This window comes from Salinimicrobium flavum, assembly GCF_042684505.1.
In the GTDB taxonomy this organism is placed as follows: Bacteria; Bacteroidota; Bacteroidia; order Flavobacteriales; family Flavobacteriaceae; genus Salinimicrobium; species Salinimicrobium flavum.
The window spans coordinates 344,627-523,335 of the sequence record NZ_JBHULT010000010.1; the positions used below are offsets into that span (position 1 = coordinate 344,627).

A 178,709-nucleotide genomic window follows, 5' to 3' on the forward strand; every position below is an offset into this window, starting at 1 on the left:
AGGAGGCGAATACCTACAAAAACCTTTATACCAAACCGGTACCCGGAAATCCTTCAGATTACGAAAACATATTAGCTTTACATGCCGCGGCACTTGACGTGCTCGCACCTCAGTTCGATAAGGAGAAACAAGATAAAATGAACCAGTTCAGGGATATGAACCCGGCCAGAACCTCCACTTCGGTTACAGAGATCATTCCTGCAATTTTTGAGGGAAAAGTGGACACCCTGTTCCTGCAGAACCGGGAGGACATATGGGGGAAATATAATGAAGATATGGCATCTGTTGACTTACAGGATGAGCCCAATTCTGATAATATTTCACTTATGAACCTTGCCGCTGTCAAAGTTATAGAACAGGGAGGAACGGTTTATCTAATTGAAAAAGAATTTATGCCAGAGCAGGATTCTAAGATGAATGCCGTTTACCGTTATTAAACGAAAGAGTAAAAAATAAAAATTACAAACCCTGCCGGCCGGCAGGGTTTGATTTTATGTAAAATGAGGGATTTTTCCAATCACATCTTTATAGAAAGACCTGATCTTTTTAAAGTCTGCTTCCCTGTCTTCAGAGGGATACAAAGGTTTTGAAATCTTCACGGTCTTTTTGCCATAATCAAAAGATATCATAACTATGGGAACACCAGCCAACCTGGCGATATAATAAAACCCGGTTTTCCAGTCCTTTACTTTTTTACGGGTTCCTTCAGGAGACATGGCTAAATGAAATTCTTCTTTATCGCCGTAGATAGCTGCAATGGCTTCCACTTTCTTCTGGCCCGGAGTACGATCAAGCGGCGTTCCTCCCATCCATTTAAAATACCAACCAAAAGGAGGTTTAAAAAGCTCTTTTTTGGCAAGATATTTAATATTTATCCTCAGGATCCTTCTTACCAGTAATCCCATATAGAAATCATGCCAACTGGTATGCGGTACCACGATAACAACACTTTTTCGGACTCCCGCTGGCCAGGAACCAATAAGTTTCCATCCCAGAAGTTTAAAATAGAGGACTCTAGCTAACCAATTCACTCTCCCTGTTGCTCTTGGTTAGTTCCCCGCCTCTCCGTTTTCTTTCTTCATATAACAAGGCAAGCTCACGCCCTGTCTGGCCTCTTACTGAAGTGTTCTCCTCAGCCCTTCTAATCAGGTAAGGCACAACTTCTTTTACCGGTCCAAAGGGAACCAGTTTTGCAACATTGTAACCCTCCTCTGCAAGGTTATAACTAATATGTTCACTCATTCCGAAGAGCTGAGAGAACCACACGCGGTCATCATTAATGGCGATCCCTTTATCTTCCATGATCTGCAAGGCAAGGTAATTACTCACTTCATTATGGGTTCCAATAAATACATGAATGTCCTCAATGTGCGCAAGGCAATAGGTAACAGCCCCATTGTAATTCACGTCTGTAGCTTCCTTGTTCTCACAAATAGGCGACATATACCCCATTTTAGCTGCTCTTTCGTTCTCTTTCTCCAGGTATGCCCCGCGAACTATCTTGGCGCCCACAATAAAACCTTGTTCTTTTGCCCTACTGTGAAGGTCTTTCAAATATTGCATCCTGTCCCACCTGTAGCATTGTAAGGTATTAAAGATGATAGCTCTCTCACGGTTATATTTGAACATCATCTCTTCCATAAGATCATCTGCGGCCTTCTGCATCCAGCTTTCTTCGGCATCGGCAAGCAGTCTTACCCCCTGTTTATAGGCTTCATCACAAATTTTATTTACCCTGTTCTTCACACGCTGCCACTCTTCTTCTTCTTCCAGGGTTAAACTTGCATTTGCAGATACTTTTTGCCATAGCTCAAACCTTCCTATACCTGTGGGTTTAAAAACAGCAAAAGGCAGCTCTTTTTTATCGGCAATGAACTTTACGATGTTGGTCTTACGTTCAATAGCTTTCTCGAATTCACTCTCCTTTTCCTTTCCTTCCACAGAATAATCTAAAATGCTGTGTAAATTCTTGGAATACATCTTTTTGACGGTAGGGATACAATCCTTTTCGGTCACTCCTCCGCAAAATTGATTAAAAACGGTCTTTTTTATCAGGGTTTCAACCGGTAAATGAAGCTTTAAGGAAAGATTAGTAGCTGCAGTCCCTAATTTGACCAGTAACGGCCTGTCAATCATCTCAAACAGAAATATTGCGCGGTTTAATTCTGAATCAGTTTTCAATCTGAAAGCCGTCTCAGTATCATTAAAGATTTTTCTTGTGATCATTAGTATAGAAATATATGTTACAAAGATAAGTATTGGACCAGAATTATTAGGATTATTCTCCTTATTTTCGGCACCAGAATACATTTTTTTATAAACGCAAAAACATGGATTTCCCCAATAATAATGCGGTATTTTTCAATGAAGAAGGTTACCGGCATCTGAATTTATTTTTAACCGGGAAAAACTTCTCAAAGATCTTTATCCTGGTAGATTCAAATACACATGAATTTTGCCTTTCTTCGTTCCTTAACCGGCTTCAAACTACCGTTGGGATAGAAGTGGTGGAAATGGATGCCGGGGAAGAAAACAAAAACCTTGAAACCTGTATGGGAATTTGGCGTGTTCTTACCGAACTGGGGGCAGACAGGAAAAGCCTGCTCATTAATCTGGGAGGTGGTGTAGTTACAGATCTTGGAGGGTTTGTGGCAGCAACCTTCAGGCGGGGGATATCCTGCATCCATTTTCCCACTACTCTACTGGCCATGGTCGATGCGGCGGTAGGAGGAAAAAATGGAGTGAATCTGGATAACCTAAAGAACCAGGTAGGCGTAATTAGCCCTCCTGAAATGGTGGTGGCAGACACTTCTTTCCTGCAAACCCTTCCGGCAGCAGAGATGCGCAGCGGCCTCGCTGAAATGCTTAAGCACGGGCTTATAAGTGATATAAAGTACTGGAAGAAGCTGGTGAACCTAAAAGATCTGGACCTTTCCCAACTAGACGAACTCATCCTGGAATCTATTGAGATCAAACAAGGTATTGTGAAGCAGGATCCCCGGGAAGAAGGACTGAGAAAAAGTCTGAACTTTGGCCACACCTTGGGGCATGCGATCGAATCCCTGTTTATGGAGAAACCTTCAGAAAAATTACTTCATGGAGAAGCTGTGGCAATAGGTATGGTGCTGGCAGCTTATCTTTCCCATAGATTGGAAGACCTTTCTAAAGAAAGCATGGAGGAGATCAGGGAAAGGATACTTTCCTTATACGGGCAGGTAGACATCCCGGCAGAGGACCAGGAAAAGATCATTGACCTTTTGAAATTTGATAAAAAAAATGAGGGAGGAAAAATAAATTTTGTTCTTTTGCGGAAAATAGGTGATCCTGTTATTGACAGGCAGGTGCCTAATGATCTTCTCTATGACGCCTTCAGGTATTATCTTGAGCCACAGAGAGGTACAGAGTTTTAAAAAGAAAAAGAGATTAAATTTTTTATTTAATTTAACGTCGGCGGAAAAATGAATTACTATTTTCGTTGAGACCAGGACCAAAAAATTATTTATGAAAAGAATCATTGTTGATTACAAAAAACTTACGCCGGAGATCTTGAGCTTATTGGTTGAAAAGTACCCTGATGGGTATGATGATGACCAGATCATTTCCTTTAAGAATGCGAAGAATGAAACCGTAGATGCGGTGGAGGTAAGAACCGAAGACAGTATTTATCTGGTAAAGGTAAGTACGAGGCTTGAAAACACTATGGCGAATTATGATGAGGAAGATTATGATGAAGCCGATTTTAATGAGCCTATAGTTGACCTTCCGGAGAAAGCCGAAGAGGAGACTGAAGATGAAGAACAGGAAGAAGACTAACCTTGGAACCTTCCCATAAGAATATAAAAAAGGGACCTAATGGGTCCCTTTTTTAGTTTTAGACAATTTTCAGGCATGCTGTTCCTCATGCTTCCCTTCTTTTATCTCTTCTATTAATTTGGCATTAAAAGCCGGAAGATCATTAGGATTTCTACTGGTAACAAAACCTTCATCTACCACTACTTCTTTATCCACCCAGTTTGCCCCTGCATTTTTAAGGTCGTCTTTAATGGAATTATAGGAGGTCATTGTCCTACCCTTCACTACCCCGGCACTAATCAGCGTCCACGGGCCATGACATATGGCAGCCACAGGTTTCTTCTGTTCAAAGAAATCCCTGACGAACTTCAAAGCATTTTCATCTGTTCTCAACCTGTCAGGGTTGATGACCCCGCCGGGAAGTACCAGGGCATTATAATCTTTGGCAGAAACATCTTTGACAGATTTATCCACCATATATTCCCCTGACCAGTCACCTTTGTCCCACGCCTTGATCTTTCCAGACTCCGGACTTACAATATGGACTTCGAAACCTTCTTTTTCCATAGCTTCTTTTGGGGAGGTTAATTCCACTTCTTCAAAACCATTGGTAGCCAGTATGGCTATTCTCTTTTTCATATCATTAATTTTTTAAATTTCACTTCATCTTATTAAGATATAAAACTTAAAGCCGCATGTGTATTAACAAGGTGATAAAATAAGAGAGGTTTTCGTTAAAGCAGGGATTATAACTATTTATTTTTCCCCTTTTTCCTTCTGCTCAGCATTCTTTATTTCCAATTCCCTGTCGGTATGGGATTGAAGAGTATCAAGAATCCTTTTTTCATCAATTAACTGTCCCTTTTTCTGTTCCAGACGTTCTAATTCCTGATAGATGGCAGGTTCTGCGTGCTCATTTGGTTCTACCTTTTCTTTCTTATACAGGGCATATTGGACCGTAAATTCAGCACCAAAGAAAACTATGAGACAGGTGTAATAAACCCAGAGTAAAATCAGCACTACAGAGGAGGCTCCCCCATAAACAGATCCGGGATTGCTCTGACCAAAGTAGAACCTTATGACATATTCAGCAATAAGAAAAAGGACTGTGGTCAAAATAGCTCCGAGGTAAGTGGTTTTCCAGCGGAGTTTTACATCGGGAAGCCATTTGAAGATCGCTGCGAAAAGGGACGTAACGATAATGAATGAAATTAGAAAATTAATGACCTCCAGGGTAAAGACTGTAATGATCGGTGCGACTTTGGCCAGATAATCGCTTAATGCTGAAAGAATAGCTGAAATAACCAGGGAGACCAGCAACAGCAGCCCCACGACAAATACCATCCCCAGGGAAATGATACGGTTTATAACTACTCTTTTTATGCTGTTTTTCTTTGCAGCCACATTCCAGATGTTATTCATAGCTGATTTTAGCTGGAAGAAAACCCCTGTGGCACCAAAAATAAGAAAGGCCAGTCCAAATATTACAGCAAAGATGGAACTGTCATTGAGGGCGGCCTTCGCTATCATTCCCTCAACCGCCCTGGCAGAATCTGTACCAATAAATCCCCCTATTTCTTCAGTTATTCTTCCCTGAACTGCATCGCGTCCAAAAAAATACCCGGAAACGGTCACTACAATAATTAATAGAGAGGGTAAAGAGAACAAGGCATAATAAGCAATGGTAGCACTCCTGGCCCAGGGATCATTACGGTTCCAGCTAAAATAGGCTCTTTTTATAAGGTGCCAGAAAGAAGATAATTTTCGTTTTACTTCCATATTTTCAATACCCACTTTCCATGAATGTAAAAAAAAACCCTTTAAACTCAGAAGCTTAAAGGGTTTTTAATACCATTTTAGTAATCTTACATGTTCTCAAAAATAGAATGCATCAGTCGTTTCTTGTCATTAATGCTTTCCTCTAAGGAGATCATAGTTTCCGTTCTGTACACACCTTCAATATCATCCAACTGGAAGATTATTTCTTTAGCATGTTGGGTGTCACGAGCCCTTATCTTGCAAAAAACATTGAATTTACCGGTAGTAACATGTGCTACAGTCACAAAAGGGATCTCATTGATCCTTTCGAGAACAAATTTCGTCTGAGAAGTGTTTTGTAGAAAAATCCCTACATAGGCTATAAATGCATATCCCAACTTCTCATAGTTAAGGGTTAGCGAAGAACCTAAGATGATTCCTGCTTCCTCCATCTTCTTCACCCTTACATGTACAGTTCCGGCAGATATGTTCAATTTCTTTGCTATCTCTGTAAATGGGGTCCTGGTGTTATCAATCAACATATTCAGGATCTGGTGATCTGTTTCATCTAATCTAAACTTTGCCATATCTTTTCTTTTCTAAATTCTCCATTATTTTAAATGAAGTACAAAATTACTACAAAACGATTAGATTATAAACAATATTTACGGAATATCCTGAGATTTTATTGATAACTTCTCTCCATTTAACAAAATATCATGTACTATATCGTTTTCGTTGAGTATTTTTCCGGTCACAGACCGAACCTCCTGCCCATTGCACTCAATTTCCAGATGTCCGAAATAAGAAAGAGAAGGCGCCTTTGTCTTTAAAACAGGTTCAAAATGGATCTCCCCTGCTTTGACCTTTTCCTCATATTGAATGGCTATATCTAAAGGCTCTCCTTCAGAAATGGCATTTCTTAGGATTATATCGAAGAAATTTTTGCGGTTTTCGGGAATCTCCAGGTAGTTGGAAACTGTAAAGCGTTCAAAATCCCTTTCCGAAATGGAACGGAGAGCCGAGAACATAGCCAGGGCTACAAACTTTCTGGTTTCTTCCCGTAGATAATCTTTGGGAAAATGACCGGCCTCAAAGAGAATAGTAGGAACACCCAGCTGCTGAAAAGTATCTCCCGTGCAATTAATATTAAATGCATCGTCGTATCTCCCTAATTGGTGCGGCAGGTACATTTGCAGCACTTCATTCATGGCGGCAATGACCTGCATAGCCTCCACTCTTACCTCATTAATCGTTCTATCCTCATCCATGGCAGGTGCCAGAAATGAAAGCGTGGCCGTTTTGGGATCGTCACCTGCGCTATAGATCGTTCTCTGGTCATGAAGGTTCAGACAGAAGTCGGGTTTAAAATCCTCGAAACAATCTCTTAGCACCCTGCTTTCGAGCTCTTTCCTTTCAAAAGCATCGCGGTTAAGGTCAACCCCATTTACATTTTCACGGGTATAACGCGCCGCACCGTCAGGATTAAGCATAGGAATGAATAGCAAGGTACATTTCTCCAGTATGTTCACAGCCTCAGGATCTTCGGAAACCAGGAAGTTTAAAAGATCAAGCAGGGCTTTAGTAGTAGTTGATTCGTTACCGTGCATCTGGGACCAACCCATGATCTTGACCGGACCTTTACCCAACCTGATATTCTCGATGGGAACATTTAAAAAGGATTTGCCAATCTCATTCCTTGTCTTAAAAAACTCCGCTTTATTTAAAAAAGGTTTAAGCTTCACATAGTTTAGATACCTGCCCGAAATAGTGTCTTCTTTAAACGTGCTGTAACTTTCTAAAAAGCTGTCAAAAATTGTGTTTGAACTCATGTTTACAAAAGTAAATAATCAAAATTTTACAATTGTAAACAAGAATCAGGAGCACTTATGTTTAATATTGTAAACGGTTGTTTAACATGTTCCTTAACAAGAGAAGGAAAATTTCCAAGTCCTTTATATTTGGTATTTGATGGATTAATTTTTAGTTAGTTACAGGTCTTTACCTAAAGTAATTAATCACCTACATAGGTTTTGTTTACACCTGTAATTTGGAAGTATGTGAATAAAGAGTTACATTTGTAAACTACTAACTTTCCTGAATTAGTTTACAATGGTAAACACTGAAGAATTTACAAAACGACTGCACCGCATTATGGATTATTATGATCTTTCGGCAGCTTCTTTTGCTGATAAGATAGATGTCGGCCGCTCCTCTATTTCCCATTTATTATCGGGTCGAAATAAACCAAGTCTTGACTTTGTAATGAAGATCATCGATGCTTTTCCCGATGTAGAATTATATTGGCTGCTAAACGGAAAAGGTACTTTCCCTAAAAATCCCGGGAAAGAACCAATCCCGATATCTTCCCCTGCTCCCTCCTCGAAGCCGACTCCCAAAGATCTTTTTTCTGAGGAACCGAAGAAAGCAACTTTATCTGCAGCTACGTCAGAAAAAAATATAAAACGTATCGTTATTTTTTATTCAGATGGTACTTTTGAAGCTTTTGAAAATTGACAGAATGTGGAAAATGACGTTAATTTGCAGAATGCAAAAAATATTACTTCTACTGCTTTTAATTTTTAGTCTCACGTCTTGTTACCAACCTGAGCGAAATTGTAACGATTTTAAGACCGGTACCTTTGAGTTTGAATCCTATTTGGAGGGTGAGCTTGTCAAGACCAGGTTTGTGCGAAATGACACTATGGAGATTGACTATTTCAGAGGGAAGGCAGATACTTCTTCCATCCGCTGGATAAATAGCTGTGAATATCTTCTTACGAATCGTAATCCTGAAAATCGTGCAGAAGAAAAACCAATCCATATAAAGATACTTACCACAGAAGGGAATACCTATAACTTTGAATACGGACTTGTAGGAGAAACCGGGAAACAGCGGGGAACCGCGGTTAAAGTGGAGTAAAAAAAAAGCCGCTTCTTAGCGGCTCTTTTTAATTTGTTTTTAATTGAAATTAGAAATTCGCATTGTAATAGTTCACTATTGCTTTAAGATCTGCGATATCTTTAGATCTTAGTTTGTTCTCTTCCATAAAACCCTTCACCTGGTTGCGGTGATCTGCAGGGAACTGTTTAAGGAATTTTTTAGTCTTCCTTTCAACCATTACGGGTTTTGATGCTCCGAATTTAAGGTACAGATCGTCTTTAGAGATGTACTTTGGCGGAGTTGCTTTCTGCATTGCGGCAGCCGCCTTTCCTCTTCTTACAGTAATAGAATGCTTATTAAGCAACACCAGGTCTCCTTCTCCGTTATCGGGAGTAAGGAATTCGAAATAACCCAACAAGTCAAGATTCTTTTTTTCACCTCTGTACCCTAGCATCTTGAATGGCCTGTTGTTCATCTTCACCACTACACCGGGGTGCAAAACTCTGTAACCATCTTCATCTATCTTCACCTGCATTTCTTCTTTAGCGATATTATATCTCACTTCAGCAGAAATAGGGTCATAGTTGGGAAAATCAAGCATCGCAATCTGAAAATCCTCATTTAAATAAGGGCTTCCCTTAATTGAATTGGATTCTTCATTCTTTTTGATCCCTTTAAAAAATTCATTGACGATCTCTTCATTGTCATTCCTGTTCATACTACCCGCACCATTTCCTACTCCAATTTGTGAATAAACTGAAGAACCGGCGAAAATTAATAATAAGAAACTTCCAAAAAATACTTTTTTCATTTTGATTAGATTGATTTATAGTTAAAGGGATGAATATACAATAACCTTTTAAAAGTTGGGGAAGGAACTTTCTATTTATTCTTTAAAAGTTCGTTCTGTTCCTTCATAAGATCATTCAGGCTGTTCAGGAGCTCAATATCTTTGGGGGTTGCTACAGTTTTGTTTTGAGGGTCTTCAGCTTTTTTCCGGAACCGGTTCATTAATTTCACCACGAGAAAAACAGTAAAACCTATTACGAGGAAATCAATGAATACCTCTATCAGTATTCCGTAGCCAATGGCAACCTCTTCGGTTACCTCACCCCCTTCTACTGCGGGTAAAGCTTCCTGTAAAACATATTTCCTGTCTGCATACTTAATTCTTCCGGTGAGCACCGATAAAGGTGGCATGATCACTTGTTTTACGAGAGCATCCACCACCTTATTGAAGGCGGTTCCAATGATGATACCCACCGCCATGTCAATCATATTGCCTTTAACGGCAAACTCCTTGAATTCTTTGATCAATCCCATTATTCGTCAAACAGTTTTATCTGCACCTCATCATTCTGGGATTTCTTTTTATCAAGTTTTGTTTCTGAAAAGTTTGGAGAGGGGTTTCCGTCTATATCTTTTGAGGCTTTTTCTATAGCCTCTTCCCCTATGACTTCCATGTCTTCCGGGGCTGTCTCTTCAGGTTCCACAAATGGCTTGGGGTCAAGTAAATTTATCTGCTTTACCTTATCTGTTGTGAGCTGGTTTCCAAGGGCTTTAATTCCTTTTACCGAAATGAATTCTTCAAGTTCAATAACATCATTTGGTCGCTGATCTTTTCCTCTTGGTTTGGTGTAAACCACTTCGGCTACAGGTAAATAATCCGTAGAAACGATCTCAAGATAAGACTTAGGATGATCGCCAATGAAATTCTCTTCTTTTTCTTCGTTCTCTATAAGAAAACGTTTCACATAAAAACGTTCCTTTTCAGCTTCCCAATAGATAGCAGATATTGGTTTTTTAGGATTCCATTTTTCAAGTACAATGATATCTGCATCAAAACGGGTTGTAAGTTCTGGCTTAATGGTCTTTGCTATCCCGTTCTGGGTAATGACCAACAATCTGTCCTCCCCCTTGAATTCACCCAAAAGTTCACCGCGGTCATCGACATTGAGCCTCTTGACCGATTCATCAAACCAGATCCTTCGTGGTTTAAGAGTGGATACACCTTCTTCCTTTAACTCAATTTTCTTTACCGGATATTTCGTTACGATATTTCCTTTTACTGCCCGGCCTTTAATGGCCATATCAGCAAAATCAACCTCAAATTTCAGTTTTTTGATGCTACCAACCTGTCTCAGATAAACCATCACCACTTCTGCTTCTCCGTTAGGATTGGCTGAAAAATATTCTATTTCAGATCCTTTTTTACCTTGTGTAAGATCATATTCCCTGTCACGGGTGACAGAGGTGACCGCAAAGCGTTTTATATAGGATGAGCCACCTTTGCCATCCTTGTAGATAAGGTTGTAAATGGTACGCCTGTCTTTCTTCTTGAAGATGGCAACGTGGATAATATCTTTTCCAATAAATGTTTTGGAATCCACCTTGGTAACCATCATTTTTCCTTCCCGGGTAAAAACGATCACATCGTCAATATCTGAACACTCGGTCACATACTCGTCCCGTTTTAGTGATGTCCCCACAAAACCTTCTTTACGGTTTACATAGAGCTTGGTATTCCTGATGACCACTTTGGTTGCTTCAATATCATCGAACAATCGCAGGTCTGTTTTACGTTCTTTCCCGGCGCCATATTCTTTTCTAAGACGTGTAAAATAAGCTATGGCGTACTCTATCAAATGATCCAGATGGTGCTTGATCTGAGCGATCTCTCCTTCAAGGGCCTCAATTTTCTGCTGAGCCTTATCCAGATCGAATTTTGAAATACGCTTGATCCTTATTTCGGTTAACCTTACAATATCTTCTTCGGTTACCGCTCGTTTAAGATGGGTAATATGTGGCTTTAACCCGGCATCAATGGCTTTGATCACCCCTTCCCAGGTTTCTTCTTCTTCAATATCGCGGTAGATCCTTTTTTCAATAAATATCCTTTCCAGAGAGGCGAAATGCCACTGCTCCTGGAATTCTTCAAGTTTAACCTCCAGGTCACTTTTTAACAATGCAAGAGTGTGGTCTGTAGACCTTCGGAGGATCTCAGAGATTCCTAAAAATGCGGGCTTATTATCAATGATAATACAGCTCAAGGGAGATATGGAAACCTCACAATTGGTAAAGGCATAAAGAGCATCAATAGTCTTATCTGGAGAGATATTACCCGGTAGATGTATAAGGATCTCTACTTCACTTGAAGTATTATCTTCTATTTTTTTGATCTTGATCTTACCCTTTTCGTTCGCCTTAAGGACAGAGTCAATTAAAGTAGAAGTGTTGGTGCTAAAAGGTATTTCCTTTATAACCAGGGTGTTTTTGTCAAGCTGTGAGATCTTTGCGCGTACTCTTACGCGACCCCCTCTCAGCCCGTCATTATAATTGGTGATATCAGCGATCCCTCCTGTAGCAAAATCAGGATAGAGACTGAACTTTTTCCCCTGCAGGTGTTTTATACTGGCGTCTATTAATTCAATAAAATTGTGGGGAAGGATCTTGGTGCTTAAACCAACAGCAATACCTTCGGCTCCCTGGGCGAGTAGAAGAGGGAACATCACGGGAAGGTTTACCGGCTCCTTTTTTCTGCCGTCATAAGATAATTGCCATTCGGTGATCTTGGGGTTGTAAACCACATCAAGAGCGAACTTTGAAAGTCGTGCTTCAATATATCGGGGTGCTGCCGCCCCGTCACCTGTAAGAATGTTACCCCAGTTCCCCTGAGTATCGATCAACAATTCCTTCTGACCTACCTGCACCATTGCATCACCAATACTGGCATCACCATGGGGGTGATACTGCATGGTATGCCCTACGATGTTAGCCACTTTGTTGTACCTGCCATCATCAAGGTCTTTCATGGAATGCATGATTCGGCGCTGTACGGGTTTTAATCCGTCTTCAAGTGCCGGTACTGCCCTTTCCAGAATAACATAGGAAGCATAATCCAGGAACCAGTCTTTGTACATTCCCGTAACCTTGGTCAAAACCTCCTGGTTCACTCCCGGTAGCTCCTGTTCCTGCTCAAATTGCTCCTCGTTGGGATCGTTCAGATTTTCGTTCTCCATTTGCTTTATTTCTCTCCAAAACTTTAGCTAAAGAAATTTTCAGAGACTTCGTTTTTTTACCTGTTAAAAAGGTGATGTTATATTTATAATGCCGGTATCCTCTTTTATTCCTCGAGTGGATGAAGATATGCAGCCGTTTATAAAATATGTAATTTTCAACCTTGAAGTCCTTCAGTTTAGATTTGGGAACCTCTGTTCGTTGTTCCCGGTAATGCATGAACTGCGAGATCAAAAGTCCGTTGCTTTTAAAATTCAGGGTTTCCCCGTCACTGTCAAATTCAAAGGATTTTCCAACTATGAAAACATAGATCCCTATTGCAAGAGCCACCACATTGGGGATAAGGCTGCTGTAATTAAAAGGAACATCATCGTACTTGAGTTCCACAGATGCAAAGGCATTCGTAATGAACACCGCTACAACAATGATATAGATCGAAGGGACAATGCTGGTTTCCTTTTTGTTGTTGAACCTCATGTTATTGTTCGATCAGATCTAGTTCCACCTTTAAGTTGTCAATGATAAATTCCTGCCTGTCCGGCGTATTTTTCCCCATATAGAAGCTCAATAGTTCTTCAATAGACATATCCTTATCAAGCATCACGGGATCCAGCCTTATGTCATCCCCGATAAAATGTTTGAATTCATCGGGTGAAATTTCCCCCAATCCCTTAAATCGGGTGATCTCGGGTTTTCCCGAAAGTTTTTGAACCGCCAGCTGCCGCTCATGTTCACTGTAACAGTAAATGGTTTCTTTTTTATTTCGCACCCTGAAAAGAGGGGTTTGTAAAATATAAAGGTGGTTTTCCTTAATTAACTCCGGAAAGAACTGCAGGAAGAAGGTGATGAGCAGTAAGCGAATATGCATCCCGTCCACATCGGCATCTGTAGCGATCACAATATTGTTATACCGAAGGTCTTCCATAGACTCTTCAATATTGAGAGCTGCCTGAAGCAGGTTGAACTCCTCATTTTCATAAACGATCTTCTTGCTAAGCCCGTAACTGTTGAGAGGTTTTCCTTTAAGACTGAATACGGCCTGGGTGTTTACATCCCTTGATTTTGTGATAGACCCACTTGCAGAATCTCCCTCGGTGATGAATAAGGTACTTTCCAGGTAACGTTCTTTTTTACTGTCTCCCAGGTGGATACGGCAGTCACGCAATTTTTTGTTGTGTAAACTCGCTTTTTTCGCCCGGTCTTTCGCCAACTTCCTGATGCCCGACAATTCTTTTCTCTCCCGTTCTGCCTGCATTATTTTGCGCAACATTAATTCGGCGGTCTCAGAATTCTTATGCAGGTAGTTGTCAAGTTGTGTTTTCAGGAAGTCATTAATATAGGTCCTTACCGTCGGCAGATTTCCCCCCATGTCTGTAGAACCAAGTTTGGTCTTCGTCTGGCTCTCAAAGACAGGTTCCATTACTTTTATACTGATGGCTGAAACTATCGATTTTCGGACATCACTCGCCTCAAAATTCTTTCCGTAGAACTCCCTGATGGTCTTCACCAATGCCTCCCTAAAGGCCGACTGATGAGTACCTCCCTGGGAAGTATTCTGTCCGTTCACAAAAGAATGGTATTCTTCGCTGTACTGGGTTTTGCTGTGAGTAAGTGCGACTTCAATGTCATTTCCCCTAAGGTGAATGATAGGGTATAAACGATCGTCTTCGTTTATACTATCCGCGAGAAGATCTGCGAGTCCGTTCTCTGAGTAGAATTTTTCTCCGTTGAACACTATGGTCAACCCCGGATTGAGGTAAACATAGTTCTTCAGCATTTTCTCTATGTATTCTGACCGGAATTTATAATGCTTAAAGATTAACTCATCTGGGGTAAACGTCACTTTTGTTCCCCTCCTTCTCGAGGTCTCTTCCAGTTCTTCCTCATTTATAAGGTTACCCTGTTCAAATTCGGCAGATTTAGATCTTCCATCACGGGTAGATTCTACTTTAAAGTTGGAGGACAAGGCATTCACCGCCTTGGTACCCACCCCATTCAAACCTACAGATTTCTTAAAAGCCCTGGTATCGTATTTTCCACCGGTATTCATTTTTGAGACCACATCCACGACCTTTCCCAATGGAATTCCACGGCCGTAATCCCTTACTATTACTTTTTGATTCTGAACTGAGATATCAATGGTCTTCCCCGCACCCATCACGAACTCATCGATACAGTTATCGATCACTTCCTTAAGGAGGATATAGATACCATCATCGGCGCTGGAGCCGTCACCAAGTTTACCAATATACATCCCGGGGCGCATTCTAATGTGCTCCTTCCAGTCCAGCGACCGTATATTGTCCTCGGTATATTTAGTTTCTTCACTCATAGGTTCTTCCTCAGTTATGTGGCTAATATAAGGTTTCCGCTAAAAAGTTGAAACCTCCTGTTCACAAAATAATTAACAAATGTTTCACAACCTCATTTCAGGTTTTCAACTTTATTGTGAGATTTGAGAAAAGGTTGATCAATAAACTATTGAGAACGAGAATAGAAAAAATTCTTCGGAAAATATCCTTTTTGAAGGGATTATTCGGAATAAAAAACCTAGACGAAAAAAAACCTCACAGTTTTTTGTAAACTGTGAGGTCTGGTATGATAAAAACTAAATTCTCAGCACCCAATAATCAATACTGAAAACTCATATCTGTTATACATTGAACCTGAAGTGCATCACATCACCGTCTTTCACGATGTATTCTTTTCCTTCAACCTTCATTTTCCCTGCCTCTTTCACCTTTGCCTCACTACCATAAGATACATAATCGTCATAAGCGATCACTTCTGCCCTAATAAAACCTTTTTCAAAATCTGTATGGATCACCCCGGCGGCCTGTGGTGCAGTGGCTCCAACAGGTATGGTCCATGCCCTTACTTCCTTAACCCCGGCTGTAAAATAAGTTTGCAGGTTGAGCAACCTATACGCCCCGCGAATCAATTTTGCAGATCCCGGTTCGTCAAGTCCGATATCCTGTAAGAACATCTGTCTTTCCTCATAATCTTCGAGTTCTGTGATATCGGCTTCTGTTCCTACTGCCAACACCAGTACTTCTGCCCCCTCATTCTTCACAGATTCCTTCACCTTATCTACATATTCATTTCCTGAAACCGCATCGGTTTCATTTACGTTACATACGTACATCACGGGTTTGTCTGTAATGAACTGCAAAGGTTTAATGAATTCTTCCCTTTCAGCGTCAGTCAGGTCTACGGCCCGCACAGAATTTCCTGCCTCCAGTCCTGCTTTTACCTTCAACAAAGCAGCTTCTTCCTTTTGAGCTTCTTTATTTCCTGTCTTTGCAGCCCTTTTCACCTTTTCAAGCTTTTTTTCAGCTGTTTCAAGGTCTTTCAATTGAAGTTCCATATCAATGGTTTCCTTGTCCCTCACCGGGTTTATGGAACCGTCAACATGAACAATATTATCATTTTCAAAGCACCTCAAAACATGAAGGATCGCATCTGTCTCCCGAATGTTTCCCAAAAACTGGTTTCCTAAACCTTCCCCCTTGCTCGCGCCCTTCACCAGCCCCGCAATATCTACTATTTCTACCGTAGCAGGCAATACTCTTTCAGGCTTTACAAGGCTTTCCAGTTTTTCCAGGCGATGGTCTGGCACGTTTACCACACCAATATTGGGTTCTATGGTACAGAACGGGAAATTCGCGCTCTGGGCTTTTGCGTTGGACAAGCAATTGAATAAGGTCGATTTTCCTACGTTGGGCAATCCTACAATTCCGGCTTTCATATAAATATTTTTGGTGCTGTTTTTTGCGGGTGCAAAGATAAGTATAAGTATTGACAAATCGGGCAGGGGTATTTCTCAAACGAAAGACAATTTTAAGTGGTACTGGCTGCACCTGTTTTATTAAAATCCTAACGAATCTTTATCATGTATTAACAGAGATATCGGCTACTTTTAGGAGAATCAAAATCCTGAATCATGAAACCACTTCTTTTATTAGCCGCCTTTTTCCTATATGGTAATATATATTCCCAGGATACTATTCCTTCCGGTATTGATCAATTACAGCAACAAAAGCAAGCAAATGCAGTTTATAACCCTCAAGCACCCGCTGTTTACCTCCTTGAAAAAAGTGAATTTACTTTCACGCCGGAAACTAACAGGATTCATATCAGAAAGAAACAGGAAGACGGCGAGATCGATTTTGGGGACCTGCGCCAAACAACAGACGACGGGCTTTATATTATGACCTCCACCCTCAGTGAAGATGTTTCCTTCGGAAGATTTGACTCTATAGGAAACTTCAGGACCCTGAGGTATGACCAGGCAAATGACACTGTTATTGAGGAAAGGTATCTTATTCAAAAGAATGATCTTCAGGAAAAACCTGATAGATCCAACTAGATCTTCAGAGGCTTTTGACGGGATCAAAAGCCTTTTTAATTTCATTTTTATCCTCCATCATGAGCCTGTGACCTCATTAAAATCCTACCATTTAAGAATAATTTCTTTTTTCATTCTCCAATATTAGGTTTAAAATAAAAAACCTCAATTTCAGGATATTGTTTCTTTGCATGATCCCTGTCATATTTTGTATTTAACATCTTCTATAATTTCACTGCAGGTAAAAAGACCTTCCAATACCATTTTGTAACATAAAGCCTGCACATCATGAAAAAAACGCACCTTGATGTTTATCTGCTGCTACCCATCAAGAATTTTATAGAGAAACAAACGTCTGTAGGATTACTTTTAATTTTTTCTGCAATCCTGGCGGTTATTTTTGCCAATTCCCCTTTAAGTGAGACCTATTTTTCTTTTTGGGAACAGCATCTGTATATAGGGTTGAATGATCTGGTCATAGAAAAAAGCCTGTTACATTGGATCAATGACGGACTAATGTCCATTTTCTTTTTCATGGTAGGGCTTGAACTTAAAAGGGAGATCATGCATGGTCACCTTGCTAGTGTTAGGGGCGCGGTATTACCCATAGCGGCTGCGGTGGGCGGAATGGTGTTTCCTGCCCTTATTTACTTTTTTTTTAATTCCGGTACAGAAGCTATATCAGGATGGGGGATCCCTATGGCTACAGATATTGCCTTTGCCCTAGGAATACTATACCTGCTGGGAGATAGGGTCCCACTTTCACTTAAAGTCTTTTTAACTGCCATTGCAATAGTTGATGACCTTGGAGCTGTATTGGTGATCGCCTTTTTTTATACTGCAGAACTTTCCATTGAAAATCTGGCAATTGGGGCGTTCTTTCTGTTGATCCTGTTATCTGCAAATCATATAGGAATAAGAAATACCTGGTTCTATGCAATTATGGGTATAGGAGGTTTATGGATGGCTATCATGTTATCCGGGGTTCACGCTACTATAGCTGCTGTTCTTGCTGCCTTTACCATTCCTACCGGAAAAAAGATCGACACTCCCGTCTTCCTGAGAAAAGTCAGGTGGCTTTCTGCCGACATTAAAAGAAAAACCAGGCACATCAAGGAATCGGGGGAAGAAGAGCATGATAATGTAACCAATACTATTGAAAAATTTGCCTCCCTGGCACAGGATGCCACTCCCCCGCTGCAACGTCTTGAACATGCCCTCTACCCAGTGGTAAGTTTTGTGATCCTCCCCCTATTTGCTTTTGCAAATGCAGGAGTACGACTCGATTTTACTTCTCCGGAAGCCCTTTTGAGCCCTGTCCTTATAGGAGTGGTTCTAGGACTTATAGTAGGAAAATTTATAGGTATTGTGCTTTTTACCCGTCTTATGGTCTTTTTTAAACTTTCGGAACTCCCAAAAAAGGTACAATGGAAACATATTTACGGAATAGGGTTTTTAGGAGCTATAGGTTTTACCATGTCCCTGTTCATTACTGAACTGGCTTTTGTAAATGAGATTTATGCTGCCCAGGCAAAGACGGGGATCCTTCTGGCTTCCGTCCTGGCAGGGATCATTGGGTTCTTTTATCTCAAGACCACCGGTATTGAAAAACGAAAAAGGGTAAAACGGCCTCATAAGGAACCCCAAACCTCAGGTAAGCTTGAGCCTGAGCTAAAGTAAAGTTTATAACCGACCAACCCGGTCGGTTTTCCAGTTATCTTCCGAAGGAAATAAAGGGATGTTGCACTTCCTTTTATTCCTGTATCTTCTGATAGGACCGCCTGCTGATCTTAGTCAGATTTCACGACTTTTTAACCCTGCAACGGCGGAGATACTTTTTAAATAACTGTACTTTTGTGGCAGATTTCAGTAAACTATGAACAAAGGACTTTATATTGCTACTCTGGAGCCCCACAGCGGGAAATCCATGATCTCCCTTGGACTCATGAGAGCCCTCCTGGGAAAGACCGTAAAAGTAGGATACTTCAGGCCCATCATTAATGATGAAGTACCCGGTAAAAGAGACAATCACGTAGATACTATTTTAAAGTATTTTGAACTGGACCTTAAATATGAGGATGCCTATGCCTATACAAGGAGTGAGGTCATTCAGAAACGAAATGAAGGCAAGTCAGGAGAGATCATTGATACCATTATCAGAAAATACAAAAAACTGGAGGATTCCTTCGATTTTGTACTGGTTGAAGGCAGTGACTTTTCCGGTGAAGGAAGTGTATTTGAGTTCGATGAGAATGTACTTATCGCCAAAAACCTTGGACTGCCTGTCATTATTGTAGCCAGCGGAATTGGTAAAACCAAAGAGGCTCTGATGGGTACCCTCCAGATGGCGTATCAAACCTTCATTAGGAAGGAAGTCCGGGTACTGGCTATGGTAAGTAATAAGATCGAATTTGATAACCTCCAAATAGCTACAAACGGTATGCGGGAATTCCTTCCCGATGATGTTGCAGTCTTTGCAATCCCGCTTATTCCAACCCTTGCAAACCCAACTTTAAAGGAGATCGTTGAAGTACTTGACGGAAAGATTCTTTTTGGGGAAGAATTCCTTGATAACCAATCGGGAAGTTTCAATGTGGGTGCCATGCAACTGCGAAATTACTTGAAGCATCTTAAAAACGAGAGCCTGGTCATTACTCCGGGAGACCGCGCCGATATCATTTTAGGAGCTTTGCAGGCCCATATCTCTACAAATTATCCAAGAATTTCAGGGATTATCCTTACTGGCGGTCTTATTCCGGAAGATTCCATTATTAAGCTTATTGAAGGTCTTTCTCAGGTTGTACCCATTATTTCTGTGGAAGACGGTACCTTTAACGTTACCAACCGTGTGGGAGCGATTCAATCCAATATTTATGCTGACAGTATTCAGAAAATAGAAACTTCTGTCAATACTTTTGAGAAATATATTTCAATTGATCCTATGATCGAGAGGTTTGTGAATTTTCAACCAAAAGGAATAACTCCCCGAATGTTCCAGTACAGCCTGGTAAAAAGGGCGCAGCAGCATAAGAAGCACATTGTGCTACCGGAAGGGACAGATGATCGTATCCTCACTGCTGCTTCGAGACTTCTGGATATGGACCTGGTAGATATTACTGTTTTGGGAGACGAGGAACTTATTCACAAGAAGATCGAGAAGCTGGCTCTCCCCATGGATTACAATAAACTGAAGATAATTAATCCTATAGCCTCTGAAAATTTTGATGACTATGTGAAGACCTTTTATGAATTAAGGAAACATAAGAATATAAATATGGACATTGCCCGTGATCTTATGAGCGATGTCTCTTACTTCGGAACTATGATGATCCATAAAGGTCATGCAGACGGAATGGTTTCCGGGGCGGCACATACTACCCAGCATACTATAAGGCCAGCTTTGCAGTTCATAAAGACAAAACCGGGAGTTTCGGTGGTATCATCGATCTTCTTCATGTGTCTTGAAGACAGGGTATCTGTTTTTGGAGACTGTGCGATCAATCCCAATCCCACCGCAGAAGAGCTTGCCGAGATCTGTATCTCTTCAGCAGAGAGCAGTAAAGCCTTTGGAATTGAACCAAAGATCGCCATGCTTTCCTATTCTTCAGGAAGTTCCGGGAAAGGGGAAGATGTTGACAGGGTGCGGGAGGCCACAGAGATCGTAAAAGACAAAAGACCCGATCTTAAAGTTGAAGGGCCTATTCAATATGACGCGGCTGTAGATCCAAGTGTAGGTCAAAGTAAACTACCGGGGTCTGAAGTTGCAGGCCAGGCAAGTGTTTTGATCTTCCCTGACCTTAATACCGGAAACAACACTTATAAGGCAGTACAGCGTGAAACCGGAGCCCTGGCCATTGGGCCTATGTTGCAGGGACTTAACAAGCCGGTAAATGATCTTAGCCGGGGTTGTACAGTAGATGATGTTTTCAACACAGTGATCTTAACTGCTATACAAGCGCAAGGACTTTAAATGTATAAGGTTTGACGATTAAGGATTAAAGGAGATAAATATATGAGGGCTTTTATTCTCTAATCTCACTACTAAATACTCACTACTATAAAATGAAAAATATACTTATTATTAATTCGGGAAGTTCATCTTTAAAATTTCAGTTGATTAAAATGCCCTCAGAAGAAGTGATGGCATCAGGCCTTGTGGAAAGGATTGGGCAGGAATCGGGGAAGGTTCACTATAAGTCTGAAAAGTTCTCCACTTCCGAAGAAATGCATGTAGAAGATCATTCTGTAGCGCTAAAGGAAGTCACCAAGTATTTAATGCACACAGAAAATGGCGTGATCAATGATCCGGCAGATATTCCCGCAATTGGCCATCGCGTAGTTCATGGCGGTGCTTCCTTCTCAGATACTATAATTATAAATGAGCAGGTGAAATCCAAAATTAAAGAACTGTTTTCCCTGGCGCCTTTACATAACCCTCCTAACCTGAAAGGGATCGAGGTTGCAGAAGAGATCTTTCCAAAAGCCCAACAAGTCGCGGTATTTGACACGGCTTTCCATCAAACCATCCCCTCCCGGGCAAATCGTTACGCTATTCCTAATGATTTCTTCGAAAAGGAACACATACAGGTTTACGGTTTTCACGGTACCAGTCACAAATATGTTTCTGAAAAAGCCAACGAACTGCTGGGAAAGAAGACCACCAAACTTGTTACCGTTCATTTAGGTAATGGATGCAGTATGACGGCTGTTATGGATGGGCAAAGTGTTGACCACACTCTTGGATTTGGACCAGTGAACGGGTTGATCATGGGAACCCGCAGTGGGGATATCGACCAGTCTGTGATCTTTTATATGATCGAACAGCTGGGATATTCGGCACAGGAAGTTAGTGACCTGCTACACCATAAAAGTGGAATGTTAGGGCTTACCGGTTACAGCGATTTACGCGATATTGAAGACCAGGCCGAAAAAGGGAACAGGGAATGCCAGCTCGCCCTTGAAATGAATGCCTACCGTATCAAAAAATATATTGGGGCTTATGCTGCTGTAATGAACGGACTGGACGCTATAGTTTTCACGGCCGGGATAGGAGAGAACAGTAATGTGATTAGAAAAATGGTATGCAATGACATGGATTTCCTTGGAGTAAGCCTAAATGAAAAGGAAAATGATATTCGATCAAAAGAGAACAGGCTTATAAGTAGTGAGAATTCAAGAGTGAAAGTTTACGTAATCCCCACCAATGAAGAACTGGAAATAGCTAAACAAACTCTTAATATGATCTCTTAAACTCCGGTCACGAATTCAATCCTAGCGGGGAGTCTATACAAATAAATAGGTCTCCCCTTTTTTTACCTTCTCGGCATAAGAACCAATACTGTTCTCTGCAAGCTCTTGCAGAAACCTGTTCTTAAAAGGTTGCACCGCAAAATGCACGGGGCATGGTTGCTCGGAACTGCATTTTTTAAGACCCAGAACGCAATCTTCCAGCCGGTCTACCCCATCTATACTTTTCACAACCTCGATTAAGGCGAGTTCTTTGGCTTCTGGGGTAAGGTAAAATCCACCTTTGGGTCCTTTTGAGGAGGAAAGGATATTTTCCCTGGAAAGCGTTTGCAAAAGTTTCGAAAGAAATGGAGACGGTAGTTTAATAGCTTCGGCAATCTCCCCTGCCCTTATTTTTTTGTCTTCACTGGCATAAACTGCAATGTACAGCACCGCGTTTACTGCATATTTACTGGAACTTGAGAGCATAGAAGGAAATTAAAGGTTGAATCTTTCGCTCCCCGGGGAGCCCATATATGGGAACCAAAGATAAGAATTCCTGATTTTGGTCATAGTTTATCTGTATTATTTAGGATTAATTTGTCCTAATAAAGTAAATGTTCAAGGAAAAAATCCTATAAAATATTTTAAGACCTTTTTATCTTTAATAAAAGTAAATGTCGTAATTTTGCACCATAACATTAATAAACTTTATCATGAAATTAACATTTAAGATCCTTTCAGCTTTATTAATCCTTTTTGCCATAGGGTGTGGGGAAAAAGAAGAAAAGGAGCAAATTAAATTGTCAGACACCGAAGCTAAGAAAACAGTTGAAGAAGCCACAACTACTACTGCAGAAGTAAATGATCTTGACAATAAGGGAATTGGTCCCGTAAAATCTGTTGAAGTAAGTGCCGATATTGACGCAGCTATGGCTACCAAAGGTGAAGAATTGTTCAAAAACATGTGTTCTGCCTGTCACAAAATGGATAAGAAGTTCATAGGCCCTGAACTTTCAGGAGTAACAGAGAGACGTTCTCCCGAGTGGATCATGAATATGATCCTCAATCCGGAGCAGATGATCAAAGAAGACCCCATCGCCAAAAAATTGTTGATTGAATCTAATATGGCTGTCATGGCTAACCAAAATCTTTCGGAAGAAGAAGCAAGAGCCATTCTTGAATATTTTAGACAATTTGACCAGCAAAACTAATCCCCTTCCCTATTTAACCTTCTTAATTACCGGCTAAACTATAACCAAACCCTTTAATTATGACGACTAAATCAATTTTATTAGTATTTGTCCTGGGACTTTTTACCATGGCATTCACAGGCTGTAAGCAGGAAAAGTCTGCTGAAGATCCGTCAGATGATGCTGCCACCCCAGTTGCAACAGAGAATGTTTCCAACCGTGGTCAGGCTTACATTGACGATGAGAGTGAAACTCCAAATGCTCTTCGGGTTGCGATCAACTCTGAAGATCACACCACCCTGGTTGCGGCGGTAGAAGCTGCTGAAGTGCAGAATGCCCTCGTGAATGTGGGACCATTAACAGTTTTTGCTCCAACTAATGCAGCTTTTGACAAACTGCCTGATGGCACGGTAGAAGACCTTCTGAAACCTGAAAATAAACAAAAACTGGCGTATATCCTTAAGCACCACGTAGCCCCAAGTAATTATCCTGTTGAGATGCTTAACAAGAACATTGAGAAAGGTCGTACTCTTTACATGGCCTCGGGCGAGAACGTAGAAATTACCCGCGAGGGTGAGGACATTTTAGTAGGTGGAGCCAAAATAATAGGTACCGTAAAGGCCAGTAATGGCTGGGTACATGTTGTCGATGCAGTCATATTACCAAAAAATTAAATAACAAAAACAATGAAAAAAATAAGTTCTATTTTATCAATTGCCATTCTTTCCTTATTAATGGTTAGTTGCGGAGATGATGACGCCAAATCTGGAGACAAACGCTCGGGAGGGGCAATGGCATCAAATGCAGCCGAAAGGGTTTATGTGGCCCCGGGAGAGCATGACGAATTTTATGCCCTCATTTCAGGGGGATATAGCGGTAACCTAACCGTTTATGGTCTTCCTTCCGGAAGGATGCTGAAGGAGATCCCTGTATTCTCTCAGTTTCCTACTAACGGATACGGATATTCTGAAGAAACCATACCTATGTTGAATACTTCCTTCGGATTTGTTCCATGGGGAGATTCACACCACCCTGATATCTCTCAAACCAATGGAGAGACTGATGGCCGGTGGGTATTTATCAATGAAAACAATACCCCAAGGATCGCCCGTATAAGTCTGGAAACTTTTGAGACCGAAGAGATCATTGAGATACCTCACAGTGCAGGTAACCACTCATCTTCTTTTGTCACTGAGAATACCGAGTATGTGGTGGCAGGAACCCGTTTCTCTGTTCCTTATCCTCAGGAAGATGTTGCTATCTCAAATATGAAAGGGAATTTCAAAGGCCCGCTTACTTTCATCGCTGTGGATGATGAGGGGCATATGAAGATCGACTTCCAGTTAAAAATGCCAGGTTTCAATTATGACCTTTCACATCCCGGTCGTGGTGATTCTCACGGATGGTTCTTCTTTACCACTTACAATACCGAAGAAGCCCATACCCTTCAAGAGGTAAATGCCTCGCAGAATGATAAGGATTTTATTGCTGCCGTAAACTGGAAAAAGATCCAGGAATATGTTGCCAATGGCGGAGGTGAAGAAATTGATGCCGAGTACGCTCATAACGTCTTTGATCATGCAACCCACACCGCTACTTCCACTATGATGAAAAAAGTATTAACCGTAGATCCAAGAGATGTCGAGGGAGCTGTGTATTTCATGCCTACTCCAAAATCTCCGCACGGTTGTGACGTGGATCCATCTGGTGAGTACATCGTTGGAAACGGTAAACTTTCAACAGATCTTACAGTTCACTCCTTCTCTAAAATGCTGAAGGCAATTGAGAACCAGGATTTTGACGGAGATGCTTATGGAATTCCCATCCTGAATTTTGAATCTACTTTGGCAGGAACTGTTAAAGAAGGAGGTTTAGGCCCACTTCATACTGAATTTGACGGCAAAGGAAATGCTTACACCACCTTCTTTATTTCTTCTGAAGTGGTAAAATGGAAATTAGGAACATGGGAAGTGTTAGACAGGCAACCAAGTTACTATTCTGTAGGACACCTTATGATCCCCGGTGGTAACTCACGCAAACCTGAAGGGAAATACATGATCTCTATGAACAAGATCACTAAAGACCGGTACTTACCTACCGGACCTGAATTGGAACACTCTGCACAGTTATATGATATCACGGGAGATAAAATGGAACTGCTCCTTGATTTCCCAACTCACGGGGAGCCTCACTATGCTGCCGGTATCTCTGCTGATAAAGTGAAAGCCAATTCCAAAAAGATCTATCGTCTTGATGAGAACAAACATAAATATGCTGCCCTAAGTGAAGATGCCACAAAAGTGGTTCGTGAAGGAAACGAGGTTCATGTTTACATGACAACCGTAAGAAGTCACTTTTCACCAGATAACATAGAAGGTATTAAAGTAGGTGACAAAGTATACTTCCATGTTACCAACCTGGAGCAGGATTTCGATGTACCACACGGTTTTGCCATGATTGGTGCCAATACATCTGAGCTGTTGATCATGCCCGGACAAACAAAAACAATTATCTGGGAACCTAAGAAAGAAGGGGTTTGGCCATTCTACTGTACAGACTTCTGTTCTGCACTTCACCAGGAAATGCAGGGATATGTGAGAGTTTCCGGAAGAAATTCCGCTACACCGCTTACATGGACCCTGGACGGAGAGTAAATATGTTTAATTAGTTAAGAAATGTAGCTCTTCAATTTTAGAAAGCGGGTTGGGTAAACTACCCGCTTTCTTTTTCTTAAAAACTCTACGATATGAAAATTTCAGGAATCATTATGATCTTAGGTTCCGCTTTACTGCTGGGCCTTTTTATCTACCCTTTATGGAATATTAGGCTGGAGGCTCCTCAATATCCCGATCCTTTGGGTATGGACATTTACATTGCCGGTATTGAAGGGGAAGAAGAATTCGACATTCAAAATATTGATGGTGTAAATCATTATATTGGTATGAAAAAAATTCCTAAACCTGAAGAGATGTGGGAATTTAATGTTTTCCCAATCGTGATTGGCACTATGGCGGGATTAGGTATCTTATTGGGTATTCTTGGTTTCTTCGGAAAGATCAGCCCTCACTGGTTTCTGGGTTGGCTTGTCTTAATGGGCATTTTAGGTATACTGGGCATGTACGATTTCAATAGCTGGTTACTTGAATACGGTACAGATCTGGATCCAAAAGCCATTATAAAACTCACTGATGCCGAAGGAAACCCTTTAAATTACAAGCCACCATTATTGGGATCTGAAAAGATCCTGAACTTTACCGCACATTCATACCCAAGAACAGGAGCGTATATGATGTTTGCGGGAATGTTTTTAACTTTGATCGCCTGGTGGGTAGGCTTACGTGCGGTGAAAACCAAAAAATAAATAAATATGAAGAAGGTGATCCTTTTGCTAACCTTATTGTTAATGGTTTCGTGCAGCACAGAACCAAAACCAATAGCGTATGGGACTGATGCCTGTGATTTTTGTGAAATGACGATTGTGAGTGAGGTGTTCTCTGCCCGTGCCGTAAGCACAAAAGGGAAACAATTCAAGTATGATGCGATTGAATGTATGGTGAATGACCTTCAACAAAAAGAGGTTGAAATGGCTGTTTTACAGGTAGCCGATTTTTCAGATCCCGGTAAAATGATCGATGTTGAAAATGCTTTTTTCATCATAAATGATAGCATCAACAGCCCCATGGGTGCCAACTTAGCAGCAGTTAATCGTAAGAACAGCAACTTTAAGGAAACTGAGGTTCATAGCTGGGATTCACTCCTGGATCATTTTCTTCAAAAAGATTCCCCCGGCACAAATTCTGAGAGATGAGGAATGTGATTTTTATTCTTTTTATTCTTTCAATCTTTCCAACCTTGGCACAGGAGATCGAAGTATGCCCTTCCTGTGAAGTGACCTCCATACAAAAAGCAATAGATCTTGCTGGGAATGGAGATACCATCAGGATCAAGCCGGGAATTTATAAGGAATATGAGATAAAGATCATTGATAAGTCCCTCCACCTTGTGGGTGAGGGCTATCCGGTGATTGATGCCCAAATGAAAGGCACTGCTTTGACCATCAGATCAGAGAATTTCTCTGTGGAAGGCCTTAAGATCATCAATATTGGTACCAGCCACACCAGTGATCATGCTGCCATCCTTATTTCTGGTTCAAAAAATTTTAGAATTGAGAACAACAGGCTCGAAAATATTTTTTTCGGGATCCTTGTGGAGCGTTCTTCACAGGGGATCATATCCAAAAATAAAATTAGCAGTGAAGCCATTACCCAGGCAAAATCGGGTAATGGTATCCACATGTGGAACTCAAGTGATCTCTTTGTAAGTGAAAATGAGATCAAAGATGTGAGAGACGGGATATATCTCGAATTTTCCAAGAATTGTATTATTTCGAAAAATGTGTGTGAGAATAATTTGCGGTATGGTCTTCATTTCATGTTTGCTGACCATAACAAATACCTGGAGAACACCTTTGAAAACAACGGTGCCGGGGTTGCCGTGATGTATTCCAAATTCATTGAAATGCACCGCAATCTATTCAGGAAGAACTGGGGTCCTGCCTCCTACGGACTTCTACTGAAAGAGATAAATGACGCTGAGCTGAAAAATAATATTTTTGAAGACAATACCATTGCCATAAGCGCAGATAACACCAACAGGATTGATTATATCAACAATGACTTCAAGGGAAATGGATATGCTGTAAGGATTCGGGGAGCATGTTATAAAAATATTTTCACCGAAAATAATTTTCTCTCCAATTCATTTGATGTTGCCTATACAGGTAATATTAACGAGAATGAATTCCGAAGAAATTACTGGAGTGACTACACCGGGTATGATCTGGATAAAGATGGAACTGGAGATGTACCTTACCGTCCCGTTAAACTGTTCTCCTACCTGGTGAACAGAACACCTGAAGCCATAATATTATTACGAAGTATGTTTATAGGGTTACTGGACTTTTCAGAAAAAGTGTCTCCGGTTTTTACTCCGGCTGAACTGACCGATGACTCTCCCCAAATGAAAAAGATAAAATGGTAAGTATTCACAACCTGCATAAGAAGTTTGGACCCCTCACGGTCCTTAACGGGCTGGAGCTTGATATCAAAGAGCAGGGAATAATTGCGGTGCTGGGGCCAAATGGCTCCGGAAAGACCACTCTTATAAAGAGTATCCTGGGAATGGTAGTACCTGATAAGGGAGACATCGTTATCTCGGGCAATAACATAAGGAAGCGTTGGAGTTACCGGCAGGAAATCGATTATTTGCCACAAATAGCCAACTTCCCCGGTAACCTGAAGGTTCAGGAATTGATCACCATGATCAAGGATCTGCGGGGCAAACCGGCAAGGGAAGCGGAATTGATAGAATACTTCAAACTACAACCTTTCCTGGATAAAAAACTGAATAAACTTTCTGGGGGAACCCAGCAAAAGGTAAACCTCGTGCTTTGTTTCATGTTTGACAGCCCCCTTATCATTCTTGATGAACCTACTTCAGGGTTGGATCCCGTGGCTATGCTACAGCTCCGGAAGCTTATTCAGCGTGAAAAGGAAAAAGGGAAAACCATCCTTATCACCTCCCATATCATGAATTTTGTGGAAGAGGTGGCAGACAGGATCGTATTCCTTCTGGAAGGCAAGATCTATTTTGACGGAAATGTATCAGAGCTAAAAACAAGTACGGGCCAGGATGATTTTGAACACGCAATAGCCAAATTATTATCTGAAGATCATGTTTAAGATATTAAAATATAGTTTTTTTGACCTTACCAGAAGTAGCTGGAGTTATGTGTATTTCTTCTTTTACCTGCTATTGGGGATCGTATTGTTATTCCTTAATAATGACCTTTCAACAGCTGTTATAACCTTAATGAATGTGATCATCATGATCGTACCGCTTATAGGTACCATCTTTGGTGTTATGTATTACTATAATTCACGGGAATTTACTCAGCTCCTGTTGGCCCAACCCGTAAAACGAAGTTCAATATTTTTAGGACAGTACTTTGGGGTAGCCATCTCTTTATCCTTAAGTCTGATCCTTGGCCTGGGTATTCCTTTTGCCGCCTATGGCTTGTTCAAATCCCCTGTGATCTGGGATTTCATTATGTTGCTGGTCACCGGGTTGTTCCTTACCCTTATCTTTTCTGCCCTTGCTTTTAATATAGCACTCTCTAATGAGAACAAGATAAAAGGTTTTGGTTATGCTATTTTGCTTTGGTTATTCCTTGCGGTGATCTACGACGGGCTCTTTCTGCTTTCTTTGGTATATTTTCAGGATTACCCGTTAGATAAGTTCTCTCTGGCAGCAAGTATGTTCAATCCTATCGACCTTTCGAGGATCCTTATTCTTTTAAAACTTGATATTTCGGCATTGTTAAGTTATACAGGTGCTGTATTCAAACAATTCTTTGGTACTCCCCTGGGTGCCGTGGCTTCCATTAGTATGCTGATAGTTTGGGTAGTGGCGCCTCTTTACAGGCTTAAAAAAGTTGTTGGGAGAAAAGATTTCTAACTCGGTGTTTCTTTACTTTAACCTTTGTTGACCATTGTTTAACAGCATCTTACATCCATTTCATGCGAATCTTCGGTAAATTAGAAATAAAGAATTTCTAACCATAAAAATTTATTGAAGATGAAAAATCAGGAAATGTTAAAGAGCTTATCTAACTGTATCAATTATTGTAACTGGTGTGCAGACGCCTGTCTGGATGAGCCCGATGTAAAGAAGATGGTGAAATGCATCAGGCTTGACCGTGCATGCTCCTATGTTTGTGCTGCAACAGCTAATATTCTGGATACCAAATATGATAATATCCAGGGATTGGTGGATTATTGCATCCAGATTTGTGAGGATTGTGCAAAAGAATGCGAAAAACATGACACCGAGCACTGTAGACAATGTGCCAAAGCATGTCGCGAATGTGCAGATGCCTGCAGAAAATACGCTGCTTAAAAATTATGCGGCATTATTATAAGACCGGATAGATCTCAGAGTTTATCCGGTCTTATAATATCTATACAATTATCTTCTATACCTGCCAAAAAGTTTATTGAGCCTCAACAATTCTTCTGTTGTTCCCGAATCGGGCATTTGTGAAGCTTTTACCCTCCAGCTCCAGTTACCCTCTGTACTCCCCGGTATATTCATCAAGGCCTCCTCACCCAGTCCCAGAATGTCCTGAAAGGGAAGTATAGCCAGGTTGGAAACAGACTGTAATGCCAGGCGCTGCAGCACCAAATGCACATTTTTTTCTGTAACATTGATGCCGGTAAACTCCCGCAGGTGGTCCTTAACCGCCTTTTCTAAATTTTTAAACCAGCCCGTGGTGGTATTGTTGTCGTGAGTGCCGGTATAAACAATACTGTGCGGCACGTGGTTATAAGGCAGGTATGGGTTCTCATTATAGTCATCCCCAAAAGCGAACTGTAATACTTTCATTCCCGGAAAATCAAATTTCTCCAACAGCTCATAAACCGGTTGGTCGAGGGAGCCCAGATCTTCAGCAATGAAAGGCATTTCAGGAAACTCTTTTTGGAGGACGTGAAAAAGATCGGTTCCGGGGCTGTTGATCCATTTCCCTTTGATCGCGGTCCTTTCTGTGGCCGGCACTTCCCAGTATGCCGAAAAAGCCCGAAAATGGTCCAGGCGCACCACATCAAATAGCAAAAGGTTCTGCCTGAGTCGGGAGATCCACCATTCATAATGATGGTTCTTTAACTCCTTCCAGTCATATACGGGAGTACCCCACAGCTGACCTGTTTTACTAAAAAGATCAGGTGGTACTCCTGAAACATGGGTAGGCTGTTTATTTTCATCGAGTTTAAAAAAGCCCGGATTCACCCAACAGTCTACACTGTCATGGTTAATGTAGAACGGAACATCTCCTAATAATTTTACATTTCTCGCATGTGCTTCTTTCATCAAGCGGGACCACTGGTGGAAAAAAAGGAACTGGATGAATTTTTCTTTGATTATTGATTCAGAAAGTTCTTTCTCTGCCTTCTTCAGAGCTTTCGGATTCCTGTCCCGCAGTTCTGCAGGCCAGTCTACCCAATTGACATTATTGAACTTTTTCCGAAGGGCCAGATAAAGGCAGTAATCATCCAGCCAAACTGTGTGTTCCATGCAAAATTCCTCAAATCCCGTTGCTCCTGTCGAGGTGAATTTGAACCTCTTCCATGCTTTCTCCAGGATCTTTTTTTTATATTCCTCGACTTCCTCAAAATTGACCTTATCTTCCTGCACCCCGGTTGGAGCTGAAAGCTCTTCAGGATCCAGATACCCCTCTTCTACAAGTAGTTCGGGACTTATAAGTAATGGGTTACCCGCAAAAGCCGAATGAGTGCTGTAAGGGGAATGGGCGTAAATATTATCTGTAGGATTTAACGGCAGTAACTGCCACCAGGAATGGCCAGAGCTTTCCAGGAACTCCAGGAACCTGTAGGCTTCTGCACCCAGATCACCAATTCCGTAAGGCCCGGGCAAAGAAGTTATATGAAGAAGGATACCACTGCTTCTTGTTATATCCATAGTTTTAAAAATTAGTCATTATAGTTACTGGGAATTTCCCTAAAAGTTCACCGGCTGTAAATTGGGATGATTTGAATTCTTGTGAGGTAAAGAGATGTTGCAAATTTCCCTGTACCTCCTCTGGAAGCTTTACCAACACTTCTTCGGAAAATTCTTTTTTAAGCTCAAGTCTTTCATCAAATAATTCGGTTACCAGTACCGGCGCAATCAACACTACCCACTTCTCCCCTTTTCTGCGGGCAAAACCGATCACTTCGTCAGAAAATCTTTCAGACAGTTCCAGGGGAATATAATCCCCTTCCTCAAATATTTCCTGGTATTCCTTCCTCAATTTTAAAGCCTTGTGAATGCAGAAGAGCTTGATTTTTCCTGAAGGATAATCATTTTTCATTTTTTCCAGTACCTCCTCAAAACCCTCTCCATGTACATCCTGGATTTCTGACAGGAATTTTTTCCGTAAAGAGTAATCTACAGGGCGTCTATTATCGGGATCAACATAGCTCAGGTCCCAAAGTTCTGTCCCCTGGTAAACATCCGGGATCCCGGGAGCAATTATTTTTATAACGGCCTGGGAAAGGGATTTTAAGACTCCATATGGCATAAGTTTTTCCTGAAACGGCAGAAAAGAAGCTTTAAAATCTTCATCTTTTAAAAGGGTTTCTAAATATTGATAAACAGATTCCTCATAGTTCACATCAGGCATGGCCCACGAGGAATGTGCTTTGGCCTCCCTTAACACTTTTTGCAGGTAAGCAGTTGATCTTTCAAGGAACTTTTCTCCCGGTTCGAGATCAAAAGGAAAGGCCCCTACCAGCATTTGAAAAATGAAATATTCTTCATTGGCATCAGGCACCTCCCCGTTCCTGAAACTTCTGGCTATACCTCTCCATTCTTCTACCTTTTCAAACCACTTTGCTCCCAGTTCGCTTAAAACGTTAATTCTCATCCTGGCATCTTCCCCCCTTTTGGTATCATGGGTGGCAGTAGCATTGATCGATAAAGGAAAATCGTTCTCTCGCTGTTCCATCCTTTGATGGAATCCTTTAATCTCCAAGCCGAAATTTTGAGGAGAATCTCCTACCTCATTATGGGAAATGAGTTTGTTGAAAATATAGAAACTGGTGTCTTCCCCACCTTTGGCTGCAAGAGGGCCGGTGAATTGCTGACACCGCTGAAGAAAGTATAGCATTTTATCCTTATCCCCGGTCGCTACCCCAAGAAATACATCTTTCAGTAAATTCAACTCCTTCTCCAGATTGGGCACATGTAACTGCGCTCTTAAAAAAGCCGTTTCAATGATCTGTTTCTGTTTCATTTTAAGGGGGAATTCTTGAGGATAGATCCTGTATACAGGGAAAGCTGCCAGGAAGGCCCCCAGTGCATTTTTACCGTCAGCAGTAAGGTTTTCTTCAGTAAGTAAACCAAGGTTCTTTAAAAGCTTCCAAAGATTATTATACTCCCCTCCCATTCTTTCTTTAAGAATGAATAATTTTTGATGGTAAACTAGGTCTTCATAATCTTCATTTAAAGGATTGATCTTATGATATGCATCTGTGAAGATCTTTCCCTTCTTATTATCGGTAAAAAGCTGGTTCACTTCGGCCAGGAATCCATAACCGCTGGTTCCTTCCACAGGCCAGTGTTTAGGAAGTTTTTCGTCCCACTCAAGGATCTTTTCAATGATAATATAAAAATCATTACCTACCAGTGTCCTTAGATTCTCAAGATATTTTAATGGATCAAAAAGTCCGTCAATATGATCAATTCGCAGTCCGTTAATAAAACCGGAATCGCACAACTGTTTAATAAAGGAATGGTAGCTGTCAAAAACCTTTTTGTCTTCCATTCGCAGACATATAAGATCATTGATAGTGAAAAACCTGCGGTAATTGATCTCCTCTTCAGTAATTTTCCAATAGGTTGGAATAAAATACTGAAGATCAAGGACCTCTTTTATTTTTTCTTCGGAAGTGTTTATCTCCGCAACCAGGTCTTCGACAGAGGTTTTTAATTTATCATCAGCTTCGGTATCTGTCAGGAACTGGTGTTTGAGGTCTGTCCAGTCATTTTCCTGAGCTGAAAAATTCCTGAATTTCTTTTGCCATTCTAAAGCAGTTTCCGAAGATAGGATCTTCTCATAGGAACGAGCTGACACAGGATATGCATGGTCAAAATAATTCAGGGTAAAACCCTTTTTACTAAAAACCAAACCCAGGTCTTTATCCTCCAGAACCTCTGGTAATGGTTTTCCGAGGAAAGGTGCCAAAACCTTTTGATCTTTGTTCTCCCAGTCAATGTCAAAATAATTGAAATACTCAGAATCAGGGCCAAGCTCAAATATATCACTCAACCATTGGTTGGAAGGGTCAAAAGCCATGTGATTGGGAACAATATCCTGCAGCCATCCCATATTCTTTTGCTTCAATTGCTCAGTGATCTTCCTGAAAGTTTCCAGGCGGCCAATTTCTTTATTGAGGGAAAAAGGATCGGTCACATCATAACCATGACTGCTACCTTTGCGGGCCTTAAAAAATGGTGCCGAATAAATGGTGGAAATCCCCAACTGCTCCAGGTAATCAAGGATCTCCTGCAAGTCCTGAAAGGTAAAAGCGGGCGAGAGTTGCACACGATATGTAGAGATGGGACTTCTCATTAGATCACCAAATTGACAGATTCTTCCAACGCCCTGAACTCGTCCACCCACTCTGCCGCTGTTTCATCACCGGCTTCGCTTTTTTCCGTCATCTCCCGGTATATCCTTTCTTTTATAGCAAAAACGATGTTCTGGGATTGCCATTTCTCAGGGTTGAGCGGGGTTAGCTCTATCAATTCCAGCAGTTTGTTGATTAATTGTAAAAGCTGCAGGTTTGCGGGGTCCTGTTCAAGTTCCTGCACCAGAGCGGTTAGTCTTTGGTCTGTGAGGAAATCCAATGTGATCAGGTCGAGATCTGCATCAATTGCCACTGCAGATTTTAACTGTTTTTCAAGTTTTCTAAAATTGAGTACGTCTCTCTTAAGTTCCTTTACGAGCCGGTTGTTTACGGCCATTTCAACTGGTAATTTCAGCCTTGCCGGCACCTCCATATTAATTTCCTTAAAAGTCTTAAGCAAGGGATAGGTATTGTCATAAAGCTGTTGCATGGCTCCTTCGGCAGCCGTCAGGTTCTTTTCCATGACCAATTCCATAATATGATGTTGTTCATCTCTAAACAAATGCCAGAAGGAATAATTATGGGTTCCAAAATGGGCATCCATTAGATTGAAGATCTCATATACATTCCCTCTTTCAAAGAACTCTGCCATCTCTGTCTGGAGTTTTTCAAGCGATACAGCGTCAATGTACTGGCGTACTCCTCCAAATAAATGATGGTCTCCCATATGCAGCACCGCATAAGAGATATCTACTTTTTCCCAGGTAATATCTGACCGGAATTCTGTGTGGCCTATAATAAGTTTTTGTTTTCCTGCCTCATAATAATGACTTGCTTTCACTGCCGCACTAAAATTATAGAGACTGACTTCCTCAGGAAATTCTTCAAAAAGGGAAGAAATTGCGTAATGTGCACCAATCCTGATCATGTCCAGCTCCATAGGCTTGACGATCTTTTCATAGGCGGCAAGGGCATTACCATATTCCGGTAGGTTACTGGGAATTTTTTTAAGCGATTCAATGAATTCAGGTTCATATTTTTCGCCACTTACTTCCTCTGCCAACTGTATGGCACGAGTAGCATAGAAAATATCCTGCATAGATTCAATTCCCGTCACTTCATCGAAGAACCAACCGCAACTTGTGTACATGAGCATAGCGTGGTATTGCATCTCAAGAAGTTTTAAGAGCTTTATTTCATCCTCTTCCTGCAGCTCTTTCCCGAAATTCTCTTTTAAAAAAGAGGATACATTGTCGAGGTCACGGTTAAGTACCACCTGTATATATCTATTCCTTACCCCCCAGGGATCTGAAGTATATTTGGCCATTTGCTGCTCATAAAGCGGGATTAGTTTCTCCCTGAGCTTATCGAAAGCCTCCCTGAGCGGAGCGCGCCACGCCTGGTTCCAACCTTCATTACCGCCTGTATTACAGCCACAGTCGCTGCGCCAGCGTTCAACACCGTGGTAACAACTCCAGGAAGTGTTTTCAATGATCTCTGCCTCATCTTTGGGAGGGAATTTTTCCAGAAATTCCCCATATACAGTAAGATTTATGTCATCATCCTTTTCAAGGTGGCTAAGACAATAGGAAAGGGCCATCTCCCCAAGTTTGTGATGATGACCATAACTTTCTCCATCGGTAGCGATATTCACGAGTTCAAGTTCGTCATGATCATCAAAAAGATCTTTTAAACGATGGGCAAAACGTTCGCCATTTTCGAGTAAACCTTCAAATGCAACCGCCTGCGAAGCCGGGCCATCATAAAAGAAAAGGCTTATTTTATTTCCGGAAGGTAATTTGCAGGTATAGGCTTTGCGGGGATCAACTTTAGCTCCAGATGCATCAGTCCACTCCCTGGTTCCAATCTTCCTCACTCTTTTTGCCTGATAAGGAGAAAGTATGGTGAATTTGATCCCGTGCTTTGCCAGCATTTCGAGAACCGATGTGTTTACGGCAGTCTCGCCCAACCACATGCCTTCAGGAGCACGTTTATATCTTGACTTGAAATCTTCTATACCCCAGATCACCTGGGTCTCCTGGTCGCGTTCATTGGCCAGGGGCATAATAAGGTGGTTGTAGGCCTGGGCCAGGGCAGAACCATGGCCCGAAAACAGCTCCATGCTCTCTTTATCTGCCCTTAAAATTGCATCATAGGTTTCAGGGGTTTCGGTTTGCATCCAGGCCAGCAGAGTAGGTCCTATATTGAAACTCATCCAGCCATAGTTGTTCATAATTGCCTCAATGCGACCTTCTTCATCCAGGATACGGGAAGCGGAATTTCTAATGTAACATTCCGCATTGATCCTGTGATTCCAGTCATGGTAGGGATAAGCTGATTCCTGTACCTCTACCTTATTCAGCCACGGGTTTTCACGTGGTGGCTGATAAAAATGTCCGTGAATGCATATATATTTTTTACTCATAGTACAATCGTTTATTGTTAAAAGGGAAAAGTATCCTTAGAAAAGTCCTTAAAAGTTAACTCTTAATATGTAAAGCAGCAAAGGCTTTAATTAAAATTTAAAGATCACGAAAGAACCTGCGGGAATACCGTCATCGGGGTTCCATAAATTTTCGAATGTCCCCGGGCCTCCCCATTTTTTATCGGCGGAAGCAAATAAAATTTCAACCTGACTTGTTTCGGAAGGATTCCATGAGGTCACCTCATCTCCAAAATTAAAGAGGCCGAATAAGCTTCCCCCCTCTTCTTCTGAAGTTATCCGCAGCCACTTCTTTTCTTCGTTAAATTCAGTTTTAACCTGCGATGATGCAAACAAACGGAAAGCTCCTTCCTTCCGAAGCCGAAGCAACTCCCTATAGAATTCAAAAAGTGTGATTTTGGAGGTGTCTTTTTTATAATCCCAGTCTATTTTCGAACTTTTAAAGGTTTCTTCAGCCTGAGGATCTGTGTGGCCTCCTTCTTTCCCATGATGAAAATATTCAAATTCCTTTTTTCTCCCTTCCTGTACCGCTTTCACAAGGTCTTTATCCCCATGGCTTACAAAATATTGAAAAGGTCTCGTCTCCCCAAATTCCTCACCCATGAACAACATGGGAACATAAGGGGCCGTAAACAACATCCCGACGGCTAATTTTTGTTTTTCAAATGAGACCAGTTTTGACAGGCGTTCCCCAAGTAAACGGTTTCCAACCTGGTCGTGGTTCTGAATGCTTACCACAAATTGTGTTTTAGGTAAGCAAAGGGGACTATTCCCTACTGAACGTTTCCTGAAGGTAGAGTAGATCCCGTCATACACGAAAGCCTGTCTAAAGGTTTTTGCCAGATATTCCATTTTTCCAAAGTCCTTATAGTACCCGGCACCCTCCCCGGTTAAAATGGTATGCAGGGAGTGATGGAAATCATCAACCCACTGCCCTTCCAGGCCATAACCTCCATTTCTGTAGGCCCGTATAAGTCTTGTGTCATTCAGGTCGCTCTCGGCGATCAACATATACCTGCAGCCGGTCTTCTGTTCAAGTGCGTCTACCTCCTGGCTTAATTCTTTGAGAAAATGTTTTGCACCCCGGTCGATGATCTCATGAACAGCATCCAACCTGAGGCCATCAAACCTGTATTCCTCCAGCCACATCAAGGCATTCTGGATAAAGAAATTCCGGACCTCATCGGCATATTCATCATCAAAATTAAGGGCACTGCCCCAGGGAGTATGATATTTGTCTGTAAAATAAGGACCGAACTGAGAAAGGTAATTTCCCTCAGGTCCCAGGTGGTTGTACACCACATCTAGCAGGACAGAAAAACCTCTTTGGTGGCAGGTATCAATAAGTTCCTTTAAACCCTGTTCACCACCGTAACTGCCCTGGGGTGCATAGGGATAAACCCCGTCATAGCCCCAGTTGCGATCCCCGGGAAATTGCGAGACAGGCATAAGCTCCAGGGTATTGACTCCCAACTCCGCCAAATGGTTAAGTTTATTTATAATGGCAGTAAAAGTACCTTGAGGAGTAAAGGTGCCGACGTGAAGCTCATAAATGACCATTTCATCAATTGCACGGCCTTTCCACCCTGATGCTTCAAAGGTATAGGAGGAGTTTGGAATTTCTGACCAGGAATGGACACCTTCAGGTTGGGAACGTGAAGCCGGGTCTGGATACTCTTCTTCTTCATCAAGCCTAATCTTATAGAAGGTACCCTGGGAAAGATTATTGACTTCGGCTTCCCAATATCCGCGTTCATCTTTTTTCATGTCCACCACTTTCCTGCTATCCTTTAAGATGACCTGCACCTTTTCAGCAAAAGGGGACCACACCCTGAAACGGTATTTTCTTTCTCCCAAATATTCTGCACCTACTTTCTTTCCCATAGTGACATTGTCGCTTTCCCTTTAAAATCAAACACTTTCAAAGCTAAGAAGGAAAGGGCGTTTCAATGAATGTTTAATACTTTTTTAACTAAGGAAGTCTGGTTACTTCTCTAAATTTAAGTGTTTTAGATTACCATAAAACCTGACAGACCATTCGGTCCGGGTAAAATCAGAAAAGATTTATTAAAAAATAATTGTATGAAGTTGGAAGGTCATAAAAGAGTAAGTATTAGAAATGTAAAACCTGAAATAGATTGTGGAAAATATCCTGTCAAACGTATCATAGATGAAGAAGTAGAAGTACATGCCGATATATTTGGGGATGGACATGATAAGGTAGATGCTGTCCTGTTGTACAGGGAAAGAAAAAAGACCCGTGGCAGGGATAAAAAATGGCAGGAATTACCAATGGAATTCAAAGGCAATGATCACTGGACTGCTACCTTTAAAATTGATTCTACCGGAGATTATGAATATACCATAGAATCCTGGGTAGACCACTACACCACCTGGCAGGATGGCCTCAGGAAAAAAGCAGCTGCCCAGCAAAATCTTAGAACTGAACTTCTTATTGGGGCAGAACTCATGGAGGAAGCAGTTCCAAGGGCGTTGGCATCCAACAAAAAGAAACTGGAACACTGGATCAGCCTTTTGCGGGATGACGATAAGGAATCTCAGGCGATATCAGATGCTTTAAGTGATTCTGCCTCCCGGGTAATGTATGAGACACGAGACCGGGCTAAGGCTTTTCCATATGAAAAGATCCTGCCATTACGAGTGGAAAGAAAGAAAACCCTTTTCAGTGCCTGGTACGAATTTTTCCCTCGTTCTGCCTCACCCGAAAAAGGCAGGCACGGCACCTTCAAAGACTGTGAGAATGTGCTTCCTGAAGTTGCAGACATGGGCTTTGACGTCGTCTACTTCCCTCCTATCCATCCCATAGGGCGCAGTCACCGTAAAGGTCTTAATAATGCTGTTGATGCAGAAGAAGGTGATCCAGGTTCTCCCTGGGCTATCGGAGCCAAAGAAGGAGGGCATAAGGCCATTCATCCGGAACTTGGGAGTATGGAAGACTTCAAAAGTCTTGTAAAAAAGGCTAAAGCCCTCGACATTGAGATAGCGCTGGACTTTGCCATACAGTGTTCCCCAGACCATCCCTATGTAAAGGAACATCCGCAGTGGTTCAGATGGAGACCAGACGGGACCGTGCAATATGCTGAGAATCCGCCAAAAAAATATCAGGATGTACTTCCCGTGAACTTCGAGACCGAGGATTGGGAAAATCTCTGGAAGGAACTAAAAAGTATAGTTGAATTCTGGATAGACAAGGGAGTGACCATTTTTAGGGTAGATAATCCTCATACCAAGACCTTTAACTTCTGGGAGTGGATGATCAGGGAGATCAATGATAAGTATGACGGGATCATTTTTCTTGCTGAAGCCTTTACCCGTCCGCGGGTCATGGAAGAACTGGCAAAGATAGGTTTCAACCAGTCTTATACTTATTTTACCTGGAGGAACACCAAAGAAGAATTTACAGAATATCTCACGCAATTAACCAAAACTGAAGTCAGAGAATATTACCGCCCCAACTTCTGGCCCAATACTCCCGATATATTACCCATATCACTGGAGAATAAACATGATCCGTCATTTCTAATAAGACTCATCCTGGCGGGTACTATGTCCTCCAATTACGGGATCTACGGTCCTGTTTTCGAATTTGGATTGAATGAGGCATACCCCGGAAAAGAAGAATACATTCATTCTGAAAAGTACCAGATTTATCACTGGGACTGGTCCCGCAACACAAAGGTCAAGGAGGTGATTAGCATCCTCAACAGGATCAGGAAGGAAAATCCTGCCCTCCAAACCACCTGGAATATAGAATTTTGTGCGACAGATAATGATCAATTGATCGCGTACTCAAAAATAGACCAGGATCACGAGAACAAATTACTCATCGTCGTGAACCTTGATCCAAACCACAACCAGGCGGGCTGGGTACAAGTGCCCCTGGAGCTACTAAAAATTGAACCAGAGCATTCCTATTCGGTAACAGACCTACTTACCGGTGCCAGCTATATATGGCAGAATGAATGGAATTATATTGAGTTACATCCGCAGGCCATTCCTGCACACATTTTTAAAGTAGATACCAAAAATCAACCACGCTAAAAATCTAACCATGATCAAACCAATTTTTTCAGAAGATCAGGCAACATGGTATAAAGATGCCATTATATACGAACTCCACATAAAAGCTTTTTTTGACAGTAACGGCGACGGGATCGGAGATTTCGAAGGTCTGCTCCAAAAACTCGATTACCTGGAGGATTTAGGAATAACCGCCATATGGCTCCTGCCCTTCTATCCTTCTCCTTTGCGTGATGACGGCTATGACATCGCTGATTATTACAGCATCAACCCTTCGTACGGGGATCTGGATATGTTTAAACAACTCATTGAGGAGGCCCACAGCCGGGGGCTGAAGATTATTACAGAGCTGGTTATCAACCACACCTCAGATCAGCATCCCTGGTTTCAACGCGCCCGTCATGCCCCTGCCGGGTCTGATGAACGCAATTACTATGTGTGGAGTGATGACCCTAACAAATACAAAGACACCCGAATTATATTCACAGATACAGAACCGTCCAACTGGACCTGGGATCCCGTGGCGAAACAATACTTCTGGCACAGGTTTTTTTCACACCAGCCAGATCTGAATTTCGATAATCCGCAGGTCCAGAAAGAAGTGTTTGATGTCCTTGATTTCTGGTGTGAGCTGGGAGTAGATGGCTTTAGACTTGATGCCGTTCCTTACCTTTTTGAACGGGAAGGTACCAACTGTGAAAATTTACCGGAGACGCATGTTTTTCTGAAAAAACTGCGGGCTCATGTTGATGAAAAATTCGATAATAAACTATTGCTGGCAGAAGCGAACATGTGGCCCGAAGATTCTGCGGAATATTTCGGGGATGGTGATGAGTGCCATATGAACTACCACTTCCCAATAATGCCCCGAATGTTCATGTCGGTTAAAATGGAAGACAGATACCCGATAATGGATATTATCGACCAGACACCCGATATTCCCGAATCCTGCCAGTGGGCAATATTTCTTAGGAACCATGACGAACTTACTTTAGAAATGGTGACTGATGAGGAACGGGATTATATGTATAAGGTTTACACAAAAGATCCACAGGCAAAGATAAACGTTGGAATAAGGCACAGGCTCGCTCCACTTTTGGAAAACAACCGAAGCAAGATCGAGCTGATGAATGTGCTGCTTTTTTCACTTCCGGGAACCCCGGTGATCTATTATGGAGACGAGATTGGAATGGGGGATAATTTCTACCTGGGAGACCGGGACGGGGTACGAACCCCTATGCAGTGGTCTGCCGACAGAAATGCAGGATTCTCTACTGCCAACCCGCACAAGCTTTATTTACCGGTCATTATTGACCCTTCCTACAAATATGAATCTGTGAACGTAGAGACAGAGCAAATGAATTCATCATCATTGCTCTGGTGGATGAAACGCATCATTAGCATGCGGAAGAAGTTCAGGGCCTTCGGGCGTGGAGATATTAATTTCCTTTCCCCAAGTAATGCAAAGATAATTGCTTATACCCGAACTTACGAAGACGAAGATATTCTTATCCTGGGGAACCTTTCAAGATTTCCGCAGGCAGCAGAACTGGATCTGGAGGCTTATGACGGATACATTCCGGTCGAGGTTTTCAGCCACAACAAATTTCCCAGGATCACCGAGCAACCTTACCTTTTCACTATGGCACCACATGGATATTACTGGTTCCAGCTGAAAAAAGAGAAAGGATACACAGAAAAAACAGAAACCCCTGTAATTAAAATTAAGGAATGGGAACAACTCGTGGAAAACAAAGTTTTGGCACGTTTCGAAAACGAGGTGCTCCCCCCCTATTTGAACACCTGTCGTTGGTTTGGAGGAAAATCCAGGGTCATCCAGAATGTTACGGTGGTCAATAAAGTGCAAATTCCGGTCAAGGATGTCCCTTCTACACTAATTACCATAGAAGTGAATTATAACGACGGTCTTCCGGAGGTTTACCAGCTTCCGCTTGGCTTCATTAGTATGAAAGAAGAGGATGATTTCAGGGAAATCCCCTCAAAGGGTATCATTGCCAAACTGGAGATAGACGGACAGGATGGATATCTATTTGATGCCGTTTATAGTGAAAAGTTCAGGAACGTTCTATTCAGGAACATAAAGAAAGGAAGACGGTTAAAAAGCGGAAAGGGTCATTTGGTCTTTTACCATAGTGAAGACAGTATTGATGTACATTCCAAAGAGAGGGTACATTCGAAGATACTTAATGCAGACCAAAGCAACACTTCGCTGATTTTTGATAACAAATATTTTCTAAAATTATATCGGAAGCTGGACAATACTATTAATCCCGATATGGAGATCACACGGTATCTGACAGAAAAGACCGAATATAAAAATTCTCCAAGATTTGTTGGAGCCATAGAATATGAACCCGATGCCAGGAACCTTATTGTTCTGGGTATGATGCAGGATCTCATCCCAAACCAGGGAGATGCCTGGGATTATACCAAAGATTCCCTGAACAGGTTCTTTGAAAGAGTTCTTACCAGACCAAAAGACATTGAGATCGAATCAATTGATCATGATCTTACGCCGCTGAACTTCCAGGACCTTTCTGAACCCATGAAAGAATTGATGGGGGTGATCTTTCCTGAACGAATATCCCTGCTGGGGCAAAGAACCGCAGAAATGCACAAGGCACTTGCGGCACACCCCGAGACAAAGGATTTTGAACATGAACCTTTTTCCCTTCACTACCAACGCTCCTTGTTCTCCTCCTTACAATCACTAACCAGGAATGCTTTTCAGAACCTGCAGAAGAGTCTGAAGACCCTACCGGAGGAAATCCAGGCCGAGGCGAAGGAAGTTCTGAATATGAAAGGGGACGTGCTTAAAAGTTTTAAACGGGTCTATGACCATAAGATCCCTATCATGAAGATAAGGACCCACGGGGATTACCATCTGGGACAGGTGCTATGGACTGGGAAGGATTTCGTGATCATTGATTTCGAAGGGGAACCCGCCCGCTCATTCAGTGAAAGGAGGCTTAAAAGATCGCCGCTGCGTGATGTGGCAGGTATGGTACGTTCTTTCCATTATGCTTCTTACAGCAGTATCATTGAGCCTGAATTTGACCAGCAAAAAAAGGAAGGGGATCTTGATCAATGGGCTGAAACCTGGTATTACCTGGTTACCAGGATGTTCCTGCAAGGTTATTTCGACAATGTGGGGGATAACAACTTTATGCCTCCAGATAAGGAAGATTTTGAGATCCTCATGGAAACATTCCTTTTGGAAAAGGCGATCTATGAGATGAATTATGAACTGAATAATCGTCCTGACTGGGTACTGATCCCTCTTCGGGGCATTAAATCAATTATAAGAAAATATAAAAATGGCTAAGAAAAGAGAAAATAACGCGGATAAAGAGCAAAAGAAACCCATTAGCCCTAAAAAGGACAAAAAAACGGGTCAAACTGATACCACCCCTGAAAGATCTGGAGAGGTAAAAGGACCCATGGGCGTAGGAGAAAGAAAGAAACCAGAAGGCGGAGCCATTCCTAAAAAGGCGGCAAAAAATAATCCGCCATCAGAGAAGGACGTACCCGGTCAATCTCCGGGTAAAGGAAATATACGTACACAGGAAAATGTTTCAGGGGAGGGGAAAAATCTCCCGAAACCTAAGAAGGAACTGCCTGGAAAAAACACAAGAGGTAAAAAAAGCTCAACCTCCAGGGATAAAGCGGAAAAAGAAGGATCGATTTCAGATAAGCCTTTAAAATTCCATGAACCTTTAACCGATGAGGAACTTCCCCATGTATCAGCTCCTGCTACCAAAAAAACCGGAGGTTCCAGTGAGGAATCCAAAGTAAAGAAAACGAGGAAGGCAAGCGCAGATACTGGTAAGAAGGGCACTGGTAGTACGGAAAAAGCAGCTTCAGCAGGAAAAAAGGAGAAAATGTCTGAAAGTACTTCTGCTGCACTAAAAAAAGAACTTAAAGAGGGTGATCAGGAGAAAGAGAACGAAAAGAAGCAGCCTAAAAAGATGAGCCGCCAACGCATGGACCCTTCCATAAGTGCAGAGGAAAAAATGAAGCTGCCAAATACAACCCCTTCCGAAGATCTGAAAGAAACAGCCGAGACTACTGCCAGAGATATCGCAGATAAGGTTTTACCTGATGAGAAGACCAGGCAGGACCTGGAAAAAATGGCCAAAGACCTTATCCCAGATGCTGATAGAGTAAAGGAATCTGCAGAAAAAATTACCGAAAAACTAGCATCAGGACCTGAAAAAGCTAAAGAGCTTTTAAACAAAGTAATTCCTGATCCCGAAGAAGTTTCAGAAACAGTAAAAAAAGTAAAAAGAACAGCTAAAAAAGCAGCCAGGGGAAAAGAGGAACAAAAGTCCTCAAAAGATAAACCTGTGGAAGCCACCTTGCTTACAGATTATGATGTCCACCTTTTTAAGGAAGGAAAGCATTATCATCTCTACAAAAAACTGGGATCCCACCTCATGGAATATATGGGTACAGAAGGAGTGTTTTTTGCAGTATGGGCCCCCAATGCAGAAAAAGTGGCAGTAATGGGCGACTTTAACAACTGGAGCAAGGATACCAATGTCATGAAAGCCCGCTGGGACAATTCGGGTATCTGGGAAGTTTTTATTCCCAACGCTAAAAAAGGAAGCCTCTATAAATATTTTATAAGATCCAACAACGGGTATGAAGCCGAAAAAGGAGATCCATTCGCCTTTTCCTGGGAAACACCACCAAATACGGCTTCCATGGTTTGGGATCTTGAAAACACCTGGGATGATAAACTTTGGCTGGAAGAGAGAAGAAAAAAAGAAAAACAGCCTCAACCCTACTCGGTTTATGAAATACATTTGGGTTCCTGGCGAAGGGTTCCTGAAGATGGTTTCAGATCGCTGAGCTATCTTGAACTGGCAAAGGAACTGCCGGCTTATTTAAAAGAGATGGGCTTCACCCACGTGGAATTCATGCCGGTAATGGAGCACCCTTTCTTCGGGTCGTGGGGATACCAGATCACAGGATATTTTGCACCCTCGAGCAGATTTGGAACACCTCAGGAATTCATGCAGTTAATTGACAGCCTGCACCAGGCGGGAATAGGAGTTATCCTGGACTGGGTGCCATCCCACTTCCCTTCAGACATGCACGGGTTACACTATTTTGACGGGACCTTCCTTTACGAACATGCAGATCCTAAAAAAGGATTCCATCCCGACTGGCAAAGCTATATTTTCAATTACGGAAGGAATGAGATACGGTCTTTTCTGATAAGTAATGCTCTTTTTTGGCTGGATAAGTTCCATGTAGACGGGCTACGAGTAGATGCAGTCGCCTCTATGCTGTACCTTGATTATTCCCGTAATGAAGGGGAATGGGAGCCTAACGAATTTGGAGGAAGAGAGAACCTTGAAGCTATTTCTTTCCTGAAGGAATTCAACGAAGCTGTTTATAAAGAATTTCCTGATGCTATTACCATTGCTGAAGAATCTACGGCATGGCCAATGGTTTCCAAGCCTACTTACATAGGGGGACTTGGATTTGGACAAAAATGGATGATGGGCTGGATGCATGACACCCTGGAATATTTCAGCAAGGACCCGGTGCACAGAAGACATCATCAAAACACTATTACTTTCAGCTCTAATTATGCCTTCTCTGAAAATTTCATGTTACCCTTATCACATGATGAAGTAGTCTATGGGAAAGGTTCTATCCTGAATAAGATGCCAGGGGATACATGGAATAAATTTGCCAATATCAGGACCCTGTATGCTTACATGTACGCCCACCCCGGCACCAAATTACTGTTCATGGGAAGCGAATTTGGGCAAACCTCGGAATGGAACCACGATTCCAGCCTGGAATGGCATCTTACTAATGAAGATTCCCACAGGCAGGTACAGGAAACCCTTAAAGAACTGAACAGGATCTATAGTTCTGAACCGGCACTTTATGAAAAGGCATTTGATTCAGAAGGTTTTGAATGGGTGGATATCAATGATGAAGAAAACAGTATCATTAGTTTTCTCAGAAAAGGGAAAGATCCTAAAGAAAATATATTGATTATTTGTAACTTCACTCCGGTACCCCGCGAAAATTATAGGATAGGGGTTTCTGAGAAAGGTAGCTGGAAAGAAATTTTCAATAGTGATGATAAGAAATTCGGGGGTAGTGATGTAAAGAATTCAGAGGTCATTGATTCACAGCCATTACCTGCTCACCGCAAAGAAAATTCTTTGGCCCTCACTCTGCCACCCATGGCAGTGATCTATTTAAAAAGAACCAATTAGTAAATGAAAGAAGTAAAAGCATACGCGGCCCATGCTGCGGAAAAAGACCTGGAGCCTCACGCTATTAGCCGCAGGGAACCAGGACCCGAAGATGTCGAGATCGAAATTTTATATTGCGGGGTTTGTCATTCAGACATTCACACTGCCCGTAATGAATGGGGAGGTACAAGATATCCTGTGGTTCCCGGCCATGAAATAGTAGGCAAGATCACACGTACAGGTGAGGCTGTTACCCGTTTTAAGGAAGGGGAAACCGTAGGTGTAGGTTGTTTTGTTGACTCCTGCGGCCACTGTGAAAACTGTGAAGAAGATCAGGAACAATATTGCCTGAATGGAGTAACTGCCACTTATAATTCCCCGTCACGGGTCGAAAAAGAAATTCACACTTTTGGGGGGTACTCTACCCACATTGTTGTGAAGGAAGATTTTGTCTTAAAAATATCAGATAAATTGCCACTACATGCCGTCGCTCCCTTACTTTGCGCCGGGATCACTACCTATTCCCCTTTACGTTTTTGGAACGTAAAAAAAGGTGATAAGGTCGGAGTGGTAGGTTTAGGGGGCTTAGGCCACATGGCTGTAAAACTGGCTTCCTCTATGGGAGCAGAAGTTACCATGTTGAGCCGATCTCCTGAAAAAGAAAAGGACGCTGAAGATTTGGGTGCTGCTCATTTTGAACTTACTACCAGTGAGGAAAATGTAAAAAAACTTGCAGGTACTTTCAACCTCATCATCAATACTGTTTCTGCACAGCATGATTATAATCAATATATGAAAATGCTGAAAACGAATGGAGTGATGGTTTTACTTGGTATTCCACCTGAACCTTCTGCAGTACACGCCGGCCCCTTGATCACGAGCAGAAGAAGCCTGGTAGGTTCTCTGGTTGGCGGGATCAGGGAAACCCAGGAAATGCTTGATTACTGTGCAGAGCACGATATCGTGTCAGAAGTGGAAATGATCAACATTGATCAGGTTAACGAAGCCTATGAACGCACCCTTAATTCAGATGTTCGCTACAGGTTCGTTATCGATATGAAGTCACTAAAAGATAAAAATTAATTAACTTAAACCATAAAAATGATAAGAAAAGCTACTGCCGTTTGGCACGGAACCCTCAAAGAGGGTAAAGGAACACTTTCAACCCAGAGCAAGACCCTGGAAAATACTCCATATAACTTCAAAATGCGTTTTGAAGATGAAAAAGGAACAAATCCTGAAGAATTGGTTGGTGCAGCCCATGCCGGTTGTTTTACCATGCAACTCTCTGCCAACCTTGCTAAGAATGATTTTAATCCTGCAGAATTGGAAACTGAAAGCCAGATCACCTTTGAAAATGCTACTGTAAGTAAATCACACCTGATCCTCAAAGCAAAAGTTCCCGGGATTTCACAGGAAAAATTTGATGAACTGGTAAAAGACGCAAAGGAAAATTGTCCTATTTCAAAACTTTTGAAAGCTGAAATAACTATAGAAACAACCCTAAACGGGTAGTTCATGTGATTAAGTTGAAGGGGAGATTCCTGCATTGGAATTTCCCCTTTTTTTATAAACCTGTAATATTTATATTCTTTTCTTCTCTCCGAGGATCTTACTTATCTCCTCTTTTTGAAGGGTTTCTTTTTGTATGAGTTCATTTGCCAGTTGTTCCAACTGTTCCCGGTGCGAAGTGAGGATCTCACTGGTTTTCTCATAGGCCATATTGATCAGGGACTGTACTTCTTCATCAATTTTTTCCGCGGTTTTCTCACTATAGGGTTTATGAAGGGATTGGCTCATTTTTCCGGTAGAATCGTAGAAACTCAGGTTTTTAAGTTCTTTGCTAAAGCCATAGAACACGATCATATTATAGGCTTGTTTGGTCGCTTTTTCCAGATCATCTACCGCATTAGAGGAAACTTCTTCAAAAAAAAGGTCTTCAGCTGCGCGTCCTCCCAGCATGGTACAAAGAGCATCGAAGAACTCAGATCGTGTAATGATCTGGTGTTCTTCAGGCAAATACCATGCGGCTCCCAGGGAACGACCGCGGGGAATAATGGATACTTTCTGTACAGGCTGCGCATGTTTTAAAAACCACGAGGTGGTAACATGACCTGCTTCATGGTAGGCAACCCTTTTCTTCTCTTCACTGGTGATTATCTTGCTCCTCTTTTCCATTCCGCCAACCACCCTGTCAATAGCATTAAAAAAATCATCCCGGTTTATTTCTTCCTGTTCCTTATGGGCAGCGAGTAGAGCTGCTTCATTGCATATGTTCGCAATATCTGCACCTGAAAATCCCGGGGTTTGTGCCGCGAGCAAATCTGAATCCACATCAGCGCCCAGTTTAAGGGGTTTCATATGAACCTCAAAAATGGCCTTGCGTTCTGTGAGGTTGGGCAGCTCCAACTGGATGTGCCGGTCAAACCTACCGGGCCGCAATAGTGCAGGATCCAGAATGTCCCCCCGGTTGGTAGCCGCAAGTACGATCACACCGGTATTGGTTCCAAATCCATCCAATTCTGCCAGTAACTGGTTAAGGGTACTATCCCTTTCATCGCTTTCATGAAAGAAAGAGGTACCACCTCTCGCCCTTCCTATGGTATCAATTTCATCTATAAAGATGATACTAGGGGCCTTTGCCTTCGCTTTTTTAAAGAGATCACGCACCCTTGCAGCCCCCACTCCAACAAACATTTCAATGAATTCTGAACCTGAAAGGGAAAAGAAAGGGACTCCTGCTTCTCCCGCGACCGCTTTGGCCAATAAGGTTTTACCGGTTCCGGGAGGACCCAAAAGAAGGATACCTTTGGGGATCTTGGCCCCAAGGCGCTGGTATTTATCGGGTGCCTTTAAGAAATTGACCAACTCATAGATTTCTTCCTTTGCCTCTTCCAGTCCGGCCACATCTTTAAAAGTTATGGGGCTCTCCTCCCCTTTTTCCATTACCCTTGCCTTCGACTGACTAAACCTGGTCATGGAAGATTCTCCGGTCATGCGACTTGAAAACCGGCGAAGAATGAACATCCAGAACAGAATGAGTAACCCCAATGGCAGGATCCAGGATAAGATCTCCCCGCCCCAATTCTCTCTGCGGCTGTAGGTAACATTCACCTGCTCTGCCAGCTGGTTTTTTTCCTGTGCCTGCTGCAATTGTTCGTGGAAGACCTCTACAGAACCTATATTAAAGAAATAATCAGGACCGGCAGGGCTTGATTGTTCAAACAGGCTTTGAGTATCTTCAGCTGCAGGATCCTTTTCCTCCTGCTTTTTCAGATAAACCTCTACCCGAAGATTATTCACCACATCGAGCCGGGACACCCTTCCAGGGATCAATAATTCCTTTTCAAATTCATTCCAGGCGATCTCCGGCACCGGGGGCTGCCGGTTAAAGAACCAAAGCCATACAAATATCCCGAAAAAGATAATATACAACCACCCCAACCCTGGTTTTGTGCCGGGTGTTGAACTGGTTTGAGGATCTTTTTCCGGTGTCATGGGTTCTTGAATAAAGTGTCTTTATAAAGTTCAGATAAACTGGTCTAGTTTGGAATGACATTGGTCATTACTAATCGGGGAGGGCAAAAAATTCCCGGGAGTTCGTCGAAGGATTTTATTATAACAGAATAACTTAGGAATCTGCGATCCTCAACACTTTTGCTCCCTTTGTATTTCCTTCTTTAAGTTCTCTCAATGCAGCATTTGCTTCGTTCAAGGGAAATTCTGTAACCACTGGTTCTATGCCGGCTTCTGCAGCAAGGTGAAGGAATGCCCGCACGTCACCGGCTGTAACATTTGCAACAGATTTAATCTCCTTTTCCAGCCAAAGATGATCCGGGTAAGAAAGCTGCAGCAACTCCTCTTTGTCTTTTTCTTCCTTTCGAATGGCATTAATGACCAGCCTGCCTCCTTTTTCCAGGTTTCCAAGGGCCTCTACCACAGGTTTCCAGGCCGGGGTGGTATCAATGATGGCATGCAATTTTCCAGGAGGGGGAGCAGCAATATGTCCGGCCCAGGTTGCACCCAGATCCAGAGCGAATTCCTGTTCGCGGAGATTCCTTGAAAAGACGAAGATCTTTGATTCCGGATATTTGTGACGTACCAGCTTTAACACAAGGTGCGCGGAAGCACCAAAACCCATGAGGCCAAGATTCTGCCCGTTCTGCAAATTGGTAAGGCTAAGACTACGAAATCCTATGGCTCCTGCACAAAGCAAGGGAGCAGCGGCTGCATTTGAAAAGAATTCAGGGATGGGATGGACATATTTTTCGGGAGCTGTCATGAATTCGGCATACCCACCATGAACATCCCTGCCGGTCGCAAGAAAGGCATCACACAGGTTTTCTTTTCCGGTCTTACAGTACTCACATTTTCCGCAGGTAGAGAAGATCCAGGCTACTCCTACCCTGTCCCCTATTTTGACCTTACTAACTCCATGGCCCGTATCTACTATTCTCCCCACGGCCTGATGCCCCAAAATAATCGGGTAAAATGAAGGAGGTGTCCTGCCCTCTATTTCATCAAGTTCAGTATGGCAAACTCCGCACACATAAGTTTCTATAAGCACCTCCCCCTCCCCTGGCTCAGGCACGGGAACGTCTGCCAGCCTCAACGGACCTCCATGCGTTGTAAAAGACGAATTTCTATCGAGGACCATGGCTTTCATAAGCTTAAGTATTAAAAACCCGATAGAGGTGATTCCTCAGGAAATTCAGGATTTGGTTCTACGGGTACATCTGGAGGAAGCGGATTGGGCTCCTCGGGTGCAGGTTCCGGAAGTTTCTCCGGCGGTACAGTTGTAGGCGGTTCCTCTGGTGGTGTGATCGCCGGCTCTTTAGGTGGATCTGTAGGTTCCTGAAATCTGATTTTCATGATCTTTGGTTTTTAGAATAAAGTCCGATTAATTCCCCTTCAGCAATGATGTTCTTTTTCATGGCATTTTCCAGGACCTGTTTTTTGGCGCCTTCTTTTAGATTGAGACTTGTTTTCAAGGCATATACTTTAAAGAAGTAGCGGTGGGTACCCGAAGGCGGACAAGGTCCACCGTAGTCATGCCGTCCAAATGAATTTATCCCTTCATCCCCCGGCAGGGTATTTTCAGCGATCGTTTCTGAAGGAGGGATATTCCAAACCAGCCAGTGGTCCCAGATACCATTGGGCGCATCGGGATCTTCAACAATGATCACCAGGCTTTCTGCTTCAGGGGGAATTCCCGTGATCTTCAAAGGGGGATTAATATCTTCCCCATCACAGGTATATTTTTGGGGGATCATTTGTTCATGATCAAAAGCGGGACTTTCAACTGTTAATCTTGATACTGCCATAGTTTTTCTATTGATTACACATTATTATTTTCAGGCTCATTAGCCATGTTCAAGTTAAGAAGTTCAGCATATTTTTTTGAAAGGGCGAGAGATTTATGAGCTTTTTTGATCCACTTTTCATCCTCACGATATTGTGGTTCTTTTAAATGCCAAATCGCAAATTTTGTGCGAAGGGCGGCTTGCTTGCTCTTATAAAAATTCTTCAGGGAAACCGGGATGTAATCATTGGTGAGCTCTTCATATTTACCAAAAAATATCGCTCCGGTTTCCTCACTTCCCTGTAGTTCACATTCAACTGCCAGGAATGCCAGTTCCTGGGCACAGTCCTGGATACGAAGCTCTTTACTGAATTCAAGGCGATCAATGATCACGGGATCTTTTCTTAAGCAAATATGTTCGGGTTTAAGATCGCCATGGGCCTCGATGACCCTACCTTCCTTCAGCCTTTGGTCAAAGATCCCTGCTTTCGAGTTAAGGAATAGAAGTTGTCTTTTGTAGACCTTCCTGAGAAGGTCCTTTGGCAGTTCAAAGTCAGGATCCATCAACTCCCTATGGTTTATGGTGATCCTTTCTTCCAGCTTTTTCCGGTATTCTTTTGGATCCATATCTACGGCAGGAGCTTCTTTATAGAATAGTGCCAGTTTAACAGCGGCTTTTTCCAGTAATTCGGGATCGATTGTATCCATTGCAATAGCCCGGTCAAGCATAGAGTTTTCATCCAGACGTTGCATTTTGACCAGCCAGTCTATGGTAACCCCTTCTGCGTCAAAACATAGCTGGTCATTTTTCAACTTGAGGGCGACAACCCCGATATAAACATCCGGAGCCAGGCTTTTATTCAGCCGGACTTCCTCATTACAATTGAACTTTCGGGCATCAGGAGTAGTGAAATCTATCGTATTTACTTTTACCGGTTTCTTTAGCTTATAAACAAATAAGGGAGTAAGAAAAAGATAGGACATGTGCGTCTCTTTGGTCTCAATCCTGGCTGGATTTTCCGGGTAATTCTTCCGGTCCTCTAAAAAAGCTACCTTTCTGGAAGTACTTATGGTTTCAAGATTAATTTGCCCGTGCTGGTTCATGCCGAAAGATCAGTGTAGTGCATCTTAAATTTACGGCATTTTTTTACAGGCTAAAATGATAATTAACGGTAATTTGAGAATGCTTCCTTTTATTCTTCGGAAGATTTACTGCACGGGAGTACTTCAGAAAGGGCTTTAAAGATGGTATTTTTGATAGGGTTATTCATCAGGTTTCTTTTGGTGAATTTCTGGTTCACCTCTATTTCAATTCCGCAGTAATTCTGCCAAAACTTTTTCCGCAGAAAGGTGGTGAAACCATCGGCAGTGCCCCGGTAAGGGTAATTGAAACGCACCTGAAGGTCGGGATCCTGATCGCCGATCGCTTTTTTGAACGCCGTGCAAAACTCCTTTTCTCCTGCTCTTTTTGGATCATAAAGCAACCCGATATCAGCGTTGCGAACCTGCCCGGCAAGCACCGGCGTAAAGGTATGTACAGATAAATGGAGGACCTCTTCCTCGCCAGAAATGGTTTCCCTTATCTCTTCTTCGACAGAATCCCGGTAGGGGAAATAAAACTTTTCCAGCAGTTTAGCTTTTTCCGGTTCGGTAAGGTCCCGGCTAAATTCGGAGAACAACTGTGGGTGGTGTAAGGATCTATTGGGTTCTACCAAAAGCCTGCTCACAGTATGAAATTTGTCAAAAAATGCTATTTTCCGAAGTTCCTTGAACAGATCCAGGGCGCCGGGATCATAACCTCTGTGGGAATCCAGGATCTTTCGGGCTCCGGTGAAAAGGTGGCGGTATTCTTTAGGAACCCCGTTACCTGCGTGTTCACATGTAAGGATGAGTCTCAAAATTTATTTTTTAAAGATTCTCCAAGATTACGATGAGGGTTTTGCATCGAACAATCTGTTTTCCTGCAGGCACCTCCCCAAGTCCTTGTATACTTCCAGTATTTTTTCTTCGGAAGGATTTTCTCCCAAGGCTGTTAATATTCTTGTGGAAAGACTTCCTTGTTCAAGAATGGTTTCAATAATACTTCTGTGCGTTTCAGAAATAGTATCACGCACCAGGAAGTATAATTTCTTCCAAATCTCCCCAACAGTTGCCGAAGGTGAAATATCAAAAACAGCAAGGAAAGCTTCATTGGTTACCACTGTATCTTCAGCATCTTTAATCACTTCATCAAAGATCTCGAAAAGGTCATTTTCATGCCATTTCTTCTGATCTTCCAGCGCGATAAGCTCCTCACTGACCAGTAATTTCAGAACCCCGATGATAAAGACAGCAATTGCGACATCTGCAGCAGGACATTCCTGAATATCGATCACCCTGATCTCAATAGCGTTCCTGTCAAACCTGGCAATCGCACCGCGGGAGTTCAGGAAATGGTGATCCAGGATATTCCCGGCATCATGGGGCCGTATTGCTTTGTTAATAGGTTCAAAGATCCCGTCAAAATACTCTTTTCTGCTGAAAAGTTGTTCGGGGATGACCTTACCGGTCATTTGTGGTATTTCCTTTTGATTGGTCTTGTAAACATGCATCCTGGCATCTTTATACCCGGTAAATTTACCTTCGAAGACCGGAGAGCTGGCACTAAGCCCGGGTATAATAGGCAGAAGTAGTCGCACTGCCGCATGCAGACGTTCAAATTCAGTGTCATCATAGAAAGGCAGGTTGATGTGCATGCTCTGCACATTGCTCCAGCCATGACCCCTGCAGTCAAAAATACGGTTGTAAAGCTCGTATATCCTGCTGTAGTTGTGTTGCCACAGCTTCATTTCGGTTTCGGGATGCATTAAGGGATGTGCTGCAGTGGGAAGCAACTGAGTACCGAGATCTGCAAGAAGCTTGTTCATCTCCTTTACATTTTCAGCGAATAAATCCCCCAGCTGGTCAAGATCTGCAGTGGGACCGTTGGTCTTCATTTCCACTACATGCGCCACCAGCTCATTGCTCCACTCGATCTCCCCGTTCTCAACATCTGATACAAGGGAACCGTGCTTTTTTATCATTAATTGATCTACAATGGGATTGACCTTAAGATCTGCCTTGTGCACCAACATGTACTCCAGCTCTATACCGTAAACTTCAAAAAGGTGGTAGCTCATTCCAATTTCTTTTCCAAACGATTCTTTAGGGCAGTGAGGATCTCAATGTACACCTTATCTCCATAAAAACCGTCTTCCACCCCAAAATCAATGTTGGGATTGTCATTGATCTCAATGACCAATGGTTTCCCGTTCACCTCCTTAATATCTATTCCATACAGACCTTTTCCCATTATCTTCGCCGACCGTAACGCAACATCCATTATTTCTGCAGGCACTTCCTCAATAGGTAAAGAATCTGCATTTCCATCACGGTCATCTTTTTTCCTGGCATCCCAGTTATAGATCTGCCAGTGGTCTTTGGCCATATAGTATTTAGAAACAAAAAATGGTTTGTCGTCTAAAATGCCAATTCTCCAGTCATAATCTGATGGGGAGAATTCCTGCGCGATCACCAGCTCAGATTTCTTTAGCATGGCACTCACCAACTCTTCATACTCTTCCTGAGTTTCAGCTTTCTTTACACCAAAAGAAAAGGTAGAATCGGGCGATTTCAATACCAGGGGCAATCCGGTTTTTTTGATCACCATATTCTTGTTATCCTTATGTACAATAATAGTTTTGGGCGTTGGGATTCCCGCATTTTCAAGTGCTTCAGCCATAAAAACCTTGTTGCAACACTTCAGGATAGCATCGGGATAGTCAATTATGGCGATATCCTCCTGCTGAGCCTTACGTGCAAAAGCATAAGCCTCATTATTCACTTCGGTGCTCTGGCGAATGAAAAGCGCATCGAAGGAAGATAAGCGTGACAGGTCGGCCGGAGAAACAAATTCAACATAGAAATTCATTTTTTCAGCCAGCTCAGCGAACTTTTTCAAGGCTTTCTGATTACTTGGCGGTGCCGGGTCATTTTGTTGTACCAGGATGGCCAAATCGTATTCATAACTGGTATTACGGGGGGTATCATATCTTTTTTTAGCAAAATACTGAAGTGCAAAGTCACGCATAAGCTCTTTGTGCTCTTCAGGGATCTCGGCTTCAGAAAGGGCTTTTATGGACTTGATATGCCATTTGTTGGTATACTGAAATCGTACCCTCAAAAAAGGGATCTGAAAGTGCCTGTAGAACATGGCACTTAGTTCTTTATATTTTTGAGCCACGTTCTGTCCAAAATAAATGCTCAGGGTAAACTCAGGAGACTTAATGACTTTCAGGCTTTTCTGAATTAGGTCATCAAATTCATCTGAAACGATCTTTACCAGTTTAGGTTCCCTGAGGTCTACCAGGTTCATAACCGTAGGAATAGCAAGATGGCCCCGGGCTTCAGCTAAAAGGGAAACATAATATCCTTTAGACTGGTAGGAGTAATCTTTGCATAAATTAAATATCCTTGCTTTCTTGAGTTGGGAAAACTTAGGATTGGTTAAATAATCCCGGGCAGAAATTATCTCAAGATTCTCCAGCGGCAACATCCAGGCTTCGGGTTTATTTACTACTAAATATTTATTCATCGGGCATTAGAAATTTGATCAAATTTAGATGAAATTTCCTTCGGTTGGTTAAAATTATATATCATATAAAATTACTTTTTGATAGATCCCTTAAATGCTTTATAAGCCTTGCAGCCTACTTTTAATTTATTAAAAATCAAACACTTAAAACAGGTTAAAATACTTCTTTAAATGAAATTTATTGATTAATTTCTTGAACCTAAAAATTTTAAAATTAGTTGGAACAGCTTTGGAAAACTTAATTTTCCGTAGAAGAAGAAACATAAAAATAATAAATTATGGGAAGTAATCTGCATTTCGAGAAGTTTGCAAAAGATGCACATGAGTACCTCAATTACCTGGCAAAAGAACTTGGGCATCCAGACGAAAAAGAAAGGGTGTTGACGATCTGGAGAGCAGTGATGCATACGGTAAGAGACCGTATTCACATGGGCGAATCTTTTCAGTTGATAGCTCCCCTACCTATGATCTTCAAGGGGATCTATGTAGAGGATTGGAAATTCTCTGAAAAACCTCCTAAAACTTTTAGCAGCCTGGAGGAAATGAAAAATGAGGTGAAGAAAGTACAACGTCAATATGGGGAAGAAGATTTTCCCTGGAACAAATCAACCGAGGAGATCATTGCCATCACCATACATTCCCTTAAGAGATTTATGCACGAAAGCCAGTTACTGCATTTAAAAGACCAGATGCCAAAGGACTTAAAAGACCTTGTGAAATAAATTGAGTATGAGCTATTTGCATTTAATCTAACACCTGGGTGAAAAATTTTCATAATTTTAAGGGCATGTTATAAACTTCTGTTAATCATTTATTAGATTTTTTGAAGTTGGCAAATATCTTATACTTTTGATATCATCAACCATCAGATAAATTATTAAATATCTGATAAGTAAATTTTCGAAATCGATGATCAGGTAATTTTTACTGGGGGGCAAAAATTACATTTGAATCATTGAAATTGAGAGAAAGAGAACGCCAGTTTAGCTTGCCGGGGAAGTAATATTTTCCGTATACAGTTACATAAGGGTTTAAATTCTCAAATAAGCAGGTACCACAAAGTACCTGCTTATTTTGTTGTACAAAAAAAGGAGGGCGGAGTTTCAGCCAAAACTCCGCCCCTTGAAGGATATAGATCTTGCTCTATTAGATCAGCCCCGAAATATTTCCTTCATTATCTATATTAATATTCTCTGATGCAGGATGCGAAGGTAATCCCGGCATACGCATCATGTCTCCGGTTATAGGAACTAAAAATCCTGCTCCTGCAGCTATTTCTATTTCCCGCACATTTAAGGTAAAACCTGTAGGTCGTCCCAACAGGGATGGATCATCTGAAAAAGATTTTTGGGTTTTCGCTATACATACAGGAAGGTTGTCAAGTCCCAGATTTGAGATGTTCTTAAGGTCCCGTTTTGCTTTGGGTCCAAATTCTACCCTTTCTGCCCCGTAAATATTAATTGCTATAGTCTCTATTTTCGATATCACATCCATATCCCAGTCATATAAAGGAGTAAATTCCCCTAAACTTTGTTCCACTACTTCCACAACCTTTTCAGCAAGGTCAATGGCTCCTTCCCCTCCTTTTGCCCAACCATCGGCTACGGCAACCTTGACCTGCATTTTTTCAGCAAGCTTCTTGATCACTTCGATCTCTTCGTCGCTATCACTTGTAAATTTGTTGATGGCGATCACAGGGGTGATGTTGTATAACCTTGCGTTCTCAAGGTGTTTTTCCAGGTTTGGCAAACCTCTTTTCAGAGCTTCTACGTCTGGAGTAGTAAGCGTGTTGAGCGCGGCACCTCCATGGTATTTCAAAGCCCTGATGGTTGTGGTCAAAACGATCGCTTTGGGAGAAAGCCCTGCACTCTGGCATTTGATATCCAGAAATTTTTCAGCTCCCAGGTCAGATCCAAAACCTGCTTCGGTCACCGTATAATCAGAAAGACTCATTCCCATCCTGGTGGCGATCACCGAGTTGGTTCCCTGTGCGATATTGGCAAAGGGCCCTAAATGGATTATGGCAGGATTCCCTTCAATGGTTTGGACCAGGTTTGGTTTTATGGCTTCTTTAAGTAAAGCAGTCATAGCACCTTCGGCCTTCAGGTCACGGGCAAAGATTGGCTTTCTGTCAAAGGTGTAGCCAATGAAAATATTTCCGAGGCGTTTTTTAAGATCCTCGAGATCTTCAGCAAGGCAAAGTATGGCCATTATTTCTGAAGCAGCAGTGATATCAAAACCACTTTCCCTAGGGATCCCAGACCCTGTACCTCCAAGTCCTATTACAATATTCCGAAGAGCCCTGTCATTTACATCCATTACCCTCTTCAGGGAAATAGTACGTGCATCGAGGCCGAGATTATTGGTTTTGCTTTGCAGATTGTTATCTACCAATGCTGCAAGCAGGTTATGAGCTTTTTCAATAGCAGAGAAATCTCCGGTGAAATGAAGGTTGATATCTTCCATGGGCAACACCTGGGAGAATCCACCACCGGTCGCCCCTCCTTTAATTCCGAAGACCGGGCCCAAAGAGGGCTCTCTCAGAACCACTGTGGTTTTCTTTCCTATGCGGTTAAGAGCCTCAGAAAGGCCAATAGATACAGTAGTTTTTCCTTCGCCTGCAGGGGTTGGGGAGATCGCTGAAACCAATATAAGATTGCTTTGTTTTACCTTTTCCTTGTCTATTCTGTTGAGAGGCAGCTTAGCCTTGTACTTTCCGTACATTTCAATTTCTTCGGAATCAAGGCCTAATTTTTCGGCTATTTTTACAATATGTAGAAGTTCTACTTCCTGGGCAATTTCAAGATCAGTTAGAGGTTTGGTATTTTTCATATTACTTCGATTTTCCCCACATATACTATTGTGGATTAGCTTTCGGATTTCGGACTCAAAATAAGTGAATAATAAGCTAAAAAAGCATGACGACAGTCAGGAATACCGGAAAAATTGGTAAAGTGAAAAATATTACATGATAGTTTTAAATGACTGATAATTAACTTATTAATTCCTTATATTTATGATCATAATCATGATCTATTTTGTCTGCCCTTCCTAGATTAGTGTCTACTTCCCCCGCAACTCCCCCGTTTTTATAAACTCTTAATTCTTTTTATTATGAAACATTATTTACTTCGCGGTGGTTTAATTTTCCTTTTACTTAGTTTGACCTCAATTATTCCTTGTACAGGACAGGTGGAACTCGATCCCTTATCACAACCTAAGTTTGTGAATGCCTTACCTTTTCCGGAAACACTTTCCGGCACCTATCATGTCATGACGTTATCTGAATTCAGGCAGGGGCTTGGCGTTTATGACCCTTCTACCCTATCTGACCCGGAACCTACAGAATTTGAGCCACTGGTATGGGGTTATAACGGCAGTTACCCGGGGCCAACTATTGAAGCCTTCAGTGATACGCAGATCCAGGTGAAATGGATCAATGATCTTCCCAAAGGAAATGTTCTTGAAAACCACCTTTTCAGGATTGATCCCTCCATTCATTGGGCCGGTAAGATCATGGGAGAAGAAGGGCACAAAGTTAAAGAACTAAGCGGCATCCCTACTATTACCCACTTGCATGGAGGACATTCTGAAGCTGCAAGTGACGGCCATCCTGAAGCCTGGTACACCCCGGGGTTTATGGAAACGGGACCACAATTTTATGAAAATAATGGTCTTTTTACCTATCATAATGATCAGGAGGCGGCTACGCTTTGGTACCATGACCACACTTTAGGGATCACCCGGTTAAATGTGTATGCAGGACTGGCAGGATTCTATATTCTCAGGGATACCTGGGAAAAAAACCTTGGCCTTCCTTCAGACAATTATGAGATCCCTTTGGTAATTCAGGATCGCAGATTCTATGATAATGGGGAGCTTTATTATCCTTATGAGCAGGAATATCTCGAAGATCCCCTTGAACATCACTTACCTGACAGTGAGGTTACTGTGCTGCCTGAAATGTTTGGGGATTTTATTCTCGTAAATGGGAAGGCCTGGCCTTACGTGGAGGTAGAACCTCGCAAATACAGGTTAAGATTACTGAATGGATCAGATTCCCGCTTTTACGACCTGTTTCTTCCGGGAGTCGATTTCTATCAGATTGGCTCAGACGGCGGTTTGTTGGATGCACCAATATTGAGAGACCGACTTCTAATAGGGCCGGGCGAAAGGCTTGATGTGATCGTTGATTTTTCAGATCCTGCAATTGATGGACAAACCCTTATCCTTAAAAACAATGCTCGGTCTCCTTTTCCATATGGAGAAACCGCCAACCCACGCACCAGCGGTCAGATTATGGCCTTTAAAGTAGTTCTGGAAATGGAAGAAGGTGAGGTTGATAACAGTATAATACCCCAATCCTTACGCCCTGCGGAATTTGAAGTGGGGGAAGCAATAAACACCCGTCAACTGGTACTTTTCGAAGGGACAGATGAATATGGCAGGTTAAAACCTATGTTAGGGACCGCCGAGGAAGGACGACTTGAATTTACCGAACCGGTGACCGAAACACCGGAATTACACACCGTGGAGGAATGGGAGATCTATAATACTACTGCAGATGCCCATCCCATACACCTGCACCTGGTTCATTTCCAGGTGATCAACACCCAGAAGTTCAATACCAGGAAATTTGTGGAAGGTGACCCCTCCTCTATTCAGCTCCTTGGGCAACCCAAACCTCCTTCAGAAGAAAATGCGGGAAGAAAGGATACTTTTATCGTCTTACCGGGAGAAGTGACGCGTGTAAAGGCCCTGTTCGACAGGGAAGGCCTGTATGTTTGGCACTGCCACATTCTTTCACACGAAGATTTCGATATGATGAGACCCTTTGAAGTCATCAAGAAAACCGAAGAAATTGCCGGCGTAGACAATACCATTTTTATTAATGATCTTTCCGCAGAACCTCTTGAAAAACTGGAGATCGCTCCAAATCCGGTACGGGATGTCACCAGGATCAGATTCAGTTTCAGGAATAACTCAGAAGTGCTGATCCAGATCCATGATTTTTCAGGAAAAGTGGTTGCCACTCCATTTAGCGGAGCCATAACTGCGAACCGTGACTATGAGGTTTTATTTGACAGGGCAGGACTCCCTGCCTCTACCTATATATGTAAGATAAGCACCAATGACGGCAGGTCATATGAAAAATTGATCATAGCTCAATAACTTTATTCAGACCTTGAAAACAAAGCGGTTGTCGAAAAGACAGGCCGCTTTGTTTATTAATTCACCGCCTTAAAAAAACTTTCTATATGTTCCTGGTCCCCGCTAATAAAGACCCTGTCATTTTTTAGCAATTTTAGATCGGGGGTTACCCGGTTGATCATGGTATCTTTTCTTTCTATTGCCAGGACATTGACCCCGAATTTTTTACGGATATCTGCCTCCTCAATGGTTTTTCCGGTCACTTCGCCCCTGTCTGCCATGATACGGACACAGGTGATCTTAAAATCGGGGATCCTGGAAGAGGTAAGGGTTTTGGGATGTCGTTTCTTTGACTGTAAGACCTCGTAATTATCTGCCCTTATGGAATCTACCAGGCTCTCCAGTTCATCAACCGGCACCAGGTAATTACTAAGAACCCTCGAAAATATTTCTACAGAGGTCTCGAATTCCTCGGGGATCACTTCATCTGCACCCAAAGCCAACAAGGTTTCAATTTCCTTGACATACCGTGTCCTTACTAACAGGAAAACGGAAGAAGAAAGATGCCGGATATTGGCAACAATGATCTTTGTGGCCTGCGGATCTGATATAGCCACTACCACTACCCTCGCTTTCTTAACCTTAACCCGGTCGAGGATATGTTCATGAACGGCATCCCCATAATAAATGGGTTCCCCCTTTGCCCTTTCGGTCTTGACCATCTCTGCATTAAGTTCCAGGATCACATATGGGATCCCGGCATATTTGGCTGCTTTGGCCAGGTTATTTCCGTTGATCCCATAACCTATGATGATCAAATGGTTTTCGAGGTCCTTCAACAGGGAGTGATCTGAGTATTTTGGTTTTGCAGTGAGGAGTTGTAAGGGTTTCCTGATCCCCGAACTGAGAAAGAAGGAGGAGATCCTTTCAGAGAAAATAATGATAAACGGGGTGAATAGCATGGAGATCACTGAAACCGAAAGAAAATACTGGTTCATTTCGGGCGTTAGTAATCCCTGTTCCAGTCCTATGCGGGAAAGAATGAAGGAGAATTCCCCAATCTGGAACAGTGCCAGCCCCGTAAGCAAAATAGTGCGCAGCGGATATTTTAAAACGGCAGTTGCAATGGCAATGATGCTTCCTTTCACCACAAAAACTGCCAGTACGAGCAGTAGGATCAATCCGAAGTGACGCAGAAAGAAATCCATATCGAGCAACATTCCAATGGAGATAAAGAAAAAGCTAATGAACAATTCCCTGAACGGAAGGATCATACTTGTAGCCTGGTAACTATATTCAGATTCTGAAATGATGAGACCTGCCAGGAAGGCGCCAAAAGCCAGCGACAGACCGGCTGAAGCTGTAAGAAAGGCAACTGTAAAGCACAGTGTAATAGTGGAAAGCAGGAATAGTTCCTTACTTCTCGTTTTTGCAATGAGGTACAGGGCTTTTGGCACCAGGTACCTGGCTGCTACATAAGTGAGCAAAATAATAAGACCAGACTTGACAAGAAGCATGAGGATTTCCTCCCCTACATTAGATGAACTTCCTGCGAGTAAGGGGGTGAACAGCATCATAGGCACCACGATGATATCCTGGAATATCAACAACCCTAAAGCAGTCCTGCCATGCGGAGCAGAGATCTCGTTGCGGTCCTGCAGGATCTTAAGCACAATGGCCGTACTGGACAAAGAGATAAGAAAACCAATGAATACTGATACATTCCAGGGAAGACCCAGTAATAGAAAAACTCCTGTAGTCACTGCAATGGAGAGCCCTACCTGCACGAATCCGCCATAAAGTACAGTGCGCTTTATGGAAGCCAGCTGACTAACCGTTAGTTCCATCCCAATCACGAATAAGAGGAGGATCACCCCAATCTCAGATAATACCTCCACCTGCTCATGATTTTCAATAAGACTAAAACCGTAAGGACCTATGATGAAGCCAGTCATAAGGAATCCCAGAATTGAAGGTAACCTGAAGCGCTGCAATATAAAGACCACCAGGACCGAAAATCCCAAAAGAATAACAATATCCTGGAGTAAAGGAAAATCCATACAGTACTAACTTATCTATGAGAGACCTACACTAAAAATAGGATTTTTCCAGCCATTTTAAGGTATGTTTCTTCCTGTTTCTCCCTGTTTATTAGGTATTTCCCACCATAGATATTGCGGGAGAGATCCCGGAATAAGCCTTTTAAGCCCTTGGATCTTTATCTTTACAAGTCCTTATTCCATAAGCCGTATAGAGGGGACAAAAGCCCGAAATACCCGTCACGAAACAGACTCCTGCAGGTACAAACAAAATAACAGTAAGAGTGGTGGGTGCGATTTCAGAAATGAAAAGCAGGCTAATGATCACTGCGATTAGAATTCTGATAGCTTTATCTGTGGTTCCCAAATTTCTTTCCATGGAAGATTGGTTTTTTGTTCGGTAGCCTCAAACCTATTTAATTTTATACGATTGAAAGGTGATTTGGATCATGTTCCTGTAAAAATCAACAATTTATCCTGTTTTATGGAAAGGGAATTGCCGGTAGAGGTCCCAGTTCTTGCCGTTGTGTTTCAGCAGAGAAAAACCTTCTGCCAGAAAAGAAGCTGAAAATTCCTTACTGCGTAGTTCAAGCCAGGCTGGTTTAAAGGTTTCAGGAAGAAGATCACGGGTAGCCAGGGTGATGTGAGGATGAAAATTTGGGTTTATTCCCTTTTCCTCCGGCGGAATATGCCGGTACAGGATCTTCAGGAACTGCTTTCTCAATTCACTCAGGGATTCATGGTGAACCACAGGTATAAAGATCACACGGGGTGGAAAAGCACCAAATCCCGAAAGTTGTACTTTCAAAAATTCCTGATTTTGGGTAAATTCATCAAGCTCTTCAAATAGATCCTTCTCAAGGCCGCAATCCATTCTGAAGGGAGGCTGTAAAGTAATGTGGGCGGGCAATTTTAAAGCATGTTTCACCCCGTATTTTTCTTTTAGATCAAGTTTTATCTGCTGCACCCGTTCCTGCAGTTCCATATTGGGAAGAATAGCAAAAAAATAAAGGTCCATAAAAACACCTTTTCGTAAATCTAACAGTTACAATACTTATCACTTTTCACTTTTTCAAAGCACTCCCTGCCCTCACTAAAAGCGAACCAGGCCAGGCCCAGTCCTCCCAGACTGTCAATAAAACCTATCCCCGTCAACTCATAGATACCGCTGCTCAACAGCAGTACAACCGACATGTAGAGACAGACCATGGTACAATTGGCATCTGCTAGAATGGGATCAGAATTCAATTGATTTCCTGCAAGCCTTTTCCCCCATACCAGGCCTCCCATTATAACAATAGATAGTAAGGAAATGACCACTCCCCAAAATGTAGTTTCAGGGGTATGCCCTGTCCAGATATTATAGAGACTGGAGCTTACCAATCCTACTACCAGGATGTAAAAAGCCGTTCCCGTGATCTTTAAAGCAGTTTTTTCAAAAGAGTCCCTTTTGCTGGCAGGATTGTTTCTTATCCTAATAATCATATGCATTATTCCAAGGCCCGAGATCACCTCAATAAAACTGTCAGCTCCAAAACCAAAAAGCGCAAGGCTTTCATCCTCATATCCAAAATATAAAGAGACCAGGCCTTCAGCCAGATTATAAACAATGGTAAAAACAGCCAGCCAGAGTGCCAGTTTAAAATAGAAAACAGTAGATCTTGAAGTCATCATTCTTCAAAGATACTAATCCTGCACTTCCTTTCTATTTTTTAAGCTGCAGGATTATTTGGGACTTTAGAGGGAAAAGCCACTGGATGGCTTCGGGGAAATGTTCACTCCAAAATTCCTCATTATGCTGTCCTCCTTCCACGATCTTTATGTGCATATTTTTCTGCGGAAGGCCTTTTTTCAGCAATAGATCCTTTATTCGTTGAAGATCGGGGACCATTTGTTCTCCCTCCTCAGTGCCTCCCAGAAAATAGAACCGTAGAGAAGGGTCAAGATCAGCCTCTTCGGTAAACCTGAAGATCTCTTCACTAAACCAGAAAGACGGCGAAAACACTCCCGCATGACCAAAGGTCTCGGGATGTTTGACCGCAGCGTAGAATGATACGAGCCCCCCAAGCGAAGATCCCATAATACCGGTGTTCCCGGCTTCAGGCAAGGTGCGGTAGGTGCTGTCAATGTGTGGTTTCAGATTTTCCCTGATAAAATCAACATAGGCAGCTGCTTCTCCTCCTCCATGTGTTTCATGAGGAAAGGGGGTGAGTTCGGCAATGCGTTTTTCATTCCCGTGTTCTATCCCTACCACGATAATTTCCTGAGCTTCCAGAGAATCAAGCACTTCATCTACTTTCCACTCTCCCAGGAAAGAGGTTTCCGCATCAAAAAGATTCTGGGCGTCATGCATATAAAGAACACCGTAATGTTCCTTTGAAGTTTGATAAGCTTCAGGGAGATATACCCATATCTTTTTTATGGTATCCAGTTGAGGGGCCCCGATGCTGAAGCTACTCACATTTTTCGAAGCGGTACTCTGCGGAAGTGCACTTAAAGAGATAAGGAGCAAAAGCAGGAGACATATGTATTTCATTGAAGAAGTTTAAAAATTCCGGAAGATCCAGAAAAGAATAATTAAAGTTAATATTAAAAAAATAGCTATCCTACCGAAGAAGAATTTCCTCCACCTCAAAAGTCTTTCCGAAGGTTGAGTAAACCTGTCAAATGTCAAACCTAGCAGGATATAAGGAATGGAAACAACCAGCAACCCGTTGTGTTGGAAGGCTGTCACCACATCGAAATTCAAAAGATGATGAATGGCTCGCTGGGAACCGCAGCCGGGACATTGCAATCCGGTGAGGGAATGGAAGGGACAGGCCGGGAAAAATCCGGCTACGGCAGGATCATAAAACATGTAAAGGCCCACCAGAACAAGCCCCGATATCAAAAGACCCCACTTCCCTATTTTAGAATTGATTGAAAACAAAAGCAAAAGCTAAAAATATCATATAGATCACAAACCCGGCAACCGCTATCCAAAATCCTATTTGCGTCCATTTACCTGCCTCTTGAGAACTTCTTACTGCACCTTCATAATCACCGCAACTATATCTCGATTCTACCCGGGCAGCGTTCACAATTCCAACGATCCCGAATGGTAGACAACAAAAAACCGTTACGAGGATGGATTCTACCAACCATGATTTTGGAGGCCGTCTATCTGGATATTTGTGTTTTTCAACCGGGTCACTTTTAAAGCCTTCCTCCCTGAAACTTCCTTCCAGTTCGGGCATCTGTTCTGCAGGGATCCATCTTTCCGAAGAAACCGTGCTCACCATGGTATTCCTGCTAAGTTTCATTTCCCTGAGTTCTTCCAAAGAAAAAGGTCCGTGCTTTGCGAGACCATCGGAGTAATAATACTGTTTCATAAACCTCTTGGATTAATGTGACTTATTATGATTTTTGGGGTTCCTCGCCGGGAGTAGTTTTCGCAGGTTCCACCAATTTGAACCTGTCAAAGCTAAAGACAAATACCGCCCAGGTCAACACCAGGAAGATGGCAAGCATCCAGGCATGTTCTATTGCCAGATAATATCCCCTGAAATAAGAGGCCAGGTAAGGGATAAGGGCTGCAGGTGCTATTCCCACAATAGCCAGGATGATCCTTCTTTTGGCGTCAACGGTGAGCAGGGCACCGCAGTTCTTGCAATTCCAGTTGGAAAATACATTCTGGAAAAAATGTTTTCTAAGGTGCAGACCGAAGGAATACTTATAGCCGCAATTGGGACAGGTCCTTGACTTCATAATATCAGGTTTTAATTAATTATTAAGTGCTGCTACTCCAGCGTTTCATCCAGCCATTTAAAGAATTCCTTCTGCCAAACTATGGCGTTCTGTGCCGAAAGAATCCAGTGGTTCTCCATGGGAAAATACAACAATTTGCTTTTTAGACCCTTCAATTGGGCAGCCTGGAAAGCTTCTAATCCCTGGCCTATGGGTACCCTGAAATCTTTCCCTCCCTGTACTATCATGATGGGCGTATCCCAGTTCTGCACGTAATTGATGGGGTTAAAATCTGTATAAGCTTTTGGAGTTGGTTCTTCCCAATATGGCCCGCCCAGATCCTTGTTCACGAAGAACAACTCTTCAGTGGTACCGTACATGCTGAGGGTATTGAAGATCCCGTCATGGGCAATGAAAGATTTGAATCTGCCGTCGTGGTTTCCGGCAAGATAAAATACCGAATAACCTCCATAACTCGCCCCCACAGCTCCAATCCTGTCTGTATCCACGAATTCTTCTTTACTCAGCTCATCTATAGCTGATAAATAATCCCTGATGTTCTGTCCACCCCAGTCGCCACTTATCTGCTCATTCCACTCTACTCCATGACCCGGCATTCCTCGCCGGTTTGGCGCCACCACGATATAGCCATTAGCCGCCATAAGCTGGAAGTTCCATCTAAAGGAATAGAACTGCGATAAAGGTGATTGCGGGCCTCCCTGTAAATAGAGAAGCGTAGGATATTTTTTGTTGGGATCAAAATCGGGAGGATAGATGACCCAGGTAAGCATCTCTTTTCCATCTGAAGTTGGGATCATCCTCTTTTCCACTTCGCTCAGCTGTATTCCGTCGTAAAATTCATCGTTCACATGGGTAAGCTGGTCCATTTTTCCATTATTCAGGTCGACGGTATAGATCTCGGAAGCGTGGTTCATATCGGTGCGGGTCACCACCATGGTCTCCCCTGCCTGTCCAACTATTCCGGTAATATCGAATTGTCCCTCGGTGAGTTGTTTTTACTTTTCCGTTGCCGGAAGCATTGATCCCGAACAGCTGTTTGGTTCCCGCCACAGGGGCAGTGAAAAAGATCTTTTTGGCGTCATTGCTCCACAGGAAACTACTTACCGTGCCGTCCCAGTCTTTGGTCAGGTTGATCTTCTTTCCATTCTGCAGAAGGATAATATCATTTTTGTCTGCTTCATAACCCGGTTCCTCCATTTGCAGCCAGGCGAGTACCCCGTCTTTTGAAAAAGCAGGATTGGTATCATAACCTACATTCTCCTCTGTGAGATTCCTGGTGTTGCGGGTGGTAAGGTCGTATTCATAAATATCACTATTGGTGCTCACTGCATAATCCTTTCCCTTCACCTTTTTTGAAACGTAAACCACTTTGCTACCGTCATTGTTCCACAGGTAATCTTCAGAACCACCAAATGGCTGCAGCGGCGTGTCATGCGGTTCGCCTTCCATGATATCCCATTCTTCTCCCGAAGAAAGGTCTTTCACGAACAGGTGACTGTACTTACCGTCTTCCCATTTATCCCAGTGCCTGTAGTTGAGATCATCATAAATATATACCTCAGATTTATCCAGTTCGGGGTAATAATCTGCCCCGGTAACCGGATGCACCTGCACCTCTTTGGTAAGAAGTTTATATTTCCCCGAAGGGGATATTTTACTGTCTTTATAAATACTGTCATAGCTGCTCACCTGTAAGGCTTCGCCCCCTTTTACCGGGATTACGTAAGTTTTTGCACTGCTCTTGTTCTCCTCCATATTGTAGGAACGGCTGGTGAAGATCACATGCTGTCCGTCATTGCTAAGGCCTACCGGAGAAACCCTTTCCAGCTCCCATAATTTTTCGGGCGTCATGACCTGGGAAGTAGCTGTAAAGCAAAGCGACGAAAAGATGAGGAATAGGTATATATTTTTCATAAATTCTGAAGATTGATTGTTAACGGTTATAAAGATAAGCAGGTATACTGAAAAATCGGAAATTTCACAGCTTATTCTTCCTCTGCACTGAACCTATACAGCAGGATCTCTTCCTCATCATGGGGAAGGGTGATCATTCTCTCGAATTTCAGTCCCAGTTTTTCCAGCAGTTTTTGAGAAGCGAAGTTTACTTTTGAAGTGATCCCCAGGATCTGTTTTATCCCGAAATCTTCAAGGGCTGCCTGCTTAAGCCTAACCGCCGATTCATACGCATAGCCCTGGCCTTCATACTGCGGAAGGAAAGCGAATCCAATATCAACCCCTTCCAAACCTTCGCGGTTGTGAAGGCCACAGGTTCCCAGCAGCACCCCGTCTTGCTTTCTGATTACCGCATAATTGCCGAAGCCGAGTTTTTTAAGCTGAGGCAACATTTTCGTGGAAATATATGAGGCGGCCTCCAGCTCTGTTCTCACCTGCCTGTCTCCTACAAATTTTCGAAATTTAGGAGTATTCAGGATCTGCAGGACAACAGAGGCATCCTTTTCCAAAACGGGGCGAAGAAAGAGTCGTTCAGTTTCGAAGGTTATGTGGTCCATATTTTTTGCTTCGCAACCTCTAAATTAGGAAATAAGAAACAATTCTTTGATCAATTTGTTTTTGGATGAACTAATCATCGTCATGGTCAATTTGTTCACCATAGCCCTGTGCAGGAACATTTGAGTCGCTGATCTCTGTGTGCCTTATTTGTCCGCCAAGGTAACCGGTCCAGGCTACCAATCCGAAACTTATTAACGCAATAAATAAGACCACTACGGCAAATGTTTTTGAAAAAGCCCACTTTTTCCAGGCAATGAAAAGTCCGGCAATAGCTAATACACCAAGAACAATTAAGGATATTAACGCATACAGCGCAAAATCTTCATGTTGGTCGATCATATTTTCAGCCACGCCCTGGATCCTTTCGACAGTTTCTTCAGCGGCTTCCCCGGTAAGGTATGCGACACCCGCACCTATGCCCGAAATTATGAAAATGTCATAGGCAGCTATACTTAAATGATCGCTTTTTATCCAAAGTCCATGGGCTAAAACAACCGCTCCCAAAATCGACCCAAATATGGGTAAATGGGTGATCAGCAAATGTAGATGAGTCTGGTCCATTTTGACAGAATTTTTTTCAAGGTCTGAATTACCTTATAAAAAAGGAATGACAAATGTCATACTGCGGAATGGAGTTTAAAATGAAATGAATGCAGATTTGAAAAGAATACTTTCCTGAAAGGGTACAATTATTACGGTTTATCTATTTCAGGCAGCAGGTCTTCAATGGACGGTTGCCGGTTCCTTTTTGCCCTTAGAATATATCGTACCGGTTTACCTTGTATTTTAATCTTTCCTTCTGTTTGGGAGAACCCGGTCCATTCCTCCCGTTCATTTATCCTAAGGTTTTCCTTACCGTACAGGCTACTGTCCACATGGACAATATGTTCATTAAGGTTGAGCTCCTTTCCGAAAACCCCTTTCCGGGGAAAATCTTTCAGCAAATTTTCCTTTGAATCAAAAAGGATCACTATGTAATCTTCATTGGTTTTGATGTTAATATCAATCGTACTTTGCTCGTAATAGATATAGAATGCAAGCAGGATACCCAGGAAAAGTTCTCCGGAAACTAAGGTTTTAAATGCAATTTTCCTTACCAGGATCCTGTCCAATACATAGAGGAAAAAGATGCCCATGGTTATCCCAAATGCAAGCACCACAATAAGTCCTGCGGAAGGGGGACTGGTAACAAGGATGACCAATGACCAGATAATACTTAAGACGGCGAGCACGATCACCGGCGTCACCGGAAAAATCAGTCTTCTTAAAAATTGAGTTCTACGATTCAAAGGGATTAATTCCTTCCCCTAATTTAAGGTTTTTTCTTTCTCGCTTTTTAAATAATGATGCCATAAATAAACAACGAAGAAAATACAGAAGAGACTAAAAAACAACATCCAGGTAAGATCAGATTCAGCCACAGAATTATTTATTGCGGCTAAGATGAGAACAGCAAATCCGAAAATTCCGGCGATCAACATAAGAATCTTAGAAGAATATATTTTCTGGGACAATGTTTCCAGGTAAGCGGAATTTCCAATTTTTTGGAGCAGGAGCTCCTTAGGGGTGTCGGTATAATATTCCTCTATTCGCTCCCCTAATTTTTTAAAAAGTTCTGTCTCTAGATTCTTCATATTGAATAAGGAAGGACTGATCGCGATCTTTTCCCCCGATTCAAGGATAATGGTGAACCGGTCGGGACTTCTGAAGCCTTTTTGATATTTCCACCTTATGATATCTGAAAAATAGATTTCCCGACAATTCATTGAGCTCCAAAAGGGTTTTTTTAACCATTGTAGGGAAAGGTAATCCCGGGTAATTTCTATTCTTATTTTTCCGCGAAACATGATATAGAGAGGAACCGGAATGACTAGAAGAAAGACGGGATAAATAGTGAGGTCGAACAGGACATGAAAACCTAATAGAAAAGCGAATATCCCGCTATAGCTTAACACCAGCTTTTTGATCTCAATGGTTCGAAATTCTGTTTTCATTGGCAACAACCTTCCTATAGTATTGTGGGAATAGGTAGCTGCAAAATTAGAAATCGGTTTTAAACGAAAATTAGTTTTGTAGAAAACTCTTCAAATCATTTCATCCTCTCTATAAATGCATTCCATTTTTCCTGATCTCCGTTTATGGTATAGGTTTCAGATCTTTTAAAAAGAATGGAGATCCCTCCAATAACAGTTCCCGCAGCCCCTCCTAAAAGAGCTCCTGCCGCTGCTCCCTCCCCTGCTGTGAATCCTAAAAAATCATCCGGATCTGCAGAAGCAGCTCCTATCACTGCCATGGTTGAAGCACCGACTGCTGCCCCCACCAAAAGGTTGTTTCCTGCTGATCGTTTGGTCTTTATTGAGCCTATTCTCCTAACCGGAATTTCTATAGGTCCTCTTTTTCTTTTTAACTGAAGGAAAGTTTCTGAGACCAAATATATTTTTCCCTTAGCAATTTTTTTACCGCTTTGATCATATACCCGCACAAAGGCATCAGAGGTCTCAGCACTAGTTTGAGCATAAACATTCATGCCCAGGATCAAGATGATCGCGAAAATTAAATTTTTCATGAGGTTTGATTTTAGTTGATAGCTAATTCAATTCAAGCCAAACCAGGTAGGATTTGGCTTGATGCCTGTGGGAGATTGTGAGAAATCCTGGAAGCGGACCTCATTAGTCATTAACTCTAATATACGAAATTATGGGCTTGCGAATTCTGAAACAAGTAAACTCCCATTTGCTATTGAGTGAAGGCTTTTTTCGCTATAAGTTCAAGGGTTTTCCAGTCTCACGTAATAATATCCTTTCCGTAAAATTCCCCAAGGACTTCCATCACCCTTGTAGTCTTTGCTGCGGAAAGGTCCAGAAAACTGATTATTATTTTATCTTATTTTTCTATGATCCTGAAGGAGTTGTGGGAACTTTTCCATGGTAACCGTACCTCAGGCTCAGTTTCTTTTCCCAAAAATGTGACATAATCATCTAACAGATTAGAATATTGAAGTCACAAAAGAACTTCAATCGACTGCTGCTCCTGCCCTCTCCCTAAAAACCTTTCAGCAATGAACGGTTGATAAACAATCATCTTTCCGGAGCAATTCCCGTTTTTAAAAATGCCTGATTTGACCTTTAAAACAAAATCCCAGAATATTTAAAAGCACCCGCCTGCCTATCTGTCAAACGGCCTTTGGCCCTCCTTATTAATAGTAACTTTTCCTTTTACTAAATTTTTAATAATTGCTTTCGGACAACCATATTGTAAATAATAATTTTTGGCTCCAGTTTCTAATTTTCTGCGATAGGACTTATCTGAAAGTAATAAAGGAATGCTTTCTTTCAATTCCTTTTCATTTGAAACGAAATGAATATTTTGGCCATGAACCATACTTTCAGGTAATTGGTTTGAGAGGGGTGATGAAATTATAGCTTTACCCATAGCAAGATATTCTCCTAATTTCCAGCCATGACAGTCATGTACTGCCGGAGTATTAAACACCAAAAAAGATTTTTTAGTTTTTCCAACATATGCATTTGGGGAGTATCGTTCAGTAAAAATTAAACTTTTAAAATCTTTATACTGTGGATGATCCGATGAAGAGAAAAAACCACCTTCAAAATCTATATTCATTGATTTACAAACTTCAACAAATTTTCTTCTAAGCAAATTAGTCTCTTCCATACAGTTTTTATGATTCCATAATGTTCCTATCATAAAAACATATGGTTTTTCTTCATCGTGGAATATTCCAGAGGTATATTTCTCTAACGCTGGTCGTTTCAATTGCAAATAATAATCTAAAAGATGTGCTTTGGTAGAAACTAATGGAGAAAAATTACATTTTATAAAATTTGAGACGCAATAAAATGCCATTTCAAATTTCCCCCAAATATTTATACCAAATCCTGGAGGGATTGATTCAATTTTATCGTGAAAACATTTGTCAGTCAGTAGATTAGAGAAATTTATTTTAGCATATCTATCACACCAATCATATGCACTTTTTTTGACCGATCTTTTATCTCTAAAATCGATAATATATTTTTTTAATTCCTTTCCAGTTACCACGACAAAAGCCATATAGTGATCATAGGAATGAGATTCGGTTTTTCTTTCTAATTGTTTGAAATATTTTGGAGAGAACTTGACATTTTTCTTTCCAAAAAAATCATACAGACCTCGAATATAGAATGATGAGTATTTTATTCTAACTGAAGGATCAATAAAAACTTTTGGCTTACACACTTGTTTATCCTTAAATTTCGATCACGGCTAACAAATATGTAGTTATGGAATAATTCATTTTTGTTAAACGCTGTTAGTTACTTTTCTAAATAAGTTTCAGAATAATATTTGATTTTATCTCCATTCGAATGAGTTGCTTCCAAACTCATCGGCGATATCAATTTTAACTCTGTATCATTTAGTAAGGTTATTGCATTCTCAGGAAAAAAATAAACCGGTCCATATCCAGTGGAGGAACCTGGATCAATTTTTAGATCAGTTCTCAGAACCTTATCGTTCAGAACCCATTTTCCAATGACCGGTTTGGTGTAATCGGGGTTAGAATAGGTCACCTCTTTATTGGAATTAAAGTTTAATGTAGACCAGGGTTCTTCAAGAATAGATTCTTTGAGAGTGTCCGGTTCTCCATTCAGATAATAATAGGTCTTACTTTTTTTAATTGTCCAGGTTCCTCTTAAGTAATCTTCGTCGGTTTTATTTGATTCATCATCCTCACTACAAGAAAAGAATGTAATGAGGATTATCAGGATAGTTGGTAAAATTTTCTTCATTTTCAACCCTTTTGGGATTAGGTTTAAATTTGCGGACTGGCCAAGTATAAGCATCGAGCGGGTTTCGGAGCAATTTACTCTCTACTTTCGCAAAGTTTAGTAGGAGCAAAAAAGCTCCATTTTTGCCGCTCCGCCCGCACTATGCTTATACAATGTGTGCCACTGCTTTTTCCCATTCTTCCTTAAACGATGGAATTCTATTGCGGTCAACCTGTTTTTGATAATTTGTAGAAATACTTCTGTTTAATTCCTTTACCCAGACATCGTTTCGCAGATTGGACTTATAGTCAAAATCTTCTCCCAGATCATTCAGTTCAGCATTCAAGTCAATGATGATGTCATTTATTACAATTGATAAAACAAATTTCAATTGTTCAATTTTTTCAGTGCTTTGGACAAATCCGGAAGGATTTTGTATAAGTTGATTACCAAACTCATCTTTTTCTAGTATTCCCCGTACCATAAACATAATTGCATACCTAGTCAATGCATATCTTGCTATGAGTTGGTTATTAAGACTTCCAATCTTGTCTGTTATCAAGTTGTTCAGAATGTGGAGGAAAAGAATACGGTCTGCTGTCACCTCTGGTCGAGCAAATAATTTATTATAGGCATCTTCAAATACTTGGTACTTCCTATGTGTATTCCATGGCTCCTGCAAATCAAAAGACATCAAGAATATGCCCGATAACTCATTTGATATTACTTCTCCATTTCCGGGATTCATTTCACCTCGTTTTATCTCGTAGAAATAATCCGGTCCAAACTTATCATTTATTTCGTTCTGAAGTCGTACTTGAATTTGGTTGTAAGACTTGAAGTCTCTTGGTTTTACACCATTTTGGCTATTAGAATACTCCGTAATTTGAGAACATAGTGGAGAATCAATAGGAACTTTTATCACTTTTGTCAATATGCGGAGGTTGTCCGATAGGTATTTTTCATTTCTGTAGAGTGATGTGAGACTTTGGCAACCATTGACTACATAAAATTTTTTCAAAGTCAATTTGTCATCTTCTTTTTCAACTTCATCTGAAACTATAGTAATTCCATTGTGAAAAAGTGGAAATTTTTTGTGCAAGGATTTGTCCCTAATACTTTTTACAATCCCCTTGTTGATTTTAGTATTACCCAAGGATCCTCTAACATTGTAATCAAATATTGACTGATCATCAATACCTTCTAATTTAACCAATTCGAGTGCCTTAATAGGAGCGATATACGTTTCTGTTTCAGAGTCTACAAAATAGGAGGTTGTCTCAGTTGCAGAGATATCGAAAATGGCTTCAGATTGAACTTTAATTTCCTTGCTATCTGAAATGTATTGGTCTTCGAGTATAGATTTACCAATAAATTCAATTTCCTCTCTGATTCCTAGATAATCTTCACCATCTGATGAAAGGTCTATGTTAGCCACAAAAATACCTCTGACTTTATAAGCGTCAATTTTCTCTAATATATCTAACCTCTTGATTAATGACGCTACTTCAGCCTTACCTGCGGAGTTCAACAGATTCTGAATTTTATCCTTGGTTTCAAACTGGCAAAGGGTTCCATAGAATTCTTTCAACGTAGTGTCCCCAATTGTTTTATTAACTGATTGTGCAATTTTCGATTGAAACACATCAATTGTTCCAAGTGCTTCGTTAATATAAATACCGTCAACTCCCTTGTCCCCATTGTTGTCACAGACGGAATCAATCGCTTCTTGATTGTCTAATCGATAATATTTTTCCAGGTACCACATTAAAAATGCAGCACTTTCTTTTCTTCCATCTACTAAATAGTAATCTATCTCTTTAAGTAACGCTGTGTAGTCTACGTTCATGTTTTGGTTTTTTAGGTGTGGCCAACGTCTTATAACCCCTAATCCTATTTGACGGCCATTCTTCAGGGCAAAGACCACTATTATTTTCCTTCAGCAAAATACAAAGAATCGACTGCTGCTCCTGCCCTCTCCCTAAAAACCTTTTAACAATGAACGGTTGATAAACCGGCCACTTTTCGCAACAATTAACGCTTTTGAAAAAAATGCCTATTTTGAGCCTTTAAAACCTATGAACATGAAATTTAAAAGTACTTACCTGCTCGTTTGCTTCGCAGCTTTTAGCGCACAGGCCCAGATGGCTGATGAAAACCCGGAGGAAACAGCAAGGATGATCCATGACAAAGTGATCACCATTGATACGCATAACGATATCAATATCAACAATTTTACCGCAGAGACCAATTACACCCAGAACCTGGATACGCAGGTGAACCTTCCCAAAATGGACGAAGGCGGTGTAGATGTAAGCTGGCTCATTGTCTATACCGGCCAGGATGAACTTACCCCCGAAGGCTATAAAAAAGCCCACGAAACGGCCATGTCTAAATTTGAGGCCATTCACCGGTTAACCAACGAGATAGCCCCTTCCCAGATTGGCCTGGCCACGACTTCACAGGAGGTGCGTGACCTGGTTGCCCAGGGAAAAAAAGTGGCTATGATAGGCGTGGAAAACGGTTACCCCATTGGTACCGATATTGGCAACGTTCAGAAATTCTACGATCTGGGCGCCCGCTATATGTCTTTGTCTCACAACGGGCACAGTCAGTTGTGTGATTCCAATACAGGCGAAGCCAATGATGAATGGCTGCACGACGGACTGAGTCCTTTAGGAAAGGAAGTGGTGAAAGAAATGAACCGCCTGGGAATGATGATAGACATCTCCCATCCTTCCAAAGAAGCCATGCGGCAAATGATCGAATTATCGAAAGCACCTTTGATCGCTTCCCACTCCTCTGCCCGCGCCCTTTGCAACCACAGCCGTAATCTTGATGACGAGCAACTGGAGTGGCTTAAGGAGAACGGCGGACTAATACAAACTGTTGCCTTTAGTTCTTACGTGAGCACAGAGAAACACAATGCCTTTAATGAGGCGGTGAACAAGGTATATGCAGAAGTGGGTGAAAAAGTAGGATTTAAACTTCTGGACAGGAATGAAGTACGCGCGATGGAGCCTGAAGACAGGAATGCGTACTATACGGAATTCAGAAAGGTGCGAAAACTGGCCTTTCCAAAAGTGCAGAAAGTTAAAGAAAAAGTGCCACCGGTAGATGTGAAAGATTTTGTAGATCACATAGATTACCTGGTGGAAAAGATAGGGATAGACCACGTGGGGATAAGTTCAGACTTTGACGGGGGCGGCGGAATTGAAGGCTGGAGCGATGCTTCCGAAACCTTCAACGTGACCCTGGAACTGGTAAAAAGAGGCTATTCTGAAAAGCAAATCGCCAAACTTTGGGGGGAGAACCTGTTGAGGGTGCTTGACGAGGTACAGGCTGTCGCTGACAAACTATAACCCGGTCACCGGAACATAAAAAAAGCCGTAGATGTTTATACAGCTACGGCTTTTCCATTTTTCTTTTTCAACGCAATTTAATTTCCCACATTTGGCCGGAACCCCTCTGAAGTTAGGCCGATTATCCCCGCAGCGCCAACTACAGGCACCCCAAAATTGACAATGTTAGACATCTTTTTGTCCTTGAGGTAAATGCTTCTTATCTCCTCTTTAGACAATGCGATCTTTACATTATTCCCGTCCTTAAGTTGTGGATGGTCATACAGCATTTTTGCAGTGTCAGAATTCCTTCCGGTCACCCCAAATAACTGTCCGTTCTCTTGTTGTAGTCTTTTAAATTCATAGAAAACATTATCTGTAGTTACGATCTTAACCCGCGAATTTGATTCTACGGCTTCATTCACCCCGGCACTTCCGGAGTGATACACATTGCAACCCGCCATGAGGAACACCGCCCCCAATAGCAGAAAACCTACTTTTTTCATAGCACACAAAATTTAAATATTTTTCTTTGTTCCCGGAAAGAAAAACCAGGGGGGAAGACGGCAAAGGCCGTAAGGTTCAACGCAGGTTAAGGGGGGGTTGAAGAGTACTGTCACCCTTCCGAAGAAATAAAGGTAAGATTATTAAAAATATAAGTTATTGATTATTAGGAAATTATTTACAAAAACCTTGCTCTCCTCCGCTCCTGAATCAGGGCTTTTCTTTCCTGATCTTCTTGTCCCACCAAACAAAAACGATGAATAAAACCAGACTTATCACAGAGGTCCAGATCAATCCTGTTTTTAGCCTTTCATAATCCCCACCCAGGTAAGCGATAAAAATGATGAGGGGCGAAATTCCTATCATGGTTGCACCAATGAACTTCCAGTAACCCATTTTCAAGACCCCGCCAACAAAGCTTATGGCGTCATTTGACAGAAAAGGGCTAAGCCTTATCACGATCACCGTCCAGAAACCGTACTCTTCAATAAACGCAGAGATCTTGCGCTCTGTGCTGGGGCCTATAAGTTTTTCAACGATAACCGGTCCAAAATACCTTCCTATTAAATACCCGAAACTGGAGGCCAGGAAGATCGCGGTAAAAAGGATGAGGCTGCCCAGGATTGGGCCATAAGCAATGATGGCCACCACCATAAGGATTGGGGTAGGGATCACTATAAGAAACATTTGTACGATCATGGTAAGAATGATCACCAAAGGACCGAACCAGCCAAATTGGGACACCCATTGCCGTGTTACCTGTTCGTCACCACTGGTAAGGGCGCTCCAGCCATTGTTCATGAAGCTTTGTACCTGCGGAATGAAAAAATAACTAAGGAGAAGGGCGGCAATGATCCCAATTGAGATATAAAGCGGGGCCTTGCTTTTTTTTACTGAAGTGGTTGTTAAAGTTTCAGACATAGAATGGGTTTGCTATTTCAACCGGACCTTATGAATAGTGCCGGGATTTCCTTCACTTGAAATATACATGGCCCCGTCTTTACTGAAAGTGATCCCCTCGGGTTGCGGAAAGTCTTTTTTATTGAGCACATGCAGGACTTTAGCCCTGCCGGTATCATCAAGAATAAGCAACTGCGGTCTTCGCCCATCCAGTAACAAGATCTCGCCGGTTACGGGATTGCGGGCTACCTCTGAAGGGTAGAAGGTGTTCTGAACATTTTTCTTTCTTATATCATCAAATACCGCCTCCTCAAAAGTTAGTTTATATGCCGGAGCCTCCCGGAGCCTGTCCTTTTCGAGATCATACAGATAAATGCCCTTGTAGCTTTTGGAATCTGGATCTTTTCCTTTCACTGCCAGTAACAAGCCGTTGCTTCGTTTATCGAAAAACAGGCCTTCCATATTATTTTTAGTACTGAACCGGGTTTCGATCTCCCTTACCTTAGGATCTTCTGCAGTAAGGAAATCCTGAACTTCATAGATGATGCCGTCACTCCTGAGCACATAGGCGGTAGAACCTTTTACTGCTATCCCTTCATAATCTCCTGAATCTCCAAACTCTACTTCTTTTTCAATACGCGAAGCGGCCAGGTCATAAATAAAAATGATCCCATCCTCATCCTGAATACAAGCGATCTTATTCTCCCCTAAAAAAGCCATTCCCGAAACTTCATCAAGTTCATCGGGCAATACCCAGCTTTGTTCAATAGTTACCGCCCCTGAAGGGGTTCCGGTATTATTGAAACTGATGCGGTCAAGGCCAAAATACAGGAACCCCAGTAAAATAATGAGGCCTGCGGTAATCAGCAGAACAGTACGGTTCATTCCCATAGTTTCTTTTCACCAAGTTAAGAAATTTGGACCCGGAAACCTTTGCGTTTAATTTTTTCTTGTAAATAATTAATAAAGATTTAGCAGGCTTCACGCCGGTTTCTGAAGGCTTGCTTTTTCAAATCTTAAAGTTTTTTAAACTTGGAGATGTTTTTGATTAAGTGTTTGTTTCTTTGGCAGACACTTGACCTATGCTTACAAAATATTATAGAGTACTACTTCTTAAGATCAGGAAGTTAGCAGATAAAATCAGGAAGATTCCGGCACCCGTTGCAAAAAAATGGACAATTGGGGTGCTCCTGGGAGGCTTCCTTTTCTTTGGCATCTTTTACCTGAGTATTTACTTCGGATTATGGGGGAAGATCCCCGCAGAAGCAGAACTTAAGGAACTAAAACAGAATGAGGCCACCGAGGTTTTCGCTTCAGAAGGGGAACTCATAGGAAAATATTACATTTTTGACCGGCAGCCGGTCTTGTACCAGGAATTGCCGCAGCATCTTATTGATGCCCTTATTGCGACAGAAGATATTCGCTTCTATGACCATGACGGCATCGACAGCCGCAGCCTTGCAAGGGTATTCTTCAAGACCATATTAATGGGAGATGAAACCTCTGGCGGAGGAAGTACCATTACCCTGCAGCTGGCCAAGAACCTGTTTGGAAGACAAGACTACGGTTACCTCAGCATCGTTGTGAACAAGGTGCGGGAGTCAATTATTGCGCGAAGGCTTGAAAGCATTTATTCCAAAAAAGAGATCATCAACCTCTATTTTAATACGGTCCCTTTTAGTGACAATACCTACGGAATTGAAAGTGCTTCCCGGAAGTTCTTCAATACAACAACTTCAAATCTAACTCTTGAACAGGCAGCTACCCTTGTTGGAACCCTTAAGGCATCTCATTATTACAATCCGCGGCTGTTTCCTGAAAGAAGCAAGGAACGTCGGAATGTGGTATTGTTCCAGATGGAGAAGTACGGATTTCTTCCGCAGGAAGAATATAAAAAGGCACGGGAGCAACCTATCACCATGAAGTACCAGTTCTTCAGTAATAACGGGGGGATAGCTCCTTACTTCAGGTCACAGCTAAAAAAAGATGTCAAGGCTATTCTCGATACCCTCACCAACGGGGAAGGGGAACCTTATAATATCTATCGTGACGGTTTGCAGATACATACCACCATTGATTACGAGATGCAGGTACTGGCAGAAGAAGCCATGACAGAACATATGACCGCCCTCCAGGCGCAGTTTGAAAAGAGCTGGGGAAAGAGGGCTCCCTGGAAACGTGAAAAACTGCTGAAGGAGGCACTGGCACAGACGCCGCAATACAAATCCCTCGAAAAAGCCGGTTGGGAGAAGGAAAAGATCATGGACTCCCTCCACAAGAAGACCGAAATGGAACTTTTTGACTGGGGGAAGAAGGAAATGATAAGTGCCAGTATTGCCGACAGTGTTCAGCATTATATGAAATTCCTGAACATGGGAATGATCAATCTCGAACCCTCAACGGGAGCGGTTAAATCATGGGTTGGCGGGATAAACCATAAGTACTTCAAATACGATCACGTACAGCAAAGCAGGCGGCAGGTAGGCTCCACCTTTAAACCGGTGGTGTATACCGCGGCTGTAGATGCCGGCATCGACCCCTGTACCTATTATTCTGTAAGGGAGGTTTCTTATGAAGGAGGCTGGACACCGTCAAATTCTGATGACGATATTGATCCTTACCTCAACTATCCAATGCCTACTGCACTTAGCAAATCAATAAATACCATTGCCGTTAAGGTATTGTATGATGTGGGGTTGAACAATGTACTCACACAGGCTCAAAAAATGGGTTTCCCTCCGGATATTCCACGTTATCCTTCCATAGCTTTGGGAACTGCAGAGATGAGCGTGGCAGATCTTGCCGGTTCTTATGCAAGCTATGCTAACAACGGGCGGTTTGCAAAACCTTTTTACATCACCAAAATTCAGGATAAATACGGAAATATCATTGTCGAATTCAAACCACAGGTGGCTAAAAAACCTGCGTTCTCCAACACCACGGGTCAGGTAATGATAGAGATGATGAAAGAAACGGTGAACTCAGGAACTGCTGCAAGGCTTCGCTTTAAATATGCCCTCCCCAATGATATTGCAGGAAAGACCGGGACCACACAGGATAACAGGGACGGCTGGTTCGTAGGGATCACCCCTAACCTGGTTTCGGTTACCTGGGCAGGATCTGATGATCACCGCATAGGGTTCCCCTCAACTTATATAGGACAGGGCGCAAATTCGGCTCTCCCTGCCTTCGCTTTGCTTATGCAGAAGATGAATGCAGATCCTCAATTTGAAGAGATCACAGGGGCGCGTTTTGGTTCCCCCTCTCCTACCGTGCAAATGATGCTGGCCTGTGAACCCGAGAAACGGGATGATTTCCTGGAACGTTTGTTCACCAATAAAGACAGACCAAAGAGGAAATCAGGAAATACCGGGGAGAAAAAAGGCCTTTTCAGTAAGATCAAAGGGATCTTTAAAAAGAAGAACTAAAAAGAATGGTCCGGAAAAATTCCCGGACCATTTTCTTTTTTAAAGGATCTAGGCTGGGATCCTTTCAGTTTTCTCACGCCCCCAAAAACGGTGTTGCCCAATGGCCTGTATGAATTTGTCTTCGAGGCCAGAGCCCCTCTTCTCCAGGATCACTCCCTGTTTCTCGTTATCAATACTTTCTACAAGGTGTTCAATATAGCTCGCCTTCAACAGGTCTTTGGCATCTCCCTCCATAGCTATAGCTTTACAGTGCTTATAACCTTCATGCATAAAGTTGATCGCTTTGGCGTTCTTTTTCAGCGTACCTATGCTCTTTTCTCCGGAAGGGACATAGAAAGCATCAAAGAGAACAGAACCACTGGTAGCAAAGCTTTTATCCACTTTTATTTCCCCGCCGCTTTCTGTCTTAATTTTACCATTGTGGGGAGCCACTATTTTGACCATCGCCCCTTTTTGGGTAAGCGCCTTTTTCATGCTCTCCACCGATTCTCCATCTACCCCGTCTGCACACAGGAATGCCACCATTCGTGTCCTGATATTTCCTTTCACGGTATACTCCATGCTCAGGCTCTTATCTTCTTTAATAGCCTGTTTCACATTTAACGGTTCATAATCCTTAGGATCTGCATCTGCAGGAACCCCGTGTTGGACGGGTTGCATAGGCCCATCAGGAAAAGGAAAACCTAGTCCTTCTGCCACCTGTTTGGCCAGGTCTTTATCTACCTGGGTAAGCAGTCCAACCATTCGTTTTCTTATTTCTTCCCTTTCTATCATCCCCAGTTCAAATTGAAAAGCACTAATGATCTGTTTTTTCTCAGCTTCGGTTTGGCTGTGGTAAAAAAGGCTTGCCTGGCTGAAATAGTCATTAAAGCTCTTGCTTCTGGCCCGTATCTTCCTGGCGTCTATATGTTCGGTATGGCTCACAAAACCTCCGTCTTTCATCTTGGCCTGGAAAGGACAGCCGCCTCCTACTGAGTTGGGCTCGTAGTTAACTTTTCCTTTGTTGATCTGTTGCCTCATAAAGCCGTCACGCTGGTTGTTGTGCATGGGGGCGATAGGTCGGTTGATAGGTATCCCGTGGAAGTTGGGTCCACCCAGGCGAATAAGCTGGGTATCCAGATAGGAAAATAATCTTCCCTGCAGCAGGGGATCATTGGTGAAATCAATTCCCGGCACAATATGACCTGGGTGGAATGCCACCTGTTCTGTCTCGGCAAAGAAATTATCCGGATTCCTGTTCAGGGTCATTTTTCCGATCTTTCTCACCGGCACCAGCGCTTCGGGGATGAGTTTGGTAGGATCGAGAAGGTCAAAGTCGAATTTGTGTTCATCTTCTTCGGGAACCATTTGCACTCCAAGTTCAAATTCCACGAATTCCCCCTTATCAATAGCTTCCCAAAGGTCCCTTCGGTGAAAATCGGGATCCATTCCGGAGATCTTCTGGGCTTCGTCCCACAGAACAGAATGCGTTCCCAACACCGGCTTCCAGTGATATTTTACAAAAGTTACTTTTCCTTCGGCATTTATCCATTTGAAGGTATGCACTCCAAAGCCTTCCATCATCCTGTAACTGCGTGGAATTCCTCTTCCTGAAACTATCCACATGATCACATGGGTAGCCTCGGGCATAAGGGAGGCGAAATCCCAGAAATTATCATGGGCAGCCGTTGCCTGCGGAATTTCATTATGAGGTTCAGGTTTAATGGCGTGTACAAGGTCAGGGAATTTAATCGCATCCTGTATGAAGAAAACCGGAATGTTATTTCCCACCAGGTCATAATTGCCCTCATCTGTATAGAATTTCACTGCGAAACCCCTAACATCTCTCGCCAGATCTGTAGATCCGCGAAAACCAACCACGGTGGAAAACCGGGTAAAGACCGGGGTCTTTTTCCCTGCCTCGCTTAAAAATGAAGCCTTGGTATGCTCTTTCATTGACTCATAGGCCTCAAATACGCCGTGGGCTCCTGAACCTCTTGGATGCACTACTCTTTCCGGAATTCTCTCATGGTCAAAATGGGTCATTTTTTCCCTGAAGATAAAGTCTTCAAGCAGGGATGGTCCTCGTTCACCCGCACTCAAGGTATGTTGGTTATCATTTATCTTTACCCCCTGGTTGGTGGTCAAATGTTCATTTGTCCCGTCTTCCCTGTGTTTGTCAAGATCTCTTTGTTTTTCACTTTTTTCTTCGGGCCCCTGACCTTTTTGGTTTTCCTTTTCCATTTTTTAAGTTTTATATGGTTGTATGGGCAACTCTCTGAAACAGAGCACCCCCTGTTCTCTAATTTCAGGATTTTCAAAGGAAAATATTCCGAAGATGATGTTAAAGTACCAGCTTTTCCTTTGCGGAAAAAATCTGTAAAAATGGGAGAAAGCCGGCAATTTATTAACATGAGGCAACTCCCGAACCGGGAGGAGCAGGAGAGAAAGGAAAGTTAAACCCCGTATAACACACAGAACGACTTACCCGCCGGTGAGACGGGGGCAGAAGAAATGTTTAAAGTAAAAATATTTTTAAAAGTCCGCCTGATTTATTCGCAGCCTTAGCTTGCGCATATAATCTTCCTTAAGCCAGTCACGGTAATTTTTGGTACTGTTGCTTATGCAATAGGAATATCGTCTTATCCTGTACGCAATGTCCTCTGTTAGTTCTTTCGCCAGCAGGCGCGCGTCAAAGACATCTTCGCTGTTCTCTACGCACATCCTGGTGTGCTGGTCAAGGGAACGTTCCAGAACGGTCTTTGATTTCAGACCTTTTGAAATGATATCATCATACTCAGCCTCGACATCAAAACTCACGTCTTCAGATTTGGCAAATTTCTCTCTGAGGTCTGCAGGCATTTCATATTTGAAGTTCTGCTCTATCTCCTCATCACTTACCAGGTTCTCAAGGAAATAATCTGGTGACCTGAAGATCTGTTTCCAGTCTACCGGGGCACTCCACAAACCAAACCTGGCCGCATTGTTCCCTAGGTCTATCACGGTAAATTCATCCTTACCCGGCAGTACACGGGACCCGCGCCCTATCATTTGATAATATAAGGTAAGGGATTTGGTGGCACGGTTCAAAATGATAGATTCTACCGTTGGTTCATCAAATCCTGTCGTAAGGATACTTACTGATGTCAGTACTGCATCTGGTGTCTTCTTGAACCAGCGCAAAATGTCCTTACGGTCTTGTTTACTGGTAGTATTGTCAAGGTGTCTCACATCGAACCCTGCATTTCTGAAGGTTTCATAGACCTCCTTGGAAGTATTGATCCCGTTGTTGAAGATAAGGGTCTTCTTCCCATGGGATTTTTCCATATAGGCATCAAGGAGTTTCTCCTGCATGGAGAAATTCGAGTAAAGTTCTTCGGAAGATTTCACGGTATAATCGCCGTTGATACCCACCTTAAGAGTAGAAAGACCAACATCAAAACTATAGGTGTTGGCTTTGGCCAGAAAGCCTTTTCCAATCAACGAACTTATCGAATCCCCTACAATCAGCTCGCGGTAATTATCCTTCATGGGAAGCTTGATATTGGAACTCAGAGGCGTAGCCGTTACCCCGAGAATGAAAGACTTCTCAAAGAATTTGAATAGTTTTCTAAAGGAATTGTAGTGGGCCTCATCAATGATCACCATGCCAAGGTTTTCCAGCTCTACCTTTTCATCGTTCAGGCGATTATTGAGCGTCTCTACCATGGCTACAAAACACATGTACTCATTCTGATCTGGCAGTTCCTTGATACTGCTGTTGATGACCTTGTTTCGTACCCCAAAACCCGAAAGCATTCTTGAGGTTTGTTTGCAGAGTTCGATACGATGAGTAAGGATAAGGACCTTTTTACCGGTACGTTGTATATATTCCCGCACAATTTGGGAAAAGATAACGGTCTTACCCCCACCAGTAGGTAGTTGATAAAGAAGATTATAACGTTCGGGGTGAGCTTCCAGAATCCTGAAAATCTTGTTAATATCTTCCTGTTGATAGTCATATAATTCCTTATCAACCGTCTTCTCTTCAATTCCAAATATGTCCTGCGTCATTAGATGTTTGTTCGTTTGCAATTTTGCAAAAATAGCTGATTTTAAGGGTATACTCAAATTTTTATATGGAAAAACCTCAGCTTTTATTTTTATGCTCCTTCCGGGTATTGCAGAAATTTTGTATCTTTAGCGAAAGGTTAACTACCTGGTATTCTGCTCCTGCCCCATTTTTTTTCCCCTACTGTGATTTGTCTAAATATATATTTGCGTGCACAATGAAAAAGAATATGAGGAAGCGCAATCAGTACATCCAAGCCCTCTCAACAAATAAATTACTTAAAGATCTGGAAGTTGACCAAATAGAAACAATTCTTGATGATTTAAATGTAGAGAAATGGCCAAAGAATACCTGCAGCCTTCACAAGACCAATACCTTTCACCGGCAGTTCCATTTTATAATTTCGGGACGGCTCAAGGTGTACAAGATCGACCCGGAATCAGGCCGGGAATTTACCCTGTTCCTCCTCACCCGGAATGATGTTTTTGACATGATGTGCTTGTTGAACGAATGTGATCAACATGTCTATTATGAAACCCTGGATAAGACTATCCTTCTTGCTGCCAGTCTGGAGAAAATGCAGATGTGGATGAAGGAATACCCTGAGATCAACCGGAATATACTACCTTATTTATGCCATCAATTAAGGGTGGTCGAGGAATATGCTACCAACTTAACCCTCACTGAGATCCCGGTAAGGCTTGCTAAACTGATCTTACGGAACATAAATTCTGAATCCCAAAAACTGGAGCTCATCAATGATCTTTCAAACGAAGAGATCGCTAATATGATAGGTACCACCCGTGCAGTTGTAAACCGGCATTTGCAGGAATTCAAAAATGACGGAACCCTGTTATTGGGACGTCAGAAAATGGAGATCAAAAACCTTCAGAAGCTGTTACGTAAAGCAGGGCCAAACCTCTAAGAAATTTTATTAATAACTTTAACAGAGATGTGATACTTAAGTAGTACCCAGATAATTAGGTTATAAATACCTTTATAATATTATTAATCTAAATAATGTGTGCTATGAAAAATTTAATTCTTTGTTTGCTCTTGATGGGCTTTATCAGCGTCGGGCATTCGCAAATTGTATTGAAGGAAACAAAAGTGGATTATTCACCCGTTTCCATGAAGATCGATCCTAACACTGAACTATTAATTGTTAGTTTACCAGAAAAATACGTGGGCCATTTCCAACAAGACCCGTTAACCTTTATCCGTGAAAATTTTGATGCAGAGAAGTTAGCTCTTGAAAACCGGGAATATGGCTTTGATTCATTTGATGTGGAGTTCAGAACTACCAAAGGTAATGTTCTTGCTAAATACGACAGGCATGGGGAGATGGTCTCAACATACCAGCAGTTTAAAAACGTACCATTACCAGATAACGTAAGGCTTCATTTAATGCAACAGTATCGTAACGGTAGGGTTGTGGCCAATAAACATATCGTAACTTCCAAAGAATGGAATATTGAGAAAGATTTTTACCGCATCAAAATTAAAGATGGTGACAAAACCAGAAGATTGCGGGTAGAAAGTAGTGCTTCAGGCATTGTCCTGGTAAGTAATTAAGATCACGTAAGTGTGTTGAGGAGCCACCCTTTTTAAAGGGTGGTTTTTTATTGATCAAAAAGATCTGAAGAAAGATATCGGTCTCCCCTGTCGCAAACTATGCTTACCACTACTCCCTCTTCCAGTTCTTCACATAACCTCACTGCAGCAGCAGCAGCACCGCCGCTGCTCATCCCCGCAAAAATACCTTCTTCCCTTGCAAGACGTCTGGTCATTTCCCGGGCCTCCGGTTCATTAACCTCCAGGATCCTGTCCACCTTTTGAGGATCAAAAATTGCCGGAAGATATTCCCTGGGCCACTTTCTGATACCCGGAATTCGGGCATCATCGGCAGGTTGTACCCCAACAATTTGAATACTGCTTTTCTTTTCTTTGAGAAAGGTGGAAGTTCCCATTATCGTTCCGGTAGTTCCCATCGAAGACACAAAATGAGTGATCTTGTGATTGGTATCTTCCCAGATCTCAGGTCCCGTAGTTTCATAATGGGCCTGCCAGTTGTCATTGTTCCCAAATTGATTGAGCATGAAATAATTTCCCTCCTTCATACGGTTTTCAGCATAATCCCTGGCGCCTTCAATTCCGCCAGCGGCAGCGGTAAGGATCACCTTTGCGCCGTAGGCCCTCATGGTTTGAACCCGCTCAACGGTAGAATTCTCGGGCATTATGAGCTCTATATCCAGTTTGAAGATCCCGGCGATCATGGCCAGGGCAATTCCGGTATTACCACTGGTAGCTTCAATAAGTTTGGTTTCCCTGGTGATCTCTCCCCTTTCCAGTGCTTTTTTGATCATGTTATAGGCCGGCCGGTCTTTCACACTGCCGCCGGGATTCTGACCCTCCAGCTTGAAGTAAAGCTCTACCCGGGGATTATTGATAAGATACTTTGCCTTTACCAGGGGAGTATTCCCAATCAGATCTAATATGGAATCGTTCATTTTTGCTGCAGGTTTTTGATCTTTATCTGCGGGGAATGGGTTACAAATGAGTTTTCAGGGACCGAGGAGGTGAGCCATGTGTTACCTCCTATGATACTGTTTGCACCAATTATGGTATTCCCTCCCAGGATGGTAGCGTTGGCATAAATGGTCACATTATTTTCTATGGTAGGATGGCGTTTCTTGTTCCTAAGCTCCCGCTCTACATACAAGGCTCCAAGAGTCACCCCCTGGTAGATCTTTACATTGTCTTTTATAACTGCAGTCTCCCCTATCACCACCCCCGTAGCGTGGTCTATAAAGAAAGAACCTCCTATTTGTGCTCCTGGGTTAATATCTGTGCCGGTAATTTTGTGGGCATACTCAGTCATCAACCGGGGTACCAGCGGCAACCTGAATTTATAGAACTCATGGCTGAGACGGTAAACTGCAATTGCGAAAAATCCGGGGTAAGACAGATAGACTTCTTCTACCGAGTTTGCGGCTGGATCATTGGTGGCAATCGCCACTGCATCTTTGTTGAGCTTCCGGAGAATATCAGGGAGCATTTTACAGTAATCCTGCCATATCTCTTCACAAGGTTTATGTGGTTCCCAACAGACCAGATCTGCCAGTTCTTTAAAATCAAATGAAAGTTTCTCCAGGTTTTCCTTCACCGGAGTATCTTCATCAAACAAGGTATAGAAAAGGCTTTCAGTAAATGCTTCTGCGCGTTCCTTTATCTTTAATCTTAAATGAGGTAATCTCTTCTGGGAAATGATCTCCTCAATTACTTTTTTCTGCTCCATAATTTTAAACCTGAATTCCAAATTTATGAAATAGAAATCCATTTGTAGCAGGCTTTGGCTGAAAAGAAAAGACCTCAGAAACCTGTTTTCCTTAATTAAACTCTAATTAGCGTTAAAGTATTATAAAAGTAAAACTCTAAAAGGCAGGGAGTTGTAAATTTATATCATTAACCATTAAAATATTTTAGTCATGGCACAAGAAAGGCAAGGACAAAAAAAGGAAGCTGAAAAAAAGGCAGCTCCAAGAAAAGAACAAGGTAAGAGCGAACCAAAAAAAGCAGGAAGACAAGAAAAAAAATAGTTTCCTGAATCGAATTTTACAGACCGGAATTTTTTCAGGCCACCTCACAAGGGTGGCTTTATGCTTTGAGAATGTCTTTGCTCAAAAGTGCCTTTAAATTTTCTGAAAGTTCCCACAGCCATTTGAGCTGGTCTGTGATGATCTGTACCTCCTGTAGTTGCTCCCGCAACTCAGGGCTTATTTCCATTTGTCCCTCTGCTTTCTCCCTATTCCTCTTCTCTGTAAGCTCCTTGAATTTTTCACTGAAATAGATCTCTGCCTCTTCAATTTCTTTTTGTACAATGGGTTTTGAAGGTACCTCCTCTTCCTGAAGAGATCTTTCTGCTGCCAGAAGGTTTTCTGTGATCGCCCGTGTATAGTTAAGAAAATGGGTGGAGGCCGTGGTGGTGGAATGTGCCCTGATAAATGTTCCCAAAGAGGCCACCGAAGAAAGGAATTCCTGGTTCAGGGAAACCATTTTAAATACATCACCCATTTCCCCTTCCCCTGATCGGGGTTCCTGAGCCATTCTCTGGAAAGCCGCATTAAGGTCTCCTATCGCGAGGAAAGCCCGTTTTCTTGCCAGCCTGTAAGAAGTTGCAGATCTGCCTTTTTCCCGGTATAAAACTGAAATCTCGTTTAAAAATTCGCGATTGGCTTTCAGGCTTTCAGAAATAAAATTCTTTATTCCCGAATATTCCCAGGTAGGCCATAGGAATTTGTTCCCCACAAAAGCCAGAGCGGCACCAATTATCGTATCCAGCACCCGGTACTGTATCACCTCCAAAACATCAGGTCTTATGAGACTATAGACAAATACAACGTTAAGGGTTATAAAAGCTGCTGCTGTTTTGTAGTTCCTCTGGATCATTGAAAAAGCCAGGATCAGGGTAATTACCGCCAGTATCCCATAAACAATGGTATTTTGAACTATAAGTACTATAGTGACTGCAATACCTCCCCCAATGAGAGTGCCATACAAACGCTGCTGAAAACGTTCGCGGGTAAGGGCATAACCCGGCCGCATGATCACCAGACTGGTAAGAAGGATCCAATAGGCATTTTGAAAGTGAAAGATCCTTCCCAGGAAAAAACCTGCTACCAGGACGACCAGGAGTCTAAGGGAATGCCTGAAAATAGGTGATTTGAGATCCAGATTATTTTCAAGGGTCTTTAGGTCGTAATCACGGGTGGTAATAAACTTTTCTGCTTCTTTAGCCCTTATTTTAAATTCAGACTTTCCTTCCCACTCGCGTAAAAGACGTTCTATTGACTTAATTTTTCGGTCTTGCTTATCTTTAAATACCAGGAGATTCCTGTATACCAGCAGTGCCTCGCGTTCCTGAGGGAGATTCGCGTCTTTTTCAAAATCCCTGAATGCCTGCCAGGCATCTTCCCGCAAAATTTCCAGTTGTGGATTAGTCCGGTAGGTGACATCTTTTTTCCACACCAGCGCTATTTCCCTAAGTTGGGCAGCCATTACTATACTCCATTTTTTTATAGCCTCCAGTTTATCACTCCTGTCCCTAAACAGTTGCTGCATTCGGATATAATTGACTGGATTGGCCATCCCCAGTTCCAGGATGTCAACAAGCTCCATGAAAATGAGCAATTTTTTACGCACTACCCCAGAACGGCCAAAATTTCTTCGCCTGGAGATTACCAGTTCCCGAAGGGTCTCGTGTTTTTCATTGATATCTGTCTGTACCCCTATAAGTTCTTTTTGCAATTTCTCCTGCTCCTCTCCTGCACTGCTAAATAACCTCGTTCTTATCTCCAGGTACTCTGCCGTTAGTTCAAAAACTTCGGCCAGGAGTTTTTCAGTTTCTCTCCTTCGGTTAAGATAATGCAGGGTGATGGTAAATACCAGGTACCAAAGTCCACCCAGTCCAACCAGTAGCGAGTGTTCAAGCACAGAGATTTCCGAAGGAACCTTTGCGAGGCTCAACACAACGGCAAAGAGTCCGGAGAAGGAAATAAGGGAAGCCCGGAATCCGTAAACCGAGATCATGGAAAAAGAAAAGATCAACAGGGCAAGCACCGGTACGAAAAGGATCGCATTCATTGCGGCGTAACCCGCGAGCAGAGTGCCCACCACGGCCATGAGCGCAGAAAGGGATACCCCTATAAGCCTGCGTCGCAGGCTGCCGGGCACATCACTGGGAGAAGTGAGCAACACCCCAATTGACATGGCGATTCCTACATCCAATCTACCCAATTGACTGCTCACAATCAAAGGTACCACTGCAGCTACTGCGAAACTGATACCTTTCGAAAATTCGGCCGTTTTAAGCAGATTAAAAAAAGACGTGAAATGGGATAGCAGGTTCAACGGGAAAATATTTCTTACAAAGCTACAAAGGTTAAACGGCTTTTCTTACCCTCTTCTATAACCTGAACCCCTACGGGAAGATTTTAACCTTAAATTAGTAATACTGCCTTGGCGATGGAAGTACATCATCGTAATTTTAAGGAAAAGGGAAAGATTATAGATAAAGATCTTTTCTACGGAAATAAATAAAATTAAAATTTAGAACTTATGAAAATATTGATGGTACTTACCTCCCATGGTGAGCTTGGGAACAGCGGAAAAAAGACCGGATTTTGGGTGGAAGAATTTGCCGCGCCGTATTACGTCTTTGCCGATGCCGGTGTTGATGTGACCCTGGCTTCCCCAAAGGGAGGACAACCTCCTGTAGATCCTGCCAGTACAAAAGAAGATGCTCAAACAGAGGCTACCAAAAGGTATGACAAGGATGAGGAGCTTCAGAAAAAAATGTCTGAGACCAAAAAGCTGGAAGATATAAACGTCAATGATTTTGACGCCGTTTTTTATCCGGGAGGACATGGTCCTTTATGGGATCTCGCAAATGATCTGACTTCAATTTCGTTGATCGAGAAATTCAACGAACAAATGAAACCTATGGCTTTTGTTTGTCATGCCCCGGCCGCTTTAGCCAATGTTGAGGACCATAAAAAACCCCTTGTTAGAGACAAGAAGGTCACCGGGTTCACCAATTCTGAAGAAGAAGCGGCGGGACTTACAGATATAGTTCCGTTCCTGGTGGAAGATAAAATGAACCAGCTGGGTGCCCATTACAGCAAAGGCGACGATTGGAGTTCATATGTGGTGATTGACGGCCGACTTATTACAGGTCAGAACCCTGCATCTTCTGAAAAAGCCGCACGGGAACTATTAAAGATGGTACAAAAGAAATCCTGATATCCCTGATGCACCATGGCGAATACAAGAAGCATAGCAGAGGTGATAAGAGCACATGAAACTTCAGGTAGATATTTTATGGTTGACGGAATAAAGACCTTTGCCCTTAGTCTGGGTCGTGGGGAGCCGGTACTGTGCATGCATGGAGTCCCTGCTTCCTCATTTGTTTACCGCAAAGTTCTTAAGTCGCTTGCCAAAAAAGGTTATAAAGGGGTGAGCATTGACCTTCCGGGTTTTGGTCTTTCTGACCGTCCTGATGATTTTGATTACTCTTTTTCGGGCTTTGCTGATTTTATTTTTAAAGCAGCCACTACCTTAAAATTAAAGAAATTCCACCTCGTAGTGCATGATATTGGTGGGCCTATTGGCTTTGCTATGGCCGCAAGGCACCGCTCAAAAATCCTGTCTCTCACTATTTTAAATACCTGGATAGATGTGGTGAACTTCAGAAAACCTACGGTCATGAAACCTTTTGAGAAGAGAGTACTTGGAGAGGCCGAATTAAAGCTGATGAATCACCTCACCTGGCCTGTCATGTTCAAAAATATGGGGGTGCTGAAGTCGGGTTTAATTCCTTCAGAAGAAGTCAATGCCTATGTTGACCTGTTGAAAAGAAAAGATGAAGGAAAAGCCTTTTTAAAAGTAATGCGCAACTATGATCATTCCATCGCTTTCCGGGATCTTTGTTACCACGCAGTGCAAAACACCCCATACCCCGTCCAGGCGATCTGGGGTGGTAAGGATCCTGGCTTACCACTTGAAACCTTCGGAAAGGAAGTCAAGGAGATTGCCGGTCTGCAGGAAATTCATTCCTTACCGGCTCGGCATTTTCTCCAGGAAGAAGCCTGGCTTTCTATTGCCGATCTCATTGTGGAGCAGGCCAAAAGTATTCACCTTCAAAAATTAAAAAAGGAGGTCTGAAAACCTCCTTTTTAAAAATCTTATTTTTTCGGCGGTTTTGTAGGCCGTATCTCAATTTTACTTGGAAGGGCGCGGTGATTCATCTTTAGCAGATCAAGCACCAGTTCTCCCAGGTCCTCGGGCTGAATTTTCCACGCGTCCTCTTCAGAAGGTGTATGATCATTGAAATGAGTGGCCACAGATCCCGGCATAATGGTGGTCACCTTAATATTGTGATTCCTCAGGTCAAGCATGGCTGCCTGAGTGAAACCCGTTACCCCGAATTTGCTTGCATTATAGGCAGCACCCCCGGCAAAAAAGTTTGTTCCTGCCAGGCTGGAAATGGTAAAAATATAGCCTTCAGATTTTTTGATAGCGGGAACAGCTGCTTTCATACTAAAGAAGACTCCCGTAAGGTTGGTATCAATGGTTTGCTGCCACTGCTCTGCCGTCAATTCTTCAATAGACCCGAAAAAACCAACCCCGGCATTGGCAACCAGCACATCCAGCTGCCCCCATTTTTCGATAACCTTTTGAATGGCTTTTTCCTGGCTTTGAAGATCCCTTACATCGGCTTCAAGGCCAAATACCTCTCCTTTTCCTTTTGAAGTAATTTCCCCGGCAGCTTTTTCGGCTTCGGCAGCGTGACGGCTGGTGATGGCTACTCTCATTCCAGCCGCAGACAGGGTTTCGGCTACGCCATAACCTATACCTTTACTCCCACCGGTAATAAATGCCACTTTTTTATCTAAATTTTCCATTATTAATTATTTTTTACTTTCTTAAAACTAATCATTCCTTCAGGAAAGTTTGAAGCATTGATTTTAAGACTTTGTTAATTCTTGGGGTAAAAAAAAATTCTGCCTTAAATTTCATGGGAATGAAAAAATCTTTAGAAATACACTCGTAAAATACAGGGAGAAACATTTATCTTTGCGCTCCTTCCGAAGCGATGGCAACATGCGGTAAAAAGGAGGGAAATGGTTTAATCGTTCAAAAAAAAAGCTACATTGGAAAATCCTAAGGCACAAAAACTTCTCAATAAAATTCAGCGCGACCTAATGCGCAATGGCATAGTAATCAACACAATCGTTGAAGATCTAAAGGATCTAAGGCCTTATGCCGTTGAAGAACAGAGTCCTTTGCTTGCCAAGGTGATAAGGCTTACCTACGAACATATTGACACTTACCAGACCTTTGATATCCCAATCCCTGCAGATGAGCCTGTTGAAGGCTTTGAAGAGGAAGAGACTGCAGATCCTGATGTGGATCCTAAGGAGAGCCTTGACTACCTGCTGTCACTGATGGCAGAAGCTAAAAACAAGCTCAATGCTCTGGAATTGAGGGAATACAGCAACAACCTTATCGCTTACGCAGAAGAGAATTAACTTTTCAATTTATTGAATTGGCTTGGTATTTGAATCTACAGCTACCTAACGCTTATATTTAGATGGAAGAAAGGGAAATGAAGAAAAAAGAAATTGTTTTAAACAAAAAACCCCGGTGGAAATTACTGCACCAGTATTATAGTTACACCGGATTTTACAGATTTGTTGGGGGGAGCCTTAAAAAGGCTATCCTGCCTATCGTTCTCTTTTTAATTGCCCTTATTGCCGTCAATGAATATGTGATCAATATCAACCAGGTACTGGTAACGGTGACAGAGACTTTCTCTCCATTGGGTATTCTGGCCGTCTTTCTTGCTTCTGAATCATTGTTGGGACTTGTCCCACCAGAACTTTTTATTGCCTGGGCAGGAAAATCTGCTTCTCCGGTATTTTACCTAAGCCTTCTTGCTCTTGCCTCTTATTTAGGCGGGATCATTTCCTTTTTTATGGGACGTGGGATCACCAGGATCCCTTCTGTGCACAATTACCTGGAAACAAGGATGAGCAAACATATCAAGAATACCGAGAAATGGGGCGGATTCCTGATTGTGGTGGGTGCCTTACTCCCCATTCCTTTTGCGATGACCAGTATCGCGGCAGGTATCATCAACTACAAATTTCGTTATTACCTGTTGTTCGGACTTCTAAGGTTTGTCAGGTTTTACGGTTATGCGCTGGTGATCTTTAAGATCGTTTAATTTCCATTTTTTAAGCTCTGTTATTTTGCCGGTTAATTTCCGGTAAAACCTTTACTTTTGGTAATACAATGACCAAAAGCTAAATGGGGCACGAGCATCACCATCATCATACTGCAGGAAAAAATCTCAAATTCGCCTTTTTTTTAAATGCCGGATTTACGGTTTTTGAATTGATAGGCGGGTTTTACGTCAATAGTGTGGCCATAGTATCTGATGCCGTGCATGACCTGGGAGATACACTTTCCCTGGGAACCAGCTGGTATCTACAGAATAAATCCAAACAGGCCAGCAATACCCGTTATTCCTTCGGATATAAACGTTTCTCCCTCCTGGGAGCCCTCATTAATAGTCTTGTTCTTATTGGAGGATCAATCTTCGTGATCTCTGAAGCGATAAAAAGGATCATTTCCCCTGAACCTTCTGATGCGGTGGGAATGCTCCTGTTCGCTATTGTAGGAGTTGCGGTGAATGGGATAGCTGCGTTTAAATTAAGTAAAGGAACATCACTGAATGAGAAAGTGGTCTCCTGGCACCTTATGGAAGATGTCTTGGGCTGGGTGGCAGTATTGATCGTGGCGGTAACCCTGCAATTCTGGGATAACTATTACCTTGATCCCGCACTCTCCCTGTTAATCACCCTCTTTATTTTGTGGAATGTCTATAAAAGATTAAAGGAAACGCTCTTTATCTTTTTGCAGGGGGTTCCGGAAGAGATCAATATCCCGGAAATTGAGGAGAAAATTTTACAGGTCCCTAATATAGCCTCGGTTCATCATACGCATGTATGGTCACTCGAAGGAACAGACCATATTTTCACCACTCACATCAAACTACAGAATATAAATAGTTTCAGGCAATTACTTGACCTGAAAAATGAGGTTAAGAAGCTTCTTAAGGAATATAATTTTGACCACTACACTATCGAGACAGAACTTGACCAGGAAACCTGTGAGCTAATGTAACTACCTTATCTGCGTGAATTTAATGCCTAACTCCCGCTCAAGTTGGCGAAGCTTTTTAAGCTCATACTGGTTCACCAGTGCCAGGGAGATTCCGGTTTTTCCTGCACGGGCAGTACGCCCGCTCCGGTGGGTATAATAGTCGGTTTGTTCGGGTAACTGGTAATGCACCACAAAGGCAAGGTTGGCAACATCAATACCTCTTGCAGCAACATCTGTAGAGACCAGTAAACGCAGGGATTTGTTCTTAAATGCCCTCATGACCTTATCCCTATCCTTCTGTAACATATCGCCTTCCAGCAGTCCCACTTCGTGATTCTTTGCGTTTAATTGCCCGGCAAGAGTCCTTGCAGCGGCCTTGGTTTTAGTGAAAATTATTCCGCGCTGTTTTCCCATAGATTTCAGGAAGTAAGCAAGGGTATCCAGTTTTTTGTTGTCGTCTTCGCTCACGAACTGGTGCATGATCCCGGTATTGACGGCATCATTTTTATCTATGTTTACCCTGCGGGCATTTTTATCAACATATTTATTGATGATCTCATTAAGGTCCTGCGGAATGGTAGCAGAAAACAACCAGACTTTCCTTTCTGGAGATTTGGTAGCTTCAAGGATCGTGGTAAGATCCTTTTTAAAGCCCATGCTCAGCATTTCATCTGCTTCATCCAGAACAAGGGTTTTGATCGCAGAAATATCCACGGCCTTACGATTCATTAGATCGATCAAACGACCGGGGGTCGCTACCACAATCTGGGTAGGACGGTTTAGCCTGGCTATTTGAATATCTATCTTTTCCCCTCCATACACTGCTTCGGTAAAGACCTTGTCTGAATATTTGGTGAATTTAAAGAGTTGTTTGGCGATCTGCTGTCCAAGTTCCCGGGTAGGAGACAAAATAAGTGCCTGCACCTGTTTTTTGGCAGGGTCGATTTGGGCCAGTAAAGGCAATCCAAATGCGGCAGTTTTCCCCGTTCCTGTCTGGGCCTGCCCCACAAAATCCACAGTTCCTTCTGTAAGTACGGGAATGGCCGCTTCCTGTATCTTCGTAGGGGTATGAATCCCCATTTCGTTTAGTCCCTTAATAATATTTTCTGAAACTCCCAGCTCCTTAAATGTCATCTCGTTAATTTTTTGCGAAGATAGCTCTATTCCCAAACCCCATACAACAAATCAGGGTATTTCTTCAGGCTAATGCTGCTCAGGGAGCTACTGTTTTTTGTAGGAATCCGCACCTGAATATTCCTAAAAATGAGCTTGTTAAATTGAAGCTAAACCCGATTTTTTAAATTTTTCTTTGAGAAATTAATAGTAATTTGGGTGTATAACCATTAAAAAAACAACCATGCTTACTATCATTTTAAATATTCTATTACCCCCTCTGGCAGTCTATTTGAACCATGGAGTAGGAACCACCTTATTGATTAGTATAGTGCTGACCTTGATAGGTTGGCTTCCTGGAGTGATCCATGCGTTTATTGTAAATTAATTTCTGTATATAAACTGTCTAAAATATAAATTCCCCCTTATTACGATCTGCCTTTGCGGGTTTTTAAACCCCATACAAAAGGCTTGTAAAGTTTGAATTAGCCCTTTAAGCTTATATTTTAGACAGTTTTATTTTTCACTACATTCCTTCTGTCTCTTCCATTTCCTTCTCCTGAAGGCGTTGTTCCCATTTCCACGCACTTTCCAATGCATTGTCTATAGAAAATTCAGCTTTCCATTTGAGTATTTCGTTTGCTTTGGTGGTATCTGCATAAGCAGCGGTTATATCACCTTCTCTTCTTCCAGTAATAGTGTATGGAAGTTTTGTTCCTGAAACTTTTTCAAAAGTCTTGATTGCTTCCAGTACCGAATTTCCTTTTCCGGTTCCCAAATTAAAAACTTCGTAATTGGTGTCTTGTTCCTCATCAAGTAGACGCTCAAGCGCAACCACATGGGCCCGGGCCAGATCAACCACGTGAATATAATCCCTGATACAGGTACCATCGGGTGTTGGATAATCATCTCCAAAAACCGAAAGTTTTTCCCTTTTACCGATAGCTGTTTGGGTAATGAATGGCACCAGGTTCTGGGGAGTACCTATAGGCAGTTCGCCAAGATGTGCACTTGGATGAGCACCTATAGGATTAAAGTACCTTAAGGAGATGGCGTTCAAATGTGGCGTTACTTTGCAGGTATCAAAAATTATCTCCTCTCCTATTTGTTTGGTATTGCCATATGGGGACTCTGCTTTTTTAACCGGAGCCTCTTCAGAAATCGGTAATTCATCGGCCTGCCCGTAAACCGTGCAGGAGGAACTGAAAATGAATTTTGGCGCTTCCTTTTGCTTTAGTTGTTTTAAAAGGTAGATGAGCGAATTCAGGTTGTTTTCATAATACAACAACGGATTTTCGACACTTTCTCCAACTGCTTTGGATGCAGCAAAGTGTATTACTCCTTCTATGTCAGGATATTTTTCAAAAAAGCCTTTCACAGCTGCCTTTTCGCGCAGATCAATGTTTTCGTACTCAGGGGATATTTTGGTGATTTTGGTGATCCCTCCCAAAACATCCAGAGATGAATTGGAAAGGTTGTCGATAATAACCACTTCAAATCCTCTCTCCTGAAGGGCAACCACGGTGTGCGAACCTATAAATCCCAATCCTCCGGTTACCAGTATTTTTTTGTTCATCTTGTTGTTCTCTTTATGTGGGAGCAAATTAAGAAAATACGCCCTTACAGCCTTGACCTTAATAAAGATTTAGAGGTTTTTCCCTTTCTCAGATTGATTTACATGAAGAGAACAGCCTCTGAAAACCATCTTTTTTCAAAGAAATATCGTAAAGAATAAAGTATATTTGCACCATCAAAAAACAAGATAATATGACGCTGGATCAACAGGTTAAATCGTTTAGATGGATCAGTATTTTTGAAGGAATCTCTTTTCTGGTACTGCTTTTAATTGCCATGCCTTTAAAATATATTTGGAATGCGCCCGAAATGGTGCAGATCGTGGGAATGGCCCATGGCCTTCTTTTTGTTGCTTATATTCTTGGAGCTTTGTGGTTGTACAGAAAACTGGATTGGAAATTCAGCACTTTAATGATCATTTGCATTAGTTCAGTCCTGCCTCTTGGCCCCTTCTATGTTGAAAAAAAATATCTATAGTCCATGTGGGAAGATATAAAGAATCTGAGTAATTTTTTAGCAGAATATCTTATTGGAAAAGGCTTAGATGGAGACATTGCCCGCTTCCTGAATATGCTGGTAAATATTGCAGTGGTCTTCGTTTTATGGTATTTAATTCATCTCATCACGAAGAGGCTTCTTCTTACTGCTTTTCAGAAATTCACCAATAAAACCAAAACCACTTTTGACGATTACCTGGTAAAGAGTAATTTTCCAAGGTATGTGAGCAACATCTTCCCTCTTTTACTGTTGATCATTACGGTTCCTATAGTATTTGAAGATTATCCAAAACTGCTTTCGGTTTTTAAAAAATTGGTTAATATCTATATTATTCTTCTTACCGTACTCATTTGCAGAAGTTTATTGCGTACCACCACAAATTACATGAAGCGGCACGAACGCTATCATGATAAACCTATTGAAAGCTACACCCAGGTTTTAATGATCGTCTTTTGGTCAATTGGTTTTATCTTTATTTTTTCTGAGATCACAGAGAGATCTGTTTTAGGTTTTCTTATTTCTTTGGGAGCTGCTTCTGCAATCATCCTGCTCATATTCAAAGACACCATAATGGGTTTTGTAGCTTCCATTCAGGTATCGGTCAATGATATCGTACGTATTGGAGACTGGATCACCTTTAGTAAATATGGAGCCGACGGATTTGTGACCGAGATCAACCTCGCTACAGTAAAGGTCCAGAACTGGGACAATACTTTTACCACCATCCCTACCTATAATCTCATTGGCGATTCTTTCCAGAACTGGCGCGGTATGCAGGAATCCCCGGGAAGACGCATCAAACGATCCCTGTATATCAAACAGAATTCCATTCGATATGTTACCGCAGAAGATATTGCCAAATTTGAAGAATTTGACCTTATCTCGCCGTACATTAAAGAGCGGCAGCAGGAGATCAACCTTTACAATGAGAAGCTGCAGGTAAATAAAAAATACCTTATTAATGGCAGGCATCAAACCAACCTGGGGATATTTAGAAACTATGCCCTTAGTTACCTCAAATCCCACTCACAGGTCAACCAGGAAATGACCATGATGGTTCGCCACCTTGCTCCCACCACACAAGGTATTCCGTTGGAGATCTATTGCTTTAGCAATGAAAAGCGATGGGAATATTACGAAGGGATTACGGCAGATATTTTTGATCACCTTATTGCTGCCATTCCTTTTTTCGACCTGCAACTATTTGAGGCTCCTTCGGGTGACGATATCTTGAAAGCGGTAAAAGGGATAAGTACCGTATCGCTATCTCCTGAGGCTGCAGTGATGGAAAAACCCCAATAAAAAGATAATTTTCCTACAAAAGAAAAATTTACTGCTTACCTTCATCAACAGGTAAAATAAAACCCGGCATGAAACTTAAACCCATTTTACAGGCCATAGGGATCCTGGCAGTAATTTTGACCCTCTTCCCTTTTGTCGCTGCAGATTTCTGGTGGATTCGCATGTTTGATTTTCCCCACGTACAGCTTACTCTTTTTACCCTGGCAGCAATCATGTTCTATTTTTTCCGGTTTGACATTCGGTCGTGGCGTGATTATGCTTTCTTGCTGATCCTTTCTGGTTGCTTCCTGCTGCAGTTAACCAAGATATACCCATATACCCCTTTTGCTTCCCATCAGGTAAAAGAAAATGAACAGGTTGACCATCGTCGCACCCTAAGTCTCTTTGCTTCTAATGTACTTCAGGATAATGAAGAACACCAAAGAGTCCTGGACGAGGTCCTTACCCAGGATGCAGATCTGCTTATCTTTACAGAGACCAATCAAAGATGGCGTGATGCCCTGCAGCCTGCTTTAAAGGAATACGGATATTCCTACCAGGTAGAAATTCCTTTAGACAACACTTACGGAATGCTTTTTTATTCCAGATACAAATTAATTGACCCACAGGCGAAGTTTTTAATAGATGACAGTATTCCTTCCATTCATACCTTAGTTGAACTTCCCTCGAACGAGATCGTACAGCTTCACATCATCCATCCTACTCCCCCAATGCCTCCCCATGATGGTTCTTCTACAGACAGGGATGCCGAGATGTTGATGGTTGCAAAAATGGCCCTCGAGGCTAAATATCCTGTGATAGTTGCGGGAGATTTCAATGATGTAGCCTGGTCTGAATCTACCAAACTTTTTCAAAGGGTGAGTAGGCTGCTGGACCCCAGGAAAGGACGGGGATTCTACAATACTTTCAATGCGAAAAGTTGGCTCATGCGCTGGCCGCTGGATCACTTGTTTGTGTCTGAAGAATTCCGGATCATGGACTTGCGACTGGGCCAGGATGTAGAGTCAGATCATTTCCCCCTTTATGCAAAACTCAGTCTTGAACCCTCGGGTGCCAAGATCCAGGAAAAATCTGCTCCTTCTGAAGATGACCTGAAAGCAGGCGAGAAGCAGATCGAGAATGAAGAAGAAAAAACCCAAAAAGAAGAGGCGAAAGGCGAAAATTAATCTGCCAGTCGATCTTTGACGTATTCGATCTTCGTCTTCCCGTGTGGTTTGGCTTTGCCTTCTTTGTCAAGAGATACCATTACGATCTTTTCAATGGTAATAATACTTTCCCGCGTCATTTTATTCCTTACCTCACAACATTAAGTGAGGGAGGCGGTCCCGAATTTTATCACGTCCATTCCAATTTCTATAATATCCCCTTCCCTCGCAGAACTCCTGAAATCGATCTCGCTCATATACTTTGTTACAGTTCGCGGATTTTCCAGCTGAATAATTGAATAGAGGGCAGCTTCCTCATCGATCCATTCCAGCAAACGTCCGCCAAACAAAGTGCCGTTAGGATTGAGGTCCTGGGGTTTGATCCATTTTCGGGTGTGAAATCTCATATTACCTGTTGATTTTTGTCGTTATAAAGTTTTTTCTGAATGATATTGCTGCACAGCGAATTCCAGGATTTCCTGGTGGTCAAAGGCCAGTTCGGGCAGTTCCTGCAAGTTGAACCAGCGTGCATCTGAAGCATCATCATTCCCTTTCACTTCTTCTTCGGAAGCTGCCTCTCCCCAAAACGCTATGCTTATGGTCCTGCCTCGGGGATCACGACCCGGAGTTCCAAAGGCCCGAAGTTGGTATACTTTCCCGACCTTTAAGCCGGTCTCTTCTTCCAGTTCTCTTTTCGCACCGTCTTCAAGTGTTTCGTTCTCTTCCAGGAATCCACCGGGTATGCCCCATTTATCTTTAAAAGGTTCAGATTTCCTTTTGACCAACAGCACCTTTTCCACTTTTTGACTCTTGTAGAAAACCACACAGTCTGTGGTAACCGCTATTTCCTGTTTTGACATATCTATATCTTTTTAATGAACACCGTTTTAATATTTACGAATTCCCTGATCCCTAAAAAGGACAGCTCCCTTCCATAACCAGAATTCTTAGTGCCTCCAAAAGGTAACCTGGGATCACTCTTTACCAGTTCATTTACGAAAACAGCCCCGTCCTCGAATAGAGGAACCATTCTTTTAGCCTTTTCCAGGTCTGAAGTGAACAGGGAAACGCCAAGACCAAATTGAGACCGGTTAACCAGTTCCACCGCTTCTTGTTCTAATGTAAAGACGGTCACCCCAATTGCCGGACCAAAAGTTTCTTCGGTAAACATGGGCATATCCGGGGTAACACCGGTAACAATGGTAGGCGGGTAAAAAGCTCCTTTCCTCTCTCCACCTGCAATGATCTCCGCTCCCATTTTAACCGACTCCTTTACCTGCTTCTCTATATCTTCCGCAAGATCCTCCCTGGCCTGCACTCCTATGAAGGTGTCCTCTGCCATGGGATCACCGCTTTTAAGGTTCTCAACCTCTGCTTTGAATTTTTCTAAAAACCGGTCTGCGATACCTTCCTGCAATAACAACCGTTTTCCGGCAATACAGCTCTGTCCGGTGTTTTGAAAACGCGCCTGTACGCATGTTTTTACAGCCTCTTCCAGGTTAGCGTCGTTAAATACAACCAGCGCATTGCTACCTCCCAGTTCCAGGACTGTCTTTTTGATGTTTTTACCGGCGGTTGCGGCTACTTCCCTTCCCGCACCGGTGCTGCCCGTTAAGGTGACGGCTTTCACCCGGTCATCATTTATTACCTGTTCTACCTTCTTACTGCCAATGACCAGGTTTTGAAAACATCCTTTAGGAAAACCTGCACGTTCAAAGACCTTTTGAATGTTCCCTCCCGAGATCATCACATTGCTCGCATGTTTTAAAAGAGCGGTATTTCCTGCCATTAATGCCGGGGCAGCAAATCGAAATACCTGCCAAAATGGATAATTCCACGGCATTACCGCCAGAACCACCCCTATGGGTTCCCATGTGATATAGCTGTTCTCAGCATCTGTTTCGACATTTACCGGTGACAGCTGTTCTTCGGCATTACCTGCATAATATTCGCATACCCATGCGCATTTTTCGATTTCTGCCACCGCCTGGGTGATGGGCTTCCCCATTTCTTTTGAAATAGCCTCTGCATATTCCCGGCTATTCTTTTTCAATTCGGCAGCAGCATTTTTAAGTAAGCGGGACCGCTCAGCGAAAGAACTTAATCTCCAGTCTTTGTAAGCATCATCAGCTTTTTTCAGGGCTTTATCAATATCTTCTGCGGTAAACTCCCGGTGTTCCTGCAGAATCTCCCCGTTGTACGGATTTTTGGAAAGGATCATTTTTTCTGTTTTTCTAAAGATAAAAAGAAGACTACAGCTTAGAAAACTATTAAATTGAAATTAACGGAAGAAGCGCCTGTTCATAAGCCGTTTATAAGTGACCCGGAGCATATGACAGAAAATCATGCAAAAAATGTATTTTTAATTAAAACCCATAGCCATGAAAGACCGAGACCTACAATTATTGGATATCAGACCGGAAATTCGTTCAGCAAAGATCTCCAGTCAAACGGGAGCCGGAGAACTTTTTCAGAATCAAACCCTGCGACCTGTCATAAAGCTTCAAAATGACCTTTTGGTGGAGGCCTTTAGAAATTACATTCAAAAGCATAAGAATGTCTTTATGGACCTTGATGTGGAGAAGCGTCTTAAATATATAGAGAATGCTATTCAGAAGGATATTAAATTCCGCAATAGTCTTAAAGGGATGATCATAGGGCAGTTCACGGTAGAAGAATACAGATTTTACATTACAGATTCTTCAGCTTTGAACAAAAGAATGATGAACCTGGTAAAAGAACGAATACAGAGCAACCTTCAACTTTTCGGGCCACTTTCAGCTGCATAAATTCCCGGATAAATTTTTCAAAAATCTGTAGCGGGAGGTTCTATTAAACTTTTGCTAATTGTTCTTTTTTCCAAAGGCTGTTCTCTAATTTTATGGAAAACGCATAAAAAATGGGCCTTAACAAAGAAGAATTATTTTACAATTGTATGGATGAAGTTAACCGTCGCATTAATTTGTACCGGCAAAAACTGGATACCATAAGCGGTGAGAATGAAGAGAATAAATTCCACCCGGATTTTGATGAATATGGGAATAAAGGTGAAATGTTGACCGAGTACGAGGAAAACTCGACTAACCTTGACAGGGTACAGAAGATGAAAGAAACCCTGGCCAATCTCGATATGACCCACAGAAGCGAAACGGTACGTCCGGGAAGTGTTGTTGAAACCAGGAACAGCTACTATTTTGTCTCTGTACCTCTTGGGGAGATCGACATGGACAGCGGCAGAAAGGTTTATGCCATTTCAACCGATTCTCCAATTTACCAGCAGCTTGAGGGTAAAAAAGCCGGTGAAAAATTCACTTTTAATGAGAGTGAAGTAGAGATCGAAAAGGTACTGTAACCTATTCAGGATACTCGATACGCAGGTGGTAAATGTTCTTAAGCTTTCGTTTAAGGACTTTCTTTACCATTTGAATTTCCATAAAGGTAATATCTGAATTTAAGAACTGCCCCTCCTCCATTTGTTTGTTGATGATCTTTTCTACAAATTCATCAATGATCTTTGAGGTAGGCTCCTTAATACTTTTACTGGCAGCTTCTACACTATCACACATCATTAGGATCGCTGTTTCCTTACTGAAAGGAATAGGACCGGGATAACGAAAATCTTCAGGATTTGCATTTTTATTCGCTTCCTTCTCTTTTTTCCAGAAATAATAAACAGTAGTGGTACCATGGTGGGTTCGAATAAAATCGATCACCCTATCCGGAAGGTTCCTTTTCTTTGCGATCTCGATCCCGTTGATCACGTGCTCAATAATTATCTCTGCACTTTCACGAGGTGAGAGTTCATCGTGTGAGTTTACGGAAGTAGTTTGATTCTCTGTAAAATAGGTAGGATTTCGCATTTTCCCAATATCGTGGTACAGCGCTCCTACCCTGGCAAGCATAGAATTGGCTCCTATTTCATTGGCGGCAGCTTCAGCCAGATTGGCTACATTGAGGGAATGGTGAAAAGTTCCCGGTGCTTTGTCTGATAACTCCTTAAGCAGTTTGGAATTGGTATCTGAGAGCTCCAGTAATGACATATCAGACACCAACCCGAAGACCTTTTCATAGGCATAGATCAGCGGTTGCACAAATAACGTAGCCAGCCCTCCCAAAAGGAACATCAGGAATGTTTCGGGTTCAACCTCATATATAGAACCTTCCTGGATCACCGTAAAGGCAAAATAGGAAAGGATATAAACCATAGTGATCTGTCCTACGGTAATGAACAGGTTTGCCCTTTTGTACAATTCAGAAACCGTAAGTATGGTAACGATACCGGCAATGATCTGCAGGAACATGTATTCATAACTATCGGGAACAATGAAACCCAGCAAAAGAACAGTAATAACGTGAGTGAACAGACCAAGACGGGAGTCAAAGAAGCCTTTCAGGGTTAGCGGCAGGATACATAGCGGCACTACATAGACATAATTCACGTTGAACCTTATCACCAGTACGGTAAGTAAGACCATAAGGAGCAGATTGAAAAAGATAAACGTGACCTTGACGTTGTTCTGGAAAATGTCGTAACGGTATTTTCGTATAAAAAGCATAAGCATCAAAAGGGCTAAAAAGACCAGCATGCTATAGCCCACAATAACCCAGTTGTAGTTGGCCTGGCTCCACACCTGTGATTCATATTCAGCCTTCAGCGAATTGAGCACCTGTAATTTATTACCCTCCACTACTTCCCCCTTGGCGACAATGATGGTTCCCCGCTCCACATTTCCCCGGGTATAGGAGATCTGATTGTATTTGCTCTCCAGCTCATTTTGGGTGAGCGATTCATTATAGGTCACGTTCGGCCTTACAGAATTAAAGAACAATTCTATCAGCTCGTCCCTGAAAATCTGCAGCCTTGCTTCATCTATTTTGCGATTTAAAAAGTCGCGCAGTTGATTTTGTTTAAGAATATTTCCATAGGAGACCTCAGTAGCTTCATTCCCTTTCTTGAGGTAAATGATCTGGTCCTGGTCAAGCGGAATTATTTCCTGTAAAAGTCCGTTCCTGTAGATCTCTGCGGAAGTTTCTTCTACAAAATTCTTCAAAGCAAGAGTTACACTTCGGGAAAGGGTATCAGACAGCACTTCAGAAAACTGCCGTTCAAGATCAGTCTTTACCTGTTCTGCAATTTCAGGGTTGTATTCATAATAGGGAATATGCTCTTTATTGATGCGCTCCTTTTCCGCAGAAAGTTCGTCGGAAGTCTTTAAAATTGCGAAATCAAAGGGAGCGTAGAGATTTTCATATTGCCACGGTTTTCCTTTAGGTATCTCATATTTAAATTTTCCGCCTTTGGGAAAAAGATAAACGATCAAAAAGGTGGTAAGCAGAAATAAAAAAACTTTGTAAAAAAGATCCTGATTTTTAAAAAGATAATTCACAAATGATTTCATAAAGATTTGATCTCTGTCCAAATGTACTAAAAAAAGCCGGCTGAATGGGATGACGTTGGTTTGTTCCTTTTAAAATGATTAAATTCGCAATAGTAAAATTCTAAACCCGACACAATGAATAAGGATGTAGTAATAGTAAGCGCAGTCAGGACTCCAATTGGAAGTTTCCTGGGCAGCTTATCCACCGTTCCGGCTACTAAGCTTGGATCAATAGCAATAAAAGGAGCCCTTGAAAAGATAAACCTAAAACCTGAAATGGTAGACGAAGTGCTTATGGGTAATGTTGTGCAGGCCGGTAACGGGCAGGCACCTGCAAGACAGGCAGCTTTGGGGGCAGGAATCCCAACCAGCGTTCCCTGTACTACAGTAAATAAAGTTTGTGCCAGTGGAATGAAAGCCATTATGCAGGCTGCTCAGGCCATTAGTAATGGTGATGCTTCTATTGTGGTTGCCGGTGGTATGGAGAACATGAGTATGATCCCACACTATTTGCACCTAAGAACAGGCACCAAATTCGGACCTGCACAAATGGAAGACGGAATGCAGAAAGATGGTCTTGTTGATGCCTATGATAAGAATGCTATGGGTGTTGCTGCAGACCATTGTGCAAAAGAGCATAACTATACCCGCGAAGAACAGGATAAATTCGCCATGCAATCTTATGAGAGATCCAGAAAAGCCTGGGAAGAGGGAAGATTTGATGAGGAAGTAGTTCCTGTGGAGGTTCCTCAGCGAAAAGGAGATCCCGTAATCGTTAAGGAAGACGAAGAGTTCAAGAATGTAAGGATGGACAAAATCGCTTCTTTACGGCCTGCATTCAGCAAGGAAGGGACGGTAACGGCAGCCAATGCTTCTACCATCAATGACGGGGCGGCCGCTGTTATTCTAATGAGCCGTGAGAAAGCTGAAGAACTGGGATTGGAAGTACTGGCAAGCATCAAGAGCTTTGCAGATGCTGCTACAGATCCTATCTGGTTCACAACCGCTCCTTCCAAAGCCCTTCCTAAAGCCATAGATAAGGCAGGGATCTCTTTGGATAATGTAGATTATTTTGAGTTCAATGAAGCCTTCTCTGTTGTTGGCCTTGTGAACATGAAGATACTTGGATTAAAAGATGATAATGTCAATGTGAACGGGGGAGCAGTATCTCTTGGACACCCTCTGGGTTGTTCTGGCGCCAGGATCGTGGTAACCCTTATTAATGTTTTAAAACAAAATAACGGAAAAATTGGTGCAGCTGCAGTTTGTAATGGTGGCGGCGGGGCTTCGGCCATGATCATTGAGAGGCAATAATCATCACTCATACTGACTAAATGCAATATGCCATCTGCCACCTGGGCATTGTCCCCCTAAGGTTAGAACCTTCAGACACCAGTGAAATGGTAAGCCAGTTGCTCTATGGAGAATTATATAGGATCCTGGAGGAAAGGAGCAACTGGTCCAGAATTCGCACGGCTTTTGATTCCTATGAGGCCTGGATCGATAATAAACAGATCAAGAAGATAGCCGAAGAGGAATTTATTAAGTTCAGTGCTGAAGAACCCGTTTTGTCGTCAGACCTGGTAGAATTTATAAGTGGGGAAAAGCAGGATTTGATGCCGGTACCCCTGGGATCTGTTTTAAACTTCACCAATATCCTGAACCATACCCATACGGGGCATACGACTAGCGGAAGAAAGGAAAAGAACAGGCTTATCGAAACTGCCTTTTTATATCTCAATGCGCCCTATTTATGGGGTGGAAAAACCCCTTTTGGGATCGATTCCAGCGGATTCACACAAATGGTCTATAAATTGAACGGTTACACCCTTAACCGCAATGCTACTGACCAGGCAAAGCAGGGAGAGTCACTGAGCTTTATTGAAGAAAGTGAACCCGGTGACCTGGCTTTCTTTGACAATAAAGAAGGTATGATCACCCATGTAGGGATCATGATGACAGATAATTACATTATCCACGCAGACGGTAAAGTACGATTGGATCGTATTGACCACTCAGGTATCTATAATGCAGATCTTCGCAGGCATACCCATCAACTTAGGGTCATTAAAAAGATCATATAATATAGGGTCCAGGTTTATAAAGTCTTAAAATGAAAAAACCCGCTAAATTAGCGGGTTTTTTATATTTGATAAAATGTGAGTCTACTGGTTAGCAGCTTCCATTTCAGCAATACGCTGTTTCATAGCTTCAGCTTTCTCAGTTTGATTTAACTGGTAGTGAATGTTCATGATAGTTCTGGCAGCCTCAACATTGGTTGGATCTTTATCAAGAACTTTTTCAAGGTGTGGCAGGGCTTCCTTATAAAGGTTCTGACGCTTCTCAGCCAGTTCATCATATTTCTTTTGATCTGCCTTGCTCATACCCAACTGGTTCATTTCCTCAACAATTGGCTCCTCATTTGAAAGGATGACATAAGCAATATTGATACGGGCATTGCTCATTTCAGGATCAAGCTCAAGCGCTTTATTATAGTAATCGATCGCTTGTTCTTTTTCTCCAAGTTCAGCAGTACTTACCCCAAGGTTATAGTATAACACCGCATTGTCTGGAGTGTGCTCAACCACCTGCTCCATGATCTCACGGTATTTTTGCATATCTCCCATTCCGTAATACATATCAGCTTCGGCCTGCATTAGACCAATATCTCCAGGGTTTGCCTGTTTTGCAATTTCCATGGCTTCAACAGCTTTTTCTTCTTCTCCCAGTTGCATATAAATAAGGGCAATATTTTTGGCTATTTCACCTTTCTTGGACTCAGAAACTTTTTCCTGCGGATTGATATATTCCCCGGATTTCACAAAGAGATCACGTTGTTCTTTAGATCCCATCATTTCTTCTTCCCCTGTCTCTTTATTGACAGCAGTGTACTGGGTCTCTTCTCCCGAAAAACCAAGATCTCTTAGCTCTTCATAATATTCAAGAGCGGTGTCATAATCTTTAGCATTCACAGCATTTGACGCTGCATAGTAAAGGTAAAGAGTGTCCTCTTTGTTCAATTCGTAGCTGGTAAACAACTTCTCTGCAGCTTCAGTATATTTTTCTGCTTCCTGGTCTGAGATTGCCGCGGTAACAAGCGCATTGCTGGCAGCAGTTAATCCTTCCCCCGCATCTTTATGCCCTAATTCAGCAGCTTTCTTAAAAGAATCTGCAGCTGCCAAAAGGTCTGCCGTGGGAACGTTCTCACCGGTACCAATCAAGGCATATCCTTTATATAAATAATAGTCTGCCTGTTCATCCTGATCTGCGTTGGCTAATTGTGCTTCGGCCTGTTGAAGATAACTTTTAGCTTCCTGAAAATCACCTTTCTCTACAGCTTTACCTGCACGTTTAATTTCTTTTTTCTGGGCGAATGCCACGACAGTAAACATAGCTAAGACTACCGTCAAAATTCTGGTTTTCATCTTTTTTGGTTTTGATTTAACTTATTCTTTTGTATCATTTGCAATAGTTGTGCCATCATGATCTTCTCCAGTGGTGTCAAGGTTTCCATCCACTCCATCGGGATTGACGTTTTCAGCAATTTCCTCAACATCCTCTTCTTCTTTCATCACTTTGGCAACTGCTGCAATAGAATCATTCCCTTTAAGATTGATCAACCTCACCCCTTGTGTAGCGCGACCCATGATCCTTAAATTGTCTACTGAAGTTCTTATCGCCAGACCGGATTTATTGATGATCATAAGGTCATCCCCGTCTGATACATTTTTAATGGCTACCAGACTTCCTGTTTTTTCTGTAATAGAGATGGTTTTCACACCTTTTCCTCCACGGTTGGTGATCCTGTAGATTGGTTCCCCATCTTCAGGGTCATCAATGTAGGTTCTTTTCCCGTATCCGTTCTCTGAAACAACCAATACTGTCTCCTCCTGGGGATCCTGCACCGCGATCATTCCAACCACCTCATCATTCTCATCTGCCAGCGTGATACCTCTAACTCCCGATGCATTCCTTCCCATAGGCCTGGTTTTGCTTTCTTCAAAACGAATCGCTTTTCCGCTCTTAAGGGCAAGCATTACCTGGCTGTTACCGGTAGTTAAACGGGCTTCCAGTAGTTCATCCCCTTCTCTAATTGTAATTGCATTAATACCGTTGGTTCTTGGTCTCGAGTATTGCTCCAGGGAGGTTTTCTTAACCTGGCCTTTTTTAGTGGCCATGATCACGTAATGACTGTTAATGTATTCTTCATCCTTAAGATCCTGAGTACAGATGAAAGCCTTCAGCTTGTCATCCGGTTCGAGGTTGATAAGGTTTTGGATCGCTCTCCCCTTGGAGGTCTTGCTTCCTTCGGGAATTTCAAATACCCTCATCCAGAAACACTTTCCTTTTTCTGTAAAGAATAACATGTACTGGTGGTTTGTCCCAACGAAAAGATTTTCAAGAAAATCTTCATTTCGGGTAGTAGATCCTTTCTGGCCTACCCCTCCCCTGTTTTGTGTCTTATATTCTGTCAGGGATGTCCTTTTAATATAACCTGCATGAGAAATGGTGATTACCACCTGCTCATCGGGGATCATATCCTCCATGCTTAGATCACCACCTGCATATTCTATAACAGATCTTCTTTCATCTCCGTACTTTTCTTTCACCTCCAGCATTTCGTCCTTGATAACCTGCATTCTTCGCTCTTTGCGGGCAAGAATATCCTTAAGGTCTTCAATGGTTGCCATAAGTTCGTCATATTCTGTACGCAGTTTATCCTGCTCAAGACCGGTAAGTTGTCTCAATCGCATCTCCACGATCGCCTTCGCCTGGACTTCGGAAAGTTCGAAACGATTAATCAATTTTGTCCTGGCCTCATCGGCGTTGCTGGAAGATCTGATAAGTGCGATTACCTCGTCGATATTATCTGAAGCGATAATAAGCCCTTCAAGAATATGTGCTCTTTCTTCAGCTTTTCTTAGTTCGTATTCGGTACGTCTTACAACTACCTCATGACGGTGCTCCACGAAATACTGGATCATATCCCTGAGGTTCAGCATTTGCGGACGTCCTTTTACAAGGGCAATATTGTTTACACTGAATGAATTCTGTAATGAAGTATGTTTATATAAGGTATTAAGGACAATATTTGGAATAGCGTCGCGCTTTAATATGTAAACGATACGCATCCCGTTCCTGTCAGACTCATCCCTGATAAGGGAAATTCCTTCTATCTTTTTATCATTTACCAGTTCTGCCGTCTTTTTGATCATTTCGGCTTTGTTGACCTGGTAAGGAATCTCAGTGATTATAATGGCTTCCTTTCCGTTCACTTCTTCAGTATGGGCTTTTGCACGTATTACCACACGGCCCCGTCCTGTTTTAAATGCCTCACGAACCCCGTCATATCCATAAATAGTTCCTCCGGTTGGGAAATCTGGCGCTTTTACATGCTCTATAAGCTCATCTATCTCAATATCGTGGTTATCAATATAGGCGATCACCCCATCAACCACTTCCGAAAGGTTGTGGGGAGGCATATTGGTTGCCATTCCGACGGCAATACCACTGGCCCCGTTCACCAATAAGTTAGGAATACGGGTTGGCAATACTTTAGGTTCATGAAGAGTATCATCAAAATTAAGCTGTGTATCAACAGTTTCCTTGTCAATATCGGCAAGCATATCTTCACTTATCTTACGCATACGCGCTTCAGTATATCGCATTGCAGCAGGACTGTCGCCGTCAATACTTCCGAAGTTACCCTGGCCATCCACCAACATGTAACGTAAACTCCACTCCTGGGCCATACGCACCATAGTGTCGTAAACCGAGGAATCTCCATGAGGGTGGAATTTACCTAAAACTTCCCCTACGATCCTCGCTGACTTTTTGTGAGCCCTGTTAGACAGAACCCCAAGTTCATACATTCCATATAAAACCCTGCGGTGTACAGGTTTTAAACCATCCCGTACATCTGGCAGGGCACGTGACACAATGACCGACATTGAATAATCAATGTAGGCAGACTTCATTTCATCTTCAATATTGATAGGAATTAACTTTTCTCCTTCAGCCATAAAATTCGTATATTTTGGTTTAAAAATCTAACGTGCCAATTTACGTATTTTACCTAACGTAGACGGTATGTGCATTGATGTTTTCTTGGATTTTATTAACAAATTTTTAGATGATCACCGTTAATAAGTTCATTACATTCTTCTTTGAATTAATGATCCAAATTCGTCAATTAGCTATAACTCATAATCAGGTACGATTTTTGAAACTTGAGTTATCATAATCAGAGAGAAAGGAAAAAACATGGATGATAATTTTTCACCAAGAGTAAAAGATGTAATAGCCTACAGCAAGGAGGAAGCCTTGCGGTTAGGTCATGATTTTATTGGTACAGAACATTTAATGCTGGGCCTGTTGAGAGACGGTGATGGCAAAGCTATTAATATACTGAATGCGCTTGATATTGATCTTAGTCACCTAAGAAGAAAGGTGGAGATCCTTAGCCCCGCCAACCCAAATGTTACTGTTGAATCAAACGAAAAAAAGAACCTGCACCTTACAAGGCAGGCTGAACGGGCTTTGAAAACTACCTTCCTGGAGGCTAAGCTTTTCCAGAGTTCTTCAATAAACACAGCGCATTTGCTGTTATGTATTCTTCGAAACGAAAATGATCCCACCACCAAACTTTTAAATAAATTAAAAGTTGATTATGATGGGGTCAAAGACCAGTTCAAATATATGATCACCAACGACGACGATTACATGGAATCTCCAACTGCAGAATCTTTCTCAGATGAAGATGCCACTTCTGATGAACCGGGGAAAAGCAATCCTTTCGCTGGTTCTCCCGGTAAAACCACCAAGAAGTCAAAGACCCCTGTACTGGATAACTTCGGAAGGGATCTTACTGCCCTGGCAGAACTCGATAAACTTGATCCTGTCGTGGGTAGGGAGAAAGAGATAGAGCGGGTATCACAGATCTTGAGCCGAAGAAAAAAGAACAACCCGCTTCTAATCGGAGAGCCCGGAGTTGGAAAATCGGCTATTGCTGAAGGTCTCGCCCTTCGAATCGTGAAAAGAAAGGTATCAAGAATACTTTTTGATAAACGTGTGGTGACCCTTGACCTTGCCAGTCTGGTTGCAGGAACAAAATACCGCGGACAGTTCGAGGAAAGGATGAAAGCGGTTATGAATGAGCTTGAAAAGAATGACGATATCATTCTCTTTATTGATGAGATTCACACCATTGTTGGTGCGGGTGGAGCTACGGGAAGTCTGGATGCCAGCAATATGTTCAAACCTGCTTTGGCCAGAGGTGAGATACAATGTATTGGTGCCACCACCCTTGATGAGTACAGACAATATATTGAGAAGGATGGAGCCCTTGAAAGACGTTTCCAGAAGGTTATCGTGGAACCAACTACCGTTGAGGAAACTATACAGATCCTTAATAATATTAAAGACAAATATGAGGAGCATCACCATGTGACCTATACCGACGAGGCTATTCTCGCCTGTGTAAAGTTAACGAACAGGTACATGACCGACAGGTTCCTTCCCGATAAAGCTATTGATGCTTTAGATGAGGCAGGATCACGTGTCCATATCACCAATATTGATGTCCCCAAACAGATCCTTGAGCTTGAAAGAAAGCTGGAGGAAGTACGGGAGAACAAGAATACAGTCGTTAAAAAACAGAAATACGAAGAAGCGGCGAAACTCCGTGACGACGAAAAGAATATTGAAAGAGAGTTGGCCAAGGCCCAGGAAAAATGGGATGAAGAGTCAAAACTGCACCGCGAAACAGTTACTGAAGATAACGTGGCCGATGTAGTATCTATGATGACAGGAGTGCCTGTAAACAGGATCGCTCAAACAGAGATCAACAAACTGGCAGAATTACCTAAATTGATCAAAGGTAAAGTGATTGGTCAGGATGAGGCGGTAGGAAAAGTGGTGAAAGCCATTCAGCGTAACCGCGCGGGATTAAAAGACCCAAACAAACCTATTGGATCCTTTATCTTCCTTGGACAAACAGGAGTGGGTAAGACCCAGCTGGCGAAGATCCTTTCAAGGGAACTTTTCGACAACGAAGATGCACTCATCAGGATAGATATGAGTGAGTATATGGAAAAATTCGCGGTGAGCAGATTGATAGGTGCACCTCCGGGGTATGTAGGATATGAGGAAGGTGGACAGTTGACTGAAAAAGTGAGACGTAAACCTTATGCGGTGATCTTGCTTGATGAGGTAGAGAAAGCACACCCTGATGTGTTCAACATGTTACTGCAGGTATTGGATGATGGGTACCTTACTGACAGTCTTGGTAGAAAGATCGATTTCAGGAATACCATAATTATCATGACCTCCAATATTGGCGCAAGAAAACTGAAAGATTTTGGTCAGGGAGTTGGTTTTGGAACCGCTGCAAAAAAATCCCAGATTGACGATAATGCCCGCGGAGTTATTGAGAATGCTCTGAAAAAGGCTTTCGCGCCCGAATTCCTTAACCGGGTGGACGATGTGGTTATCTTTAATCCTCTTGAACAGGAAGATATCTATAAGATCATCGATATCGAACTGGAGAAACTGTTTGGCAGAATAGACTCTCTTGGGTACGACCTTAAGTTATCCAAGAAGGCAAAAGATTTTATTGCTGAAAAAGGATTTGATAAACAGTATGGAGCACGCCCATTAAACCGGGCCATCCAGAAATATATCGAGGATGCTTTAGCCGAAGAGATCATTACTTCACATATTACTGAAGGTGATAAAGTTTTCATGGACCTGGATGACGAAAAGAAAGAGTTGACCATAAAGGTTGAAAAGGCCAAAAAGGAAACGAATTCTTAATTGAAATAATAACTAAAAAGAAAGCCTGTGATCAACGTCACAGGCTTTCTTTTTTAAATTCAATCCGGGTTTGAGGCTGATGGGAAAATTAATTTTTCTTTTCGTGTCTGCTCTGCAAAACCTCTGTAACATCTCCCAGAGAATAACCCTTCGCCTGAAGCAGGATCATATAGTGGAACAAAAGATCTGCACTCTCATTCAAAAATAATTCTTCATTTTCATCCTTGGACTCGATCACCATTTCAATTGCCTCCTCTCCTACTTTCTGAGCGATCTTGTTTATACCACTTTGGAAGAGTGAAGCCACATAACTGTTTTCATTCTCCTGGTCCCTTTTTCGGTTGGCGATCACCTGTTCCAGTTCTTCCAAAAAGGTTAAACCGGAAAGATTTTCTTCTCCCCAACAGGTAGCTGTTCCTTTATGGCAGGTAGGACCCTGAGGTGTAACAAAAACCAGGAGACTATCGTTATCACAATCAACCTTGAGGTTCACAAGGTGCAGGAAATTTCCACTTTCTTCCCCTTTGGTCCATAGACGTTGATTACTCCGACTAAAAAAGGTGACTTTTCCGGTCTCACGGGTCTTGGTATACGCTTCTTCATTCATATAACCCAACATGAGTACGTTCTTAGTCCGGGCATCCTGGATGATCGCAGGGACCAATCCGTCGGAATTTTTATTAAAATCAATTTCCATTTTATATTTTTTATTTTTTTATTATGCTAATTCTACGGTGGAAGCACCGACCATAATTTTTAACCCGCCGAAGCTATAGCGAGGGATGGCCCAATTCCTTTCGATGTAAGTTCGAACGGAGTCGAGACCTCCCAAACTGAAGTATTTACAATTTCCTGGTTTCCACAGATCGCACAGATCTCAGTTGAAAACTTCGAATTTCGTATTTCTAAATTCTAACTTCAATCCCTTGTTCCTTCATTTCCTGTTTCAAATCGTGTATAGATATTTCCTTAAAATGGAATACGCTTGCTGCCAGCGCTGCATCTGCCTTTCCGATTTTGAATGCATCGCAGAAATGTTGAATATTCCCTGCTCCTCCTGATGCTATGACAGGAATGGAAACTTCCGAAGAAAGCCTGGAAAGAGCTTCATTGGCGAATCCTTTTTTGGTACCGTCGTTATCCATAGAGGTGAACAGGATCTCCCCCGCACCTCGTTCTTCCACCTCTTTCGCCCAATCAAAAAGATCGATCTCTGTAGGTACTTTACCACCTACCAGATGAACCAGCCACTTCCCATTAACCTTTTTGGCATCTATGGCTACTACTATACATTGTCTTCCAAACTTGGCCGCTAATTTATTGATCAATTCCGGATTCCTGACTGCTGAAGAATTGATGGCTACCTTGTCTGCTCCATTCTGCAGCAGTACATCTACGTCTTCCACAGATGATATTCCCCCACCCACTGTGAACGGAATATTTACGGTAGCGGCCACTTTGCGCACCAACTCTGCAAGGGTCTTCCGCTTTTCCTGGGTAGCGGTAATGTCCAGGAAAACAAGTTCATCTGCTCCCGATTCTGAATACAACTTAGCCAACTCCACGGGATCTCCTGCATCCCGAAGTCCTATAAAATTGATCCCTTTTACCGTTCGGCCGTTTTTAATATCAAGACAGGGAATTATTCTTTTTGTAAGCATCTTTTTAGATATTAGATATGAGACTTGAGAAGTGAGATATCAATTCCATCTGGTCTTTTCTCTTTCCTCTTTCAACTGGTTCAAATTTCGTCCTGGTTCTTGTCTCCTGGTTCTTGATTCTCGTTAAAATATGAACTTCTCCAGTTGTTTTAAACTTATATTTCCTTCATAGATCGCTTTTCCGATAATAGCACCTTCACATCCAATTTCCATTAGAGCGGGCAGATCTTCAAAAGTGGTGATCCCGCCGGAAGCGATCAACTTAAGGTCCCTGTTCTCTCCCAGGATCTCTTGATAAAGATCAAAGGAAGGCCCCTGCAACATCCCGTCTTTTGATACATCGGTACAGATCACGTATTCCACCCCTTGGTCTGAAAAGCCTTGAATGAATGGCAACAGTTCTTCCCCCGATTCTTCCTCCCATCCACTAATGACCACTTTTTTGTTTCGGGCATCGGCTCCTAAAATGATCTTTTCACTTCCAAATTTTGTGAGCCAGGAAAAGAACATATCCGGATCTTTTACCGCTATACTCCCCCCGGTAACCTGTGCTGCACCACTCTCAAAAGCAATCCGCAGATCTTCTTCAGATTTAAGTCCGCCACCAAAATCGATCTTTAAGCCGGTCTTGGAGGCGATCTTTTCGAGAACCTTATGGTTCACAATATGTTTTGACCGGGCACCGTCCAGGTCTACCAGGTGTAAATATTTGATCCCGTGATCCTGGAATTCCTTAGCCACCTCCAGCGGATCTTCATTATAAATTTTACTGGTACTGTAGTCCCCCTGTGAAAGCCTTACACATTTCCCGTCAATGATGTCTATAGCCGGAATTAATCTCATGGTATTTAGTATTTAGTATTTAGTAGTGAGTAGTGAGTAGTGAGTAAGAGATATTTTTGATCTCATCTCGAGCGGAGTCGGGAGGTTTGTCTCGACCCTTCGACTCCGCTCAGGGAAATAAACTTGTTTATTCATAGCTTCAAAAAATTCTGAAGTATTTTTTCCCCGGCTTCGCTACTTTTCTCCGGGTGGAACTGTACCCCGTAGAAATTATCTTTTTTTAGAGCAGACGAATAATTTACTCCGTAATCACATTTTGCAATGGTTTCTGCACAAACCGGTGCGTAATAACTGTGTACCAGGTATACATACTCCTGTTCTGTTATCCCTTCAAAAAGGTCGGTTTTAAGATCCTTTATCCTGTTCCAGCCAATATGCGGGACCTTAAGCTTTTTTTCAAAATGAATCACATCTACATCAAAGATCCCGAGTCCCTCAGTATCTCCTTCTTCAGAGCGCTTGCACATCAACTGCATACCCAGACAAATTCCCAACACCGGCTGCTTCAACTGTGGGATGATCTTATCCAAACCTGTACTTTTCAGTTTCTTCATGGCAGAACTCGCCTCTCCTACTCCGGGAAAGATCACTTTATCGGCAGCTTTTATTTCCTCAGCATCTTGACTTAATATACCGTCATAGCCAAGTCTTTCCAAAGAGAATTTAATACTCTGAATGTTCCCCGCCCCATAATCAATAATTACAACTTTTTTACCTCTCATATCTAATATCTAATATCCCGCCCCTACCCTAAAGCATGCCTTTGGTTGATGGCAGGATCATTTTATCGGGATCTCTTTTAACAGCTACTTTTATTGCTTTGGCAAAAGCTTTAAAAATGGCTTCTATCTTATGGTGTTCGTTGGTGCCTTCGGCCTTAACATTAAGGTTTGCTTTTGCTCCATCAGTGAAAGACTTAAAGAAGTGATAGAACATTTCTGAAGGCATTTTTCCTATCATCTCTCTTTTGAACTCTGCTTCCCAAACCAGCCAGTTCCTTCCGCCGAAATCAATCGCGACCTGCGCCAGGCAATCATCCATAGGCAGGCAAAAGCCATAGCGTTCTATTCCCAGCTTATTACCTAAAGCTTTTGAAAAGACCTCTCCCAGAGCTATTGCCGTATCTTCAATGGTATGATGTTCATCAACTTCAAGGTCGCCCTTCACCAGGATCTCCAGGTCCATTTGTCCATGACGGGCGATCTGGTCAAGCATGTGGTCAAAGAATTTAATCCCTGTGTCAATTTTGCTTTTTCCGGTCCCATCGAGATTAAGGGAAATGAAAATATCGGTCTCGTTAGTTTTTCTATTAAGGGTAGCTGAACGTGCTTCAAGCTTCAGGAATTCATAGATCTCCCTCCAGCTGTTTGTTTCCTTTTGTATGAAATTTTGGAGCTCCTCTTTTTTAACCGAGATCTCGCTACTGCCCAGTTCTTCATGGCCGGTTATAAAGATCCCTTTTGCTCCAAGATTCTTCGCCAGCTCCATATCGGTCAATCTGTCGCCAATAACAAATGAATTCTCCAGATCATATTTTTCAGTATCAAAATAGGATTTCAATAAACCTGTTCCGGGTTTCCGGGTGGGAGCATTATCTTCCGGGAAAGTACGGTCAATAATGATCTCTTCAAACTTCACCCCTTCATTTTCAAAGGACTTCAGGATAAAATTCTGGACCGGCCAAAAGGTGTCTTCCGGAAAAGAATCTGTTCCCAGTCCATCCTGGTTGGTCACCATGACCAGTTCATAATCCAGTTCCTTAGCGATCCTGGCCATATACTGAAATACGTCTTCATAAAATTCCAGCTTTTCAAAACTGTCCAGTTGGTAATCTTCCGGCTCAAGTACAATGGTGCCGTCACGGTCTATAAAAAGTAATTTTTTCATAATTCAAGTTGCTTTAAGGTCCCGATCAATTTTTTATTCTCCTCTGGTGTTCCCACAGTGAACCTCAAAGTATTTTCACATAATTCCTGGTTGCTGCGATTACGCACCACCACGCCGGCACCTAGTAATTTACGGTAAAGTATACCGGCATCCTTCACTCTTACCAACAGAAAATTGGCGTCTGAAGGGAAAATTTCCTTTACGAAAGGCATTTTTGACAGCTCAGTCTTAAGCACCCCTCTTTCCTGAAGAATGAGTTTAACTTCATTTTTCACCTCTTCAGGATCTAAAAGCCTTTCAAGGGATTTTTGCTGCGTAAGTTCATTGACGTTATAAGGAGGTTTGATCTTATTTAAAATACTAATGATCTCTTCGGAAGCATAACAGATCCCAAGCCGTATTCCGGCTAAACCATAAGCTTTTGAGAGGGTTTGTGTGATCACCAGGTTCGGAAACTCCTGAAGCCGGCCGAGCCAGCTCGCTTCAGCAGAAAAATCAATGTAAGCCTCATCAATGACAACAAGTCCGTTGAATTTCTCCAGGATCTTCTCTACAGAAGTCTCAGAAAATGTATTTCCGGTGGGATTATTCGGGGAGCAGAGAAAAATGAGTTTTGTGTATTTATCTACTTTTTGAAAAATGGCTTCCACATCGGGTTGAAAATCGCCTCTAAGCACCACTTTTCTGTCCTCAACCTCATTCAGATCTGCCAGAACTTTATACATGCCGTAAGTGGGTGGTAGGGTTATAACATTGTCGATCCCGGGGGTACAAAAAGCTCTGAATATCAGGTCCAGTACTTCATCACTGCCGTTCCCCAATAAAATTTGTGCTTCAGAAACCCCTTTTTGTGAGGCAAGAACCTGCTTCACCCTGACCTGCTGCGGATCTGGATATCGGTTCACGCCATTCTCAAACGGATTTTCATTGGCGTCTAAAAATGTCATTTTTCGACCATCGGTTTTGAATTCGTCCCGGGCCGAAGAATAGGCCTGCATCTTCAGCACATTCGGCCGTACCAGTTTTTGAAGATCAAATCTATTGCTCATTCTTCGCTTTTTTTAGTTTCTCCAGTCGCAGGCTTACCGCCTTTTTGTGGGCCTGCAAACCTTCGGCTTCTGCTATTAATTCAATTGCAGGTCCTATTCTTTCGATCCCTTCCGCAGAGATCTGCTGAAAGGTTATAGACTTCAAAAAGCTATCCAGATTGACCCCGCTGTACTGCCGGGCATAGCCGTTGGTAGGCAACGTATGATTGGTACCCGAAGCATAGTCACCGGCACTCTCGGGGGTGTTGTTCCCTATAAAAACTGAACCGGCATTGGAAATCCCGTTCACATAGAAATCGGGGTTCTTCGTGCAGATAATGAAGTGCTCTGGTGCATATTCATTAATGAGTTCAAGCGCCTCATCTTTTGAATTCATAAAAATAAAACGGGAATGTTCGATCGCTGCCCTGGCGATCTCCTTCCGAGGAAGATCCTCCAGTTGAGATACTATTTCAGCCTCTACCTTTTCCAAAAGTTGCTTTGAAAGGGAAAGCAGCACCACCTGACTGTCGGCACCGTGTTCGGCTTGAGAAAGCAGATCTGAAGCTACAAAAGTCGCATCAGCACTATCATCTGCTACCACTAATAATTCTGAAGGTCCCGCAGGCATATCAATCGCTACATTATATTTGGTGGCCATTTGCTTCGCTACTGTGACGTATTGATTTCCGGGGCCAAAGATCTTATATACCTTTCCCATACTTTGGGTTCCAAAAGTCATGGCTGCAATAGCCTGAATGCCTCCCACTTTATAGATCTTTTCGATCCCACATAACTTAGCGGTATAAAGGATCACCGGATTTACAGAACCATCCTTAGCAGGAGGCGTACACAAGATCACTTCTTTACAACCTGCTAATTGTGCGGGAACGGCCAGCATGAGAATGGTGGAGAACAAAGGTGCCGTTCCCCCGGGGATGTAAAGCCCCACCTTCTGTATAGGCCTCTTTTCCTGCCAGCATTGAACTCCGGGAACGGTCTCCACCACCACTTTCTCTGTTCTTTGAGCGGCGTGAAATCGTGAAATGTTCTGCTTTGCAAGGTCAATAGCTGCTTTTAACTCTTCAGGAACTTCGGCTGCTGCCTTCTCAATTTCTTCCACGGTCACTTCGAAAGTTCCGGAAGTCGTACCGTCAAAGAGTTGAGAGTATTTTTGTACTGCTGTGTCACCATCTGCTTTAACCTCTCTAAATATCTGTTCCACCAGCTGTTCAATATCGGCAACTGTTTTTGTGGGGCGTTCGAGAATTGCCTCCCACTCTGTCTTTTCAGGATCAATAAACTTCTTCATTCTTTAATATTTAAAGGACCATTTTTTCAATTGGAGCCACAAGGATTCCCTCAGCTCCATTAGCTTTAAGTTCATCGATCACCTCCCAGAATCTCTCTTCAGAGATCACGGTGTGAAGGGAACTCCAGCCTTCTTCGGCCAAAGGAAGCACGGTGGGGCTCCTCATTCCGGGAAGCAGTTTTACCACAGCATCAAGTTTTGAGTTGGGGACGTTCATGAGAATATACTTGGAACTTCGGGCACGTAAAACCGACTTAATTCGAAACTGTAGTTTCTTTAAGATCTCACTTCTTTCTTCAGAAATTCCTGGAGAAACAGCCAGTACGGCTTCACTTTTCAGCATTACTTCCACCTCTTTCAGGTTATTCTTAAAAAGTGTACTGCCACTGGAGACGATATCGCAAATAGCATCTGCAAGCCCAATATTGGGAGCGATCTCAACAGATCCGTTTATGATATGAAGATCAGCCGTAATGCCTTTTTTGGCCAGGTAATTCTTCACCGTGTTGGGATAAGACGTGGCAATTCTTGCTCCCTGCAGATCCTTAATTTCAGAATACTTTGTGGCTTTTGGAACTGCCAGCGAAACCCGGCATTTCGAAAAGCCAAGCTTTTCTGCCATAGTAATGTCTTCCCCTTTTTCCACCAGTACGTTCTCTCCAATGATCGCAGCATCTACTACCCCATCTCTTAAATACTGCGGAATATCCCCATTCCGCAAGTAGAATACCTCAAGAGGAAAATTTCCTGAAGCCGCCTTTAGCTGTTCCTTCCCATTATCTATGGAAATACCGGCATCGTGAAATAATTTTAAAGAATCATCGTGTAACCTACCTGATTTTTGTACCGCAACTCGTAGTTTTTTCATCTGAAAAATTTTGTGTCCGGGCAGATCAACGGGAGGAATAAAAAAACCCGTTTGAGCTGCTCAAACGGGTTTCTAAAAATATGTTATACACACATATCAATCTCACCTCGCAAGAGCGAACCTATGAGAATGATGATGATGTAGTTGTTGTGATTTCATTTTATATATGCGAAAATACAGCTTTATTTTAAAATCAAAAGCAATTTTCGATTTTTTAGCTTTAGTTATTTCCAAGGATCAAAGGCAAACCTTCATCTCCGGAACCTATAACCACCACTTTTGCATTAGGTGATTTAGCCAGTTCTACAGTTGCCTGTATTCCTTTTTCCTTTAAAACCATATCTGTCAAAGATGCAGCAAGGATCTCGTTCGCGCGGGCCTTACCTTCAGCGTCAATTCTCTGTCTTTCTGCCTCCTGTTCTGCTTTTGTTAACCTAAAAACATATTCCAGTGACTCCTGCTCCTGGCGTAATTTTCGCTCAATAGCATCTTTAATAGTTGCTGGCAAGGAAACATCACGTACCAGAACCTCATTTATTTGTACATATTGATTCTTAAGAAGCACCTGAGTCTCCTCAAAGATCTCCTTTTGAATGGCTTCTCTTTTGCTGGCATAAAGTTGTTCGGGAGCATACCTACCCACCACGGCACGTGCCGCCGACCTTACTGCGGGCTGTAAGACCCGTTGTATATAGGCTTCTCCTTTTTCCTGGTGTAATTTTCCCAGGTCATTATAGTCTGGTTGGAACCAGATAGAAGCATCAAGTTTTATCTCCAATCCGTTTGAAGAAAGTACCTGCATTTTTTCATCCAAAGATTGCTGACGTACTTCGTAAACAAAGACTTTGTTCCAGGGCGCTACAAAATGAAAACCTTCATTTAACGGGGGTTGTTCTGTTACCACCCCTCCACTGAAGGTCTTATAAAGTACTCCGGCTTCACCTGAGTCTATAGTAACTGTTGATTTCGCAATGAGAATAATTAAAAGAATTCCGAAAATTAAAATTGGTAACCCAATTTTGGGTAATCTGTCCATAATAGAAATTGTATTTATTAATTTAAATGTGCCCGTAATATTTCCTTAAAAACCATTCAATACTTAAAGAAAGTATGATGATTGCCAGTAAATAATACCAGTCGATCAAAGGTACGGTGTTTTCTCTCTTTTTTTGCACCGGAAGGTAAGAATTCGATGAAAGCAGGTTTTCTATTAAAGCAGCAGAACTTCCCAGGAAGTACAATTCCTGATCCTTTTGTTCGGCAATGGTCTTTAAAACTTGCAGGTTTGCCCCGGTGAATTGGGATTCCACATCAAAGGAAAGCAGCCTGAATTTCCCCGATCTTCTTAAATTCTCACCAGCTACAGATACCGAAAAAGAATATTCACCCGGAGAAAGATGTCCAAGATCAACAGTATACCTGTTCTCCCGCAGCAAAAAGGGGATTTTTCTCTCTTCGTTTTCTCCCTCCTCCTTTAAGGTTAAGGTCAACCTTCCCCGATCATCAAAAATGTAATTTTTATCAAAATATTCTGCTGTTATGAAAGGCATTACGCTTCCATCGTAAACAGGTTCATACTCAATGGTAAGGCGTTCTTTCCTTTTTCCTGAAGAAAGATATTGCACGATCTTTCCCATAAATTCATCAAAGCCAGCAAATGTTTCATTCTCCTGGTAATACCGGCTTCGCCATTTCCAGATATCAGCTCCAAATAGAAAAGCTGTTTTAAGCTCATCCTGCTCAGTAAAACAAAGCATGGGAATTTGCGTTTCCATTCCCTGTATTTTCCTAAAAAGGAGGGTTTCTGTAGTTTCGGGAAAAGTGAGTTGACCGAAATTTCCCTGCAGCGGAGGAAAATCATCAAAACCTATATCTTCTGCCTGAAAAGCCCGGAATCCGGAATTAAGTACCGGAAAGAATTCTTCAGTCTGCCCGGTGATTTCCTGTTGATGGGTCTCCTGTTCGCCATTCAGGAAACGCCAGTTGGTCAAAGGCCCTGTGACGAACCAGTGATTCCTTTTCTTTTTCTTAAGTTCGTCCAGCAGCAGTTTAAAACTTTCTGTTGGTTGATAAAGGATCACCAGTTGATATTGTTCAATATCAGCAGGGACAGTATTAATATGTCTCAGGCTGACTTCCCGTTGCTGATTGGCCTCAATACTTTTTTTAACTGCTCCCAAATCAGGATGCAGCACCTCATAGGCCAGGAGAATGGAGGTGCGTTCATCGATCACTTCCACGGCAAATTCCTTTGTGTTGTTCTGAACATTCTTTTCATCGTTCAAAGGTTCAATCTTTGCCTCAAAAGTTCTAACCCCCACTGAGGAAGCAGGAATTTCAGCTCGTAGCACAGCAGAATTATTTTGAGGGCTTAAAGAAACAGGACTTTTAAATATTACATTTTTCCCGGAGCTGATCGTTACACGAGTGTTGATCCCGGTCTTTCCCGAGTAGGAAACCATAATTTCCACCGGAAACCGGTTTTCAAGAAAGGCATATTTATTCACGTTGATCCTGGAGATCGCCAGGTCCTGGTAAGAAGTGGTATCCCCTACCACTACGGGCATCAAAGGTTGCCGGTATCTCTGAGCTGAGAAAGTAAGATCCTCTCCCAGGGTTTGGTTCCCGTCTGTAATAAGAATAGTAGGGGCAGTGGAATTCTCATAAAGTTTGTTTAGTTCTCTGAAGACAGCTGGGATGTTCGACTGGCGTTCTTCGAAGGTAAGATCACTTTGTTTTTTCAGCTCATTTCCGAAGGTGAAGATCTCCACATCAAAACGTTCATTGATCTGCTCATGCTGCGAAATATTATCCACCAGCTGCCTCACCTCTTCTTCTGCCTTAAAGTGCGCAACAGAACCGGAGTTATCTACAGCCAGCACCAAATGAGGTTTCTCGGTATAATACTCCTCATTTTTGATCTGCGGATTGATCAACAGCAGAAAGAGCAAAAAAAGGCTAAGAAACCGAAGAAAAGCAAAGACTGAATTCCTGCTCCGACTTCCTTTTGCACGGAAAAAATACTGAAAAAAGGAGATCGCCCCGGCAAGGACCAGTGCTAAAATGATAAGTAAAATAGTGGTAGCAGGCATTTTTATTTCCCCGGTTAAAACGGAAAAGGAAGATAGGGATAAATGCCATTGAATAAAAACAGCTGCCCGAAAAGTTAAAAATTTCAGCTAAAAAGATCTCAGTTGAAAATTTCGCTTTTTCGGGCAGCAATAATAATATTAGGTAAGCATTCCGCCGTCAACATTCAATACCTGACCAGTGATATAAGCACTCAGATCGCTACCCAGGAATACACATGCATTCGCGATATCTTCAGGGGTACCTCCTCTTTTCAAAGGAATTGCCTCTCTCCAGCCTTCAACAACTTTTTCATCCAGTTTCCCTGTCATTTCAGTTTCGATGAATCCGGGAGCGATCACATTGGTTCGAATATTCCTTGAACCTAATTCCAGGGCCATGGATTTTGAGAAACCTATCATTCCTGCTTTAGATGCTGCATAATTTGCCTGGCCGGCATTACCTTTCACACCTACCACACTGCTCATGTTAATGATGCTCCCGTGGCGCTGCTTCAGCATAGGGCGCTGTACAGCCTTGGTCATGTTGAAAACAGATTTCAGGTTCACCTCGATCACCTTGTCAAAATCTTCCTCGCTCATTCGCATTAAAAGATTGTCCTTGGTAATACCCGCGTTGTTGATTAAAATATCTATGCTTCCGAAGTCGGTCATGACATTCTTGACAAGCTCCTGGGCCTCTTCAAAATTGGCAGCATTAGACTTGTAACCTTTGGCTTTTATTCCTAAAGCCTGAAGTTCTTTCTCCAGTTCATTGGCTGCTTCTACAGAAGAACTGTAGGTAAAGGCAACGTTTGCTCCATGCTTTGCGAATACTTCAGCTATTCCTTTTCCAATACCTCTGCTGGCACCGGTAATTATGGCATTCTTTCCTTCTAATAATTTCATATCAAAAATGTATTTCCTGGTCAGTATTTAAAAATTAAAACCAAATATAATAAAACGTGGGTTTAACATTAAAAAACCTCCGGAAGTTCCTGATTTTCCATCAGCAAACCACGGAGGTTTTATATGAGTAAATAGGATTGATTAGCCCATTACTTCTTTTACTTTCTTTCCAATTTCCGCAGGAGAATCTACAACATAGATCCCACACTCACGCATAATGGCTTTTTTGGCTTCGGCTGTATCTTCACTTCCACCTACGATAGCCCCGGCGTGTCCCATGGTTCTACCTTTTGGAGCAGTTTCACCTGCAATAAAGCCAACAACAGGTTTTTTGTTCCCGTTATCTTTGATCCATCTTGCAGCATCTGCTTCCAGCTGCCCACCTATCTCACCTATCATCACGATACATTCGGTTTCATCGTCATTCATGAACATTTCAATCGCCTCCTGAGTAGTAGTTCCGATTATAGGATCTCCTCCAATTCCAATCGCTGTAGTAATGCCCAAACCTTGTTTTACAACCTGGTCTGCCGCTTCATAAGTAAGGGTACCAGATTTAGAAACGATTCCAACCTTTCCTTTTTTGAAGACAAATCCGGGCATGATACCCACCTTGGCCTCTTCGGGAGTGATCACCCCGGGACAGTTAGGTCCTACCAAACGGCAATCTTTATCTTTAATATAGTCTGCTACCTTGATCATATCTGCAACAGGAATACCTTCAGTAATCGTAATAATTACCTTGATCCCTGCATTGGCAGCTTCCATAATAGCATCTGCAGCGAATGCCGGGGGTACAAAAATGATGGAAACATCTGCTCCCGTTTCTTTTACAGCTTCAGAAACTGTGTTAAAAACAGGTTTTTCAAGGTGTTGTTGCCCACCTTTTCCAGGAGTAACCCCACCTACCACATTTGTTCCGTATTCTATCATCTGGCCGGCGTGAAAAGTACCTTCACTTCCGGTAAATCCCTGAACAATTATTTTTGAATCTTTATTTACTAAAACGCTCATAGTTGATTTTTGAATTTTGTGTTACAAAAATAGGTTTTTATAGAAGAAACCTAAAGGTTTTTCATTATTTACTTGGGAGGAAAGAATCGAGATTTTCGGGACTGTCATCAGCCTGCTGACTAATTTGATGGCCTTTAAACATTTTGCCGTCTTTCACCTGCCAAATCGCTATAAAATGAGCCATTGGCAATTCCTCATCAGGATTTTCTATCGTCTTTACGTAATAGGTGAATCTGATAGTGACCATATCCCCATCTGCAAGAAGATGGCTGACGTCTGTACGCAAGGATTCAAATGATTTAGTGAGTTCTTTGGAAATATCACAAATTTCCTGGAAACCTAATTTATGAAATCCGGCACTGCTGTTCCAGAATAATTCGGCTTCAGGATGAAGATATTTCCTGATAGTTTCAGGATCCCTGTAAAAATCTGAAGAATAAAATTTCTCGACGCATTCTTTAGGTTCTAGGCTCATATCAACTTTTTAGATTTTCGATCAATTTAGGCAATTGGCGCAGAAGTGCCAACTCCTTAAGCTTTGCCCGCGATTCCATTGCCGGGTTACCACTGTAAATAGTATTTTCTTTGGTTGATTTTGTTATACCGGCCTGCCCCATCATTACACCACCTTTTTTCACGGTGATCCCACTACGCATTCCAACCTGCCCCCAAACCGTGACTTCGTCTTCAATGATCACCGCTCCCGCAATACCGGTTTGGGAGGCAATAAGGCATTTTTCGCCAATTACCGTATCATGGCCCACCTGGATAAGGTTGTCCAACTTCGTTCCTTTGCCAATAGTGGTATCTCCTGTCACCCCTTTATCAATGGTGCAGTTGGCACCAATCTCCACATCATCCCTGATGACCACTCTGCCCCCTGAAAGCAGCTTATCAAAACCTTCAGGTCTTTTCTTGTAGTAGAAGGCATCACCTCCCAGTACCGTTCCGGAGTGAATGATCACATTATCACCAATAACCGTATTGTCATACAGGCTTACATTGGCATGAATAATACAGTTCTTACCTATTTTAACATTATTCCCCACAAAGACATTGGGCTGAACCACAGTTCCTTCTCCAATTTTTGCGGAAGCAGCTACTAAAGAAGTGGCTTTTTCAAAAGGCCTGAAATACCGGGTGAGTTTATTAAAATCCCTGAAGGGATCATCTGAGATCAATAGTGCTTTTCCCTCGGGACAGTCGACTTTTTTATTTATAAGAATAATGGTCGCTGCAGAATTTAAAGCCTTATCATAATATTTAGGATGATCTACAAATACAATATCTCCCGGGGTGACCACGTGGATCTCGTTCATTCCCAGAACAGGGAAATCTGACGCCCCGACATATTCCGCTGAAATTATGGTTGCTATTTGTTCAAGGGTATGTGGTTGCGGAAACTTCATGGGTATTGAGTATTAAGTATGGAGATGTGAGACTTGAGAAGAAAGATTTTGACTATCCTCTGTCCTCTGCTCCTTATTCCTTGATTCTTTCTTTATAGGTGCCTTTTTCAGTCTCTATTTTGATCTTGTCACCTTCGTTGATGAATAGAGGCACATTCACTTCGGCTCCTGTTTCTACAGTCGCGGGTTTAGTGGCGTTTGTCGCTGTGTTTCCCTTTACTCCGGGCTCTGTATGGGTGACCTCAAGGATCACACTTGCCGGCATTTCCACAGAAAGGGGCATTTGATCTTCTGTATTGATCAAAATAGTAACCACTTCCCCTTCTTTGAGAAGTCCGGGTGCATCGAGTGCACTTTCGGTCAATCTTATCTGGGTATAATCTTCAGTATTCATGAAGTGGTAGAATTCCCCGTCATTATAAAGAAACTGAAATTTGTGGGTTTCCACCCTTACATCTTCGATTTTATGACCTGCAGAAAAGGTGTTATCGATCACTTTACCGGTTGTCACACTTTTAAGTTTTGTACGAACAAAAGCAGGTCCTTTCCCCGGTTTTACGTGTAAAAATTCAATAACCTTAAATATGTCATGATTATACCTGATGCATAATCCATTTCTAATATCGCTTGTATTTGCCATTTCTCTGTGATTAATTTGAACTAATATATCCTTTCATGATCCCACGTTGGGAATTCTTTATAAACTCCAGAATATCATCCCTTTCTGAAGTGGCTTCCATTTCAGCTTCAATAATGGCCACCGCCTGGGAATTATTATAATTTTTCTGATACAATATTCTGTAAATATTCTGGATCTCCCTGATCTTATCTGTTGAAAATCCTCTCCTCCGCAATCCGATAGAATTGACTCCCACGTAAGAAAGCGGCTCCCTACCCGCCTTAACGAATGGCGGAACATCTTTTCGCACCAGGGAGCCCCCGGTTACAAAGGCATGGCTTCCTATACTACAATACTGCTGAATGGCAGCCATTCCTGCCAGTATCACATAGTCTCCTACATTGATATGACCGGCAAGAGTACTGTTGTTGGAAAAGATACAATTATCTCCCACTATACAGTCATGGGCAATATGGCAGTAAGCCATGATCCAGCAATTCTTACCAATCACGGTCTTCATCCTGTCTGAGGTACCCCGGTTTATGGTGACACATTCCCTGATAGTGGTATTGTCACCTATCTCAGTGGTTGTATCTTCATCATCAAATTTCTTATCCTGTGGAATGGCTGAAATTACAGCGCCGGGAAAAATATTACAGTTCTTACCTATCCGGGCCCCTTCCATTATAGTAACATTCGATCCTATCCAGGTACCTTCTCCTATCACCACATTATTGTGTATGGTGGTAAAAGGTTCAATCACCACATTCTTTGCAATCTTGGCACCGGGATGTACGTATGCTAAGGGTTGATTCATAATTTTTATTTTTGTTTTACGATTTGAGCCATTAGAATGGCTTCGGTTACCAGCTTACCGTTGGCATAAGCATATGCCTGCATCTGGCAGATCCCCCTTCTTATGGGGGCGAGTAATTCCAGTTTGAAGATCAAAGTATCTCCCGGTACCACCTGGCGTTTGAACTTAACATTATCTATCTTCATGAAAAATGTGAGATAATTTTCAGGGTCCGGTACAGATTTTAGCGCAAGGATACCTCCAGTCTGGGCCATGGCCTCTACCTGAAGTACTCCGGGCATAACCGGCTTTCCGGGAAAATGCCCCACGAAAAAAGGTTCGTTCATAGTGACGTTCTTTACGCCCACTACTGTACTTTCAGTTAGTTCGATGATCTTATCAACCAATATGAAAGGTGGCCGGTGCGGCAGGATGTTCATGATCTCATTGACATCCATTAATGGTTCCTGGTCAAGATCATAGTGCGGCACATTATTCCTTTTCTCGGCTTTTATGATCTTGGAAAGCTTCCTGGCAAACTGGGTGTTCACATAATGACCGGGTTTATTTGCGATCACCTTTCCGCGTATGCGGGTACCTACCAGGGCAAGATCTCCTATTACGTCCAGCAACTTATGTCTAGCCGCTTCATTTGGATAGTGAAGGGTAAGATTATCAAGGATACCATTTGGTTTTACAGCAATATTTTCTTTTTTGAAAGCACCCCTTAACTTTTCCATTGTTTCAGGACTTAGCTCTTTGTCCACATAAACGATTGCATTGTTAAGGTCCCCACCTTTTATGAGTCCGTTCTCCAGCAGGGTTTCTAATTCATGAAGAAAACTGAAGGTTCGGGAGTCAGCGATTTCCGTTTTAAAATCAGATAATTTCTGAAGTGAGGCATTCTGTGTACCCAATACTTTGGTACCAAAGTCTACCATGGCTGTAACCTGGTATTCATCAGCAGGCATCACGAGGATCTCACTTCCCGAAGCTTCATCTGTATATTTAATTACCTCTTTAACTACATATTCCTCACGGTCACATTCCTGCTCCTCAATTCCTGCCTCCTCAAGGGCCTCGACAAAGAATTTTGAAGAACCGTCCATAATTGGAGGTTCAGAAGCATTTAGTTCGATAATGAGGTTGTCTATTTCCAAACCAACACAGGCAGCCAATACATGTTCTGATGTTTGTATGGTCACCCCGCCCTTCTCCAGATTGGTACCACGTTGGGTGTTGACCACATAAGCCACGTCGGCTTCTATTGAGGGTTTCCCCTCCAGGTCTGACCTTACGAAAGTGAAGCCACTGTTGTTAGGGGCAGGTTTAAATGTGATCGTTACTTCATTTCCTGTATGAAGTCCCACACCTGTCAAGGAAATTTCTTTCCTTATGGTTTGCTGTTTAGCCATTATCCTTTTGTTTTTTTTCTAGTTGAGTTAAGCGATCCTCTATCTTAGGCAAATGCTTGAAATGGACATATGATTTGTTGTACTCATTGTATCCAATCGCAGGAGAACCCTGTATAACCTCATCATCCTTAATGTTGCGACCTATGCCCGACTGTGCCTGGACCTTCACACGATTTCCTATATTAATATGACCGGCAATACCCACCTGTCCTCCAATGAGGCAATTCTTTCCGATCTTGGAAGAACCGGCTATCCCGGTTTGGGCTGCAATGGCTGTATTTTCACCTACCTCTACATTGTGGGCTATCTGTATCTGGTTGTCCAGCTTCACCCCTTTGCGGATTATAGTAGAGCCAAGGGTAGCACGATCAATGGTTGTTCCCGCTCCAATATCAACATTATCCTCAATGATCACATTCCCTATTTGTGGAACTTTTGAATATACCCCTTCCTGGTCGGGTGAAAAACCGAAGCCGTCGGCACCAACAATCGCACCTCCGTGGATTACACAATTATTGCCTATTATGGTTTCTGAATAAATTTTTGCTCCCGGGAAAATAATCACATCATTCCCAATCTTCACGTTGTCTCCTATATAGGAATTCGGAAATATCTTCACGTTATCTCCTAATATCACATTTTCACCAAGGTAGGCAAACGCTCCAAGGTAAAGGTTTTCTCCGTGCTTAACCGATTCTGAGATAAAGCTTGGCTGCTCGATCCCTGTTTTGTTAAGTTTCACCTTATTATAATACTCCAGGAGTTTGGAAAAAGCTTTATAGGGATCTTTCACCCGTATAAGTGTGGTTGAAAGTCCTTCTTCTGCTACAAAACTGTCGCTTACTATCGCGATAGAAGCTTTGGTAGAATATATATAGGATGTATATTTTGGATTGGCTAAAAAGGTAATAGCTCCTGCTGTCCCCTCCTCAATTTTGGCCAGTTTATCAACTTCCACATTTGGATCACCGGAAACTTCACCTTCTAATATACCTGCTATTTGAGCTGCTGTAAATTTCATTCTGGCAAAAGTAAAAAAATTAGTTAATCTTTCCGTTTTGGGTAACAGATATAAAATTTGGTCACAGGCTTTGAAAGCGCCTTCAAATTAAAGTGATCTGAAGCTTTAATGACATCGGTGATCCTTCCGCTCTTAAAGAGAATATGTATCTTCTCATCTTCCTTTTTATAGGCCAGGTTGGAGATGTCCCCGCTGAAAACAAAATACCTCGCCTGCTCTTCAGAAATAGAATATTGCTCCATAAGCTTTTCGATATGCTCCTGCAGGCGCTCTTCCTTCACCGGTTTCTTCTTCAGTTTTATTTTCAAAAGGTCCCGGTTTATGATCATCTGGCAAAGGTTACTAAGCACAAAATCTTCATCATTAACCCATTCTTTCATGGCAGAAAGTATATCATAATCGTCAAGTTGTGCGAAGATCTCTAATGTTTCTTCGGAAAAATTCTCAGCGGTGATCTGGTTTTTCAGAAAATAAGTAAGGGCTGTACTGCCAAACAGGGTCCTTCCTTCCCCCACCAGTTCTTTTGCCCGCTTGAGCACCCTAATGAGCAACTGTTCTGCCACCACCCCGGTCTTATGTAGATAAACCTGCCAGTACATTAGTCTACGGGCGAGCAGGAACTTCTCTACTGAATAGATGCCTTTTTCCTCCACCATGAGAACATCATCAACTACGGTCAGCATACTTAAAAGCCGCTCGCTGTTGATATTGCCTTCTGCCACCCCGGTGTAAAAACTGTCCCTTTTAAGGTAATCAAGCCGGTCCATGTCGAGTTGACTTGAAATTAACTGACACAAAAATTTGCGATGATATTGCCCTTTGAATATCTTGATCGCCAAAGTTAATCTTTGGTTAAACTTCTTATTGATCTTCTCCATAAAAAGGGAAGAGATCGTTTCATGGCTCACCCCTTCCACGATGCTGTGTTCCATGGCGTGAGAAAAAGGACCGTGACCTATGTCGTGCAGCAAAATGGCTATCTGCAGGGCTTCTTCTTCTTCAGGAGAGATCTCAACCCCTTTTATTCGCAGCACCGCGATGGCTTTCTGCATAAGGTGCAAACATCCTAAAGCATGGTGAAAACGGGTGTGATGGGCGCCGGGATAGACCAGGTATGACAACCCCATTTGGGAAATACGGCGTAATCTTTGAAAGTATTTATGCTCAATGATATCAAACACCAGTTCGTTTGGTATCGTAATAAATCCGTAAATTGGATCGTTTAGAATTTTGAGTTTATTTCTTGAAATCAAGCCCTGATCCTTTATTTTATTAATTCGAACAAAGATACATATATGAACGATATCAAAATACTATGGGTAGATGACGAAATTGATCTTCTGAAACCCCACATTTTGTTCCTGGAAAGCAAAAATTATAATGTCCATACCTGTCAAAGCGGAACCGAAGCTCTGGAAGAGATCGAAAAGGAGAATTTTGACATAGTGTTCCTTGACGAAAACATGCCCGGACTAACGGGTCTTGAGACCCTTGCAGAGATCAAGGAGAAACAGGCCAACGTCCCCGTGGTCATGATCACCAAAAGTGAAGAGGAATATATAATGGAGGAAGCCATTGGCTCCAAAATTGCCGATTATCTCATTAAACCGGTAAACCCGAACCAGATCCTTCTTAGCATTAAAAAGAATCTCGACCATTCAAGGTTGATCTCAGAAAAGACCACTTCCAGTTATCAGCAGGAATTCAGAAAGATCGCCATGGACATGGCCATGATCAATTCCTATGAAGGCTGGACGGAACTGTACCAGAAACTAATTTACTGGGAACTTGAACTGGAAAACATAGAAGACACAGGTATGTTTGAGATCCTGGAATCTCAAAAGACCGAAGCAAATTCCCAATTCTGCAAATTCATAGATAAGAACTATCCGGCCTGGTTTGAGAAGGATGCTGATGCACCAATCATGTCCCATACCTTATTCAAGGAAAAGATTCTACCCGAAATTAGTAAGGAACAACCCACTCTGCTCGTCGTAATTGATAATATGAGATATGACCAATGGAAGGCTTTTGAGCCGGTGGTCAACAACTATTATAAAAAGGAGCAGGAAATACCTTTTTTCAGTATACTTCCCACTGCTACCCAATATGCAAGAAATGCGATATTTTCTGGCCTCATGCCAAGTGATATGGAAAAACTTTATCCAAACCTATGGAAGAACGACACAGATGAAGGCGGCAAGAACCTGCATGAAGATGAATTCCTTCAGGCTCAGTTAAAAAGGTTAGGGGCTAATATTAAACATGAATATCATAAAATAAGCAGTCTGAAGGCAGGAAAAAGGCTGGTGGAGAATTTCAGGAGCCAGAAGGATAACGACCTTACCGTTGTGGTGTATAACTTTGTGGACATGCTTTCTCATTCCAAAACTGAGATGGAGGTCATTAAGGAACTTGCGTCCACCAACAAGTCTTACCGTTCCCTTACACATAGCTGGTTCAGAAATTCACCTTTGTTGGAGATCATTCAACAGGCGCAGAATTTAGGTTTCAAACTTATACTTACCACAGATCACGGTACTATCAATGTAAAGAACCCTTCAAAAGTGATTGGAGATAAACAAACCAGTCTTAACCTGAGGTACAAAACCGGTAAGAGTTTAACTTATGAAGAAAAAGATGTACTGGCAGCGCCCAATCCAAAGACCATACATTTGCCCAGCATTAACATGAGCAGTTCCTTCATCTTTGCCAAGGGAGACCTCTTCTTTGCCTATCCCAATAATTACAACCATTATGTGAGTTATTACCGGAATACTTTCCAGCACGGCGGGGTATCAATGGAAGAGATGATCATCCCATTTGCGGTCTTATCACCTCGGTAATAAGATTTTAACTATATTTACCTGCCCAAATCCTGTTAAGTACCATATGGAAGTCACCTACCTTCTGTCTGAAATTGAAGCTGTTGCCCAAAAGGTTTTGCAAAATACCAAAGGCAAAACCATTCTCTTTTATGGAGAAATGGGAGCAGGAAAAACCACGTTGATCAAAGAATTACTTAAAATTTTGGGTGCCGAAGATATTGGCTCCAGTCCTACCTTTTCCCTTGTTAATGTTTATGAAACCGAAGACGGTACGGTAAATCATTTCGATTTTTACCGGATCAACGATGAATCTGAGGCCTGGGATATGGGATTTGAGGAATATTTGCAGAGTGATGCCTGGAATTTTATTGAATGGCCGGAAAAAGTTGGAAGTTTTATTGAGGAAGAGCATCAAAAACTCGAGATAGAAATACTGGATGAAGGAATCAGAAAGTTAAAGTTTTGTTAATTTTGTAAGGTTTTCCTTATTTAGCAAAAAATTTTAAAAGTAAGATTTTACTTTCAAAATTTGAGAAAACATAGAAATTAGCAGGTGCATGAGAGCAGACGTCGAAAAAATACATTTTTTTAACTAATAAAATCAGGATATAGAATTTCAGGAAGTGGCAGATTTTTCTTCCAAAAAGGGCGCAAAAGTACAAATAATGTATTAAAAATTAGCGGATTAGTTTTTTATAGGTTTGCTTCAGTAAACAAAACGAAACACAACCTTTAAAAAACTATATCATGAAAATTAAAGCCGTACTTTTAGCAGTTTCCATCTTTGGAGCCACTTTCTTTGTAACTTCAACCACTGACAACGATGACAAAAATGAGATCAAGAAAACCGCTGTTGATACAAGGCTCATCCGGGTTCCTACTAACGGGTAGTATCATAGCTATTTGTATAGCATTTTCACCTTATTTATTTTATTTATATGAAATTTTCCCAAGCGGTCCCGTTTGGGAAAATTCTTTTTTTAGCTATGAAAGTAAATATTATAAGGATGTTTTAACTGCAGCCTGGACTTTCCTAGGGAAAATCACCCCCCTATTCTTACTGCTCATTTGGTTCTTCACCTGTAAACATTGGTGGTACCATGTTATTCTTGTTCCTACCGTAATGTATGCGTATCAATTTGTCTCTGCTGTGTATGAGGATTTCTACGGAGAAGGAGTAATTGATGTGAATCAATTGATTTATTTAGCTCCTTTTTTTATAGTTATTCTTTCCCTAGTTTATCTTATCAGGATTAAAATATTTGACCGTGTTTATGGTATAGACCTGAGTGAATTGGAACGGGAAAATATTTCTCCCTTTTCGCCTTTATCTGATAAGGAGTACCAGGAGATAAAATCTTTTAGGGAAGAAGAGGAACATACTTCCGAAGAGATTAAAGAGGATTACTACGTAAGACTCTAAATCTTGCATATCTCTTTAAAAAAGTCGTAATTTATTTCTTGTTACCGAAAAAATTATGACCGAGCAAGTTTCCCCTTTTACCAAGGACCAGTTGATCCCACAGGAAGAGACCCTGGAAGTTTACAAACACAAAGGCCAGTTATTCATTGGCATCCCGAAAGAAAACGCCTACCAGGAAAAAAGGATTTGCCTGACCCCCGATGCGGTTGCAGCCATGACAGCTCACGGTCACCGGGTATTGATGGAAACGGGAGCCGGCGCCGGAGCAAAATTCAGTGACAAAGATTATTCTGAAGCGGGAGCAGAGATCACCAGCAATACTAAAAAAGTCTTTTCCTGCCCCATGTTACTCAAGGTGGAACCTCCCACCCTGGAAGAACTGGACATGGTGAACCCACAAACCACCATAATTTCTGCACTGCAACTTAAGACCCAGAAAAAAAGTTATTTTGAAAAACTCGCTGCCAAAAGGGTGACCGCCCTTGCTTTTGAGTTCATACGTGATGATGATGGTACTTATCCTGCGGTTAGAGCACTTAGCGAAATAGCAGGAACAGCATCTATTCTGATCGCTTCTGAGATCATGAGCAATAATCCCGCGGGCAATGGGTTGATGTTTGGGAATATCAGCGGGGTGCCACCCATTGAAGTAGTGATATTAGGCGCAGGTACCGTTGGAGAGTTTGCAGCACGATCTGCCCTGGGCCTGGGTGCCAATATTAAAATTTTCGATAATTCCCTTACCCGACTTCGGGCCGTGCAGGCAAACCTTGGAAGGCCATTGCACACTTCTACCATACAACCCAAGAACCTGATTAAAGCTCTTAAACGCAGTGATGTGGTCATAGGGGCAGTAAGAGGACAGAACCGCTCCCCTGTCCTGGTCACAGACAGCATGGTTCAAAACATGAAGAAAGGGGCAGTGATCATAGATGTAAGTATTGATATGGGCGGTTGTTTTGAAACCAGCGAGGTGACCACCCATGAAAAACCGACTTTCGTAAAATATGGCGTTGTCCATTACTGTGTTCCCAATATCCCTTCCCGGTATGCCCGTACCTCTTCCCTTTCCATCAGCAATATTTTCACTCCCTATCTGCTGCACATTGCAGAACAGGGCGGACTTGAAAATACCCTAAGATTCGACAAGGGATTGAGAAATGGTTTGTACTTTTACCACGGAATTCTTACCAACAAATCTATTGCTGACTGGTTCGATCTTTCCTACAGGGACATTAATCTTCTAATATTTTAAAGACAGAATGAAATTTATTCACCGACTTGGCTTTTACCTGGGGGGATTCGCCATTGGCCTGGTTATTCTCTTTTTTTTTCTGAGCGGAAAAAGAGCATCATGTGATTACTCTCCCGATGCGCGGGTACTGAAAAATATAAGAATTAAGGAGCGGGCTTATTCTGAAGAGGCACGGGAAGCCATGATCAATTACAAGATTGACACACTCCAGATCTCGGCAATATTGGAATCCGGAGATATTGATTTCGGCCGAAGCAATACCAAATTAGATTCCTGCAAAACCTATATGGTTACGGGAGAATCAGAAGAAAACCAACATCTGGAACTTCTTTTTGAAAACTGTGATTCTTTAGCTACACTAAAGAAGGTCTGGGTAAAACCCTAACCTTCTTCAGTAGCAAGAAGTCTTCAGGAAAGTATCTGGGCGGCGTGATCCTTGGTCTTCACTTTAGAAATAACTTCAGAGATCTTCCCTTCTTCATCGATCACAAAAGTGGTACGGTGAATTCCGTCATATTTTTTCCCCATGAACTTCTTGGGTCCCCACACGCCAAAGGCATTGATCACTTCTTTATTTTCATCGGCCAGCAACGGGAATGGCAACTCATATTTATCCCTGAAATTTTTCTGTTTCTTTTCAGAATCAGCGCTTACACCCAGGATCTCATATCCTTTGGTTTTAAAGACTTCCCAGTTGTCCCTTAAATTACAGGCTTCTGCTGTACATCCCGGGGTACTTGCCTTGGGGTAGAAGAATACCACCAGTTTTTTTCCTTTATAGTCTTCCAGAGAATGAACATTGCCATCCTGATCTTTTGATGAAAATTGCGGGGCCTTATCCCCTTCCTTCAATGTCGTCATATTGTTTACTTTTGCCCTAAAGTTACACAAAATGAACAAGCAGGAAAAAGTACAATTCGTTATAGAAACCCTAAAAGAGATCTATCCCACTGTTCCTATTCCCTTAGACCATAAAGATCCATATACCCTTTTAATTGCCGTCCTGCTCTCGGCGCAAAGTACAGATGTGCGCGTTAACCAGATCACTCCCCTTCTCTTTGCAAAAGCAGATAATCCTTATGCCATGGTAAAACTTACAATAGAAGAGATAAGGGAGATCATCAAACCCGTAGGCCTTTCCCCAATGAAAGCAAAGGGTATCTATGGCCTTTCACACATTCTTATCGATAAACACGGTGGACAGGTACCCGCAGATATTGAAGCCCTGGAAGAACTTCCGGCCGTAGGTCATAAGACTGCAAGTGTGGTAATGTCACAGGCTTTTGAAGTCCCTTCATTTCCGGTGGATACGCATATACATAGATTAATGTATAGATGGAACCTTTCTAACGGAAAAAATGTAGTGCAGACAGAGAGAGATGCGAGAAGGCTTTTTCCAAAGGAAATATGGAATGAACTTCATCTGCAGATCATATGGTATGGCAGGGAATATTCCCCGGCCCGGGGCTGGAACCTGGAAAAGGACATTATCACCAGAACTATAGGGCGAAAGAGTGTTCTTGAAGAATATTACAAAAAAAGGACCCGTGGTTAAAGGGTCCTTTTAAGTTTAGTTCAGAATGCTTTCGAACTGAATGTTTTTATAAGAACTTATTTTCAAAGCCTTAGAATAATTCAAAAGGAAATTAATAGTTTCCTTTTTTGGAGACATTTTTTTCGTTTTTTTAGGTGAATTCCTGGAGTAAAGTTTTGCCATCGTCAGTTGTTTATGATAAACTAATAACGAAACAAAACTTACATTATTGCATTAGTTGGTAAGAACCAAATTATGCTTCTCAATCACCTTTCTAAGATTGATAAGGGCATATCTCATGCGGCCTAAAGCCGTATTGATGCTCACTCCCGTTCTTTCAGATATCTCCTTGAAACTCATGTCTTTATAGATCCTCATCACCAGGACCTCTAGTTGGTCTTCGGGAAGTTCCTTGATAAGCTCCTTTACATCTGCCTCGATCTGGTCTTTAATGATCTGTTTTTCAGCATTTAAACCAGAATCACTCAGTACAGAGAAAATGTTGAAATCTCCGCTGTTCTCGAATTTGGGCATTCTTTTGCTTTTTCTGAAATGGTCAATTACCAGGTTGTGTGCAATTCTCATCACCCACGGAAGAAACTTTCCTTCCTCGTTATACTTTCCCCTTTTCAGGGTTCGAATCACTTTTATAAAGGTATCCTGAAAAATATCTTCGGAGATATCCTTATCGAAGACCTTTGAAAAGATGAAACTGTAAATTCTGTGTTGATGTCGGTTGATCAGTACTGAAAGGGAATGTTCATTTCCTTCCATGTAGCTTTTCACAAGAAAAGCATCGGTTGCCTCATTGTTTTCCATAAGAGTTACTTTTTTCAGGCTGTTGGGGTGGGCCTGCAGGTTAGTCAATAGTTCAAAAGTAACTTTATGTTATAGGCAAATTGGTTTGAGTTCGTAGTAATAGCAAATATAACAGGAAAATTTTCACATTACCAAATAAAAGGTTAAGATTTTTAACAAGTTAACTTTCAAGGGGTTACTTTCCCTTACCAAAGGGCATGAAAATCCTGAGTTTAAGTATCTTTGCAATTCTTTACAATTGAAGAAACTATGATGGTAGATATTTCTGATGTAGATCCCAAAAAGAATATTATAATAAAGGGAGCCAAACTCCACAACCTGAAGAACCTTGATGCCGTTATTCCGCGGAATAAACTCGTGGTCTTAACCGGACTTTCAGGGTCGGGTAAATCATCCCTGGCCTTCGATACTTTGTATGCCGAAGGCCAACGCCGGTATGTGGAAAGTCTTTCCTCCTATGCCCGGCAGTTCCTTGGGAGACTTAATAAACCTCAGGTGGATTACATTAAAGGGATCGCTCCCGCCATTGCTATTGAGCAAAAGGTGAATTCTACCAATCCGCGGTCTACGGTGGGGACTTCCACTGAGATCTATGATTATATGAAACTATTGTTTGCAAGGATAGGAAAGACCTATTCTCCGGTTTCAGGAAATGAGGTAAAAAAAGATACGGTCACAGATGTGGTCAATTATGTAAAAACTTTTGCTGAAGGCTCCAAACTGCTTCTATTAGCCCCCGTTCATGTAGAAGAGAGCCGAACCGCCGAAGAAAAGCTGAAGGTCTTGTTACAACAAGGCTACAGCCGCATGAAAATTGGAAAGGAAGTTTTGAGGATAGATGAGTCAGATCTATCTGGATTGGGTAAAAAAGACCTTTTTCTGGTGGTGGACAGGATCGTGTATAAAGATGATGAAGATTTCCAGAACCGACTTGCAGATGCGGTGCAAACCGCTTTTTTTGAAGGAAAAGGAGAACTTTTCGTAGAAAGCCTGGAAGACAAGAAGATAAGACAGTTCAGCAATAAATTTGAGCTTGACGGGATGACCTTTTTGGAACCCAATGTGCACCTTTTTAGTTTCAACAATCCCTATGGGGCCTGTCCCAAATGTGAAGGCTATGGCGATGTAATTGGAATAGATGAGGATCTGGTGATCCCCAATACCGCTCTATCGGTTTACGAAAATGCCATCTACCCCTGGCGCGGCGAAAGCATGAGCTGGTACCGCGACCAACTGGTGAACAACAGCCATAAATTTAAGTTCCCTATTCATAAACCTTATTACGAGCTAACGCAGGAGCAAAAAGATCTCATTTGGAACGGGAATAAATATTTTGAAGGTCTAAATCAATTCTTCGCTTTCCTGGAGTCCAAAGCCTATAAGATCCAGAATCGGGTGATGCTTTCCCGTTACCGCGGAAAAACAAGATGTTCTGTCTGTAAAGGAAAAAGGCTCAGGCCAGAGACCAATTACGTGAAAATTGGCGGGGTCACCATAACCGACCTGGTTGAGAAGCCTATTGACAAGGTTACCGAATTCTTTGATCAACTGGTTCTGAATGAAACCGATGCTGCGATCGCTAAAAGACTTTTGACAGAGATCCGCAACAGGTTGAATTTCCTTTCAAGGGTAGGTCTGGATTACCTCACCTTAAACCGGAAATCCAACACCCTCTCCGGCGGGGAATCCCAACGTATAAATCTTGCCACCTCCTTAGGTAGCAGTCTGGTGGGTTCCATGTACATTCTTGATGAACCGTCAATAGGATTACATCCCCGCGATACTTTGAAGTTGATTGGGGTACTTAAGTCCCTTCGTGACCTTGGCAACACGGTCATCGTGGTAGAACATGATGAAGATATCATGAAAGCAGCAGATGAGATCATTGATATTGGTCCTGAAGCTGGTACTCATGGCGGGGAGGTGGTCGCCACGGGAACTTTTAAAGACATCCTTGCTTCAGATTCCCTGACCGCAAAATATCTGAACAATACCATGAGGATCGAAGTACCTGAAAAACGCCGCACCTCTAAATATTACGTGGATGTAATCGGGGCAAGGGAGAATAATTTAAAAAATATTGATGTGAGATTTCCCCTGGGGGTTTTCACGGCCGTAACCGGTGTATCGGGAAGTGGAAAGAGCACTCTTGTAAAAAAGATCCTGTATCCTGCGATGCTGAAAGAAATAGGAGGATATGGAGAGAAACCCGGTCAATTTACAAAGATCGAAGGTTCCTTTGGGAATATCGCTTCCGTAGAATTTGTAGACCAGAATCCTATTGGACGCTCCTCGCGATCAAATCCCGTAACTTACATTAAAGCCTATGATGACATAAGGAATTTGTTCTCCAAACAGAAGCTGAGTGATATTAGGGGATATAAACCCAAGCATTTTTCATTCAATGTTGATGGGGGCCGCTGCGAGACTTGTAAAGGCGAAGGCGAAGTGACCATTGAAATGCAGTTCATGGCCGATGTCCACCTGGTGTGCGAAACCTGTAACGGAAAACGGTTCAAAAAAGAAATCCTGGAGGTATCGTTTGCCGGCAAAAATATTGACGATGTTTTGAATATGACCATTGATGATGCAGTGCAGTTTTTCCATGAGAACGGGGAAGAAAAAATTACCTCGAAATTGAAGCCTTTACAGGATGTGGGCCTTGGATATGTGCAACTGGGACAAAGCTCCTCTACCCTCTCAGGTGGGGAGGCTCAACGTATTAAATTAGCTTCATTTCTGGTAAAAGGCACCACGAAGGAAAAGGCGCTGTTTATCTTTGACGAACCTACCACAGGACTTCACTTCCATGATATCCAGAAATTACTGAAGTCTTTCAACGCCCTTATTTCCAAAGGACATTCCGTAATTGTGATCGAACACAACATGGATCTTGTAAAGTGTGCAGACCATGTGATTGATCTGGGCCTGGCAGGAGGAGATGTTGGCGGAAGGCTTATCGCCGCTGGCTCTCCGGAAGATGTGGCCCAAAATAAAGAATCCTATACTGCACCTTTTCTGAACGAAAAATTGTTGAATTAATAGCTGGTTTTTTAACAAATAAATTCCATCAAAAAAAAGAACTTGGCACAGCCTTTGAATGATTCTTAGAAATTGCAAATAATTAAGTTTTACATAATTAAAGTTGTAATTAATAATTTTTTGGTTGGTTAGTTTGGAAACCCCGATGAGCTTCTTGCCTTCGGGGTTTTCTAATTAAAAGATCTTTGGCACGTATTTTGGTTTCTGTAGGGTAACTACTTCAACACACTTAATTTTAACAATCTAAATCCCCCATATAATGAAAAACATCTATTTATTTTTCGCCTTTTTAATGGTCGGGTTCACAGTCCAGGCTGCAACAGCTATAGATGACCGTCGAGGTTATCAGGATGCCTTTATATTCATGGAAAGAGGGATTGAATTTGCAGTCTATCCAGATGGACAATTCGATTTCTTTTATGATGGGCGGAGGGGCAGCTTTCCTATGAATATGTCTTCCAGAAATATGAATTTTAGTTTTAACTCGGGTTATAACTATGATCCTTATGTGCAGTATGATGATTTTGGAGCCGTGATCCAGATCGAAAATGTCCCTGTTTATTATGATTTCTACGGAAGGATCGTTCAGGCAGGACGTGTTCAGCTTTCTTACAACCATTTCGGGATGTTATCACGGGTAGGAAACCTTTTCCTTCACTATAATCCTTATAACCGCTTTACCCACTATTCCGGATATATCAATGCTCATAACCGGTTCTATGTCTACAGGCCCTGGCATGATTACTATTCCAGGCCACATGCAGGTAATGTTGTAGTATACCATCAGCCTTATCGTGCTTATTACGAGCCTTACCGGGTAAAATACTCACATCACAAACAATATTATAAAAAGAACTATAGCAAGAATTATCGAAGAAGTTACTACAGTCCCGGGGAACAGGTAGCCAGCTACCACCGCGGAACCAGGACCACTGCCCAACGTGATGTTGATTACTCACAGGCCCCTGTAACTACTACGAGAAGTAATGTTAATACCTCTAATAGAAGTACCGTTACCCAAAAAAGACAGGTACGTGATATTTCAGGAAACAGGGCCCAGGTACAGAACCGGTCAAGAGTGCAGGACACACGTACTGAGGTTCAGACTCCTGTGCAAAGAACTACCAGGTCAACTCCACAGGTACAGAGAAGGTCTGAGACACCTTCGCAAAGAGTGACCAGAGCTCCACAACAGGTGCAGAGAAATGAAAATCCTGCAGTAAGAACCTCCCGATCTGCACCTGCCAGGCAGACGGAAAGTACTCAGAGCGTACAAACGAAGCGGGAGGCCCAACCTACCCCGGTAGGGAATACCCGGAACAATAGCAGAGATCCTGAAGCAGTTTCTTCAAGAAGCTCAAGAGGCAGACAATAAAAATAAAGTTAGTTTTTGGTTGGTTAGTTGGAAAATCCCCGGTTGCTCTTTGTAGCACCGGGGATTTTACTTTGTCCTTCCCTCCTACTTAAGTTTTAGGACCTTTTTAATGAGGTTATTGATATCTGGCGACAGTTTCAGAAAATACACCAGGAAAATATACAAACTGCTAATAAGTATTGATTTTAAAAGAATACTAAATACCGGATGAAGTGGAAAATCCCAGAAATAGAATAAAAAGGTAAAAACCGTTACCATCGCCAAACCGTAGAATGTCTGGACCGTAAAGGGCTGGATCCCAAACTTTTGTTTAACAAGTATAAGTTTAGCGGTATTATATAAAGCAAAAGCCAGGAAAGTTGCCAGTGCCGCTCCAAAAATCCCAAAGAGGGGAATGAATACCAGGTTAAAAACAAAGGCAAGCACCGCCAGCACTACCCCAATTGCCAGTACCAGCCGGTAATAATCTGAATTAAAGAGAATGCTGTTGTTGTTCCCCATCAAATTATCGTAGAGTTTGACACAGCTAATAAGGATCACTATTGAAAAACTTAACTGGTAAACATCAGGGATCAACTCATACAACTGGCGCACGTTCGTCACAATGAGTAAAAATATAAATCCGCTGATGATCAAAAGGGTCAGTGAACTTTTCTTGTAAAGATCCTCCAGTCCCTTCTTATCTTTTTTATTCAGCAAAGTGGCGGTCATGGGATAGGTGATCTGGTGCATTGCCCTCGAAGGTACTGCGATCACAGAAGAAATATAGACCGCTATTCCATAAACAGCGACCATTTCAATGGGCAGGAACCTTTCGATCATCACTTTGTCAAGATCAAGTAATACCATGGCTACAGACCCCGCAATTAGGATTAATGCCGAATATTTCAGGATGAAACTTTTATTCTGCGGAAAGCTTAAACTGATCTTTGGAAAATAAAGTCGGAAAGCATAGATCTTCATGATCACGGTGCGCAGGACAAAAACAAAACTAATTCCAAAGATAAACTCCTGAACCGTAAGCAGCCTGAAATAGACCGAAACCAGTAAAGCTGAAATACAAACCCGGTGAAAGACCTCTTTCATGAAATTACCAAACACGCTTTGATAATTCACTTTTGACCAGGAGAAGAATATTTCAAAATAGGCGGTAGCAACAGCGATCACAAAGATCATCCAGATGTAGGGTTTTACCAGTTCATTTCCGTCTGAAAAGTAATCCAGCAGGAGACCATAGGCGAAATACCCGAGCAGCCCAAGGATCGCAGCTATGCCCAGCGGCATGAACAAGATCACGCTCAACAGCTTATCCCGCTGCTCTTTAGTATCATACGAGGAATAGAATTTTACCAGTGTATTATGCACTCCAAACGCCATAAGCGGCCAGATAAGGTTTGACGCAGAAAGAAGGAAACCTACCAGTCCGTAATACTCCGGGGTCAGAAAATTGGTATAAAGAAACAAGGTGTTGATCGCCCCAATCCCAAAACCCAGGTAGGTAGTGAACATATTTTTCGCAGACTGGTCAATGATCACTCCCATTATGCCGGTTTTTTAAGAAGGTTGGCCAGTTCTCCTGTAAGTGTCTTACGGCTGTACTTTTGAAGACCAATGGGATGAGAACTCAATGTACCCGACTTGAATTCACGGTACCGCTCCAAAATGAAAGATTTCATCTTTTCTTTTTCCGAATATAGAAAAAACACCCCGGTATTGGTTTCCTGAATGATCTTTTGAATATCTGCCTTTTCAGGGCCTATAGCCAATATCGGCCGGTTGCTCACCGTATACTCGAAAAGTTTCCCCGGAATGATCCCCCTGGTCTCGGGAGTATCGATCTCTATGAGCAGTAATAATTGTGAACTTCTTTGCAGCTGCAGGGCCTCCTGATGGGAAACATATCCTCTTATAAAAAGGTTATTCCCGAGACCCGCTTTCCTGATGCTCTCCAGGACCGGCTCTCCCACTGCTCCTATTAATTTCAGCTGAAAATCTTCTGCAAAATCCTCATTTTCGGAAATCAACTCCCGGAGCGCTTCCCACAGCAGGTTGGGATTCCTTCCCGACAGAAGGGAACCAATATGGGAAAGACTGAATTTCACATCTTGCGGCAGCAGATCCACCTCTTCGTAATCGTAACCGTTCGTAATTACAGTTACGGGAGTTTTGGTGAGCTGTTCGAATTCCCGTGCGGTGGTAAAACTGGTAGCTATGATCTCATCTGCAGCATCAAGTACTGCTTTTTCAAGTTTCAGATGTTTCTTCTCTGCGGAAGGTAGTAGTTTAAGTTTTTTGTGGTACCCAATACCGGTCCAGGGATCCCGAAAATCGGCTATCCATCGAACATCCAGGGTTTCTTTTAATTGCTTTCCTATAAGATGCATGCTGTGCGGTGGCCCGGTTGTAATTATGTTATCTATCCCGTTTTCCCGAAGGTAGGTCGTTAGATACTTAACCGAGGGTTTAACCCAGAATTTCCGGGCGTCGGGAATAAAGAAATTTCCGCGAATGAACAGCAGCATTTTCTGAAGGAATCCCTGTTTTGCTTCCGCAGGAATGATCCCCGAGCTTATCTTATGGGTGTCTTTCTTTGAGAAAATTCCGGCAAGGGAATAGGGTTCAAAAATATCATTTTCGAGCACCTTTATATTTTCGGGAACTTCGGCTACAAGAGATGGGTCCTTTAAGGGGTAATGAGGGTCTTTTGGCACGTACATTACAGGCTCAATCCCATATTCAGGGAGGTACTTTGCAAATTTAAGCCAGCGCTGAACTCCCGGGCCACCCGCAGGGGGCCAGTAATAGGAGATTATGAGTACTTTTTTCATTTCCGGCCTGTTTTTTCACCCTGGTATGTTATCTTCTTCTAATCCCGTAGACCGCTCCTCCAATCAGTAACAGTCCGAGAAGGATTGAGCTGGCCAGGGCGATCGAGCTTCCGGTCTTTACCACCTGAGGTTCAAATTTAAAAATGATCTCATGCTTACCTGCCGGGACTACTAATGCCCGGAGCACATAATTTGTCCTGAAGTGCGGCACTTCCTTCCCATCAATATAAGCCTGCCAGCCATGGGGATAATAGATCTCTGAAAATACGGCAAGCTGTTCACTTTCTGATGTGGTGCTATACTTCAGTTCATTGGGCTGATAAGAGGTCAATTCTATACTGGCCGATGGATCGGGAAGGAATTCTGTTTTAGACAGCAGTCCTGAAAAATCCTTATCAACCACTGCAACTTTTTTAGTGTTGATGCCCTTAAGACCCAGCAATTCTTCATTGGCATTTTCCACCAGCTTTACCTCTGTGGCAAACCACGCATTCCCATTGGTTTCGGGATTTTCCTGGGCCATAATTCCTTGTTCTGTGGGAACAATAAAATATTTGGTATTGAGCATGTTCAACACCTGCAGGTTGTTCTGGGATAGGTAAAAATCATACAGCTCCTGCATCCTACCGGGTTTGGCTGCGTGATATCCTCCCACCGATTTATGAAAGAAAGAGGTTCTTGCGGTATTGAATGGACTTCCGGAGAGATCAAAAACACGGTAATGAGAATCGTCTTTCATGATCTCAAGATCTGCAGGAGTTGCCTGGAAAGGACGGTTCACCACACTTGAATTCACGAAATCCTCACTATTCACATATCTTCTGTCAACCGCTACCAGATCAAAAAGCAACAAAACACCAAGGGCTCCAATGGCAACATTCCTCCGGAATTTTCCTTGAAGGAACAGCCAAAGCACTCCTGCCGTCAATAGAACAAAGATCAGTGACCTGATGGTATCGGAGGTGAAAACGGCTTTGCGGTCCTCTTTTAAAGCCCTTACAAAATCTATCCCCAGCTGCTGTATAATGGCGCTGTCTGAAGGCCCTGTGAAATTGAAGAGCACAGATTTAAAAAGCAGGAAGACCAGTGCAATCCCTCCCGCTATTATAGTTGCCCACTTAAGAGCATACATTTTATTCTCCTTGTTTTCCCCGGAAAAGAAAAACCTGGACAGTCCTGCTACCGCAAGGACAGGCAGGCAAAGTTCCACGATCACCTGAATAGATGAAACCGCCCGGAACTTGTTGTAAAGTGGAAAATATTCAATGAAAAGATCTGTAAGTAGTCCGAAATTCTTCCCCCATGAGAGCAACAAGGCCAGAATAGATCCGCCTACCAGCCACCACTTTAACCGCCCTTTCACCAGGAAAAGAGCCAGTATGAACAGGAAGATCACCGTGGCTCCTATGTAAGCCGGCGCAGCCACTATTGGTTGCTCACCCCAGTACGTTCTAAAATTCTGTTGTATAATTTGTGAAGCTTCTAATGGATTAACACCTAATTCAACCAGAGCTTTAAAAGTATTAGAATCATTTTTTTGTAATTCCCCGGGATTAAAATCTCCCATAAACCTCGGGATGAAAAGATTAAAAGTTTCAAGAATTCCGTAGCTGTACTCTGTAATGTAATTGTAATCCAACCCTTCCCCTTTATCAACCGTACCCTCTGGAGTGATCGTTAAACCTGTATTCCCTCTGGTGCTAAAATCTGAATATTCCTTTGTAGCCATTAGGTTGGTAGCATTGGTTCCAATGGCAAGTACCACAGCTGCGACCATAATTCCCAATGCTTTGAAAAAATGCGGAAGTTCTTTCTTTTTAACAGCATCATACAGATAGACCAGCCCCAGTACCAGTACCAGCAACATCAGGTAAAAGGTCATCTGGAAATGATTTGCATTTATTTCCAGTGCCATCCCAATGGCCAGTAACAGGAATCCTGCAATATATTTTCGCCGAAAACACAACAGGATGCCTCCCAGCACCCACGGCATATAGGCAATGGCATGCGCTTTGGCATTATGGCCCACTCCCAGGATGATGATGAGATATGTTGAAAAGCCAAAAGCAAGGGCTCCCAGGAAGGCGAGCCTGTAGTCAATTTTCAGGACCAGCAGAAGAATGTAAAGCCCTATGAAATATAGAAAAAGATAATCTGCCGGGCGCGGCAGGAACCTTAATGCAAGGTCAAGACTTTTGATGTAGTTATGCGGATATTTCGCACCCAGTTGATAGGTAGGCATTCCACCAAAAGCGGCGTCTGTCCAGTACGGCTCCTCCCCTGTCTCAGCCCTGAATTCGGCTTGTTGTCGCGCCATCCCAATGTATTGCGCGATATCGCTTTGAAAGATCTCTTTCCCCTGCAGCACGGGATAAAAATAAGCAAGGGAAATTATAATAAAACCTAGAAAAACAAGAAGGTGTGGGGAGTACTTCTTCAGGGAAGCGGTCATAAAATCAAATTTTGGAGTGGAAATTAGTCAATTTCTTCATAATCGATGTAATCGCCAACATCTTTCTTTGAGTTTCGCGGGTTTTTAGGCTTTTTTTCAATAGTTACCTCCCCCTCTTTCGGTTTCCCTGCAGTAGAGTCAAATTGATTGAATTTCTGTTCAAACTTCTGGCCTACTTTCCTCAGAAAATATTTCAGGATAAGAGGTCCAAACCAACGGATAATAAGTTTGAATCCGAAGTAGATGAGAAGGATGATCAACACCACCCTCAATACTTCAGAAAATGAAGCTTCATGCATTATTAAAGTTTTGGTAAAATTACTATTCTGCCTAAAGAAAACCACCATCACAGCCCAAAAAAATGATAAAATATCTATATTTGATTTGAACCAAACCACCCGTTTATGAAGATCTACAGGACCTTTCTTCTGCTTTTTTTCGTCGGAAGTTTTACTTCCCATGCCCAATATACAGAGACCCTCAATTCAAATCGCCCGGGATATTCCCAGGGATCTTTCGCTCCCGGCCGTGGAGTATTGCAATTTGAAGCCGGGGGTAAATTCGGGAATGATGAACATGAGCTTCTGGGAACTAATACTGATTTGTGGGGGATTGAATACGCGGTGAGATATGGTGTTCTTTTCGAGCAGCTGGAGATTAATCTAATGGGTTCCTTCCTGGACCAGTCCACCAGCTATATTGTAGGTGGAAGTGAAAGGACAGACGGGGTTAGGAATTTTGAAACCAATGCGATTGGTGTGAAATACCTGGTCTACGATCCCTATAAAAAAGGGGTTGAAAGGAAACCTAATCTTTACAGCTGGAAAGCCAATCAACAATTCAACTGGCGAACCCTTATCCCCGCCGTTTCACTATATGCAGGAGCAAACTTTGCCTTTGGCGACAATCCTTACCTCTATGAAGGCGAAGGAAAGTTTTCACCCCGGGCTGCAATAATTACACAGAACAACTGGGGGCCCTGGGTTTTTGTGATCAACATTATAGGGGATAAGTTAGGACAGGAATTCCCCACCTATTCCGGGATCTTTACCCTTACCCATTCTTTCAACTCCAAATTTGCCATGTTTGCCGAATTCCAGGGCATCATTAGCGATATCTACAGTGATGAAATTGCCCGCTCCGGTTTTGCCTATCTCTTTCATAAAAATTTACAGGCAGATATTTCCGGACTTCTTAACTTTAAGGATACCCCGGCCCGTTGGCAGGTCGCAGCCGGATTATCTTTCAGGTTTGACTGGCATGAGCAGGACGAGTTTCTCGATATGGGGGAAGATCAGTGAGATTAACCGTAATCTTTCGTAAATTAGTTCAATAGCCTTTCCCTTAAAGGTGAAGAAGTACTTAATCATTAAACCCATCATTAATGTTTGATTTCACAGGTACCTATACAGATCAGTACCAACTCACTATGGGGCAGGTATATTTTCTGAAAGGTCATACCCATCATACCGCGACCTTTGATTATTTCTTCCGTAAACTTCCCTTTAACGGAGGATACGCCATCTTTGCCGGACTGGAAGACCTTCTGGAAATTCTTCGGGACCTGAGGTTTGATGATAAGGACCTGGAATTTCTGAAGAAACTGGGATTGGATTCCGGTTATATAGATTACCTGAAAGAATTCCGTTTTACCGGCAAGGTTTACAGCTTTCGCGAAGGGGATGTGGTGTTTCCGGGGGAACCTGTGGTACGTATAGAGGCCAATATCATAGAGGCACAGATCATTGAAACCCTGCTTTTGAACATCCTTAACTTCCAGACCCTTATCGCTACCAAAGCCAGCAGGATGCGCCTGCAGGCAAAAGGGAGAACCCTCATTGATTTTGGCTTGCGCCGTGCCCAGGGCACCGGCGGTTATCATGCCAGCCGGGCCGCAATTATCGGCGGGTTCCAGGCTACCAGTAATACCCGGGCAGGAAGGGATTATGGAATAACCGTTTCGGGAACCATGGCTCATTCCTATATTCAAAGTTATGACGATGAACTCACGGCCTTCAGGGATTTTGCAGAAGCACATCCTAAAAATACGGTTCTGCTTGTTGACACCTATGATACCCTAAGGAGCGGGGTGCCCAATGCGATCAAGGTTGGCCTGGAAATGGAAAAACGCGGGCATAAATTGCAGGGGATAAGACTGGACAGCGGAGACCTCGCTTACCTCGCCAGAAAGTCTCGTGAAATGCTGGATAGAGCCGGACTGGATTATGTAAAAATAGCAGCCTCCAATCAACTCGATGAACACTTGATTCGCAGTTTACTTGACCAGGAAGCCCCCATTGATATTTTCGGGGTTGGAACCAGTCTGGTCACGGGACATCCTGATGCTGCACTGGATGGCGTTTATAAATTATCTTTTTTCGGCGGAAAGCCCCGTATCAAATTATCGGAAACTATTTCAAAAGTGACCTTGCCTCATAAAAAGCAGGTTTACAGAATGCTCGATATTCACGGAAATTTTATAGGAGGAGACGTGGTTAGCCTGGAAGAGGAAGAGAATCCTGAAATGATGTTCCATCCGTTCGATCCGCTTAAATTCCAGTCGATAGCACAACATGACAAGGAACCACTGCTCCAACTGGTAATGGACAAAGGGAAGATCCTGAAAAAGCCATACTCCCTTGAAGAGATCGCCGCTTTCAGTGAGGAGAGGCTGGAAAAACTACCCAGGGAATATAAACGTTTCTTTAATCCCCATATCTATAAAATAGGCATCAGTAAACGCCTTAAGAAGGAGCGTGATCAACTTATTGAAGAACATAAAATGAAATAACGTAATGAAGACACTAATTATAGTAGATGCCCAGAATGATTTCATGCCCGGTGGGGCGTTGGAAGTTCGCGAAGGGGACAGGATAGTACCGGTGATCAATAAGATCATCCCAAAATTCGAACTGGTTGTGGCTACGCAGGACTGGCACCCGGCAGAACACAAGAGTTTTGCGATCAATCATCCAGATCGAAAGGAGTACGAGGTCATCGACCTTAACGGCGTAGAACAAAAATTATGGCCTCCGCACTGCGTTCAGGGCACTCCCGGCGCCGACTTTCACCCAAAGCTCGAACTGAATTCTGTAGAAGCCATTTTCAGAAGTGCGATGGATGTGGAGGTAGACAGCTACAGCGGATTTTATGACAATGCACGGCATAAGAGCACCGGCCTGGCCGGCTACCTGCGCGAAAAAGGTGCAGATGATCTCTATTTCTGCGGACTGGCGGCAGACATTTGTGTTTATTTCACCATAAAAGACGCTCTTAAAGAAGGTTTTAAAGCAACTTTGATAGAAGACGCGACAGTTCCCCTTTTCCAGGAAGATTATGAAAAGGTACGCAAAGACATTCTTTCCCGAGGGGGTAAGATCATAACTTCAGATGAGGTTTGAAAAAGACCGCTTTTAGAGTCATGCAACAAGAGAGATTATTGTGAAGGATTAAAGTATCCTTTTCAATAACACTATAACTCATAACTCATTAACTACCTTCTATGCCACCTGCGGGTGAACCACCATACTCCTGCATGTAGAAAACCGGTAAGTATAGACGAAACCAGGATATTCTGAATGGCGGTTAATACGCCGAGAGTATAGGAATCCCTGAATGGGGAAGGCAGGTCGAAAATATTTACCATTTCCTGATGCAGGTAGCCCAGTATGGAAAATGTCACAAATAGAAATCCGTAGGTAAAGAAGAAAAAATAATTCCTTTTTTGCGTCCACTTGTAAAAAACAGCGACAGTAACCAGTACGATCCAGGTAATCCACACGCTTATCTGGTAGTTGGTGATGCTGTTTTCCGCTTCAATGGCTAAAACATTGCCCAGTGCTTCATTAGCCCTGAATAGTGTATATGCCGGATAAAAAATCACCAGCAAGACCAATATTTTAAGAATATCCCTTTTCTTCATTATTCCCTAAAGATAATGATTGGGTAAGAATTTTTCTAACCTATAAATTGACCGAAAATAAAAACTCCTGCTTCTTAATGAAGACAGGAGTTTATAATGGTTTTTCTGTTCCTTTTTATTTGGCGATATTCACAGCCCTGGTTTCCCTTATCACCGTCACTTTCACTTGTCCCGGGTATGTCATATCTGTCTGGATCTTTTGAGAGATCTCAAAAGAAAGATTTGCTGCCTTTTCATCGGTTACCTTTTCGCTTTCCACGATCACCCTCAATTCTCTACCCGCCTGGATAGCATAGGCTTTCTTCACTCCTCCAAATCCAAAGGCGATGTCTTCAAGGTCTTTTAACCTCTGTATGTAAGAATCCAGCACCTGTCGTCTTGCTCCCGGTCTTGCCCCGCTAATAGCATCACAAACCTGAACAATAGGTGACAATAAGCTATTCATTTCGATCTCATCGTGGTGAGCACCAATGGCATTACACACATCAGGTTTTTCACCGTATTTCTCAGCCCACTGCATTCCGAGGATAGCGTGTGGTACTTCAGTTTCAGAATCCGGCACTTTTCCTATATCGTGCAGAAGACCGGCACGTTTGGCCAGTTTTGGGTTCAGTCCAAGTTCCGCAGCCATTACCCCACAAAGTTTTGCAACCTCACGGGAATGCTGGAGCAGGTTTTGACCGTAGGATGAACGATATTTCATTCTACCTATTATACGAATCAGTTCCGGGTGTAGCCCGTGAATTCCAAGATCGATCACCGTTCTTTTACCCACTTCAATGATCTCCTCCTCTATTTGTTTGGTGGTTTTCTTTACCACTTCTTCAATTCGGGCAGGATGGATCCTTCCGTCTGTAACCAGCTTATGTAGTGAAAGACGTGCTACTTCCCTTCTTACCGAGTCAAAACAAGACAGGATAATAGCTTCAGGGGTATCATCTACTATGATCTCCACACCCGTGGCCGCTTCAATGGCGCGAATGTTACGACCTTCCCTACCAATAATACGTCCTTTCACATCATCACTTTCAAGGTTGAAGACCGAGACACAGTTATCAATTGCCTCCTCAGTTCCTATTCGTTGAATGGTATTGATGATGATCTTCTTAGCTTCCTGTTGAGCGGTAAGCTTGGCTTCTTCAATGGTATCCTGTATCAGGGCCATGGCATCTGCCTTGGCAGTATCTTTTAGTGATTCTACCAGTTGAGCCTTGGCCTCATCGGCAGACAGACCTGAGATCACCTCAAGTTGCTGTACTTTGCTGTTGTGTAGTTTATCAACCTCTTCCTGTTTTCTTTCAAGCACCTCATTCCGGCGTTCATAATCGGCTACCTTTTCTTCCAGCTCCTTGTTCAGGTTCTTGTTCTTCGAAAGTTCGCTGGAAACCTGGGATTCCTTGTCTCTGATCCTTTTTTCGGCATCTGCGATCTTCTTGTCACGAGTAAGAATTACTTTTTCGTGTTCAGATTTTAATTCAATAAATTTTTCCTTAGCCTGGAGGATCTTATCCTTTTTAATGCTTTCTGCCTCCTGCTTGGCTTCTTTCAGAATTCCTGCAGCCGATCTTTTGGCGCGTTGAATTACTTTAGAGGCATTTTTTCTTTCCAGGATCTTAGCGATCCCAAAACCAGTGGCCAGTCCAACGACCACTGCTAAAATTATCCATATTGTTGTTTCCATTTGATAGTTTTATGTATAAAAAAAGCCTGTATTAGTAGTGGTTTTGTATAAACTCTTTAAAATCACGTTTAGGGCTAACAAGCTGATCAAGAATCCGCTCAAAGGCGGCGCGCTTTTACAACTTAAACTCACCCTTTTTAAAGAATTGGTGTTGAGTTTATCAAAAAAAAATAACTAATACAGGCAGTAACCTTTATTTCTTAAAATCAAAGAACAATTAAACCAAATGCTGCTCAAGCAGATCATTCAGAGCTTTCAATTTATCTTCAGCCAAAAGCATTTCGCTGTTGTTTTCAATTGTTTTCTGCTCGGTCTGGGAGGCAAATTGTAAGGCACACATAGCCAGTACATCTTGCTTATCCCTAACGGCATAACTCTTTTCAAATTGCTTGATCATAGCCTCTATTTTTTTCGCAGCCTTTCTTAAACCTTCCTCCTGTTGAGGAGCAATGGTTAACGGGTAAACCCTGTCTGCAATAGAGATCTTTATTTTAAGCTGATTTGACATTTCTTGTTCTATTCAGAAAGATGAACAATACATTGATCGATCTCCCTTATCAAGCCGTTTATTTTTAGCTTGGTTTCCTTTTTAAATTCATTACTGCCAAGCAACGCATTGGCGGCTTTAAGAGTTTGAACACGGTTTTCAGAAGCTTCAAGGTTTTCCTGCAGTTCCTGTTTTTCAGTCTTCAACGTTGTTAAATCCTCTTGTAAGATTTGTTGCTTTTGCTCTAGCTTTTTATAATTCTCAAGCAATTTTCCAATCCTACTCTCTAGATTATCAACTATTTCTGTTAAATCACTCATTAAAGCTGTACCTGCTGCTTACCTTTACAAAGTTAACATACCTCCCGAAATATCCCAATATTTTAGAGTCTATTTTCCCCGCAAACATTAAAATAAATTTAACACCCTCAGAAATAAGGGTTTAATTTTTGTTGCAGGTTTTATTATATTTAACCGCTATAAAAAAGTAAAATTATATCCAGCTATGAAATTGATCCTTGCCGCACTATTCCTGGTTATTTCCACCACCTCGTTCGCGCAGTACAACCTTCCTGAAGATTATTTTGATGATCCTTTAAAGATACCACTTGCACTTGCCGGGACTTTTGGAGAATTACGTTCAAATCATTTTCACAGCGGTCTCGACATTAAGACCCAACAGCGGGAAGGCCTTGCCGTACATGCTTCTGCGGAAGGATTTGTAAGTCGTATCAATGTCTCCAACTATGGCTACGGAAAAGCACTTTACATTCAGCATCCTAACGGATTCACTACCGTATACGCCCATCTTCAGAATTTTTCGCCAAAAATTGAACAGTATATCAAAGAACGCCAGTATAAGAAAGAAGATTACGAAATAGAGGTCTTTCCTTCCGCAGATGAATTACTTATTGAACGGGGAGAACTGGTGGCGAGCAGCGGGAACACGGGAGGCAGCGGCGGTCCCCATCTGCACTTTGAGATAAGGGATGGTTTGCAACGACCTATGAATCCTATGATGTTCGGGATCCAACTTGAAGATAGTAAGGCGCCTCTGGTAACGGCAATATATGCGTATCCCATAGGAGAAGAGGCTCATGTCAACGGTACTCCCAACCGTCAAAAACTACAGCTCGTTCCGCAGGGAGACGGATCCTTCAAAACTCCTCCCATTGAAGCCTGCGGGAATATTGGGTTCGGGATCACTGCGGTAGATCAACTTGATGCTGCCCCAAATCATAACGGGGTCTTCAGAATTGAAACCACTGCAAACGGTGAGAAACTTTTCCAGGCGAATTTCGAAAAATTCTCCTTTGATGAAACCCGTCACCTCAATCAACTTATAGATTACGGCCATTATACCCAAAACAACAGCAGGATCCAGAAGTTGTTTGTAGAACCTTCAAATCCTCTCAGCATCTACAGTAATGTCTTTAATGAAGGTTACCTGAATGTGCAGGACAGCCTTTCCTACAACTACACCATTAAAGTTTCAGATTATGCCGGCAATGAACGCGTAGTCAGGATCCCCGTGGAAGGTAAAATGAACGGCAAATTCATACCCCGGGAAGAAAGGATTACCGACCATTTTGTACAGGCAAAGGAAGCGGCACATTTTGAAGAAAATGGTATCGATATTTACATTCCCCGCAACAGCCTCTATCAGGATACTCACCTTGATATACTTTTTGAAGATGAACTGGTAAAACTGCATGAAGATGTGATCCCCATTCACAGCAATATTACTATTGGTTTTGATGTGAGTAAATACAAACCCGAAGACCGGGAACAGCTTTTTATAGCACGGCTTAACAAATGGGGGAAACCTAACTATTCTACTACTTATAAGGAAAATGACAGGTTCACTACCAAAACCCGAACTTTCGGGACCTACACCCTGGCAATAGACAATAAGGCTCCACAGGTGGTGCCGGTCAATTTCAGAGACGGCCAGTGGATCTCGAACAACAGGGATCTCCGGGTAAAGATTTCAGATGATCTCTCAGGGATCAAAAGCTACAGGGCTACCGTAAACGGAAAATTCATCCTCATGGAGTATGAATACAAACAAAATCTCCTCACCCACAACTTTGCAGACGGCGTGGTGACAGAGACTGAGAATCACCTCAAACTTGAAGTTATTGATAATGTAGGAAATACCACTATATTTGAGAGCACCTTTTTCAGAAAATAGTCTGCTTGAAAGCTTCTCAAATTTTCATCTTTCTCTGTCTTCTTTACGGGAACAGTCTGTTTTCCCAGACGGCGGTTATTACAGGAGTGGTCCTGGATGAAAACGAGCAGCCAATACCTTCAGCAAACATCCTCATTGATAACGGCATAGGTACTCAGACTTCGCAAGACGGGTATTATGAACTTAAGGTACCTGCAGGGGTAACCGTTTCTGTAACCTTCTCCCATATCTCTTTCAGCAAAATTAAATTTGACCTCCTGTTACAGCCTGGGGAAACTTTAGAGTTCAATCCTGTAATGATGCTTAAGGTGGAGCAGATAAGTGAAGTACCTGTTACCGGAGCCCGCCAGGAAGTACAAGGCATCACAGTTCTCGATCCCGAAACCATACGCAACATTCCCGGAGCAAATGCAGGAGTGGAAAACCTGCTTAAATCGCTTCCGGGAGTGTATTCGAATAATGAACTAAGTACCCAGTACGCGGTAAGGGGAGGAAACTACGACGAGAACCTTGTTTATGTCAATGGGGTCGAGATCTACAGACCTTTCCTTATTAGGTCAGGTCAACAGGAAGGATTAAGTTTTGTGAACCCGGCCCTGGTTCGAAAAGTGCATTTTTCAGCAGGTGGTTTCCAGGCGCGGTACGGTGATAAACTTTCGTCAGTGCTTGATATTACCTACAGGCGACCGGTAGAGTTCCGGGCTTCTTTAGATGCCGGACTTTTAGGAAGCAGTATCTCTGCGGAAGGTATTTCGAAAAATGGGAAATTCATGGCCCTTGGAGGGGTACGATATCGTGACAATAGTCTTTTTGTAGAGGCAAAGCAAACCGAAACCAATTTTCATCCGGTCTTTGCCGATGCCCAGGCAAATCTAATCTACATGGCATCCCCCGGGCTGGAAGTAAGTTTTCTGGGAAACCTTTCTCTGAATAATTATAATTATGAACCTCTTACAAGGCAAACCAAATTCGGGACCCTGCAGGATCCAAAAGCCCTAATGATCTATTACCGGGGGCAGGAAAAAGATACTTACCGCACCTGGTTTGGTGCCCTGAACACTTCCTATCTCGTAAATGAGAATTATACTGCCGGCTTTATTGCCTCAGCCTACAACACGCGGGAACAGGAATATTTTGACATAGTTGCCCAATACAGAATGGTCGAAGTCAACGCCGATATTGGAGGGGGAAACTTCGGTAAAGTTGATTTTACCGAAGGAGTTGGCGGGCAACTTACCCATGCCCGGAACAAGCTCGACGCTTTGATCATTAATTTTGAACATAAGGGCAACCTGAAGTTTGGGGAGTCCGGGGGACACCAGATAGATTACGGACTTAAATACTCCCATGAAGACATCAGGGACCGCATTCAGGAATATGAGATAGTAGACTCAGCAGGATTTTCCGTAAGGCCTCCCCTGCCCCATTTTGTCAATAATCAGCCTTACGAGCCATTTACTGCACCGCTGGAACCTTATAACAGTATTCGGGCTTTCAACGAAACCACAATCCACCGGGTACAGGGTTTTTTACAATGGAGTAAGAGAAGTCACTGGAGGCAGCATGAAATTTGGTTCAATACGGGTATAAGATCCCATTCCTGGCAGGTGGAAGCTGAAGATCATTCCTCCTCCACCAAAACCGTAATAAGCCCCCGGGCCCAATTCGCCATCAAACCCGACTGGGAAAAAGATATGTTGTTCAGGCTTTCCGGAGGTGTGTACTACCAGCCCCCATTCTATCGTGAGCTACGCAGCTTTACAGGAGAACTTAATGCAGAGGTTGATGCGCAGCGAGCGCTTCACCTGGTCCTTGGTCAGGACTATAGTTTCAGGTGGATGGCAAGACCCTTCAAACTAAGTACAGAAATATATTATAAAGATCTCAGTGATGTTAATCCTTACACGCTTGAAAATGTAAGGATAAGGTATGCTGCAAAAAATAATGCTACCGCTTATGCCTATGGAATGGACCTTAGACTTAACGGGGAATTCGTTGCGGGTACTGAGAGCTGGCTAAGCTTTGGTTACCTGAAAAGTGAAGAAAACATTGAGAACAAAGGCTATATCGCGCGCCCGACAGACCAGCGGTTGAAATTTGCCATAATGTTCCAGGATCAGGTCCCAAAGGTTCCCGATCTTAAAATGTTCCTGAATCTTGTGTACAATACCGGACTTCCCGGAGGTTCTCCCTCCTATTCAGATCCTTATTTGTACCAGTCCCGCCTGCCCGATTATAAAAGGGCCGATCTTGGTATCTCCTACGCACTCCAGAATAAAAATACAATGAATCCACACACCTGGCTTAGAGGCCTGGAAGAAATAAGTATTGGGCTTGAGATCTTCAACATCTTTGATACTCAAAATTCCATCACTAATTCTTTTGTACGTGACGTGTATTCAAAAGTACAGTACGCTGTCCCTAATTATTTGACACCGCGGGTGTTCAATGTGAAGCTGGGTATAAAAATTTAAGCCTGTTCAATCTGTAAGCTCTGGTTTAAGAACCATAGCTATTGCCGGATTAAATATTATTTTTCAATAAAATCCTTCAGCACCCCTACCACATATTCAACTTCTTCTGTGGTATTGTATCTGGAAAAAGAGAATCTGAGGGATGGTTTTTTAAGGTCTTCTTCAGAAAGGAACGCATTCAATACATGCGAACCTTGATTACTTCCGCTTTGACAGGCACTTCCTTTAGAACAGGCAATACCATGCAGGTCCAGTTGAAATAATAACATCAGGGATTTTTCCGGAGAAACAGGCAGACAAACATTGATAAGCGTGTAGGTGCTGTTCTCAAAATCATCACACTCCCCGTTGAATTTCACATTCGGGATCTCCTTTTTGAGTAATTCTATAAAATAACGTTTCAGGGAACTAATATATTCCCGTTCCTCGTCAAGGTGTTCATAAGCCAGTTTAAGCGCTTCTTCCAGGCCAACAATATTGTGAACAGACTCTGTCCCGGCCCTGAAACCCCGCTCCTGTTCCCCTCCAAAGATCAGGGGCTGTAACCCGCTGTTCTTTCTAATATAGGCAAAACCCACTCCTTTAGGACCATGGAATTTATGCGCGCTTACAGCAGTAAAATCAACCGGGATCTGGGACAGATCAAGCTCATAGTGGCCTATTGACTGTACGGTATCTGAATGAAAAAGGGCATTATGGGCCCTGCTCATGTTTCCTGCCTTTTCAATATCCAGAAGATTTCCAACTTCATTGTTTACATGCATAAGACTTACCATGGTCTTTTCATTTGACGAAGACAATAGTTCCTCAAGATGTCCAAGGTCTACTCTTCCGCAGTCATCAAGATTGACATAATCGATCTTTGCCCCGTAAACCTGGTGAAGTTTGTTCAGGGTATAAAGAACGGCATGATGTTCAATTTTGGAGGTAATGATCCTTTTCACCCCAAGATCACGTACAGCACTGTTCAGGATAAGATTATCAGCCTCGGTTCCCCCCGAGGTAAATATGATCTCTGAAGCCGCCACATTAAGAATGCCTGCAACAGTTTTACGGGCCTGTTCAATTAGGGTTTTGGCAGATCGGCCAAAGGCATGTGTAGAAGACGGGTTCCCGTACACATTTTTCATGACCTCTGCCATTCTGTTCACCACTTCCTCCCTCATTTGAGTGGTCGCGGCATTATCTAAGTAGACTTGTTTCATGGTCTACAAAAATAAAGGTTTTAAAATAATTTTAATGAAGTCTCTGTGTAAATTATATATTACTTTTAATTTTGCTGAAAACCCGGAAAAATGAAAAATGTTTATTGGTTCCTTTTTGCAGTGCTGCTGCTTATATCTTGTGATGACGGGGATTTAATTGTTACCGATTTTGATTTTGAGAATCAACAGCTTCAATGGTGTGGCAATGATGATTCTCAGGTTCTCTACAATATTAATAATGACCAGGTGCATGAGGCCATAGCTTTTAGATTCACCTATAACACTGTTGAACCCGGTTTTCTTGCTACGGAAGAAGGTCAAATAAGGATCCCTCTCAATGCTGAAAATCAAGTGATCTACAGGGTATTTGACGGCCAGGTGGAAAATGATTATTTCTGCAATTCCATTCCTCCGGTGTCCCCTCAGGTGACCGAAGAATACCGAAGTACCAGCGGCGGCGAAGTGATCATCACATCAACCCTGAAAAACGCGACAGATCACGACGGGGATGGTGTTCTTTCTGAAGCCGAAGGAATGGCTTCTGAACGTGATACAGATGAAGACGGAATTCCCGATTACCTGGACATTGATGATGACGGGGATAATATTCTCACCCGTACCGAGAATGATGTTGAGGCAGCCAATACGGTTAACGGCCTGCCCGATTCTGATAATGATGGCACACCAGATTATCTCGATGCAGATGATGATGGTGACGGCACAATAACCCGCTATGAAGACTGGAACAGGAACAACAATCCTGCAGATGACCAGAACGATGAAGGATTAGCGCATTATTTGAATCCTGAGATCACAGATTCATTCCAGGTGGATACCTTCCGTGAAAATTTAATTTCAAGAGGTTTCAGGTACCTGGTGACCATTGAAAACCTTAGCCTTGTTAATCAGGGTGGTGATGGAGAACAGATACGGCTTGAAAACTACGAACTTGGTTTTATAGACTCTCCAGCCCAACAATATAATCCGGGTGAAGGATCGGAGGAAGAGGAAGAAGAAGAAGGATCCGTAGAGGATCAGTAATTCTGAAAGATATAAACCTCTGTAGCTCCCAGACCATATTTCTGATAATCTGCATCATAAAACTTGAGGTTCTCATAACGACCAAACAAGCTTTCGAGTTCAGCTTTTAAAATCCCCTCACCTACTCCGTGAATGAAAACCACTTTTTGGATACGTTTTTTCATGGCGAATTCAAGCTGTCTCTTTGCAGTATCCATCTGGATGGTTAACATGTCATAATTGCTGAGGCCTCCTGTTCTGGGAATGAGTTTATTAATATGCAGGTCTACTTCCATAGGAGGCTGGTTACGCTCCTTAGGCTTAATTCTTCGGGAAGTGGGTTTCCTGTAAGACTCTTTTTCTTTGATCACTTCAGAAATTTCCACGTCTTCATTTGAGAGAACATGAGGAAGCGGGGCATCGATCTTTACCAGGTCCTTATCATGAAAGCTCATCACAAAACCTTCAGTTGTTTCGATCTCTATCTGAGACCCATTGACTGATGTGACTATTCCTTCAAGGTCCTCGTCAAGTACCGCTATTTTATCACCCGGCTTCAGCATCTATTCCTGGAGATTTTCGTTCTCGTTTTCCTTTTTGTGATCATCCTTGGTGTACACCCAAAAATTAGTGGCCCGGTACAATCCAAACATAAGAAGTATTATCCCTGTCACCAGAAAATAGACATTTTCTTCACGGGTGGAAATTTCAAAAAGCAGCAGGCCACCTCCTACCAGGATCAACATTGTATTTATGAATTGAGAATTATTTTTTTTCATAATTATTTGTTTATCAGGTGGGTAGCATCGTAAAAGTATATTATCTTCAATAAAAGATCACAATTCGGAACAAATTTCGGTAAAATGAGAAGAATTATCCCTTTTTTGACCTGTTTATTTGCGGCGCAACTTTGCTTTTCACAACTGTTCGTGAGCCCGTCAGATAGTAACCGTGATCATTACCTTTTTATAAAAGGTACGGTACTTTTCGTTGAAAAGGAGGTACATCTCAATAAAAACATAATCCCCGGGAATGCTGCCAGTATTTACCTCAGGGGAAATGCCCAATTGGTCCAGGGCTCGCAACAGGTTCCAAATTCAGGTAACGGGCAACTTTCCCTTTATCAAACCGGAAGCAGCAATGCCTACGACTATAATTACTGGGCTTCCCCTGTTGGAAACAGTGCGGGAAAAAATGGCTTTTTCGGCTTAGAAATGTTTTATTCTCCTCAAACCATACTACATAGCATTCCAGCGGAGACCACTTCTGCTCTGAATGGAAAAGCAAATCCACTCTCTGTTTCAAATAGATGGATCTACACTTATACAGGAGAAGATTATTCCCATTGGCAATACGCAGGGGCCGGCACAAACATACCTGCCGGTCACGGTTTCAGCATGAAAGGTACAGAAGGAATAGATCCTACAGTGATTGAGGGCAGAGCAAACAATCCCGGAAATGCTCAGCGATACGATTTCCGCGGAAGGCCAAATTCGGGGGATATTGAGGTAGCTGTTCCACAGGGAAACTTCGTACTCACGGGAAATCCATATCCTTCTACCCTGGACCTAAGCCGTTTTCTTTTGGAAAATTCAGGAACAGGAAACATGGAAACTTCCTGCTACGGCACCATTGAACGCAATAATGCCACCACCGGGATCGCTTATTTCTGGGATTCGGCAGAGAATGGTTCTTCCCATTACCTGGCAGATTATATTGGCGGGTATGGTGCTTTTAGCCCAGTGGCGCCCTGTACCATGGGAATCTATGAAGTTCCCATTTTTATCTCTTACGGTGAGAAACAGGCTACTACAGGAATGAAGGGAAATCAGCAAAATTTAAGGTTTCTTCCCATTGCGCAGGGTTTTATGGTAGAGGGCGCGGGTGGTTCACCTGCTGTCTTTACTAACTCGCAACGGGTGTTCATTAATAGTGAAGAGCAATCTTCGATCAAAAAGGCGGTACCGGTGGCCGGGAAATCATCAACTTCAGAAAAAGTCAGCGTCATACCAAGGGTGAGGATACAGGCTAAGATCAATGATGAATATGTTCGTAGCCTTAGTCTCGCCTTCTGGCCTGAAGCCTCAGTTGGAGTAGATCCCGGAATGGATGCCCCGGTCTATGATCTGGCACCGGCCGATGTTGGATTCCTGTTTGGAGAAAGCAGCTATGTTATAGACGTGCGCCCCTTTAATGTCACTGAAAAGATTCCGCTATATCTCAACGCAGAGCATACAGAAACCGATTTTGAGATCTCGGCCGGGCAACCTGAAGATCTTCATCTTGAGAATATTTATATCCTGGATAGGCAGACCAATCAATATCATTCGATCAAAGGGGATATCTTCAAAATAAGCTTAGCACCCGGTAACCATTCAGGTCGTTTTAGTCTGGCCTTCATGACCGAATATGAAGCAGCGGCCCTTCCCACTATCCCCCAGTCTTTCGAAGATGATGCTGAAGATGTTGGCTTTTCGGTCCTTCAAAATAATTATCTGAAGGAGCTGGAGATCATCAGCAACTCTGCCCAGGGTGTAAGATCTGTAGAGCTATATGACCTGATGGGAAAAAGGATCTTTTTCAGAAGTAATTTTGAGAACAGGCGGTCCATAGGTATTTCAACCGCTCAGCTGGTAAGCGGGGTTTACATTGTGAAGGTAAGCTGCATGAATAACTCGAAAAATTCAAAAAAGATCATAGTTTTCAATCCCTAGTCATGGAAGAATTCCTGTTCCCTTGTCTCAATAAACAGCTGTTCGGGATCGACTGCCTGGGGTGCGGTGCTCAACGTGCTCTGGTTCTGGTCATACAAGGTCAATTCAAAGAAGCCTTGGTGATGTACCCCGCCATTTATTCCCTGCTCGTCTTGTTGCTGTTCCTTCTTCTAAATCTTTTTATAAAGTTCAGGCATGACTGGTATGTAAAGACCGGTTTGATCATTTTGAATGCCGTAATAATCATAGGCTCATATCTATTTAAAATGAGCGTCTTTTTCGACTAACCAAAAACCAACGATCATGGAAAAGCAAACTTTACCCAATTCAACCCTCATCCTCATTTTCGGAATACTTTCTATCCTCACGTGTTGCTGCTACGGGATACTGGGACTTCTGTTTGGAGTCATAGCCCTGATCCTGGCGGGAAAAGCGAAAAGAACCTATCTCGCAGACCCTGAACTCTATGATGGCTACGGAAATGTAAAGACAGGAAGAATTCTCGCTATTATTGGAGTGATCCTTTCTGCGATCTTCCTTATCATGGTGATCATTGCAGTCTCTATTCACGGTGTGGAAGGTCTTCTGGAGATATCTGAAGAAATGAGGAGAGAGTACGAGAATTAAAAAACTGCCTGAAAATTAAATTTTTCAGACAGTTTGATCATCTATTGTTTAAGCTATAAGTTTATTTTTCGAAATCTTCGAGAGTCTTTGTAATGATATTTACACAATCATTCAATTGTTCCTCGTTCATAACCAATGGTGGCGCAAACCGAATGATATTCCCATGAGTAGGTTTGGCGAGCAATCCGTTTTCTTTAAGTTTCATACAAATGTCCCATGCTGTTGAGCTGTCTTCAGCATCATTGATCACGATTGCATTCAGAAGACCTTTTCCGCGTACCAGGTTCACTATATTGGAATTCCTGATATAATCGTTCATTCCTTTCCGGAACAGGTTCCCCAATTCCTCGGCATTCTCGGCAAGATCTTCATCTTTGATTACCGTTAAGGCGGCCATAGCTACGGCACAGGCTACGGGATTACCCCCAAAGGTAGAACCATGTTGCCCCGGTTGGATCACATTCATCACTTCGTCATCTGCCAGCACAGCAGAAACAGGATAAACTCCCCCGGAAATGGCTTTTCCAAGGATCAATACATCAGGTTTCACATTCTCATGGTCTACAGCCAGTAACTTTCCGGTACGGGCGATCCCTGTCTGCACTTCATCTGCTATGAAAAGTACATTGTGTTGCTCACATAATTCTTTTGCCCTTGATAAGAAACCTTCCGTAGGAACATAAACTCCCGCCTCTCCCTGGATGGGTTCTACGAGGAATCCTGCGATATTATCGTTCTGTTTCAGGGCTTCTTCAAGAGCTTCGGTGTCATTGTAAGGTATTTTAATGAATCCGGGGGTATATGGGCCAAAATTCTTCCTTGCCCCTTCATCGTTGGAAAAGGAAATAATGGTAGTGGTCCTTCCGTGGAAATTATTCTCACAAACAATGATCTGGGCTTCGGTCTCCTTTACCCCTTTCTTTTCGTAAGCCCATTTTCTGGCTAGTTTGATGGCGGTTTCCACAGCTTCGGCGCCTGTATTCATGGGCAACAGCTTATCAAAACCAAAATATTCTGTGGCGAACTTCTCGTATTTTCCTAAAATATCATTGTGAAAAGCCCTTGACGTAAGGGTAAGTTTTGTAGCCTGCTCATACATTGCTCCAACGATCTTTGGATGGCAATGCCCTTGATTTACTGCGGAATAAGCCGAAAGAAAATCATAATATTTCTTCCCTTCAACATCCCACACGTACACTCCCTCACCTTTTTCAAGCACCACCGGCAGCGGGTGGTAATTGTGAGCTCCATATCTATCTTCCAACTGAATGGCTTCTTCTGAAGAAATTTTTTCTGAAATCGACATTTTTTAAATTTTTACATATTATTAAATCGAAATTCCTGCTTTTCGAAATTACCGGGAAACCCGGCAATTTGAGGAGAGAAATCATCCTGAATTCAGAAGTCGCAAATTACTAAATGTTTACCGATTTTTTCAATGCCCTACCCGTTAAATCTGAGGTTTTATCCTATTTTTGCGCTATGGCAAGAAAGAACAAGAACAAAGAATTCAAAGACCTGGAAGTCATTGACGCAGGTGCAAAAGGTAAAAGCATAGCCAAGGCACCAGATGGAAAAGTGATCTTCATAGGAAATGCGGTACCGGGAGATGTGATCGATGTACAGACCACCAGGAAGAAAAAAGCGTACTACGAGGGTACAGCCACCAAGATCCATAAATATTCAGAAAAGCGGGTGGAGCCACCCTGTATTCATTTTGGCGTTTGTGGGGGCTGTAAATGGCAGTTCATGGGTTATGAGCACCAGCTTTATTACAAACAAAAGGAAGTGGTGAACAACCTTACCCGCCTGGGAAAAATTGAACTTCCCGAAGTAAGCCCCATCCTGGGGAGTAAAGCCATTTATTTTTACCGCAATAAAATGGAATTCTCATTTAGCGACAGCCGCTGGCTTACGCAGGAAGAAATTCAAAGCGGCAGGGATATCGAAGACAGGGATGCCCTTGGGTTCCATATTCCGGGAATGTGGGACAAGATCCTTGACATCCAGGAATGTCACCTTCAACAGGCCCCTAGTAACGGGATAAGGAACAGTATAAAGGAATTCGCTGTAAAGAACAATATCCCCTTCTTCAATACACGGGAACAAAAAGGCATGCTAAGAACCCTTATGATCAGGACTTCTTCTACAGGGGAGATCATGGTACTACTACAGTTCTTTAGGGAAGATCAAGAAAAGAGAGAATTACTGCTTGATTTTGTGGCAGATGAATTCCCCGAGATCACTTCTCTTCAATATGTGATCAATCCTAAAGGAAATGATACCATCTATGACCAGGAGGTGATTTGCTATAAAGGCAGGGATCACATATTTGAAGAAATGGAAGGTTTGAAGTTTAAGATCAATGCAAAATCCTTCTATCAAACCAATTCTGATCAGGCTTACGAACTATATAAGATCACCCGCGATTTTGCCGGACTTACCGGAAATGAACTTGTCTATGATCTGTATACTGGCACCGGAACGATCGCCCAGTTCGTTGCGGCAAAGGCTAAAAAAGTAATAGGTGTAGAAGCTGTTCCCGAAGCAATTGAAGATGCCAGGGTGAATGCGAAAAACAACAATATTGAAAACACCGAATTCTATGTGGGAGATATGAAAAAAGTGTTCACCAATGATTTTATCCTGATGCACGGCCACCCCGATGTGATCATTACAGATCCTCCCCGTGACGGAATGCACAAGGATGTTGTTGCTCAAATTATTGGTATCTTGCCGCAACGAATCGTCTATGTGAGCTGTAACTCTGCTACCCAGGCTCGTGACCTCGCCCTGCTCGATGAGCATTACAAGGTCACCAGGACACAGGCAGTTGATATGTTTCCGCAGACCTTTCATGTAGAAAACGTAGTTTGTTTAGAAAGAAGATAATGATCAGACTCAGCAGAATAGTTGCAGCTACAGCCTTTTTCTTCGCGATATCAGGTTGTCAAAAAGATGATATCTGTCCCGAAGGAACCGAGACGACTCCTTTACTTGTTATTGATTTCACCGATGTACAGGATCCTTCCAGGTTAAAGGCTGTGGAAGGGCTGGTGGTGAGGGCTACCGGTATTGAGGAGGATTATCTTGGGCCAACCAATACCAACAGCATCAGTATTCCACTGAGAACCGATCAAAATTTCACCGAATACAGTTTTGTTCTTAATGGCGGAACAGATTCAGAAAATGAGGATATTGTTACTTTCTCCTACAATCCTGCTCCAGATTATTTGAACAGGGCCTGCGGATATAAGATCGATTTTCTGAATATTGAGGTCAATGTCCATTCTGATGAGGACACCTGGATCACCTCGGGTATTATTTTACAAGAAAATGTAGAAAATGAAACAGAAGCACATATTTCCTTTACTCATTAGTTTTGCACTTTTCCTTCCTTCTGTTTTGATGGCACAGTCAAACGTAGAAGCAGACACCCTGGAATACCGGGAAAAGTACGGTCTGCGTTTGGGAGTCGACCTCAGTAAACCATTGAGGACCCTGCTTGACGATGATTACCAGGGATTTGAACTAAAGGGGGATTACCGGCTTTACAAAGATTACTACCTGGCCGGGGAATTAGGTAATGAGAAGAACCTTATTTCTGAAACGAATGTTACTGCGGAAGCAAAAGGAAGTTATATCAAGCTGGGGGTTAACTATAATGCCTATGACAACTGGGCAGGAATGGAAAACCTGATCTTTGCCGGATTACGCTTTGGTTTCGCTTCATTTTCTTCGGAATTGCAGGAATACTCGATCTACACCACCAACTCCTACTTTCCTCCCGATATTCGTAATGAAGCCCAGGAATTTTCCAATCTTACCGCGAGTTGGATAGAATTACAGCTGGGGATCAAGGTTGAAGTCCTCAATAATGTCTTTTTGGGAACCCATGTACAGCTGAAAAGGAGGATCACACAAACTACCCCACAAAATTTTGACAACCTTTATATCCCGGGTTTTAACCGCACCTTTGACGACAGTTCTTTCGGTGCAGGAGTAGGATATTCAATATCCTACCTTATTCCGTTCTACAAAAAGTGATCTAATTATCCTGTTTTTTAGCCTTTTTACTCCCCGGATAGATCTCGTACTTCAAAAGTCTGGATTCAAGGGAGCCATTAAACAATTTGATCTTTCGGGAAGGTCTCAATCCTACATGCTTGATCGCTTCAAGATTGGAAGTGATGAACCAGGCATCGGTATCAGGATAATTCTGTTTTAAGGTATCCCCAATGGCTTTATAGAATTCGGGCATGTCAATGGTCAGTCGTTCCCCGTACGGCGGATTAAAGACCATGTGCAGGTGTCGTTCGGTCTGCTTTTCGGTTTTAAAGAAATCTTCGTGCTCTACGGTTATAAACTCAGACAAATTAGCATTTTCAATGTTGTCTTTCGCCTTATGTACTGCAGAGGGAGCCTTATCATATCCTTTGATGGTAAAATGGAATTCCCTGACTTTCTTAAGGACAGATTCCTCTATCTTTTCAAAAAGATCTTCATCCCAATCCTTCCATCTTTCAAACCCAAATTCCTTTTTATTCAGGTTAGGCGGAATATTGCAAGCGATCATGGCCGCTTCAATCAAGATGGTTCCACTTCCGCACATAGGGTCCATAAAATCACATTGCCCGTCCCAACCAGAGTGTAGCAACATTCCTGCTGCGAGTACTTCATTAATAGGTGCGATATTGGTTGCAGCTTTATAACCGCGTTTGTGCAAAGACTGCCCCGAACTATCCAGAGAAACTGTACAGAACTCCTTTTCAATATGGATGTTTATACGCAGGGTAGGAAAATCCAGGTCGATATCAGGGCGCTGGCCCGATTGTTCCCTGAACCGGTCTACTATTGCATCTTTTGATTTCAGGGCGATATACTTGGAATGGGTAAACCTTTCGGAATGTACAGTGGCATCAATCGCCAGCGACTCGGTAGGATCAAGATATTTCTCCCATGCTATTTTCTTTATCTCGTTGTACAGGTCATCTTCAGAAAAAACTTTAAAGGAATGGATAGGTTTTAAGACCTTGATGGCCGTACGCAACGACAGGTTAGCTTTGTACATAAAGCCTTTGTCACCAATAAAAGAAACAGATCTCACTCCCTCCTTTACATCAATAGCTCCCAGGTTTCTTAGCTCCTTTGCAAGTAAGGGTTCAAAGCCAAAAAGGGTTTTGGCCACCATTTGAAAATTATTTTCCATTTGTTATTTTCTGTGAGAGGCAAAAATACATTAATTTTGCAGGATATGGAATTAGCTGAAAAATACTGGTTTTCTTCTTGGTTTGACACTCCTTACTACCACATACTATACAAAGACCGCAATGATGATGAAGCCCGGGATTTCATGAAGAACCTGGTTTCCTTTTTAGAACTTCCGCAGGGAGCAAGTATATTGGACCTTGCCTGTGGCAGGGGAAGGCACTCTGTGTTTCTGAATAGTTTGGGGTTTGATGTAACCGGGGTCGACCTTTCTGAGAATAGTATCGCTTATGCGAAGCAGTTTGAGAACGAAACCCTACAATTCGACGAGCATTGCATGTGCAAACCTGTTGATGAAAAATTCGATGCTGTTTTCAATCTTTTTACCAGCCTGGGTTATTTTGACCAGGAAAAGGATAACCTGGAGTCAATACAAGCTATCCGGGAGGAGATCAAAGAGGGAGGTTATGGAGTGATCGATTTCATGAATGTAACCAAAGTGATGGAAAACCTGGTACCCGCCGAAGTGAAGACCGTAAAAGGCATTGACTTCGATATTAAGCGCCGTGTGCAGGACGGGTATATCCTGAAGGATATCAAATTTGAAGATGATGGAGAGTCCTATGAATACACGGAAAAAGTCAGGGCCCTGGACCTGGATAAGTTCAGGGAATATTTTAAAAAGGCAGGCATAAACCTGAAGCATACCTTCGGAAATTATAACCTTGATCCGTTTGATGAAAAAACATCAGACAGGCTAATCCTTGTGTTCAACTAATGATCTACTTCCTGCCGATGCTTGCTGTTGTTGCAGGCTTTATTATTTCCCTTTTCATCAAACCATCTTCCTCATCGAGGTTTCAGTTGTTATTATCATTCAGCGGGGCCTTCCTTTTGTCTATCACAGTTTTTGAATTATTGCCTGAAGTTTATGAATCGGGGAAAAGTAATGTGGGACTGTTCATCATGTTGGGACTCCTGTTGCAGATCTTCCTCGAATTCCTCTCTAAAGGAGTTGAGCACGGACATATGCATCACGGAGAAACGGGCAGGTTTCCCTTATTGCTCCTAATAAGCCTTTCCCTGCATTCCCTGCTGGAAGGATTTCCATTAAACAGCAGTGATGACCTTCTTCACGGGGTAGTGATCCATAAGATCCCTGTGGCAGCAATATTATCTACCTTTCTTATCCACTCCAAAATAGGAAAGACGAAGACCATTTTATTCCTGATCATCTTTGGAGTAATGACCCCTCTGGGAAGCTGGCTTCACGAATCCTTCGCGGTATTGGATAAATATGCAATTTGGATCTATTCCCTGGTCATAGGAATCTTTTTGCACGTGTCTACCACAATTTTGTTTGAAGCTTCCAGGAACCACAGTTTTAACGCCTCAAAACTCGGGGTGATCATTCTGGGTATCCTGCTCGCCTATTTTATGTAGTATGTACAGTAAGGAAGAATCCAAAAAGCTACGGCAGGAATTCTGGACCAGCTTCGGAAAGAATTATCCCCGAAAGTGGCTTCTATACAACACCAGGATCAAGGATTTCTCTCTCAAATTCACTTTCACCCGAAAGATCGCAGAAGTTTCAATAGATCTGGACTCGGTAGATGAGATTATGAGGCAGTATTATTTCGAAAAACTGCAAAGTCTGCAAACCATTTTGAAAGAAGAGTTCTTACCTGATGCGGTTTTTGCTGAAGAGTATGAACTGGAGAACGGGAAGATCATTTCCCGGGTTTATGTTACCAGGCACGGAGTAAACATCCACAACAAAAAAGACTGGCCTGCTGTACAAGCCTGGTTCGCTGAAAAAATGGAAGCGTTGGAAAGATTCTTTTTGGAGTACAGGGATTTTATTGAGTCCTAAAAGAAAAAAGCGCTGCTCCAAATGGAGCAGCGCCTTAAAATAATCCAAAAAGGTTTTTTTTAGAGGTCAACTAAACCAGCAAGCAGGATCTCAATTGAGGTAGTGGAATCGGCTGTAACTGTTACCACTCCAAGATCAACCCCTGCAGCTGAAGTCACATTCACTTCTCCTTCAACTTCTAGTTGCCCATCAGCATCAACGTCTTCAAAAGAAACGAAGTGGAGTTCGTAATCTCCTTCTTCCACGAAGTGCAGAGAGAAATCTCCGTTAGCTTCATTCACTACTGAACTGGTGACAGCATTTGTGAAATTTACCCCATTTGCATCTTCCTGGGACTCTGAATTGTCGTAGCTCCCCTTCTCATAAGCAAAAACAATCACGGTCTCAGCTTCAGAAGTATTCATATTAGAAACAGTTCCGGTAATTGTACCGGTGTTAAGGTTATTGACTACTCTTATGCCATTAGCCAGTTGTGAATCATTAGCAAAGGTATATTCACCTTCTCCGTTCATACCAATGGTTTTTCTAAGATCAAAATCAATGATAAGTTCATTGTCATCAGACTCCAGCACCTCTGCCTTATCTGTCAGGGTGATTTCATTTGAAGCGGAAGTAAGAGCTTTCTTTTCCCCCTCTGCTGTAAGAACATATGAACCCGGAGTGTTTCCTGACTCATCTGCGTCATTATCTAATTCAAGAACTACGGTAGAGTTGGCGTCTGCTTCAAGGTCAAGGTTTCCCAAAAGTTCGGTAGAGCCATTGGTAAGACTACTTACTTCAACGGTAGTTTTTTGAAATCCTTCCAGGGAGGTACCGTTTACCTTAACACCTGCAATAGTGACAAAGACTCCGGAAATTTCGGCGTTATCTACAGGAGCATCGGTTATGTAAACAGCAGTATTGTATTTCCCGGTTTCCGGACCCAGGTCCTGATCATCATCATCAGATGAACAGGAGACCATGAGACTCACAAAAAACAAGAATAAAGTCGGTTTAAAAATTGATTTTAAGGTCATAACTAAATTTAATTTTTCCGCCTTGGCGGGTTAATATTATTTTTTCCATAATGTATGGAATGAGTAAAAACGAGGTTCAGGAGAAGGTATTGCGTATTTTGTCGATGTTTATGAACCTTTTAACGATCATTAAGAAGGTGTTAAGAGCAATTTCAACTTCTCATTACCGGGATGTATCCTGATAAGAGTTCCCCCTCCTACCCAAAGGGAAAAGAGGCCGGTTTGCCGGCAGGCAGGGGTGGCTGCTGGACGGGGTGGTTTGTCTTATCCAAAATATTTGTAGGTGTTCACGTCACGAATTGTAAATCCGCGCCGGCTTATCTAGACAGTTTCAGGAAAGAAGACCCTCCCCGATCGGCTGATTTCTGAAGACTGTTTCGGGAAAGAAGACCCTCCCCGTCCGCCGTATGGCGGACTTCCCCTCCCTTCCAGGGAGGGGAGCTGACAGTCGTTTCCAGATTTGAATTTAGGGTATGAAAGAAAGCCTGCCCGTACCGGTACGGACGGGCCCGCCCGAACGTACCCTTCGGTACGGGCGGGGCGGCGACCCCCGATAGCTATCGGGGCTCCCACAAGATAGCAGTACTCCCGAAGCATCGGGACGCTAACGGACTTAACTTCTCTGTTCGGAATGGGAAGACCTGCCCGTTCGGTACAGGCGGGCCTGCCCGAACGGTACAGGCGGGCCCGCCCGAACGTACCCTTCGGTACGGGCAGGCAGGGGTGTTGACAGTCGTTTCCAGATTTGAGTTTATGGCATAAAAAAACCCTTCATCAAATTCATGATGAAGGGTTTAAAAGAAAGCCTGCCTGCCGGTAGGCAGGGAGGCGACCCCCGATAGCTATCGGGGCTCCCACAAGAT

General features: G+C 42.4%; 160 protein-coding genes, 1 other RNA gene and 2 pseudogenes (1 of these 163 cut by a window edge). 67 read left to right on the forward strand and 96 right to left on the reverse strand.

Annotated features, from left to right (window positions below):
* Nucleotides 1-437, forward strand: the end of a protein-coding gene (locus tag ACFSTG_RS12350) for a baeRF7 domain-containing protein (RefSeq protein WP_380753253.1). Its footprint begins 718 nt before the window's first position; the window shows 437 of its 1,155 coding nt (coding positions 719-1,155); its start codon lies beyond the left edge, outside the window; the stop codon is at nt 435-437.
* A 54-nt stretch (nt 438-491) separates the two neighbouring features.
* Here the strand turns inward: ACFSTG_RS12350 and ACFSTG_RS12355 are convergent, their stop codons facing one another.
* Nucleotides 492-1,031 carry a 1-acyl-sn-glycerol-3-phosphate acyltransferase gene (locus tag ACFSTG_RS12355; protein WP_380753256.1) on the reverse strand — a complete coding sequence of 180 codons (540 nt, stop codon included), beginning with the start codon at nt 1,029-1,031 and terminating at the stop codon, nt 492-494.
* On the reverse strand, nt 1,015-2,226 hold the full coding sequence (locus ACFSTG_RS12360; protein WP_380753259.1) for a proline dehydrogenase family protein: 1,212 nt from the start codon (nt 2,224-2,226) through the stop codon (nt 1,015-1,017). The genes ACFSTG_RS12355 and ACFSTG_RS12360 overlap by 17 nt, the downstream gene beginning before the upstream one ends.
* Nucleotides 2,227-2,330: 104 nt before the next feature.
* Here ACFSTG_RS12360 and aroB point away from each other — a divergent pair, with 104 nt between their 5' ends.
* Complete coding sequence (gene aroB, locus ACFSTG_RS12365) at nt 2,331-3,410, forward strand: 3-dehydroquinate synthase (RefSeq protein ID WP_380753263.1); 1,080 nt, start codon at nt 2,331-2,333, stop codon at nt 3,408-3,410.
* A 91-nt stretch (nt 3,411-3,501) separates the two neighbouring features.
* On the forward strand, nt 3,502-3,813 hold the full coding sequence (locus tag ACFSTG_RS12370; protein ID WP_380753267.1) for a hypothetical protein: 312 nt from the start codon (nt 3,502-3,504) through the stop codon (nt 3,811-3,813).
* Between the two features lie 69 nt (nt 3,814-3,882).
* Here the strand turns inward: ACFSTG_RS12370 and ACFSTG_RS12375 are convergent, their stop codons facing one another.
* From ACFSTG_RS12375 to ACFSTG_RS12390, 4 genes are all read right to left on the reverse strand, one after another.
* Complete coding sequence (locus ACFSTG_RS12375; RefSeq protein ID WP_380753270.1) at nt 3,883-4,431, reverse strand: type 1 glutamine amidotransferase domain-containing protein; 549 nt, start codon at nt 4,429-4,431, stop codon at nt 3,883-3,885.
* Between the two features lie 117 nt (nt 4,432-4,548).
* Entirely contained in the window at nt 4,549-5,571 is a 1,023-nt protein-coding gene (locus ACFSTG_RS12380) for a YihY/virulence factor BrkB family protein (protein ID WP_380753273.1), read from the reverse strand.
* A gap of 86 nt (nt 5,572-5,657) precedes the next feature.
* The gene (locus tag ACFSTG_RS12385; RefSeq protein WP_380753276.1) at nt 5,658-6,137 is read right to left on the reverse strand and encodes an Lrp/AsnC family transcriptional regulator; all 480 of its coding nucleotides are present in this window, start codon (nt 6,135-6,137) and stop codon (nt 5,658-5,660) included.
* 78 nt (nt 6,138-6,215) lie between these two features.
* Complete coding sequence (locus tag ACFSTG_RS12390; protein ID WP_380753278.1) at nt 6,216-7,382, reverse strand: M14 family metallopeptidase; 1,167 nt, start codon at nt 7,380-7,382, stop codon at nt 6,216-6,218.
* Nucleotides 7,383-7,662: 280 nt separating this feature from the next.
* On the opposite strand from ACFSTG_RS12390, the gene ACFSTG_RS12395 reads away from it, so the two are divergent.
* Together ACFSTG_RS12395 and ACFSTG_RS12400 are read left to right on the forward strand one after the other, a co-directional pair.
* Nucleotides 7,663-8,067 carry a helix-turn-helix domain-containing protein gene (locus ACFSTG_RS12395; RefSeq protein WP_380753281.1) on the forward strand — a complete coding sequence of 135 codons (405 nt, stop codon included), beginning with the start codon at nt 7,663-7,665 and terminating at the stop codon, nt 8,065-8,067.
* A 31-nt stretch (nt 8,068-8,098) separates the two neighbouring features.
* A complete protein-coding gene (locus tag ACFSTG_RS12400) occupies nt 8,099-8,473 on the forward strand; it encodes a DNA topoisomerase IV (protein ID WP_380753284.1) in 375 nt (124 codons plus the stop codon).
* A 49-nt stretch (nt 8,474-8,522) separates the two neighbouring features.
* Here ACFSTG_RS12400 and ACFSTG_RS12405 read toward each other — a convergent pair whose 3' ends face one another.
* The 6 genes from ACFSTG_RS12405 to ychF all read right to left on the reverse strand — a co-directional run bounded on the left by ACFSTG_RS12405 (nt 8,523) and on the right by ychF (nt 16,199).
* Nucleotides 8,523-9,245: a hypothetical protein gene (locus tag ACFSTG_RS12405; RefSeq protein WP_380753287.1), complete on the reverse strand. Its 723-nt coding sequence runs from the start codon at nt 9,243-9,245 to the stop codon at nt 8,523-8,525.
* A 71-nt stretch (nt 9,246-9,316) separates the two neighbouring features.
* Complete coding sequence (mscL, locus tag ACFSTG_RS12410; RefSeq protein ID WP_380753290.1) at nt 9,317-9,757, reverse strand: large-conductance mechanosensitive channel protein MscL; 441 nt, start codon at nt 9,755-9,757, stop codon at nt 9,317-9,319.
* Nucleotides 9,757-12,453, reverse strand: coding sequence for a DNA gyrase/topoisomerase IV subunit A (locus tag ACFSTG_RS12415; protein ID WP_380753293.1), 2,697 nt, complete (start codon nt 12,451-12,453; stop codon nt 9,757-9,759). The genes mscL and ACFSTG_RS12415 overlap by 1 nt, the downstream gene beginning before the upstream one ends.
* A complete protein-coding gene (locus ACFSTG_RS12420; protein WP_380753296.1) occupies nt 12,410-12,928 on the reverse strand; it encodes a hypothetical protein in 519 nt (172 codons plus the stop codon). The genes ACFSTG_RS12415 and ACFSTG_RS12420 overlap by 44 nt, the downstream gene beginning before the upstream one ends.
* A gap of 1 nt (nt 12,929) precedes the next feature.
* Complete coding sequence (locus ACFSTG_RS12425; protein WP_380753299.1) at nt 12,930-14,783, reverse strand: DNA topoisomerase IV subunit B; 1,854 nt, start codon at nt 14,781-14,783, stop codon at nt 12,930-12,932.
* Nucleotides 14,784-15,104: 321 nt separating this feature from the next.
* The gene (gene ychF / locus ACFSTG_RS12430) at nt 15,105-16,199 is read right to left on the reverse strand and encodes a redox-regulated ATPase YchF (RefSeq protein WP_380753302.1); all 1,095 of its coding nucleotides are present in this window, start codon (nt 16,197-16,199) and stop codon (nt 15,105-15,107) included.
* A gap of 195 nt (nt 16,200-16,394) precedes the next feature.
* On the opposite strand from ychF, the gene ACFSTG_RS12435 reads away from it, so the two are divergent.
* The 4 genes from ACFSTG_RS12435 to ACFSTG_RS12450 all read left to right on the forward strand — a co-directional run bounded on the left by ACFSTG_RS12435 (nt 16,395) and on the right by ACFSTG_RS12450 (nt 22,049).
* Nucleotides 16,395-16,820, forward strand: a complete 426-nt coding sequence (locus ACFSTG_RS12435) for a hypothetical protein (protein WP_380753305.1) — start codon at nt 16,395-16,397, stop codon at nt 16,818-16,820.
* Between the two features lie 267 nt (nt 16,821-17,087).
* Complete coding sequence (nhaA, locus tag ACFSTG_RS12440) at nt 17,088-18,479, forward strand: Na+/H+ antiporter NhaA (protein WP_380753308.1); 1,392 nt, start codon at nt 17,088-17,090, stop codon at nt 18,477-18,479.
* Nucleotides 18,480-18,675: 196 nt separating this feature from the next.
* A complete protein-coding gene (gene pta / locus ACFSTG_RS12445) occupies nt 18,676-20,769 on the forward strand; it encodes a phosphate acetyltransferase (RefSeq protein ID WP_380753311.1) in 2,094 nt (697 codons plus the stop codon).
* A gap of 92 nt (nt 20,770-20,861) precedes the next feature.
* Nucleotides 20,862-22,049, forward strand: coding sequence for an acetate/propionate family kinase (locus ACFSTG_RS12450; protein ID WP_380753314.1), 1,188 nt, complete (start codon nt 20,862-20,864; stop codon nt 22,047-22,049).
* A gap of 33 nt (nt 22,050-22,082) precedes the next feature.
* Here the strand turns inward: ACFSTG_RS12450 and ACFSTG_RS12455 are convergent, their stop codons facing one another.
* The gene (locus ACFSTG_RS12455) at nt 22,083-22,514 is read right to left on the reverse strand and encodes an RrF2 family transcriptional regulator (RefSeq protein WP_380753317.1); all 432 of its coding nucleotides are present in this window, start codon (nt 22,512-22,514) and stop codon (nt 22,083-22,085) included.
* Between the two features lie 227 nt (nt 22,515-22,741).
* Between ACFSTG_RS12455 and ACFSTG_RS12460 the strand changes: the two genes are divergently transcribed.
* From ACFSTG_RS12460 to ACFSTG_RS12500, 9 genes are all read left to right on the forward strand, one after another.
* Nucleotides 22,742-23,239 carry a c-type cytochrome gene (locus tag ACFSTG_RS12460; protein WP_380753320.1) on the forward strand — a complete coding sequence of 166 codons (498 nt, stop codon included), beginning with the start codon at nt 22,742-22,744 and terminating at the stop codon, nt 23,237-23,239.
* A 59-nt stretch (nt 23,240-23,298) separates the two neighbouring features.
* Nucleotides 23,299-23,892, forward strand: a complete 594-nt coding sequence (locus ACFSTG_RS12465) for a fasciclin domain-containing protein (protein ID WP_380753323.1) — start codon at nt 23,299-23,301, stop codon at nt 23,890-23,892.
* Between the two features lie 12 nt (nt 23,893-23,904).
* Nucleotides 23,905-25,872, forward strand: a complete 1,968-nt coding sequence (gene nosZ, locus ACFSTG_RS12470; protein WP_380753326.1) for a Sec-dependent nitrous-oxide reductase — start codon at nt 23,905-23,907, stop codon at nt 25,870-25,872.
* Between the two features lie 92 nt (nt 25,873-25,964).
* Nucleotides 25,965-26,579 (forward strand): hypothetical protein, encoded by a 615-nt coding sequence (locus ACFSTG_RS12475; protein WP_380753330.1) that lies wholly within the window; start codon nt 25,965-25,967, stop codon nt 26,577-26,579.
* Nucleotides 26,580-26,585: 6 nt separating this feature from the next.
* The gene (locus ACFSTG_RS12480; protein WP_380753333.1) at nt 26,586-27,026 is read left to right on the forward strand and encodes a nitrous oxide reductase accessory protein NosL; all 441 of its coding nucleotides are present in this window, start codon (nt 26,586-26,588) and stop codon (nt 27,024-27,026) included.
* Entirely contained in the window at nt 27,023-28,258 is a 1,236-nt protein-coding gene (locus tag ACFSTG_RS12485; RefSeq protein WP_380753336.1) for a nitrous oxide reductase family maturation protein NosD, read from the forward strand. The genes ACFSTG_RS12480 and ACFSTG_RS12485 overlap by 4 nt, the downstream gene beginning before the upstream one ends.
* Nucleotides 28,252-28,959: an ABC transporter ATP-binding protein gene (locus tag ACFSTG_RS12490; RefSeq protein WP_380753339.1), complete on the forward strand. Its 708-nt coding sequence runs from the start codon at nt 28,252-28,254 to the stop codon at nt 28,957-28,959. The genes ACFSTG_RS12485 and ACFSTG_RS12490 overlap by 7 nt, the downstream gene beginning before the upstream one ends.
* Nucleotides 28,952-29,734 (forward strand): ABC transporter permease, encoded by a 783-nt coding sequence (locus ACFSTG_RS12495; protein ID WP_380753341.1) that lies wholly within the window; start codon nt 28,952-28,954, stop codon nt 29,732-29,734. The genes ACFSTG_RS12490 and ACFSTG_RS12495 overlap by 8 nt, the downstream gene beginning before the upstream one ends.
* Before the next feature lie 135 nt (nt 29,735-29,869).
* A complete protein-coding gene (locus ACFSTG_RS12500; protein WP_380753344.1) occupies nt 29,870-30,175 on the forward strand; it encodes a four-helix bundle copper-binding protein in 306 nt (101 codons plus the stop codon).
* Nucleotides 30,176-30,244: 69 nt separating this feature from the next.
* Here the strand turns inward: ACFSTG_RS12500 and malQ are convergent, their stop codons facing one another.
* From malQ to treZ, 4 genes are all read right to left on the reverse strand, one after another.
* Nucleotides 30,245-31,753 (reverse strand): 4-alpha-glucanotransferase, encoded by a 1,509-nt coding sequence (gene malQ / locus ACFSTG_RS12505; protein ID WP_380753347.1) that lies wholly within the window; start codon nt 31,751-31,753, stop codon nt 30,245-30,247.
* A 4-nt stretch (nt 31,754-31,757) separates the two neighbouring features.
* The gene (gene treY, locus ACFSTG_RS12510; RefSeq protein ID WP_380753350.1) at nt 31,758-34,406 is read right to left on the reverse strand and encodes a malto-oligosyltrehalose synthase; all 2,649 of its coding nucleotides are present in this window, start codon (nt 34,404-34,406) and stop codon (nt 31,758-31,760) included.
* The gene (locus ACFSTG_RS12515; RefSeq protein ID WP_380753353.1) at nt 34,406-36,829 is read right to left on the reverse strand and encodes a DUF3536 domain-containing protein; all 2,424 of its coding nucleotides are present in this window, start codon (nt 36,827-36,829) and stop codon (nt 34,406-34,408) included. Before ACFSTG_RS12515 ends, treY begins: the two co-directional genes overlap by 1 nt.
* Nucleotides 36,830-36,919: 90 nt before the next feature.
* Nucleotides 36,920-38,731, reverse strand: a complete 1,812-nt coding sequence (gene treZ / locus ACFSTG_RS12520; protein ID WP_380753356.1) for a malto-oligosyltrehalose trehalohydrolase — start codon at nt 38,729-38,731, stop codon at nt 36,920-36,922.
* Nucleotides 38,732-38,929: 198 nt separating this feature from the next.
* On the opposite strand from treZ, the gene ACFSTG_RS12525 reads away from it, so the two are divergent.
* From ACFSTG_RS12525 to ACFSTG_RS12545, 5 genes are read left to right on the forward strand one after another with little or no spacing between them, the layout of a single operon-like run.
* The gene (locus ACFSTG_RS12525) at nt 38,930-40,909 is read left to right on the forward strand and encodes an alpha-1,4-glucan--maltose-1-phosphate maltosyltransferase (protein ID WP_380753359.1); all 1,980 of its coding nucleotides are present in this window, start codon (nt 38,930-38,932) and stop codon (nt 40,907-40,909) included.
* A gap of 10 nt (nt 40,910-40,919) precedes the next feature.
* On the forward strand, nt 40,920-44,234 hold the full coding sequence (gene treS / locus ACFSTG_RS12530) for a maltose alpha-D-glucosyltransferase (RefSeq protein WP_380753361.1): 3,315 nt from the start codon (nt 40,920-40,922) through the stop codon (nt 44,232-44,234).
* Nucleotides 44,227-47,154: a 1,4-alpha-glucan branching protein GlgB gene (glgB, locus tag ACFSTG_RS12535; RefSeq protein ID WP_380753363.1), complete on the forward strand. Its 2,928-nt coding sequence runs from the start codon at nt 44,227-44,229 to the stop codon at nt 47,152-47,154. Before treS ends, glgB begins: the two co-directional genes overlap by 8 nt.
* 3 nt (nt 47,155-47,157) lie before the next feature.
* On the forward strand, nt 47,158-48,216 hold the full coding sequence (locus ACFSTG_RS12540; RefSeq protein ID WP_380753366.1) for an NAD(P)-dependent alcohol dehydrogenase: 1,059 nt from the start codon (nt 47,158-47,160) through the stop codon (nt 48,214-48,216).
* Nucleotides 48,217-48,234: 18 nt separating this feature from the next.
* Nucleotides 48,235-48,648: an OsmC family protein gene (locus tag ACFSTG_RS12545; RefSeq protein WP_380753369.1), complete on the forward strand. Its 414-nt coding sequence runs from the start codon at nt 48,235-48,237 to the stop codon at nt 48,646-48,648.
* 69 nt (nt 48,649-48,717) lie between these two features.
* Here ACFSTG_RS12545 and ftsH read toward each other — a convergent pair whose 3' ends face one another.
* The 8 genes from ftsH to ACFSTG_RS12585 all read right to left on the reverse strand — a co-directional run bounded on the left by ftsH (nt 48,718) and on the right by ACFSTG_RS12585 (nt 57,047).
* Entirely contained in the window at nt 48,718-50,631 is a 1,914-nt protein-coding gene (gene ftsH, locus ACFSTG_RS12550) for an ATP-dependent zinc metalloprotease FtsH (protein ID WP_380753373.1), read from the reverse strand.
* A gap of 133 nt (nt 50,632-50,764) precedes the next feature.
* Complete coding sequence (locus ACFSTG_RS12555) at nt 50,765-51,799, reverse strand: zinc-dependent alcohol dehydrogenase family protein (RefSeq protein ID WP_380753377.1); 1,035 nt, start codon at nt 51,797-51,799, stop codon at nt 50,765-50,767.
* Nucleotides 51,800-51,810: 11 nt separating this feature from the next.
* Nucleotides 51,811-52,005: a hypothetical protein gene (locus tag ACFSTG_RS12560; protein ID WP_380753380.1), complete on the reverse strand. Its 195-nt coding sequence runs from the start codon at nt 52,003-52,005 to the stop codon at nt 51,811-51,813.
* On the reverse strand, nt 52,002-52,457 hold the full coding sequence (locus ACFSTG_RS12565) for a YbhB/YbcL family Raf kinase inhibitor-like protein (protein WP_380753384.1): 456 nt from the start codon (nt 52,455-52,457) through the stop codon (nt 52,002-52,004). Before ACFSTG_RS12565 ends, ACFSTG_RS12560 begins: the two co-directional genes overlap by 4 nt.
* A 14-nt stretch (nt 52,458-52,471) precedes the next feature.
* Nucleotides 52,472-53,539, reverse strand: a complete 1,068-nt coding sequence (locus ACFSTG_RS12570; protein WP_380753387.1) for a hypothetical protein — start codon at nt 53,537-53,539, stop codon at nt 52,472-52,474.
* 89 nt (nt 53,540-53,628) lie between these two features.
* Nucleotides 53,629-54,333, reverse strand: a complete 705-nt coding sequence (locus ACFSTG_RS12575) for an N-formylglutamate amidohydrolase (protein WP_380753390.1) — start codon at nt 54,331-54,333, stop codon at nt 53,629-53,631.
* Nucleotides 54,334-54,360: 27 nt separating this feature from the next.
* A complete protein-coding gene (locus ACFSTG_RS12580) occupies nt 54,361-55,593 on the reverse strand; it encodes a carboxylate-amine ligase (RefSeq protein ID WP_380753393.1) in 1,233 nt (410 codons plus the stop codon).
* On the reverse strand, nt 55,590-57,047 hold the full coding sequence (locus ACFSTG_RS12585) for a RimK family protein (protein ID WP_380753396.1): 1,458 nt from the start codon (nt 57,045-57,047) through the stop codon (nt 55,590-55,592). The genes ACFSTG_RS12580 and ACFSTG_RS12585 overlap by 4 nt, the downstream gene beginning before the upstream one ends.
* A gap of 278 nt (nt 57,048-57,325) precedes the next feature.
* Here ACFSTG_RS12585 and ACFSTG_RS12590 point away from each other — a divergent pair, with 278 nt between their 5' ends.
* Nucleotides 57,326-57,769: a DUF2267 domain-containing protein gene (locus ACFSTG_RS12590; RefSeq protein WP_380753399.1), complete on the forward strand. Its 444-nt coding sequence runs from the start codon at nt 57,326-57,328 to the stop codon at nt 57,767-57,769.
* 424 nt (nt 57,770-58,193) lie between these two features.
* Here the strand turns inward: ACFSTG_RS12590 and ACFSTG_RS12595 are convergent, their stop codons facing one another.
* On the reverse strand, nt 58,194-59,879 hold the full coding sequence (locus tag ACFSTG_RS12595) for a formate--tetrahydrofolate ligase (RefSeq protein ID WP_380753402.1): 1,686 nt from the start codon (nt 59,877-59,879) through the stop codon (nt 58,194-58,196).
* A gap of 282 nt (nt 59,880-60,161) precedes the next feature.
* Here ACFSTG_RS12595 and ACFSTG_RS12600 point away from each other — a divergent pair, with 282 nt between their 5' ends.
* Nucleotides 60,162-62,219: a multicopper oxidase domain-containing protein gene (locus ACFSTG_RS12600; RefSeq protein WP_380753405.1), complete on the forward strand. Its 2,058-nt coding sequence runs from the start codon at nt 60,162-60,164 to the stop codon at nt 62,217-62,219.
* A gap of 56 nt (nt 62,220-62,275) precedes the next feature.
* On the opposite strand, the gene ACFSTG_RS12605 is transcribed toward ACFSTG_RS12600, so the two are convergent.
* The 17 genes and pseudogenes from ACFSTG_RS12605 to ACFSTG_RS12685 form a co-directional block, all read right to left on the reverse strand.
* On the reverse strand, nt 62,276-64,258 hold the full coding sequence (locus tag ACFSTG_RS12605) for a monovalent cation:proton antiporter-2 (CPA2) family protein (protein WP_380753408.1): 1,983 nt from the start codon (nt 64,256-64,258) through the stop codon (nt 62,276-62,278).
* A gap of 142 nt (nt 64,259-64,400) precedes the next feature.
* Nucleotides 64,401-64,616 (reverse strand): YgaP family membrane protein, encoded by a 216-nt coding sequence (locus ACFSTG_RS12610; RefSeq protein ID WP_380753411.1) that lies wholly within the window; start codon nt 64,614-64,616, stop codon nt 64,401-64,403.
* 93 nt (nt 64,617-64,709) lie between these two features.
* A complete protein-coding gene (locus tag ACFSTG_RS12615; protein WP_380753414.1) occupies nt 64,710-65,255 on the reverse strand; it encodes a 2'-5' RNA ligase family protein in 546 nt (181 codons plus the stop codon).
* A 20-nt stretch (nt 65,256-65,275) separates the two neighbouring features.
* Nucleotides 65,276-65,911, reverse strand: coding sequence for a cation transporter (locus tag ACFSTG_RS12620; RefSeq protein WP_380753416.1), 636 nt, complete (start codon nt 65,909-65,911; stop codon nt 65,276-65,278).
* Between the two features lie 31 nt (nt 65,912-65,942).
* A complete protein-coding gene (locus ACFSTG_RS12625) occupies nt 65,943-66,773 on the reverse strand; it encodes an alpha/beta hydrolase (RefSeq protein ID WP_380753419.1) in 831 nt (276 codons plus the stop codon).
* Nucleotides 66,774-66,782: 9 nt separating this feature from the next.
* Nucleotides 66,783-67,166 (reverse strand): DUF2752 domain-containing protein, encoded by a 384-nt coding sequence (locus ACFSTG_RS12630; protein ID WP_380753422.1) that lies wholly within the window; start codon nt 67,164-67,166, stop codon nt 66,783-66,785.
* Complete coding sequence (locus tag ACFSTG_RS12635; RefSeq protein WP_380753425.1) at nt 67,147-67,608, reverse strand: CD225/dispanin family protein; 462 nt, start codon at nt 67,606-67,608, stop codon at nt 67,147-67,149. Before ACFSTG_RS12635 ends, ACFSTG_RS12630 begins: the two co-directional genes overlap by 20 nt.
* Nucleotides 67,609-67,633: 25 nt before the next feature.
* Nucleotides 67,634-67,984, reverse strand: coding sequence for a hypothetical protein (locus ACFSTG_RS12640; protein WP_380753428.1), 351 nt, complete (start codon nt 67,982-67,984; stop codon nt 67,634-67,636).
* Nucleotides 67,985-68,016: 32 nt separating this feature from the next.
* Nucleotides 68,017-69,898 (reverse strand): annotated as a pseudogene (locus ACFSTG_RS12645) (S9 family peptidase).
* A 71-nt stretch (nt 69,899-69,969) separates the two neighbouring features.
* Nucleotides 69,970-70,494, reverse strand: a complete 525-nt coding sequence (locus ACFSTG_RS12650) for a GNAT family N-acetyltransferase (protein WP_380753431.1) — start codon at nt 70,492-70,494, stop codon at nt 69,970-69,972.
* A gap of 70 nt (nt 70,495-70,564) precedes the next feature.
* The gene (locus ACFSTG_RS12655) at nt 70,565-71,056 is read right to left on the reverse strand and encodes a hypothetical protein (RefSeq protein WP_380753434.1); all 492 of its coding nucleotides are present in this window, start codon (nt 71,054-71,056) and stop codon (nt 70,565-70,567) included.
* Between the two features lie 131 nt (nt 71,057-71,187).
* The gene (locus ACFSTG_RS12660) at nt 71,188-71,784 is read right to left on the reverse strand and encodes a hypothetical protein (protein WP_380753437.1); all 597 of its coding nucleotides are present in this window, start codon (nt 71,782-71,784) and stop codon (nt 71,188-71,190) included.
* Between the two features lie 18 nt (nt 71,785-71,802).
* On the reverse strand, nt 71,803-72,489 hold the full coding sequence (locus tag ACFSTG_RS12665) for a hypothetical protein (protein ID WP_380753440.1): 687 nt from the start codon (nt 72,487-72,489) through the stop codon (nt 71,803-71,805).
* A gap of 95 nt (nt 72,490-72,584) precedes the next feature.
* Nucleotides 72,585-73,061, reverse strand: coding sequence for a hypothetical protein (locus ACFSTG_RS12670; protein ID WP_380753443.1), 477 nt, complete (start codon nt 73,059-73,061; stop codon nt 72,585-72,587).
* A gap of 599 nt (nt 73,062-73,660) precedes the next feature.
* Nucleotides 73,661-74,734, reverse strand: a complete 1,074-nt coding sequence (locus ACFSTG_RS12675; RefSeq protein WP_380753446.1) for a glycosyltransferase — start codon at nt 74,732-74,734, stop codon at nt 73,661-73,663.
* 77 nt (nt 74,735-74,811) lie between these two features.
* Nucleotides 74,812-75,285 (reverse strand): hypothetical protein, encoded by a 474-nt coding sequence (locus ACFSTG_RS12680; protein WP_380753449.1) that lies wholly within the window; start codon nt 75,283-75,285, stop codon nt 74,812-74,814.
* Nucleotides 75,286-75,430: 145 nt separating this feature from the next.
* Complete coding sequence (locus ACFSTG_RS12685; RefSeq protein ID WP_380753452.1) at nt 75,431-77,113, reverse strand: AIPR family protein; 1,683 nt, start codon at nt 77,111-77,113, stop codon at nt 75,431-75,433.
* A gap of 295 nt (nt 77,114-77,408) precedes the next feature.
* On the opposite strand from ACFSTG_RS12685, the gene ACFSTG_RS12690 reads away from it, so the two are divergent.
* Complete coding sequence (locus ACFSTG_RS12690; RefSeq protein WP_380753769.1) at nt 77,409-78,626, forward strand: dipeptidase; 1,218 nt, start codon at nt 77,409-77,411, stop codon at nt 78,624-78,626.
* A 77-nt stretch (nt 78,627-78,703) separates the two neighbouring features.
* Here ACFSTG_RS12690 and ACFSTG_RS12695 read toward each other — a convergent pair whose 3' ends face one another.
* The 3 genes from ACFSTG_RS12695 to ACFSTG_RS12705 form a co-directional block, all read right to left on the reverse strand.
* On the reverse strand, nt 78,704-79,111 hold the full coding sequence (locus ACFSTG_RS12695; protein ID WP_380753456.1) for a hypothetical protein: 408 nt from the start codon (nt 79,109-79,111) through the stop codon (nt 78,704-78,706).
* A 208-nt stretch (nt 79,112-79,319) separates the two neighbouring features.
* Complete coding sequence (locus ACFSTG_RS12700; RefSeq protein WP_380753459.1) at nt 79,320-80,030, reverse strand: TVP38/TMEM64 family protein; 711 nt, start codon at nt 80,028-80,030, stop codon at nt 79,320-79,322.
* 12 nt (nt 80,031-80,042) lie between these two features.
* On the reverse strand, nt 80,043-80,894 hold the full coding sequence (locus ACFSTG_RS12705; protein WP_380753462.1) for an SdiA-regulated domain-containing protein: 852 nt from the start codon (nt 80,892-80,894) through the stop codon (nt 80,043-80,045).
* Between the two features lie 197 nt (nt 80,895-81,091).
* Here ACFSTG_RS12705 and ACFSTG_RS12710 point away from each other — a divergent pair, with 197 nt between their 5' ends.
* Entirely contained in the window at nt 81,092-83,437 is a 2,346-nt protein-coding gene (locus ACFSTG_RS12710) for a transglycosylase domain-containing protein (RefSeq protein ID WP_380753465.1), read from the forward strand.
* 48 nt (nt 83,438-83,485) lie between these two features.
* Here ACFSTG_RS12710 and ACFSTG_RS12715 read toward each other — a convergent pair whose 3' ends face one another.
* Nucleotides 83,486-85,660 carry a catalase gene (locus ACFSTG_RS12715; RefSeq protein WP_380753468.1) on the reverse strand — a complete coding sequence of 725 codons (2,175 nt, stop codon included), beginning with the start codon at nt 85,658-85,660 and terminating at the stop codon, nt 83,486-83,488.
* 291 nt (nt 85,661-85,951) lie between these two features.
* Nucleotides 85,952-87,469, reverse strand: a complete 1,518-nt coding sequence (locus ACFSTG_RS12720) for a DEAD/DEAH box helicase (RefSeq protein WP_380753471.1) — start codon at nt 87,467-87,469, stop codon at nt 85,952-85,954.
* 215 nt (nt 87,470-87,684) lie between these two features.
* Between ACFSTG_RS12720 and ACFSTG_RS12725 the strand changes: the two genes are divergently transcribed.
* Together ACFSTG_RS12725 and ACFSTG_RS12730 are read left to right on the forward strand one after the other, a co-directional pair.
* Nucleotides 87,685-88,392 (forward strand): Crp/Fnr family transcriptional regulator, encoded by a 708-nt coding sequence (locus tag ACFSTG_RS12725; RefSeq protein WP_380753474.1) that lies wholly within the window; start codon nt 87,685-87,687, stop codon nt 88,390-88,392.
* Nucleotides 88,393-88,562: 170 nt separating this feature from the next.
* Complete coding sequence (locus tag ACFSTG_RS12730; RefSeq protein ID WP_380753476.1) at nt 88,563-89,042, forward strand: hypothetical protein; 480 nt, start codon at nt 88,563-88,565, stop codon at nt 89,040-89,042.
* Between the two features lie 47 nt (nt 89,043-89,089).
* On the opposite strand, the gene cysM is transcribed toward ACFSTG_RS12730, so the two are convergent.
* The 3 genes from cysM to ACFSTG_RS12745 all read right to left on the reverse strand — a co-directional run bounded on the left by cysM (nt 89,090) and on the right by ACFSTG_RS12745 (nt 93,254).
* A complete protein-coding gene (cysM, locus tag ACFSTG_RS12735) occupies nt 89,090-89,977 on the reverse strand; it encodes a cysteine synthase CysM (protein WP_380753479.1) in 888 nt (295 codons plus the stop codon).
* Entirely contained in the window at nt 89,974-90,765 is a 792-nt protein-coding gene (epsC, locus tag ACFSTG_RS12740; RefSeq protein WP_380753482.1) for a serine O-acetyltransferase EpsC, read from the reverse strand. Before epsC ends, cysM begins: the two co-directional genes overlap by 4 nt.
* Before the next feature lie 359 nt (nt 90,766-91,124).
* On the reverse strand, nt 91,125-93,254 hold the full coding sequence (locus ACFSTG_RS12745) for an FUSC family membrane protein (protein WP_380753485.1): 2,130 nt from the start codon (nt 93,252-93,254) through the stop codon (nt 91,125-91,127).
* Between the two features lie 330 nt (nt 93,255-93,584).
* Between ACFSTG_RS12745 and ACFSTG_RS12750 the strand changes: the two genes are divergently transcribed.
* Nucleotides 93,585-94,268, forward strand: a complete 684-nt coding sequence (locus ACFSTG_RS12750; protein WP_380753488.1) for a type 1 glutamine amidotransferase domain-containing protein — start codon at nt 93,585-93,587, stop codon at nt 94,266-94,268.
* Nucleotides 94,269-94,283: 15 nt separating this feature from the next.
* Nucleotides 94,284-95,189 (forward strand): alpha/beta fold hydrolase, encoded by a 906-nt coding sequence (locus ACFSTG_RS12755; RefSeq protein ID WP_380753492.1) that lies wholly within the window; start codon nt 94,284-94,286, stop codon nt 95,187-95,189.
* A 20-nt stretch (nt 95,190-95,209) separates the two neighbouring features.
* Here ACFSTG_RS12755 and ACFSTG_RS12760 read toward each other — a convergent pair whose 3' ends face one another.
* Nucleotides 95,210-95,929, reverse strand: coding sequence for an SDR family oxidoreductase (locus ACFSTG_RS12760; RefSeq protein WP_380753496.1), 720 nt, complete (start codon nt 95,927-95,929; stop codon nt 95,210-95,212).
* A gap of 249 nt (nt 95,930-96,178) precedes the next feature.
* Between ACFSTG_RS12760 and ACFSTG_RS12765 the strand changes: the two genes are divergently transcribed.
* The 3 genes from ACFSTG_RS12765 to ACFSTG_RS12775 all read left to right on the forward strand — a co-directional run bounded on the left by ACFSTG_RS12765 (nt 96,179) and on the right by ACFSTG_RS12775 (nt 98,216).
* Nucleotides 96,179-96,556, forward strand: coding sequence for a hypothetical protein (locus ACFSTG_RS12765; protein ID WP_380753501.1), 378 nt, complete (start codon nt 96,179-96,181; stop codon nt 96,554-96,556).
* A gap of 77 nt (nt 96,557-96,633) precedes the next feature.
* Nucleotides 96,634-97,254, forward strand: a complete 621-nt coding sequence (locus tag ACFSTG_RS12770) for a YqaA family protein (RefSeq protein ID WP_380753504.1) — start codon at nt 96,634-96,636, stop codon at nt 97,252-97,254.
* An 83-nt stretch (nt 97,255-97,337) separates the two neighbouring features.
* Complete coding sequence (locus tag ACFSTG_RS12775; RefSeq protein ID WP_380753507.1) at nt 97,338-98,216, forward strand: cation diffusion facilitator family transporter; 879 nt, start codon at nt 97,338-97,340, stop codon at nt 98,214-98,216.
* Here ACFSTG_RS12775 and ACFSTG_RS12780 read toward each other — a convergent pair whose 3' ends face one another.
* Nucleotides 98,217-99,329 carry a DEAD/DEAH box helicase gene (locus tag ACFSTG_RS12780; protein WP_380753510.1) on the reverse strand — a complete coding sequence of 371 codons (1,113 nt, stop codon included), beginning with the start codon at nt 99,327-99,329 and terminating at the stop codon, nt 98,217-98,219.
* Between the two features lie 223 nt (nt 99,330-99,552).
* On the opposite strand from ACFSTG_RS12780, the gene ACFSTG_RS12785 reads away from it, so the two are divergent.
* The gene (locus ACFSTG_RS12785) at nt 99,553-99,696 is read left to right on the forward strand and encodes a YqaE/Pmp3 family membrane protein (protein WP_084625583.1); all 144 of its coding nucleotides are present in this window, start codon (nt 99,553-99,555) and stop codon (nt 99,694-99,696) included.
* A gap of 138 nt (nt 99,697-99,834) precedes the next feature.
* On the opposite strand, the gene galE is transcribed toward ACFSTG_RS12785, so the two are convergent.
* Nucleotides 99,835-100,884 (reverse strand): UDP-glucose 4-epimerase GalE, encoded by a 1,050-nt coding sequence (gene galE, locus ACFSTG_RS12790; protein ID WP_380753514.1) that lies wholly within the window; start codon nt 100,882-100,884, stop codon nt 99,835-99,837.
* Between the two features lie 191 nt (nt 100,885-101,075).
* On the opposite strand from galE, the gene ACFSTG_RS12795 reads away from it, so the two are divergent.
* The 3 genes from ACFSTG_RS12795 to ACFSTG_RS12805 all read left to right on the forward strand — a co-directional run bounded on the left by ACFSTG_RS12795 (nt 101,076) and on the right by ACFSTG_RS12805 (nt 103,849).
* Nucleotides 101,076-101,360: a DUF3817 domain-containing protein gene (locus ACFSTG_RS12795; RefSeq protein ID WP_380753517.1), complete on the forward strand. Its 285-nt coding sequence runs from the start codon at nt 101,076-101,078 to the stop codon at nt 101,358-101,360.
* Nucleotides 101,361-101,363: 3 nt separating this feature from the next.
* Nucleotides 101,364-102,683 carry a mechanosensitive ion channel family protein gene (locus ACFSTG_RS12800; RefSeq protein WP_380753520.1) on the forward strand — a complete coding sequence of 440 codons (1,320 nt, stop codon included), beginning with the start codon at nt 101,364-101,366 and terminating at the stop codon, nt 102,681-102,683.
* A 68-nt stretch (nt 102,684-102,751) separates the two neighbouring features.
* On the forward strand, nt 102,752-103,849 hold the full coding sequence (locus ACFSTG_RS12805; RefSeq protein ID WP_380753521.1) for an endonuclease/exonuclease/phosphatase family protein: 1,098 nt from the start codon (nt 102,752-102,754) through the stop codon (nt 103,847-103,849).
* Here the strand turns inward: ACFSTG_RS12805 and ACFSTG_RS12810 are convergent.
* The 3 genes and pseudogenes from ACFSTG_RS12810 to ACFSTG_RS12820 form a co-directional block, all read right to left on the reverse strand.
* Nucleotides 103,846-104,235, reverse strand: a pseudogene (locus tag ACFSTG_RS12810) (acyl-CoA thioesterase). The gene ACFSTG_RS12805 and the pseudogene ACFSTG_RS12810 overlap by 4 nt on opposite strands.
* Before the next feature lie 21 nt (nt 104,236-104,256).
* Nucleotides 104,257-104,688 (reverse strand): NUDIX domain-containing protein, encoded by a 432-nt coding sequence (locus ACFSTG_RS12815; RefSeq protein ID WP_380753523.1) that lies wholly within the window; start codon nt 104,686-104,688, stop codon nt 104,257-104,259.
* Nucleotides 104,689-104,690: 2 nt separating this feature from the next.
* A complete protein-coding gene (locus ACFSTG_RS12820) occupies nt 104,691-106,049 on the reverse strand; it encodes an NAD-dependent succinate-semialdehyde dehydrogenase (protein ID WP_380753526.1) in 1,359 nt (452 codons plus the stop codon).
* Nucleotides 106,050-106,209: 160 nt separating this feature from the next.
* Between ACFSTG_RS12820 and ACFSTG_RS12825 the strand changes: the two genes are divergently transcribed.
* Together ACFSTG_RS12825 and ACFSTG_RS12830 are read left to right on the forward strand one after the other, a co-directional pair.
* Nucleotides 106,210-106,617 (forward strand): glyoxalase, encoded by a 408-nt coding sequence (locus ACFSTG_RS12825; RefSeq protein WP_380753529.1) that lies wholly within the window; start codon nt 106,210-106,212, stop codon nt 106,615-106,617.
* Nucleotides 106,618-106,727: 110 nt separating this feature from the next.
* Entirely contained in the window at nt 106,728-107,180 is a 453-nt protein-coding gene (locus tag ACFSTG_RS12830; RefSeq protein ID WP_380753532.1) for a transcription elongation factor, read from the forward strand.
* 1 nt (nt 107,181) lies between these two features.
* On the opposite strand, the gene ACFSTG_RS12835 is transcribed toward ACFSTG_RS12830, so the two are convergent.
* Complete coding sequence (locus tag ACFSTG_RS12835) at nt 107,182-109,227, reverse strand: HD family phosphohydrolase (protein ID WP_380753535.1); 2,046 nt, start codon at nt 109,225-109,227, stop codon at nt 107,182-107,184.
* Nucleotides 109,228-109,341: 114 nt separating this feature from the next.
* Between ACFSTG_RS12835 and ACFSTG_RS12840 the strand changes: the two genes are divergently transcribed.
* On the forward strand, nt 109,342-110,520 hold the full coding sequence (locus tag ACFSTG_RS12840; RefSeq protein WP_380753538.1) for an acetyl-CoA C-acyltransferase: 1,179 nt from the start codon (nt 109,342-109,344) through the stop codon (nt 110,518-110,520).
* 20 nt (nt 110,521-110,540) lie between these two features.
* Entirely contained in the window at nt 110,541-111,290 is a 750-nt protein-coding gene (locus ACFSTG_RS12845) for a C40 family peptidase (RefSeq protein WP_380753541.1), read from the forward strand.
* Nucleotides 111,291-111,371: 81 nt separating this feature from the next.
* On the opposite strand, the gene ACFSTG_RS12850 is transcribed toward ACFSTG_RS12845, so the two are convergent.
* Together ACFSTG_RS12850 and gyrA are read right to left on the reverse strand one after the other, a co-directional pair.
* A complete protein-coding gene (locus ACFSTG_RS12850; RefSeq protein WP_380753544.1) occupies nt 111,372-112,631 on the reverse strand; it encodes a tetratricopeptide repeat protein in 1,260 nt (419 codons plus the stop codon).
* A gap of 21 nt (nt 112,632-112,652) precedes the next feature.
* Nucleotides 112,653-115,229 (reverse strand): DNA gyrase subunit A, encoded by a 2,577-nt coding sequence (gene gyrA / locus ACFSTG_RS12855; protein ID WP_380753547.1) that lies wholly within the window; start codon nt 115,227-115,229, stop codon nt 112,653-112,655.
* A 241-nt stretch (nt 115,230-115,470) separates the two neighbouring features.
* Between gyrA and ACFSTG_RS12860 the strand changes: the two genes are divergently transcribed.
* Nucleotides 115,471-118,020 (forward strand): ATP-dependent Clp protease ATP-binding subunit, encoded by a 2,550-nt coding sequence (locus tag ACFSTG_RS12860; protein ID WP_380753550.1) that lies wholly within the window; start codon nt 115,471-115,473, stop codon nt 118,018-118,020.
* Between the two features lie 88 nt (nt 118,021-118,108).
* Here the strand turns inward: ACFSTG_RS12860 and hisIE are convergent, their stop codons facing one another.
* From hisIE to ACFSTG_RS12955, 19 genes are all read right to left on the reverse strand, one after another.
* Complete coding sequence (gene hisIE / locus ACFSTG_RS12865; RefSeq protein ID WP_380753553.1) at nt 118,109-118,717, reverse strand: bifunctional phosphoribosyl-AMP cyclohydrolase/phosphoribosyl-ATP diphosphatase HisIE; 609 nt, start codon at nt 118,715-118,717, stop codon at nt 118,109-118,111.
* Nucleotides 118,718-118,925: 208 nt separating this feature from the next.
* Nucleotides 118,926-119,681 (reverse strand): imidazole glycerol phosphate synthase subunit HisF, encoded by a 756-nt coding sequence (gene hisF / locus ACFSTG_RS12870; RefSeq protein ID WP_380753556.1) that lies wholly within the window; start codon nt 119,679-119,681, stop codon nt 118,926-118,928.
* Between the two features lie 123 nt (nt 119,682-119,804).
* Nucleotides 119,805-120,524 carry a 1-(5-phosphoribosyl)-5-[(5-phosphoribosylamino)methylideneamino]imidazole-4-carboxamide isomerase gene (hisA, locus tag ACFSTG_RS12875; RefSeq protein WP_380753558.1) on the reverse strand — a complete coding sequence of 240 codons (720 nt, stop codon included), beginning with the start codon at nt 120,522-120,524 and terminating at the stop codon, nt 119,805-119,807.
* A gap of 131 nt (nt 120,525-120,655) precedes the next feature.
* The gene (hisH, locus tag ACFSTG_RS12880) at nt 120,656-121,246 is read right to left on the reverse strand and encodes an imidazole glycerol phosphate synthase subunit HisH (protein WP_380753561.1); all 591 of its coding nucleotides are present in this window, start codon (nt 121,244-121,246) and stop codon (nt 120,656-120,658) included.
* Nucleotides 121,247-121,274: 28 nt separating this feature from the next.
* Nucleotides 121,275-122,411 (reverse strand): bifunctional histidinol-phosphatase/imidazoleglycerol-phosphate dehydratase HisB, encoded by a 1,137-nt coding sequence (gene hisB / locus ACFSTG_RS12885; protein ID WP_380753565.1) that lies wholly within the window; start codon nt 122,409-122,411, stop codon nt 121,275-121,277.
* On the reverse strand, nt 122,408-123,460 hold the full coding sequence (gene hisC / locus ACFSTG_RS12890) for a histidinol-phosphate transaminase (RefSeq protein WP_380753568.1): 1,053 nt from the start codon (nt 123,458-123,460) through the stop codon (nt 122,408-122,410). Before hisC ends, hisB begins: the two co-directional genes overlap by 4 nt.
* Entirely contained in the window at nt 123,450-124,751 is a 1,302-nt protein-coding gene (gene hisD, locus ACFSTG_RS12895) for a histidinol dehydrogenase (RefSeq protein WP_380753571.1), read from the reverse strand. The genes hisC and hisD overlap by 11 nt, the downstream gene beginning before the upstream one ends.
* Nucleotides 124,752-124,761: 10 nt before the next feature.
* Complete coding sequence (gene hisG / locus ACFSTG_RS12900; RefSeq protein WP_380753574.1) at nt 124,762-125,619, reverse strand: ATP phosphoribosyltransferase; 858 nt, start codon at nt 125,617-125,619, stop codon at nt 124,762-124,764.
* A gap of 220 nt (nt 125,620-125,839) precedes the next feature.
* Nucleotides 125,840-126,655, reverse strand: a complete 816-nt coding sequence (locus tag ACFSTG_RS12905) for a prohibitin family protein (RefSeq protein ID WP_380753577.1) — start codon at nt 126,653-126,655, stop codon at nt 125,840-125,842.
* Between the two features lie 22 nt (nt 126,656-126,677).
* Complete coding sequence (locus ACFSTG_RS12910) at nt 126,678-128,711, reverse strand: vWA domain-containing protein (RefSeq protein ID WP_380753580.1); 2,034 nt, start codon at nt 128,709-128,711, stop codon at nt 126,678-126,680.
* Nucleotides 128,712-128,849: 138 nt separating this feature from the next.
* Complete coding sequence (fabG, locus tag ACFSTG_RS12915) at nt 128,850-129,596, reverse strand: 3-oxoacyl-[acyl-carrier-protein] reductase (RefSeq protein ID WP_380753583.1); 747 nt, start codon at nt 129,594-129,596, stop codon at nt 128,850-128,852.
* 141 nt (nt 129,597-129,737) lie between these two features.
* The gene (gene sucD / locus ACFSTG_RS12920; protein ID WP_380753587.1) at nt 129,738-130,610 is read right to left on the reverse strand and encodes a succinate--CoA ligase subunit alpha; all 873 of its coding nucleotides are present in this window, start codon (nt 130,608-130,610) and stop codon (nt 129,738-129,740) included.
* 64 nt (nt 130,611-130,674) lie between these two features.
* Nucleotides 130,675-131,085, reverse strand: coding sequence for a nuclear transport factor 2 family protein (locus ACFSTG_RS12925; protein WP_380753590.1), 411 nt, complete (start codon nt 131,083-131,085; stop codon nt 130,675-130,677).
* Between the two features lies 1 nt (nt 131,086).
* Nucleotides 131,087-132,019 carry a UDP-3-O-(3-hydroxymyristoyl)glucosamine N-acyltransferase gene (locus ACFSTG_RS12930; RefSeq protein WP_380753593.1) on the reverse strand — a complete coding sequence of 311 codons (933 nt, stop codon included), beginning with the start codon at nt 132,017-132,019 and terminating at the stop codon, nt 131,087-131,089.
* 73 nt (nt 132,020-132,092) lie between these two features.
* Nucleotides 132,093-132,659 (reverse strand): elongation factor P, encoded by a 567-nt coding sequence (gene efp, locus ACFSTG_RS12935; RefSeq protein WP_380753597.1) that lies wholly within the window; start codon nt 132,657-132,659, stop codon nt 132,093-132,095.
* Nucleotides 132,660-132,669: 10 nt separating this feature from the next.
* Nucleotides 132,670-133,455: an acyl-ACP--UDP-N-acetylglucosamine O-acyltransferase gene (gene lpxA / locus ACFSTG_RS12940; RefSeq protein ID WP_380753601.1), complete on the reverse strand. Its 786-nt coding sequence runs from the start codon at nt 133,453-133,455 to the stop codon at nt 132,670-132,672.
* Between the two features lie 5 nt (nt 133,456-133,460).
* The gene (locus tag ACFSTG_RS12945) at nt 133,461-134,849 is read right to left on the reverse strand and encodes a bifunctional UDP-3-O-[3-hydroxymyristoyl] N-acetylglucosamine deacetylase/3-hydroxyacyl-ACP dehydratase (protein WP_380753606.1); all 1,389 of its coding nucleotides are present in this window, start codon (nt 134,847-134,849) and stop codon (nt 133,461-133,463) included.
* Nucleotides 134,842-135,870: a UDP-3-O-(3-hydroxymyristoyl)glucosamine N-acyltransferase gene (gene lpxD, locus ACFSTG_RS12950; protein WP_380753611.1), complete on the reverse strand. Its 1,029-nt coding sequence runs from the start codon at nt 135,868-135,870 to the stop codon at nt 134,842-134,844. Before lpxD ends, ACFSTG_RS12945 begins: the two co-directional genes overlap by 8 nt.
* A 23-nt stretch (nt 135,871-135,893) precedes the next feature.
* On the reverse strand, nt 135,894-137,123 hold the full coding sequence (locus tag ACFSTG_RS12955; protein WP_380753616.1) for an HD domain-containing protein: 1,230 nt from the start codon (nt 137,121-137,123) through the stop codon (nt 135,894-135,896).
* Between the two features lie 42 nt (nt 137,124-137,165).
* Between ACFSTG_RS12955 and porX the strand changes: the two genes are divergently transcribed.
* The 6 genes from porX to ACFSTG_RS12985 all read left to right on the forward strand — a co-directional run bounded on the left by porX (nt 137,166) and on the right by ACFSTG_RS12985 (nt 141,761).
* A complete protein-coding gene (gene porX / locus ACFSTG_RS12960; protein WP_380753621.1) occupies nt 137,166-138,716 on the forward strand; it encodes a T9SS response regulator signal transducer PorX in 1,551 nt (516 codons plus the stop codon).
* A 46-nt stretch (nt 138,717-138,762) separates the two neighbouring features.
* The gene (gene tsaE, locus ACFSTG_RS12965; protein ID WP_380753625.1) at nt 138,763-139,167 is read left to right on the forward strand and encodes a tRNA (adenosine(37)-N6)-threonylcarbamoyltransferase complex ATPase subunit type 1 TsaE; all 405 of its coding nucleotides are present in this window, start codon (nt 138,763-138,765) and stop codon (nt 139,165-139,167) included.
* Nucleotides 139,168-139,445: 278 nt separating this feature from the next.
* Nucleotides 139,446-139,589, forward strand: a complete 144-nt coding sequence (locus tag ACFSTG_RS12970; protein WP_380753629.1) for a hypothetical protein — start codon at nt 139,446-139,448, stop codon at nt 139,587-139,589.
* Nucleotides 139,590-139,821: 232 nt separating this feature from the next.
* A complete protein-coding gene (locus ACFSTG_RS12975; RefSeq protein WP_380753632.1) occupies nt 139,822-140,121 on the forward strand; it encodes a hypothetical protein in 300 nt (99 codons plus the stop codon).
* A 55-nt stretch (nt 140,122-140,176) separates the two neighbouring features.
* On the forward strand, nt 140,177-141,376 hold the full coding sequence (locus ACFSTG_RS12980) for an alanine dehydrogenase (protein WP_380753635.1): 1,200 nt from the start codon (nt 140,177-140,179) through the stop codon (nt 141,374-141,376).
* A gap of 7 nt (nt 141,377-141,383) precedes the next feature.
* Nucleotides 141,384-141,761 (forward strand): DUF4258 domain-containing protein, encoded by a 378-nt coding sequence (locus ACFSTG_RS12985; protein WP_380753638.1) that lies wholly within the window; start codon nt 141,384-141,386, stop codon nt 141,759-141,761.
* Between the two features lie 23 nt (nt 141,762-141,784).
* On the opposite strand, the gene bcp is transcribed toward ACFSTG_RS12985, so the two are convergent.
* A complete protein-coding gene (gene bcp, locus ACFSTG_RS12990) occupies nt 141,785-142,237 on the reverse strand; it encodes a thioredoxin-dependent thiol peroxidase (protein WP_380753641.1) in 453 nt (150 codons plus the stop codon).
* Nucleotides 142,238-142,268: 31 nt separating this feature from the next.
* Between bcp and ACFSTG_RS12995 the strand changes: the two genes are divergently transcribed.
* On the forward strand, nt 142,269-142,931 hold the full coding sequence (locus ACFSTG_RS12995) for an endonuclease III domain-containing protein (protein WP_380753644.1): 663 nt from the start codon (nt 142,269-142,271) through the stop codon (nt 142,929-142,931).
* A gap of 213 nt (nt 142,932-143,144) precedes the next feature.
* Here ACFSTG_RS12995 and ACFSTG_RS13000 read toward each other — a convergent pair whose 3' ends face one another.
* On the reverse strand, nt 143,145-143,729 hold the full coding sequence (locus tag ACFSTG_RS13000) for an RNA polymerase sigma factor (RefSeq protein ID WP_380753647.1): 585 nt from the start codon (nt 143,727-143,729) through the stop codon (nt 143,145-143,147).
* Between the two features lie 249 nt (nt 143,730-143,978).
* Here ACFSTG_RS13000 and uvrA point away from each other — a divergent pair, with 249 nt between their 5' ends.
* The gene (gene uvrA / locus ACFSTG_RS13005; RefSeq protein WP_380753650.1) at nt 143,979-146,771 is read left to right on the forward strand and encodes an excinuclease ABC subunit UvrA; all 2,793 of its coding nucleotides are present in this window, start codon (nt 143,979-143,981) and stop codon (nt 146,769-146,771) included.
* 259 nt (nt 146,772-147,030) lie between these two features.
* Nucleotides 147,031-148,146: a hypothetical protein gene (locus ACFSTG_RS13010; protein ID WP_380753653.1), complete on the forward strand. Its 1,116-nt coding sequence runs from the start codon at nt 147,031-147,033 to the stop codon at nt 148,144-148,146.
* Nucleotides 148,147-148,230: 84 nt separating this feature from the next.
* Here the strand turns inward: ACFSTG_RS13010 and ACFSTG_RS13015 are convergent, their stop codons facing one another.
* From ACFSTG_RS13015 to ACFSTG_RS13030, 4 genes are read right to left on the reverse strand one after another with little or no spacing between them, the layout of a single operon-like run.
* Nucleotides 148,231-149,688: a lipopolysaccharide biosynthesis protein gene (locus tag ACFSTG_RS13015; RefSeq protein WP_380753656.1), complete on the reverse strand. Its 1,458-nt coding sequence runs from the start codon at nt 149,686-149,688 to the stop codon at nt 148,231-148,233.
* The gene (locus tag ACFSTG_RS13020) at nt 149,688-150,974 is read right to left on the reverse strand and encodes a glycosyltransferase (protein ID WP_380753659.1); all 1,287 of its coding nucleotides are present in this window, start codon (nt 150,972-150,974) and stop codon (nt 149,688-149,690) included. Before ACFSTG_RS13020 ends, ACFSTG_RS13015 begins: the two co-directional genes overlap by 1 nt.
* Before the next feature lie 28 nt (nt 150,975-151,002).
* A complete protein-coding gene (locus ACFSTG_RS13025) occupies nt 151,003-153,426 on the reverse strand; it encodes a YfhO family protein (protein WP_380753662.1) in 2,424 nt (807 codons plus the stop codon).
* A 23-nt stretch (nt 153,427-153,449) separates the two neighbouring features.
* Nucleotides 153,450-153,725, reverse strand: a complete 276-nt coding sequence (locus ACFSTG_RS13030) for a DUF4834 domain-containing protein (protein WP_380753665.1) — start codon at nt 153,723-153,725, stop codon at nt 153,450-153,452.
* Between the two features lie 105 nt (nt 153,726-153,830).
* Between ACFSTG_RS13030 and ACFSTG_RS13035 the strand changes: the two genes are divergently transcribed.
* The 3 genes from ACFSTG_RS13035 to pncA all read left to right on the forward strand — a co-directional run bounded on the left by ACFSTG_RS13035 (nt 153,831) and on the right by pncA (nt 156,827).
* Complete coding sequence (locus ACFSTG_RS13035) at nt 153,831-154,727, forward strand: transporter (RefSeq protein WP_380753668.1); 897 nt, start codon at nt 153,831-153,833, stop codon at nt 154,725-154,727.
* An 83-nt stretch (nt 154,728-154,810) separates the two neighbouring features.
* Nucleotides 154,811-156,217, forward strand: coding sequence for a nicotinate phosphoribosyltransferase (locus ACFSTG_RS13040; protein ID WP_380753671.1), 1,407 nt, complete (start codon nt 154,811-154,813; stop codon nt 156,215-156,217).
* Between the two features lie 4 nt (nt 156,218-156,221).
* The gene (pncA, locus tag ACFSTG_RS13045; RefSeq protein ID WP_380753674.1) at nt 156,222-156,827 is read left to right on the forward strand and encodes a bifunctional nicotinamidase/pyrazinamidase; all 606 of its coding nucleotides are present in this window, start codon (nt 156,222-156,224) and stop codon (nt 156,825-156,827) included.
* Between the two features lie 92 nt (nt 156,828-156,919).
* Here pncA and ACFSTG_RS13050 read toward each other — a convergent pair whose 3' ends face one another.
* From ACFSTG_RS13050 to ACFSTG_RS13070, 5 genes are all read right to left on the reverse strand, one after another.
* Nucleotides 156,920-157,348 (reverse strand): hypothetical protein, encoded by a 429-nt coding sequence (locus tag ACFSTG_RS13050; protein ID WP_380753677.1) that lies wholly within the window; start codon nt 157,346-157,348, stop codon nt 156,920-156,922.
* Between the two features lie 115 nt (nt 157,349-157,463).
* A complete protein-coding gene (gene rny, locus ACFSTG_RS13055; protein WP_380753680.1) occupies nt 157,464-159,029 on the reverse strand; it encodes a ribonuclease Y in 1,566 nt (521 codons plus the stop codon).
* Nucleotides 159,030-159,078: 49 nt separating this feature from the next.
* Nucleotides 159,079-159,186, reverse strand: a non-coding RNA gene (gene ssrS, locus ACFSTG_RS13060) — 6S RNA.
* 60 nt (nt 159,187-159,246) lie between these two features.
* Nucleotides 159,247-159,537: a cell division protein ZapA gene (locus ACFSTG_RS13065; RefSeq protein ID WP_380753684.1), complete on the reverse strand. Its 291-nt coding sequence runs from the start codon at nt 159,535-159,537 to the stop codon at nt 159,247-159,249.
* Between the two features lie 8 nt (nt 159,538-159,545).
* Nucleotides 159,546-159,836 carry a hypothetical protein gene (locus ACFSTG_RS13070; RefSeq protein ID WP_380753686.1) on the reverse strand — a complete coding sequence of 97 codons (291 nt, stop codon included), beginning with the start codon at nt 159,834-159,836 and terminating at the stop codon, nt 159,546-159,548.
* 184 nt (nt 159,837-160,020) lie between these two features.
* Between ACFSTG_RS13070 and ACFSTG_RS13075 the strand changes: the two genes are divergently transcribed.
* The gene (locus ACFSTG_RS13075) at nt 160,021-161,709 is read left to right on the forward strand and encodes a M23 family metallopeptidase (protein ID WP_380753689.1); all 1,689 of its coding nucleotides are present in this window, start codon (nt 160,021-160,023) and stop codon (nt 161,707-161,709) included.
* Nucleotides 161,710-161,714: 5 nt separating this feature from the next.
* Complete coding sequence (locus ACFSTG_RS13080; RefSeq protein WP_380753692.1) at nt 161,715-164,183, forward strand: TonB-dependent receptor; 2,469 nt, start codon at nt 161,715-161,717, stop codon at nt 164,181-164,183.
* Between the two features lie 56 nt (nt 164,184-164,239).
* Here the strand turns inward: ACFSTG_RS13080 and ACFSTG_RS13085 are convergent, their stop codons facing one another.
* Nucleotides 164,240-165,388, reverse strand: coding sequence for a cysteine desulfurase family protein (locus tag ACFSTG_RS13085; RefSeq protein WP_380753695.1), 1,149 nt, complete (start codon nt 165,386-165,388; stop codon nt 164,240-164,242).
* Between the two features lie 90 nt (nt 165,389-165,478).
* Between ACFSTG_RS13085 and ACFSTG_RS13090 the strand changes: the two genes are divergently transcribed.
* Entirely contained in the window at nt 165,479-166,429 is a 951-nt protein-coding gene (locus ACFSTG_RS13090; RefSeq protein ID WP_380753698.1) for a hypothetical protein, read from the forward strand.
* Here the strand turns inward: ACFSTG_RS13090 and ACFSTG_RS13095 are convergent.
* Both ACFSTG_RS13095 and ACFSTG_RS13100 read right to left on the reverse strand, forming a co-directional pair.
* A complete protein-coding gene (locus ACFSTG_RS13095; RefSeq protein ID WP_380753701.1) occupies nt 166,423-166,971 on the reverse strand; it encodes a Smr/MutS family protein in 549 nt (182 codons plus the stop codon). The two genes, ACFSTG_RS13090 and ACFSTG_RS13095, sit on opposite strands and share 7 nt — an antisense overlap.
* Nucleotides 166,972-167,187, reverse strand: a complete 216-nt coding sequence (locus ACFSTG_RS13100) for a hypothetical protein (protein WP_380753703.1) — start codon at nt 167,185-167,187, stop codon at nt 166,972-166,974. It lies immediately after the preceding gene.
* 84 nt (nt 167,188-167,271) lie between these two features.
* Here ACFSTG_RS13100 and ACFSTG_RS13105 point away from each other — a divergent pair, with 84 nt between their 5' ends.
* The 3 genes from ACFSTG_RS13105 to ACFSTG_RS13115 are packed head-to-tail and all read left to right on the forward strand — an operon-like array spanning nt 167,272 to nt 169,749.
* On the forward strand, nt 167,272-169,122 hold the full coding sequence (locus ACFSTG_RS13105; RefSeq protein WP_380753706.1) for a T9SS type A sorting domain-containing protein: 1,851 nt from the start codon (nt 167,272-167,274) through the stop codon (nt 169,120-169,122).
* A 2-nt stretch (nt 169,123-169,124) separates the two neighbouring features.
* Complete coding sequence (locus ACFSTG_RS13110; protein ID WP_380753709.1) at nt 169,125-169,409, forward strand: DUF2752 domain-containing protein; 285 nt, start codon at nt 169,125-169,127, stop codon at nt 169,407-169,409.
* Between the two features lie 16 nt (nt 169,410-169,425).
* Nucleotides 169,426-169,749 carry a CCC motif membrane protein gene (locus ACFSTG_RS13115; RefSeq protein WP_380753712.1) on the forward strand — a complete coding sequence of 108 codons (324 nt, stop codon included), beginning with the start codon at nt 169,426-169,428 and terminating at the stop codon, nt 169,747-169,749.
* 61 nt (nt 169,750-169,810) lie between these two features.
* Here the strand turns inward: ACFSTG_RS13115 and rocD are convergent, their stop codons facing one another.
* Nucleotides 169,811-171,055 carry an ornithine--oxo-acid transaminase gene (rocD, locus tag ACFSTG_RS13120; protein ID WP_380753715.1) on the reverse strand — a complete coding sequence of 415 codons (1,245 nt, stop codon included), beginning with the start codon at nt 171,053-171,055 and terminating at the stop codon, nt 169,811-169,813.
* Nucleotides 171,056-171,231: 176 nt separating this feature from the next.
* On the opposite strand from rocD, the gene rlmD reads away from it, so the two are divergent.
* The 3 genes from rlmD to ACFSTG_RS13135 are packed head-to-tail and all read left to right on the forward strand — an operon-like array spanning nt 171,232 to nt 173,796.
* The gene (rlmD, locus tag ACFSTG_RS13125) at nt 171,232-172,641 is read left to right on the forward strand and encodes a 23S rRNA (uracil(1939)-C(5))-methyltransferase RlmD (protein WP_380753772.1); all 1,410 of its coding nucleotides are present in this window, start codon (nt 171,232-171,234) and stop codon (nt 172,639-172,641) included.
* A complete protein-coding gene (locus ACFSTG_RS13130; protein ID WP_380753718.1) occupies nt 172,641-173,129 on the forward strand; it encodes a DUF6452 family protein in 489 nt (162 codons plus the stop codon). Before rlmD ends, ACFSTG_RS13130 begins: the two co-directional genes overlap by 1 nt.
* Nucleotides 173,095-173,796, forward strand: a complete 702-nt coding sequence (locus ACFSTG_RS13135) for a DUF6048 family protein (protein WP_380753721.1) — start codon at nt 173,095-173,097, stop codon at nt 173,794-173,796. The genes ACFSTG_RS13130 and ACFSTG_RS13135 overlap by 35 nt, the downstream gene beginning before the upstream one ends.
* A gap of 1 nt (nt 173,797) precedes the next feature.
* Here the strand turns inward: ACFSTG_RS13135 and ACFSTG_RS13140 are convergent, their stop codons facing one another.
* Nucleotides 173,798-174,958, reverse strand: a complete 1,161-nt coding sequence (locus tag ACFSTG_RS13140; RefSeq protein WP_380753725.1) for a THUMP domain-containing class I SAM-dependent RNA methyltransferase — start codon at nt 174,956-174,958, stop codon at nt 173,798-173,800.
* 45 nt (nt 174,959-175,003) lie between these two features.
* Here ACFSTG_RS13140 and ACFSTG_RS13145 point away from each other — a divergent pair, with 45 nt between their 5' ends.
* Genes ACFSTG_RS13145 through ACFSTG_RS13155 form a run of 3 tightly spaced genes read left to right on the forward strand, consistent with a single transcriptional unit; the run spans nt 175,004 to nt 176,830 of the window.
* Nucleotides 175,004-175,735 (forward strand): class I SAM-dependent methyltransferase, encoded by a 732-nt coding sequence (locus tag ACFSTG_RS13145; protein ID WP_380753729.1) that lies wholly within the window; start codon nt 175,004-175,006, stop codon nt 175,733-175,735.
* A complete protein-coding gene (locus tag ACFSTG_RS13150; RefSeq protein WP_380753734.1) occupies nt 175,735-176,400 on the forward strand; it encodes a ZIP family metal transporter in 666 nt (221 codons plus the stop codon). Before ACFSTG_RS13145 ends, ACFSTG_RS13150 begins: the two co-directional genes overlap by 1 nt.
* A 1-nt stretch (nt 176,401) precedes the next feature.
* Nucleotides 176,402-176,830 (forward strand): DUF4268 domain-containing protein, encoded by a 429-nt coding sequence (locus tag ACFSTG_RS13155; RefSeq protein WP_380753739.1) that lies wholly within the window; start codon nt 176,402-176,404, stop codon nt 176,828-176,830.
* Between the two features lie 59 nt (nt 176,831-176,889).
* Here the strand turns inward: ACFSTG_RS13155 and ACFSTG_RS13160 are convergent, their stop codons facing one another.
* Entirely contained in the window at nt 176,890-177,846 is a 957-nt protein-coding gene (locus tag ACFSTG_RS13160) for a DUF4382 domain-containing protein (RefSeq protein WP_380753743.1), read from the reverse strand.
* Nucleotides 177,847-178,709 lie beyond the last annotated feature (863 nt).

What these genes read in the sequence shown, in the direction of transcription:
- ACFSTG_RS12360 (WP_380753259.1), bottom strand. Translation starts at nt 2,226, where the DNA reads ATGATCACAAGAAAAATCTTTAATGATACTGAGACGGCTTTCAGATTG.
- aroB (WP_380753263.1), top strand. Translation starts at nt 2,331, where the DNA reads ATGGATTTCCCCAATAATAATGCGGTATTTTTCAATGAAGAAGGTTAC.
- ACFSTG_RS12370 (WP_380753267.1), top strand. Translation starts at nt 3,502, where the DNA reads ATGAAAAGAATCATTGTTGATTACAAAAAACTTACGCCGGAGATCTTG.
- ACFSTG_RS12375 (WP_380753270.1), bottom strand. Translation starts at nt 4,431, where the DNA reads ATGAAAAAGAGAATAGCCATACTGGCTACCAATGGTTTTGAAGAAGTG.
- ACFSTG_RS12380 (WP_380753273.1), bottom strand. Translation starts at nt 5,571, where the DNA reads ATGGAAGTAAAACGAAAATTATCTTCTTTCTGGCACCTTATAAAAAGA.
- ACFSTG_RS12385 (WP_380753276.1), bottom strand. Translation starts at nt 6,137, where the DNA reads ATGGCAAAGTTTAGATTAGATGAAACAGATCACCAGATCCTGAATATG.
- ACFSTG_RS12390 (WP_380753278.1), bottom strand. Translation starts at nt 7,382, where the DNA reads ATGAGTTCAAACACAATTTTTGACAGCTTTTTAGAAAGTTACAGCACG.
- ACFSTG_RS12395 (WP_380753281.1), top strand. Translation starts at nt 7,663, where the DNA reads ATGGTAAACACTGAAGAATTTACAAAACGACTGCACCGCATTATGGAT.
- ACFSTG_RS12400 (WP_380753284.1), top strand. Translation starts at nt 8,099, where the DNA reads ATGCAAAAAATATTACTTCTACTGCTTTTAATTTTTAGTCTCACGTCT.
- ACFSTG_RS12405 (WP_380753287.1), bottom strand. Translation starts at nt 9,245, where the DNA reads ATGAAAAAAGTATTTTTTGGAAGTTTCTTATTATTAATTTTCGCCGGT.
- mscL (WP_380753290.1), bottom strand. Translation starts at nt 9,757, where the DNA reads ATGGGATTGATCAAAGAATTCAAGGAGTTTGCCGTTAAAGGCAATATG.
- ACFSTG_RS12415 (WP_380753293.1), bottom strand. Translation starts at nt 12,453, where the DNA reads ATGGAGAACGAAAATCTGAACGATCCCAACGAGGAGCAATTTGAGCAG.
- ACFSTG_RS12420 (WP_380753296.1), bottom strand. Translation starts at nt 12,928, where the DNA reads ATGAGGTTCAACAACAAAAAGGAAACCAGCATTGTCCCTTCGATCTAT.
- ACFSTG_RS12425 (WP_380753299.1), bottom strand. Translation starts at nt 14,783, where the DNA reads ATGAGTGAAGAAACTAAATATACCGAGGACAATATACGGTCGCTGGAC.
- ychF (WP_380753302.1), bottom strand. Translation starts at nt 16,199, where the DNA reads ATGAAAGCCGGAATTGTAGGATTGCCCAACGTAGGAAAATCGACCTTA.
- ACFSTG_RS12435 (WP_380753305.1), top strand. Translation starts at nt 16,395, where the DNA reads ATGAAACCACTTCTTTTATTAGCCGCCTTTTTCCTATATGGTAATATA.
- nhaA (WP_380753308.1), top strand. Translation starts at nt 17,088, where the DNA reads ATGAAAAAAACGCACCTTGATGTTTATCTGCTGCTACCCATCAAGAAT.
- pta (WP_380753311.1), top strand. Translation starts at nt 18,676, where the DNA reads ATGAACAAAGGACTTTATATTGCTACTCTGGAGCCCCACAGCGGGAAA.
- ACFSTG_RS12450 (WP_380753314.1), top strand. Translation starts at nt 20,862, where the DNA reads ATGAAAAATATACTTATTATTAATTCGGGAAGTTCATCTTTAAAATTT.
- ACFSTG_RS12455 (WP_380753317.1), bottom strand. Translation starts at nt 22,514, where the DNA reads ATGCTCTCAAGTTCCAGTAAATATGCAGTAAACGCGGTGCTGTACATT.
- ACFSTG_RS12460 (WP_380753320.1), top strand. Translation starts at nt 22,742, where the DNA reads ATGAAATTAACATTTAAGATCCTTTCAGCTTTATTAATCCTTTTTGCC.
- ACFSTG_RS12465 (WP_380753323.1), top strand. Translation starts at nt 23,299, where the DNA reads ATGACGACTAAATCAATTTTATTAGTATTTGTCCTGGGACTTTTTACC.
- nosZ (WP_380753326.1), top strand. Translation starts at nt 23,905, where the DNA reads ATGAAAAAAATAAGTTCTATTTTATCAATTGCCATTCTTTCCTTATTA.
- ACFSTG_RS12475 (WP_380753330.1), top strand. Translation starts at nt 25,965, where the DNA reads ATGAAAATTTCAGGAATCATTATGATCTTAGGTTCCGCTTTACTGCTG.
- ACFSTG_RS12480 (WP_380753333.1), top strand. Translation starts at nt 26,586, where the DNA reads ATGAAGAAGGTGATCCTTTTGCTAACCTTATTGTTAATGGTTTCGTGC.
- ACFSTG_RS12485 (WP_380753336.1), top strand. Translation starts at nt 27,023, where the DNA reads ATGAGGAATGTGATTTTTATTCTTTTTATTCTTTCAATCTTTCCAACC.
- ACFSTG_RS12490 (WP_380753339.1), top strand. Translation starts at nt 28,252, where the DNA reads ATGGTAAGTATTCACAACCTGCATAAGAAGTTTGGACCCCTCACGGTC.
- ACFSTG_RS12495 (WP_380753341.1), top strand. Translation starts at nt 28,952, where the DNA reads ATGTTTAAGATATTAAAATATAGTTTTTTTGACCTTACCAGAAGTAGC.
- ACFSTG_RS12500 (WP_380753344.1), top strand. Translation starts at nt 29,870, where the DNA reads ATGTTAAAGAGCTTATCTAACTGTATCAATTATTGTAACTGGTGTGCA.
- malQ (WP_380753347.1), bottom strand. Translation starts at nt 31,753, where the DNA reads ATGGATATAACAAGAAGCAGTGGTATCCTTCTTCATATAACTTCTTTG.
- treY (WP_380753350.1), bottom strand. Translation starts at nt 34,406, where the DNA reads ATGAGAAGTCCCATCTCTACATATCGTGTGCAACTCTCGCCCGCTTTT.
- ACFSTG_RS12515 (WP_380753353.1), bottom strand. Translation starts at nt 36,829, where the DNA reads ATGAGTAAAAAATATATATGCATTCACGGACATTTTTATCAGCCACCA.
- treZ (WP_380753356.1), bottom strand. Translation starts at nt 38,731, where the DNA reads ATGGGAAAGAAAGTAGGTGCAGAATATTTGGGAGAAAGAAAATACCGT.
- ACFSTG_RS12525 (WP_380753359.1), top strand. Translation starts at nt 38,930, where the DNA reads ATGAAGTTGGAAGGTCATAAAAGAGTAAGTATTAGAAATGTAAAACCT.
- treS (WP_380753361.1), top strand. Translation starts at nt 40,920, where the DNA reads ATGATCAAACCAATTTTTTCAGAAGATCAGGCAACATGGTATAAAGAT.
- glgB (WP_380753363.1), top strand. Translation starts at nt 44,227, where the DNA reads ATGGCTAAGAAAAGAGAAAATAACGCGGATAAAGAGCAAAAGAAACCC.
- ACFSTG_RS12540 (WP_380753366.1), top strand. Translation starts at nt 47,158, where the DNA reads ATGAAAGAAGTAAAAGCATACGCGGCCCATGCTGCGGAAAAAGACCTG.
- ACFSTG_RS12545 (WP_380753369.1), top strand. Translation starts at nt 48,235, where the DNA reads ATGATAAGAAAAGCTACTGCCGTTTGGCACGGAACCCTCAAAGAGGGT.
- ftsH (WP_380753373.1), bottom strand. Translation starts at nt 50,631, where the DNA reads ATGACACCGGAAAAAGATCCTCAAACCAGTTCAACACCCGGCACAAAA.
- ACFSTG_RS12555 (WP_380753377.1), bottom strand. Translation starts at nt 51,799, where the DNA reads ATGAAAGCCATGGTCCTCGATAGAAATTCGTCTTTTACAACGCATGGA.
- ACFSTG_RS12560 (WP_380753380.1), bottom strand. Translation starts at nt 52,005, where the DNA reads ATGAAAATCAGATTTCAGGAACCTACAGATCCACCTAAAGAGCCGGCG.
- ACFSTG_RS12565 (WP_380753384.1), bottom strand. Translation starts at nt 52,457, where the DNA reads ATGGCAGTATCAAGATTAACAGTTGAAAGTCCCGCTTTTGATCATGAA.
- ACFSTG_RS12570 (WP_380753387.1), bottom strand. Translation starts at nt 53,539, where the DNA reads ATGAACCAGCACGGGCAAATTAATCTTGAAACCATAAGTACTTCCAGA.
- ACFSTG_RS12580 (WP_380753393.1), bottom strand. Translation starts at nt 55,593, where the DNA reads ATGAGCTACCACCTTTTTGAAGTTTACGGTATAGAGCTGGAGTACATG.
- ACFSTG_RS12585 (WP_380753396.1), bottom strand. Translation starts at nt 57,047, where the DNA reads ATGAATAAATATTTAGTAGTAAATAAACCCGAAGCCTGGATGTTGCCG.
- ACFSTG_RS12590 (WP_380753399.1), top strand. Translation starts at nt 57,326, where the DNA reads ATGGGAAGTAATCTGCATTTCGAGAAGTTTGCAAAAGATGCACATGAG.
- ACFSTG_RS12595 (WP_380753402.1), bottom strand. Translation starts at nt 59,879, where the DNA reads ATGAAAAATACCAAACCTCTAACTGATCTTGAAATTGCCCAGGAAGTA.
- ACFSTG_RS12600 (WP_380753405.1), top strand. Translation starts at nt 60,162, where the DNA reads ATGAAACATTATTTACTTCGCGGTGGTTTAATTTTCCTTTTACTTAGT.
- ACFSTG_RS12605 (WP_380753408.1), bottom strand. Translation starts at nt 64,258, where the DNA reads ATGGATTTTCCTTTACTCCAGGATATTGTTATTCTTTTGGGATTTTCG.
- ACFSTG_RS12610 (WP_380753411.1), bottom strand. Translation starts at nt 64,616, where the DNA reads ATGGAAAGAAATTTGGGAACCACAGATAAAGCTATCAGAATTCTAATC.
- ACFSTG_RS12615 (WP_380753414.1), bottom strand. Translation starts at nt 65,255, where the DNA reads ATGGACCTTTATTTTTTTGCTATTCTTCCCAATATGGAACTGCAGGAA.
- ACFSTG_RS12620 (WP_380753416.1), bottom strand. Translation starts at nt 65,911, where the DNA reads ATGATGACTTCAAGATCTACTGTTTTCTATTTTAAACTGGCACTCTGG.
- ACFSTG_RS12625 (WP_380753419.1), bottom strand. Translation starts at nt 66,773, where the DNA reads ATGAAATACATATGTCTCCTGCTTTTGCTCCTTATCTCTTTAAGTGCA.
- ACFSTG_RS12635 (WP_380753425.1), bottom strand. Translation starts at nt 67,608, where the DNA reads ATGAAACAGTATTATTACTCCGATGGTCTCGCAAAGCACGGACCTTTT.
- ACFSTG_RS12640 (WP_380753428.1), bottom strand. Translation starts at nt 67,984, where the DNA reads ATGAAGTCAAGGACCTGTCCCAATTGCGGCTATAAGTATTCCTTCGGT.
- ACFSTG_RS12650 (WP_380753431.1), bottom strand. Translation starts at nt 70,494, where the DNA reads ATGGACCACATAACCTTCGAAACTGAACGACTCTTTCTTCGCCCCGTT.
- ACFSTG_RS12655 (WP_380753434.1), bottom strand. Translation starts at nt 71,056, where the DNA reads ATGGACCAGACTCATCTACATTTGCTGATCACCCATTTACCCATATTT.
- ACFSTG_RS12665 (WP_380753440.1), bottom strand. Translation starts at nt 72,489, where the DNA reads ATGAAAACAGAATTTCGAACCATTGAGATCAAAAAGCTGGTGTTAAGC.
- ACFSTG_RS12670 (WP_380753443.1), bottom strand. Translation starts at nt 73,061, where the DNA reads ATGAAAAATTTAATTTTCGCGATCATCTTGATCCTGGGCATGAATGTT.
- ACFSTG_RS12680 (WP_380753449.1), bottom strand. Translation starts at nt 75,285, where the DNA reads ATGAAGAAAATTTTACCAACTATCCTGATAATCCTCATTACATTCTTT.
- ACFSTG_RS12685 (WP_380753452.1), bottom strand. Translation starts at nt 77,113, where the DNA reads ATGAACGTAGACTACACAGCGTTACTTAAAGAGATAGATTACTATTTA.
- ACFSTG_RS12690 (WP_380753769.1), top strand. Translation starts at nt 77,409, where the DNA reads ATGGCTGATGAAAACCCGGAGGAAACAGCAAGGATGATCCATGACAAA.
- ACFSTG_RS12695 (WP_380753456.1), bottom strand. Translation starts at nt 79,111, where the DNA reads ATGAAAAAAGTAGGTTTTCTGCTATTGGGGGCGGTGTTCCTCATGGCG.
- ACFSTG_RS12700 (WP_380753459.1), bottom strand. Translation starts at nt 80,030, where the DNA reads ATGTCTGAAACTTTAACAACCACTTCAGTAAAAAAAAGCAAGGCCCCG.
- ACFSTG_RS12705 (WP_380753462.1), bottom strand. Translation starts at nt 80,894, where the DNA reads ATGAACCGTACTGTTCTGCTGATTACCGCAGGCCTCATTATTTTACTG.
- ACFSTG_RS12710 (WP_380753465.1), top strand. Translation starts at nt 81,092, where the DNA reads ATGCTTACAAAATATTATAGAGTACTACTTCTTAAGATCAGGAAGTTA.
- ACFSTG_RS12715 (WP_380753468.1), bottom strand. Translation starts at nt 85,660, where the DNA reads ATGGAAAAGGAAAACCAAAAAGGTCAGGGGCCCGAAGAAAAAAGTGAA.
- ACFSTG_RS12720 (WP_380753471.1), bottom strand. Translation starts at nt 87,469, where the DNA reads ATGACGCAGGACATATTTGGAATTGAAGAGAAGACGGTTGATAAGGAA.
- ACFSTG_RS12725 (WP_380753474.1), top strand. Translation starts at nt 87,685, where the DNA reads ATGAAAAAGAATATGAGGAAGCGCAATCAGTACATCCAAGCCCTCTCA.
- cysM (WP_380753479.1), bottom strand. Translation starts at nt 89,977, where the DNA reads ATGAACGATTCCATATTAGATCTGATTGGGAATACTCCCCTGGTAAAG.
- epsC (WP_380753482.1), bottom strand. Translation starts at nt 90,765, where the DNA reads ATGGAGCAGAAAAAAGTAATTGAGGAGATCATTTCCCAGAAGAGATTA.
- ACFSTG_RS12750 (WP_380753488.1), top strand. Translation starts at nt 93,585, where the DNA reads ATGAAAATATTGATGGTACTTACCTCCCATGGTGAGCTTGGGAACAGC.
- ACFSTG_RS12755 (WP_380753492.1), top strand. Translation starts at nt 94,284, where the DNA reads ATGGCGAATACAAGAAGCATAGCAGAGGTGATAAGAGCACATGAAACT.
- ACFSTG_RS12760 (WP_380753496.1), bottom strand. Translation starts at nt 95,929, where the DNA reads ATGGAAAATTTAGATAAAAAAGTGGCATTTATTACCGGTGGGAGTAAA.
- ACFSTG_RS12770 (WP_380753504.1), top strand. Translation starts at nt 96,634, where the DNA reads ATGAAGAAAAAAGAAATTGTTTTAAACAAAAAACCCCGGTGGAAATTA.
- ACFSTG_RS12775 (WP_380753507.1), top strand. Translation starts at nt 97,338, where the DNA reads ATGGGGCACGAGCATCACCATCATCATACTGCAGGAAAAAATCTCAAA.
- ACFSTG_RS12780 (WP_380753510.1), bottom strand. Translation starts at nt 99,329, where the DNA reads ATGACATTTAAGGAGCTGGGAGTTTCAGAAAATATTATTAAGGGACTA.
- ACFSTG_RS12785 (WP_084625583.1), top strand. Translation starts at nt 99,553, where the DNA reads ATGCTTACTATCATTTTAAATATTCTATTACCCCCTCTGGCAGTCTAT.
- galE (WP_380753514.1), bottom strand. Translation starts at nt 100,884, where the DNA reads ATGAACAAAAAAATACTGGTAACCGGAGGATTGGGATTTATAGGTTCG.
- ACFSTG_RS12795 (WP_380753517.1), top strand. Translation starts at nt 101,076, where the DNA reads ATGACGCTGGATCAACAGGTTAAATCGTTTAGATGGATCAGTATTTTT.
- ACFSTG_RS12800 (WP_380753520.1), top strand. Translation starts at nt 101,364, where the DNA reads ATGTGGGAAGATATAAAGAATCTGAGTAATTTTTTAGCAGAATATCTT.
- ACFSTG_RS12805 (WP_380753521.1), top strand. Translation starts at nt 102,752, where the DNA reads ATGAAACTTAAACCCATTTTACAGGCCATAGGGATCCTGGCAGTAATT.
- ACFSTG_RS12815 (WP_380753523.1), bottom strand. Translation starts at nt 104,688, where the DNA reads ATGTCAAAACAGGAAATAGCGGTTACCACAGACTGTGTGGTTTTCTAC.
- ACFSTG_RS12820 (WP_380753526.1), bottom strand. Translation starts at nt 106,049, where the DNA reads ATGATCCTTTCCAAAAATCCGTACAACGGGGAGATTCTGCAGGAACAC.
- ACFSTG_RS12825 (WP_380753529.1), top strand. Translation starts at nt 106,210, where the DNA reads ATGAAAGACCGAGACCTACAATTATTGGATATCAGACCGGAAATTCGT.
- ACFSTG_RS12830 (WP_380753532.1), top strand. Translation starts at nt 106,728, where the DNA reads ATGGGCCTTAACAAAGAAGAATTATTTTACAATTGTATGGATGAAGTT.
- ACFSTG_RS12835 (WP_380753535.1), bottom strand. Translation starts at nt 109,227, where the DNA reads ATGAAATCATTTGTGAATTATCTTTTTAAAAATCAGGATCTTTTTTAC.
- ACFSTG_RS12840 (WP_380753538.1), top strand. Translation starts at nt 109,342, where the DNA reads ATGAATAAGGATGTAGTAATAGTAAGCGCAGTCAGGACTCCAATTGGA.
- ACFSTG_RS12845 (WP_380753541.1), top strand. Translation starts at nt 110,541, where the DNA reads ATGCAATATGCCATCTGCCACCTGGGCATTGTCCCCCTAAGGTTAGAA.
- ACFSTG_RS12850 (WP_380753544.1), bottom strand. Translation starts at nt 112,631, where the DNA reads ATGAAAACCAGAATTTTGACGGTAGTCTTAGCTATGTTTACTGTCGTG.
- gyrA (WP_380753547.1), bottom strand. Translation starts at nt 115,229, where the DNA reads ATGGCTGAAGGAGAAAAGTTAATTCCTATCAATATTGAAGATGAAATG.
- ACFSTG_RS12860 (WP_380753550.1), top strand. Translation starts at nt 115,471, where the DNA reads ATGGATGATAATTTTTCACCAAGAGTAAAAGATGTAATAGCCTACAGC.
- hisIE (WP_380753553.1), bottom strand. Translation starts at nt 118,717, where the DNA reads ATGGAAATTGATTTTAATAAAAATTCCGACGGATTGGTCCCTGCGATC.
- hisF (WP_380753556.1), bottom strand. Translation starts at nt 119,681, where the DNA reads ATGCTTACAAAAAGAATAATTCCCTGTCTTGATATTAAAAACGGCCGA.
- hisA (WP_380753558.1), bottom strand. Translation starts at nt 120,524, where the DNA reads ATGAGATTAATTCCGGCTATAGACATCATTGACGGGAAATGTGTAAGG.
- hisH (WP_380753561.1), bottom strand. Translation starts at nt 121,246, where the DNA reads ATGAGAGGTAAAAAAGTTGTAATTATTGATTATGGGGCGGGGAACATT.
- hisB (WP_380753565.1), bottom strand. Translation starts at nt 122,411, where the DNA reads ATGAAAAAATTACTTTTTATAGACCGTGACGGCACCATTGTACTTGAG.
- hisC (WP_380753568.1), bottom strand. Translation starts at nt 123,460, where the DNA reads ATGAGCAATAGATTTGATCTTCAAAAACTGGTACGGCCGAATGTGCTG.
- hisD (WP_380753571.1), bottom strand. Translation starts at nt 124,751, where the DNA reads ATGAAGAAGTTTATTGATCCTGAAAAGACAGAGTGGGAGGCAATTCTC.
- hisG (WP_380753574.1), bottom strand. Translation starts at nt 125,619, where the DNA reads ATGAAAAAACTACGAGTTGCGGTACAAAAATCAGGTAGGTTACACGAT.
- ACFSTG_RS12905 (WP_380753577.1), bottom strand. Translation starts at nt 126,655, where the DNA reads ATGGACAGATTACCCAAAATTGGGTTACCAATTTTAATTTTCGGAATT.
- ACFSTG_RS12910 (WP_380753580.1), bottom strand. Translation starts at nt 128,711, where the DNA reads ATGCCTGCTACCACTATTTTACTTATCATTTTAGCACTGGTCCTTGCC.
- fabG (WP_380753583.1), bottom strand. Translation starts at nt 129,596, where the DNA reads ATGAAATTATTAGAAGGAAAGAATGCCATAATTACCGGTGCCAGCAGA.
- sucD (WP_380753587.1), bottom strand. Translation starts at nt 130,610, where the DNA reads ATGAGCGTTTTAGTAAATAAAGATTCAAAAATAATTGTTCAGGGATTT.
- ACFSTG_RS12925 (WP_380753590.1), bottom strand. Translation starts at nt 131,085, where the DNA reads ATGAGCCTAGAACCTAAAGAATGCGTCGAGAAATTTTATTCTTCAGAT.
- ACFSTG_RS12930 (WP_380753593.1), bottom strand. Translation starts at nt 132,019, where the DNA reads ATGAAGTTTCCGCAACCACATACCCTTGAACAAATAGCAACCATAATT.
- efp (WP_380753597.1), bottom strand. Translation starts at nt 132,659, where the DNA reads ATGGCAAATACAAGCGATATTAGAAATGGATTATGCATCAGGTATAAT.
- lpxA (WP_380753601.1), bottom strand. Translation starts at nt 133,455, where the DNA reads ATGAATCAACCCTTAGCATACGTACATCCCGGTGCCAAGATTGCAAAG.
- ACFSTG_RS12945 (WP_380753606.1), bottom strand. Translation starts at nt 134,849, where the DNA reads ATGGCTAAACAGCAAACCATAAGGAAAGAAATTTCCTTGACAGGTGTG.
- lpxD (WP_380753611.1), bottom strand. Translation starts at nt 135,870, where the DNA reads ATGAAATTTACAGCAGCTCAAATAGCAGGTATATTAGAAGGTGAAGTT.
- porX (WP_380753621.1), top strand. Translation starts at nt 137,166, where the DNA reads ATGAACGATATCAAAATACTATGGGTAGATGACGAAATTGATCTTCTG.
- tsaE (WP_380753625.1), top strand. Translation starts at nt 138,763, where the DNA reads ATGGAAGTCACCTACCTTCTGTCTGAAATTGAAGCTGTTGCCCAAAAG.
- ACFSTG_RS12970 (WP_380753629.1), top strand. Translation starts at nt 139,446, where the DNA reads ATGAAAATTAAAGCCGTACTTTTAGCAGTTTCCATCTTTGGAGCCACT.
- ACFSTG_RS12975 (WP_380753632.1), top strand. Translation starts at nt 139,822, where the DNA reads ATGTATGCGTATCAATTTGTCTCTGCTGTGTATGAGGATTTCTACGGA.
- ACFSTG_RS12980 (WP_380753635.1), top strand. Translation starts at nt 140,177, where the DNA reads ATGACCGAGCAAGTTTCCCCTTTTACCAAGGACCAGTTGATCCCACAG.
- ACFSTG_RS12985 (WP_380753638.1), top strand. Translation starts at nt 141,384, where the DNA reads ATGAAATTTATTCACCGACTTGGCTTTTACCTGGGGGGATTCGCCATT.
- bcp (WP_380753641.1), bottom strand. Translation starts at nt 142,237, where the DNA reads ATGACGACATTGAAGGAAGGGGATAAGGCCCCGCAATTTTCATCAAAA.
- ACFSTG_RS12995 (WP_380753644.1), top strand. Translation starts at nt 142,269, where the DNA reads ATGAACAAGCAGGAAAAAGTACAATTCGTTATAGAAACCCTAAAAGAG.
- ACFSTG_RS13000 (WP_380753647.1), bottom strand. Translation starts at nt 143,729, where the DNA reads ATGGAAAACAATGAGGCAACCGATGCTTTTCTTGTGAAAAGCTACATG.
- uvrA (WP_380753650.1), top strand. Translation starts at nt 143,979, where the DNA reads ATGATGGTAGATATTTCTGATGTAGATCCCAAAAAGAATATTATAATA.
- ACFSTG_RS13010 (WP_380753653.1), top strand. Translation starts at nt 147,031, where the DNA reads ATGAAAAACATCTATTTATTTTTCGCCTTTTTAATGGTCGGGTTCACA.
- ACFSTG_RS13015 (WP_380753656.1), bottom strand. Translation starts at nt 149,688, where the DNA reads ATGGGAGTGATCATTGACCAGTCTGCGAAAAATATGTTCACTACCTAC.
- ACFSTG_RS13020 (WP_380753659.1), bottom strand. Translation starts at nt 150,974, where the DNA reads ATGAAAAAAGTACTCATAATCTCCTATTACTGGCCCCCTGCGGGTGGC.
- ACFSTG_RS13025 (WP_380753662.1), bottom strand. Translation starts at nt 153,426, where the DNA reads ATGACCGCTTCCCTGAAGAAGTACTCCCCACACCTTCTTGTTTTTCTA.
- ACFSTG_RS13030 (WP_380753665.1), bottom strand. Translation starts at nt 153,725, where the DNA reads ATGCATGAAGCTTCATTTTCTGAAGTATTGAGGGTGGTGTTGATCATC.
- ACFSTG_RS13035 (WP_380753668.1), top strand. Translation starts at nt 153,831, where the DNA reads ATGAAGATCTACAGGACCTTTCTTCTGCTTTTTTTCGTCGGAAGTTTT.
- ACFSTG_RS13040 (WP_380753671.1), top strand. Translation starts at nt 154,811, where the DNA reads ATGTTTGATTTCACAGGTACCTATACAGATCAGTACCAACTCACTATG.
- pncA (WP_380753674.1), top strand. Translation starts at nt 156,222, where the DNA reads ATGAAGACACTAATTATAGTAGATGCCCAGAATGATTTCATGCCCGGT.
- ACFSTG_RS13050 (WP_380753677.1), bottom strand. Translation starts at nt 157,348, where the DNA reads ATGAAGAAAAGGGATATTCTTAAAATATTGGTCTTGCTGGTGATTTTT.
- rny (WP_380753680.1), bottom strand. Translation starts at nt 159,029, where the DNA reads ATGGAAACAACAATATGGATAATTTTAGCAGTGGTCGTTGGACTGGCC.
- ACFSTG_RS13065 (WP_380753684.1), bottom strand. Translation starts at nt 159,537, where the DNA reads ATGTCAAATCAGCTTAAAATAAAGATCTCTATTGCAGACAGGGTTTAC.
- ACFSTG_RS13070 (WP_380753686.1), bottom strand. Translation starts at nt 159,836, where the DNA reads ATGAGTGATTTAACAGAAATAGTTGATAATCTAGAGAGTAGGATTGGA.
- ACFSTG_RS13075 (WP_380753689.1), top strand. Translation starts at nt 160,021, where the DNA reads ATGAAATTGATCCTTGCCGCACTATTCCTGGTTATTTCCACCACCTCG.
- ACFSTG_RS13085 (WP_380753695.1), bottom strand. Translation starts at nt 165,388, where the DNA reads ATGAAACAAGTCTACTTAGATAATGCCGCGACCACTCAAATGAGGGAG.
- ACFSTG_RS13090 (WP_380753698.1), top strand. Translation starts at nt 165,479, where the DNA reads ATGAAAAATGTTTATTGGTTCCTTTTTGCAGTGCTGCTGCTTATATCT.
- ACFSTG_RS13095 (WP_380753701.1), bottom strand. Translation starts at nt 166,971, where the DNA reads ATGCTGAAGCCGGGTGATAAAATAGCGGTACTTGACGAGGACCTTGAA.
- ACFSTG_RS13100 (WP_380753703.1), bottom strand. Translation starts at nt 167,187, where the DNA reads ATGAAAAAAAATAATTCTCAATTCATAAATACAATGTTGATCCTGGTA.
- ACFSTG_RS13105 (WP_380753706.1), top strand. Translation starts at nt 167,272, where the DNA reads ATGAGAAGAATTATCCCTTTTTTGACCTGTTTATTTGCGGCGCAACTT.
- ACFSTG_RS13110 (WP_380753709.1), top strand. Translation starts at nt 169,125, where the DNA reads ATGGAAGAATTCCTGTTCCCTTGTCTCAATAAACAGCTGTTCGGGATC.
- ACFSTG_RS13115 (WP_380753712.1), top strand. Translation starts at nt 169,426, where the DNA reads ATGGAAAAGCAAACTTTACCCAATTCAACCCTCATCCTCATTTTCGGA.
- rocD (WP_380753715.1), bottom strand. Translation starts at nt 171,055, where the DNA reads ATGTCGATTTCAGAAAAAATTTCTTCAGAAGAAGCCATTCAGTTGGAA.
- rlmD (WP_380753772.1), top strand. Translation starts at nt 171,232, where the DNA reads ATGGCAAGAAAGAACAAGAACAAAGAATTCAAAGACCTGGAAGTCATT.
- ACFSTG_RS13130 (WP_380753718.1), top strand. Translation starts at nt 172,641, where the DNA reads ATGATCAGACTCAGCAGAATAGTTGCAGCTACAGCCTTTTTCTTCGCG.
- ACFSTG_RS13135 (WP_380753721.1), top strand. Translation starts at nt 173,095, where the DNA reads ATGAAACAGAAGCACATATTTCCTTTACTCATTAGTTTTGCACTTTTC.
- ACFSTG_RS13140 (WP_380753725.1), bottom strand. Translation starts at nt 174,958, where the DNA reads ATGGAAAATAATTTTCAAATGGTGGCCAAAACCCTTTTTGGCTTTGAA.
- ACFSTG_RS13145 (WP_380753729.1), top strand. Translation starts at nt 175,004, where the DNA reads ATGGAATTAGCTGAAAAATACTGGTTTTCTTCTTGGTTTGACACTCCT.
- ACFSTG_RS13150 (WP_380753734.1), top strand. Translation starts at nt 175,735, where the DNA reads ATGATCTACTTCCTGCCGATGCTTGCTGTTGTTGCAGGCTTTATTATT.
- ACFSTG_RS13155 (WP_380753739.1), top strand. Translation starts at nt 176,402, where the DNA reads ATGTACAGTAAGGAAGAATCCAAAAAGCTACGGCAGGAATTCTGGACC.
- ACFSTG_RS13160 (WP_380753743.1), bottom strand. Translation starts at nt 177,846, where the DNA reads ATGACCTTAAAATCAATTTTTAAACCGACTTTATTCTTGTTTTTTGTG.